The sequence below is a fragment of the Paenibacillus sp. FSL P2-0089 genome (genome assembly GCF_038595095.1).
Taxonomy (GTDB): domain Bacteria; phylum Bacillota; class Bacilli; order Paenibacillales; family Paenibacillaceae; genus Paenibacillus_AQ; species Paenibacillus_AQ silagei.
Window position 1 is genome coordinate 6,514,957 of the sequence record NZ_CP152006.1, and the last position, 230,686, is coordinate 6,745,642.

215 protein-coding genes, 3 rRNA genes, 1 riboswitch and 1 other annotated feature (2 of these 220 running past the window's edge) are annotated in these 230,686 nt (G+C 49.6%); of the genes, 32 read left to right on the forward strand and 186 right to left on the reverse strand.

Features of this window, described 5'->3' with window-relative positions; genetic code table 11:
- The 7 genes from NST69_RS27620 to NST69_RS27650 form a co-directional block, all read right to left on the reverse strand.
- Window positions 1–100, reverse strand: partial view of a hypothetical protein gene (locus NST69_RS27620; RefSeq protein ID WP_342547664.1) — the 5' end (the start) only. Its footprint begins 137 nt before the window's first position; the window shows 100 of its 237 coding nt (coding positions 1–100); its start codon is at window positions 98–100; its stop codon lies beyond the left edge, outside the window.
- Window positions 101–158: 58 nt separating this feature from the next.
- On the reverse strand, window positions 159–1,358 hold the full coding sequence (locus NST69_RS27625) for a phage major capsid protein (RefSeq protein ID WP_342547665.1): 1,200 nt from the start codon (window positions 1,356–1,358) through the stop codon (window positions 159–161).
- 49 nt (window positions 1,359–1,407) lie between these two features.
- Window positions 1,408–1,998, reverse strand: coding sequence for an HK97 family phage prohead protease (locus NST69_RS27630; protein ID WP_342547666.1), 591 nt, complete (start codon window positions 1,996–1,998; stop codon window positions 1,408–1,410).
- Window positions 1,943–3,316 carry a phage portal protein gene (locus NST69_RS27635; RefSeq protein ID WP_342550228.1) on the reverse strand — a complete coding sequence of 458 codons (1,374 nt, stop codon included), beginning with the start codon at window positions 3,314–3,316 and terminating at the stop codon, window positions 1,943–1,945. Before NST69_RS27635 ends, NST69_RS27630 begins: the two co-directional genes overlap by 56 nt.
- 49 nt (window positions 3,317–3,365) lie before the next feature.
- Window positions 3,366–5,105 carry a terminase TerL endonuclease subunit gene (locus NST69_RS27640; RefSeq protein WP_342547667.1) on the reverse strand — a complete coding sequence of 580 codons (1,740 nt, stop codon included), beginning with the start codon at window positions 5,103–5,105 and terminating at the stop codon, window positions 3,366–3,368.
- The gene (locus NST69_RS27645) at window positions 5,105–5,641 is read right to left on the reverse strand and encodes a phage terminase small subunit P27 family (RefSeq protein ID WP_342547668.1); all 537 of its coding nucleotides are present in this window, start codon (window positions 5,639–5,641) and stop codon (window positions 5,105–5,107) included. Before NST69_RS27645 ends, NST69_RS27640 begins: the two co-directional genes overlap by 1 nt.
- Window positions 5,642–5,777: 136 nt before the next feature.
- Window positions 5,778–6,140, reverse strand: a complete 363-nt coding sequence (locus NST69_RS27650) for an HNH endonuclease (RefSeq protein ID WP_342547669.1) — start codon at window positions 6,138–6,140, stop codon at window positions 5,778–5,780.
- A 427-nt stretch (window positions 6,141–6,567) separates the two neighbouring features.
- On the opposite strand from NST69_RS27650, the gene NST69_RS27655 reads away from it, so the two are divergent.
- From NST69_RS27655 to NST69_RS27665, 3 genes are all read left to right on the forward strand, one after another.
- Complete coding sequence (locus NST69_RS27655; RefSeq protein ID WP_340947239.1) at window positions 6,568–6,816, forward strand: helix-turn-helix domain-containing protein; 249 nt, start codon at window positions 6,568–6,570, stop codon at window positions 6,814–6,816.
- Between the two features lie 147 nt (window positions 6,817–6,963).
- Window positions 6,964–7,101, forward strand: a complete 138-nt coding sequence (locus NST69_RS27660; RefSeq protein ID WP_340947240.1) for a hypothetical protein — start codon at window positions 6,964–6,966, stop codon at window positions 7,099–7,101.
- Between the two features lie 213 nt (window positions 7,102–7,314).
- Window positions 7,315–7,557 (forward strand): helix-turn-helix domain-containing protein, encoded by a 243-nt coding sequence (locus NST69_RS27665; RefSeq protein ID WP_340947241.1) that lies wholly within the window; start codon window positions 7,315–7,317, stop codon window positions 7,555–7,557.
- Window positions 7,558–7,674: 117 nt separating this feature from the next.
- Here the strand turns inward: NST69_RS27665 and NST69_RS27670 are convergent, their stop codons facing one another.
- The 10 genes from NST69_RS27670 to NST69_RS27715 form a co-directional block, all read right to left on the reverse strand.
- Window positions 7,675–8,289, reverse strand: a complete 615-nt coding sequence (locus NST69_RS27670) for a sigma factor-like helix-turn-helix DNA-binding protein (RefSeq protein WP_342547670.1) — start codon at window positions 8,287–8,289, stop codon at window positions 7,675–7,677.
- On the reverse strand, window positions 8,246–8,455 hold the full coding sequence (locus NST69_RS27675) for a hypothetical protein (protein WP_340947244.1): 210 nt from the start codon (window positions 8,453–8,455) through the stop codon (window positions 8,246–8,248). Before NST69_RS27675 ends, NST69_RS27670 begins: the two co-directional genes overlap by 44 nt.
- 119 nt (window positions 8,456–8,574) lie before the next feature.
- Window positions 8,575–8,838, reverse strand: a complete 264-nt coding sequence (locus tag NST69_RS27680; protein ID WP_342547671.1) for a hypothetical protein — start codon at window positions 8,836–8,838, stop codon at window positions 8,575–8,577.
- Window positions 8,839–8,880: 42 nt separating this feature from the next.
- Window positions 8,881–9,171: a hypothetical protein gene (locus NST69_RS27685; protein ID WP_342547672.1), complete on the reverse strand. Its 291-nt coding sequence runs from the start codon at window positions 9,169–9,171 to the stop codon at window positions 8,881–8,883.
- A gap of 29 nt (window positions 9,172–9,200) precedes the next feature.
- Window positions 9,201–9,503: a hypothetical protein gene (locus NST69_RS27690; protein ID WP_342547673.1), complete on the reverse strand. Its 303-nt coding sequence runs from the start codon at window positions 9,501–9,503 to the stop codon at window positions 9,201–9,203.
- On the reverse strand, window positions 9,496–9,618 hold the full coding sequence (locus NST69_RS27695) for a hypothetical protein (RefSeq protein ID WP_342547674.1): 123 nt from the start codon (window positions 9,616–9,618) through the stop codon (window positions 9,496–9,498). The genes NST69_RS27690 and NST69_RS27695 overlap by 8 nt, the downstream gene beginning before the upstream one ends.
- Before the next feature lie 89 nt (window positions 9,619–9,707).
- Entirely contained in the window at window positions 9,708–10,652 is a 945-nt protein-coding gene (locus NST69_RS27700; RefSeq protein ID WP_342547675.1) for a DnaD domain protein, read from the reverse strand.
- A 649-nt stretch (window positions 10,653–11,301) separates the two neighbouring features.
- Window positions 11,302–11,484 (reverse strand): hypothetical protein, encoded by a 183-nt coding sequence (locus tag NST69_RS27705; protein ID WP_342547676.1) that lies wholly within the window; start codon window positions 11,482–11,484, stop codon window positions 11,302–11,304.
- Window positions 11,485–11,488: 4 nt separating this feature from the next.
- On the reverse strand, window positions 11,489–12,193 hold the full coding sequence (locus tag NST69_RS27710; protein ID WP_342547677.1) for an ORF6N domain-containing protein: 705 nt from the start codon (window positions 12,191–12,193) through the stop codon (window positions 11,489–11,491).
- On the reverse strand, window positions 12,190–12,465 hold the full coding sequence (locus NST69_RS27715) for a hypothetical protein (protein WP_342547678.1): 276 nt from the start codon (window positions 12,463–12,465) through the stop codon (window positions 12,190–12,192). The genes NST69_RS27710 and NST69_RS27715 overlap by 4 nt, the downstream gene beginning before the upstream one ends.
- Before the next feature lie 82 nt (window positions 12,466–12,547).
- On the opposite strand from NST69_RS27715, the gene NST69_RS27720 reads away from it, so the two are divergent.
- A complete protein-coding gene (locus NST69_RS27720) occupies window positions 12,548–12,910 on the forward strand; it encodes an HIRAN domain-containing protein (protein ID WP_342547679.1) in 363 nt (120 codons plus the stop codon).
- Window positions 12,911–12,963: 53 nt separating this feature from the next.
- Here the strand turns inward: NST69_RS27720 and NST69_RS27725 are convergent, their stop codons facing one another.
- Genes NST69_RS27725 through NST69_RS27735 form a run of 3 tightly spaced genes read right to left on the reverse strand, consistent with a single transcriptional unit; the run spans window position 12,964 to window position 13,759 of the window.
- Window positions 12,964–13,191, reverse strand: coding sequence for a hypothetical protein (locus tag NST69_RS27725; RefSeq protein ID WP_342547680.1), 228 nt, complete (start codon window positions 13,189–13,191; stop codon window positions 12,964–12,966).
- A 45-nt stretch (window positions 13,192–13,236) separates the two neighbouring features.
- Window positions 13,237–13,554: a DUF771 domain-containing protein gene (locus NST69_RS27730; protein ID WP_342547681.1), complete on the reverse strand. Its 318-nt coding sequence runs from the start codon at window positions 13,552–13,554 to the stop codon at window positions 13,237–13,239.
- Window positions 13,523–13,759: an XRE family transcriptional regulator gene (locus NST69_RS27735; protein WP_342547682.1), complete on the reverse strand. Its 237-nt coding sequence runs from the start codon at window positions 13,757–13,759 to the stop codon at window positions 13,523–13,525. Before NST69_RS27735 ends, NST69_RS27730 begins: the two co-directional genes overlap by 32 nt.
- Window positions 13,760–13,943: 184 nt before the next feature.
- Here NST69_RS27735 and NST69_RS27740 point away from each other — a divergent pair, with 184 nt between their 5' ends.
- From NST69_RS27740 to NST69_RS27750, 3 genes are all read left to right on the forward strand, one after another.
- Window positions 13,944–14,333 carry a helix-turn-helix transcriptional regulator gene (locus tag NST69_RS27740; protein WP_342547683.1) on the forward strand — a complete coding sequence of 130 codons (390 nt, stop codon included), beginning with the start codon at window positions 13,944–13,946 and terminating at the stop codon, window positions 14,331–14,333.
- A gap of 75 nt (window positions 14,334–14,408) precedes the next feature.
- Window positions 14,409–15,293 (forward strand): ImmA/IrrE family metallo-endopeptidase, encoded by an 885-nt coding sequence (locus NST69_RS27745; RefSeq protein WP_342547684.1) that lies wholly within the window; start codon window positions 14,409–14,411, stop codon window positions 15,291–15,293.
- 12 nt (window positions 15,294–15,305) lie between these two features.
- Window positions 15,306–16,505, forward strand: coding sequence for a site-specific integrase (locus tag NST69_RS27750; RefSeq protein WP_342547685.1), 1,200 nt, complete (start codon window positions 15,306–15,308; stop codon window positions 16,503–16,505).
- Window positions 16,506–16,597: 92 nt separating this feature from the next.
- On the opposite strand, the gene rpsI is transcribed toward NST69_RS27750, so the two are convergent.
- The 35 genes from rpsI to NST69_RS27925 form a co-directional block, all read right to left on the reverse strand.
- Window positions 16,598–16,990 (reverse strand): 30S ribosomal protein S9, encoded by a 393-nt coding sequence (gene rpsI / locus NST69_RS27755; protein WP_036692433.1) that lies wholly within the window; start codon window positions 16,988–16,990, stop codon window positions 16,598–16,600.
- A 20-nt stretch (window positions 16,991–17,010) separates the two neighbouring features.
- Window positions 17,011–17,448: a 50S ribosomal protein L13 gene (gene rplM / locus NST69_RS27760; protein ID WP_036721811.1), complete on the reverse strand. Its 438-nt coding sequence runs from the start codon at window positions 17,446–17,448 to the stop codon at window positions 17,011–17,013.
- Between the two features lie 231 nt (window positions 17,449–17,679).
- Window positions 17,680–18,459: a tRNA pseudouridine(38-40) synthase TruA gene (truA, locus tag NST69_RS27765; RefSeq protein ID WP_036721814.1), complete on the reverse strand. Its 780-nt coding sequence runs from the start codon at window positions 18,457–18,459 to the stop codon at window positions 17,680–17,682.
- 179 nt (window positions 18,460–18,638) lie between these two features.
- Complete coding sequence (gene rplQ, locus NST69_RS27770; RefSeq protein ID WP_019908254.1) at window positions 18,639–19,004, reverse strand: 50S ribosomal protein L17; 366 nt, start codon at window positions 19,002–19,004, stop codon at window positions 18,639–18,641.
- Window positions 19,005–19,046: 42 nt separating this feature from the next.
- Window positions 19,047–19,991, reverse strand: coding sequence for a DNA-directed RNA polymerase subunit alpha (locus NST69_RS27775; protein ID WP_036692422.1), 945 nt, complete (start codon window positions 19,989–19,991; stop codon window positions 19,047–19,049).
- 131 nt (window positions 19,992–20,122) lie between these two features.
- Window positions 20,123–20,518, reverse strand: a complete 396-nt coding sequence (rpsK, locus tag NST69_RS27780) for a 30S ribosomal protein S11 (protein ID WP_020427052.1) — start codon at window positions 20,516–20,518, stop codon at window positions 20,123–20,125.
- 19 nt (window positions 20,519–20,537) lie between these two features.
- The gene (gene rpsM, locus NST69_RS27785; RefSeq protein WP_036721817.1) at window positions 20,538–20,906 is read right to left on the reverse strand and encodes a 30S ribosomal protein S13; all 369 of its coding nucleotides are present in this window, start codon (window positions 20,904–20,906) and stop codon (window positions 20,538–20,540) included.
- Between the two features lie 19 nt (window positions 20,907–20,925).
- Complete coding sequence (rpmJ, locus tag NST69_RS27790; protein ID WP_003322638.1) at window positions 20,926–21,039, reverse strand: 50S ribosomal protein L36; 114 nt, start codon at window positions 21,037–21,039, stop codon at window positions 20,926–20,928.
- A gap of 53 nt (window positions 21,040–21,092) precedes the next feature.
- A complete protein-coding gene (gene infA, locus NST69_RS27795; protein WP_018753971.1) occupies window positions 21,093–21,308 on the reverse strand; it encodes a translation initiation factor IF-1 in 216 nt (71 codons plus the stop codon).
- 2 nt (window positions 21,309–21,310) lie between these two features.
- Complete coding sequence (locus NST69_RS27800) at window positions 21,311–21,619, reverse strand: KOW domain-containing RNA-binding protein (protein WP_036721819.1); 309 nt, start codon at window positions 21,617–21,619, stop codon at window positions 21,311–21,313.
- An 11-nt stretch (window positions 21,620–21,630) separates the two neighbouring features.
- Window positions 21,631–22,383: a type I methionyl aminopeptidase gene (gene map / locus NST69_RS27805; protein ID WP_036721822.1), complete on the reverse strand. Its 753-nt coding sequence runs from the start codon at window positions 22,381–22,383 to the stop codon at window positions 21,631–21,633.
- A 4-nt stretch (window positions 22,384–22,387) separates the two neighbouring features.
- Complete coding sequence (locus tag NST69_RS27810; RefSeq protein ID WP_036721823.1) at window positions 22,388–23,032, reverse strand: adenylate kinase; 645 nt, start codon at window positions 23,030–23,032, stop codon at window positions 22,388–22,390.
- A 98-nt stretch (window positions 23,033–23,130) separates the two neighbouring features.
- Window positions 23,131–24,429, reverse strand: a complete 1,299-nt coding sequence (gene secY, locus NST69_RS27815) for a preprotein translocase subunit SecY (protein WP_036721825.1) — start codon at window positions 24,427–24,429, stop codon at window positions 23,131–23,133.
- Window positions 24,429–24,869: a 50S ribosomal protein L15 gene (gene rplO, locus NST69_RS27820; protein WP_036692409.1), complete on the reverse strand. Its 441-nt coding sequence runs from the start codon at window positions 24,867–24,869 to the stop codon at window positions 24,429–24,431. The genes secY and rplO overlap by 1 nt, the downstream gene beginning before the upstream one ends.
- A gap of 41 nt (window positions 24,870–24,910) precedes the next feature.
- Window positions 24,911–25,096 (reverse strand): 50S ribosomal protein L30, encoded by a 186-nt coding sequence (gene rpmD, locus NST69_RS27825; protein ID WP_019908243.1) that lies wholly within the window; start codon window positions 25,094–25,096, stop codon window positions 24,911–24,913.
- Window positions 25,097–25,110: 14 nt separating this feature from the next.
- Complete coding sequence (gene rpsE / locus NST69_RS27830) at window positions 25,111–25,608, reverse strand: 30S ribosomal protein S5 (RefSeq protein ID WP_036652980.1); 498 nt, start codon at window positions 25,606–25,608, stop codon at window positions 25,111–25,113.
- A gap of 26 nt (window positions 25,609–25,634) precedes the next feature.
- Entirely contained in the window at window positions 25,635–26,003 is a 369-nt protein-coding gene (gene rplR, locus NST69_RS27835) for a 50S ribosomal protein L18 (RefSeq protein WP_036692407.1), read from the reverse strand.
- A gap of 84 nt (window positions 26,004–26,087) precedes the next feature.
- Complete coding sequence (gene rplF, locus NST69_RS27840; RefSeq protein WP_036721827.1) at window positions 26,088–26,630, reverse strand: 50S ribosomal protein L6; 543 nt, start codon at window positions 26,628–26,630, stop codon at window positions 26,088–26,090.
- Window positions 26,631–26,660: 30 nt separating this feature from the next.
- Window positions 26,661–27,059, reverse strand: a complete 399-nt coding sequence (rpsH, locus tag NST69_RS27845; protein ID WP_036692403.1) for a 30S ribosomal protein S8 — start codon at window positions 27,057–27,059, stop codon at window positions 26,661–26,663.
- Between the two features lie 32 nt (window positions 27,060–27,091).
- The gene (locus NST69_RS27850; RefSeq protein ID WP_036589425.1) at window positions 27,092–27,277 is read right to left on the reverse strand and encodes a type Z 30S ribosomal protein S14; all 186 of its coding nucleotides are present in this window, start codon (window positions 27,275–27,277) and stop codon (window positions 27,092–27,094) included.
- A 44-nt stretch (window positions 27,278–27,321) separates the two neighbouring features.
- Window positions 27,322–27,864, reverse strand: a complete 543-nt coding sequence (gene rplE, locus NST69_RS27855) for a 50S ribosomal protein L5 (RefSeq protein WP_209878863.1) — start codon at window positions 27,862–27,864, stop codon at window positions 27,322–27,324.
- 30 nt (window positions 27,865–27,894) lie between these two features.
- A complete protein-coding gene (gene rplX, locus NST69_RS27860; protein ID WP_019908235.1) occupies window positions 27,895–28,248 on the reverse strand; it encodes a 50S ribosomal protein L24 in 354 nt (117 codons plus the stop codon).
- Window positions 28,249–28,304: 56 nt separating this feature from the next.
- Window positions 28,305–28,673, reverse strand: coding sequence for a 50S ribosomal protein L14 (gene rplN, locus NST69_RS27865; protein WP_036680556.1), 369 nt, complete (start codon window positions 28,671–28,673; stop codon window positions 28,305–28,307).
- Between the two features lie 40 nt (window positions 28,674–28,713).
- Window positions 28,714–28,980 carry a 30S ribosomal protein S17 gene (gene rpsQ, locus NST69_RS27870; RefSeq protein WP_036692400.1) on the reverse strand — a complete coding sequence of 89 codons (267 nt, stop codon included), beginning with the start codon at window positions 28,978–28,980 and terminating at the stop codon, window positions 28,714–28,716.
- Between the two features lie 43 nt (window positions 28,981–29,023).
- The gene (gene rpmC / locus NST69_RS27875; RefSeq protein ID WP_019908232.1) at window positions 29,024–29,221 is read right to left on the reverse strand and encodes a 50S ribosomal protein L29; all 198 of its coding nucleotides are present in this window, start codon (window positions 29,219–29,221) and stop codon (window positions 29,024–29,026) included.
- The gene (rplP, locus tag NST69_RS27880) at window positions 29,211–29,645 is read right to left on the reverse strand and encodes a 50S ribosomal protein L16 (RefSeq protein WP_020427064.1); all 435 of its coding nucleotides are present in this window, start codon (window positions 29,643–29,645) and stop codon (window positions 29,211–29,213) included. The genes rpmC and rplP overlap by 11 nt, the downstream gene beginning before the upstream one ends.
- Window positions 29,646–29,647: 2 nt before the next feature.
- Window positions 29,648–30,313: a 30S ribosomal protein S3 gene (rpsC, locus tag NST69_RS27885; protein ID WP_036721832.1), complete on the reverse strand. Its 666-nt coding sequence runs from the start codon at window positions 30,311–30,313 to the stop codon at window positions 29,648–29,650.
- 13 nt (window positions 30,314–30,326) lie between these two features.
- Window positions 30,327–30,659 (reverse strand): 50S ribosomal protein L22, encoded by a 333-nt coding sequence (gene rplV, locus NST69_RS27890; protein ID WP_019908228.1) that lies wholly within the window; start codon window positions 30,657–30,659, stop codon window positions 30,327–30,329.
- A 31-nt stretch (window positions 30,660–30,690) separates the two neighbouring features.
- Window positions 30,691–30,969 (reverse strand): 30S ribosomal protein S19, encoded by a 279-nt coding sequence (rpsS, locus tag NST69_RS27895; RefSeq protein WP_036721834.1) that lies wholly within the window; start codon window positions 30,967–30,969, stop codon window positions 30,691–30,693.
- Between the two features lie 77 nt (window positions 30,970–31,046).
- A complete protein-coding gene (gene rplB, locus NST69_RS27900; RefSeq protein ID WP_036692392.1) occupies window positions 31,047–31,877 on the reverse strand; it encodes a 50S ribosomal protein L2 in 831 nt (276 codons plus the stop codon).
- A gap of 27 nt (window positions 31,878–31,904) precedes the next feature.
- Complete coding sequence (rplW, locus tag NST69_RS27905) at window positions 31,905–32,198, reverse strand: 50S ribosomal protein L23 (RefSeq protein WP_019908225.1); 294 nt, start codon at window positions 32,196–32,198, stop codon at window positions 31,905–31,907.
- Window positions 32,198–32,821, reverse strand: coding sequence for a 50S ribosomal protein L4 (gene rplD, locus NST69_RS27910; protein ID WP_036721837.1), 624 nt, complete (start codon window positions 32,819–32,821; stop codon window positions 32,198–32,200). Before rplD ends, rplW begins: the two co-directional genes overlap by 1 nt.
- A gap of 25 nt (window positions 32,822–32,846) precedes the next feature.
- Complete coding sequence (gene rplC, locus NST69_RS27915) at window positions 32,847–33,470, reverse strand: 50S ribosomal protein L3 (protein WP_036721840.1); 624 nt, start codon at window positions 33,468–33,470, stop codon at window positions 32,847–32,849.
- Between the two features lie 38 nt (window positions 33,471–33,508).
- On the reverse strand, window positions 33,509–33,817 hold the full coding sequence (rpsJ, locus tag NST69_RS27920) for a 30S ribosomal protein S10 (protein WP_017692074.1): 309 nt from the start codon (window positions 33,815–33,817) through the stop codon (window positions 33,509–33,511).
- Between the two features lie 236 nt (window positions 33,818–34,053).
- A complete protein-coding gene (locus tag NST69_RS27925) occupies window positions 34,054–34,773 on the reverse strand; it encodes a Crp/Fnr family transcriptional regulator (RefSeq protein ID WP_342547686.1) in 720 nt (239 codons plus the stop codon).
- 194 nt (window positions 34,774–34,967) lie between these two features.
- Between NST69_RS27925 and NST69_RS27930 the strand changes: the two genes are divergently transcribed.
- Together NST69_RS27930 and NST69_RS27935 are read left to right on the forward strand one after the other, a co-directional pair.
- Complete coding sequence (locus tag NST69_RS27930) at window positions 34,968–35,384, forward strand: V4R domain-containing protein (protein ID WP_342547687.1); 417 nt, start codon at window positions 34,968–34,970, stop codon at window positions 35,382–35,384.
- Window positions 35,385–35,417: 33 nt separating this feature from the next.
- Window positions 35,418–35,759, forward strand: coding sequence for a cupin domain-containing protein (locus tag NST69_RS27935; protein WP_036721849.1), 342 nt, complete (start codon window positions 35,418–35,420; stop codon window positions 35,757–35,759).
- A gap of 91 nt (window positions 35,760–35,850) precedes the next feature.
- Here the strand turns inward: NST69_RS27935 and tuf are convergent, their stop codons facing one another.
- The 25 genes from tuf to NST69_RS28060 form a co-directional block, all read right to left on the reverse strand.
- On the reverse strand, window positions 35,851–37,041 hold the full coding sequence (gene tuf, locus NST69_RS27940; protein WP_036721850.1) for an elongation factor Tu: 1,191 nt from the start codon (window positions 37,039–37,041) through the stop codon (window positions 35,851–35,853).
- Window positions 37,042–37,149: 108 nt separating this feature from the next.
- Window positions 37,150–39,228: an elongation factor G gene (gene fusA, locus NST69_RS27945; protein WP_036721851.1), complete on the reverse strand. Its 2,079-nt coding sequence runs from the start codon at window positions 39,226–39,228 to the stop codon at window positions 37,150–37,152.
- Between the two features lie 47 nt (window positions 39,229–39,275).
- Window positions 39,276–39,746, reverse strand: a complete 471-nt coding sequence (gene rpsG / locus NST69_RS27950) for a 30S ribosomal protein S7 (protein WP_020427074.1) — start codon at window positions 39,744–39,746, stop codon at window positions 39,276–39,278.
- A gap of 45 nt (window positions 39,747–39,791) precedes the next feature.
- Complete coding sequence (gene rpsL / locus NST69_RS27955) at window positions 39,792–40,211, reverse strand: 30S ribosomal protein S12 (RefSeq protein ID WP_036721853.1); 420 nt, start codon at window positions 40,209–40,211, stop codon at window positions 39,792–39,794.
- Window positions 40,212–40,345: 134 nt separating this feature from the next.
- On the reverse strand, window positions 40,346–40,597 hold the full coding sequence (locus NST69_RS27960; protein WP_036692367.1) for a ribosomal L7Ae/L30e/S12e/Gadd45 family protein: 252 nt from the start codon (window positions 40,595–40,597) through the stop codon (window positions 40,346–40,348).
- A 179-nt stretch (window positions 40,598–40,776) separates the two neighbouring features.
- A complete protein-coding gene (gene rpoC / locus NST69_RS27965) occupies window positions 40,777–44,388 on the reverse strand; it encodes a DNA-directed RNA polymerase subunit beta' (protein ID WP_036721855.1) in 3,612 nt (1,203 codons plus the stop codon).
- Window positions 44,389–44,501: 113 nt separating this feature from the next.
- Complete coding sequence (gene rpoB, locus NST69_RS27970; RefSeq protein WP_036721858.1) at window positions 44,502–48,047, reverse strand: DNA-directed RNA polymerase subunit beta; 3,546 nt, start codon at window positions 48,045–48,047, stop codon at window positions 44,502–44,504.
- A gap of 425 nt (window positions 48,048–48,472) precedes the next feature.
- Entirely contained in the window at window positions 48,473–49,069 is a 597-nt protein-coding gene (locus NST69_RS27975) for a class I SAM-dependent methyltransferase (RefSeq protein ID WP_036721860.1), read from the reverse strand.
- Window positions 49,070–49,205: 136 nt separating this feature from the next.
- The gene (gene rplL / locus NST69_RS27980; RefSeq protein WP_036721862.1) at window positions 49,206–49,565 is read right to left on the reverse strand and encodes a 50S ribosomal protein L7/L12; all 360 of its coding nucleotides are present in this window, start codon (window positions 49,563–49,565) and stop codon (window positions 49,206–49,208) included.
- 63 nt (window positions 49,566–49,628) lie between these two features.
- Window positions 49,629–50,132 carry a 50S ribosomal protein L10 gene (gene rplJ, locus NST69_RS27985; RefSeq protein WP_036721864.1) on the reverse strand — a complete coding sequence of 168 codons (504 nt, stop codon included), beginning with the start codon at window positions 50,130–50,132 and terminating at the stop codon, window positions 49,629–49,631.
- A gap of 64 nt (window positions 50,133–50,196) precedes the next feature.
- Window positions 50,197–50,350: a sequence feature (ribosomal protein L10 leader region), on the reverse strand.
- A 68-nt stretch (window positions 50,351–50,418) separates the two neighbouring features.
- A complete protein-coding gene (rplA, locus tag NST69_RS27990) occupies window positions 50,419–51,111 on the reverse strand; it encodes a 50S ribosomal protein L1 (protein ID WP_036692357.1) in 693 nt (230 codons plus the stop codon).
- Between the two features lie 80 nt (window positions 51,112–51,191).
- Window positions 51,192–51,617: a 50S ribosomal protein L11 gene (rplK, locus tag NST69_RS27995; protein ID WP_019908208.1), complete on the reverse strand. Its 426-nt coding sequence runs from the start codon at window positions 51,615–51,617 to the stop codon at window positions 51,192–51,194.
- A 75-nt stretch (window positions 51,618–51,692) separates the two neighbouring features.
- Window positions 51,693–52,226, reverse strand: coding sequence for a transcription termination/antitermination protein NusG (gene nusG / locus NST69_RS28000; protein WP_020427084.1), 534 nt, complete (start codon window positions 52,224–52,226; stop codon window positions 51,693–51,695).
- 21 nt (window positions 52,227–52,247) lie between these two features.
- A complete protein-coding gene (gene secE / locus NST69_RS28005; protein WP_036692354.1) occupies window positions 52,248–52,439 on the reverse strand; it encodes a preprotein translocase subunit SecE in 192 nt (63 codons plus the stop codon).
- Between the two features lie 21 nt (window positions 52,440–52,460).
- A complete protein-coding gene (gene rpmG / locus NST69_RS28010) occupies window positions 52,461–52,610 on the reverse strand; it encodes a 50S ribosomal protein L33 (RefSeq protein ID WP_074086515.1) in 150 nt (49 codons plus the stop codon).
- Window positions 52,611–52,972: 362 nt separating this feature from the next.
- Complete coding sequence (gene sigH / locus NST69_RS28015) at window positions 52,973–53,617, reverse strand: RNA polymerase sporulation sigma factor SigH (RefSeq protein ID WP_036692348.1); 645 nt, start codon at window positions 53,615–53,617, stop codon at window positions 52,973–52,975.
- A 161-nt stretch (window positions 53,618–53,778) separates the two neighbouring features.
- Window positions 53,779–54,300 carry an NYN domain-containing protein gene (locus NST69_RS28020; protein WP_036692346.1) on the reverse strand — a complete coding sequence of 174 codons (522 nt, stop codon included), beginning with the start codon at window positions 54,298–54,300 and terminating at the stop codon, window positions 53,779–53,781.
- Between the two features lie 2 nt (window positions 54,301–54,302).
- On the reverse strand, window positions 54,303–55,064 hold the full coding sequence (rlmB, locus tag NST69_RS28025) for a 23S rRNA (guanosine(2251)-2'-O)-methyltransferase RlmB (protein ID WP_076081731.1): 762 nt from the start codon (window positions 55,062–55,064) through the stop codon (window positions 54,303–54,305).
- 24 nt (window positions 55,065–55,088) lie between these two features.
- The gene (locus NST69_RS28030; RefSeq protein WP_342547688.1) at window positions 55,089–55,526 is read right to left on the reverse strand and encodes a ribonuclease III domain-containing protein; all 438 of its coding nucleotides are present in this window, start codon (window positions 55,524–55,526) and stop codon (window positions 55,089–55,091) included.
- Window positions 55,523–56,929: a cysteine--tRNA ligase gene (gene cysS, locus NST69_RS28035; RefSeq protein WP_342547689.1), complete on the reverse strand. Its 1,407-nt coding sequence runs from the start codon at window positions 56,927–56,929 to the stop codon at window positions 55,523–55,525. The genes NST69_RS28030 and cysS overlap by 4 nt, the downstream gene beginning before the upstream one ends.
- 51 nt (window positions 56,930–56,980) lie before the next feature.
- The gene (gene cysE, locus NST69_RS28040; protein ID WP_036721878.1) at window positions 56,981–57,673 is read right to left on the reverse strand and encodes a serine O-acetyltransferase; all 693 of its coding nucleotides are present in this window, start codon (window positions 57,671–57,673) and stop codon (window positions 56,981–56,983) included.
- A gap of 435 nt (window positions 57,674–58,108) precedes the next feature.
- A complete protein-coding gene (gene gltX / locus NST69_RS28045; RefSeq protein ID WP_341166884.1) occupies window positions 58,109–59,572 on the reverse strand; it encodes a glutamate--tRNA ligase in 1,464 nt (487 codons plus the stop codon).
- A 58-nt stretch (window positions 59,573–59,630) separates the two neighbouring features.
- On the reverse strand, window positions 59,631–60,119 hold the full coding sequence (gene ispF / locus NST69_RS28050) for a 2-C-methyl-D-erythritol 2,4-cyclodiphosphate synthase (protein WP_076081728.1): 489 nt from the start codon (window positions 60,117–60,119) through the stop codon (window positions 59,631–59,633).
- The gene (gene ispD / locus NST69_RS28055) at window positions 60,116–60,814 is read right to left on the reverse strand and encodes a 2-C-methyl-D-erythritol 4-phosphate cytidylyltransferase (RefSeq protein ID WP_342547691.1); all 699 of its coding nucleotides are present in this window, start codon (window positions 60,812–60,814) and stop codon (window positions 60,116–60,118) included. Before ispD ends, ispF begins: the two co-directional genes overlap by 4 nt.
- A gap of 100 nt (window positions 60,815–60,914) precedes the next feature.
- Window positions 60,915–62,003, reverse strand: a complete 1,089-nt coding sequence (locus tag NST69_RS28060; RefSeq protein ID WP_341166883.1) for a PIN/TRAM domain-containing protein — start codon at window positions 62,001–62,003, stop codon at window positions 60,915–60,917.
- Window positions 62,004–62,213: 210 nt separating this feature from the next.
- Between NST69_RS28060 and NST69_RS28065 the strand changes: the two genes are divergently transcribed.
- Window positions 62,214–62,609, forward strand: a complete 396-nt coding sequence (locus NST69_RS28065; protein ID WP_036692322.1) for a hypothetical protein — start codon at window positions 62,214–62,216, stop codon at window positions 62,607–62,609.
- A gap of 170 nt (window positions 62,610–62,779) precedes the next feature.
- On the opposite strand, the gene pssA is transcribed toward NST69_RS28065, so the two are convergent.
- The 11 genes from pssA to NST69_RS28120 all read right to left on the reverse strand — a co-directional run bounded on the left by pssA (window position 62,780) and on the right by NST69_RS28120 (window position 77,841).
- Window positions 62,780–63,517, reverse strand: a complete 738-nt coding sequence (pssA, locus tag NST69_RS28070; protein WP_076081725.1) for a CDP-diacylglycerol--serine O-phosphatidyltransferase — start codon at window positions 63,515–63,517, stop codon at window positions 62,780–62,782.
- A 64-nt stretch (window positions 63,518–63,581) separates the two neighbouring features.
- Window positions 63,582–64,658, reverse strand: coding sequence for a DNA integrity scanning diadenylate cyclase DisA (gene disA, locus NST69_RS28075; protein WP_036721893.1), 1,077 nt, complete (start codon window positions 64,656–64,658; stop codon window positions 63,582–63,584).
- A gap of 13 nt (window positions 64,659–64,671) precedes the next feature.
- Entirely contained in the window at window positions 64,672–66,039 is a 1,368-nt protein-coding gene (gene radA, locus NST69_RS28080; protein WP_036692317.1) for a DNA repair protein RadA, read from the reverse strand.
- 217 nt (window positions 66,040–66,256) lie between these two features.
- Entirely contained in the window at window positions 66,257–68,725 is a 2,469-nt protein-coding gene (gene clpC, locus NST69_RS28085; RefSeq protein WP_339311767.1) for an ATP-dependent protease ATP-binding subunit ClpC, read from the reverse strand.
- A gap of 37 nt (window positions 68,726–68,762) precedes the next feature.
- Window positions 68,763–69,827: a protein arginine kinase gene (locus tag NST69_RS28090; RefSeq protein WP_036721897.1), complete on the reverse strand. Its 1,065-nt coding sequence runs from the start codon at window positions 69,825–69,827 to the stop codon at window positions 68,763–68,765.
- Between the two features lie 29 nt (window positions 69,828–69,856).
- On the reverse strand, window positions 69,857–70,381 hold the full coding sequence (locus NST69_RS28095; protein ID WP_036721899.1) for a UvrB/UvrC motif-containing protein: 525 nt from the start codon (window positions 70,379–70,381) through the stop codon (window positions 69,857–69,859).
- Between the two features lie 30 nt (window positions 70,382–70,411).
- Complete coding sequence (locus tag NST69_RS28100; RefSeq protein WP_036721901.1) at window positions 70,412–70,873, reverse strand: CtsR family transcriptional regulator; 462 nt, start codon at window positions 70,871–70,873, stop codon at window positions 70,412–70,414.
- Window positions 70,874–71,235: 362 nt separating this feature from the next.
- The gene (locus NST69_RS28105; RefSeq protein WP_342547693.1) at window positions 71,236–72,408 is read right to left on the reverse strand and encodes a GNAT family N-acetyltransferase; all 1,173 of its coding nucleotides are present in this window, start codon (window positions 72,406–72,408) and stop codon (window positions 71,236–71,238) included.
- A gap of 434 nt (window positions 72,409–72,842) precedes the next feature.
- Window positions 72,843–72,959, reverse strand: a 5S ribosomal RNA gene (rrf, locus tag NST69_RS28110).
- A 145-nt stretch (window positions 72,960–73,104) separates the two neighbouring features.
- Window positions 73,105–76,030, reverse strand: a 23S ribosomal RNA gene (locus tag NST69_RS28115).
- A gap of 250 nt (window positions 76,031–76,280) precedes the next feature.
- Window positions 76,281–77,841 (reverse strand): 16S ribosomal RNA (locus NST69_RS28120).
- Together the 16S, 23S and 5S rRNA genes form the textbook arrangement of a ribosomal RNA operon.
- Before the next feature lie 481 nt (window positions 77,842–78,322).
- Here NST69_RS28120 and NST69_RS28125 point away from each other — a divergent pair.
- The gene (locus NST69_RS28125) at window positions 78,323–79,573 is read left to right on the forward strand and encodes an MFS transporter (protein WP_036721068.1); all 1,251 of its coding nucleotides are present in this window, start codon (window positions 78,323–78,325) and stop codon (window positions 79,571–79,573) included.
- Window positions 79,574–79,687: 114 nt separating this feature from the next.
- On the forward strand, window positions 79,688–80,962 hold the full coding sequence (locus NST69_RS28130; RefSeq protein WP_340957831.1) for a molybdopterin-dependent oxidoreductase: 1,275 nt from the start codon (window positions 79,688–79,690) through the stop codon (window positions 80,960–80,962).
- Between the two features lie 80 nt (window positions 80,963–81,042).
- Here NST69_RS28130 and NST69_RS28135 read toward each other — a convergent pair whose 3' ends face one another.
- The 26 genes from NST69_RS28135 to NST69_RS28260 form a co-directional block, all read right to left on the reverse strand.
- Window positions 81,043–81,957, reverse strand: a complete 915-nt coding sequence (locus NST69_RS28135) for a hypothetical protein (RefSeq protein ID WP_340957830.1) — start codon at window positions 81,955–81,957, stop codon at window positions 81,043–81,045.
- A 13-nt stretch (window positions 81,958–81,970) separates the two neighbouring features.
- Window positions 81,971–83,245, reverse strand: a complete 1,275-nt coding sequence (locus NST69_RS28140) for an FtsX-like permease family protein (protein ID WP_340957829.1) — start codon at window positions 83,243–83,245, stop codon at window positions 81,971–81,973.
- On the reverse strand, window positions 83,242–83,967 hold the full coding sequence (locus NST69_RS28145; protein WP_340957827.1) for an ABC transporter ATP-binding protein: 726 nt from the start codon (window positions 83,965–83,967) through the stop codon (window positions 83,242–83,244). The genes NST69_RS28140 and NST69_RS28145 overlap by 4 nt, the downstream gene beginning before the upstream one ends.
- A 12-nt stretch (window positions 83,968–83,979) precedes the next feature.
- Complete coding sequence (locus NST69_RS28150; protein WP_340957826.1) at window positions 83,980–85,719, reverse strand: alkaline phosphatase; 1,740 nt, start codon at window positions 85,717–85,719, stop codon at window positions 83,980–83,982.
- 285 nt (window positions 85,720–86,004) lie between these two features.
- Window positions 86,005–88,017, reverse strand: coding sequence for an NAD-dependent DNA ligase LigA (gene ligA, locus NST69_RS28155; protein ID WP_076083548.1), 2,013 nt, complete (start codon window positions 88,015–88,017; stop codon window positions 86,005–86,007).
- Window positions 88,018–88,094: 77 nt separating this feature from the next.
- Complete coding sequence (gene pcrA / locus NST69_RS28160; RefSeq protein ID WP_340957825.1) at window positions 88,095–90,464, reverse strand: DNA helicase PcrA; 2,370 nt, start codon at window positions 90,462–90,464, stop codon at window positions 88,095–88,097.
- Window positions 90,465–90,508: 44 nt separating this feature from the next.
- Window positions 90,509–91,222 carry a heptaprenylglyceryl phosphate synthase gene (locus NST69_RS28165; RefSeq protein ID WP_342550229.1) on the reverse strand — a complete coding sequence of 238 codons (714 nt, stop codon included), beginning with the start codon at window positions 91,220–91,222 and terminating at the stop codon, window positions 90,509–90,511.
- A 166-nt stretch (window positions 91,223–91,388) separates the two neighbouring features.
- The gene (locus NST69_RS28170) at window positions 91,389–92,255 is read right to left on the reverse strand and encodes a phosphatidylinositol-specific phospholipase C/glycerophosphodiester phosphodiesterase family protein (RefSeq protein ID WP_342547696.1); all 867 of its coding nucleotides are present in this window, start codon (window positions 92,253–92,255) and stop codon (window positions 91,389–91,391) included.
- A gap of 120 nt (window positions 92,256–92,375) precedes the next feature.
- A complete protein-coding gene (locus tag NST69_RS28175) occupies window positions 92,376–93,776 on the reverse strand; it encodes an undecaprenyl-phosphate glucose phosphotransferase (RefSeq protein ID WP_340957823.1) in 1,401 nt (466 codons plus the stop codon).
- On the reverse strand, window positions 93,773–94,726 hold the full coding sequence (locus NST69_RS28180; RefSeq protein ID WP_340957821.1) for a glycosyltransferase family 2 protein: 954 nt from the start codon (window positions 94,724–94,726) through the stop codon (window positions 93,773–93,775). The genes NST69_RS28175 and NST69_RS28180 overlap by 4 nt, the downstream gene beginning before the upstream one ends.
- Before the next feature lie 211 nt (window positions 94,727–94,937).
- The gene (locus NST69_RS28185; RefSeq protein WP_342547697.1) at window positions 94,938–95,984 is read right to left on the reverse strand and encodes a glycosyltransferase family 2 protein; all 1,047 of its coding nucleotides are present in this window, start codon (window positions 95,982–95,984) and stop codon (window positions 94,938–94,940) included.
- 284 nt (window positions 95,985–96,268) lie between these two features.
- A complete protein-coding gene (locus tag NST69_RS28190) occupies window positions 96,269–97,897 on the reverse strand; it encodes a hypothetical protein (protein ID WP_340957817.1) in 1,629 nt (542 codons plus the stop codon).
- Between the two features lie 17 nt (window positions 97,898–97,914).
- Window positions 97,915–99,336, reverse strand: a complete 1,422-nt coding sequence (locus tag NST69_RS28195; RefSeq protein ID WP_340957816.1) for an MBOAT family O-acyltransferase — start codon at window positions 99,334–99,336, stop codon at window positions 97,915–97,917.
- 653 nt (window positions 99,337–99,989) lie between these two features.
- Window positions 99,990–100,850 (reverse strand): dTDP-4-dehydrorhamnose reductase, encoded by an 861-nt coding sequence (gene rfbD / locus NST69_RS28200; protein WP_340958214.1) that lies wholly within the window; start codon window positions 100,848–100,850, stop codon window positions 99,990–99,992.
- A gap of 8 nt (window positions 100,851–100,858) precedes the next feature.
- Window positions 100,859–101,881: a dTDP-glucose 4,6-dehydratase gene (gene rfbB, locus NST69_RS28205; RefSeq protein WP_340957815.1), complete on the reverse strand. Its 1,023-nt coding sequence runs from the start codon at window positions 101,879–101,881 to the stop codon at window positions 100,859–100,861.
- 180 nt (window positions 101,882–102,061) lie between these two features.
- On the reverse strand, window positions 102,062–102,361 hold the full coding sequence (locus tag NST69_RS28210) for an EamA family transporter (RefSeq protein WP_340958212.1): 300 nt from the start codon (window positions 102,359–102,361) through the stop codon (window positions 102,062–102,064).
- A 31-nt stretch (window positions 102,362–102,392) separates the two neighbouring features.
- Complete coding sequence (locus tag NST69_RS28215; RefSeq protein WP_342547698.1) at window positions 102,393–102,743, reverse strand: EamA family transporter; 351 nt, start codon at window positions 102,741–102,743, stop codon at window positions 102,393–102,395.
- Between the two features lie 23 nt (window positions 102,744–102,766).
- Window positions 102,767–103,327, reverse strand: coding sequence for an HAD family phosphatase (locus NST69_RS28220; RefSeq protein ID WP_340957814.1), 561 nt, complete (start codon window positions 103,325–103,327; stop codon window positions 102,767–102,769).
- 41 nt (window positions 103,328–103,368) lie between these two features.
- Window positions 103,369–105,360, reverse strand: a complete 1,992-nt coding sequence (locus NST69_RS28225; RefSeq protein WP_340957812.1) for a lysylphosphatidylglycerol synthase transmembrane domain-containing protein — start codon at window positions 105,358–105,360, stop codon at window positions 103,369–103,371.
- A complete protein-coding gene (locus NST69_RS28230; protein ID WP_340957809.1) occupies window positions 105,360–106,103 on the reverse strand; it encodes a hypothetical protein in 744 nt (247 codons plus the stop codon). Before NST69_RS28230 ends, NST69_RS28225 begins: the two co-directional genes overlap by 1 nt.
- A 42-nt stretch (window positions 106,104–106,145) precedes the next feature.
- Window positions 106,146–108,167, reverse strand: coding sequence for a hypothetical protein (locus tag NST69_RS28235; RefSeq protein WP_340957807.1), 2,022 nt, complete (start codon window positions 108,165–108,167; stop codon window positions 106,146–106,148).
- Between the two features lie 189 nt (window positions 108,168–108,356).
- Window positions 108,357–109,175 (reverse strand): glycosyltransferase family 2 protein, encoded by an 819-nt coding sequence (locus NST69_RS28240; protein ID WP_340957806.1) that lies wholly within the window; start codon window positions 109,173–109,175, stop codon window positions 108,357–108,359.
- Between the two features lie 30 nt (window positions 109,176–109,205).
- Window positions 109,206–110,459, reverse strand: a complete 1,254-nt coding sequence (locus NST69_RS28245; protein ID WP_342547700.1) for a hypothetical protein — start codon at window positions 110,457–110,459, stop codon at window positions 109,206–109,208.
- 5 nt (window positions 110,460–110,464) lie between these two features.
- Window positions 110,465–113,548, reverse strand: a complete 3,084-nt coding sequence (locus NST69_RS28250; protein WP_340957802.1) for a glycosyltransferase — start codon at window positions 113,546–113,548, stop codon at window positions 110,465–110,467.
- 32 nt (window positions 113,549–113,580) lie between these two features.
- Complete coding sequence (locus NST69_RS28255; protein ID WP_340957801.1) at window positions 113,581–114,810, reverse strand: ABC transporter ATP-binding protein; 1,230 nt, start codon at window positions 114,808–114,810, stop codon at window positions 113,581–113,583.
- Window positions 114,811–114,826: 16 nt separating this feature from the next.
- A complete protein-coding gene (locus tag NST69_RS28260; RefSeq protein WP_340957799.1) occupies window positions 114,827–116,215 on the reverse strand; it encodes an ABC transporter permease in 1,389 nt (462 codons plus the stop codon).
- 197 nt (window positions 116,216–116,412) lie between these two features.
- Between NST69_RS28260 and NST69_RS28265 the strand changes: the two genes are divergently transcribed.
- Window positions 116,413–118,872 (forward strand): O-antigen ligase family protein, encoded by a 2,460-nt coding sequence (locus NST69_RS28265; RefSeq protein ID WP_342547701.1) that lies wholly within the window; start codon window positions 116,413–116,415, stop codon window positions 118,870–118,872.
- Window positions 118,873–119,113: 241 nt separating this feature from the next.
- Here NST69_RS28265 and galU read toward each other — a convergent pair whose 3' ends face one another.
- The gene (gene galU / locus NST69_RS28270; RefSeq protein ID WP_339311798.1) at window positions 119,114–120,001 is read right to left on the reverse strand and encodes a UTP--glucose-1-phosphate uridylyltransferase GalU; all 888 of its coding nucleotides are present in this window, start codon (window positions 119,999–120,001) and stop codon (window positions 119,114–119,116) included.
- Window positions 120,002–120,188: 187 nt separating this feature from the next.
- Here galU and NST69_RS28275 point away from each other — a divergent pair, with 187 nt between their 5' ends.
- Entirely contained in the window at window positions 120,189–121,022 is an 834-nt protein-coding gene (locus NST69_RS28275) for a hypothetical protein (RefSeq protein WP_342547702.1), read from the forward strand.
- A gap of 180 nt (window positions 121,023–121,202) precedes the next feature.
- Here NST69_RS28275 and NST69_RS28280 read toward each other — a convergent pair whose 3' ends face one another.
- Window positions 121,203–123,755, reverse strand: coding sequence for a DUF3656 domain-containing protein (locus NST69_RS28280; RefSeq protein WP_342547703.1), 2,553 nt, complete (start codon window positions 123,753–123,755; stop codon window positions 121,203–121,205).
- Window positions 123,756–124,022: 267 nt separating this feature from the next.
- Here NST69_RS28280 and rfbA point away from each other — a divergent pair, with 267 nt between their 5' ends.
- Complete coding sequence (gene rfbA / locus NST69_RS28285; RefSeq protein ID WP_342547705.1) at window positions 124,023–124,901, forward strand: glucose-1-phosphate thymidylyltransferase RfbA; 879 nt, start codon at window positions 124,023–124,025, stop codon at window positions 124,899–124,901.
- A gap of 21 nt (window positions 124,902–124,922) precedes the next feature.
- Window positions 124,923–125,477 (forward strand): dTDP-4-dehydrorhamnose 3,5-epimerase, encoded by a 555-nt coding sequence (gene rfbC / locus NST69_RS28290; RefSeq protein WP_342547707.1) that lies wholly within the window; start codon window positions 124,923–124,925, stop codon window positions 125,475–125,477.
- A gap of 105 nt (window positions 125,478–125,582) precedes the next feature.
- Here rfbC and NST69_RS28295 read toward each other — a convergent pair whose 3' ends face one another.
- From NST69_RS28295 to gmd, 4 genes are all read right to left on the reverse strand, one after another.
- A complete protein-coding gene (locus NST69_RS28295; RefSeq protein WP_342547708.1) occupies window positions 125,583–127,547 on the reverse strand; it encodes a stalk domain-containing protein in 1,965 nt (654 codons plus the stop codon).
- Window positions 127,528–128,715: a trypsin-like peptidase domain-containing protein gene (locus tag NST69_RS28300; protein ID WP_342547709.1), complete on the reverse strand. Its 1,188-nt coding sequence runs from the start codon at window positions 128,713–128,715 to the stop codon at window positions 127,528–127,530. Before NST69_RS28300 ends, NST69_RS28295 begins: the two co-directional genes overlap by 20 nt.
- A gap of 213 nt (window positions 128,716–128,928) precedes the next feature.
- Window positions 128,929–129,138 (reverse strand): hypothetical protein, encoded by a 210-nt coding sequence (locus NST69_RS28305; RefSeq protein ID WP_036721132.1) that lies wholly within the window; start codon window positions 129,136–129,138, stop codon window positions 128,929–128,931.
- Window positions 129,139–129,481: 343 nt separating this feature from the next.
- The gene (gene gmd, locus NST69_RS28310) at window positions 129,482–130,471 is read right to left on the reverse strand and encodes a GDP-mannose 4,6-dehydratase (protein WP_340957784.1); all 990 of its coding nucleotides are present in this window, start codon (window positions 130,469–130,471) and stop codon (window positions 129,482–129,484) included.
- A 198-nt stretch (window positions 130,472–130,669) separates the two neighbouring features.
- Between gmd and NST69_RS28315 the strand changes: the two genes are divergently transcribed.
- Complete coding sequence (locus tag NST69_RS28315; protein ID WP_342547710.1) at window positions 130,670–130,909, forward strand: DUF3977 family protein; 240 nt, start codon at window positions 130,670–130,672, stop codon at window positions 130,907–130,909.
- Window positions 130,910–131,358: 449 nt separating this feature from the next.
- Here NST69_RS28315 and uvrA read toward each other — a convergent pair whose 3' ends face one another.
- Both uvrA and uvrB read right to left on the reverse strand, forming a co-directional pair.
- Window positions 131,359–134,235 (reverse strand): excinuclease ABC subunit UvrA, encoded by a 2,877-nt coding sequence (uvrA, locus tag NST69_RS28320; protein WP_342547711.1) that lies wholly within the window; start codon window positions 134,233–134,235, stop codon window positions 131,359–131,361.
- Between the two features lie 531 nt (window positions 134,236–134,766).
- Window positions 134,767–136,758: an excinuclease ABC subunit UvrB gene (gene uvrB, locus NST69_RS28325; protein ID WP_036721141.1), complete on the reverse strand. Its 1,992-nt coding sequence runs from the start codon at window positions 136,756–136,758 to the stop codon at window positions 134,767–134,769.
- 181 nt (window positions 136,759–136,939) lie between these two features.
- Between uvrB and NST69_RS28330 the strand changes: the two genes are divergently transcribed.
- Both NST69_RS28330 and NST69_RS28335 read left to right on the forward strand, forming a co-directional pair.
- On the forward strand, window positions 136,940–137,731 hold the full coding sequence (locus NST69_RS28330) for a flagellar motor protein (RefSeq protein WP_342547712.1): 792 nt from the start codon (window positions 136,940–136,942) through the stop codon (window positions 137,729–137,731).
- Window positions 137,728–138,624, forward strand: a complete 897-nt coding sequence (locus tag NST69_RS28335) for a flagellar motor protein MotB (RefSeq protein WP_342547713.1) — start codon at window positions 137,728–137,730, stop codon at window positions 138,622–138,624. Before NST69_RS28330 ends, NST69_RS28335 begins: the two co-directional genes overlap by 4 nt.
- Before the next feature lie 98 nt (window positions 138,625–138,722).
- Here the strand turns inward: NST69_RS28335 and gcvH are convergent, their stop codons facing one another.
- Window positions 138,723–139,115 (reverse strand): glycine cleavage system protein GcvH, encoded by a 393-nt coding sequence (gene gcvH, locus NST69_RS28340; RefSeq protein ID WP_342547714.1) that lies wholly within the window; start codon window positions 139,113–139,115, stop codon window positions 138,723–138,725.
- Between the two features lie 184 nt (window positions 139,116–139,299).
- A riboswitch (glycine riboswitch) is annotated at window positions 139,300–139,397 on the forward strand.
- A gap of 185 nt (window positions 139,398–139,582) precedes the next feature.
- Here gcvH and gcvT point away from each other — a divergent pair.
- The 3 genes from gcvT to gcvPB are packed head-to-tail and all read left to right on the forward strand — an operon-like array spanning window position 139,583 to window position 143,513.
- Complete coding sequence (gcvT, locus tag NST69_RS28345) at window positions 139,583–140,707, forward strand: glycine cleavage system aminomethyltransferase GcvT (protein WP_036721150.1); 1,125 nt, start codon at window positions 139,583–139,585, stop codon at window positions 140,705–140,707.
- The gene (gene gcvPA / locus NST69_RS28350) at window positions 140,704–142,056 is read left to right on the forward strand and encodes an aminomethyl-transferring glycine dehydrogenase subunit GcvPA (protein WP_036721151.1); all 1,353 of its coding nucleotides are present in this window, start codon (window positions 140,704–140,706) and stop codon (window positions 142,054–142,056) included. The genes gcvT and gcvPA overlap by 4 nt, the downstream gene beginning before the upstream one ends.
- Window positions 142,053–143,513, forward strand: a complete 1,461-nt coding sequence (gene gcvPB / locus NST69_RS28355; protein WP_036721152.1) for an aminomethyl-transferring glycine dehydrogenase subunit GcvPB — start codon at window positions 142,053–142,055, stop codon at window positions 143,511–143,513. The genes gcvPA and gcvPB overlap by 4 nt, the downstream gene beginning before the upstream one ends.
- Before the next feature lie 142 nt (window positions 143,514–143,655).
- Here gcvPB and NST69_RS28360 read toward each other — a convergent pair whose 3' ends face one another.
- Complete coding sequence (locus tag NST69_RS28360; RefSeq protein WP_342547715.1) at window positions 143,656–144,429, reverse strand: LuxR C-terminal-related transcriptional regulator; 774 nt, start codon at window positions 144,427–144,429, stop codon at window positions 143,656–143,658.
- 210 nt (window positions 144,430–144,639) lie between these two features.
- Between NST69_RS28360 and NST69_RS28365 the strand changes: the two genes are divergently transcribed.
- The 4 genes from NST69_RS28365 (at window position 144,640) to NST69_RS28380 (ending at window position 147,819) form a co-directional block, all read left to right on the forward strand.
- Entirely contained in the window at window positions 144,640–144,990 is a 351-nt protein-coding gene (locus NST69_RS28365) for a hypothetical protein (protein WP_342547716.1), read from the forward strand.
- A gap of 175 nt (window positions 144,991–145,165) precedes the next feature.
- Window positions 145,166–146,215, forward strand: a complete 1,050-nt coding sequence (locus tag NST69_RS28370; RefSeq protein ID WP_342550230.1) for an ATP-binding cassette domain-containing protein — start codon at window positions 145,166–145,168, stop codon at window positions 146,213–146,215.
- Entirely contained in the window at window positions 146,193–147,002 is an 810-nt protein-coding gene (locus tag NST69_RS28375; RefSeq protein ID WP_342547717.1) for an ABC-2 family transporter protein, read from the forward strand. Before NST69_RS28370 ends, NST69_RS28375 begins: the two co-directional genes overlap by 23 nt.
- Before the next feature lie 19 nt (window positions 147,003–147,021).
- Window positions 147,022–147,819: an ABC-2 family transporter protein gene (locus tag NST69_RS28380; RefSeq protein ID WP_342547718.1), complete on the forward strand. Its 798-nt coding sequence runs from the start codon at window positions 147,022–147,024 to the stop codon at window positions 147,817–147,819.
- Window positions 147,820–148,296: 477 nt separating this feature from the next.
- On the opposite strand, the gene NST69_RS28385 is transcribed toward NST69_RS28380, so the two are convergent.
- From NST69_RS28385 to NST69_RS28410, 6 genes are all read right to left on the reverse strand, one after another.
- On the reverse strand, window positions 148,297–149,151 hold the full coding sequence (locus NST69_RS28385) for a hypothetical protein (RefSeq protein WP_342547719.1): 855 nt from the start codon (window positions 149,149–149,151) through the stop codon (window positions 148,297–148,299).
- 93 nt (window positions 149,152–149,244) lie between these two features.
- Window positions 149,245–150,375 carry a cation:proton antiporter gene (locus NST69_RS28390; RefSeq protein WP_339251732.1) on the reverse strand — a complete coding sequence of 377 codons (1,131 nt, stop codon included), beginning with the start codon at window positions 150,373–150,375 and terminating at the stop codon, window positions 149,245–149,247.
- 152 nt (window positions 150,376–150,527) lie between these two features.
- The gene (locus NST69_RS28395) at window positions 150,528–150,851 is read right to left on the reverse strand and encodes an L-rhamnose mutarotase (RefSeq protein ID WP_209868349.1); all 324 of its coding nucleotides are present in this window, start codon (window positions 150,849–150,851) and stop codon (window positions 150,528–150,530) included.
- 108 nt (window positions 150,852–150,959) lie between these two features.
- Window positions 150,960–152,120, reverse strand: coding sequence for an ABC transporter permease (locus NST69_RS28400; protein ID WP_342547720.1), 1,161 nt, complete (start codon window positions 152,118–152,120; stop codon window positions 150,960–150,962).
- On the reverse strand, window positions 152,113–153,279 hold the full coding sequence (locus tag NST69_RS28405; protein ID WP_342547721.1) for an ABC transporter permease: 1,167 nt from the start codon (window positions 153,277–153,279) through the stop codon (window positions 152,113–152,115). Before NST69_RS28405 ends, NST69_RS28400 begins: the two co-directional genes overlap by 8 nt.
- Before the next feature lie 14 nt (window positions 153,280–153,293).
- Window positions 153,294–154,229 (reverse strand): ABC transporter ATP-binding protein, encoded by a 936-nt coding sequence (locus NST69_RS28410; protein WP_076080085.1) that lies wholly within the window; start codon window positions 154,227–154,229, stop codon window positions 153,294–153,296.
- Between the two features lie 194 nt (window positions 154,230–154,423).
- Here NST69_RS28410 and NST69_RS28415 point away from each other — a divergent pair, with 194 nt between their 5' ends.
- The 3 genes from NST69_RS28415 (at window position 154,424) to NST69_RS28425 (ending at window position 158,301) form a co-directional block, all read left to right on the forward strand.
- The gene (locus NST69_RS28415; protein ID WP_342547722.1) at window positions 154,424–155,587 is read left to right on the forward strand and encodes a histidine kinase; all 1,164 of its coding nucleotides are present in this window, start codon (window positions 154,424–154,426) and stop codon (window positions 155,585–155,587) included.
- A 582-nt stretch (window positions 155,588–156,169) separates the two neighbouring features.
- Window positions 156,170–156,832, forward strand: coding sequence for a response regulator transcription factor (locus NST69_RS28420; protein WP_339311822.1), 663 nt, complete (start codon window positions 156,170–156,172; stop codon window positions 156,830–156,832).
- A 338-nt stretch (window positions 156,833–157,170) separates the two neighbouring features.
- Window positions 157,171–158,301 (forward strand): IS4 family transposase, encoded by a 1,131-nt coding sequence (locus NST69_RS28425; RefSeq protein WP_342547723.1) that lies wholly within the window; start codon window positions 157,171–157,173, stop codon window positions 158,299–158,301.
- 559 nt (window positions 158,302–158,860) lie between these two features.
- On the opposite strand, the gene NST69_RS28430 is transcribed toward NST69_RS28425, so the two are convergent.
- The 5 genes from NST69_RS28430 to ftsE form a co-directional block, all read right to left on the reverse strand.
- Window positions 158,861–160,207, reverse strand: coding sequence for a PDZ domain-containing protein (locus NST69_RS28430; protein ID WP_342547724.1), 1,347 nt, complete (start codon window positions 160,205–160,207; stop codon window positions 158,861–158,863).
- Between the two features lie 210 nt (window positions 160,208–160,417).
- A complete protein-coding gene (locus NST69_RS28435; protein ID WP_036721180.1) occupies window positions 160,418–161,884 on the reverse strand; it encodes a S41 family peptidase in 1,467 nt (488 codons plus the stop codon).
- A 143-nt stretch (window positions 161,885–162,027) separates the two neighbouring features.
- A complete protein-coding gene (locus NST69_RS28440) occupies window positions 162,028–163,344 on the reverse strand; it encodes a peptidoglycan DD-metalloendopeptidase family protein (RefSeq protein ID WP_342547725.1) in 1,317 nt (438 codons plus the stop codon).
- Window positions 163,345–163,387: 43 nt separating this feature from the next.
- On the reverse strand, window positions 163,388–164,302 hold the full coding sequence (gene ftsX, locus NST69_RS28445; RefSeq protein WP_036721183.1) for a permease-like cell division protein FtsX: 915 nt from the start codon (window positions 164,300–164,302) through the stop codon (window positions 163,388–163,390).
- Window positions 164,292–164,978 (reverse strand): cell division ATP-binding protein FtsE, encoded by a 687-nt coding sequence (ftsE, locus tag NST69_RS28450; RefSeq protein ID WP_036721184.1) that lies wholly within the window; start codon window positions 164,976–164,978, stop codon window positions 164,292–164,294. The genes ftsX and ftsE overlap by 11 nt, the downstream gene beginning before the upstream one ends.
- A 190-nt stretch (window positions 164,979–165,168) precedes the next feature.
- Between ftsE and NST69_RS28455 the strand changes: the two genes are divergently transcribed.
- Window positions 165,169–166,596, forward strand: coding sequence for a VanW family protein (locus NST69_RS28455; RefSeq protein ID WP_342547726.1), 1,428 nt, complete (start codon window positions 165,169–165,171; stop codon window positions 166,594–166,596).
- A 114-nt stretch (window positions 166,597–166,710) separates the two neighbouring features.
- Here NST69_RS28455 and NST69_RS28460 read toward each other — a convergent pair whose 3' ends face one another.
- The 8 genes from NST69_RS28460 to NST69_RS28495 all read right to left on the reverse strand — a co-directional run bounded on the left by NST69_RS28460 (window position 166,711) and on the right by NST69_RS28495 (window position 175,091).
- On the reverse strand, window positions 166,711–167,316 hold the full coding sequence (locus NST69_RS28460) for a DL-endopeptidase inhibitor IseA family protein (RefSeq protein ID WP_342547728.1): 606 nt from the start codon (window positions 167,314–167,316) through the stop codon (window positions 166,711–166,713).
- Between the two features lie 214 nt (window positions 167,317–167,530).
- Window positions 167,531–168,139 (reverse strand): type 4a pilus biogenesis protein PilO, encoded by a 609-nt coding sequence (pilO, locus tag NST69_RS28465; RefSeq protein ID WP_342547729.1) that lies wholly within the window; start codon window positions 168,137–168,139, stop codon window positions 167,531–167,533.
- A complete protein-coding gene (gene pilM, locus NST69_RS28470; RefSeq protein ID WP_342547730.1) occupies window positions 168,126–169,724 on the reverse strand; it encodes a pilus assembly protein PilM in 1,599 nt (532 codons plus the stop codon). The genes pilO and pilM overlap by 14 nt, the downstream gene beginning before the upstream one ends.
- A gap of 15 nt (window positions 169,725–169,739) precedes the next feature.
- Window positions 169,740–170,489, reverse strand: coding sequence for a prepilin peptidase (locus tag NST69_RS28475; RefSeq protein WP_342547731.1), 750 nt, complete (start codon window positions 170,487–170,489; stop codon window positions 169,740–169,742).
- A gap of 84 nt (window positions 170,490–170,573) precedes the next feature.
- A complete protein-coding gene (locus NST69_RS28480) occupies window positions 170,574–171,068 on the reverse strand; it encodes a prepilin-type N-terminal cleavage/methylation domain-containing protein (protein ID WP_342547732.1) in 495 nt (164 codons plus the stop codon).
- An 87-nt stretch (window positions 171,069–171,155) separates the two neighbouring features.
- On the reverse strand, window positions 171,156–172,361 hold the full coding sequence (locus tag NST69_RS28485; protein ID WP_342547733.1) for a type II secretion system F family protein: 1,206 nt from the start codon (window positions 172,359–172,361) through the stop codon (window positions 171,156–171,158).
- On the reverse strand, window positions 172,361–173,404 hold the full coding sequence (locus NST69_RS28490) for a type IV pilus twitching motility protein PilT (RefSeq protein ID WP_342550231.1): 1,044 nt from the start codon (window positions 173,402–173,404) through the stop codon (window positions 172,361–172,363). Before NST69_RS28490 ends, NST69_RS28485 begins: the two co-directional genes overlap by 1 nt.
- Before the next feature lie 22 nt (window positions 173,405–173,426).
- Window positions 173,427–175,091, reverse strand: coding sequence for an ATPase, T2SS/T4P/T4SS family (locus NST69_RS28495; RefSeq protein WP_342547734.1), 1,665 nt, complete (start codon window positions 175,089–175,091; stop codon window positions 173,427–173,429).
- 304 nt (window positions 175,092–175,395) lie between these two features.
- Between NST69_RS28495 and NST69_RS28500 the strand changes: the two genes are divergently transcribed.
- Window positions 175,396–180,213, forward strand: a complete 4,818-nt coding sequence (locus tag NST69_RS28500; RefSeq protein WP_342547735.1) for a DUF5057 domain-containing protein — start codon at window positions 175,396–175,398, stop codon at window positions 180,211–180,213.
- A gap of 84 nt (window positions 180,214–180,297) precedes the next feature.
- Here NST69_RS28500 and NST69_RS28505 read toward each other — a convergent pair whose 3' ends face one another.
- From NST69_RS28505 to NST69_RS28515, 3 genes are all read right to left on the reverse strand, one after another.
- Entirely contained in the window at window positions 180,298–182,130 is a 1,833-nt protein-coding gene (locus NST69_RS28505) for a hypothetical protein (RefSeq protein ID WP_155991152.1), read from the reverse strand.
- 66 nt (window positions 182,131–182,196) lie between these two features.
- The gene (locus NST69_RS28510; RefSeq protein WP_051477717.1) at window positions 182,197–182,787 is read right to left on the reverse strand and encodes a prepilin-type N-terminal cleavage/methylation domain-containing protein; all 591 of its coding nucleotides are present in this window, start codon (window positions 182,785–182,787) and stop codon (window positions 182,197–182,199) included.
- Window positions 182,771–183,376 (reverse strand): prepilin-type N-terminal cleavage/methylation domain-containing protein, encoded by a 606-nt coding sequence (locus tag NST69_RS28515; RefSeq protein ID WP_036721208.1) that lies wholly within the window; start codon window positions 183,374–183,376, stop codon window positions 182,771–182,773. Before NST69_RS28515 ends, NST69_RS28510 begins: the two co-directional genes overlap by 17 nt.
- Before the next feature lie 218 nt (window positions 183,377–183,594).
- On the opposite strand from NST69_RS28515, the gene NST69_RS28520 reads away from it, so the two are divergent.
- Entirely contained in the window at window positions 183,595–184,380 is a 786-nt protein-coding gene (locus tag NST69_RS28520; protein WP_342547738.1) for an alpha/beta hydrolase family protein, read from the forward strand.
- 170 nt (window positions 184,381–184,550) lie between these two features.
- Here the strand turns inward: NST69_RS28520 and argH are convergent, their stop codons facing one another.
- From argH to NST69_RS28705, 37 genes are all read right to left on the reverse strand, one after another.
- Window positions 184,551–185,966: an argininosuccinate lyase gene (gene argH / locus NST69_RS28525; RefSeq protein WP_342547739.1), complete on the reverse strand. Its 1,416-nt coding sequence runs from the start codon at window positions 185,964–185,966 to the stop codon at window positions 184,551–184,553.
- A 90-nt stretch (window positions 185,967–186,056) separates the two neighbouring features.
- Window positions 186,057–187,292, reverse strand: a complete 1,236-nt coding sequence (locus NST69_RS28530; RefSeq protein ID WP_209868392.1) for an argininosuccinate synthase — start codon at window positions 187,290–187,292, stop codon at window positions 186,057–186,059.
- A gap of 360 nt (window positions 187,293–187,652) precedes the next feature.
- Window positions 187,653–188,621 (reverse strand): ornithine carbamoyltransferase, encoded by a 969-nt coding sequence (argF, locus tag NST69_RS28535; protein ID WP_339251784.1) that lies wholly within the window; start codon window positions 188,619–188,621, stop codon window positions 187,653–187,655.
- Complete coding sequence (locus NST69_RS28540) at window positions 188,621–189,904, reverse strand: aspartate aminotransferase family protein (protein WP_342547742.1); 1,284 nt, start codon at window positions 189,902–189,904, stop codon at window positions 188,621–188,623. The genes argF and NST69_RS28540 overlap by 1 nt, the downstream gene beginning before the upstream one ends.
- Window positions 189,905–189,973: 69 nt before the next feature.
- A complete protein-coding gene (gene argB, locus NST69_RS28545) occupies window positions 189,974–190,801 on the reverse strand; it encodes an acetylglutamate kinase (protein WP_342547743.1) in 828 nt (275 codons plus the stop codon).
- 44 nt (window positions 190,802–190,845) lie between these two features.
- Entirely contained in the window at window positions 190,846–192,078 is a 1,233-nt protein-coding gene (gene argJ / locus NST69_RS28550; protein WP_342547744.1) for a bifunctional ornithine acetyltransferase/N-acetylglutamate synthase, read from the reverse strand.
- A 22-nt stretch (window positions 192,079–192,100) separates the two neighbouring features.
- Window positions 192,101–193,150 (reverse strand): N-acetyl-gamma-glutamyl-phosphate reductase, encoded by a 1,050-nt coding sequence (gene argC, locus NST69_RS28555; protein WP_342550232.1) that lies wholly within the window; start codon window positions 193,148–193,150, stop codon window positions 192,101–192,103.
- 202 nt (window positions 193,151–193,352) lie between these two features.
- Window positions 193,353–194,237: a YitT family protein gene (locus NST69_RS28560; RefSeq protein WP_339251791.1), complete on the reverse strand. Its 885-nt coding sequence runs from the start codon at window positions 194,235–194,237 to the stop codon at window positions 193,353–193,355.
- A gap of 72 nt (window positions 194,238–194,309) precedes the next feature.
- Window positions 194,310–195,444 (reverse strand): peptide chain release factor 2 gene (prfB, locus tag NST69_RS28565; RefSeq protein WP_245367888.1). Its coding sequence is split into 2 segments (ribosomal slippage): window positions 194,310–195,350 and window positions 195,352–195,444, totalling 1,134 coding nucleotides; the frame shifts between segments, so codons are not numbered across the junction.
- A 544-nt stretch (window positions 195,445–195,988) separates the two neighbouring features.
- Window positions 195,989–198,493 (reverse strand): preprotein translocase subunit SecA, encoded by a 2,505-nt coding sequence (gene secA, locus NST69_RS28570; RefSeq protein ID WP_342547745.1) that lies wholly within the window; start codon window positions 198,491–198,493, stop codon window positions 195,989–195,991.
- 308 nt (window positions 198,494–198,801) lie between these two features.
- Window positions 198,802–199,359, reverse strand: a complete 558-nt coding sequence (gene raiA / locus NST69_RS28575; RefSeq protein ID WP_036721235.1) for a ribosome-associated translation inhibitor RaiA — start codon at window positions 199,357–199,359, stop codon at window positions 198,802–198,804.
- Window positions 199,360–199,583: 224 nt separating this feature from the next.
- On the reverse strand, window positions 199,584–201,020 hold the full coding sequence (locus NST69_RS28580) for an S-layer homology domain-containing protein (protein WP_342547747.1): 1,437 nt from the start codon (window positions 201,018–201,020) through the stop codon (window positions 199,584–199,586).
- 423 nt (window positions 201,021–201,443) lie between these two features.
- Window positions 201,444–201,641 (reverse strand): cold shock domain-containing protein, encoded by a 198-nt coding sequence (locus NST69_RS28585; protein ID WP_036721237.1) that lies wholly within the window; start codon window positions 201,639–201,641, stop codon window positions 201,444–201,446.
- Window positions 201,642–201,881: 240 nt separating this feature from the next.
- Window positions 201,882–202,217: a flagellar protein FliT gene (locus NST69_RS28590; RefSeq protein WP_342547749.1), complete on the reverse strand. Its 336-nt coding sequence runs from the start codon at window positions 202,215–202,217 to the stop codon at window positions 201,882–201,884.
- Window positions 202,210–202,602 carry a flagellar export chaperone FliS gene (gene fliS, locus NST69_RS28595; RefSeq protein ID WP_076080054.1) on the reverse strand — a complete coding sequence of 131 codons (393 nt, stop codon included), beginning with the start codon at window positions 202,600–202,602 and terminating at the stop codon, window positions 202,210–202,212. Before fliS ends, NST69_RS28590 begins: the two co-directional genes overlap by 8 nt.
- Before the next feature lie 28 nt (window positions 202,603–202,630).
- Window positions 202,631–204,514: a flagellar filament capping protein FliD gene (gene fliD / locus NST69_RS28600; protein ID WP_342547750.1), complete on the reverse strand. Its 1,884-nt coding sequence runs from the start codon at window positions 204,512–204,514 to the stop codon at window positions 202,631–202,633.
- 16 nt (window positions 204,515–204,530) lie between these two features.
- Window positions 204,531–204,923, reverse strand: coding sequence for a flagellar protein FlaG (locus NST69_RS28605; RefSeq protein ID WP_342547751.1), 393 nt, complete (start codon window positions 204,921–204,923; stop codon window positions 204,531–204,533).
- A 203-nt stretch (window positions 204,924–205,126) separates the two neighbouring features.
- Window positions 205,127–206,920 (reverse strand): flagellin, encoded by a 1,794-nt coding sequence (locus NST69_RS28610; RefSeq protein WP_342547752.1) that lies wholly within the window; start codon window positions 206,918–206,920, stop codon window positions 205,127–205,129.
- A gap of 256 nt (window positions 206,921–207,176) precedes the next feature.
- The gene (gene csrA, locus NST69_RS28615) at window positions 207,177–207,413 is read right to left on the reverse strand and encodes a carbon storage regulator CsrA (protein WP_342547753.1); all 237 of its coding nucleotides are present in this window, start codon (window positions 207,411–207,413) and stop codon (window positions 207,177–207,179) included.
- 1 nt (window position 207,414) lies between these two features.
- Complete coding sequence (locus NST69_RS28620) at window positions 207,415–207,861, reverse strand: flagellar assembly protein FliW (protein ID WP_342547754.1); 447 nt, start codon at window positions 207,859–207,861, stop codon at window positions 207,415–207,417.
- Between the two features lie 85 nt (window positions 207,862–207,946).
- Window positions 207,947–208,510, reverse strand: coding sequence for a DUF6470 family protein (locus tag NST69_RS28625; RefSeq protein ID WP_342547755.1), 564 nt, complete (start codon window positions 208,508–208,510; stop codon window positions 207,947–207,949).
- An 18-nt stretch (window positions 208,511–208,528) separates the two neighbouring features.
- Window positions 208,529–209,446, reverse strand: coding sequence for a flagellar hook-associated protein FlgL (flgL, locus tag NST69_RS28630; protein ID WP_341166806.1), 918 nt, complete (start codon window positions 209,444–209,446; stop codon window positions 208,529–208,531).
- A 12-nt stretch (window positions 209,447–209,458) separates the two neighbouring features.
- Window positions 209,459–211,054 carry a flagellar hook-associated protein FlgK gene (flgK, locus tag NST69_RS28635; protein WP_342547756.1) on the reverse strand — a complete coding sequence of 532 codons (1,596 nt, stop codon included), beginning with the start codon at window positions 211,052–211,054 and terminating at the stop codon, window positions 209,459–209,461.
- A 57-nt stretch (window positions 211,055–211,111) separates the two neighbouring features.
- Window positions 211,112–211,612, reverse strand: a complete 501-nt coding sequence (locus tag NST69_RS28640; RefSeq protein ID WP_076080047.1) for a flagellar protein FlgN — start codon at window positions 211,610–211,612, stop codon at window positions 211,112–211,114.
- Between the two features lie 12 nt (window positions 211,613–211,624).
- Complete coding sequence (gene flgM, locus NST69_RS28645) at window positions 211,625–211,912, reverse strand: flagellar biosynthesis anti-sigma factor FlgM (RefSeq protein WP_036694667.1); 288 nt, start codon at window positions 211,910–211,912, stop codon at window positions 211,625–211,627.
- 105 nt (window positions 211,913–212,017) lie between these two features.
- Window positions 212,018–212,425 (reverse strand): TIGR03826 family flagellar region protein, encoded by a 408-nt coding sequence (locus NST69_RS28650; protein ID WP_340994714.1) that lies wholly within the window; start codon window positions 212,423–212,425, stop codon window positions 212,018–212,020.
- A 141-nt stretch (window positions 212,426–212,566) separates the two neighbouring features.
- Window positions 212,567–213,418 (reverse strand): ComF family protein, encoded by an 852-nt coding sequence (locus NST69_RS28655; protein WP_342547757.1) that lies wholly within the window; start codon window positions 213,416–213,418, stop codon window positions 212,567–212,569.
- A 115-nt stretch (window positions 213,419–213,533) separates the two neighbouring features.
- Complete coding sequence (locus NST69_RS28660) at window positions 213,534–215,759, reverse strand: helicase-related protein (RefSeq protein WP_342547758.1); 2,226 nt, start codon at window positions 215,757–215,759, stop codon at window positions 213,534–213,536.
- A 93-nt stretch (window positions 215,760–215,852) separates the two neighbouring features.
- Entirely contained in the window at window positions 215,853–216,296 is a 444-nt protein-coding gene (locus NST69_RS28665) for a hypothetical protein (protein WP_342547759.1), read from the reverse strand.
- 251 nt (window positions 216,297–216,547) lie between these two features.
- Window positions 216,548–217,270 (reverse strand): response regulator transcription factor, encoded by a 723-nt coding sequence (locus NST69_RS28670; protein ID WP_036699238.1) that lies wholly within the window; start codon window positions 217,268–217,270, stop codon window positions 216,548–216,550.
- Window positions 217,271–217,274: 4 nt separating this feature from the next.
- Complete coding sequence (locus NST69_RS28675; protein WP_340751347.1) at window positions 217,275–218,432, reverse strand: histidine kinase; 1,158 nt, start codon at window positions 218,430–218,432, stop codon at window positions 217,275–217,277.
- A gap of 57 nt (window positions 218,433–218,489) precedes the next feature.
- Window positions 218,490–221,204, reverse strand: a complete 2,715-nt coding sequence (locus tag NST69_RS28680) for a stalk domain-containing protein (protein ID WP_342550233.1) — start codon at window positions 221,202–221,204, stop codon at window positions 218,490–218,492.
- Window positions 221,205–221,460: 256 nt separating this feature from the next.
- Window positions 221,461–225,489: an Ig-like domain-containing protein gene (locus NST69_RS28685; protein WP_342547762.1), complete on the reverse strand. Its 4,029-nt coding sequence runs from the start codon at window positions 225,487–225,489 to the stop codon at window positions 221,461–221,463.
- Between the two features lie 188 nt (window positions 225,490–225,677).
- Window positions 225,678–226,880, reverse strand: a complete 1,203-nt coding sequence (metK, locus tag NST69_RS28690; protein WP_076084485.1) for a methionine adenosyltransferase — start codon at window positions 226,878–226,880, stop codon at window positions 225,678–225,680.
- Between the two features lie 203 nt (window positions 226,881–227,083).
- Window positions 227,084–227,356 carry an alpha/beta-type small acid-soluble spore protein gene (locus tag NST69_RS28695; RefSeq protein WP_036721686.1) on the reverse strand — a complete coding sequence of 91 codons (273 nt, stop codon included), beginning with the start codon at window positions 227,354–227,356 and terminating at the stop codon, window positions 227,084–227,086.
- A gap of 189 nt (window positions 227,357–227,545) precedes the next feature.
- Entirely contained in the window at window positions 227,546–228,115 is a 570-nt protein-coding gene (locus NST69_RS28700; RefSeq protein ID WP_036721688.1) for a hypothetical protein, read from the reverse strand.
- A gap of 86 nt (window positions 228,116–228,201) precedes the next feature.
- Window positions 228,202–230,686, reverse strand: the 3' portion of a protein-coding gene (locus NST69_RS28705) for a DUF4469 domain-containing protein (protein WP_051477751.1). The gene runs 404 nt beyond the window's last position; 2,485 of the gene's 2,889 nt are visible here — the last part of the coding sequence; the start codon falls outside the window, past its right edge; its stop codon occupies window positions 228,202–228,204.

Sequence of the window (230,686 nt, forward strand, 5' to 3'; positions counted from 1 at the left end):
GGGAGTCTCCGGGGAATGAAGCGCCCACAATGTAGCGTTTTTGGGTCTCCTTATCCCGGAATACCTTCAATACTTCGTAATTCTCCGTTGTTTTCGCCATGGTTGGCCTCCTTCTGCCGGTTCATCCGGCCATGGATTAAAAAAGGGGCGAAACGCCCCTATACTTCGTCTGAAATATCCAATTGGCCGTAAACAGCCGCGCCCGGGTCCCAAATCTTGATATCATCCCGCATAATAGTCCGGAACTCCGTGGTATCCCGTCTCCAAGCGTCGCCACCCTCTTTCGTGCTGGCCAGCTCGAAGAATTTGCGGGAAAACAGCTTGATCAGTTGTTTGAGATTACCGATAATGATAGGCGCTTTCCCAGTAGTGGTGTCACTCGGCAAATACCGATTCGCAACCACGACAATCCGGCGCCCCTTGTACACCATACCGGTAGGTGAAGTGATGTCCGGCTGCAAGAGTGGCCGTCCCTGGGCATCAACCAATTGATCCAGCCAGTTATAACCGTCCTGGTTAGTCATGATCACGGATGTTTGGCTAATTGCTGGGTCCAAATCGACATTAAGAACGCGCTTAACGTCACCAAAATTGGCTAAATCCACTTTCGGAAGTGTCTTTGCAAGCGTGGTAATCAGCACATTCCGTGTGACTACCGCTTTGCGGCCGATCCAATCCGTAATATATTCAATCAAATTCTGATCACTATCGGCCAGAAGTTCATTTGTCAGTGGCAGGATACCCCCACGTTTCCGAACCTTGTAATCGATATCCTGAAAGGTTGGGTTGTCGATTTCAGGAATTGGTGCATACTCATCAATAACCGGGAAAGGGACCATGTCCTGAATCTTCTCCATTACACGAGAACCGGACAAAGAATTTACCGAAATGACGTCAACATATTGGGAAAGATCATCCAAAGAACGCATAAAGGTATGAATCTTTGTTTGGATATCCTTCGGAACCAGCAAATGCGAATCCCCTGCAGGAATGGCCGGGTTGGTTTCCCCTTCGTTCATCACGGCGCGGCGTTCGTATTCCTTAACCACACTCCGCATGTCCGCCGTCACCCCTTGGCGGCGCAATCCCCGAAGGAAAATGCTCTGATACTCCTTCTCCAGCTCCGCATCTTCACGTTTGTCCATGTCGGTATTCCGGCCGCCCAATTCTTCGCCGCCGCCCAGATTATCGCGCTCCTCATTCTCCAGCTCCTGGAGCATTTTGGCTTTCGCTTGCAGGGAACGGACTTCATCCATCATTTCTTCCGCTTCCTTCGTCTTATCCTGCGCCAAGAAAGAACGCACTTCTGTTTTACGCTGCTCCAACTTCGCGAGCAGCTCACGCAATTCTTTATTCATAGGTTGTAACCCTCCGTATAATGGTTTTTGGTCAAACAAAAAGAGCCGATCAGATCAGCTCCAGCTCAATCAACATTTTCTGTTTTAACAACTGATCGGCGGCACGCTGTTCGCTGGCTTTATAATCCTCCAGACTCCGGGCGGAAACCTCATTTGCCGGATAGGCCGGGAAGGCAACCGGGGAGATCTCGTACAGCTCTGCGTTCAGGATGGACCGTTTGTAGAGCTTGCTTTTATCCTCTCGGGTTTCGGATGCCCATTTCTCCTTAGTGACACGCATCCCGAAGGATACGCCGTCCACATCCCCGCGCTGGATAATGGCAAAAGCATCATTCCCGGATGTAGTGTCCGGCAGGTCCAGCTCAAATCGTAGCTCCTGCTTACCGCTCAGGAGCCGCAGCGTACCGCTCTTGGTATTGCCTAGCACCTGTGAGGTATCATGCGACCATAGGCCGACGACATCCCGGGCAGCTAGACTCTCATCAAACGCACCGGCGGCAATTTGTTCCACAAATTCATCACCGTACCAGTCCCGCATTGTTTCGCTGTCGCTCTCATACTTAATCGCGCCGGTGATGGTTCGCTTACTCGGCTGCTCCTCCGTCGCTTCCGTCTCCCGGATCTCCAGTTTCACCGGCATTGCCCGCTTCTCCTTCGTCGGAGTCGGGTTCGTCTTCTTCTGGCTCAGTTTCTTCACCCCCCTTCACGTATTGCTGGCCTGCCATGGTCAACGGAATCACATTGCCGTTGAATAGCAATTGATCCCCGCCCGGCATCGGTGGTTTATCTTCAGCAGCCCGCGCCTCATTCGGGGTAATAAAGCCCTTTTCAATTCCCTTGCCATGGGCTTCGTACCGGGTTTTTAGGTCGGCACGAAGGATAGAATCCACGTTGAATTTGCAATAATACCCGTCGTCCAGCTCCGAATCCATGAACAGTTTGTAGGAAAGCTCCTGTTCATAAGTGGTAAGAATCGACTGCTGAGTGTCGGAATAGAATGCAAGCTGCTGCTGCTCCACATTGCTGTATGTGGCCTTCGCCAAGTCGTTCAATTGGTGCATCTTGACGCCGAAGGCATTGGCAATCTGCCGAAACGTCAGTTCAGTGTTCTGGAGAAACTGCGCGTCCGCCATGCTGATGGATATCGGCGTGAACTGATAGCCGTAAGGCATCATTGCGACTCGGTGACTGTTCTTAAGTCCCGATGTCATGCTTTCAAAATTATCAATGAATACCTTTTTGGCCCCATCATCCAAGGAGCCGGTATATTGCACCAAGCCCTTCACCTGGAGGCCCTGTTTGTAGAAATTGTTGATAAACTTGCCTGCGGAAGCCGCATTTTCGGCGGACGTTCGCAGGTAATCCATCGTATGCACGCCCACCAAGCCGTCCAGCGTAATGCTGCCCTTGAAATGCAGCACCTCGTCCGGCAGCAGCTTACGCTTTTGACCGTTGCCTATGTCCACCTCGTACCATAACCGGGTCTGGCTGGATACAATGCGCAGCGTCGGGTCTGACAAGATCCCGGCATCATCCACAATCACCCGGACTTTGCTGGCATCCATCGGCCACAGCCCGACCACTCTGCCGGTCCGCTTATCAAATTCAATAGAAGCATAGGCGTTCCCCATGGCTCGGTTGGCTTCGATCGCCTTCCAAAAGTCCGCAGCCGACATATACGGATTCGGCCGCAGTTTCAGCAGCCGGTACAAGTAATGTTTCGCTGACTTGGTAATCCCGGAATCGTCCTCCTGGTACACTTTAAGCGGCAGCTTGGATATAGCATCCGACAGCACCTTAATACAGGCATACACCGTGTCCACCTTCAGGGCGTTCCAGCCTTTGATATTGACTTCGCCCGGCCCCACATCCAAACCCAGCCATTCCAGCAGCTTCCGGTCGTTCAGGCCCACTTCATAGCTTCGCGTTTCCGCTTCGTTCCGGCCAAAACCAAACATTCGCGTTAAAAAATTCTGTCTCACACATGCACCCCCTCCCTCCAAGGCATTAGCCCCATAGTTTCTTTAAGAAATCTTCTTTGCTGAACTCTGATACATCCGATGATGTGTCCTCCGTATCAAACATCGCCCGAACAAATGCATTTATGATAGAGGCTGCGGGGTCAATCCGCTGCCGGGATTTCTGTTTATCCAGCATGATATTGTCATTGTGATCTGCCCGGGCTATGGCATTCCCAAAGGCCCAAGCAATGACAGGATCATTGTCGTGGATAATTTTCTTTTCTAAGACGCTGTCTCGGAAGGACTTGGTAGGTTCGCCAAGCGTCTTTATCCCCTGACGGATCTCAACAGGGATGAATCCCTCTGTTTCCATGTTCTGCGCGAACTGAGTGGCGTTGTACGGGTCGAAACAGTTCTCTTGCACCTTCCACCCGTTCGCTTCGATCTGTTCCAGGACGTAGGCTTGTACAAAGCGATAATCCACTACTGCGCCCGGCGTCGCGGTTAGCCACCCCTCCCGCACCCAACGGCTGTAAGGAACCTTGTCCTTCTTCTCCCGCTGAAGCAGGGTTTCCTCTGGCATAAAGGAATGACCCAGGACCGCATAACGCCTATCGTCCAACGGGAACACAAACCCAACGCTTGTTAAGTCAATCTTTGATGATAAATCCACACCCAAATAGCCCAGCTTGCCGCGAAGTTCCGGGAAGGGAACCTCTTCCGAAGCGCCGCAGGACTTCCACCGGTCAGCCCGCAGATATTTTTTCTCTCCCGTCGCCATCCACACATTCATGTTTTTGGTGAGAAAGTCGTCCATTGCTTCCGGCTTCTCCAATGCCTCATTCATACGCGCCCGGATATTGTTGAGTCCTTCGGGATACGATGCCGCAATAGGGTTCGCCTTGAGCCAAGCCTTTTCATCGCGGATATCATCGATCAGGTTCCCTTCTTCGTCTTTGTCCAGCTCATTGACCATGACAAAATACTGCTCATTCTCGGCTTGGTCGGCCGGATCAAGCAGGCGGGACACATAATCATATTCCACACGGTAGCAAGGCCCGCTGACATCCCCGGCAGTGGTAATGACCATCAGCAAAGGCTGCGGTCGCGCCACCATCCCGGAATCCAGGACGTCGTAAATCTCCGTGGTCAGGTGGGCGTGATATTCGTCAATGATGGCCGCCTGCGGGTTCAAGCCGTCTCCGGTCTTCTGGTCTTCTTTGGACAGGGCGCGTATCACGGAGTCCGTTTTGGTGTGTGTAATCCTTCCGTATGCCTCCCGCCATTTCCCCTTCAGCTCTGGGCAGCCTGCAAGCATGGCCTTGGCTTCCTTGTAAACGATTTTCGCCTGTTCAGACTTGGTAGCCCCAATATAGACCTCGGACATGCCCTCACCAAAGGCCATAGCCTCATACGTTGCAACACATCCCAGCGTCTGAGACTTCGCATTCTTCCGGCCTACTTGCCAGTACGCCTTACGAAATCGGCGGTAGCCTTTGTTCATGTCCACCCAGCCGTATACGTTACCGAAGACAAAAACCTGAATGTCATGCGGCTGCAGCCGTTCGCCTTTAAGCACTCCCTTGGTGTGCCGGAATAGGTTCATCCATTCAAAGAATCGCATCGCCCGGTCTTCATCAAAGACATAAGGGAACTCCTTGCTTCCGGCGCGGTCCATATCTCGGAGGAATCGTTCACACGCCTGCTTGTGCTTCTGGCACGCTGGCACATCGTCATGAATGACATCGTAGCAGTAGCTCATCATCCAGTGTTTCAGGCCTAGCATTATACATCACCAAACTTTTGTTCAAATTCGGAAGGTTCCCCCTTTTCGGGTCCTTCCGGAATTACCAACCGGCACCGCGAAGCAATCGTCATACCCAAATCAGCAGCCGCTTGTCTGCACTGTTTGAACAACTTGTCCTGGTTCAGCAATAAATCTGCATAGACCCCGCTGGCTGCTTCCTTGATGGTTGTATTGGGGATCAGTTCCCCGTCCACATCGTCATTCTCCTTCACCTCATACTGAACAATGGGCTTCCGATTGAGTAGCGCCTCGGTTACGTCAAGATACATCTGCCGGGAAATGATATACCGCGCCAAAGCGTCTACATCCAAATTCGACATGATGCCGATCCGTTCCAGTTCCTTCGAAATTTTGTTGAAATCCCGCTTATGCTCCTTGGACAAATAAGAAGGCGCCCGGATTTTATCGGCGGGCGCCTTCACTTCCTGCTTTTTTCTTGTCTCGATCTCCTGTTTGGTCAGGTTCTTTTTTCCCTTGTACAGCAGCAGATCTATCGGTTGCCTTTTCCCAGCCATTTACAAAAACCTCCTTCCCGAACTTTTCAGTGGGGAACTTTATATAAATTAAACTCCGATGCGGTCTCTTAGGGGCCAAAAAATATTTTTTTTCTGGGGCCCCCGGGGTCTGAAATATTTTTCAAAAAGAAAAAAATTAAAAAAATATTTTATTTCCGAATCCACCGTCTTCTCTGGCTGTCTTCTCACTGTGATGGGAAGCGCAGAGCGGCTGCCAGTTACCACGGCGCCAGAACAGCTTGTCGTCACCCTTGTGCGGAATAATATGATCGACTACTGTTGCAGCTTCTACCACGCCCGCAGCCTTACAGACTACGCACAGCGGGTGTTGCTTCAGATACTCTAGTCGTTCCTTCTTCCACTTGTGGCCATAGCCACGGCTTGCTGCTGTCCCTCTGCGCTGCTCCCGCTCCTGCCGGTGCTTGTCACAGCACCCGCCCTTACTCACCAGTTCCCTGCATCCGGGCTTCCCACAGGGCCGCATAGGCTTGCTAGGCATCCCCTACCTTCCCCCTCTCCTGTTATTGAACACAAAAAAACCCGATCAAATGACCGGACTATTTTCATTATTTGATTGACATACGTTAATCAAAATGCTATAATGTATATATAAGGAGGTGATGATAATGAAGACAAGGAAAGACAGAAAGAGGAAAGGGACAACAAAATCAAGTCGGTGACTGGCATCATCAGCTTGATTGTCCAAATCCTCACCCTCATCAAACTACTCCTGAAGTAGTGCAACCCGAAACCTCGGCCCCGCAAGGGGCCAGGCGGTAGGGGATGAATAACAAGGGCTGTCTTTCTTCCAGTATAGCATAATGACAGGAGTGATTAAATATGACTCAAAAGACCACAAATATGGTAACGTATGCCACACTGGTCATTAGTATCATTAACCTGATTATTCTGGCGGTGAAATGGTAATGACGCCATTTAAAGACCAGCAGGAAATGAATGAATGGGTTTCTGAGAATATCCTCTTCACCTCGGAAGCCATGGAGATTATGAACTGCACACGGCAGAATCTTCATAACTTTGTTCAGAAGGGCCGGCTTGTCCCTGTGAAGACTGTCGGCCGTGACCGCCTTTTCCTTCGCTCTGATTTGCTGGAGCTACAGGAGTCTGTCAGTTCCTACAATCGCAAACCTAAAGCAGACAAGCCCGGTGAATGACGCCGGGCTTTCTTTATGCAAAGAAGCACTTTCAGCAACCTTGTAAATAAAAAAGTCCCGTCAATAGACAGGACAAATCCAAATACATACTTTACAATCGTTAAGTATCGTGGTATAATTAATATATAAAGAGAGGAGGTGATAACATTGAAATCAAGAAGCGAAAGACGCTCTGAGGAAAGAGTTGAGCGCATCAAAGCGGTGACTGCAATCATCGTTTTGATCAACTCATTCCTAGCTTTGGTCCTCTCGATCATCGCCATTGCCAAAGTGCTACTTAAGTAGCACAGCCTGAAACTCGGCCCCGCAAGGGGCTGAGAAGTAGGGAGACAATAAAGAGCGTCTTTCACTTCACATTATAACATAGTTTAAATCTAAGGTTAAAGGAGCTGTCAACATGACCAAAAAGACGTATGAAACTCTTATTCTTATCGCCTTCGCCTTCAGTGTCATTGCCTTGCTGCTCACTATTATCACCCTGGCAAAGGTGGGTTGGTAATGTACACTTTCAACAGTAAAGAAGAATTAGCGGAATGGATCTCCCGCGAAGTCTGCGGCGTCTCGGAAGCGATGGAGATACTGGAATCCTCTCGGCAAAATATCCACGGCTTCGTGAAGAACGGCAAGCTTAAGCCAGTCAAAGAAACAGGACGCGAACGTCTATTCTTTCGCTCTGATCTCCTGGAGCGGAAGGAAGCAGCTAAAGCCTACCATACGAAGAAAATTGCGCCCGGTGAATGATGCCGGGCTTTTTTGTGCAAAAAGAGCCGCCTTCCAGCGACTCCCACCCGTCAAAAACATATTAATATATTATTATCAATGGCTTACAACTATAGGTGGCAACCGTAAGACAGAAAATCACATACAAAATAAAAATAGGTTATTTGCTTTGTTGAATGCTATCTTCTGGTCTGCCCGCTGCAACATTACCTGAACTGAACCCTTCTTGATGTCCATTTCATTCGCTATGCTCTGCATGGACATTCCGATAGCGTGATGAAGCACATAACATTGCCGCTCCCGGTCCGAGAGATTCCGCAGGGCATCTTCAATCTTCCACTCTTCTTCTCGGGTTAATGGCCGGCCTACCTCTGCAGGCTCAAACTCAAATTCATAGTCGGTCAGGTATTCCATCCATTGCGGGTCCCATACCTTCGTCCGCTGTGATATGCTGCGCCGCTCCATCGGCCTGCGGTAACCCGGCGGATATCCGGTCTCCATCCATTCGATACTGTATTCCAAGTCGCTCACGCTGGCCGCTATGGCGTTCTTCTCCAGCTTGATAGGTTCCATTTGCTTCCGCAGCTCGTCCCGCTCCTGTTTGGTCTCAGCTACCTTCAGCCGTTCTTTGAGTGGTTCCAATTCCTTCTCCAACTGAGCAAGCTTCCTGTTCAGCCCCCGCTTAGTCTCTTCATAGCTCGCAAGCAGGTCAGTCATTGCGTGTGCCACGGCGGCGGCGTCCATCTGGCTCATTCTGCAGATCACTCAAAATGAACGCTGCGTTGCCCGGCACAAAGATACCGCTGTGCTCCCCTAAGTTGATCCGGTATCCGTCCCGCTCCCGTTTGGCTCTAAAGGATACGCCAGATACGATGTGTCCTGTAGCCGCTGTAAGGCTCTGTGTGGTCTTTATAATCATAGGGGTATGTTCCTCCTTATAAGGATAAGTTCACAGGCTGGCGGCCCCCGCTACGCTGGGTAATTCGGTCGGTCTCGGAGGCCTCCGGCCCTAATGCATCATTTTCTCGGACTGGGAAACTAAAAATCCATCACCAGCTGCCCAGTTACTCCCTTGATATGGTCGCTCCATACAATGTGACTGCTACAACGGTTTGAATCTGCAGGAACAAAATATGCTTGTTTCAGGTTCTTACCGCATCCATTTGATCCGTACCAAATTGAAACTCGTTTCAATACAGTCCCAACTTTCCAACCATACAGGGCTTCATAATTCGTACATGTATTAGCGATTAAAATATATTCTTCCTGTTCGTCTGGAGACAACCTTTCAGAGGGTTTCACTCTTTCACCTTCCTTCGCTATATACGTCACTGCTGCAGCAATCTACTCCCCATGAATCACGACAGAAGCGATAACCGTCTGGATTCGTTCACCTTCAAAGGTTTCGATAGTGTAGGATGCTCTTTCATCAGGTTCACCGCTGTTATACCAGGGAGAAATTGAAAAAGAGAATTCAGGTCTCCCTTCCAAATATTTCGCAACGGTATCCCAAGCTTGCTGTACTTCAGGCGGAATAGGGGTTGTATTCAATGCATTTCCTCCTTCAATGGTTAATTGCTCCGCTCCCCAGCCGCAGCAGGGGCAGTGGTAGGTATTTGACTTGATTTCCTGCATATCCGTGGCGCACTCCAAGCACACCAGAATCATGATCCTCGATCCGCTTCGGCCTGCTCGCCGGGCGTAAGCCGGTTTCTGTCGATTTGCTCAGGTCCCCGGGCATATAGCGGGGCATAACTGTTCGGCGGGATCGCCTTCGGAACATGAAGATAAGCTGCTGGCTGCTCCCATGCTGCAACGTGCGCCCCGAGCTCAGCGCAGCGGTAACGGGGAAGGAATATCCAACCCTCCGGCCGCGCCGGGCGCCATCCGGGGCCACCTGTGATGTAAACGGGCAGCCCGCAGGCCGTAACCTCGGAGCAGGACAGCCATCCGTTTTGATCAGCCATAGCCCATTTCCCTCCGAAGAATCGGCCAGAGCGGTGTCAGATGCCGGATACGAACGTAGCGGCAGCGTTCATGCTCTTGAAGCTTGCCAGCATAGTACTCTAACTGTTCTTGCATGATGATTTCCCAGCAGTGCCGACACACCGGGACGGTTGCCCATCTCGTTGTGGCGTCAAGCTGACAGGTGGGTACTGAGCACGTTTTCCTCAAAGGATCTTCCTCTCCCCTCTATCCCGCTCTTCCTGCTGGAGCTTCGCTTCTTTTTTTGCCTGTAGCTCCGCAAGAAGCTTCTGCTGCAGGGCGATATCCTCGGGAGTGGGGCCGTCCGTTGTCGGCTTGACGACCTCAATATGTGGCTTACCGCTGTACCCTCCGCGCGGCCCCCTGCCGCCTGTCTGCTCGGGCGGCTTGTCCTTGGTCCAAGGTTCGTCAATGCCCTCGGACTTCCAGCGCTTAAGGATGCCCTGCACATAACCCAAATTCCGTTTCCCGGCTAATACAGCCTTTTTCAGAGCCTCGCAAAGCCACCGTTCGGTATAATCCTGGATAAACTCGTTGATATGCTGTTTGGTCACATCGCTGATGGTACCGAATCCTTCGTTTTCAAACATTCTAAAAGCATCGGGAACCGATGGAAGAGGACCACCACCATAAAGGTATTCATCTTCTGTGGAATCGGGCGCAGCCTCGATGCTGCCTTCGTTTCTGTTCTGTTCTTGTTCTCTTCTCTTCTCTTCTGTTAAGTTCTCTTCAGTTAAGTTCTCTTCAGTTCTATTAAGTTCAGAGGGAATATTCGGGAAGTTCCCGGAAGTTCCCGGAAATGCCGGGAACTTAGGATTCGTTCTCTTGTGCAGCCCTTGCTGATGCTTATCAAATTGGATGATTTGAATGAACATTTCGCCACCTACTTCGTACCAGTGAATCAGCCCATATTCGTCTAATCTCCGCAATGAATCGGCTATTTCTCGCTTCGTTTTATCCAGCATTGGAACCACCAAGCCCTTTACCTTACCCGGCGATCCGGCCAGACGACCAAAATCGTCTGTGTGCGGGATCATCCATGTGAAAAGAAGCATGTCGAATATATCTGGCAACTCATTTACTTTTTCCGAAATAGAAATAACTTTAGAAATCATTCTTTTTTCAGCCATCATCCACACATCCTTTGTCTTCCGTGTCGTTACGAGAATTTCCCGGAGTTTCCGGGAATGAACGGGAATAAAATTCCGTCCTTTTATTTAACGCCCACTGTTTGCCGCCAGCAGTATAGTCCACATAATGGTGGCATGTACCGCTGTTGACACTGGGACCACAGAGCATGGCGACATCATTAACGGTGGTTTCTCCTTCAATCTGCCAGCGACGTAGCAGGTGGGCGCATTGTAGGCCTTCCGTGCTTCCGCATTGTTCGCAGCGGCCGCCGGATCTCTCCAACGCCGCCGAGTATACTTCCTTGCTAATTGCCCCTCGCTGTTTGGCGGTTGGCTTATTACGCTTATGCTTCGGTTTCGGGACAGGATGGAACCCGAAGCTAACCACGGCGGGTACCGCCAAACATGTGCTGATTAAGACATGAATAATTGCAGCAAAGCACATTCCCACAACGTACAGCGGACTGACCGAAAAGGATTAACCGACGGCAATCCAGATTTGCACAGGTTCCGACAATTACAAATTTCTCCTTATCTGCTTTTTTCATTGCTTTCCCCCCTAATCCCTGATAAAATCACGGTAATATATTTTGTCAAGCTACAGTCCACGGCTCCTAACCCGTTGGGCTGTTTTTCATTTGTCCACAGATTATCCACATTGTGCGGCGCTTTCCACTGAGCCGCTCCAGATGGTGAGCAAATCATCCCGGTGCCGCCTAAACATCTGAATAGCATGTTGCTCATTAATTTCATCCCCCCGCATTCTTGCATCTTTGCTGGCTTCCAGCCAAAAACGCATTTGATAACGGCATTCCTTCACACCCTCCATCATTGTCCTACTCCTCCCGCCGGATAGGCACCCAGGCTGCAACATAGTTCATCACTTCCTGCAGATCATGCTTAAGCACATCTTTGTAGCTGCTGACGCTCCAGCGGTCCTTGATTTCCTTATGGAGCTGCCGGAACCATTCCCCGCGGGCTTCTTTAATTTGCTCAATCGCACACACTCGTTGGTTAATTGACCTCTGCAGGCGGCGCTGCTGCCCACTGTCCAGCGTGATTTGAGTCTCAAGCTTGTGCTCTACATCCTCCAGCCGTTCATTGATGATCTCCTGACCTGCAAGCAGGTTATGTGTGGCCGCCATCAAAGAGCGCAACGATTCGCGCGAAGAGGCTTGTCCCCTGAAATAGCTATTCACCAACTGACGTTGCACCTTCCAGGCAAGATCATCAGTGAAAGACTTGACCAACATCAAATATCCAGACTCAGTTAGCAGAATGAGCTCCCGGGTCTTTGATGGGTTTGTGCCGACGATATTCGTCGTCGCAAAATTCGCAGCTTCCTGGTTTTGGAGATGCCAGTAATCTTCCCCGGAGATGAACTTCTCTTTGTTGGCTCGGAAATTGCGGCTTGCGGTTCCTTCTGGCCGCCGATGAAGATCATCAATGTCTTTAAAAGTGACGATCCGTTTACCTCCAAACTCTTTGACGGCAAGTTGTTGCTGACTTTGGTTAACCTGAATTTGTACGATTTGGGTCATGGTGTATATCCCTCCAGTGATGTGATGTAACGAACTTCTAAATCATTGATTACTAATTGCATCTCTTTATACCCTGCGTAATGCCGGCGGTACATGGCGATGATCTGCCGTAGTAGGTCCGGCGGTGCTCCGGCGTCCAAGCAGGATTGCAGGGTCATTTTTATAACGTAGGCGTCATTATTCTGCTTCTGACGCTGCTTGCTGCTCCAATTTCTGTTGAGAATTTGGTGCTGTAATCCATAGATTGAAGCGTTACGAGGCTTCTTGACCATTTCAAAGCTCCTTTCCAAATGTTCCCTCTACCTTTAGAATGAAAGTTGTCCAGACTACAAATTCTGTGGAAGGTGTGATTATATGTTTGAGTGGCTTTTTGGAAAAAAACATCAAAAACTCACAATGAATGATATTGATAGCGATTATCGCGTTGTGGGTGTAAGTTTTGATAACTCAAATGGGACGAATAGGCAGACTTTGTTAAAAAAATGCACCATGAATCAAGAAATCACTTTAAAACGCAAAAGAAGTAAGGAGTATCCCAACGCAATTGAAGTGTGGTCTAAGGTTGGACAACTAGGACACATTGCTGATGACGATGCCATTGATCTTGCAGAGATAATAGACAATGGAACCCGATTGACCGCAAAGATTAAAAAAATTACTGGCGGCACTACAGACAAGCCCTCTTTGGGCTGCATAATTACAATTCAAGAAAAATGATTTATGCTCTTTTGTAATAATTTTTCGTTAAATTCTGGATCGGGGAACGGAAGCTACCCGAGTTTTACCCTTGCTTCATTAGGAGTGAGCTTCCCGGTCCGGATCAACTCCGAAACCTTCGCCGCTTCGCTCTTTAAATTTCGCTCCACAGATTGCTGAACCGCTTTTTCAAATTCTGCAATACCCGGTGGTGTGCCTGGATTCGATAATGAAATGATAATTTTAGGTGCGAAGGTCGTCATTCTGGCGGCTTTCTTTTTTCTGGCCTGTCTTCTGAACATTTCTCTTCCTCCTTCTTGTCTATAAAGTGTGGTTATGATGGCTGATTAACGTATCAGCTTAGAGCGCGACTTATTTAACGCCTCAAAATTCATATCCAGAAACTTACTCATTTCAGAAGCCCGAAACATCCAGCGTCCGCCTTCACCGCCATTAGAACAAAAGCGCATTTCCTGTTTGAAAGCTGGATTAAGCAAAATGTTCGCAATGAGCCAATCGCGCTTTCGGCACGTTTCTGCTTCGAGTCTCTTCATATCCCACCAAATGCCTGAACCTTGATCTTTCATTTGCCGCTTGATCTCAGCTTCAGCAAGTTGCCGGACATAATCGGGATCAATGACAACTTGTATCACTGGTGTTTCCATAATGCCTCCCCTCCTTCGAGAAAAGATATTCAATAGGACATTCTGGAAAAAGAATTCTTTTTATTTCAAATGCTTCTTCCAAAGTGAACTTTGTCTTCCCGTTTGTTTTATCCACTACAGTTGCGTATCGAACCCCTAAAACCTTTTGCAAATCCCCCTTTTTAATTTTTCTTCTAGCCATTTCTGCCTCCAAGTTCGGGAACATATTCTCCCTCCTCTCGATATTCAATTTCGTATCGCAATGTCAGATTATACTCAATTTCGCCTTTAGTCAACCCTGAAAAAGATAAAAAAAACGAAAATGAGTATTTACATTTTATAAGAAGCTGGATATACTAGGATGTAGATACGAAATAACGTACACCACATACGTTAAGGGAGGATTAGCCGTGCGTAGGGCAGAAGTTGTCAAAAGACTGATAGACGAATCTGGACTTAATACAAAAGCTTTTGCAGAAAAAGCAGGTCTTCCATACACAACTTTAAGGTCGATGTTAACGAGAGGATTAGGTGGAGCTGCTATTGACAATGTTCTAAAGGTGACAAAAGCCTTGGGAATTTCAATTGATGAACTAGAAAAAATGTCAAATCCAACCGAGCAAAACAATCAAGGTGATTCATTTATGAGCGCTAGTGATATTGCCGAGTTTGAAGCCTTTATTAATAATCCAGAGCATGGTCTTTTCTTCAAGGATTATTTAGATGCACCCGAAAAACGTAAAAAAGACCTGCAAAAGGTCTGGGAGATAATTAAACGCGCATCCGAAGATGATAATTAATTTCTGTAGCACCAGCTATCAGGCTGGTTCTGCATACCCATACATACGAACATACGATCTCACAGGAGGGTTACCATGTTTAAATATTACAAAAAAACTCATCTTGAATATTTCATAGAACAGCTTTATCTCAACAATCAGATTCTGATTCCTGAAGACATAAGTGCTGACTTCATCGCGCACAAACTAGATATATCAATCAAGTTTTTAAATTCAGAAAGTCTATCTCATGAAACGAAAACCGGAAAGAGGATTATTTTTCTAAATGATCATAAATCATCTTTTGAGCAAAGAGACGATTTTCTTCACGAATTATGCCATTTGTTACGGCACGCCGGTAACCAGGCAACCTTACCTTCTCCTTTTGTTCAATATCAGGAAGAGGATGCAGAATTGTTTGTTCTTTATGCTTCCTTACCCTTCTTCATGATTAAGGAATTAAATCTTCCCCCGGATCATGGACAAGCTATACAACAAATTTCCTCAACCTTTTCAGTAAGTATGGAACAAGCACGTAAACGGTATGAACAAATCTTACGCCGAGAATTTGAAGCACTCATGTGTGCAGAGTCGGCGGCTACATACCAATTAAAAAAGGAGGTGAAAACAGTTATGAGTAAACCTGTGGAGTTTGCCGTCTATTTTGACCCCTCTGGAATATCTGACGGGCCTTCACAACTTGTTGTAACCATAGATGAATGGACCCTTATGAACTGCCGGGAAATTGAATTGCCTATCGGGGAACGTCTTGCAGAGATTGATTTAGAAGAAATGCAGCAAATTGAATGTGTACCTGCCCTCAGCAGCGACGTAATCTGTTTTGACAGTAAAGTTACACTGCAGGTCCATCAGCTTTTGCACAGGCATGGATTAAAGAAAAACTGCTTTGTTATTCACATGAACGATGTAGAAATGAAGATTGCCCGGGATCAGGCTATGACCCGAAACCTATCATGGTAAGGAGGAATTGTTTTGGCTAGTTTTCAAAAATATACGACTAAAGACGGGCCTCGTTGGATGTACCAGTATTATGCTGGAATCAACCCTGAAACCGGAAAACGAAAAAAGTCTACTAAACGAGGATTCAAAACAAAGAAAGAAGCTCAACTGGACGCAGCTCAAACAGAAAAAGAAGTGGCAGACGGGTCATTTGTTTCCCAGGATAAAACAACAACATTTCAGCAAGTGTATGAACAATGGTACGAAACTAATTCACCAAATTTCAAACCAAGCACAAAGAAGGCTGTTTTATCTAAATTCAAGAAGCAACTGCTTCCCCACTTTGGAGCGATCAAAATGCGAGATATCACCCGCTCATACTGTCAGGAAGTCATAAATAAGATGGCGAAAGAGATCAAAACAATTGATAACATGAAGATGTATGCCAATCAGATATTTGAGTACGCCATCTTTATGGATATAAGAACTACCAATCCCATGAAGGGCGTAGTCCTCCCCAAGGGGGAAAATGAACATTTAGCGAATGAAGATGATCTGCAGAGAAATTATTGGGAGAAGCACGAAATAAGAAAATTCCTCGGGATTGTTAAGAATGAATGCTCCCAGCGCGACTACATGATGTTTCATCTACTGATTTATACCGGCGCGCGAAAAGGAGAAATTCTAGCACTCCGTTGGAATGACATTGATTTTAAGAACAAAAGCGTGACGCTAAACAAAACTTTATTTCAAGATAAGACAGGCTTTATGGATCTAACATCTAAGACAGCCGCTTCTAGGCGTATCCTGAGTTTGGATGATACAACCCTTGGGTTGCTCCGAAAGCACCGCTCAGAGCAAAACAGAGGCCCTGTAGCACCTATAGGCACCAAAGACGACCGATACATTTTTGCAAGAGAGGACGGAACACCCACACGGCTAGCATACCCTAACGACAAACTGGCTGAGATAATCCGCGTACACTCGCTACACCCTGTCACAGTCCACGGTTTGCGTCATACCCATGCTTCGCTACTCTTCGAAGCCGGGGCAAGCATAAAGGAGGTCCAGGAACGTTTAGGGCACTCCGACATCAAAATGACCATGAATATATACACGCACGTGACTAGAACTGTTAAAGAAAAGACTGCGGATCGCTTTGAGAAGTTTATGGAGTCAGAGGATAAAATAACAGGCACGGATGTGATGAACAATAATGGCGAGGATAATTAGAGTCAAAATAGAGTCACGGACTACCACAGGGCAAAATTAAAGCCCCTGACCACGAGGGCCAAGGGCTGAAATTCCTTGATGCTATGCGATTCTTAACGTTTCGAGAACTGTGGAGCGCGACGAGCAGCTTTGAGGCCGTATTTCTTACGTTCCTTCATACGTGGGTCACGTGTCAGGAAGCCGGCTTTCTTCAGCGTACCGCGATATTCAGGGTCTACTTTGAGCAATGCACGGGAAATCCCGTGACGGATTGCGCCAGCTTGACCAGAAATGCCGCCACCATGTGCAAGTACGATTACATCGTAGCTGCCCAGAGTTTCAGTCAGGTTCAAAGGTTGTCTTACGATCATCTTCAGTGTTTCAACACCGAAATATTCGTCCATCTCACGTTTGTTAATGACAATGCGTCCTTCACCCGGTACAAGGCGAACACGTGCTACCGAATGTTTACGACGACCTGTCCCATAGTATTGTACTTGTGCCATGAAACTGTCCTCCTTTATTCTTATCCGCGAAGTTCGTAAACTTCAGGTTTTTGTGCTGCATGTGGATGTTCAGCGCCTGCATATACTTTGAGTCTCAGCTTCATGTGATTACCTTGACGAGTCTTAGGAATCATGCCATGAACTGCGAATTCAATCATACGCTCAGGTTTGGTCTTGAGCAGTTCTTCCGCAACGGTAACTTTCAAGCCACCTGGGTGCATCGAGTGACGGTAGTATTTCTTGTTTTGCATTTTCTTACCTGTGAGGTGAATCTTCTCAGCGTTGATAACAATTACGAAATCACCAGTATCAACGTGTGGAGTGAATTGCGGTTTGTGTTTGCCGCGGATCAGGGCAGCGGCTTCGCTTGCCAAACGGCCAAGTGTTTTGCCTTCGGCATCAATGATGTGCCAATTGCGTTCAACTTCGTTCGGCTTCGCCATGTAGGTGGTACGCATGAATTTTTCCTCCTTGTTCTCGTACGAAAATCATCTGTTTCGTATATCTTGTTTCGCGATTGAATTACAATTTAGTGAGTTAAAAAACTTATTTGTTGGCATTTCCTTGATCGGGGCTGTGGGATAGCCATCAAGAAAACACAACTTTTATATTACAGTATAAACATGACAAGCGCAAGCGATTTTTAAACAATCAGTACTTATTTTCATAAAAAATATAGTATCGGCCGTTTAGTCGTCTATCTCGTCATATTCCACACTCCAGAGTGCCAGCCCCTTAGACACAGCCGTAGGTCCGGCCGCTGCACGATCACAAGCCGCAAGAATGACAGGCATTCTATCTGCGCTGATTTTACCTTGCCCCACCTGCATCAGCGTGCCCATAATAATGCGTACCATATGCTGCAAAAAGCCACTGCCTGTAATATAGGTATGGATCACTCCCTGGTCAGGAGAGCCCGGGCGGCACATGCTGCGGTCTACTTCAAGATAAGCCTCATAAATGGTCCGCACATGCGAAGTCTTGGTAGACTTCCTGGACGCAAACGAGGTGTAATCATGGGTACCCAGCAGCGCGCTTAGCCCCAGCTCCATCGCAGGAACGTTCAGCTTCATCGGATGATGATGCTGCCAGCGCCGCTGGAAGGGGTCCGGGAACCGGTTGCCGTTAATCGTGTAGCGGTAGGTTTTACGCTTCGCCCCTCTACGGGAGTGGAACGAGAGCGGAACCTCAGCAGCCTCAGTAACCACGATATCCTGCGGCAGCCTGGCATTCAGCGCCAGACACCAGCGCTCCAGCGGAATCTGTGAGGAGGTTATGAAGTTAAAAGGTTGGCCATAAGCATGTACCCCTGCATCAGTCCGTCCTGAGCCCGTGATTTTGAGCGTCTCACCGGTCAGATGCTGAATAGCATGCTCCAGCTTGTCCTGAATCGTATTGCCCTGAGGCTGGGTCTGAAAGCCATCATAGTGGGTACCGTCATAATTGACTTTCATCAATAGATTGCGCATTTCATTCTCCTGTTGGTCCATATACTTAATTTATTCTCAAAAAAAAGAGCCCCGGCGGGAGCTCCTTCTACTCTATACAAGGTGATTCCCGCGGTTATTTGCACGGCAGGGTACTATGCCCTGCAGTACAATAACGTTAAATACGTAAAGCGTACATCCGGAAATCATGGCTTGTGAAACTACGCGCGGTCTACCAGTTCAAGATAAACCATAGGCGCAGCATCGCCACGGCGAGGTCCCAGCTTCAGGATACGAGTGTATCCGCCTGGACGCTCTGTGTAACGTGGAGCAATGTCAGAGAACAATTTTTGGATTGCATCTTGTTCACCATCTACAGTCTCACGACGAACAAATGCAGCTACTTGACGGCGAGCATGAAGATCGCCCTTTTTCGCTTTAGTGATCAGTTTCTCAGCGATGGAACGAACTTCCTTCGCTTTGGCTTCTGTTGTCTGAATACGTTCGTATAGGAACAGATCCGTTACCATATCGCGGAACAAAGCTTTACGCGCGCTGGAATCACGGCCCAATTTTTGGTATGCCATTTGTTTTCCCTCCTTCACTCAAGTCTCAAGAACTCCGGGGTCCTATTCTTCTGTACGAAGTCCCAAACCAAGTTCCTCAAGCTTCTCTTGAACCTCTTCCAAAGATTTGCGGCCCAGGTTACGAACCTTCATCATATCTTCTTCAGTTTTCGTAGTCAGCTCTTGCACGGTATTAATACCGGCACGTTTGAGGCAGTTGTAGGAACGGACAGAAAGATCAAGCTCCTCGATCGTCATCTCAAGTACTTTTTCTTTTTTGTCTTCTTCTTTTTCAACCATAATTTCGGCGTCTTTCGCTTCATCCGTAAGACCTACGAACAGAACGAGGTGCTCGTTCAAAATTTTGGCTCCAAGGCTAACGGCTTCTTCCGGTCGGATACTGCCATCTGTCCAAATTTCCAGCGTCAACTTGTCGTAGTTAGTCACTTGACCAACACGGGTATTATCAATACCGTAATTCACACGTGAAATAGGAGTGTAGATAGAGTCAACTGGAATTACACCAATTGGCTGATCGTCGCGTTTGTTCCGGTCCGCTTGGACGTAGCCGCGACCACGGCCAGCAAAAATGCGCATGTGCAGTCTCGCGCCAGGTCCCAGCGTTGCAATATGAAGATCCGGGTTCAGGATCTCAACATCGCTGTCCGCACGGATATCACCCGCGGTAACGATGCCTTCTCCTTCAGCATCAATCTCGAACACTTTCTCTTCATCCGAATGAATCTTCAGAGACAGAGCTTTAAGGTTCAGGATGATTTCCGTCACATCTTCCATTACGCCGGGAACGGTCGAGAACTCATGCAGAACGCCGTCAATTTGGACCGAAGTCACTGCGGCTCCCGGAAGGGAGGAAAGCAGGATCCGGCGAAGCGAGTTCCCCAGAGTCGTGCCATATCCACGTTCCAGCGGTTCAACTACGAATTTCCCATAGGTCCCATCATCATTGGCTTCTACGGTCTCAATCTTCGGCTTTTCGATTTCTATCACGAGTGTACCCCTCCTTCAAACGTCGCTCCTATATGAAACAGTCACCCCATCAGGTGTATCATGTAGTATGCCTAAACACCTATTATTAGCAGATGCGTCAGAATTATACCACAATCACAATTCTGATTGTACTAAACGCGGCGACGCTTCGGCGGACGGCATCCATTGTGAGGAACTGGAGTAACGTCTTTAATGAGGTTTACTTCAAGACCAGCGGCCTGAAGGGAACGGATGGCTGCTTCGCGGCCCGCGCCCGGTCCTTTAACCATAACTTCAACGGACTTCATGCCGTGTTCCATAGCTGCCTTAGCAGCTGTTTCGGCTGCCATTTGCGCTGCAAATGGAGTCGATTTACGGGAACCTTTGAATCCTTGACCGCCGGAGCTTGCCCAGGAAATTGCATTTCCGTGGGGATCCGTGATCGTAACGATAGTGTTATTGAACGTGGAACGGATATGTGCCACGCCAGACTCGATATTTTTCCGGTCGCGACGTTTCGTACGTACGACTTTTTTCGGTTTAGCCATTGTCTCTTATCACCTCTTCTTATTTCTTTTTGTTTGCTACAGTACGACGCGGGCCTTTACGGGTACGAGCATTGGTTTTGGTACGTTGACCGCGAACAGGCAATCCACGACGGTGACGAACACCGCGGTAACAGCCGATCTCAGTAAGACGCTTAATATTCAAGGAAATTTCACGACGAAGGTCACCTTCAACCTTAACCTCTTTGTCGATCGTTTCACGCAGTTTGCTGACTTCATCTTCCGTCAAATCACGGACACGTGTGTTAACGTCAATGCCTGTTTCATTAAGAATTTTCTGGGAAGTCGTTTTACCGATTCCGAAAATATAAGTCAAGGCGATCTCAACGCGCTTATCACGTGGCAAATCCACTCCAGCTATACGAGCCATTTTACGCTACACCCCCTTCTTAACCTTGTTTTTGTTTGTGTTTCGGATTTTCGCAAATTACCATAACAGTCCCTTTGCGGCGGATGACTTTGCATTTTTCGCAAATGGGCTTTACAGAAGGTCTTACCTTCATGTTAATTACCTCCTCAAAGTTTTGCGAAGCAAAACTTTTGTTGTAGTTCCCATCTATTTACGGTAAGTTATACGGCCTTTTGATAAATCATAAGGCGATAACTGCACGACCACTTTGTCTCCGGTTAGGATACGGATAAAGTGCATCCGCAATTTCCCGGACACATGGGCAAGTATTTGATGACCGTTCTCAAGCTCAACCTTAAAAGTTGCGTTAGGCAACGGTTCAATAACCGTTCCTTCTACCTCAATGACGTCTTCCTTAGCCACAGTTAGTCTCCTTTCTCATTAGCACTTTTTCCAGCGGGCTGGCCATACTTCATCACTGCAAACCGCAGCTTTCCGTTGGTGACCCGGCCGGTTTCTTCCAAACTGTCTACAATCTCACTGCTGATGAAGGGTATGAGCTCCAAATGCTGAATATTCTTCTTCTTTGGGCTGTCAAACTTACGTTTGTCCCCATCAGCAATATATACAAATCTGCTATCCACAACTGCGATAACAACGGCAGCCTCTCCGGCATCCTTGCCTTTGAGAATTCTCACGATTTGACCAACCTGCGGGCTGCTCCCAGTATTCACGTGAAGATCACCTACGCATTCAGTTTTGTGAAAATTTCCATGCCGTCCGGTGTAACTGCTACTGTATGCTCGAAGTGAGCGCACAGTGAACCGTCTACCGTAACGACCGTCCAGTTATCATCCAGCGTTCTGACATAACGTTCTCCAGCGTTAACCATCGGCTCAATGGCGAGTACCATACCCGGCTTCAGACGTGGTCCGCGGTCCGCTATGCCATAGTTCGGAATTTGCGGTTCTTCATGCAGTTCTGCCCCAATGCCATGACCAACATACTCGCGGACAACGGAGAATCCGGCGTCTTCAATGTATGACTGAATGGCATGGGAGATTGTAAACAAGCGCACATCCGGTTTGACTAACGCCAGTCCAGCGTACAGGGAGCCTTCCGTGACGTCCAGCAGACGCTGAGCCTCTTCGGAAATGCTGCCCACCCCGTATGTCCAGGCGGAATCACCGTGATAACCACGGTACTCTGCACCGATATCCAGCGTAACGATGTCGCCTTCTACCAGTTTGCGTTTCCCTGGAAATCCGTGCACCAATTGTTCGTTGACTGAAGCGCAAATGCTGGCAGGAAAACCGTTGTAGCCTTTGAAAGACGGCACAGCACCCTGACTGCGAATGTACCCATCGGCGATTCTGTCGAGCTCACCGGTAGTAATGCCTGGCTGGATAGCTTCAGCAATAAGACGGTGACTCTCGGCAACAATTCGACCAGCTTCCCTCATAAAGACAAGTTCCTGTTCGGATTTGCAAATGATCATTACATTAACCCCGCAGCATAGATACGATTTCAGAAGAAACGACATTGATTTCGTTTTCTCCGTTGACCTGACGCACAAGACCTTTATCGTCATAAAATGCAAGCAGCGGCGCTGTCTTGTTATCGTACTCATCCAGACGCTTGCCTACACTTTCTTCGTTGTCATCCGGACGCTGATACAATTCTCCGCCATCAATGTCGCAGACGCCTTCTTGCTTCGGCGGGTTGAAAATTAAATGGTAGGATGTTCCGCATACTGAGCAGATCCGGCGTCCGGTAAGACGCGCCATCAGCAGTCCGCGGTCCACATTCAAGTTGACAACGTGATCCAGTGAAGTTCCAAGCCGGCTGAGGATTTCTCCCAGCGCTTCCGCTTGCGAAAGGGTTCTTGGAAAGCCATCCAATAAAAAACCTTTTTCGCAATCGGACTGCTGCAGCCGTTCTTCGACGATTCCAATAGTCACATCATCAGGTACAAGCAACCCTTGATCAATATAAGATTTGGCCTTAAGTCCAACCGGTGTGCCTTGCTTAATAGCCAAGCGGAATGCATCACCAGTCGAAATATGAGGAATACCCAACTCTTTTACAACAACAGCGGCTTGTGTTCCCTTGCCTGCCCCAGGAGGGCCCATGAATAATATGTTCACGATTCTCTTCTCCCCCCGAAAGTTCGCCACCAAGCAAGAAACAGCACAATAGGTACCGGGAAGTTTAAAGCCTTAGGTACTTCTCCGGAACCTATCGCCTATTTATTGATGAAGCCTTTGTAATGGCGTTTGATCAATTGGCTCTCGATCTGCTTCATGGTATCCAGCGCAACACCAATTACGATCAGCAGTGCCGTACCACCAATCTGCACTTGCTTCGGTAACCCGGACAACGATCCAAATAATACTGGCAGTACAGAGATTAATGACAGGAAGAGCGCACCGGACATGGTCAGACGCGACATAACTCTAGTCAGATATTTCTCAGTAGCCTTACCTGGACGTATACCTGGAATGTATCCGCCATTCTTTTTCATATTGTCAGCCATTTGCTGCGGGTTCATCTGGACAAACGTATAGAAGAACGTGAATCCGATGATCATGACTACATACAGCAGCATGCCGAGCGGCTTGGTATGATCCAGATTGGCCGAGACCCATTTAGCCCAAGCGTGGGTGGACCAGAAGCTCGATAAAACGACCGGGAATTGAAGCAGTGAAACGGCGAAGATAACAGGAATTACACCAGCCGCATTAATTTTAAGCGGAATGTGCGTATTCTGTCCACCGTACATTTTGTTACCGACTACGCGCTTGGCATATTGTACAGGGATTTTACGGATACCTTGTTGAACAAAGATCACCCCGACAATAATCGCAACAACCACGATCAGTACAATAACGACTTTAAGAATATTCAGGAACATCTGACCCGGCTGAATGAAGCTTGATTGCGCCGTAGTGGTGATATATCCCGGAAAGGCGGCGACGATTCCCGCAAAAATCAGGATCGAAATCCCGTTTCCTATACCCTTTTCAGTGATCTGCTCACCTAACCACATCAAGAACGATGTACCCGCCGTCAATATGATCGCAATAAGCAGGTAATCCGCAAAGGTTGCATTTGGAATCATCTCAGTGCCATAAATCCGGTTAAACCCGATAGATGTGGCAAACGCTTGGATCAAACCTAGCACTACTGTGCCGTAACGCGTAATTTGCGCCAGTTGCTTTTTCCCGTGTTCCCCTTGCTTAGCCCATTCGGCAAACTTAGGGACAACATCCATCGAAAGCAATTGAACGATGATGGATGCTGTGATATACGGGTAAATGCTGATCGCAAAAATCGAGAAGTTTTTGAGCGCTCCGCCCGAGAAGGTGTTCAAAAGACCCATCAAAGCGTCTCCGCCCTGATTTGTTGATTCCAGTACTTCTTTGTTCACACCGGGAACCGGTACAAACGAACCGATGCGGTAAATGATCAGAACGAACAGGGTAAACAGGATCTTTTTGCGCAAATCTTCAACATGCCATATATTCTTAAGCGTCTTGAACATTAGATCACCTCGGTTTTACCGCCGGCAGCTTCGATTTTCTCTACCGCAGATTGAGAGAACTTATTTGCTTTGACAGTCAATTTAACAGCCAGTTCACCATTGCCGAGAATCTTGATGCCGCTCTTAGTGTTGCTGACAACACCAGTTTCAAGCAAAAGCTCAGGAGTTACTTCTGTTCCTTCTGCAAAGCTATTCAGATCTTCCAGGTTCACAATCGCGTACTCTTTACGGGTAGGATTGACGAAACCACGTTTAGGCAGACGACGATAGAGTGGGTTTTGTCCACCCTCGAAGCCTGGACGTACACCACCGCCGGAACGGGAGTTTTGACCTTTGTGTCCACGGCCCGAAGTTTTACCGTTACCGCTACTTGGTCCACGACCAACGCGGTTGCGTTCTTTCCGTGATCCAGGAGCTGGAGCAAGTTCATGTAACTTCATCGTTTGCACCTCCTTATGTTTGTAAATTTATGCGAGGCTTATTAGCCTTCAATTTCAGTAACGGACAGCAAGTGGCTCACTTTGTTGATCATCCCGCGAATTGCAGGAGTGTCGTTGTGAACCACGGACGAGTTGGTTTTGCGCAGGCCGAGCGTCTTAACAGTAACACGTTGTGTTTCTGGACGTCCAATTACACTGCGTACGAGGGTAATTTGCAATTTAGCCATTGACGTTCCCCTCCTTAACCGCGTAATTCTTCGACAGATTTGCCGCGAAGCTTCGCGACCTCTTCAATGCGCTTCAGACGGGAAAGTCCCTCTAGAGTAGCATTGACCATGTTCATGGAATTCGAAGAACCCAAAGATTTTGTCAAGATATCGCCAACGCCTGCCAATTCAAGCACCGCACGAACCGGTCCACCAGCGATAACGCCGGTACCTTCGGATGCTGGTTTCAGCAGAACGCGTCCTGCGCCGAAATGTCCAGTAACCAGGTGAGGAATCGAAGTTCCTACGATTGGAATGTGGATCAGGTTTTTCTTGGCGTCTTCAATGCCTTTACGGATGGCATCCGGAACTTCGCCGGCTTTACCGATACCAGCACCAACGTAGCCGTTGCCGTCGCCCACAACAACAAGTGCACTAAAGCTGAAACGGCGTCCGCCTTTTACAACTTTTGCAACACGGTTGATGTGTACAACTCTTTCTGTCAGTTCTAAACTGTTCGGATCTACACGCAAGTCGTTAACCTCCTTTTAGAAATATTCTAGAATTCAAGACCAGCTTCGCGAGCTGCGCTAGCCAGAGCCTGAATCCGTCCATGGTACAAGTATCCACCGCGGTCAAATACAACCACTGCATAACCCTTTTCTTTGGCGCGCTCAGCGATCAATTGACCCACTTTGCTTGCAGCTTCAACGCTGCCGCCATTTCCGATTGTAGCACTCAATTCCTTATCAAGTGTGGAGGCCGATACGATAGTAACGCCAGTCACATCATCGATCAGTTGAGCGTAGATGTGTTTCGAAGAACGGAACACATTCAAACGTGGACGCTCAGTAGTACCCTGGATCTTCTTACGAACACGCAGGTGTCTTTTGAGACGAGCCTTGTTTTTATCCTCTTTTGTAATCATGACTTCCCTTTCACTCCCTTCAGTTTGCCGTAAACAGCTTCACTTTAAGATGCACGGGGTATCTTACAATTAAGGTAGAGCTGGTTATTTCTTCTTACCAGCTTTACCTTCCTTGCGGATGATACGCTCGCCTTCATATTTGATACCTTTACCTTTGTATGGTTCAGGTTCACGTACGGAACGAATTTTGGCAGCATAAGCGCCAACGCGTTCTTTGTCAATCCCTCTAACGATGATCTTCGTGTTCGCAGGAACATCGAACTCGATACCCGCTTCCGGTGTGATTTCAACCGGGTGGGAGTAACCAACGTTCAATACGATCTTATCTCCGGATTTGCTTGCACGATATCCGACCCCAACCAGTTCCAGAGATTTCGAGAAACCTTCAGTCACACCACTCACCATGTTGTTGACAACGGAGCGGGTTGTGCCGTGAAGTGAACGATGCAATTTGTTGTCCGACGGGCGAACAACAGTGATTTCGTTATTTTCAACTGTAATCTTCATGTCTTTATGAAGCTCACGAGTCAAAGTGCCTTTAGGACCTTTTACTGTAATAACGGCGTTGTCCAAAGTGACATCTACACCGCTAGGTACTGCGATTGGTTTGCGACCAATACGAGACATGTGTTGCACCTCCTTATCTTGTGACGTTTATTACCAAATGTAGCAGACAACTTCTCCGCCGGATTTAGATTGACGAGCTTCTTTGTCGGTCATAACTCCCTTAGATGTGGAGATAATCGCGATTCCAAGACCACCGAGTACACGAGGCACTTCATTGCTCTTCGTGTATACGCGAAGACCTGGTTTACTGATTCTTTTCAGACCAGTGATAACGCGCTCCTGGCTTGGGCCGTATTTCAGGAAAATACGGATAATCCCTTGTTTGCTATCTTCAACGAATTCAGCATCACGGATGAAGCCCTCACGCTTCAAGATGTCCGCGATTTGTTTTTTCATAGTAGAAGCAGGCATTTCTACTGTCTCGTGACGCACAGTGTTGGCGTTACGAATACGAGTAAGCATATCTGCAATAGGATCAGACATAGTCATGTGTGTAAACCTCCTTCCCGTTTATAAACTTCTTACCAACTTGCTTTTTTCACGCCAGGAATCTGGCCTTTATAAGCTAATTCACGGAAACAAATTCTGCAAATTTTGAACTTTTGCAGTACCGAATGTGGACGACCGCAACGCTCGCAACGTGTATATGCACGTACTTTGAACTTAGGCTCGCGTTGTTGTTTAACTTTCATTGAAGTCTTTGCCACTTAGACTGACACCTCCTAAACATTTTCGGAGAAATGGATGATTCTTATTTTGTGAAAGGCATTCCCAGCTGATTCAGCAGCTCACGGGATTCCTCGTCCGTCTTAGCAGTCGTTACAATAACGATGTCCATACCGCGAACCTTATCCACTTTGTCATACTCGATTTCCGGGAAGATCAATTGTTCTTTAAGACCCAGTGTGTAGTTACCACGGCCATCAAAGGCTTTGCTGGAAACACCACGGAAGTCACGAACGCGTGGAAGCGTTACGTTGATCAATTTATCCAGGAAGTAATACATACGCTCGCCGCGCAGTGTTACTTTAACCCCGATCGGCATATTCTCGCGCAGTTTGAAACCGGCGATGGATTTCTTAGCTTTAGTGATAACCGGCTTTTGACCAGAAATCAGTTGCATATCGTTAACTGCAGCGTCAAGTACTTTGGAGTTTTGAACAGCGTCACCTACACCCATGTTGATGACGATCTTCTCGATCTTAGGCACTTGCATAACTGTTGTGTAGTTAAACTTCTGCATCAAAGATGGTGTGATTTCATTCAGATAACGTTCTTTCATTCTTGCTGCCATGAAGATTTACCTCCTTTCATTAGGACTGTATTAGTCGATAATCTCTCCGGATCTTTTTGCTACCCGAACCTTCTTACCGTTATCTAGTACTTTATAGCCGATACGCGTAACTTTCCCGCTCTTCGGATCAATGTGCATTACGTTGGACACATGGATCGAAGCTTCCTGCTCGATGATTCCGCCTTGCGGATTCAACTGGTTAGGCTTCTGGTGTTTCTTCACCATGTTCACGCCTTCTACCAGGACGCGGTTTTCACGAGGATAAGCAGCGATGACACGGCCTTTTTTACCTTTGTCTTTCCCGCTGATCACAAGCACCACATCATCTTTTTTCACGTGCAGTTTATTGTTATGGGATTCCAGAACTTTTTTAACTCTAGGCATTGATTACACCTCCTATAACTGACCTTTTCAAGTACAACCGAGCATCACTCGGATTTTTAGATTACTTCCGGTGCCAAGGAAACGATCTTCATGTAGTCCTTGTCGCGAAGTTCGCGAGCAACTGGTCCGAAGATACGTGTTCCGCGCGGGCTTCTGTCGTCTTTGACAACAACAGCTGCATTTTCGTCGAATGCGATGTAAGATCCATCTTTACGGCGTACCGAACGTTTTGTACGAACAACTACCGCTCTAACAACATCACCTTTTTTGACAACGCCGCCTGGTGTTGCTTGTTTAACGGAACAAACGATCAGATCGCCGATTGCTGCTGTACGGCGTCCAGTACCACCCAGTACGCGGATACACATCAGTTCCTTCGCACCAGAGTTGTCAGCCACATGCAAACGTGTAAATGGTTGAATCATTATTATTTTCCTCCTTCCGGAAAGGGATCTGCTTCATGTCTTAGATGATTACCGCTTTTTCTACCACTTCAACCAGTCTCCACCGTTTGTCCTTCGACAATGGACGAGTTTCCATGACTTTCACGACATCACCAATTTTAGCTACATTCTCTTCATCATGTGCCTTGAATTTCTTCGTGGACTTGATGCGTTTGTGATACAGATTGTGCTTTTTATAGGTTTCAACAGCAATTACGATGGTTTTATCCATTTTGTCGCTGACTACTTTACCGATCAGCACTTTACGTGCATTACGCTCTTCGCTCATAATTAGCCTCCTTCCTGATTACGGATTATGCATCCGCCGTCACTTAACTAATCCCAAGTACTCTTTGATGGATAACGGTTTTAGCACGAGCTATTTCCTTACGCACATCACGAATCCGAGTCGGGTTATCCAGTTGGCCTGTTGCCAATTGGAAACGGAGATTGAAAAGTTCTTCCTTAAATCCGGCGATTTTCTGTTCAATCTCAGCAGTGGTTAAGTTGCGAAGTTCATTAGCTTTCATTTGCTTCACCACCCAATTCTTCACGTTTCACAAACTTAGTCTTTACAGGCAGCTTGTGAGCGGCAAGACGCATCGCTTCACGAGCGATTTCTTCCGACACGCCTCCGAGTTCGAACATAATCTTACCCGGTTTAACTACAGCTACCCACTTCTCAACGTTACCTTTACCACTACCCATACGAACCTCGAGAGGCTTCTGAGTGATTGGCTTATCCGGGAAAATCTTGATCCAAACCTGACCGCCACGTTTGATGTAACGTGTCATTGCGATACGAGCAGCTTCGATCTGACGGTTAGTGATCCAAGATGGCTCCAGTGCCTGCAAACCGAATTCGCCGAAGTTAAGTTCGGTTCCGCCTTTTGCCATACCCTTCATGTGACCGCGTTGTTGCTTGCGGTGTTTAACGCGCTTTGGTACCAACATGATTAGTTGCCTCCTTCCTGAGCAGCTTGTTTCTTAGCTGGGGGAAGAACTTCTCCACGATAAATCCATACTTTTACGCCGATACGGCCGTAAGTTGTATGTGCTTCAGCTGTTCCGTAATCGATATCAGCACGAAGCGTATGAAGTGGAACTGTTCCTTCGCTATAACCTTCTGAACGGGCAATCTCAGCGCCGCCAAGACGTCCGCCAACCTGAGTTTTAATTCCCTTTGCGCCGGAACGCATAGTTCTTTGAATCGCTTGTTTCAGAGCACGACGGAACGATACGCGACGTTCCAGCTGTTGTGCAATGCTTTCAGCAACAAGAATAGCATCCAGTTCAGGGTGTTTGATTTCATTGATGTTGATGTGTACTTTCTTACCGCCGGCGATAGTTGTAACTGCGCTGCGAAGTACTTCTACTTCTGCTCCGCCTTTACCAATTACCATACCTGGCTTGGCAGTGTGAATTGTAACGTTCACTCGGCTTGCCGCTCTTTCGATCTCGATGCGGGAAACAGAGGAATCTTTCAACTTGCCTTTAAGGTATTCCCGGATTTTGACGTCTTCCATTAAAAGAGTACCGAAATCTTTGCCTGCATACCATTTTGATTCCCAATCGCGAATAATACCGACTCGGAGTCCGACTGGATTTACCTTTTGACCCACGTGTTATCCCTCCTTATTTCTCAGATACCACCAAAGTAATGTGGCTGGTACGTTTATTGATCCGGCTTGCGCGGCCCATGGCGCGCGGACGGAAACGTTTCATTGTAGGACCCTGGTTAACGAAAACTTCGCTTACGAATAAGCTGTTAACGTCCATAGAGTAGTTATGCTCAGCGTTCGCAATCGCCGAGTTCAGTAGCTTCTCAACAACCGGAGAAGCGGACTTCGGAGTGTGGCGAAGAATTGCAATTGCTTCCCCCACTTGCTTGCCGCGAATCAAGTCAACAACCAGTTTCGCTTTACGAGCGGAAATCCGCACCGATCTTGCATGTGCTTTTGCTTCCATTGTTTTCCCTCCTCTCAAACGAAGACGTTAATTATCTTCTGGTTTTCTTATCGTCACCCGCGTGGCCTTTGTAAGTACGTGTTGGCGCGAACTCGCCCAACTTGTGACCTACCATATCTTCCGTTACGTATACAGGCACGTGTTTGCGGCCGTCATATACACCAAACGTATGTCCGATAAACTGAGGGAAAATGGTTGAGCGACGGGACCAGGTTTTTACTACGACTTTCTTGTCTGACTCGTTCAAATCCTCAACTTTTTTCAGCAGGTAGCCATCGATGAACGGCCCCTTCTTTAAACTGCGACCCATGTGTGAATCCTCCCTTCATCCGGTTCTTCAAAACCGCGAATCGACGCTTCGCGCTTAACTAACTTGCCTGAAGCGTCTTATTTTGTGCGGCGGCGAACGATATATTTATCAGATGCTTTGTTTTTCTTACGCGTTTTGTAGCCGAGGGTTGGTTTGCCCCAAGGTGACATTGGCGATTTCCGTCCGATAGGAGCGCGGCCTTCACCACCACCGTGTGGGTGATCGTTAGGGTTCATGACAACACCGCGTACTTCAGGACGACGTCCGAGCCAGCGGCTGCGTCCGGCTTTACCAATCTTGATCAGTTCGTGATCTCCGTTACCTACGGCTCCGATAGTCGCACGGCAAACGCTGAGGATTCTGCGAACCTCACCCGAGTTCAAACGAACAGATACGTATTTATCTTCTTTACCCAGCAACTGAGCTTCAGTACCTGCAGCACGAACCAATTGTCCGCCTTTGCCTGGTTTCAACTCGATGTTGTGGATAACTGTACCTACCGGGATGTTGATCAACGGAAGGCTGTTACCAATTTTGATGTCCGCAGCAGGGCCGGACTCAACTTTATCCCCAACTTTAAGGCCTTTAGGAGCGATGATATAACGTTTCTCTCCATCAGCATAGTGGATCAAAGCAATATTGGAAGTACGGTTCGGGTCATACTCAATTGTAGCAACGCTACCTGGTATGCCGTCTTTAGTCCGCTTGAAGTCGATGATACGGTATTTACGTTTGTGTCCGCCGCCATGGTGACGAACCGTAATTTTACCTTGGTTGTTGCGTCCGGCATGCTTGAACAGCGGGGACAGCAACGATTTCTCTGGCTGGTTTGTTGTAATTTCTTCAAACGTAGACACAGACATGTTGCGTCTTGCCGGAGAGGTCGGTTTGTACTTTTTGATTGGCACTATAGTTTCCTCCTTACTTTAAGAGTATTATTCTACCGCTTCAAAGAACTCAAGCGGCTTGCTGTCCGGGCTAAGCTTCACGATGGCTTTTTTCCACTCCGGAGTATAACCGGAATATTTGCCGTAACGTTTCAGTTTACCAGGTACGCGCATTGTGTTCACACTAACGACTTTTACTTTAAAAATAGCCTCGACAGCTTTTTTGATTTCGGTCTTGTTAGCACGGATATCCACTTCAAAAGCGTACTTCAGTTCGCTCATGTATTCGGATGTGCGTTCCGTAATCACTGGACGCTTGATTATATCACGAGGATCTTTCATTACGCGAACACCTCCTCTACCTTCAGAACTGCTTCTTTAGTGATGATCAGTTTGTCGTACGTCAGTACGTCAAGAACATTGATGCCGTCAGCCGCTACGAATTTCACCCCAGGGATGTTACGAGCGGAAAGTGCTACGTTGTCATCATAGCTAGGAGCTACGATCAGGGCTTTGCTGCCCACTTTAAGGTTGTTCAGAATCGCTGCGAATTCTTTCGTCTTCGGAGCATTCAGAGTCAAGCTATCCAATACGATGATGTCATTCTCAAGCACTTTTGAGGACAACGCGGATTTGATGGCCAACCGGCGAACCTTCTTAGGCAATTTCCAGGAATAGCTGCGTGGTGTTGGTCCGAAGACTACGCCGCCGCCTTTCCATTGTGGAGAACGAATGGAGCCTTGACGAGCACGACCTGTACCTTTTTGCTTCCAAGGCTTACGTCCACCGCCACGCACTTCAGAGCGTCCTTTTACTTTATGTGTACCGCGACGAAGGGAAGCTCTTTGCATAAGTGCAGCTTCATGCAGCACATGTACGTTCGGTTCAATACCGAAAACTGAATCACTCAGTTCAACTTCGCCAACTTCGTTACCACTAGTATTGAAAAGTGTTACTTTTGGCATTTCATGTTCCTCCTTTCTTCAGTAATTATTTCTTAACGGTTTGTTTAACTTTCACGAAGCTGTTCTTAGGACCTGGAATAGCGCCTTTAACCAGCAGTACATTACGTTCTACGTCAACCCGGATGATTTCAAGCTTTTGAACCGTTACGGTCGTGTGACCCATATGTCCTGGCAGGCGTTTGCCCTTAGGAACACGGTTAGCCTGGATGGAACCCATCGAGCCCGGTCTTCTGTGGTAACGCGATCCGTGTGCCATTGGTCCGCGGCTTTGTCCCCAGCGTTTGATGTTACCCTGGAAGCCTTTACCCTTCGAAGTACCTGTTACGTCAACAAACTCGCCTTCAGCGAAGATGTCAGCCTTAAGCTCTTGTCCAACCTCGAGTGACCCGAGGTCAACACCGCGAATTTCGCGAACGTAGCGCTTAGGTGTTGCATTTGCCTTTTTGGCGTGACCCTGTTCAGGCTTGTTGGAGCGACTTTCCTTTTTATCGGAAAAGCCCAACTGCACTGCTTCATATCCGTCGATATTCAGGTCTTTCTTTTGCAGTACCACACAAGGTCCAGCTTCGATAACAGAAACCGCGATTACGTTACCTTCTGGAGTAAACACTTGAGTCATACCGAGTTTTTTTCCTAAGATACCTTTCAATGTTGACACCTCTTTTCTTTTCCTGATTACTTAATGAATTACAATTTGATTTCGATATCTACACCGGACGGTAGATCCAAGCGCATCAAGGCATCCACAGTTTGTGGTGTTGGGTTCACAATATCAATCAAACGTTTGTGAGTCCGTTGCTCAAACTGTTCACGGGAATCCTTGTACTTGTGTACCGCACGGAGAATGGTAATGATTTGCTTCTCAGTTGGCAGCGGAATCGGCCCGGATACACCAGCACCCGAACGTTTTGCTGTTTCAACGATTTTCTCTGCGGATTGATCAAGAATTCTGTGGTCGTATGCTTTCAAGCGAATACGAATTTTTTGCTTTGCCATTTTAGTCCCTCCTTCTATCGCCCAATTTATTATCGGACATACTCCGTGAAAATTTTCTGACGTCGACCTCATGGCAAAGGGGCCGGGTGTGTCAGTAACCTCTCACATCATCGCAACGTCTCAGAACAACATTTATTATTATATCTAATAGGCGGCTATATTGCAAGAGCCTTTGCTAAACAAATCACCTTTTCCAGAAAAAAAGTTTAAAAATACACGGTTTTATCTGAAAATTGTTAATGACTGATTTCAGCGAGCTGAATTAGAGTCTCCATCTCCAGAATATTCACGGTTCTTTTATGCATAGCGATGATCTTCAGCGCTTCCAGCTTGTTCAGCTTACGGCTTAGGGTCTCGGCAGTAGTGCCGATCATCGCTGCCACTTCTTTTTGCGCCGATGGGAGATCCACGGAATGTCTTAAAGCTTGCATTGTCAGAGCTGATTCTGGTAGATTCCTCGTGTACAAGTAGACTAGAAGCCGGGCTAACCGTTTTTCCACTTCAAACATATGCAGTGCCCCTGCTGTTTCTTCCGCCAGATGCAGCTGCTCACTAACAGACATCAGAAAGCTAAACGCCAGGCCCGCATTCTGCTCCAGCAGGGGAATGAAATCCTTCCGGTGCATCCGGCAGACCACTCCACTCTCAATAATCTCCGCCGTTACATCATTATTTTTATTGTGAAGCAGGGCAAACTGACCGAAATAATCCCCCGGGAAAAGAAAACGGACAATATGCTGTTTCCCTTCTTTACTGTTCTTCGTTAATTTGATAAGCCCGCTCTTCACCACAAACAAGGCTTCAGACGGCTCCCCTTCTCGGCAAACTTGGCTACCCTTTTTATATGAATGGGATTCTGTGATTGATTCTATGATAACCAATTCTTCATCGGACAAACTCCTGAATACCGGAACCTGGCGCACACAGGCATGAGAACTGCACGTATTGCATTCCATACATCATTCCTCCTCTACTGTCGCTTATCCCACCATATCAATGATCGAAGCGCTGCCGGGTGACTGGACGCACAAATTTTCATAAAACTTGATCTATATCAAGGATTAACGTGCCGCCTGTCTATACAATAGGTTCATAGAGAGAAAAGGAGTTGATGGGCTTGCAGCAATACACTTTTGAGGACATGCGCCAGATGAATAGAACAACTCTGGGCAATATGGTACCCCTTGAACTATTCCGGACCATCCGTCTAATTGGAATGAACCAGGGATTGCCGTTAGGCGGAAAGGGAACGACTGTGACCATTGGCAGAAAGATCGGCGAGAGCCTGCCTGTCCAGTCCGTGGAAGAGCTGCTGCAGATCTTTGAGGAGCTCAAAATCGGGATTCCCCGAATTGTTCATTCCGATGAGCGCAAAATTAATATCGCTGTTGACGATTGCTTCTGCAAAGGACTACCTTCCCTTGAAGATGAAAGAATGGTCTGTGATCTGGAGGGAGCTGTCATTGAAGGTGCTCTGTGCCGAATTCTCGGCCGCAAGGTTTCAGTGAAAGAGATCAAATGTAATGTCACCGGTCATCAGCACTGCGAGTACGAAGTTAAGCTTTAAATAATACTAATATAATGAAAGCAGGGATTTATAATGGAAAAGAAAACACTAGCTGAGGCTGTACAGTATCAAGAGGAACGCTTTACCAAAAAGATCATTTTCCAAAAAGGCGATAGCGTAGTATTTGTGCTTAATTTCATGCCTGGGCAGAAGCTGCCCGTTCACAAGCACCCCGGAGCAGATGTCTATATCCTCGCCTTACACGGTGACGGTACCATTCATGTTAATGAGGAAGAGTTCTCCTTCATCCAAGGAGAGACCATCTACATTGCCGGTGACGAGTCATTCGCTTATACGAATAATAGTTCATCGCCGTCCAGCCTGCATGTGGTTTTATCCAAGTTGCCAAGTGCGGACTATGCGAAGGAAATCTAATTCTCAATCTTATCTATAAAATAAAACAGGCCCCCTTCAAATGAAGGGGGCCTGACTTATATTCAGTCTATCCTAACGGATAGAGCCTGAATTATTTCTGGATGGAAGCTACGGAACCGGCACCAACTGTACGTCCGCCTTCGCGAATGGAGAATTTAGTACCTTCTTCAATAGCGATTGGGGAGATCAGCTGAACAGTTACAGTGATGTTGTCACCAGGCATAACCATTTCAGTACCTTCTGGCAGGTTGATGATGCCAGTTACGTCAGTTGTACGGAAGTAGAACTGTGGACGGTAACCAGTGAAGAATGGTTTGTGACGTCCGCCTTCTTCTTTAGTCAGAACGTAGATCTGAGCAGTGAACTCAGTGTGTGGCTTAACGGAGTTCGGCTTAGCCAATACTTGGCCACGCTCGATGTTGTTACGGTCAACACCACGCAAGAGTGCGCCGATGTTGTCGCCAGCTTGAGCGGAATCAAGCAATTTGCGGAACATTTCCACGCCAGTAACTACAGACTTCTTAGTTTCTTCGTGAATACCAACGATTTCGATTTCTTCTCCGACTTTAACTGTTCCGCGTTCTACGCGACCAGTTGCCACAGTACCGCGGCCAGTGATGGAGAATACATCTTCGACAGGCATCAAGAAAGGCTTGTCAGTCTGACGTTCTGGAAGAGGGATGTATGTGTCGATCGTTTCGAACATTTCAACGATCTTCTGTGCATACTCGCCATCAGGGTTCTGCAGAGCTTCACGAGCAGATCCACGAACGATTGGAGTGTCATCGCCTGGGAAGTCGTATTCGCTAAGCAGATCGCGAACTTCCATTTCAACCAATTCAAGCAACTCTTCGTCCTCAACCATGTCGCATTTGTTCAGGAATACAACGATGTAAGGAACGCCTACTTGACGGGACAGCAGGATGTGTTCACGAGTCTGTGGCATAGGGCCGTCAGCTGCGGATACAACCAGGATCGCTCCGTCCATTTGCGCTGCGCCAGTGATCATGTTTTTAACATAGTCGGCGTGTCCAGGGCAGTCTACGTGAGCGTAGTGACGGTTAGGAGTTTCATATTCAACGTGAGCGGTGGAGATAGTGATACCGCGTTCGCGTTCTTCAGGAGCCTTATCAATTTGGTCGAATGCTACAGCAGCACCACCGTATTTTTTGGACAATACAGTTGTGATTGCAGCAGTCAGAGTTGTTTTACCATGGTCGACGTGACCAATAGTACCGATGTTAACGTGCGGTTTGTTACGTTCAAACTTTGCCTTTGCCATTTGAACAGTTCCTCCTTATTGTGGGGTCCATATATTTGAGCCGTCCGCCTATTTGCAGTTCTAAGGTGACTTAAGTGTTATACCCGGACGGCATGTTAAAAATTAAGCTTATTCTCCGCCTTTGTTCTTGGCTACGATTTCTTCAGCAATGGATTTAGGTACTTCTTCATAGTGAGAAAGCTCCATTGAGAATACGCCGCGTCCTTGAGTACCGGAACGGAGTGTTGTGGAGTATCCGAACATTTCGGACAAAGGCACCTTCGCACGGATAATTTGCGCTCCACCACGGGAATCCATACCTTCGATTCTACCGCGACGGGAGTTCAGCATACCCATTACATCGCCCATGTATTCCTCAGGAACAGTTACTTCCACTTTCATGATTGGCTCAAGCAATGCAGGTTGACATTTTTCTTTTGCAGCTTTAAGCGCCATCGAACCGGCAATTTTGAACGCCATTTCGTTGGAGTCAACATCATGGTAAGAACCATCTACGATGGTAGCTTTAACGTCAACAAGCGGGAAGCCTGCAATAACGCCGTTCTTCATTTGCTCTTCAATACCGGCAAGTGCAGGAGCGATGTATTCTCTTGGAACCGAGCCACCGACAACTTTACTTTCGAATTGACTGCCAGTACCTGGCTCGAGGGGTTCAAACTCAACCCATACGTGACCGTACTGACCGCGACCGCCGGATTGGCGAACAAACTTGCCTTCTACGCGGGCAGATGCCTTGAACGTTTCGCGGTAGGCAACCTGCGGTTTACCCACATTGGTTTCTACTTTGAATTCACGACGCATACGGTCGATGATGATGTCCAAGTGAAGCTCACCCATACCTGCCAGGATGGTTTGGCCTGTTTCTTCATCAGTGTGAGCACGAAGAGTAGGATCCTCTTCAGTCAACTTTCCGAGAGCAACACCCAGTTTATCTTGGTCAGCTTTGGTTTTTGGCTCGACTGCGATTTCGATAACCGGATCTGGAAAATTCATGGATTCCAGAATGATCGGATGCTTCTCGTCGCAGAGTGTATCGCCTGTGCTAGTGTCCTTCAGACCAACGGCTGCCGCGATATCACCAGCGTAAACGATGGAGATTTCTTGACGGCTGTTCGCATGCATCTGCAGGATACGCCCAATACGCTCACGTTTGCCCTTAGTAGCGTTAATTACATAAGAACCTGATTCCAGGATACCGGAGTATACACGGAAGAACGTGAGTTTACCAACATAAGGGTCTGTCATGATCTTAAATGCCAAGGCACCGAATGGCTCTTCATCCGAAGGATGACGTTCCGCTTCTGTTCCATCCTCCAGATGACCCGTAATAGCCGGTACATCCAAAGGTGAAGGCAAGTAATCAACAACAGCATCCAGCATAAGCTGAATCCCTTTGTTCCGGTAGGAAGAGCCGCAAATTACTGGGAAAATTTTAACTTCAACTACGCCTTTGCGCAGAGCAGCTTTGATTTCCGGAATAGTAATTTCTTCGCCTTCCAGGTACTTCATAGTCAGATCTTCATCAAGTTCAGCAACTTTCTCGATCAGCTCAAGACGCAGTTCCTCAACCTTTGCCAAATATTCTTCCGGAATATCCGTAACTTCAATATTTTGGCCCAAATCATCTCTGAACATATGTGCTTTTTGCTCAACGAGGTCGATGATACCTGCGAAATCATTTTCTGCACCGATTGGCAGTTGAATAGCAACTGCATTGGCTTGAAGACGATCACGCATCGTTTCGATAACGTTAAGGAAATCCGCACCGATAATGTCCATTTTGTTCACATATGCGATCCGTGGAACGTTGTAACGGTCAGCCTGTCTCCATACGGTTTCGGACTGAGGTTCTACGCCCTCTTTCGCACTAAATACACCAACTGCCCCATCCAATACACGCAGGGAACGTTCAACTTCAACGGTGAAGTCAACGTGTCCTGGGGTATCAATGATATTGATGCGGTGACCCTTCCATGCAGCAGTTGTAGCAGCGGAAGTAATCGTGATTCCGCGCTCCTGTTCTTGTTCCATCCAGTCCATTGTAGCAGCACCCTCGTGAACTTCACCGATTTTGTGCGTACGGCCTGTGTAGAATAGAATCCGCTCAGTGGTAGTAGTCTTACCAGCATCAATATGCGCCATGATCCCGATATTACGTGTATTTTTTAAGGAGAACTCTCTTGCCATGAAATGGATCTCCTTTCAAAATAGAAGTTATTTGAACGACTGCAATCCTACCAGCGGTAGTGAGCAAACGCTTTGTTCGCTTCAGCCATCTTGTGTGTGTCTTCACGTTTCTTAACGGAAGCGCCTGTGTTGTTGGAAGCATCGATAATCTCAGCCGCCAAACGTTCTTCCATAGTCTTCTCACCGCGGTTGCGTGAGTAGTTTACAAGCCAACGTAATCCCAAAGCAGTACGTCTTTCAGGTTTAACCTCAATAGGTACTTGGTAGTTAGCACCGCCGACACGACGAGCTTTAACTTCCAATACAGGCATGATATTCTTGATGGCAGCTTCGAAAACTTCCATCGGCTCTTTACCTGTACGTTCTTGAATCAACTTGAACGAATTGTACAAAATGCTTTGAGCGACACCTCTTTTACCACCCAGCATAATACGGTTGATCAAACGAGTAACCAACTTGCTATTATACAATGGATCTGGCAATACATCTCTTTTAGTAACTGGACCTTTGCGTGGCATGGATATCCCCCTTTCTTATATGGTTATTATTCTGATAAGCTCATCTTATTTCTTGACTTTAGGACGTTTCGCACCATACTTGGAGCGAGCCTGCATCCGGTTAGCAACACCTGCAGTATCCAGTGCACCACGAACGATGTGGTAACGAACTCCTGCAAGGTCCTTAACTTTACCTCCGCGCAGCAATACTACACTGTGCTCTTGAAGGTTGTGTCCGATACCCGGAATGTAAGCAGTCACCTCAAGACGGTTCGTCAGACGAACACGGGCATACTTACGAAGTGCTGAGTTTGGTTTACGTGGAGTCATTGTGCCTACACGAGTGCATACACCGCGTTTCTGCGGAGCGCTCAAATTTGTAGCCTCACGCTTGAGGGCGTTGAACCCTTTTTGAAGAGCGGGAGATTTGGATTTTTCGATTTTGGCTTGACGGCCTTTACGAACCAATTGATTAATAGTTGGCATGTTGTGCCACCCCCTTCCTGAAATGATAGTCAATTTACAAACATTAAGTCCACAGACCCAGGTGGTTCATAAAAAGACAAATGAAAAGTCCTTGCTGCCGAAGTGTACCCCGGTACAAAAACGTTCTCTTGCTGCTATTGTTTTAAGACGGCTGCCATCGCAGCACCAACTTCTATACCGCAGGCCTTGCCCAAATTCAGCATCGTGTCCACATAAGTGACCTTCACACCTTGTTTGTTGCAAAGCATTACAATTCTGGAAGTAAGCCGTTGATCTCCGTCCTCTGCCACATAGACTTCTGCGGCTTGGCCCAACTCCACCGCCTTGACGGTTTGCTTGGAACCGATCTTGACCTGAGCATCCTGTAACCCTCTGTCATCAGTCATGAAAATCATTACCTCCACTGAATAAGAATGACAAGACTACTCACGCACCTTAGACATATTAGCATCCTCAGCACATGATGTCAAGAAAAACGACAATAAATTTATTAATAATCACAGCAGGCAGCCGCGTCACGCCAGATTTCTGCGTGACGCGGATACTGCTTGCCATGAGTATTCAATTATTCAGCGGGTACCGGCTCTAAAGCTTCTTCACTGCTCTCAGCATTCGGGTCGCTCAGCTTCACATTACGGTAACGATTCATGCCAGTTCCTGCAGGAATCAGCTTACCGATGATTACATTCTCTTTCAGACCGAGCAGCTTATCCACTTTACCCTTAATAGCTGCATCTGTTAAGACGCGGGTAGTTTCCTGGAAGGATGCCGCAGACAGGAATGAATCAGTTTCCAGGGAGGCCTTGGTAATCCCGAGCAGAACCGGTTTGGCGACTGCTGGTTCATTTCCGGCAAGAATGGCTTCCTTGTTGGCTGCTTCATATTCATGAATATCCGCAAATGCACCCGGCAGGAGACTGGTATCTCCGGCATCGATAATACGGATTTTGCGCAGCATCTGCTTGATCATAACTTCAATGTGCTTATCATTGATTTCAACGCCCTGGTTACGGTATACACGCTGTACTTCTTGCAGAATGTAGTTCTGTACCCCGCGGATCCCTTTGATACGCAGCATTTCTTTAGGGTCAATTGAACCGTCTGTTAATTCATCGCCGGCCTCAATCTCCTGGCCTTCGCTGACACGCAGACGGGAGCCGTAAGTGATGGAATACGTTTTGGACTCTGCTTCACCCTGGACTTCGATTTCGCGGCGGTCCTTGGTTTCGCGGATTTCCTTAACTACCCCGTCAATCTCACTGATTGTAGCCTGACCTTTAGGGTTACGGGCTTCAAACAGCTCCTGGATACGCGGCAAACCTTGCGTAATATCGTCTCCGGCTACACCACCGGTATGGAACGTACGCATGGTAAGCTGTGTTCCCGGTTCACCGATGGATTGTGCGGCAATAATACCGACAGCCTCCCCGATTTCCACGAATTTACCTGTTGCCAGGTTACGTCCGTAGCACTTCTTGCAGACACCGTGACGGGCACGGCAGCTCAGTACAGAGCGGATCTGCAGTTTGGTCACGCCAGCATTCACGATTTCTTCAGCCTTATCCGAGTCAATCAGATCGTTACGGTGAACGATGATTTCCTTCGTCTCAGGATGACGGACGGTCTCGAAGGAATAACGGCCTTCAATACGGTCGTAGAGATCCTCAATGACTTCCTTGCCATCCTGAATCCGGCTAACCATGAAGCCTTTATCAGTACCACAATCTTCTTCACGGACAATAACATCCTGCGCTACGTCAACCAGACGGCGCGTCAGGTACCCGGAATCCGCTGTACGCAGCGCTGTATCGGCCAGACCTTTACGCGCTCCGTGAGTGGAGATAAAGTACTCGAGGACGGTTAGGCCTTCACGGAAGTTCGCTTTGATTGGCAATTCAAAGATTCGGCCCGAAGGTGTTGCCATCAGACCACGCATCCCACCGAGCTGGGTGATCTGCGATTTGTTACCACGCGCCTTGGAGTCGACCATGAGCATGATGGAGTTGAAGCGGTCCATTGATTTAAGCAATACGTTAGTCAGATCATCCTTGGTCTTCGACCAAATCTCGATAACGCGGTCATACCGCTCATCATTGGTAATCAGACCACGGCGGTATTGATTCGCAACCACATCAACCTTAGCTTCGGATTCCTTAAGAATGGTAGCTTTTTCCTCAGGCACGATAACATCCGATACGGCAACCGTAACACCGGAACGTGTAGAGTACGTAAAGCCGAGTTGCTTAATTTTATCCAATATCACTGAAGTCTTGGTGGTGTGATACGTCTCAAAGCAGCGGGCGATAATGAGGCCCAGATATTCTTTACCTACAGCACTGGCTTCCGGAGCTGCCATGATCAGTTCGCGGACATCCGCACCCTTTTCATAGATGAAGTACTTCTCAGGAGTTCCCTGCAGCAGGTTAGTTTTGGTAGCTTCGTTGATATACGGGAAGCTGCTTGGATAGATTTCGTTGAAGATAATCTTACCCACAGTAGTGATCAGCAGAGCATTCTGCTGCGCTTCTGTGAAGCTGGTTTTACCCAAAGCCTTAACAGGAATAGCAACACGCGCATGCAGACCTGCAGTTCCGCGCTGATAAGCAGAGACCGCTTCATTCACGTTACGCAGGATCATCCCGGTACCTTTTTCTTCCTTGTTGTCCATGGTCAGGTAGAACGTACCAAGGACCATATCCTGGGAAGGGGTAACGACCGGCTTGCCGTCCTTAGGGTTCAGGATGTTACCGGACGCCAGCATGAGAATACGGGCTTCAGCTTGAGCCTCAGCGGACAGAGGAACGTGTACCGCCATCTGGTCACCGTCAAAGTCGGCATTGTAAGCCGTACATACGAGCGGGTGAAGACGGATCGCGTGACCTTCTACCAGAATTGGTTCGAACGCCTGGATACCCAGTCTATGCAGCGTAGGGGCACGGTTCAGCAGAACCGGATGCTCTCTGATTACCTCTTCAAGCACATCCCATACTTCAGGACTTACGCGCTCAACCTTACGCTTCGCGCTCTTTATGTTGTGGGCTAGCCCTTTGTTAACCAGTTCTTTCATTACAAACGGTTTGAACAGCTCCAGTGCCATCTTCTTAGGAAGACCGCATTGGTACATCTTCAGGTAAGGTCCTACGACGATAACCGAACGTCCGGAATAGTCAACACGTTTACCGAGCAAGTTCTGGCGGAAACGTCCCTGTTTACCTTTCAGCATATGGCTGAGCGATTTGAGCGGACGGTTACCTGGTCCTGTTACAGGACGGCCGCGGCGGCCGTTGTCAATCAGCGCATCTACAGCTTCCTGAAGCATCCGTTTCTCATTCTGAACGATAATGTCAGGCGCGCCGAGGTCCAGCAGTCTTTTCAGACGGTTGTTCCGGTTAATTACACGGCGGTACAGGTCATTAAGGTCAGACGTAGCAAAACGGCCGCCATCAAGCTGAACCATTGGACGAAGCTCCGGAGGGATAACCGGGAGTACATCCATGATCATCCAGTCAGGCTTGTTGCCGGAGTTGCGGAATGCCTCAATGACTTCCAGACGTTTGATTGCCCGGTTGCGGCGCTGGCCTTGAGCGGTACGCAGCTCTTCTTTGAGGAATTCCAGTTCTTTATCGATGTCGATATCCTGAAGCAGCTTTTTGACAGCTTCTGCACCCATGCCGGCCTGGAATCCGTAGCCATATTTCTCACGGTAGCTGCGGTATTCTTTCTCGGACAGCAGCTGCTTCTTCTCCAGCGGAGTTTCCCCTGGATCAGTTACAACATAAGATGCAAAGTAGATAATCTCTTCGAGCGATCTAGGAGACATATCCAGTGCCAGACCCATACGGCTTGGAATACCTTTGAAATACCAGATATGAGATACAGGAGCTGCCAGTTCGATGTGGCCCATACGTTCGCGGCGGACTTTAGCGCGGGTAACTTCCACGCCGCAGCGGTCGCACACTACGCCCTTATAACGGACGCGTTTGTATTTACCACAGTGACATTCCCAGTCCTTTTGCGGTCCAAAAATACGTTCGCAAAAGAGACCCTCTTTTTCCGGTTTCAATGTACGATAGTTAATGGTTTCCGGTTTTTTAACTTCTCCGCGGGACCAAGAACGAATTTTTTCCGGGGAAGCGAGCCCGATTTTCATAAATTCAAAATTGTTAACGTCCAACAAGGAGCAACCCTCCTTAACCTATATCCTGATTTAGTACCACAGCCCTCTCTTGACGCTGAGGTCAACAGAGGGCATGGTCCTTTGTGTAATGAAATTAGTGGCTTGCTGGTGAACTACTCTATGCCAACTTCTGCGCCTTCCAAATTGAGGCTCAGCTTATCGCCTGACGTCTCGTCCTCATCGTCCAGTTCCTTCATCTCGATCTCCTGCTCGTCACCGCTGAGGATTTTGACATCCATCCCGAGCGACTGCAGTTCCTTGATCAATACCTTGAACGATTCCGGTACACCCGGTTCTGGAACATTTTCACCTTTGACAATGGATTCGTACGTTTTCACACGGCCGACCACATCATCAGACTTCACGGTCAAAATCTCTTGCAGTGTATACGCCGCGCCGTAAGCTTCAAGCGCCCACACTTCCATCTCCCCGAAACGCTGTCCGCCGAACTGAGCTTTACCGCCCAGTGGCTGTTGTGTAACGAGTGAGTAAGGACCTGTGGAACGGGCATGAATCTTATCGTCAACCATGTGCGCAAGCTTGATCATGTGCATGACGCCGACAGTAACCTCACGCTCGAAGCGCTCGCCTGTACGTCCGTCATACAGCACAGTCTTACCATTACGCTGCATACCGGCTTCTTCCATCGTATCGAACACGTCATACTCACGGGCTCCGTCGAATACCGGAGTAGCCACGTGGATACCCAGACGCAGTGCAGCCATACCGATATGGACTTCAAGCACCTGTCCGATGTTCATACGGGAAGGAACGCCCAGCGGGTTCAGGACAACCTGTACCGGCGTACCGTCAGGAAGGAACGGCATATCTTCTTCTGGCAGGATACGGGCAACGACACCCTTGTTACCGTGACGTCCGGCCATCTTGTCACCTTCAGAAATTTTACGCTTCTGGGCGATGTAGACACGAACCAGCTGATTCACGCCAGGAGGCAGCTCATCGCCGTTCTCACGTGTGAATACTTTGACGTCAACGATAATACCATCACTACCATGCGGAACGCGCAGGGAGGTATCACGAACTTCACGGGCCTTCTCACCGAAGATCGCATGCAGCAGGCGTTCCTCAGCAGTCAGCTCAGTTACACCCTTCGGAGTAACCTTACCTACCAGAATATCGCCGGCATTGATTTCCGCACCGATACGGATAATTCCGCGCTCATCCAGATTGCGGAGCGCCTCTTCACCGACGTTAGGAATATCACGTGTGATCTCTTCAGGTCCGAGCTTCGTATCACGGGCTTCGGATTCGTATTCCTCGATGTGGATCGAAGTGTATACATCTTCCTTCACCAGCTTCTCACTCAGCAGGATCGCATCCTCGTAGTTGTAGCCTTCCCAAGTCATGAACGCAACGACTACGTTGCGGCCAAGCGCAAGTTCGCCCATTTCTGTGGAAGGTCCATCTGCCAGGATGTCACCTTTTTTGACGATATCCCCACGTTTAGCCAGTGGACGCTGGTTAATACAGGTACCCTGGTTCGAACGCATGAATTTGTGTAATTTATATTTAACGATATCGCCTTTGACTTCCTTGCCTTCAACTGCCTCAACACGGCGCAGCCAGATTTCATTGGCAGAGGAGCGTTCGATAATACCGTCATATTTGGAGACAATACATACGCCGGAGTCTTTAGCAGACTTATGCTCCATCCCTGTCCCTACAAGCGGAGCCTTAGGAATAAGAAGCGGAACGGCCTGACGCTGCATGTTCGATCCCATCAGTGCGCGGTTGGAGTCATCGTTCTCAAGGAACGGGATGAGCGCCGTTGCGACCGATACGACCTGTTTTGGCGAAACGTCCATGTAGTCTACACGGTTGCTAGGCATAGTAGTGATGTTGTCTGAATCCTTGTTGTAACGAACGATAACCTGGTCTTCCTTAAAGGAGCCATCCTCATCGATCAGTACATTAGCCTGTGCAACTACATAGTTATCTTCTTCATCGGCAGTCAGATAATCGATTTGCTCAGTTACCTTACCTGTCTTCGGATCTACCCAACGATACGGAGCTTCGATAAAGCCGTATTCATTGATGCGGGCGAAGGTGGACAAGGAGTTGATCAGACCGATATTCGGACCTTCTGGAGTCTCGATAGGACACATACGGCCATAGTGACTGTGATGGACGTCGCGGACTTCAAAGCCTGCGCGTTCACGAGTCAGACCGCCGGGTCCGAGTGCAGACAGACGGCGCTTATGCGTAAGCTCGGCAAGCGGGTTCGTCTGATCCATGAACTGGGACAGCTGCGAACTGCCGAAGAACTCTTTGATCGATGCGATAACCGGACGGATGTTGATCAGCGCCTGCGGTGTAATCGCATTGGCATCCTGAATCGACATTCTCTCGCGGACTACGCGCTCCATACGGGATAGACCGATCCGGAACTGATTCTGCAGAAGCTCACCTACAGAACGCAGACGGCGGTTACCCAGATGGTCAATATCATCCGTGTTGCCGATACCATGCAGCAAATTAATAAAGTAGCTGATTGAGGATATAATATCAGCCTGAGTAATATGCTTAACCGATTTATCAATGTTGCCATTGGCGATCAGTTTGATGATACGGCCTTCTTCGATTGGCGAGAATACGTCAATGGTCTGAAGCGGAATATCTTCGCTGTCCATTACACCGCCGGTTACACGGTAGTTTTTGGCAGCCATACTCTTCTCGAAATAAGGAATCAGCTCATCAAGCAGGCGGCGGTCCACCATTTGGCCGGATTCTGCCAGGATTTCTCCGGTAGATTCATCAACCAAAGGCTGTGCCAGACGCTGATTGAACAGACGATTCTTAATATGCAGCTTTTTGTTGATTTTGTAACGGCCTACATTGGCCAAATCATAACGTTTCGGGTCAAAGAAACGTGCGACGAGCAAGCTCTTGGCATTATCAAGTGTAGGTGGTTCGCCCGGACGCAGACGCTCGTAGATTTCAATAAGCGCCTTCTCCGTGGAATCCGTGTTGTCTTTATCCAGCGTGTTGCGAATATATTCATCATTGCCAAGCAGTTCCAGAATTTCAGCATCACTGCCGAAGCCCAGAGCACGCAAGAGGACTGTTACCGGGATCTTACGAGTCCGGTCGATACGGACATACATGATGTCCTTAGCGTCGGTCTCAAGCTCCAGCCAGGCTCCGCGATTTGGAATTACTGTGGCGGTGTAAGTTTTTTTGCCGTTCTTATCCACTTTTGTGCTGAAATAGACGCTTGGAGAGCGAACCAACTGGCTGACAATAACCCGTTCCGCACCATTGATAATAAAAGTGCCGGTTTCCGTCATCAGAGGGAAATCTCCCATGAACACTTCCTGCTCTTTAACCTCACCGGTCTCCTTATTGATGAGACGCACCTTCACACGCAGAGGTGCTGCATATGTTACGTCCCGCTCTTTAGCGTCGTCAACCGTGTACTTCGGTTCACCCAGGCTGTAATCAATGAACTCTAGTACCAAATTCCCTGTGAAATCCTGGATCGGCGAGATGTCCTGGAACATTTCCCGCAATCCTTCCTCCAAAAACCAATCATAAGATTTTTGTTGGATCTCGATCAGGTTCGGGACCTCGAGTACCTCGTTAATTCTCGCATAGCTCCGCCGAGTGCGTCGACCATACTGAACAAGATGTCCTGCCAACTTTACTCACCCCTCATGTCTACTCACTTAAAAATTGATTGCGAACCCTTGTTTGGACCCGTATAATGGAACCATAACACAAGGATTCAGCCATAAATACAGAAAAGCCCCTTATCGAAATCTTTCGAAAAAAGAGCACATCTATCCACGGCCAAAATACTCCTTATCCAGTAGATTTGCCCAAAACGTGCGTATTATACGTCACCAGGCTACAGTTCATGCGCTATTATCTATTACCCCGGCGACCTTCGCCGTGACAGGAACATAGAGAACGGAATTCGCAAAAACCTGCCGTGCGGCATGCGCTTACCGGGCGACAATATATCACTTGACATTTCAGCAAACTAAAGACATGGAGCCTATCTTAATACTGACATTTTATAATAATACCACTACGGACATCGCATGTCAATGAGTATTATTATTTATTTTTGAGCTTTTAAGATTCTATAGCCCTTGTCTTTCCCTACTTCTTCTACCACTGCAAACATACTCTCCAGCTTGGCAACCGCCGACGGCGCACCCTGCTTCTTCTGAATGACAACCCACAGACAACCGCCCTCATTCAAATGATCATACGCCTGTTCAAAAATCGCATGCACTACGGCCTTGCCGGCGCGAATCGGCGGGTTGGTTAGAATCACATCGAAGGTCTGCCCCTCTACTGCCGATAGCACATCACTTTCCATCACCGTAACATTGCGGATTCCATTATGCTGCGCATTCTCGCGGGCAAGCTCTACCGCACGGCTGTTGATATCAATCATCGTTACATGTCCCTTGGAAGCGAGATGCGCCGCACTAATCCCTATAGGCCCGTAACCACAACCCACATCCAGCACCTTCGCATCCTCCGGAATCTCCATCGCCTCAATCAGAACACGGCTGCCATGATCAATATCTCCTTTTGAAAAAACACCGGCGTCGCTGGTAAAGCGTAGGCGTTTGCCTCTCAGCTCCGTATCGATGCTGCGTCTGTCATGACGCGCTTCCGGCTGCTGCGAGTAATAATGCTGCGACATACTATCCTCCCTTTCACGTTGAACTACACATACCTGCAAGGCTCCCTTATAGAGCAACCCCCTTGAACAAGTTCAAGGGGGTTGCGGAAACCGGAGAGAATGACTTCTGCCCCGGGGCAGTACCTATTGAATCAACTTATTTTACTTCTACAGCTGCGCCTGCTTCTTCCAATTTTGCTTTGGTAGCTTCGGCTTCTTCTTTGCTTACTTTTTCTTTGATTGCTTTTGGAGCGTTGTCTACAACTTCTTTAGCTTCTTTCAAGCCAAGACCTGTGATTTCGCGAACGATTTTGATAACGTTGATTTTGGAAGCGCCAGCGCTTGTCAAAATTACGTCGAATTCGGACTGTTCAGCTTCAACAGCTGCTACAGCGCCGCCAGCTGCTACTGGAGCTGCTGCAGTTACGCCGAATTCTTCTTCGATTGCTTTTACCAGGTCGTTCAGTTCCAGTACGCTCATGCCTTTAATTTCTTCTAAGATTGTTTCTTTGCTCATGATTGAACCTCCATTATATTTGAATTGGTATGTGGTCTTGATTATGAAGCTGGAAGCAAAGGCTTACGCGCTTTGTTCTTCTTTCTCAGCAACAGCTTTAACTGCAAGCGCGAAGTTGCGCATTGGAGCTTGAAGCACGCTAAGCAGCATGGAGAGCAAACCATCGCGGGATGGCAGTTCAGCCAGTGCTTTCAGTTGGTCCGCATCGATAACTTTACCTTCTACAACGCCGCCTTTCAGTTTCAAAGCGTCGTTCTTCTTAGCGAAGTCATTTAGAATCTTAGCTGCTACTACCGCATCAGTCTCGCTGAATGCGATCGCTGTAGGACCCGTCAGGACAGCGTCCAGATCAGTCAGCTCAGCTGCCGCAGTTGCACGGCGAAGCAATGTGTTCTTCAGGACTTGAAACTCAACGCCAGCTTCACGAAGCTGCTTACGCAGTTCAGTCACTTGCGATACGTTCAATCCGCGGTAGTCTGCAACAACAGTGGAGACACTGTTCTGCAGTTTGCCAGTCACAACATCAACCGCATCCTGTTTAGCTTGGATTACTTTTGCATTTGCCAATTATATACACCTCCTGAAAATTTATGTCACGGCGGTTACTCCGGAGAAACCCCGCCGTTCCTACGCAGGCATTAGAAAAGCCTCCGCAGATTCACGAAGGCTTGATAAAACGGAAAGTTAATCAGGCGAGCCTGGCACTTTTTGTTTCTATCACAACACCTCGGTAGGAAATTAAGCCCTACGGCACCTACTGTCTACGGTAAGCATATTCACATTTAAGATTGATCACCTTAATGTTTACAACTGTTATAGATTATCAAAGATAACTCTAGGAGTCAACCTTTAATTATCTGAAAGCAGCCGCGTTCACACGAGCGCTAGGTCCCATTGTGGACGAAATAGCGATGCCTTTAAGGTATACACCTTTGGCAGCAGCCGGTTTCGCACGGTTCAGAGCGTCCATAAGAGCTTTAAGGTTCTCGTTCAGTTGTTCAGCGTTGAAAGACACTTTGCCGATTGGCGCGTGAATTTGGCCCGCTTTGTCAAGACGGTATTCGATCTTACCGGCTTTGATTTCTTGAACAGCCTTGGTAACGTCGAAAGTAACTGTACCTGCTTTAGGGTTAGGCATGAGACCTTTACCACCGAGCAGACGACCCAGTTTACCGACTTCACTCATCATATCAGGTGTAGCTACGCAGACGTCGAATTCGAACCAGCCCTGTTGAATCTTGTTGATCATATCAGCATCACCAACAAAATCAGCGCCAGCAGCTTCCGCTTCCTTCGCTTTTTCACCTTTTGCAAATACAAGCACACGTTGAGTTTTGCCTGTGCCGTGAGGCAGGACAACAACACCACGAACTGCCTGGTCTTGTTTACGCGGGTCTACACCCAGACGAACTGCTGCTTCAACGGTTTCGTCGAATTTGGCAGTTGCCGCCTTTTTCACAAGCTCTACAGCTTCTGAAGGCTCGTAAGTCGCTTCGCTGTTGATCAGCTTCGCGGATTCTTGGTACTTCTTACCATGTTTAGCCATGAAATGTTCCTCCTTTGTGGTGTTAGCGGAAATTCCTCCCACATATTGCGGTCATGAATGACCGGTTCATCGAATACATATTAGTCTTCGATTGTGATTCCCATACTGCGGGCAGTACCTTCAACCATACGCATTGCAGCTTCAACAGATGCAGCGTTCAGATCGGGCATTTTGGTTTCAGCGATTTCACGAACCGCTGCGCGGCCCAGCTTCGCTACTTTTTTCTTGTTTGGTTCACCGGAGCCTTTTTCTACTTTTGCAGCGATGCGAAGCAGAACAGCAGCCGGAGGAGTTTTGGTGATGAAGGTAAACGAACGGTCTTCAAATACTGTAATTTCAACCGGGATGATCAGACCAGCCTGGTCGGCAGTACGAGCGTTGAATTCCTTACAGAATGCCATGATGTTGACACCCGCTTGACCTAACGCCGGACCTACTGGAGGCGCTGGATTCGCTTTCCCTGCAGGAATCTGCAGTTTCACCATTTTAATAACTTTTTTAGCCATGAGTGACACCTCCTTGCGTAAATAGTGGTATTCGAATGCTAAACAGCATTCTCCCACAAGAAACCCTTGTGCTTGTTATATCTTCTCCACTTGAGTGAAATCCAACTCCAGCGGGGTTTCCCGTCCAAACATGTTGACATGTACCTTGATCTTGCTTTTGTCTGCCAAAATTTCTTCCACGGAGCCCACAAAATTCGCAAATGGACCGACCATAATACGTACGGATTCCTTAATTTCGAAATCAATCTTCGCTTTAGGTTCAACCATGCCCATATGCTTCAGAATCTGTTCAACCTCTTCGGGTAGCAGAGCGGTAGGCTTAGAGCCCGAACCAGTTGAACCGACAAATCCGGTAACGCCCGGCGTATTGCGGACAACATACCAGGAATCATCAGTCTGAACCATTTCGACCAAAACGTAACCAGGGTAAACTTTGCGCATGACAGTTTTTTTCTTGCCATCCTTGTTTACCAGCTCTTCTTCCATAGGAACAAGAACGCGGAATATTTTGTCTTCCATGCCCATGGACTCAACGCGTTTTTCCAAATTGGCCTTGACCTTATTCTCATACCCGGAATAGGTATGAACAACGTACCATCTTTTTTCCATATCAAGCCACCTGGGACCTCTCTAAATAATCGCTTCAATCACAGCGGAAATACCGATGTCCAGAACCCAGAAGTAAAGCGAAATAACTACAATTGTACCGAGAACGATCAATGTATAGTTCTTCAGTTCTTTACGGCTAGGCCAGCGAACCTTTTTGAGTTCACTCCAGCTCTCAGTGAAAAAGGAAAACAAAGACTTGAAACTACGTTTCACGCCGACTACACCTCCAAAAGACTATCTGGTTTCGCGATGAGGAGTTTGCTCGTTACAGAACTTGCAAAATTTCTTCATCTCCAAGCGGTCGGGGTGATTTCGCTTGTTTTTGGTTGTTGCATAGTTTCTTTGTTTGCAACTTGTACAAGCCAAAGTGATAATTACCCGCATGATGTGCACCTCCCGAAGACGTACTTCTAATCATCAAATTAGAAGACGTAGATATTGATTCAAAAAAAAGCCGCGAATTTAGGCCTACCTAAAACACTTTAGCATAATATCAATGTCTGTGTCAACGAAAGTTTCCCCCATCGCACTGGGTAATTCCGGGTGCTGTAGCCTTTTGCCATAAGTCATCTTTGATCCTGCTTCTTCTTTTACCGCTAGCTGTCATCCATAATCATTATGCTGCAATTCGCTTGTGTATAAACCTGCCATCCTCCAACGCTTCACCCATCGCAAATTCGCCGTATCCAAATCTAGCGGACACTAAAAAAAGACTCGAGTCCCGAGCCTTCCTAGTCATTATATCATTAATTGTCACGCACTTCCAGATATCTTTCCAATTTACGTTTCACTCGCTGCAAGGCATTGTCAATGGACTTCACATGCCGCTTCAAATCCTCGGCAATCTCCTGATAGGACCGTCCGTCCAGATAGAGCATCAGAACCTTGCGTTCCAAATCACTCAGAATCTCAGCCATCTTATCTTCCAGTCCGATGAACTCCTCCTGGTTGATAATCAGCTCTTCCGGGTCCAGCACCTGACTTCCGCATATCACATCCATCAATGTCCGGTCGGAGTCCTCATCATAGATGGGCTTGTCTAACGAGACATATGAATTAAGCGGAATATGCTTCTGGCGGGTAGCGGTCTTAATGGCGGTTATAATCTGACGGGTGATGCACAGCTCGGCAAAGGCCTTGAACGATGACAGCTTGTCACCCTTGAAGTCACGGATGGCCTTGTATAAGCCAATCATGCCTTCCTGCACAATATCTTCACGATCTGCCCCGATCAAAAAATAGGAACGGGCCTTGGCACGCACAAAATTACGGTACTTGTTAATTAAATGCTCCAATGCGCCACTGTCGCCACCACGGAAGATCTCGACAATTTCTTCATCACTTATGAAATCATACTCGGACAGCATTAATTCCTTGAGGTCGACACTCACCAAGAATCCCCCCGGCTGCAACGCAAGACACATCGTTACTTCTCGAAATATAGGAACAGTATATATTATGTTACCTTACACCGTCAACCGGATTTGTCCAAAAACAATCTTCAATAACATATTATGTCATTTCCTTGTGAGGGGCAACTGCTATTTCTGTCCTACTGTCTGCGCCAGTCCTCCAGCCGTTTACGTGTCTCCGGCGGCAGCTTGTCTTCAAGCGAATGACGGGTCCCGCTCACGCTTCCCGGCTCGATCGCCTTCTTCACCTGCTTCTGGTTCTCCTCAATCTCAAGCCTCAGTTCCCTGGCTGAAATCCGGAGTGCGCCCTGGGCAAAAACGACATGCTGCTCCACAAAATCGCTGGTGGCTACCGAGATCTGTCTGCGGCGGTGCGTGAATTCCCCAACCAGCCGTTCGATGCATTCATCTGCCGTTTCCTTCTCCTTGGTGAAGAAGACCTGGATCTTCCCTTGTTCAAACGACCTGCCCAGTCCCGGCACACGGTAGGCATCGAATACGGCAATGACGCGCAGCCCGGAGAATGCCTGATAATCGGCCAGCATATCGAGCAGCCGGTCGCGTGCCCCCTGCATACCGGTCTGCGACAATGCCGCAAGCTCCGGCCAGCCGCCGATCATATTGTATCCGTCCACGAGCAGGATATCGCGCCAGTCTGCCATAGTTATCCCTGTTCTTGGCGGCGGCGGAGTACCTCGTACATGATTACGCCCGCTGCTACTGAAGCATTCAGAGAGTTGATTCTTCCGGCCATCGGCAGCTTAAGCAGCACATCGCATTTCTCACGGATCAGGCGGCCCATCCCCTTGTTCTCATTGCCGATCACCACTGCTACCGGCCCGGTGACAATATCAGATCCGAACAAATTCTGATCGGTATCCACATCCGTGCCGACTACCCAGACTCCCAGCTCCTTCAGCCGGTCAATGGTCTGTCCAAGATTCGTTACGCGGGCCACAGGCACATATTCGACTGCACCAGCCGAGGTCTTGGATACGGTAGCTGTAATCTGCGCAGAGCGGCGCTTCGGCACAATGACTCCGTGCACACCTGTGCAGTCAGCCGTACGCAGGATAGACCCGAGGTTATGCGGATCTTCAATTTCGTCCAGCAGGAGCAGAAACGGCGGTTCTCCCTTGGCTTCAGCAATTGCCAGAATATCAGCAACCTCCGTGTAGGCAAAAGGCGCCGCTTGCGCCACCACTCCCTGGTGCTGAACGCCCGGTGCAAGCTGATCCAGCTTACGCTTGTCTACATGCTGAATGACAATGCCCGCCTTGCGCGCTTCCGCAACGATAGGTGCGGTCAGGTGCTTTTGTGCAGTTTCAGCGATCCATATTTTGTTGAGTGTACGTCCCGCTCTAAGGGCTTCAAGCACCGAATGCTTGCCTGCCAGTATTTCCTCTTCAGTTCTCAATTCTTCCATTGTTTTATCTCCTGTTCTGTATACTCACTTGGGGCGGTGCATCATATATTCGATACTGCTGTGAATAAGCTCCTGGATTCTCGCTTGCTGTCCTGTGTAATATAAATAGCCGATCATGCATTCAAAAGCAGTGGCGTGGCGGTATTCCAGCACATCCGCATTTTTGGGAATGCTGCCGGATTTGGCATTGCGCCCCCGTCTGACCACATCCTTCTCATCCTCGGTGAGCACCGGGTCCAGATAAGCAAGAATGTTACTCTGAGCTCTGGCGGAGACCAGTCCGGTCGCCGACCGGTGCAGATGCTGGGGGCGCAAATTAGGCAGCGAGATCAGATACTGCCGGACTGCAACTTCGTAGATAGCGTCACCTGCATAAGCAAGGACGATTGGAGGCAGCAGATGGGCCGGCTTAGAGGGTTCATACGGGAACCAGGCGCGGTTCAGATCAAACAGCCCGTTCATTTGCGCCGCCACCGCATTCCCTGTGGAGTATCTTCCAGCAGAATTCCCAGCGCATTCAGCTCATCGCGGATTTCATCCGACCGGCTCCAGTTCTTGTTCTTGCGCGCCTCCACACGCTCTGCAATCAGGCGTTCCACCTCTTCGCTTGCCACTTCTTCCTCAGCCTCTACCGTGAGGCGAAGCACCGCATTCATCTCGGCAAAAGCCTTCAGCAGCGCGGCGAAGTCAGCCGGATTCGCCTCAGGATCAGCAAGCGTAAGGTTCGCCAGGCTCACCCAGTCGAACACCGCCGTAATAGCGTCCGGTGTATTGAAATCATCCTGCATCCGCGCATGGAAGCTGCTAAGGATAGCGGCCAGCCGCTCCGCAACCTGCGGACTTGCTTCACCCTTTGTCCCCTCCGCCGCCAGCTCAAGGCGATGCTTCACATTGCCTTCAGCCAGAGCGATCCGCTCTACGCTTTTCTCAGCAGACAGCAATGCTTCCTCGGTGAAGTTCAGCGGATTGCGGTAATGGCTGGATAGCATGAAGTAACGGATAGCACCCTGCTTGAAGCGCGCGCGGATATCCTTCACGAGGAGGCCATTCCCCAGCGACTTTGACATTTTCTCGTCACCGATATTCAGAAAAGCATTATGCATCCAGTAATTCGACAGCGGTTCACCCGTCAGCGCTTCGGTCTGGGCACATTCGCATTCATGATGCGGGAATTTCAAATCCTCTCCGCCGCCGTGAATGTCGATCGTTGTACCCAAATATTCACGCACCATCGCCGAGCATTCAATATGCCAGCCTGGACGGCCCTCTCCCCATGGACTGGACCAGTGCACTTCGCCCGGCTTGGCTGCCTTCCAGAGTACGAAATCCTCCTGGTTCTCCTTGCGCGAATCCACCTCGACACGGATACCGAAGCGCAGCTCCTCCAGATTCTGGCGGGACAGCTTGCCGTAATTGGCAAATTTGCCGGTACGGTAATACACATCTCCGCCGTTCTCATACGCGTAGCCTTTGTCTTCAAGCTCCTTAATGAACTCGATAATCGTGTCCATGCTCTCCGTAACGCGCGGATTCATCGTCGCCGGCTTCACGCCCAGCCCGGCCAGATCCTCCTGGTAGGCGGCAATGAACATTTCGGCAACCTCGGCTACGGTGATATTCAGCTCCTCCGCCTTGCGGATCATTTTATCATCCACATCGGTGAAATTTGTCAGATAGCGGACCTCATTACCAAGCGTCTCCAGGTAGTTGCGCACCATGTCGAAAACAATGACCGGTCTTGCATTCCCGATATGCATATAGCCGTAGACCGTGGGTCCGCAGACGTACATCTTCACCTTATCCGGCTCCTGCGGTACAAATTCTTCCTTCGTGCGCGTCATTGTGTTGTAAATGTGCAAAGCCATTCTTGTCCCAACCCTTTCTATTGTCCCCGGATTTCTGAAATGCCGGTACTCTTAAATTTCGTAATCGCCGATATATTGCTGGCTTTCGAGCCGCCGCTGTTCCTGCTTCTGCTTATCTTCAGCACCCATCTTTTCTCTTAGCTCCTCGATTTCCTTCTGCAGGAACTTGAGGGAATCAATCAGCGGGTCAGGCATCTTGGTATGATCCAGCCGGTCTGATACTCGTTCGCCGTTACGCTTAACCACACGCCCGGGATTGCCGACTACCGTGCTGTTGTTAGGCACTTCACGCAGCACGACTGCGTTAGAGCCGATATTAGAATTATCGCCGATCCGGAAGGAACCCAGTACTTTGGCACCAGAGCCGATGACTACATTGTTGCCGACGGTAGGGTGCCGCTTGCCTTTCTCTTTGCCGGTCCCCCCAAGTGTAACTCCCTGATAGATAATAACATCATCGCCAATCTCACAGGTCTCACCAATGACAATACCCATTCCGTGGTCAATAAACAACCGGCTGCCGATGACCGCGCCCGGATGGATCTCCACTCCCGTCATGAACCGGCTGATCTGAGAGACCATGCGTGCCAGGGTAAACCAACGGCGTTTGTAAAAAGAGTGGGCCATCCGGTGTGCCCAGATCGCATGAAGCCCGGCGTAGGTGAAGACGACCTCGAACCTGCTGCGGGCAGCGGGATCATTGTCGAATACTGCCCGAATGTCCGACTTGATATGCTTAAACATCGCGGTTCCCCTCTTCTTTGGATGCTATATTTCAAGTTACATTCTTATATTTCAACAAAAAACGCCCCTGCAGCATGATAGCTGCAGAGACGTTTAACCGCGGTCCCACTCTGCTTGAACATTCGTATATGCCAGAGCTGTTAAACTTCGCAGCCGCTGTATCCGGTGTTCCTCTTGGTGTCAGTAACGGCGACAGCCCGGCACAGTCTACAGCCCCGCACAAGGACATTCAACCACGCAGCTCACAGGTGCATCTTCAGCGGCAGACAAATGAATAACTCCCAGCCTGCAAGGGCGTTTGCCCTTAAGCGGTTATTCTCTCTGGTAATTGCCCTTATACGCCTACTTTTCCTGATCCCAGCTATTCTTATATTCTTCTATCTTAGCGAAAAGCCGCAGAACTGACAAGGGTCTTCTCCCCTTGCATGTCCCTGCTTAAGCGCCTTTGATTTGTGATTTCAGGCGTTCGATCACCCGGCTGCGGCCAAGCAGCGCAATCGTTGCATTCAAGTCGCGGCCATGCATCTGTCCGGTAAGAGCGACACGAATCGGCATAAACAGCGCTTTGCCTTTGTGACCGGTCTCCTTCTGCACTTCCTTGATCAGAACAGCCATATGCGGGGCGCTGAAATCTTCGGCAGCCTCCACTTTGGCCAGAAATGCGGACAGCACTTCAGGAACCTGAGCTTCGGCAAGCACCCCTGCCGCTTCGGTCTCCAGCTCCAGGTGGCTGCGGAAGAACAGCTCGGAGAGGACGACAATATCCGACGCAGCTGTCATTTGCTCCTGGTACAGTGCAACCAGGCTCTCCGCCCAGCTCTGCTGCTCCTCACTGAGTACCTCAGGCAGACGGCCCGCCTTCTGCAAATGAGGAATGGCAAGTGCAGCAATCCGCTTAGGATCGGCATGCTTGATATAGTGATTGTTCAAATGCGCCAGCTTGTTCGTATCGAACACTGCCGGGCTCTTCGACAGGCGGTCCGCCGTAAAGATCGAGATCAGCTCTTCCTTGGTGAAGATCTCCTCTTCGCCCTCAGGCGACCAGCCCAGCAGGGTGATGAAGTTGAATAGAGCTTCCGGCAGGTAGCCCAGCTGATCGTACTGTTCAATAAACTGAATGATCGATTCATTCCGTTTGCTCAGCTTCTTATGGTCATCGCCGACAATCAGCGTCATATGTCCGAAGAGCGGAGCTTCCCAGCCCAGTGCCTCATAAATCATGAGCTGGCGCGGGGTATTGGAGATATGATCTTCTCCGCGCAGCACATGGGAGATAGCCATCAGATGGTCGTCCACCGCTACGGCGAAGTTATAGGTCGGAATACCGTCCTTCTTCACGATGACGAAGTCACCCATTTCTTTGCTGTTGAACGAAATGCTGCCTTTTACGATATCATTGAAGGTATAAGTGCGGTCTTCCGGAACAAGGAAACGGATGCTGGCTACGCGTCCCTCTGCCTCAAAGGCCAGGCGCTGCTCCTCGGTCAGATTACGGTGTTTGCCGGAATAACGAGGGGTTTCGCCGCGTGCCGTCTGCTCCTCTCGTTCAGCCTCCAGCTCTTCCTCTGTGCAATAGCAGCGGTAAGCCAGGCCGCGGTCCAGCAGATCCTGCCAGTAGACACGGTACAGATCCAGACGTTCAGTCTGGCGGTAAGGCCCGTATTCGCCGCCTACATCCACGCTTTCATCCCAATCAATTCCCAGCCACTTCAAATACTTCAGCTGGCTCTCTTCACCTTCTGCAATGTTGCGCTTAAGATCCGTATCTTCGATCCGGATAATGAATTTGCCGCCCAGATTGCGGGCGAACAGATAGTTAAACAAGGCTGTTCTGGCATTTCCGATATGTAAATGTCCCGTAGGGCTCGGTGCGTAACGCACCCGAACTTGATCCGCCATGGGTTTCCCTCCGCTTCATATTGGTTGAAATCAGGCCTTTACTTGCGCTAAAGCCATCTCACGATGATATCACATCTTGCAGCAGACAAACAATAGATTGGGCGGCAATTCCCTCTCCGCGCCCTGCGAAGCCAAGCTGCTCCGTCGTTGTTGCTTTTACATTCACCTTTGATACGTCAGCGTTCAGCGTGCGGGCAATAATCTCCGTCATCTGCGGAATATAAGGTGCCATCTTCGGTTGTTGCGCAATGATGGTTGAATCGATATTCCCCAGCCGGTATCCGCGCTCACGCGCTAGTGCCCATACCTGCTCCAGCAGCTTCAGGCTGTCTGCATCCTTGAAGGCCGGATCGGTATCGGGAAAATGTCTGCCGATATCCCCAAGGCCCAGTGCTCCCAGTATAGCGTCGCTTACAGCATGCAGCAGCACATCCGCATCGGAATGCCCCAGCAGCCCCTTCTCATAAGGAATCGTTACTCCGCCTATAATACACGGCCTTCCCTCGACCAGCTGGTGTACGTCAAATCCTTGTCCTACAGCAATCATCTGTGTTCCTCTCCCCTGCTTCTTACTGTGAATTCAGCGAAATCCAAGTCCTCCGGCGTCGTGATCTTAATATTCATGTAGCTTCCTTCTACAACTGACACGGTAATGCCGCTGCGTTCCGCCAGACTGGAATCATCTGTCCCGAGAAAACCGTCCCGCTCTGCCTCCTCATAGGCGGACAGCAGATCGGACAAACGAAAAGTCTGCGGGGTCTGAATCGCCCACAGACTTCGCCGATCCGGCGTTGACAGCACCTTGCCTTCACTGTCGACCTGCTTGATCGTATCCTTAACCGGTACTGCAAGCACCGACGCTCCGGCTGACTGCGCCCGCTCGTAGCAAGCTTCTATCTCGCTGTCCTGTACGAACGGCCTTACCCCGTCATGAACCATGACCCAATGGGTCTTAAGTTCATCCAGTCCGCGGCGTACCGAGTGCTGGCGCTCCATTCCCCCGGGAATGACCGCAGCCACTTTATCCAGCTTGAAGGCTTGTACCCACTGCTTACAGCGCTGCACATCCTCTTCCCCGGTGACAAGCACAATCTCGGAGATCAGCTTATGCCGCTGGAATACCTCCAGGGTATGCACGAGTATCGGCTTGCCCTGCAGCAGCAAATATTGCTTGCTCTCTGCCGTTCCCATCCGGGTTCCTCTGCCTGCCGCTACGATAACGACGCCAACACTGTTTGACATGCTTTCGGCTCCTGTCTTTCTTTCACGTATACTCCCATCATAACGTGTTTGGCTGGCATTTCCAAGCCCGAAAGGGTGCTGCCGGAGGCCTGGGCTGAACTTATTGTGCTTTTTCCAGAAGCTTCGGTTTGGCAAAAATCATCCGTCCTGCCGATGTCTGCAGCACACTCGTCACCAGAACCTCCATCGTAGTGCCGATATAATCCCGGCCGCCCTCCACCACAATCATCGTGCCATCGTCCAGATAAGCTACGCCTTGTCCATGTTCTTTGCCGTCCTTAATCACCTGAACAATGATCTCTTCGCCCGGCAGAACCACCGGCTTCACTGCATTCGCCAAGTCATTAATATTCAGCACCGACACTCCCTGCAGCTCGCATACCTTGTTAAGGTTAAAGTCGTTGGTGACGACCTTGCCGTGCAGTACTTTCGCCAGCTTGACCAGCTTGCTGTCCACTTCTGAGATCTCCTCGAAATCCCCTTCATAGATCAGCACCTTAACGTCCAGCTCTTTCTGAATCTTATTCAGAATATCAAGCCCTCTGCGTCCGCGGTTACGCTTCAGCAGATCCGACGAATCCGCAATATGCTGCAGCTCCTCCAGCACGAACTCAGGAATAACAATTGTGCCTTCGATGAAGCCCGTTTTACAGATGTCAGCAATCCTCCCGTCAATAATCACGCTAGTATCGAGGATTTTATGCTCCTGAGTTCCACGATCCTCCGGTTCAGCAGAGCGTGCCCAGCGTCCGGTATTCCAGAGCGAAGCCAGCTCCTCCTTCTTCTCCAGCCCGACCCGCAGGCCCATATAGCCCAGAGCAAGCGTGGCAGCTACCTGCAGCAGCTCACCTGCTTTACCCAGCCAGGACATAGCGGGATACAGCAGCAGAGACAGCAGCAGACCTCCCGTAAGCCCTGCTGCGCCTGCAGCAAGCTCATTCATCGGGATACGCGAGCAATACGCAACCATCTCCCGCAGCTTTGAACTTGCCCATTCCGCGCATAAAGTCCCCGCAATCAGAAAAATAATGGCACCCAGCACCGCAAACAAAATGCTTCCTTCCATAGGCAAGCTATCCTCCAGTTTCCCAAGGCCTACCGGGAACCCTCTTTCTGCCGCGTGATATAGCGAATAACCGGACCAGGCTCCACAACACCCGGCAAGTATCATAACAGACTTTTTCCACATAACCTCGCACCTCCTTTTATTCATCCATCAATCCTCTATACCTCACCAGTATGTTCCAATTTTTAGGACAATAATCCGGGGGGCGCGTTATTTTTTCTGCAAGCCCCGAATTTCGCCCGGCTCTGTTGCCGTAAACTGCTATTCCTGGTTGAAAATGTGGGAGGCCCTGGCATATAATGAATTCAATTCGAACCCAGGGGTGAATGGAAAATGAGCGCACCAAGTTTACAGGCCTTCCAGGATCAAGTCTCCGAACTGCTGCTCCGTCACCGTAGTCTTCTGGATGTAATGTCCAAGAACGGACAGAGCAGTGCTTCCGTCAACCGGGCTGTCGTCAAAGCCATTACCGAATGCGGCTGCATTCAGCTGCATGCCACCAAGCAGGTCTTCGAGCCCACTCTAGGCCTTGAGCAAGCCAAGGAGCTTGCCGGAACCCATCTGGCTGGGGAGCTGTGTGAGAACTGCCGGGAGGTCATTGGCTCCGAGCTGGGCCGCGAGCTGTTCTATATGTCTGCACTCTGCAATTTGCTTGCTATCAATATGGACGAGGTTGTCGCCAAGGAATCGCAGAAATGCGCAACACTCGGGTTGTTCAACTTGTCCTGAGCAGACCGTCCGCGCTCTCCTTCATCCATTCCGCCAGCTCCGGGGGAACCGTATTCCGTATACTTCCCTCCCCGCAGGCAGCAAAAAGGCATTGCACTCTCCTGATATTCAGGAAAGGCAATGCCTTTTGTATATAGCGGTCTATGAATGAAATAAGTTCTGAAGAAGGGCTAACCGTTCTTGGAATGATATACCTTATCCTCCGCGCGTCTTCTGCGGCGGCGTTGCCGGCGGACCTTAAACAGTCCTAAGCTCTGTCTGAAGCCGTACAATGCATACAGCGCCAGCAGTCCAAAGATCAGCTTGGCAATCTGTTCAGGGAAGACCACCGCAACAGCTACAGCGATCACAATAACTACAGGTGCGCCTATAACCGCTTTTTTGGGAAAACCAATCTTCTTGAAGTTGGGATACTTCACTGTGCTGACCATCAGATACGACAGCAGCAGGGTAGCCACAATCATGAATGGTGCGGATACATCCTTATGGAAAAGTGCAAGCGTGGCCAGAACCCCGCCCGCAGCAGGAATCGGCAATCCTACGAAATATCCCGGAATCCCCGGGCGGACATTGAACCGGGCCAGACGTAAGGCTCCGAATACAGGGAAGATCGCTGTGACGGTCCATCCCAGTGCAGGATTCAGCTCCTGCAGACTTGTTAAATACATAATCAGCGCCGGTGCGACTCCAAACGAAACTACATCGGATAGAGAATCCAGCTCCTTGCCGAATTCACTCTCACATTTCAGCGCACGGGCCATCCGGCCATCCAGCCCATCGAGCAGCATCGCGATAATCACCATGATAGCGGCCATGCTCAGCTTGCCGTCAAACGCCATCATGATACCAAACATTCCAAGCATCAGATTACCAATCGTAAAAAGACTTGGAATTGATTTTTGTATCATTTCTTCACCTCAATTTTCCTACTTGTACTGCATGGGACTGCAACATTACGTGATTGTATGGTATTTACATTTGTCTGTCAATAAGAACTTGTTTCTGGAGCCGCTTCAGCCCGTCCTGAATATTGCGTGCGCGGACCTCGCCAATACCGTCCACTTCATCAAGCTCAGCTATGCTTGCCTTCATCAGGTTAGGCAGCATTTCGAAGCGTTCTACCAAATTGTGGATGATTACATTCGGCAGCCGTGGAATCTTGTTCAGCAGGCGGTAACCACGCGGAGTTACAGCTTCTTCGGAGGAAATGGCTGTTGAGGAATAGCCCAGCAGGCGGGCAATATGGTTGTCATCCATCAGTTCATCATCGCTGCTGCGCTTCAGCCCGGCAATGATCTCACGGATCTTCTCCTCCTGCTCTTCTCTGGCATAGTCTCTGTACAGCAGCCATGCTTCTTCCTCTGTATTTCCAACCAATTCTTCCATCTGCATACTGATCAGCCGGCCTTCATTGCCAAGCTCGTTGATGTAACGCTTAATTTCCATTTTGATTCTCAGCACCATCTCCACGCGCTGGATCACACCGACGACCTCGGCCACCGTCACAATCCCCTCATATTCAGAAGCGGACAGGTTGGTCAGCCCTTGTGTCAGAACGGCTCTGTACTTCTCCAGGGTCTGAATCGCCTGGTTGGCTTTGGCCAGAATCGAACCAATTTCCTTGAGTGCGTAACGGATGGAGCCCTGATACAGCGTAATAATATTACGGCGCTGGGAAATGGAAACGACCAGCTTGCCGGTCTGCTTCGCTACCCGTTCTGCCGTCCGGTGCCGGATTCCTGTCTCGATCGAAGAGATGGAGGAATCGGGGATCAGCTGCGTATTGGCGTACAGAATCCGCTTCAGATCCTCGCTCAGAATAATCGCTCCGTCCATTTTGGCCAGCTCGTATAAATAGTTTGGTGAAAAATCGCAGTTAATGGAGAAGCCGCCATCGACAACCTCCATGACCTCCGGACTATATCCGACAACAATCAGTGCCCCGGTCTTCGCGCGAAGCACATTCTCCAGCCCTTCCCGGAAGGGTGTTCCGGGTGCAGCCATTCTAAGCAGATCATTCATATTATCTGATGGATTATATTCTTTCATGTCCCTGTGCCCCCTAATCTAACGCGACCGCTAGTGCCTGTGCTACTGTGCTGACGCCTATAATCTGGATATCCTGCGGATGCTTCCAGCCCTTCAGACTCTTCTCGGGCATAATAACCCGCCGGAAGCCAAGCTTGGCCGCCTCTTTCACCCGCATCTCTGCGCGTGATACCCCTCTCACCTCACCGGTAAGCCCTACCTCCCCGAAAAACACATCATACGGCTTGGTCGGAAAATCACGGAAGCTGGAGGCAATGCTGATAGCGACAGCCAAATCCACCGCCGGCTCATCCAGCTTCACCCCTCCCGCAACGTTGAGGTAAGCGTCCTGATTCTGCAGGAACATGCCCATCCGCTTCTCCAGCACAGCAATGATCAGCGCCATCCGTTGATGATCCATACCTGTGCACATTCTGCGGGGCGAAGGGAAATGTGTTGAAGCCACCAGCGCCTGCAATTCAACAAGAACGGGTCTTGTGCCCTCCATGCTGGCTACCACCGCTGACCCGGCCACTCCGAGCGGGCGCTCAGACAGAAACAGCTCCGACGGGTTCTCCACCTCAGTCAGTCCGATTTCCCCCATTTCAAAGATCCCAATCTCATTGGTGGAGCCGAAGCGGTTCTTCACCGCCCGCAGCAGACGGTACGTATGATGGCGCTCCCCTTCAAAATAAAGGACACAATCCACCATATGCTCCAGCATACGCGGGCCGGCAATAGCGCCTTCCTTCGTTACATGACCAACAAGCACTGTGGCGATCCCCCGGATCTTGGCGATGCGCATGAATCTTGTGGTACATTCCCGCACCTGTGCTACACTGCCCGGCGCACTGGTTACCTCCGGCATAAATACAGTCTGGATCGAGTCAATGACCAGAAATTGAGGCTGAATCTGCTCAATCGCTTCCTCAATGCTCTCCATGTTCGTCTCACATAGAACGTACAGTTCCGCAGACAGCGCTCCGAGGCGGTCGGCCCGCAGCTTGGTCTGCCGCACAGATTCTTCCCCCGAAATATACAGCACGCGCAGCCCTTGTGTAGTCAAGGCATGCGAGGTCTGCAGCAGCAGTGTCGATTTCCCGATTCCGGGGTCGCCTCCGACCAGCACCAGCGAGCCGGGAACGATCCCGCCGCCAAGCACGCGGTTAAGCTCACCGATGCCCGTCAGAATACGGGGCTCCTTGTCACTTTCTATATTTATGATCGATTGCGCCTTTTCTTTACTCTGAAAAATAGGTGCATTCATGCCTTGTGTTTTGACTACGCTTTCCGTTTCCTCTACCATCGAGTTCCATTCCTGGCAGCCCGGGCACTTTCCGAACCACTTCGGTGATTCGTAGCCGCACTCGGTACAGAAAAATTTTGTTTTAGGTTTAGCCATGTGCACTCCTTACCGTCCGAACTTGCTAAAATTGCGGATATTTTACTCTTATTCAAAGTTTACCATTTCTGCACACTGAACGGAAGGACACTTAAGATCTAGTTTTCATTTGCGTCTTCCTTTAGGCGTGTTTGAGTATGTCTGAGGGACGAAAACAAGTAAAGCTCCCGCCCCTCTATACGGAGGAGCGGGAGCTTTGTTTCATTTTCCGGAACAATTATTCAGTTTCGACTGTTTTCTCCAGGGAGACCTCGGACGGTGCTTCAACGGTGGTTACGACCAGTTCGCCGTTCACCTCATCAATGTTCAGGGAATCCCCCTTCTTGATGTTGCCCTTGAGCAGCTCTTCGGAGAGGCGGTCTTCGATATGCTTTTGAATCGCCCGGCGGAGCGGACGGGCACCGAAGGCCGGATCATAGCCCTCTTTGGCCAGGAATGCTTTGGCGCCGTCAGTGAGCAGGAAATCTACATCGTACTCACGCAGACGCTTGCGCAGCTCCTCGGACATCAGAGTCACGATCTCTGCGATATGCTTCTCATCCAGCGAGTGGAAGACAATAATCTCGTCGATCCGGTTCAGGAACTCAGGCCGGAAGCTCTTCTTCAGCTCTTCCATAACCTTGCCCTTCATGTTGCTGTAATCCGCGCCCGCATCCTGTACTGCGGTGAATCCAAGCGTCGAATTCTTCTTGATCGCCTGTGCCCCTACGTTCGAGGTCAGGATGATCAGGGTATTGCGGAAATCGACCACGCGGCCCTTGGAATCGGTCAGACGACCGTCTTCCAGTACCTGAAGCAGAATGTTGAACACTTCAGGGTGGGCCTTCTCAATTTCATCCAGCAGTACAACCGAGTAAGGCTTGCGGCGCACCTTCTCTGTCAATTGTCCGCCTTCTTCATACCCTACATACCCTGGAGGCGCTCCGACCAGCCGGGAGGTGGAATGCTTCTCCATATACTCCGACATGTCGATGCGGATTACCGCATTCTCGTCACCGAACATCGCTTCGGCAAGCGCCCGCGCCAGCTCGGTCTTACCAACCCCAGTTGGTCCGAGGAAGATGAAGGAGCCCATCGGACGTTTCGGGTCCTTCAGACCCGCACGCGCCCGGCGGAGTGCCCGGCTGACCGCCTTAACGGCTTCGTCCTGGCCAATTACACGTTCATGCAGCAGGGCTTCCATATTCAGCAGGCGGTCTGTCTCTTCTTCCTTCAGCTTGCTGACCGGAATGCCGGTCCAGCTGGCCACCACCTGTGCGATATCCTCAGGTGTAACCTGGGAATCGGTGCGGCCCTGCTTTTCTTTCCACTGGTTCTTCGTAGTGTCCAGCTCTTCACGAATCTTCTGCTCGGTATCGCGAAGTGCAGCAGCCTTCTCGAACTCCTGGCTTTGTACTGCGGAATCCTTCTCCTTGCGGATATCATCCAGACGCATTTCCAGTTCCTTCAGATTCGGCGGGATGGTGTAAGAATTCAGTCTTACCTTAGAGCCTGCTTCATCAATCAGGTCAATGGCCTTGTCTGGCAGGAACCGGTCAGGAATGTAGCGGTCAGACAGCTTGACTGCTTCCACAATGGCTTCATCTGTAATCTTCACCCGGTGATGGGCTTCGTACCGGTCACGAAGACCGAACAGAATCTGTACAGCTTCCTCAGGGGAAGGCTGATCCACTGTGATCGGTTGGAAGCGGCGCTCCAGCGCGGCGTCCTTCTCAATATATTTGCGGTATTCATCAAGCGTTGTGGCACCGATGCATTGCAGCTCACCACGGGCGAGGGCAGGCTTCAGGATGTTGGAGGCATCAATCGCGCCTTCCGCACCACCCGCTCCGATCAGCGTATGAAGCTCATCAATGAACAGCACGATGTTGCCCGCCTGGCGAATCTCATCCATGATTTTTTTGAGGCGGTCTTCGAATTCACCGCGGTATTTCGTACCAGCCACTACAGAACCCATATCGAGGGTCATGACACGTTTGTCGCGCAGCGTCTCCGGAATTTCATTGTTGATGATCTTTTGGGCCAGACCTTCGGCAATCGCCGTTTTACCAACCCCAGGTTCACCGATCAGCACCGGATTATTCTTGGTCCGGCGGCTCAGCACCTGAATGACACGCTCAATTTCCTTGCTGCGGCCGATCACAGGGTCGAGGTTACCGTCCTTGGCATAGGCCGTCAGATCGCGGGCCAGGCCGTCCAGTGTTGGCGTGCTGACATTAGCCGGAGCTCCGCTGTGGCTGGAGGTGGCTTCACTGCTGCCCAGGAGCTGCAATACCTGCTGGCGGGCCTTGTTCAGGCTAATGCCGAGATTGTTCAGCACACGGGCTGCTACGCCCTCTCCCTCGCGGATCAGACCGAGCAGGATATGCTCTGTTCCCACATACGTGTGACCCAGCTTGCGGGCTTCGTCCATGGACAGCTCGATCACCTTCTTGGCACGAGGAGTATAAGCGATGTTGGTCGGTTGTTCCTGACCTCTGCCAATCAGTGTTTCCACTTCATCCTGTATCTTCTCCAGACCCAGACCAAGTCCGATCAATGCCTTAGCGGCAATGCCGTCTCCTTCACGAATCAGTCCGAGTAAAATATGCTCTGTCCCAATGTTGTTGTGTCCCAAACGTACGGCTTCTTCCTGCGCCAGCGCCAGCACCTTTTGTGCGCGTTCCGTAAATCTTCCAAACATCATATCTCCTGCACCTCCACGGATAATAAATATCTATAATTTAATGTTGTGATCCCAGTGTCTCCCGGAGCAGCTTCGCCCGGTACATATCGCGTTCAGTAGGCGACAGCTCGTCACCGAACAGCTTTTGCAGAAAGCCCGGCTGAGTCTTGACATTCAGCTCATTGAGCACTGAAATCGAAGGCCCTTCCAGAATCCCCAGATCTACACCAAGCCGCAGATCGGAGAGCCGCTGTGCCGATTCTTTCAGTTCCATCACAGCAGCATAAGCCAGAATTCCGTAGGAGCGCTTGATACGGTCCGTAATCCGCAGAGCGGAATCAACCAGCAGGCGTTCGCGGGCGTTGCGTTCATGCTCTATAATCTGGGTGACTACGCTGTGAAGATTCTCAATAATCTCATTTTCGGTCTGTCCGAGCGTAATCTGATTGGAGATCTGAAAGATATTCCCTACTGCTTCGCTGCCTTCACCATAAATTCCTCTAACGGTAAGCCCCACCTGATTAACTGCGGACAAAATGCGGTTGATCTGATGCGTCATCACCAAGGCCGGCAGATGCACCATAACCGAGGCTCTCAGCCCTGTTCCCACATTGGTGGGACAGCTTGTTAAGTAGCCTCTGCGGTCATCGAAGGCGTAATTGACAGCAGCCTCGAAAATATCATCGATGGCGGTTGCCCTTACCCAGGCTTCTCTGACCTGCAGCCCCGGGAACAGGCATTGAATGCGGAGATGATCCTCCTCATTGATCATAATGCTGACTGACTCGTCCTCATTAAGAATGACTGCCCCGCCTTTGGAATCATCCGCCAGGTTAGGACTGATGAGGTGCTTTTCCACCAGTACCTTTTTGTCCAGCTCACCCAGCTCATCCAGTCTCAGCAGCTCGAAGCTGCCGAAGTCGGCCGAAGCTTCACCCTGAAATACGGGGGCAAGCTGCTCCAGCACCTCCTCCGACTGCTCTCTTGAAGCGAGCAGCGGGAACGGAAGATGCTCCAGATTACGGGCGATCCGCATACGGCTGCTGATGACAATCTCGGAATGGCTGCCGCCGCAGCGCATCCAGTCACTCAGTGCTTGTTCGGTAAACCGGAGACTTGACATGCCCGGATCCCTCCTATATATCAAAGACTTTACTCTTGTGGCATTTCTTTTTCAAGCTTGCGGATTCTGTCCCTCAGCTCAGCTGCGGTCTCGAACTCCTCCTGCACAATACTCTGCTGCAATTCCTGCTTCAGCTCATCAATCTGGCGCTTGCACATAATCTGTGCGCCCGCCCGCTTGGGCAGCTTGCCGACATGCGCTGTACTGCCATGCACCCGCCTGAAGAGCGGGTCAAGTGTACTGTCGAAATACTTATAACAGGAGCTGCAGCCGAACCGTCCCAGCTTGCTGAACTGTGAATAGGTCATGCCGCAGTTTTCACAATGCAGCCCCTGCACACTTTGTGCGGCTGCTGACTTTCCCTTGCCCGAGCCTTCCAGATCCAGGAGACCGGAAAGCAAGCTGTGGATAGAGAAGCCTCCCGCAGTTCCGGGAATCAGTTCACCCTTCTCCCGCGCACAGCTTTCGCAGATATGAAATTCCGTCTTTTCCCCGTTCACAATCTTCGTGAAGTGGAGTGTAGCCGGTTTGACGCCGCATTCCTGGCATAGCATGAGCGGTGTCCCTCCTTACCATTTGACAAATTATTTGCCCAATAAAGAGATTAGCATAGCCTTCATAAGCTTGGCACGAATCTCATCCCGGTACGGCAGATTAACCGTCAGGCATTCCCGGGAAACCGCAGACCGCATCAGACACGCTTCACGTTTGGAGAGGAAACGGGCCTCCTCCAGCTGATAAATCAGCCCTTCGGCAGAATTCTGATCAATATCATTCCCTATCGTGGAGTTCAGATGTGCGTATAAGGCCACATTCTGAGGCAGCTCATAGCGCTGAATCCGGATATATCCGCCGCCGCCGCGTTTACTCTCCACCACATATCCCTTTTCCAATGTGAACCGTGTGCTGATGACATAATTGATCTGTGACGGGACACAGGAGAACTGGTCCGCCAGATCATTGCGCTGAATTTCCACCGTACCTTCGGGACTTTCATGCAAAATATTCTTCAGATATTGTTCAATAATATCGGAGATATTACGCATCACTCATCCTCCAGTGTATAAGCATTGGTTAAATCTGTGCTGCGCCAACGCCTGCCGTCAGAGACATGCTCTTAAGAACTTAACCCGGGCAATGTAATAAGAATCGGCTGCAATAGCCTCTGCACTGCGCTTTTTCTCTAAATGTTACATTCCTGAGAACGATGATATCCGGCCTGCGTTGACTTTGACTTTCTTTGACTTTTTCATATTATAACATATTCTCGCTGAATGCCAAGGGGTTACTCTTATTTTTTACGTTTTGGCTGTATTGTATTCCGGTTGCCTGCTTCGTTCACTGAAATGGAGGCGTTATGTATAGGACAGCTCCTCCCTCCCAGGGGAAGAGGAAGAGCCGTTCTCTGTCAGAAAAAATCGAATAATGCCGTCTCGGCCTGCGGAATCAGCGCTTCAAGCCAAGCTGTCGCCCCAGCAGTCCCGGATAATTGTCCGTACTTTGCCGCCTGAAGCGGACGCTTGTATCCCATCAGCAGCACAGTAAGCGTGCCGATACTGCATTCCAGGTCAGCCTCTGACCGCTCTCCCTCAATCCGGGTAAGCGTCGCTCCCCCCTGCTCCGACACAGTCCACCGCCATAACCCGTTGTTCCATGATGCATGCTTATCTTCAATATAAAGCACCCGCTCCCGGTCACCCTCAGGCACATTGAAGATCATGTTCTCCACAAAAGCCTTAGCATTGACGATACGCGCCATGAAGTATGGATAATTCTCCTGCGCAATCCGCGGATCGGGAAGGAGGAAGGGAAGAATATCGTCAGCAGGCACCAGCTTCAGCTGTGCAACCGTAATCATGGAGTCATGATTGGCCAGGAAGGTCCACAAGCCCTGGCGGGCAAGCTCGTTCCCATAGATAAACTCATCTATGACCAGCTCCTGCTGCACTATTTTATACAGCACATAGCCCTCCGGTTCACCCTGCTCTGAATAAAACACACAGGAATGCGTATCGTCATCAAGCACACTTTCCTTCCACCAGGTCTCAGTGCGCTGGAGAGTCCCGTTATACCTCATAGCGAATTGGTCGTACAACTGCTGGAATACTGCAAGATCCGGGATATCGCGCTTCACGCTGCCCTTAATCTCCGTCTTGTGCGGGAACTTCCCTACCGGAAGAGTATACTTCTTATATTCACAGTAGATCTCCCAGCCGAATTTACGGTAAAAGGGAATCAGGAACGGATGCAAAAAGGACAATGTCTGACCGGCTTCATTCATCGTCTCGAGCGCATGGGTCAGCAGATGGGCTACATAGCCCTGCCGGCGGTTCTCCGGCCAAGTGGCTACACCGGCGATGCCCCCCATAGAAATGGGCTTGCCTTGTATATATACCTCTAACGGAAGAAGCGTCAGCTTCGCACCGATACTGTCCCCTTCAAAAATCGCCCAGGTTTGTTCCGGTTTGAAGCTCTCCTTGGCGCGTACTCTGTCTTCTGCAGAAACCTTATACTTAAAAGCATATTCGGACAAGCTTAGGCTGTCCTCAAATTCTCCGGCACGTAACTGCCTGATTTCCATGCTGTTCCCTCCGTTACATTCCATAAATTAGCTCCAGATATTTGCTTAATAGAGAGTATAACAAGCCAAGCCGCCGGATGCTAATAAAGGCTGGCCACCAGTTGCAAAAAGAATAGTTATCCACAGCTTTTGCACAGCAAAGCAAAAAACCGGAAAGAGTTTCTTTCCGGCTCAAAAGAGTTATCCCCGATTACATTTTATCTATCCACAATATTCACTTTTTATCCACAAAATCGGTGTATTACTTATGTTTTCGCTTGACTCATCCACAATATTGTGCGTGATTCCTCCATGATCCGGGGATCATTCTGTTCCTGTAAAGGTATCCACATGTGCGCAACTTTTCTGTACTTACTGAAATCTATCCACAGCTTTTCCACAGCCCTGCCTGCACGCAAAAAAACCACTGTCGATTGCTCAACAATGGCTCATGTGCTTGGCAACGTCCTACTCTCCCAGGACCCTTCGGTCCAAGTACCATCGGCGCTGGAGGGCTTAACGGTCGTGTTCGGGATGGGTACGTGTGGAACCCCTCCGCTATCGCCACCAAACGGGCATTTACAGCGTAAATGCTTCAGGAAATTGATTCCTGAAAACTGAATCCGAAACGAATCTGCGTTTGCCCTTCTTACGGGGCCCCCGGAAAGTATTCGGAATCCGCTTCGTCAGCGTCATCTTCACTTTTTGGGGTAGCTTTTGGATAAGCCCTCGACCGATTAGTATTGGTCAGCTCCATGCATTACTGCACTTCCACCTCCAACCTATCTACCTCGTCGTCTTCAAGGGGTCTTACTAATTGGGAAATCTCATCTTGAGGGGGGCTTCACGCTTAGATGCTTTCAGCGCTTATCCCGTCCGTACGTAGCTACTCAGCCATGCTCCTGGCGGAACAACTGATGCACCAGCGGTACGTCCATCCCGGTCCTCTCGTACTAAGGACAGCTCCTCTCAAATTTCCTGCGCCCACGACAGATAGGGACCGAACTGTCTCACGACGTTCTGAACCCAGCTCGCGTACCGCTTTAATGGGCGAACAGCCCAACCCTTGGGACCTACTTCAGCCCCAGGATGCGATGAGCCGACATCGAGGTGCCAAACCTCCCCGTCGATGTGGACTCTTGGGGGAGATAAGCCTGTTATCCCCAGGGTAGCTTTTATCCGTTGAGCGATGGCCCTTCCATGCGGTACCACCGGATCACTAAGTCCGACTTTCGTCCCTGCTCGACTTGTAGGTCTCGCAGTCAAGCTCCCTTATGCCTTTGCACTCTGCGAATGATTTCCAACCATTCTGAGGGAACCTTTGAACGCCTCCGTTACTCTTTAGGAGGCGACCGCCCCAGTCAAACTGCCCGCCTGACACGGTCCCCGTACCCGATGAGGGCACTAGGTTAGAACCTAGATACGATCAGGGTGGTATCCCAACGGCGCCTCCGCAGAAGCTTGCGCTCCTGCCTCCACGGCTCCCACCTATCCTGTACAGATCGTACCCAAATTCAATATCAAGCTGCAGTAAAGCTCCATGGGGTCTTTCCGTCTTGTCGCGGGTAACCTGCATCTTCACAGGTATTAAAATTTCACCGGATCTCTCGTTGAGACAGCGCCCAAGTCGTTACGCCATTCGTGCGGGTCAGAATTTACCTGACAAGGAATTTCGCTACCTTAGGACCGTTATAGTTACGGCCGCCGTTTACTGGGGCTTCGGTTCACAGCTTCGGATTGCTCCTAACCGCTCCCCTTAACCTTCCAGCACCGGGCAGGCGTCAGCCCGTATACTTCGCCTTGCGGCTTCGCACAGACCTGTGTTTTTGCTAAACAGTCGCTTGGGCCTTTTCACTGCGGCCCCCTCGGGCTATTCACCCTACCGAGGCACCCCTTCTCCCGAAGTTACGGGGTCATTTTGCCGAGTTCCTTAACGAGAGTTCTTCCGCGCGCCTTAGAATTCTCTTCTCGCCTACCTGTGTCGGTTTGCGGTACGGGCACCTTCTCCTGACTAGAGGCTTTTCTTGGCAGTGTGAGATCATGACCTTCGCTACTATAATTTTCGCTCCCCATCACAGCCCAGCCTTACGATGTGCGGATTTGCCTGCACACCAGCCTCACTGCTTAGACGGACATCCATCAGTCCGCGTCACTACCCTCCTGCGTCACCCCATCGCTCATAGCGGATTACGGTGGTACAGTAATTTCAAACTGTTGTCCTTCGACTACGCCTGTCGGCCTCGCCTTAGGTCCCGACTTACCCTGAGCGGACGAGCCTTCCTCAGGAAACCTTGGGCTTTCGGCGGATCAGATTCTCACTGATCTTTTCGTTACTCATACCGGCATTCTCACTTGTATGCTGTCCAGCGCTCCTTACGGTACACCTTCAACCTACATACAACGCTCCCCTACCCCAGATGCAAAGCATCTAGCCATAGCTTCGGTGGTGTGTTTAGCCCCGTTACATTTTCGGCGCAGAGTCACTCGACCAGTGAGCTATTACGCACTCTTTCAATGGTGGCTGCTTCTAAGCCAACATCCTGGTTGTCTGTGCAACTCCACATCCTTTCCCACTTAACACACACTTGGGGACCTTAGCTGATGGTCTGGGCTGTTTCCCTTTTGACAATGGATCTTAGCACTCACTGTCTGACTCCCGGCAAGAAGTAAATGGCATTCGGAGTTTGACTGAGCTTGGTAACCCTTGCGGGCCCCGCACCCAATCAGTGCTCTACCTCCACCACTCCATTCACCGAGGCTAGCCCTAAAGCTATTTCGGGGAGAACCAGCTATCTCCGAGTTCGATTGGAATTTCTCCGCTACCCCCACCTCATCCCCGCATTTTTCAACATGCGTGGGTTCGGGCCTCCAGTGCGTGTTACCGCACCTTCACCCTGGACAGGGGTAGATCACACGGTTTCGGGTCTACGTCCACATACTTAGTCGCCCTATTCAGACTCGCTTTCGCTGCGGCTCCGGCTTCTCACCTTAACCTTGCATGTTAAACGTAACTCGCCGGTTCATTCTACAAAAGGCACGCCATCACCCATAAAGAGGGCTCTGACTTTTTGTAAGCACACGGTTTCAGGTTCTATTTCACTCCCCTTCCGGGGTGCTTTTCACCTTTCCCTCACGGTACTGTTTCACTATCGGTCGCCAGGTAGTATTTAGCCTTAGCAGATGGTCCTGCTGGATTCATACGGGGTTTCACGTGCCCCGCACTACTCGGGATCCGTCTCGGAGAGAACACAGTTTAGGCTACAGGGCTTTTACCTCTATCGCGGGCCTTTCCAGACCTCTTCGCCTACTCTATTCCTTTGTAACTCCATGTGAGACGTCCCACAACCCCAAGAGGCAAGCCCCTTGGTTTAGGCTGTTCCGCGTTCGCTCGCCGCTACTGACGGAATCACTATTGTTTTCTCTTCCTCAGGGTACTTAGATGTTTCAGTTCCCCTGGTCTGCCTCTGCATTTCCTATGTATTCAGAAATGAGTAACTGCGAATTACCACAGCTGGGTTTCCCCATTCGGACACCCCCGGATCAAAGCTTGCTTACAGCTCCCCGAGGCAGTTTCGTTGTTCGCCACGTCCTTCGTCGGCTCCTGGCGCCTAGGCATCCTCCGTGTGCTCTTAGTAGCTTAACCAATGCGTTTTCCCTAAGGAAAATCGCTAGTATCGCCATTAATATGAAACTTGTTTACACAAGTTCAGCTTAAAGGAATGTTCTAAAACGCAAATTCGTTTCGGTATCCAGTTTTCAAGGATCAAGTTTAAAGATGAGAGCTTAAACTCTCAAAACTGACCAACGAGTGAGTATTCGAACCCAAGGGTTCTATTAGTGGAAGCAAAGCTTCCGATTTGAATGTCTTCATTGCAGAAGACGATTCTCCATAGAAAGGAGGTGATCCAGCCGCACCTTCCGATACGGCTACCTTGTTACGACTTCACCCCAATCATCTACCCCACCTTCGGCGGCTGGCTCCCTTGCGGGTTACCCCACCGACTTCGGGTGTTGTAAACTCTCGTGGTGTGACGGGCGGTGTGTACAAGACCCGGGAACGTATTCACCGCGGCATGCTGATCCGCGATTACTAGCAATTCCGACTTCATGCAGGCGAGTTGCAGCCTGCAATCCGAACTGAGACCGGCTTTGCTGGGATTGGCTCCACCTCGCGGCTTCGCTTCCCGTTGTACCGGCCATTGTAGTACGTGTGTAGCCCAGGTCATAAGGGGCATGATGATTTGACGTCATCCCCACCTTCCTCCGGTTTGTCACCGGCAGTCACTCTAGAGTGCCCAGCTTCACCTGCTGGCAACTAAAGTCAAGGGTTGCGCTCGTTGCGGGACTTAACCCAACATCTCACGACACGAGCTGACGACAACCATGCACCACCTGTCTCAACTTTCCCCGAAGGGCACCTGATGCATCTCTGCTTCGTTAGTTGGATGTCAAGACCTGGTAAGGTTCTTCGCGTTGCTTCGAATTAAACCACATACTCCACTGCTTGTGCGGGTCCCCGTCAATTCCTTTGAGTTTCAGTCTTGCGACCGTACTCCCCAGGCGGAGTGCTTACTGTGTTAACTTCGGCACCAAGGGTATCGAAACCCCTAACACCTAGCACTCATCGTTTACGGCGTGGACTACCAGGGTATCTAATCCTGTTTGCTCCCCACGCTTTCGCGCCTCAGCGTCAGTTACAGCCCAGAAAGTCGCCTTCGCCACTGGTGTTCCTCCACATATCTACGCATTTCACCGCTACACGTGGAATTCCACTTTCCTCTTCTGTACTCAAGTCACCCAGTTTCCAGTGCGACCTCAGGTTGAGCCCAAGGTTTAAACACCAGACTTAAATAACCGCCTGCGCGCGCTTTACGCCCAATAATTCCGGACAACGCTTGCCCCCTACGTATTACCGCGGCTGCTGGCACGTAGTTAGCCGGGGCTTTCTTCTCAGGTACCGTCACTCCGGTAGCAGTTACTCTACCGGACGTTCTTCCCTGGCAACAGAGCTTTACGATCCGAAAACCTTCATCACTCACGCGGCATTGCTCCGTCAGGCTTGCGCCCATTGCGGAAGATTCCCTACTGCTGCCTCCCGTAGGAGTCTGGGCCGTGTCTCAGTCCCAGTGTGGCCGTTCACCCTCTCAGGTCGGCTACGCATCGTCGCCTTGGTGGGCCGTTACCCCACCAACTAGCTAATGCGCCGCAGGCCCATCCCCAAGCAGCAGATTGCTCCGCCTTTCATTCTTCTCTCAGGAGAAAAAAGAAATTATCCGGTATTAGCTACCGTTTCCGGTAGTTATCCCAGGCTTGAGGGCAGGTTGCCTACGTGTTACTCACCCGTCCGCCGCTAAGTTTGAAAGGAAGCAAGCTTCCTTTCAAACTCCGCTCGACTTGCATGTATTAGGCATGCCGCCAGCGTTCGTCCTGAGCCAGGATCAAACTCTCCAATTAGGTTTTTCCGAGCGGCTGCTTCACCCGAATCACTTCGAGGAAATAACCATCCGAAAACTATCGAAAAGAGCGATTGCTCATTTTGAAACTGACGATTCATTGAATGAATCTTGTAAAAATTAAAGCGTTCCATTTGTTCAGTTTTCAAAGAACTTGCTCCCGGCATTTCAACGTTATGTCTCTTGCACAGGAATTAGATCATATCATTTTATTACGTTTGTTGTCAACTTATTTTTCTTCCGCCGCTCAATTCAGCGTCGATGTCTCATAAGCACAAGAGATAATATATCACGCGCTCCAAGCGTTTGCAAGTCTTTTTTTATAATAGGATTAAGCACTGCTTTTTTTGAGTTAATAGTGAATAGTTCACCGCAGCCCTGCACAAATTGATTCCCATAATACTTCATTTGTCGCTACAATAGAATTTATCTTCGTATCCTATAGATAACTTATTTATTAACTGTTCCTGAAAGGAGTTCAAATGTCCAACAAGACCCTGCCTCAAGCTCCACCCGGCCCTCTGGGGGAATCACGAAATCTGCAGCAGGCTACCATCTACCGTATTTTGCTTGCTGTCAGCTTTGTTCATTTATTCAATGATTCCATTCAGGCACTGATTCCGGCGATGTTCCCTGTACTAAAGGATAACCTGGTACTCTCCTATGCCCAGATCGGCTGGATAGCGTTCGCGCTGAATCTCACCTCTTCGGTGATTCAGCCTATTATCGGCTTCGCCGCTGACCGGAAGCCGCGTCCGATCCTGCTCCCGCTGGGGATGTGCTGTACCTTTGCCGGGGTGTTCCTGCTCGCTTTTGCAGGTAATTATGTATTAGTGATTGTATCCGTAATGCTTGTGGGCTTCGGATCAGCTGCGTTCCATCCGGAAGGGATGCGTGTGGCTCATATGGCTGCCGGTCAGCGCAAGGGGCTGTCGCAATCCATATTTCAGGTGGGCGGCAACGCCGGCCAGGCCTTGGGTCCTCTATTAATGAAGTGGGTATTCATTCCCTTCGGTCAGATGGGTGCTCTCGGCTTCACCGTTATCGCCGCTGCCGGAGTCGCCATCCAGGCCTATGTGGCCCGCTGGTACCGAGAGATGCTGGATGCCGGATACACCTTCCGCAAAAAGTCAGCGTCACGCTCTATCGACCCTGCCCGCAGCAAACGTATTCTGATTACAACGGTTATTCTGGTCTTCATCGTATTCGTGCGATCCTGGTACGGCGCCTCCATCGGCGGGTATTATGCCTTCTATCTAATGGACAAATACGGGATGACGCTGGATAAGGCTCAGATCTATATCTTCATCTATCTCGCTGCCGGCGCTGTCGGCACCTTCTTCGGGGGCCCGCTGGCAGACCGCTTCGGCCGCCGTAATCTTATTCTGGTGTCGATGATCGGGACGGTGCCTTTTGCGCTGGCCCTGCCTTTTGTGAACCAGTTCTGGGCGGCCGTGCTGCTGATCATCTCCGGGTTCATTCTATTATCCAGCTTCTCCGTCACTGTGATCTACGCGCAGATGCTGTATCCAGGCAATATCGGTACGGTCTCGGGTCTGATTACCGGCCTTGCCTTCGGGCTTGGCGGAATTGGCTCTGTCGTAATTGGGCATCTGATCGACACGATCGGAATAGCCACGGTGTTCGTGGCCTGCGGCTTCCTGCCGCTGCTCGGTCTGCTGGCCCTGCTGCTGCCCGGCGACAAGAAGCTGGAGGAATGGGCAGCGGAATAATCCGCTGAATCTGGATAACGGCAGAGAATTATTCAAGGGACACTTTTTGCGGTACAATTAGTTGAAACTTGAATTAATCACTCTAAGGTGGAGGCACCAGAGGAGGCTAAGCGCTTGAAAAACTTACTTACACCCCTTCGCAAAGGATACGGAAAGAAGCTCGTCTCGATTCACTTGTGGAATGCCTGGCTGGTCTTAATCCTTGCCGTTAGTGGTCTAATGCTGGTAGGCGGCTTCTGGAGAGAGCTGCTGGGTGAGGGCAGAGTGTGGCTGAAATGGGGCCATATCGTGTTCGGTCTGGCGCTGTTGATCCCTGTGGTCTATTATCTGCTCCTGGCGGCGAAGCACTGGAAGCGGCTCAAGGGTAAACCTGCGCAAAAAGCCAACGTCCTCTTCGTGCTGACGCTTTTGATCGGCTGGCTGATCTCAGGGGTTGTGCTCTGGCAGTTCAGGCTTGCCGGGCCGAGAGCAGCGAATACTGCGTTATTCATTCATGATCTGCTGACCTGGGTCGGCCTGCCAGTCATCATCTATCACTCCATTACACGGGTGAAGTGGCTGAAGGAGCCCAAGAAGCGCACGATTGTGGCAGAAGCTGTACCTGTTGAAGAGGCCTCTTCTCCCGCAGGACGGGCTCGGCGCACGGCTCCTTCTGAAGCCCAGCCTATGTATTCACGCCGCGGGTTCATTAAGGTTGCGGTAGGCGCAGGGCTTGCTGTCACGCTCGGTCCCACTTTTGTCCGCTGGATCGGTAAATCCCTGCAGTTTCCCGGCACAGCTGACTATGCGGCAAGCAATGCCAATGCATTGGTTCCCGATCCTATTCCGCTGGCGGAATCGGCACCTCCTATCGGCGGGGGAGCCGAGGGCAGCTTTCGCGTATATACGGTCACGGCCATTCCCGCGTTCGACAACTCCAACTGGTCTTTTACCATTGATGGCCTGGTGGATAAGAAGCTGAGCTGGAACTGGGAAGAGTTCGTCAAGCTGCAGCGCGAGGTGCAGGTCAGTGATTTTCACTGCGTAACAGGCTGGTCTGTGTACAAAAATACATGGGAGGGCCTCCCCCTCTCGAAGCTGCTCGATATGGCCGGTGTGCAGCCTGGGGCCGTCATGGTCAAGTTCTACTCGGGAGACGGTGTCTATACGGACTCACTCACTCTGGATCAGGCGAGGATGGACGATATCATGGTGGCCGTGATGCACGATGGCAAACCTATCCCCAATCAGCTCGGCGGGCCGGTTCGCCTCGTTACTCCGCAAATGTATGCCTACAAATCAGTCAAATGGCTGAACCGGATTGAGTTAATCAATGAAGATTATATCGGGTACTGGGAACAGCGGGGATACGATAAAGATGCCTGGCTGCCGGGTGCGAAGCGGGTGTAATGTAGCTTCTGTCCTCTATTTCAGAAAAAACCTCCTTTCCCAATCCGGGATTTGGAGGTTTTTTGTTCTTGCTTAATGGATCACAGGCTTTTGAAGGAAGCGTCGTACAGGCGGAACATGGTTTTGTAGCCGGACTCGTCAATCTTGATTCCGACATCCAGACGCCCCGATATTTCCAGCGGACCAGAGGTGTAGCGGAGCTTACTGCCTTCAGGAACAAACACGATCATAATCTTGTTCCAGTAGGTCTCATCCCCATTATCGAACGGACACTCTGCACCCGGTTCGGGAATAAGCAGAAACCAGTTTTTCTCAAAAGAAAGGACCTCACCCATGAAGCCCTTAATGGTAACCTGCTGTCCGCTAAGATCCCAGAAGTGCTCTGAGGGCCGGGTCTGATCGTCTCCGTCAAAAAAACCGTTCCAGTCTATGGCCTTATTCCCTGTGGAGGCAGCACTCACGGTAGCCGCTGCCGCTGCCGCTGCCGCAGACGGTGACGGTGACGGTGATGGGGATACGCTCAATGCCGGAGCAGATCCAGCCTTGACGGGTTCTGCTTCAGCGCTGCTCCCCCCGGTACCCTTAGACGCTGCCGCTGGGCGGGGGCTTTGTACAGAAGAAGAGGCGGCCGGACTCGGCGTAATGGTTACATTCTTTCCGGAGGGCTTCCGGGTAGCCGTTCCAACAGGTGCAGCAGTAGGCGATGGAGACGGCTTGAACGTAACCGTCACCTTGGTCCCGGTATCCGTACCTTTGGATGGAGCAGCGGATGCAGCAACTCCGCCCTCGGCAACTGGAGCAGGGGCCTGCGGGGAAGGGGATGCGGACGACTCAGCCTCCGCCGTGACTTCCTCAGTGCTCTGCGGAGCTTCCACCACCGCCGCAAAGGACTCCCCGTTCCCATTAGCAGCAGTATTCTGGCCACATGCCTGAAGCAGCAGCATACCTGTCACAGCTCCCGACAGCAGAAGCATTCTTCCTTGTAGTCGTATCAATTGAACGTACCTCCTATGATTTGAACAAGGCGAGCGGATGCATCCGGTACATCCGGAAGGCCGGTCCAAGCGAGGACAGCAGACCTATAGCCAACGCCCCAAGCACAATAAACCAATGCTCCGGTGTCCAATGGTAAGGCTCGATTTGAATGCCCGCCTGCGAGAACAGCATGTCCTTGAGCAGATAGGCTCCGAGATGACCGGTCACAAGCCCCGCGATGAGTCCGGTTGCTGTTACCAGCAGGCCTTCTGTGGTTAGGGAGAGCCATACGTAGGCCCGTGATTTTCCGAGAAGACGCAGTATTCCGACATCCTTGGTACGCTCTGAGGCTGCTGCAACGAGAGATAATAGAATCGCAATACCTGCGAGCAGCACACATATGGCCGTCAGCATCCCCAGCAGCCGGGAGCCCTGATCCACTGCATTCAACACCTCGGACACGGCCTTGCTGGTATACGCCGCCTGGACACCATTGCTGCCATCGAACGCCTGCTTCAAATCATGGGCCCCCAGCAGACTGGCCGGCTTAACCAGCACCGCCGTAATCTCCCGTTCCTCAGGAGACAGCCCGTGTACAGCCCAGGCATAGTCAACTGTCGTAAAGACCGCCCGGTCATCTGGAGTATGGAGTTCTGGAAGAATACCCGCTACTCTGTATCGAAAATCCTCATGAGCATGCCCGGCTTGCTCTCCCGTCCCCTCATCTTCGGCTGCCGCATGTCCTCCTGCTTCTTCGGCCTCATGATCCCCTTCATGCTCAGCCGCTGCGGATTCGTGGTCTTCTCCCTGTACAAGTCCATGCGCCCCCGCAAAGGTATCGCCTACCTTCAGTCCAAGCGACCGGGCCACGTATGAGCCTACAATCGTATCACCAGTATCGGCATACATCTTGCCTTCCTGCAGTCTGCTGCCACCGTAACGGGTGAAGAAATACCCGGAATCTATCCCGACAATCGGATAGCCCTTGTAGTTGTCGCCCGTAGTCATCGCAAAGGCAGCTTCCACAGACGGGTCCCGCCGTGCCTCATCCAATACAGCAAGCGGGATATTCCCGGTTGGCGCGCCGATATGATAAAAGGTATTGAGTACCAGCTGTGTCTCACTGCCCGCTGCGCCTATGACAAGATCAAAGGGGCCATAGCCTTTCTTGGCTCCCTGCTCTACACTCTGCCGGGACAGGACAAGTAACACAATAAAGGCAACTGTAATCGCCACAGCACACACGGTAAGCAGAGACAGGAACCGCCGGTGCAGCACATTGCGGAGGGTGAGCCGGAACAGGCTCATAGTGAAATCCCCTCCCTGTCTATCCCGCTGAACGAAGACCGCTGCCGGGCTAATACCTCCCGGCGTACTTCATTGATATCGTGAATGTTCAAGCGGCGCGGAAACCGTTCAGCCATATTGAGGTCATGGGTTACCACGATTAAGGTGTGTCCATGGGCCTTGCTAAGCTCCAGGAGCAGAGAGGATATCTCATCGGCCGTCTCCCAGTCCAAGCTGCCTGTCGGTTCATCTGCCAGCAGAAGCGGCGGGTGATTGATCATGGCCCTTACAATAGCAACGCGCTGCTGCTGCCCGCGTGAGAGCTGGGAAGGCAGATGCCTTCCGCGGCCCCCCAGGCCCACCTGCTCCAGCCAGCCGTCCACTATGCGCCGTCTCTCCTTTTGCGGAAGCCGGGCCGTCATGGCAATCTCGACATTCTGCCGCGCGGTCAGCGAAGGAATCAGATGGAAGTCTTGAAGCACATAGCCTATAGCAGAAGCACGAAAGGCATCGCGCTTCGCCTCAGTTAACTCGTGAAGCGGCTGCCCATCTACGGTAATTCTGCCGCTGTCTGCACTCATAATGCCGCTGATCAGATGCAAAAGCGTGCTTTTACCGGACCCGCTGGGTCCGGTAATGGCTACACGCTCTCCTTTTTCAACATTCCACCGGGGGATATCGAGGATCGGCACAGCTCTGCCGTCCACTTTGAATTGTTTGGTCAAATTCTGAATCTGAAGCAATAGGAGCCACTCCTATCTGAGCACAATGCGTTCGGACAGCGCATCCCAGGTTAAGGTCGTGCCCTTCAACTGGTTGAACGCACTAAGCGGAAGGTAGAGTACGTTGTTATCCACATCCACCGTGTATGCGGCCGCTTTGCTGTTCAGCTTCGCTGTTTTCCCGGTCAGATCGACCTCGATGGTATTCTTTCCAATAGTAAGCTTGGCAGCAGAAGTGCTCCCTGTATAGGTTCCTCCAAGCGCCTTTACCAGAGCCTGAGCCGGATAGAGCACTTCATTGTCGCGGCTGATTTTGAATTTCGGATAAACATATTTCGACTGCAGCTCTGCTGAACGCTTGTTCAGATCCAGTCCCAGTATTCCCGCTCCCATAGTTGCGATCTGCGTATTGTCGATCTGTCCCTTCACTTTGTCAGCAATCGGGCCATACGCCCACACCCCAACATCCACCGCAGAGTGGCCGTGACCCGACCAGCCGACCAGCAGGCGCTTGGAAATCACTGCATTATAAGCGCCTTCCCGTTTGTACGAAGAACCGTCACCGTTCATAATCTGGGTAACTTCCTCATCCGTCAGATCTGTAATCCAGGTGTTTGCCGTTACGATTTTGCGGATCTCTTCCGGTGTCTGCGCTGCTTCAAGATCGGCTGCCAGACTCTCAGAGGAGTGCTTTTGCTTGTTCCACAGATCGATGTTGATCTCATAGATATTGTCACGCGAGAGTGAGAGGCCGCCTGTCTCATGGTCAGCAGTAACCACCACGGAGGTGTTGCCGTTTTTCTTCGCAAAATCAACCGCTGTCTTGAAGGCTGCGTCAAAGTCGAGCGCTTCCTGCACCAGGGTCGGCAGATCGTTGGCATGACCGGCATGGTCGATACGCCCGCCTTCAATCATCATGACGAAGCCGTCTTTATCGGCGGACAGAATATTCAGTGCTTTGGAGGTCATCGCCGAGAGGCTTGGAATTTCCGGAGTGCGGTCTGGCGTATAAGCCACATGGGAGTTGCCGAACAAGCCTAACACCTTGGTATTCTTGGAAGTGAGTGTATTTAAGGCTGTGGTATTCTCAACGACCGTATAGCCTTTGGCTTTGAAGTCAGGCAGCAGGTTCTTATCCGTACGTTTGCCCTTCTCATCCTTAGTCAGGAAGAACTGCTTCCCGCCGCCCATCAGCACATCCACGCCGCTCTCCAGGTACTGTGAGGCAATCGCCGATTCATTGTCACGGTTACGGACATGGGAAGCGTACACGGCAGGTGTGGCATGGGTGATACGGGCAGTGGTCACAAGGCCGGTGGCCTTGCCTGCGCTCTCCGCAGCTTCGATTATAGAAGCAAAGGGTCTTGAGACATCCTCATTAGAGACGCTGATGCCCGCATTGTAGGTTTTATGGCCCGTAGCAAATGCAGTACCGGCTGAGGCGGAGTCTGTGACGATCCCGGATACGATTTTACCGCTGTCCTCTCCCCGGTCTGCATATGTAGTAGCTTGTCCCACGTAGTATGGATCGAGGTTCAGGTGCTTGACACCCTTGGTATATTGCTGAAAATATCTTGCCGCAGACACTTGGGCCGGGCCCATGCCGTCGCCGATCAGAACGATAAGATTCTTAGACTGGGCCTTGGCAGCGCCCCCGGAATTAGCCGGGCTCTTGGCCGCACCTGCAAGGGTTGCTCCTGATACTACGGCTGCCGCCAATCCTCCAAAAATCATGCCCCTCATTAACTTGTTCATCATATACCCCTTCCTCATTGTGACGGTTCTAATCCCAAGCTTACCTTGGAAAGATTAACTAATTGTCAAAATAAGTATGGAGTTGTATTAAATTATCAAGTGTGCATGTGAAAGCGGAAGGGTAGCCGTCTGCAAAACAAAATCAGCCTACCAGGTAACAAATGCTGGTGACTTCCCCTGTACATCCGGCCCGTTCACCCACGCTTGCCGCAATGTAATCTGTTTTTCGATTTCCTATACATCAAAAAAAGCCCTGCGCCCCTCCGCCCATAAGCAAAGGAAACACAGGACCTATATATTCTCTTACATCTCTAGCAGCCGGATCAGCTCGTCTTCATCCTCAATGACTTGAATGCCGAGCTGCTGGGCTTTGGCCAGCTTGCTGCCTGCCTTCTCCCCGGCGATGACCAGATCCGTCTTCTTGGAGACGCTGCCGGATACCTTCGCCCCCAGAGCCTCCAGACGTTCGGCGGCTTCCTCGCGGGTCATTTTTTGCAGGGAACCGGTGAGGACGACTGTTTTGCCGCTGAAATAGGTATTGGTATTAACTACACGCGGAGCTTCAGGAGCCTTGGCCTCTACCCCCAGCGCCCGCATACGGTCGATACTAACCACTACGAACGGATCGGCAAAATAATTCACGATGCTCTCCGCCACAATTCCCCCGATATCCGGCAGTCCGGCCAACTCCTCCGCGGTAGCAGACATGACAGCTTCCAGACTGCGGTAATGGTCGGCCAGCATTCTTGTCGTGGCTTTGCCGGTATTAGGAATACCGAGTGCATAGAGGAAGGATGCCAGATCTCTGCCTTTGCTGTCTTCGAGTGCCTTCAGCAGATTCGCCGCCTTCTTCTCTCCGAACCGCTCCAGCTTCACCAGCTGGTCGAAGGTTAGCTCATACAGATCCGCAGGCTCCCGTACACTAAGCTCCTCATGCAGCTGAGCCGCTGTCTTCTCACTGAACGTCTCGATATCCATGGCATCTCTGGAGGCAAAATGGGTAATCCGGCTGACAATCTGCGGCTTGCAGTCAAGCTTGTTGTTGCAGAACAGATGAGCGCCGCGCATCTCCAGCGGGAACCCGCAGGCCGGACACTCTTCGGGGAAGATAATCTCCCCGCCGTCACTCTCTTCTGTCACCTTGCCCAGAATCTCGGGGATGACATCATTGGAGCGGCGGATGAACACCCGTGTGCCGAGGGCAAACTTCAGATTCTTGCGCTCAATATCGCCCACGTTGTTAAGGGTGCAGTTCTGCACCGTAACCCCGGCTAGTTCTACAGCCTCCACCCGCGCGAGTGGAGTTACTTTGCCGGTGCGTCCGACATTCCAGCTTACAGATTCCAGAATGGTTGTGGTCTCTTCCGCCTCGAATTTATAAGCAACGGCCCATCGCGGGAACTTATCCGTATAACCCAGCGCTTCACGAATACGGAAATCAGTAACCTTAATGACCGCTCCGTCAATCAGATAATCCAGACCGGAACGGCTCTCTTCAATCTCTGCCAGTTGCTCGGTTACATCATCGAAATTGCTGAAGTAGTTGAGGTAAGGGTTAACCTTGAACCGGTTGCTGCGCAGGAAATCCATCATCTCCTGATGATCGGCGAACTGTACGCCTTCTGCATACCCCACATTATAAAAGAAAGCATTCAGCCTGCGGTCGGCAGTCATCTTCGGATTCAGGTTGCGCAGCGCGCCCGCCGCACCGTTGCGTGCATTCTTTAGCGGCTCTGCTGCGCGGGTATTATAATCCGCCAGTACCGACAGGTTCATAATCCCCTCGCCCTGCACTTCAATAACGCCTTCCTTGAACGGAATATTCAGCGGAACGGACTTGATCGTCTTCACCTGAGCCAGAATCCCCTCACCTGTCACCCCGTTGCCACGGGTAGCTGCTTGTACAAGCGCCCCATCACGATAGGTCAGGTTCAGCGTCAGGCCGTCGAACTTCAGCTCTACAGCATAACACGGCTCCGGCAGCGGATTCTCCGGGTTCTTGGTATTATAATCATTCACCAGCTTCAGCACACGGGTGTTCCAGGTACGGAGCTGTTCAATATTCTGCGCCTTGTCCAGACTCCACAGCGGTGCCAGATGGCGATGCGGTGTGAAGCCCTTCAGGAGCTCCCCGCCTACCCGCTGGGTCGGGGAATGCGGCAATACAATTCCGCTCTCCGCTTCCAGCGCCACCAGTTTGTCGTAGAGCACATCGTATTCCTTGTCACTGATCTGTGGAGCATCCAGCGTATAGTAGTGATAATTGTATTGATTCAGCTCGGCTACAAGCTCTTCCATCGTGAACATCATATCCATCCGGCATATCCCTCCGTCAAATAGGTTTCCTACGGTTAGCGTGATCCAAAAGCACTGCCGTTAATCGCAAGCTTGATTTATTCAACTTTGGTGATCGGCGCAAAGCCGGCCAGCAGCCGCTTAACGCCTACCGGCGCCGGGAAGGCAATCTGCAGCTCCGTATCGTTGCCGCTGCCCTTCACGGATACAATGGTGCCGGTGCCCCATTTGCCGTGGGCGACCTTGTCGCCCGCCTTGAAGCCTCCGGCCTCCGCAGCCGCCCCGGCCCCGCCCGTCGTGCGCTGCGCGCCTCCGGTCGTCACCACCACACGGCCCGCGCCTGGCACCGCGCTTGCCGAGCTGCCGCTGCCGAAGCTGGCGGACCCGCCGCCTCCCGGCGCGTTCCCGGCAGCAGCGGTGCGGCTGCCGAAGTTCCCCCGGCTGCCTCCGCTTCCGCCGAAGCCCCGGCCGCCATAGGCACCGCCTGCCTCCGCGCCTCCGCGCCGGAAGCGGTCCGATTCACGGACGGTATCTTCCTTCAGCTCCTCCGGAATCTCCTCCAGGAAGCGGGACGGCGCATTCGCGTTCGTCCGCCCGAACAACGTGCGCATCCGTGCGCAGCTGAGGAACAGCTGCTTCTCCGCACGGGTAATGCCCACATACGCCAGCCGGCGTTCTTCTTCCAGTTCATCATTGTCCTGGAAGGCACGGCTGTGCGGGAACACCCCTTCCTCCATCCCGATGATGAAGACGGTCGGGAACTCCAGCCCCTTCGCGCTGTGCATCGTCATCAGCACCACCGCATCACTGCGTTCTTCTTCATCATTCACGCTGTCGATATCCGCAACCAGCGCCAGATCGGTCAGGAAGGAGACCAGCGACTTGTCTTCATTGTTCTTCTCGAATTCCATCGTAACGGACAGGAACTCGTCAATGTTCTCCAGGCGTGAACGGGACTCCAGCGTATTCTCATTCTGCAATTCAAGGCGGTACTGCGACAGCTCGAGAATCTTCTCAGTCAGCTCTGTCACCGAGAGGAATTCCACCATCCGGTGCAGGGCTTCGATCATATCGTAGAATTCCACCAGCGTGTTGCGGGTGCGTCCGGCGAACCCGAGATCATCCACCGTCTGCAGCGCCCGGAAAATCGAGACGCCCTGGCCAGCAGCCGCTGCCGCAAGCTTCCCAACAGTTGTATCCCCCAGCCCGCGCTTCGGAACATTGATAATCCGCGTCAGGCTGATATCATCATCAGGATTGGACAGCAGGCGGAGATACGCCAGCAGATCCTTGATTTCTTTACGGTCGTAGAACTTGATCCCCCCGACGATCTGGTAGGGAATATCTGATTTGATCAGAATTTCTTCTATTACACGGGACTGGGCGTTCGTACGGTACAGAATCGCATGGTTCTGGTAAGCCTGTCCCTGCTTCACATTCTTGCTGATCTCCCCGGTGACGAAATATCCTTCGTCATGCTCAGTGTCACCTCGGAACACCTTAATCTTCGCGCCTTCATCGGAGTCGGTCCACAGCTTCTTCGGCTTGCGGCCCGTATTGAGGGCAATTACGCCGTTGGCGGCATTCAGAATGTTCGAGGTGGAACGATAATTCTGCTCCAGCAGAATCGTCTGGGCTTCGGGGTAATCCTCTTCGAAGTTCAGAATGTTCGAGATATCCGCCCCGCGCCAGCGGTAGATCGACTGGTCACTGTCCCCGACCACGCAGATCCGGTGATGGCCTTCAGCCAGCATCCTGCAGAGCATGTACTGCGCACGGTTCGTATCCTGGTACTCATCAACATGAATATACTTGAACTTCTTCTGATAGAAATCCAGTACATCCGGCTTCTCCTTGAACAGCTCGATCGTCTTCATAATCAGATCATCGAAATCCAGAGAGTTATTGCTTCTCAGCCGGTGCTGGTATTTGGAATACACCTTAGCCACCAGGCCTTCAAAATAATCGCCAACCTTCTGCTCATACTGCGCCGGTGTAATCAGCTCATTCTTGTTCGTGCTGATGACGGCCTGGATGGCCTTCGGCTCGAACTTCTTGGTGTCGATGTCGAGATCCTTCATACAATTGCGGATGACGGACAGCTGGTCTGTCGAATCCAGAATGGAGAAATTCGAGGTGAAACCGATCTGATCGATATCCTTCCGCAGAATCCGCACACACATGGAGTGAAAAGTGGATACCCAAATATCCCGGCCCTCCGGCCCTACCAGCTTGGAGACACGATCCTGCATCTCCCGGGCGGCCTTATTGGTAAACGTAATCGCCAGAATCGCCCAAGGCGGTGCCTTGCGGTTCGCAATCAGCCAGGCTATCCTGTGGGTCAGCACCCGGGTCTTGCCGCTGCCCGCGCCAGCCATGATTAGCAGGGGTCCTTCAGTTGCTTCTACAGCCTGACGCTGCGGGGGATTCAGACGGCTTACGGCGTCCTGTATGTTAACAAGTTGCATGTGTTACATGCTCCTTTCTGAATATAAGCTACGCTCATGATCTATCAATTCTCCCAGTCCATCTGCGGGGTATCCCGCACAGCCTGGACCGTCAACAGCGCTTGTTCCACATTACTATAAATAATATTGCCGACCACTACTGTATCACATAGCGCGGCTACATGCATGGCTTCCTCTGGACCTGTAATTCCGCCTCCGTAGAAAAGCTGGCTGTGCTCAACCACTTCCCTGACCTCGCGCACAATCTCCAGATCTCCATAACGTCCGCTATATTCAAGGTAGACCACCGGGAGGTTCATCAGCTTGTCTGCAATCTGCGCATAGGCTCCCGCACCAGCCGCATCGAGCGAGCAGTCCGCACCGGTCAGGCGCGCTACCGAGGAATCGCTGTTCAGCACAATATAGCCCTCTGTCAGCAGCAATTCCCATGGGATCAGACTGCCGAAGCGTTCAATCGCCCGGCGGTGATGGCCGAGAATCCATGAAGTATCGTCAGTGTTGAGCACCATGGGAATCATATACAGATCAAAACCGGGCACAGCGGCCTCCAGATCCGAGATCTCCAGCGCGCAAGGCAGGTCATACTGCCGGATTCTCGCAAGCAGACTCACCGTATTCTCATAAGTCACGCCGGTAGAGCCGCCTACGATAATCGCATCGGTTCCCGACTGGCACACAGCGGCCAGCTCCTTGTCACCAAGCACACGGTCCGGGTCCAGCTTGAATACATGCCGCCATGGCCTGATCATTTGCCGCATCTCGTTCATCTTTGTCCATCCTCATTGTTCATCTAAGTGAATATACACACTCCTGCGCACGCACAATCCGTATCTCTAGTCTAAGTCAGTACGAAGGGGAGTGTCAATTTAAAAGAGAACAAAATGCGAACATTTTTTCGCATATTTGCCTTAGCCTTCTCCTCGATCAGCGGAGACCCTTGATCCGGTTCAAATCATTTTCCGGGACAAAATCAGTGTAGAACCCGTATACGCCCAGCCGGGACAGCTTCACAATTTCCTGCTCATCGTTCACGGTATGCACGTAGACTCTGGCGCCCGCTTTTTTCAAGTTACGCACGAAGCTCTTGGTAGCCCTTGTTGTCGGCATCGTGATGTCCACGCCGGTCTGCTTGACGAATTCAATGACCACCTCGTCGCTGTCCTCAGTCTGGTATAGGGTATAGATGATTTCCGGAAAAGCGTACACCTGCTTCACAACCTCCAGCATCTCCCGGCTGTAAATCTGCGGAACAATCCGCTCCAGCAGCGCAGGGTCCTTCTTCCGGGCGGCTTCTACAATGAGCTGAAATTGCTTCGTTACCTGTTCCGGTTCCAGCTCCTTCGTATCCGTTACAATATAGGTATCCGGGTAGTTCTCCATCAGATTGACGATTTTCTCAATATCCAGCGGAGAGTAGAGCTCCAGCACCGGGCTGTTCATCACTTCATCGTGAGTCAGCACCTCTCCCTGCTTGTCAGGAGGAAGAACCTCCTGTTGACCCAGCTTTTTACTCATACCTGTAGTCCATTCATGACGGGCCACGAGCTGTTCATCACTGGTCAGCAGCAGGTCCGCCTCAAAGATCCGGGTCCCCTGCTCATAGTTCGCAATAAAAGCGTCCTTGGTATTGGTATACGCCTTGTCATTGATTCCGCCCATGGCATGGGCAATGACTCTGTGGGCCGCGAAGCCTGTAGCTGGCTGTTTTTCTTTTCCTCCAAGCATCAATACAAGCAAAAGTGTAACAGCCCCGATCATAGTAATAGAAGCAATAAGCTTTGTTCTCTTCATGATGGCAGTCTCCTTTGCAAGTAGTAGAGAGTCGGCTGAAAAAAGCAAAAACGGCTGTGTCATCCTCAAGGGGCAGCAACCGTTTTTTAGCGGAGAATAGAATATAGATAAGACCGTGTATTAATAAGCGTTCTTAAACCCATTACGAATAGTCTTGGCAATAATCCGGATATCGAACAGCAGAGACCAATTCTCGATATAGAAAATATCATGCTTGATCCGGTCCTCAATCGAGGTATCCCCGCGCAGACCGTTACTCTGAGCCCAGCCGGTAATCCCCGGCCGCACATGATGCTTAACCATATACTTCGGAATCTCGCCGCGGAATTGCTCTACAAAATAAGGGCGCTCCGGCCGCGGACCAACCACACTCATCTGCCCGAACAGCACGTTGAAGAATTGCGGCAGCTCATCCAGACTCGTTCGGCGGATAAACGTACCAAAGCGGGTCCGGCGCGGATCTTCCTTCGTGCTCCAGCCTGTGTCCACCTCACCGTCCGTCTGCATTTTCATGGAACGGAACTTGTACATCATGAAATTACGGCGGTTCAGCCCCACCCGCTCCTGCTTGAAAATCACCGGGCCGGGTGAGGTCAGACGCACTCCGAGCGCAACAATCAGCATCACCGGAGACAGCATGAGAATGGCGAACAAGGCGAACACAATATCAAACGCACGCTTTGCCATTTTGTTCCCGGCCATATCCAGCGGAATATCGCGCACATTAATCATCGGCATCCCGGCAAAGTTATCGAAATACGGACGGGCCGGCAGGTAATCGAAGAAGTCGGGGATAATCAGCGTCCGCATCCCGGCTTTCTCACAAGTTGCAATAATAGCCGGGTATTTCGAGTGGGCATCCAGCGGCAGCGCCAGAATCACCTCATCGACAGGGAGCATCTCCAGCATAGCCTCCAGCTGATCCACAGTGCCCAGAATCGGCTTATACCGCTGCTCCTCAATGCCATCCCATTGATGGAAGTCATCCAGGAACCCGATGGCCTCATAGCCCAGCTCCGGATACTGCTCCAGGTTGTTATAGAATCTTTTACCCAATGTGCCTGCTCCAAGAATCAGGACGAACTGGCGGTTGAAGCCTTTTTCACGCAGCGACTTCAGCATCTTCTTCAGCACATAACGGTACAGCATAATGGATAGAATATTGAAGCCCATGTAGATCGCCAGGTATTGCCGGGAGATATCAATTTCTCTCAAGAAGAACATTAGACCAAGCAGAATAAAAATACCCATAACATGTACCTGAAAAATCTTGATGAATTCATCAATGAACCGCTTCTTCCGCTTAGGCAAGTATAGAGACACTACAATACCGATCAGTATGGCTATGGCCCCATAGATAATACTCCAGTACCCATAGGATTCTATAGGCAGCGTCCGGTAGGATTCCAGCAAGCCGCTCTTGAACTTCAGCCACCAGGCCGCAAGGAAGGACAACTGGATCACGATAAAGTCGGCTACCATATATAGTTGGGTCAAAAACTTTTGATTCCGGCGAATCATAATCTCACCTCAGCCTTCGATTCATTGCGGATACCAGCTTCCCCGGGAACATTCAGACTCTGTGCGGGTGTAGGTACCTTACGCGGGGCAATCAATGCGTTGCGCAGCAGCGACAGAGTGAACTTAACGCCGACGCCCGCATAGACCGCTCCATTTATCATACTGTTGTAGCGGCTGCTATAATGCTTCTTATGAAATAAAATCATGGCCCGGTGAAACTCATACACAATCTTGAATGGTCTGCGGCGCGCGCTGCCACCCTTCAGATGTACGATGGACGTCTGCGGATAATAATAAATCCCCCAGCCCGCTTCCTTGATCCGGTAACACCAATCCAGATCCTCTCCATACATGAAAAAGGTTTCATCCAGCCCGCCCACCTGCTCAATCGTCTCCCGGCGCAGCAGCATGAACGCTCCAACCAGACAATCTACCGGATATTCGTCATCCGGGTCCAGATAGCCGAGCTGATAGCCGTTGAACTTCGGACGGTCCGGGAACAGCTTACTGAAGCCAAAGGCATAATAGAACGACGCAGAAGGGGTCGGGAACCCTCTCCGGCAGGCCTTATCGAGCGACCCGTCCGGCAGAATCACCTTACACCCGGACGCGCCAAGATCAAGGCGGCTGTCCATGAACGCAAGCATCGTCTCCAGTGTATCCTTGCGGATCACGGTATCTGAATTGAGCAGCAGCACATAACGCCCGGAGGCAACCTCCATCCCCTGGTTATTCCCCTTGGCAAAGCCAACATTCTCCGAATTAGCAATTAACAGCACCTCCGGGAACTCCTTGCTTATCATCTCCACCGAGTTATCCTGGGAGTTATTATCTACTAGAATAATTTCATAGGAATACCTTGTCTCCGAATCATACACCGACCTCAGACAATCCATCGTCAGGCGGCATGTGTTGTAATTTAGAATCAATATACTAACATCTACATTCACTGCTATACTCTCCTGACAAATATAGTAATCTATCGACAATTATTATAACACAAAAACCCCGCTGATAGGCAGCGCCTGTTCAGGGAGGTTTTTACAAGCGTGGGTATAATGAGGACGAATGATGTTAGCTGGCATAGATACCGAGATAATAAGCGTCTTTTAAAATATCTGCGGGACTCCTCTAAGTTCTTCATTTTCTTCCCCACTTGCCCTATTGTGCTTGACGTTTAGCCTTCTCCTGGATATAGCGGCGCTTGCGCTTCAGGGCAGCTCTCTGTGCGAAGAAGGAGGTCCAGGCTCCTAACAGCTTAGGCTCTTTCAATAGCGAGTAGCCATGTGCGGCGATCTCGTAAGGAAGAGAATTTAGCAGAGTGAGCAGCAGTGTGCGGGAGGGCTCGTTCTTGTATATCATTTTATACCGATTAATATAAGAGATCCGCTTGATGAACATCGCTTTACCACTCCGGCCGGACGTCTTCCACCCCCGCTCATGGTAGCCTAGCGCTTCCGCATCATAGTAGGCCTTCCAGCCGAACAATTCCGCACGCCAAGCCACATCTACATCTTCCTTATACGCAAAAAAATCCGCGTCGAAAAACTCCCCCTCCACGCTGATATCCTCAATCATCCGCCGCGAGTACATCGCCGCTGCACCGGAGACACCCAATACTTCGCCAGACTCATTCCACTGGTCAGCAGGCTCTCCCGCTCCACGGTCAAACGCCCTCCGCGCCTTATTCATCCGCAGTCCGGTACTGTCCACCAGCGAATGATCCGCCTTCAGCAGCAGCTTGCCTGTGGCACTCCCGATCCGGGAATCGGCTTCCATTCTGGCGATCAGCTTGGATATATAGTCCGGGGCCAGCGTAAGATCCGGGTTCAACACCAGCACATAATCGGTCGTAGTGCCGGCAATCGCCTGGTTGTGCGCAGGGGCGAAGCCGGTGTTAAGTTCATTTTCTAGGAGGACTAGGGTTGGGCTCGGGATACAGTTGATAGCATCCCCTGAGCTGGTTGCTGCTGTAATTGTTGCTGCATCCACAGAATGTGCTGGCTTTGCGGTGTGCAGCGCTGCATCCTTATTACGCTCATGGTAGAACGCCCGCACCTTCTCCGCCGAACCATCCGTGGACGCATTATCCACCACTACAATCTTTTTGACCGGGTAATCCTGGCTGAGCACAGCCGACAAACATTCCGCTATATCATCTGCGCTGTTATAAGTAACAATATGCACACTGACCGTTTTAAGTTTCATGGGGTACCTCGAATTCCATATATTCATTAACCGAACGTCACCTCCTTTAACATTTGGAATTTCACCACTGAAAACAGCGCTAAGATGGGCATATAGAAGAAGGCAGTCGAGACTTTCTCGACTACCTTAAAAGATACCTAAATCCGCATTTTTATTTTTATAGTAGCTTTGAAATATAATATAGGCGGTGAGTACGCACATTATGAGGCAGTCCCTGAATAAAAAAGTCAATAGGAACTACAAGATCAACATAGCCGGCGGGAGAGGTTTTTAAATCTTCGCATTTAATACAATAACAAAGGAAGGTTCCTCTCCACAATCTCAAGAACAATGATACTTGGTTTTTCTTCTGCTATTTTAGATTTTTCAACTTTAAAGTCGGTTAAAAATATACTCGATTTAAAGTGATCCGCCAAATAAGGCATCATCGCTGCACCAAAAGAATCACGATACATAAGTAATTTCCCACCCTGTGACTCGTTTAAATATGAAGTTAAGTAATTATCCGATTGAATAACATTGGATGTTCTATTGAATTGAGGCACTAAGCTAACTATAGTATCATCTAGTTTCATAGAGAGCATAAGGGCTAAATCCAGTTGCATCTTATAAGATACAGTGGAAATACTAAAGTCTTCTCGACTATGAGGATGATAAGCAGGTAACGCATTCATTAATTTATCATAAGCCAAATATCCTCCAAAATCATTCCAATGTGTATCTGTAGCATAATATGTTTGGAAATCATCTTTACCCCTAATCAGAGTATCTCTAACATCAACAATATTTATTTTTGAGTGAGCTCGTAAATATTCTAAAAGCTGATCATAACGAGTTTCATTTTGAAAACGTACATACTTACTCGGCATGTATTCAGGATAAATTGTTTGTTTATTTGGGCCTACTATAAAAATAAATTGAGCACCTGAAGCTTCAGAAGCGTTATTCGCTTCTTGAAGATTCGAAGCTATCCTTTCAAGCTCAGCATCCGTAAATCTAACCATTCCTTGATAATCTTCTACAGACTTTTCAGCTGAGTAGAATAGCCAACTTTTTTTCCCTATCACGACGTTAGGATGTGTCGATTTGCTCAATATATGATATTTAATATTACTGTTCAATTTGACTAGTTCACTACGCAAACCAAAATTATCATTAAAATAAGACTCGTATTCTTTTGTAAATTGTTTGTAGTTCGTGATTGAAGTCGTTGGCTTTGAAGCCAAATTTCTATTTTCAGACGAAGCAATATTTGCAGAAAAAAACACCTTTGTTAGCAATGGCAAAAATATAAGTAGTAATGACACGCTTTGTAAAACGTTTATGTTAAAACGAAATCTCTTATGACTCCCTACTAAGTCCAAATCGATAAGTAGCCATACTATTACAAGAGAAATAAGGAACGAAAACACATATATCATTATTTCTACTGTAAAATCATCTTGATTCAAAAACTCGGAAATATCACCTAAATGAACATAGGGGTCTATCCCTGTTGTCTTTATTCTTAATGATGATTTACTAGGTTCAATCTCGACCATATTACTTGATTTTAAATTGCTTAGCAAAGATTTGTTTTTATATTTTATTGAGTAAATAACGATATCAACCTCTGGGCTCTCACCCAAATCAAATCTTAAGTTTTGAATATTCTTGGCCGCTTCTGGTAGGGCAAATTTGAGAATGCTTTTTTCTTCTGAACCTTCAAGCATTATACTAACCGTTTTTTGTTCAGAAAAACCTTCACCAGTATCGTAGTATAGAATATACTCATTTGTATGATTTGATTGCAGTGCAACAGACACTTCATTATTTGACTTCTCTCGGTTTATATAACCTTTGCTGATCAAGACAACAATTAGAAATAACACTACCAGTAACAATGCATTTACAAACGTAAAGTATTTTCTCACGGAGGTATCTTCTCCTACTAGAATCTAAAATAAATGAACGGGTTATATGTTTGACTTGCCAACGCAGCAGATACAAGGAGCAAAACAACTATCTCCGTGATTACTATGAAGAGTAGTTTAGTAATTTGATATTTACTATTTCCCATGTCTAAAATAGATTGATAATGGTTTAACAATATCTTCAAAAGAGGGGTTGCTCCTATAAACGCAAGAATAACAACAAAAATCAGCTCATTATCCAAATAATATCCAATGTTGTAAATACCAACATCCCCATTAAAGCCAATCATAGTTTTTAAATAAGCAATTGCATATTGAAAATCATTTGCTCTAAAGAATATCCAACCAACCATAACAACGAGCAATGTGTATGCATGTTGAAATGGTGCCCACATTCTATCCATTAATTTACCTAATGGTGAGCGCTCAAGAAGCATGAAAAAACCATGGAATAACCCCCAAAAAATAAAATTCCAGCTTGCTCCATGCCAGAGACCAGTACAAAAAAATACTATTAATAAATTAAGATATACTCGAAAATTACTGACCCGACTTCCTCCCAATGGGATGTAAAGATAATCTCTAAACCAATTTGACAATGACATATGCCATCTTCTCCAAAAACCGCGTATGTTTTTTGCGATATAAGGATAATTAAAGTTCTCTAAAAAACTAAATCCAAACATCTTTGCTAAACCAATTGCCATATCTGAATAGCCAGAGAAATCAAAATAAATCTGTAATGTATAGCAGATAATGCCTAACCATGCTGCACCTGAAGTCAAATCTTGAGTGTTTTGAGAAAAAATTTGATCCGCTACTGATCCTAATGGGTTCGCGATCAATACTTTTTTTCCCAATCCGTAGATAAATCGCTGGAAACCCTGATTTACATTTTTTAAAGATATTAGTCTTGTTTTCAATTGTTTAGCAATATCGTGATATCGAACAATTGGACCCGCGACTAATTGAGGAAAAAAAGATATGTATAGAGCCAGATCAAATAAATTCCTCTGTGGTTCCGATTTACGTCTATAAATATCTATTACATAGGATAAGGAGTGAAAAGTATAAAATGAAATCCCAAGTGGTAGCGCAATTGGATCCAAATAAACTTCACTATTAAATATTATATTGAAATTATCAACAATAAAATTAATATATTTGAAGAATACAAGTAACCCAATATTTGTTACGATAGCAAAAAACATAACTAACTTTCCGGTGGTATCCCTATACTTTGCTACTAACAATCCATAAAAATAATTCATTATAACAGATATAATCATTAAAACAACGAATTGAGGTTCTCCCCAAGAATAAAAGAGAAGACTTACCACAAGAAGTAAAAAATTACGATACTCCACCTTAATGAAAAAATGAAGTACAAGAACTATTGGTAAAAACAGAAATAAAAAAAGCGGAGAACTAAAAACCATTTATGTCGCGCCCTTCAATTTTAATATATATTTGTGATCGATAACTATCGACACCTCTACTAGATACCACTAACTTAGAAAAGGACACAAGACGGTATTTTGGTTTATCTCATGATCTTATTAATTTCAATGCATCTTTGATCCCGCATCAAGCACCTGCGCCTCCATCTACTTTGATTGTGATTACATTTCAGGCTCCTAAAGGAGTAGTCGGATTATTTAACAAAAGATTATCCCTCTATCACCACATAATAATTTCAAATCAAATAAATCGGGACAGACCAATAGGAAAAAGGTTATACAAACATTAATTGAGCTTTTGTGAACAGACAGACAAGACTAGCCTGTCAACCGGGTCCTTGACTACGAAACCACACGGGCACAAGAACGTAGGATAAGCTAGTAGGAAAATTGGGCTTACCGTGGACCCGAGTCTATAGCACAGTTGGGCCAGCATAATGTAAACAGGGACACATAGCCAGGGTCTTCAAACATCGTAATAATAACCAAGAAACACTTCAGAATTTTTCAATAAATACATCAATTTCACAATATCGCGGCAAGCCTTAAAGCCACTACAGCTTTTGCAATTTCAAAATCATTTCCAACAATCTTTCCCCTATCAGTTCTTTTGCTACCATCCTATAGGGCAGTTATTCCAGTTCGAACAAAAAGTCTCGCAGACCTTCCCGCCATGAACGAATATCACGGAACCCGTTGGTACGAATCGCCAAATGTTCCAACACTGAATTACGTGGTCGCGGCGCAGGACGTAGAAACTGCTCGGTAGCACACGGCTCAAGCTTCGCTGTAAACTTCAGTCCTAAGATATCCTCTGCCTCCGCAAAAATTGCCTGGGTAAATTCGTACCATGAACAGGACTCGCTGTTTGAAGCATGATACACTCCATACTTTTCAGTCTGAATAAGCTCAAGCAAGAATCGTGCCAAGTCCACTGTATAAGTAGGCGAGCCCTTCTGGTCATCTACTACCTGCAGCAGCGGTTTCTCCTGCCCCAGCTTCAGCATTGTTTTCACAAAGTTATTGCCGTATTTGCCATACACCCAGGAGGTACGGACAATAAAGAACTTGGAGGATAAGGATTGCACCAGTAATTCTCCCGCCCGTTTGGATTTGCCGTAAATACTCTGTGGGTCGGTATTGTCATACTCGTGATATGGCTTGGTGCCCATCCCGTCAAAAACATAATCCGTGCTGATATATACCAACTTAGCTCCGGCCTTCTCAGCAGCAAGTGCAACATTCCGGCTTCCGGTGGCATTAATCAGGTACGCTGTATCAATATCCTTCTCTGCTGCATCAACCGCAGTATGAGCAGCACAATGAATGATCGCATCCGGCTGGAAGCCGGAAATGATCTCTATGCACTGATCCAAATCGGTAATGTCCATCTCCTGACGATCGCAACCAAGTACTTCATAACCTTGAGCATGCAGCAAAAGCACAAGATCCTGTCCGAGTTGTCCCCCTGAACCTGTAACAAGCACTTTCATTGTAGACATTACAGTGCATCCCCCAGACGGCTACCGTACTGAAGCGCTGCATACTTCTGGTATTCTCCGGATTGAATACGTGTCCACCATTCCCTGTTATCCAGGTACCATTGAATCGTTTCCTTGATACCCGTTTCGAACGTGTGCTTAGGCTTCCAGCCCAACTCGCCCATAATTTTGGTTGGATCTATACCATAACGGCGGTCATGCCCTGGACGGTCCTGAACATACGAAATTAACGAATCTGGTTTGCCCAGCTCTTGAAGTACGGTATTCACGATGTGCACATTTGTTCGCTCATTGTTACCGCCGATATTGTACACTTCGCCATTCACACCTTCATGAATAACCAGATCAATCGCACTACAGTGATCTTCAACATACAGCCAGTCACGGATATTCATACCATCTCCATATACTGGCAGTGCCTGATCAGCCAGCGCACGCGAGATCATCAGCGGAATCAACTTTTCCGGAAACTGATAAGGACCGTAGTTATTGGAGCAGCGTGTAATATTAACCGGCAATCCAAAGGTCTCATGGTAAGCACGGACCAGTAAATCCCCGCCCGCTTTACTTGCAGAATAAGGGCTATTTGGAGTCAGTGGAGTCTCTTCAGTGAAGAGGCCTGTGGCGCCCAGCGTACCGTATACCTCATCTGTCGATACTTGCACGAATTTAGTCACGCTGTATTTCTTCGCCGCATTCAAAAGGACCTGAGTCCCGAGTACATTCGTCTTAACAAAAACATCCGGCTCCAGGATACTGCGGTCTACATGAGACTCCGCTGCAAAGTTTACAACTACATCAACTCCCTGATCGAATAGGGTATCCATAGCCGCCACATCAGTAATATCTGCTTTTGTGAACGTATAATTCGGATGATTCTCGATAAACTTCAAATTCTCCAGATTGCCCGCGTACGTCAAAGCATCTACATTGACAATCTTATACTCTGGGTGCTGCTGCAGCATGTATATTACAAAGTTGCTGCCAATGAAGCCGGCTCCGCCGGTAACAAGCAGTTTCATGTTAGTGACCACCTTTTTATAATTTATTATTCCGATAAGTCCACCCAAACAACATTTTATCTTATAGTGCCAACGATAGCCATCAGAAATATCTTACTGTTCCTTAATCATCTCATATTATGCGTAGTATACCCGTTCGGCAATAAATATTAGCCTTTGTATGTAGACCAGCCATGAAATTCACTTCATTAGAAAAATCGCTCCAGATATAATAAGCACTATCCCTGAGAGTTTCTTCAAGGAAATCTTTTCTGATAAGAGGAAGTAAGAAATTAGTATCGTCCACACATATGTAAATGATGATAGAGGATACAATTGGGTGTAAGGGAGGAATCTTAGTAGAACGATATTTAGAACAGCTCCTGTAAAATATAAACCTCCACCTAAAATAAAAAAGGTGAGGAACCCTTTATTAATTCCAATCTTGTAGGAGGATAACTTTTTAAAACAGTAACCTCCAAATGCCCCGAAAAGTGTCATCAATGAAAAAAGCAGTACAATTAGAGCTGCGTTAACTATCTCCACCCCCGATTAAGAAAACCCCACACAGAATAATAAAAGTCCCTATTAACTCTTTATAGGTAATCATCTCCTGGAGTAAAAAGCACCCGATAAACAGTCCGAATAAATACCCAATACTAAGTAGCGGATGCAAAACAGATAATGAACCATAACGAAAAGCGATGATCATTAGGAATGCACCTACAACATATAACAAAAAGCCTGAGATAAGATAAAGATATTGATCAGAATCGTATAACTTCCAGAGCGCTTGTCCAAAAGAAGTGCAGAGCGCTGAAAAAAGAATAAGTACTATCCCTTTTTTATTTTTGTTAATGGATCGAAACATCTGATTAATCATATCCCTCCAATTAAAAACCCGCTCTAGAATTGTGCTACAGCAAGTACCTCTGCTCCACTTCTTTTGGCAGCCTCTATTCCAGCAACAGAATCCTCAAAGATAATAGTTTGATTTGGAGTAATGTTAAAATGCTCCATCGCCTTCAAAAAACCCTCCGGATCAGGTTTAACTTTCTCTACGTCATTATGAGTTAATATTAATTCAAACAACGTTTCTTTTCCAAAATACATCAAGATATCAGTACAGTTCTGACTTGAAGCTGTAGTTACAACCGCAACATAATAATTGATTTTGATTAATTCAATCAAGTTGAAGAGATGCTCATTCACGGTAGCAGCGCCAAGGTGAACTGGATATAGTTTCTTTTTCAGATCATGAATTTCTTCCATCAATTCAACACTAGGGTCAGGTATGATCAGAGGTAGGTAATCTTTATAGAACTTACCATTACACTCCTGAGTATAAAAATCATATTCTAGCGAGTACCCTTTCTGTTCTAGTGCACCCTTATAGGATAGATAGTTCACTTCCTCAGTGTTAAACAAAGTTCCATCCAGATCAAATATTGCTAATTTATTTTTCATGATTAATTCATTCCTCTCGCAATAAGTGTCCGGGTTGTCTTTCAAGAATCTTCAACAGTAGCGGCAACATATTGTTCCCTCGAATCTACCGAAGTGTCCTCAAACCAGTTAATAACATCATTTAAAACAATAACCATCCCCGCATAAAAAAGAATAGCCCGTTTTCCATTCTTCTCTATTTTGTATGGTAAAAGTCTTAACCAATGCACAATCTCATGGAAGAAAATACTTCTAACTTGTTTTTTTGTAAATTTCTCATTTAGATAGTTTGTATAGAATGAAAACATTTCATTATAGGATTGGGAGCGCGTAAACAAGAAATCTATCTGATTTTTAGTAACAGAAACATTCTGCGTTTTCATTAAAAATTCATAACCACCATGTAATGATTGCAGTAATTTGGCATAATCCAAATAAGGCGAATCATGAACGTTCCCAGTGTTAGGATCGATCAGATAAAAATCCCTGCTAGATTCAGTATCATCTACACAAATGATATTCTCAATTGTTAAGTCTCCATGAATTTCTGTATACATATCATCTTTGAAGACACTAAATAAAAAATCTTCTTCCAAGTATTCTCCAAGTACAGAGAGATTCATATACTCCTGTCCGTTAATAATGAGTGTTGGGTATTCATACAAAGCTTTTAATTCCTTTGCATTTCTAATCTTTTCGATATTACCGCTTACCTTGCTAGTGATATATTTTGAAATTAAAATTGGCTCTGCTGGACGTAAATCACCTGCATAGAGGTTATCGGCAAGGCTCTCCAAAGCTTTACGAACAATATTCTGACTCTTTGCAATCGGTCTAGAATGAATATAGTTAAATAATCCAACCGCGGTCGTACTATACTCCATGTCAAAGCTGCAATAGCCGTCTCCATGCTGTTCATTCAAAATGAGCGGCAAAGGCAATGAATTTTCATATTGCCGCAACCACTGAACTTGTTCATATAGTTTGTCGCCATCTTCTCCAAAGGCATACTTTCTATAGAAGCTTCTGCTTTCGTCCATACATAGCATCACAGTTGCATTTGAGCCGGCAGAGTAATCTTGGATAATACTGATATTCTGATTAATTTCAATATATTTCTCCAAATATGCCTTCCCGTTACCTGAAAAATACGCCTCTAAGAAATTTAACCGGTCATCTTCATTCACCTGCGGCAATAAATTCAGTGCCTTACCAGGATTATTAGCGCTGGTAGTGTACTGAAGGACTGCTTTCTTGAACTTATATGGTAAAAAGGAAAGTAGCCATAACGCCAGCAGCGGTACAATAAGGTAAACAGCAAGCAAAGTTTGAGGTTTCAATGACATTTCCTGAATACTGTACGTCAAGTCAACAGTTCCAGAATCTAAACTTCCATGCGAGAACAACGTAGTAAAGATATCTGAAAAGCCAGAGAAATTCATTTCGTCCGAGAGAAACATTCCTAATGCGTAGTAGGAGGCCAAATAGGATCCCCAGATAAATATGGTATATAAGGATAATCTTAGCTTATCAATTTTATGAAAGATATCCTTGAAGGAAGTAATTATTGACCAGCAAACAAATAACATCTTCAGCTCAATTCGCAAGTTGAAAATCGAACAAACCTTTTTTATAATTATTTTGAGCACTCTGCTATATTTCATTGCTATAGCAGAAAGAAGTACTAAAATGCCTGCTAAAATCGCATAAAAAATAGCAGAGTCGACTATCAGTGGACTATTGAAACCAAGCAAGATGAAAGAAGAAAAAAGAATGCTAACAACAATAACATCCAAATATCTATCTACGATAACTGTGGATAATGCAAAGGCGATACCATTTTTCATTTTTCGTCCAGAAAAAAATACTCTTATCAAATCACCAAGACGAAAAGGAAGACAAAAGTTAACCAGGTACCCTATTGATAGGGAGCGCAGCAATACCCCTTCGCTTGGAGCTTCATAAATTTCAACAAATTGTTTCCAGCGAAGCATTTTAAAGTAATGGCCAACCATAAGTAAAAAGATCGCTAAAAGAAATAAAACCATGCCCATTAAATAATCCCCTCAAAATCATCCGAATCTTTGGCAATCTCATATTCCTCTGGAGTACCAAAGGCTAGATGGCTGTTTACTCTAAATCCTTTAATGATTTTACCCTCATCAGCCATAATATTATAAACACCGCTCATAAAGAATTCTTTGTAATCACACACTTTTAGATACTCTGTCGCTGCGTGTTCTAAAACCTCCCTATTTTTAAAGTAATACGCGCCACAGATAGCATCATTGCTAATTGCTTGTTTTTCTACTGTTTTAATAACATTCCCGGCTTGATTATAGAGTAGAAAACTAAATTTAGGATCATTAGATTCAAAAGTCAACAATGCGCCATCTAATGCTTCGTAGTCTCCAGCATTGCTGTAGTTGTAAAAAGAATCACATTTAAACATATGATCACAATCATTAAATACGATAGGAGCGCTGTCATCGATCCCTTTTACCCCTTCTAAAGACGTAAGTAACGCACCATTAAGAACTTCATTTAAAACTCTAATTTTTGCATCTGGGTAGTATTTTAGAATCCGCTTGTCGATTTCGAATAAATCAACATGCTCTCGGATGACTACAAATGTTAGACTCTTCAATGCAGTAAATTTTCTAATAGATTCTGTTGCCCAGTAAAAAAAAGGTTTTTCTTTTATTTCAATCAGCGGCTTTGGAATATTGTACCCTTGATTATAGAATCGTGATCCACTTCCTGCCATTGGCATAACTAAATGAATACCAGTACTCATATCGTTCCTCCTCAATCAATTTACTATCTACTGTAATGCGAATCAATCTAAAGTAGCGTAGGCATATTGTTCGGGAACATATATTTTCCATTCTCCTTCAGAAATAATTGGGTATACAGTGACAGTTACATAGCCAGTTTTATCTTTATTCAGTCTGTTCTGTTCAACAGCTGCAATAATGCCATCTTTAAAAGTCCCTTTATCTCCTGTACCATAAATACTCAGATACGGAGAGGATAATTCAAACAGAGAAGTGTTGAACACTGCTCCGAAGAGAACCAAACTAAGAACTCCCGCCAAAAAATTCTGACTAACCTTTATATGGGTAAGAATGATATATAGTGCATATAATAGGACAATTACACAAAACGTATTGCAAGCATAAAAATAACGGTCAGGATATGTTGTCTCATATTCATTAAAAAACTGTGTCATTTTAATTCGCATTAAGGCAGAACTAAATACTACTCCTATAGCACAAGATACAAAAAACGTATAGTTATTAAAAAGACCTCTTTTCTTAAAATTCAAAAAACCCGCGAATACAATGATAAAAGCATAAATCAAAAATAAAACTGATGTCATTTTATCATTAAGATGAGTATAAAAAAGTTGAATAAATGGATATAGGATATGTCTTCCTATTACAAATTCAAAGACAGAATCAGGATTAGTTGTCATCGTCCCTGTTATTCCTTTTGATCCCATTATCATGGGAAGCAACCGCACTCCTATTACCAAACAAAGTAGCAGTGACCACTCCGAAGAAAACCAAGACTTATAAATCTTCTCCTTATACGCTCTTACGAAGCTAAAGAATAAATATATTCCTACAATTCCGTAACTTACAGGAAAGGACAATCCAGCAAGGATACATATAAGACCTATTGTTATCGACCATACGCCTGAGGGATAACGATTATCATACTTCATCAATAACAAAAAACCTGTAAGAAGCGGCCATATAAATACAGTATTTAATACTCTGCCAAAAACTTCTCCTCCAGAGTTGCCCATTGTAATCAAAACAACAACAAAAAATGTGGCAATCCCTAAAGTTTTACTCTTAATACTAAAAGTTTTATATGCAGTAAAAGCTACTAGACTCCAAAATAAATTCGCAAACACACCTATGAAAAACGGTAAATTTGATAGATTGTATCCGTAAAAAAGATTGTTTGTTTTTAAAGCTAAATACAACAAGATGTACGAACCACTATTTTGAAAATCTGCTGTCCCTCCACCTCTCGTCATAAAGACAGTATTTAAAAAGCCATGTTCGAAAATGTTGCTCAGATAAACAGCGTCCTCAGCAAAAAGTGCGGGAGATGTAATAAAGCTTAGATCACGTAGGGAGAGCAGTACAAAACCAACTACTACAAGACACATACTGCAGAGAATTCTATTAATTTTCTTATTAAAAACTCTATCCGACTGGTACTTGTCCAAAAACTTACCCAAAATTCCCGTAGGAATCAGCAGCCATAACAAAAAGAATACAATAATCCAAATTCCACTATTCATTTTAGGACTGAAATACTCAACCTGCATGTGTAAGCTTTTGGGGACTACAACATTATTTATTTCTAATCGCGAGCCTAAATTGCCTATTACTTTATTCTCTGACATCCAAAGTGTAACAGAACTTCCTGCTTTACTATCGTAATTTGTTATATCTAATGAAAGCGTACTTCCAATATCCCCTTTTTTTTTCTTAAAAGGAATCTCAACAAATTCACCATCTCTTATCGTAGAAACATCCAAATGAACCATAGCTATTTCAGCTTTATCATCGCTGACCTTAATATTGATATGTCCATTATTAGGTCTGTTTGAATAGTTTGCGAATTGCAGCCTTATACCATCCATCTCTTTATATAATCGTTGGAATTCTTGATGAATTACTGTTCCTGCAACGATTTCGCCAGTAGTTTTTGATGCATCTTTCGTTGAGTACTGTGTGAAATCCAAGATATCCACAGATTTCAAAAAACTGAAAACCGTTAAAATTATAGGAATTACTACGGACAGAATAATATAAAGTACTATTCTTTTTTTCCTCATTGAACAACAACTACTTTCAATTAAAAGTCATAATTAATTAAAATGATGATCTACTCCTAACAACACTCCAACCTCTTTTATGTAGTTAATACCCAGATGACAACTCATCGATATAAAATACATTGATTTTTTCACAGCTGAAAACTCCGAGTAAACTATTGTATCTCTAATAGCTTTTTAAATAAAAGTTTATTTCTTATGCCTGTATGTGCCCTCGTTGCGATTATCGATTTGTTTAGCAGTATATGCAGAAACTTTTTTTTCCCTTGAATCACGATTAATAAAACCTTTTTTATTTAACGAGAAGAAGTATCCCGCCGCGATCTTTAGCGTCCGTAATGCCTGACTAAACATTTTAACATTTGATACTTGGTCATCCTCTCTCCAAGAAATCGGAAAGAACTTAACGTCAAATTTATAGGATGAATTTGCCAAAAGCATATAACAATTAAACATCAAACTATCTGAAAACTTTTCATAAAACCTACTCTTGAGCATGCCTGTTTTATACATATTCAACCCTGAGCCAAGATCGTAAATCCGCTTACCTGTGGATATCGAAAAAATAATATTGTATATTCGATTACCGAATGTTCTAAATTGCGAATAACCTTTAAGTTTAGAACTCTTCATAAACCGAGCTCCTAAGCAACAATCAAAAGCTCTATACTCCCTCGATTTAAGCAACGGCATAATATCATGAATATCGCCTTGATCATCACCATGTAGAACGATAACGTAGTCAAAGTCATTATCTTGCGCATAGTCAAAAGCGACCTTATGAGATCCCCCCAACCCAAAGTTGTCATCGTTTCTTAATAGGGTCAGAGGTATTTTTATTTTTTCAATATAACTCAAAACTACTTCTTCTGTACGGTCTGTACTTCGATTATTAACCACTATTACTTTAGATATATACTTCATTACTTCATTGTCCAACTGTCGAAGTACCCTTACAATTTGTTTTTCACAATTATATCCCGGAATAAAAAGTAAAATCTTTTCCATACTCGACTTCCTTCCCTTTCCTAACAACGATCAGTACGAAATTCGCTTTACAAAATCAAATTGTTCAGTGTCATCAAGGTAACTTTGTATTCCTTTAGACTCCCCTACTGAATTGTTCCCTTCAAATTCATCACATAAATTTTTGAGCTCTTTTGCTATTGAATATGGACTAAGATTTCCAACAGATCGAATGTTATTATGGAGCGCTGAAAGATCTTTATTCTCATAACTATTAGTTAATACCAACATACCAAAGTGAGCCATTTCCAATGGAGGGTAGCTGGGGTGTGGAGAAATCATTAAAGAGATACCAACAGCGCTTTCTTTTAATTCATTAGCATAATCTTCAAGAGACATCTTTCCTCGAGATCTAATAGTTATACTGTTGCCCAGTTCTATATCGTTATGCTGTTCTCCAGCCGACGTAATCTCCCATTCAGATACATTGGGCTGAAGCCAAACCCAACTCCTTAACGCTTCTACTATTAAAGTAAAGGCATTTCTAGCGACAGAGGGTCTACCATAAATCAATATTTTCTTTTTTTTAATCATTTCTTTATGAGGCACTAAATAGTTCTTTAAAGAAACATTAAGTTTAGGCTCAAAGCAGTATTCCTCAGAAAATTTGAATCCATGGTTATTAAAAAACTCTTTTAATAAACTGGAATTAAAGATAGCTATCTGATCACCCTTATAGGAGTAAGTGCTTAGAGCTAAAGAATATTGACTTGACCAAGAATAGAAGCCCGGCTCAAAATCCTGAATAAAATAAATGATTTTCGAGGCTTTTTGATTATATACTTCAGCTTGCCATTGAACAATTCTTTGTGCAAAATAGGCTGTCCACCAAGAAGTTGCGATAAATACATCCTGTCTTCCAACTGGAATTGTTTTATTATATCTATCATTAAAGGGAACAATTTGCGATCTGACTTCAGTATCTTCTAAAGATGTAGCCAAGGTATAGTCTTTAAACCTCCCCATATCTTCGCTTCCTGGAGAAGCATCAGTGGCAATAATTCGTCTAGCGGACTTCTCTTCAAATGCCCATAATTGATCAAAAAAATGAAGGGCAGTGGAAATACCACCAAATAGATGCTCTTGATTTATAGAAGGAACGAGAAGATTGATTCTTCTCTCATTATGCTCAGAAGTTCTTGCATTAAAAGGAGTAATTTCTCCAATGTGCGTATTCAAATATGAACTTACCGTAGATTGGTATGCTTTTTTTATTGTCTTGTTATTTTTCGCTTTTCTGGCAATATACTCAATAAATCTTGACATATTTATCATTCTCCTTGAGCTAACTTTGGTGCAACGCTGCTTAAACTCAAGTTCTTATTATAATATGGGTCGCCTTTTTCTAGATAAGGTCCATAAAAGAACTTGGATAATTCAAAGTCAATTGGAGGAATATATGATGATCTTGATTTGGACTCTAAATGAAACAATCTAACATGCGGATCGTAGATATTCACCAATCCGTGTTCCAATGAGCGCAATGAAATCTCAACATCACTCCCACAAATAATGAACTCCTCATTAAATAATCCTATTTTATCTAATGTCCTTTTGGAAATTGCAAGGCAAGCTCCTGTAGACGCCGTCACGTTTCTTGTAACCATTGGTGATACATATGGTGATCCGAAATGATTAGGTTTCATCCCTTTAAAAATATGATCTGCCCAACCTCCTAATCCTATTACAACACCTGCATGCTGAATTGTATTATCTTCATAAAGTAGCAGACCTCCTACTGTCCCAACATCCTCACGCTGAGCCTTCTCCATTAAACGTTGTATCCAATCCTCACTTATAACTAAAGTATCATTATTCAAAAAGATATATACTTCTCCATTTGATTCTCTTATACCATGGTTATTGAGTTTAGACCAATTAAACTCATAATTCGCATCAATGATTCGCACGACAGATCTTGACTGTTGCTGCTGGAACCACTCAAATGTTTCTGGTTCTACAGAGTTATTATTAATAATGAGAATTTCATAATTAGGGTACGTTGTCTTTTCCAGGATACTTGAGATGCACGGCTCTAACAGTTCCACTTTGTCCTTGGTAGGAATAATAATGCTTACTTTTACAAGATCGGTTTTAAATCTGCTGTCATATACAAATAGATAATCATCCTCAGTAGCGTAAGCATTCTCTTCACCAAATACTCTTGCTAAATGTTCATTTAATGCCGCTAAACCAGCAGTATGTGCATAAGGTTTGGAGTAGGGATTGGCTGCTGTAGACGTTTCGAGTTCCCTCCAAGAATATAGTACTTTTGGAATATGGTGAATCTTCTGAGCACATTCGCTCATTCTTAAAACCAGATCATAATCTTGACTTCCATTAAACGCTGTTCTAAAACCTCCAACCTTGTTAAACAACTCTCTTTTAAATACAAGGAAATGTCCAATGTACATTTGAGATCTCAATAAATCTGGAGACCAATCAGGTTTGTGCAGTGGGTTTTTCTTAATTCCATGAATGTCCACTTTATCTTCGTCAGAGTACATAATATCTGCATCGAACTCGTTAATCGCTTTAACTACTTCAAATAAAGCATTTGCAGCAATTTCATCATCGTTGTCCAAGAGCGCTATATATTCCCCTTTCCCAATGGAAACGGCCTTGTTAGAAGCATCTGATATTCCTGAATTTTCATCTAATCTCATTATATTAATACGCGAATCCTTAATGCTCTCCAAATACTGAAGAGTTTCTTCATTGGTAGAGCAATCATCTACTATACAGATTTCCCAATGAGGATAAATTTGATCTTTAACAGATTTGATGGCTATATCTAACCATTTAGGAGCCACATTGTATACAGGAATGACTAGCGAAATTAGCGGTTTCTTGAAAAACAGATCAATTTCAGATTTCATAAGCTCAGAATCATCAAAGCTGATATCGCGAGTTACATAATTTGAAGTTAGTTCTCCAACAGTCATTACAGATTGAATTTTATTATTGAGCGAATGTAAGCCATTATGACGGATCTCTTGTATACCTTTTTTTGCCAGTTCAGGATTATTTTTCAACTTTTTAATTATGCTCATGCTTAATCTGGCCTTATTACGAATAGCTTTAGGCACCAGTTTTTTTATTCTATTTTTTATACGAAGCTGTTGGGAAACATACTCGAGTTGGCTAATATATTCATCTCTAAGTACTAAAGTTTCCTGTGAGCATTCTATTTCTTGTTGCAGGCTGCTTAACTCTTGTTGTGACCGTTCCAGTTCTTGTTCCAAACTAATAAGCTTCTCTTTTAATCCCAATACATCTTTCTGAACAACATTTATATCTAGAGTAAACTGTTTTGTAATATTATTTTTCTCAACTTTTAAAGACTCATTTTGGCATACCAGTTCTTTTTGTTCGTAAATTGAATTTGCTAGTTCATTACTTAACCGTCCAACTTCTGCACTTAATTCTTCACTCTTCCGTTCCTGAGTTCTTAATTGATTATTCAGGTTGTTTATCTGTTGGTCCTTTTGAATAATTTCCTCTGTCTTAGCTACATACTCTTTATGAGTTAAATCATAACTACTCAAATTAACCAAATCAATTTCGAGTTGAGTTAGTTTCTCAAACAAAGTTGGGTCGAGTCCTCGTTTACTCCGCCCGTTTACAAAGGCTGTTGCCTTATTCAATAGTTCCTGATTTTGGGATACAAGAAAAAAATTTCGATAGCTCGGTTCTCCGTAATCCGCGTTATATATATAGTTATTGTAGTAATCATCAATGGTTGCCCTATAATCATATAGGGATGATCTTCCTGCTGCCAAAAAATGAATTTTAATCATTTTTTCCCACACATTTAAACTTCCATGTGAAAAGTTCAAGTACGGCAAATGATTATTATTTAAGTAATTCGTCAATTTCTCAATCTCAGGAAGTCCATTTTCACGGTGTTCTTCAAGCCATTGATAACTAAATCCATACATGGTTTCAAAAAATTTATTGGCTCTAATTTCAGCTTCTTCAACACCCGGGGTATTAAACGGCGCTGCTAGAATAAAGCCGTATTTAGAGACTCTCATCAACTCTGAAACGAAAGCGTCTCTAAGTGGATCACTAATATGTTCAAACACATCTAGCGCTACAATAAAATCAAATTCGTTATCCTCAAGGGGCATATTAGTCGCATCGCCTTCAATGTACGAAGGATCCTGCTTCAAATGTTCTGGAACAACAATATCTAAATAAGTAAGAACATCATCTTGAAGAAATTTTTCAAGATTTTTATGTTCGTTAGCCCCTACCTCCAAAATCGAAAAAACTTGTCCAACTTCGCGAACAGTATTTATTAAATCAGAAGTATGCATATATCGCTGGTATTGGTCGAATGGTACTATCATCAATAACAACTCCAATTCTAAGTACTGTGAATTTATTTTGAAATTTCCCAACTATGTTCAATATAAACAAGACCTTCTGAAAAGTATTTATTTACAACTGTAAAACTTACTACTTCCTGTTTATAATCTAAACATACTATACCTTCATTATTAAATAGACCCACATCAATATTATAAGTCCCCCCAAGTAATGGTAACTTAGGGATTATATACTTCACCCTGTGCCGTCCCAAAGTATTTGGCACTTCTACTTTTTCCAGATAAGTATTAGGTCCAAAAATATATTCTCTGTCTGGAGTATACAACGCAACGCCAAGCAATAAACCTTGGATAACCTTGTCATATATTTCATATTCTACCCGGACTTCCACCTGATCAAAAGTTTTAAATTTATTTCCGTTAATATTGACTTTAGAAACTGAAGCTACAATATCAGGATTGCTAGGGAAAATCATCTCCTCATCAATATTCCCTTCAAATTCAGTATCATTTATATTCGTGTTACTACTCTCAGAATCTTCGCTTTCGCTATTATATTTCATATAGTCCTCGTACATATCTACAATTTCACTGGACTCTCCTATCGCTTTAACCTCTCCATCTTTCAACCAGACAGCTCTGTTACAGAATCTTTTCACTTGTTCCGTAGCATGAGATACAAAAAGGATAGTCGTTCCACCTGCCTTAAGCTCTTTCATTTTTTCAATACACTTCATTTGAAAACGCACATCTCCAACTGCCAATGCCTCATCAACTATTAGAATATCCGGATCAACATTGATAGCCACAGCAAACGCTAATCTCGCAAACATACCGCTAGAATATATTTTTACTGGTTGATCAATAAATGATCCAATGTCAGCAAAGTCTATGATTGCATCCATTTTTTTATCAATTTCGTTTCTGCTTAGACCAATCATCAGACCATTTAGATATATGTTCTCTCTACCTGTATATTCTGGGTTAAAGCCCGCTCCTAATTCAAGAATTGCAGACATTCTTCCATTAACTTGGATGGTGCCACTAGTTGCAGATAATACTCCAGTTATCAGCTTTAACAAAGTCGATTTTCCCGAACCGTTTCTACCCAAAATACCGAGAGCATCTCCTTTATTGATTTCAAAAGAAATCCCATTTAAAGCATTGAAATTTTCATGATACTGCTTTCTATTAGGAAATACGGACTCTTTAAGACGATCTGTAGGTTTTTTATAAAGCTTATATGTTTTTACAACATCCTTAACTTCAATCATGATCTCCATTTTCTAACCCCTCTTCTTATATGACATCCGCAAAATGGGGTTTTAATTTCCCAAAGGTTTTAATACCTACACCAAGAGCTGCAAAACAGAATAACCAGAAATAAAAGGTCTGATAAGGATGATTATAGAATGCTATATGTGAAATAAAGCTATCTCTAAAACCCTCTACAATGTAAAACATCGGATTAAGTTTAAAAATAAATAACCATGAGGAGGGTAACATAGTATAAGACCATCCTATAGGTGTAAACCAAAAGCCCATTTGTAGTACAATCATTATTATTTGATTTAAATCTTTAAAAAACAGAACTAACGCAGAACTAAAGATACTGATTGAAATAACTAATACAACAGAACAAAATACGTAATAGATGATTTGAAGATTAAATATTGAAGGGAAATATCCGTAAACGCTATAAATTATGAAAATAAAGAGCAAAAAGAAAACATGAACAAAAAAGGCAGATGCAATTTTAACCATAGGTAACAATTCAATTTTAAATACGACCTTTTTGACAAGATAACTATATTCAGAGAATACATTCGTTGCACTAGAAAATGCCTCTGAAAAGAAAAACCAAGGTACTATTGCAACCAAGAACCAAAGAATAAATGGCATTTCTGAAACATTCCCACTTCTCAACCCTACCTGAAATACGAACCAATATGTCGCAATTGTCATCAATGGTTGAATAAATCCCCACGTTACTCCAAGATATGATGAGGCATACTTAGTTTTGAAATCATTTCTCGCTAAATTCATCACCATACTTCTACCTAAATAATTCATTTTTATGAAGTGTAATACGTCTTTAATAGTTAAACAGACAAAGCTTATTAATAGCCCCACTAAACAACTCACAAAAATATTAATTATATTTTTAATCAAAGATGTTCCCTGTAAACTTTCATCAATTACAGATTTAATCGAGAAAGCGATATATGGGTCCCCCCCTTGGGTTATCAGCGATAAAGATGTTTCATTTTTAGACGAAGTTACTAATTGATTTTCATCATATGCTAAGTTTTGCAAATCCATCTTCACATCTATATTTCCACTAACAATCAAATTTTTCATATTCAACGTTGTAACCTTAGTACCAAAATCGAGTCGTACGTTGGTTGCGTTTTTAGGTAATTCCACCTCCATATTTACCCACTCAAAAGTTTTTACATATGGAATATGGAAGGACTTCTCTTCAGACCACTTCTCTTTAGGATTAGTTAAATAAAACAACTGGTAATCATCTGCGATATCTGATTTAACTTGAAAGCTTATATTAATTTTCGCATTATCAGATTGATAATTTCTCACAAAACCAAACACAATAAATGAAAAAACTATAAATAATAAAACAAAGATTATTTTTTTGCGATTCATCAATGTAACGTTCCCTTCATCCATTTACTTTTACTCACCAAGAGACTTACTTCAGAAAATGAGCCCATACACTATGTTCAATAAGTGAACATAGGCATAGGCCAAGTAATCTTATTTTCATTATTAAAGTGCATTGCTAACAGTATTGGGAAGACTATATTAATAAAAATATGCTAAAATAGCTCTTAGCTTTTGTATTTTCGAAAAAGGAGATTATAAACGTGTCGAAACCAGTATACGGTAAAAATGCGGTTCAGTCGAGAAATGTTGAAAAGATATCCAGTTACATATGGGCGTTAGCTATAGGATTTATTGTTTTTTTGGTCTGGGCCCCGTTTCAAGTAGGATTATTTAATGGGCAGCAGATTGACTTTGAGAAGCCGATCTATCTGTCTTCACTCCTAAGCAGCCTGTTGCTGCTGGTGTGGATAGGCCTATACTTCACCAAGTTCAGACTGGAGGGACAGCGTGATGCGCTGGCTGTGGCCTCGCTGCTGTTGCCTGCTACCTATGCGTTGTCGCTTATTGGCGCTGCTTCGCATTATATGGCGATGAACCTGCTGTTTGTACAGAGCATGTATGTCGCAATATTCATTATAGCGTTATATTTGCTCCAGCAAAAGCAACTAAATGTTGTCATTCAAAATGCCATTCTGGCGATTGCTTATTTCATCGTCGGTTTCGGTCTGCTGAACTGGCTTGGCAGTTGGAAATTCGCTGGTGGGCTTGTAGGCTGGTTCTCCAATACGGTGCGTGGTGATAAATATTTGGATGCAGTCATGACGGACTCTAACGGGCTGCGTCTGACCTCCATTTTCCAGTATGCCAATACTTATGCAGCCTTCCTCATGGCCTTCCTGTTCGTAGCGGTGTATGCCCTGGTCCGCTCCAAAAAGTGGTACGGCATGCTGACGCACAGCTTCATGCTGGTACCGATTATCGTATCTCTTCTGCTGACCTTGTCCCGTGGGGGACTTGTCATGCTGCCTGTAGTGTTCATCCTGCTCCTGTTGTTCCTAAAGCCTGCGCAGCAGATTCTCTGGATTATTCATCTTGCGCTATCTGGCCTTGCGGCTCTGCTGGTTACCAACCCGCTGACAACACTTGGAACAGAACTAAACTCGGCTTTTAACTCCTCGGCTGCGCTTAAGGCGTGGGCTTACCTGCTTGGAGCCTCAGCGGTGGTGGCAGCTCTGGGCTGGGTGATTCAACGTTATATGGCTCCTTGGCTGCAGGACAAGCTGAGTAGCTCGGAAACCCGTAAATTCACGGGTCTTTGGATTCCACTTGGCTCAGTTGTAGCTGTGGCTATCATTGGTTTCTTGCTGATCGGGACAGGCTTGAAAAGTATTTTACCGGATAATATCGAGACTCGCCTGGAGAACATTAACTTCAAACAGCATAGTGTATTAGAACGTTTTACTTTTTATAAGGATGCTATGAAGGTAGTGAAAGATTATCCGGTTCTCGGATCAGGCGGGGGTGGCTGGTCTGCCTTATACGAAGAGTACCAGAACAACCCTTATATAAGCCGTCAGGTCCATAATTTCTTCCTGCAGTATTTAATCGAAGTCGGGATTGTCGGGTTCATTGTGTTTATGGGCTTTATCGGATATATTTTCTTCAAATACATCCGTGCCTACCTGAAGCGTGACAAGGATGAGTTCAATAACGGGTTCTTCTTCTACATTATTGCGCTATCTATCCTTGTACACAGTCTGCTGGACTTTAATATGAGTTATGCATTTATGGGTATTCTGGTGTTCATCGGTTTAGCTGGAATGGGCGCTGTAATAGATAACAAACCGCTCCGCCAGAGCTGGAATAAAGCCGGAATTCGGATGGGATACATGGCTGTACTGACCATCGGGACGATATTCTTGCTGTTCCTGTCGATCAACTACATCGGGTCCAGTGATGCTGCTCTCAAGGGTAAAAATTTAGTTTCGGTTAGTACTTCCTATGAGGAGATCAAAACTCCTTTGGTCAAAGCATTAGATGCCCGTCCATACCATCCGGAAGCAGCATTATACTTGTCCACTCTTGACATGCAGGTATTCAAGCAAATTCAAGATGAGCAGTATCTGTCTGAAGCATCCAATGTGTTGACGCGCGCTCTGAAAGATGAGCCTTACAACAAAAATCTGTTGGCTCAATTGGCCAGCTATTACGATCTGAAGGGCCAACCTGACATGGCATTGGCAGTATACAGTGACAATGCCTACAAGTTCAACTGGGATATCACTTGGTATGAGTCATTGATAAATCGTGCCCAGACACTTGCTACAGCAGCTAGTGAGCAGAAGGATGAGGCCAAGAAACAGGAATACCTCACCGCTGGACTGGATGCGTATAAGCATGTTGTGGATGGCGTAGAGCATTTAAAAACCTTGCCTCCTGAGCAGCTGCAGGGCCGTCCTTTCTCAGTTACCCCTGCCATTGCACTAAATGTGGGTAAGCTACAGGTCATCTCAGGACAAAATGATGTGGCTGCTGCTACGTTGAAGCTTGGTTTAAGTGACGATTACAGTGATACCGCTAACCGCGAAGTAGCCCGCTGGTATTTGGCGGCACTGAAGAAAGCAGGAGCAGCAGTCGATCAGCCAGTCTATGACAAGCTGGTTGCCGCAGATCCGGCTGAAGCCGCAGCCATTGAGGCTGTTGTGAATACGCAGTACTGATCGGAATAACAGAACAGATATACAAAAAAGCGGCTTACTGTCTGAGTACAGTGGGCCGCTTTTTTATGATTAAAGGGGGGAAAGCAATAAGTATGAACATAAGTGTAAATAGATTGAACTTGAAAATTCATGTTAAGTGAAAAGTGGCGGAGGAAAATTTGGGAACTAAAGGAGCGGTAGCGACCGGAATTCCTAACACAAAAAATCTCTCTAGTCACGACCAATCCCAAAACATAGTTTTTTACCTGCTAATCAGTCTCTCCTCGTTCTCAATAACTTCCTTCAGATACTCTAGCAGCCCTTCCTTAAGCTCCTCATGCTGAAGCGCGTAATGAATGCTTGTCTGGATAAAACCCATCTTCTCGCCGACATCATGCCGTCTGCCTTCAAAGTCGTAAGCTATTATCCGCTCCACTTCGCTTAAGCGTGAGATAGCATCAGTAAGCTGAATTTCCCCACCTACACCTACCTGCTGCTCACCCAGCATATCGAAGATACGCGGAGTCAGTATATAACGTCCCAGGATCGCCAGGTTGGATGGAGCGTCCTCACGCTTAGGCTTTTCTACAAGCCGGTTGGCTTTATAGACACGTTCTGCTAATTCAGATCCGTCTACCACCCCGTAACGGGAAACATCCTCCCAAGGTACGGGTTGAACGCCGACGATGGAGGATCTGTACTGCTCGTACACTTCGATCATCTGCTTCAGGCAGGGCTTGTTCGACTCCACGATATCATCCCCCAGCAGGACGGCAAAGGGCTCGTTACCGATGAACTTCCGTGCACACCAGATAGCATGTCCCAGGCCGCGTGGTTCTTTTTGACGGATGTAGTGGATGTCGGCCATCTCGGAGGATTTACGCACCGACTCAAGCAACTCCCATTTCTGCTTCTCCGCCAAATTGAATTCCAGTTCAAATGAATTATCGAAATGGTCTTCGATTGCGCGCTTGCCTTTACCCGTCACAATAATGATATCTTCAATCCCGGAAGCAACCGCCTCCTCAACAATATATTGAATCGTGGGTTTGTCTACAATGGGCAGCATTTCCTTGGGCATCGCTTTGGTCGCAGGCAGGAAACGGGTTCCCAGACCGGCAGCAGGAATAATCGCTTTACGGATCTTCATCTCAGGGCTCCTTTAACAGATATACTCATAATCTCAATTATAACAGTTCCTGCTGATTTTGGGCAGTATACTAAGGCAGGGACAAACCGGAACGAAGATCTCTGGGTGAACACCCGGCATTGACGGTGCAATTGGATGTTGATATAACAGCACTATACAGCACTTCCATTCGAAGAGGAGGATATCCATGTTAGACTTATCCAGTCCGGTATGGCAACAGCTTCACGGCCCTTTCGGCCCGGCTGAAGCGGTCCCCGGGTTACTGCAGCAGTTGCAGAAGGAGTATAGCACCGAGGTTAAAGATGAGCTGTACTGGGAGCACCTGTTCCATCAGGACACGATTTACAGCATCACTTTTGCCACATTGCCTTATTTGTCGCAGCTTGCCAGGCAGTCGGATGATCCCGAAGTTCGATTGGATATCTACGTGACCTGCGGGATCTTCGTGACGAATCAATTGACAGTGCACAGCGGAAATCTTCCTGCTGAATTTGCTCATCAGAACCCGCCGCTTGCTGAGGAGCTTGTCCAAGAGATTTATACAGACTACCTATCCGCTGTGGATAATCTGGGCAAGCTGTCAGAAGAGATCTTCCGCTACGCAGAAGGGGCTCAAAAGGATGACCAGGAGAAGCGATACATCCTCGCCGCAGATGCTGCCTACCGGGGAGATCGGGCAGTAGCGGGTATATTGTTGACCTATGCGGAAGGCGATGAATACATGGTCGGATGCCCGAGCTGTTATGAGGAAATGTATATCTGGCCGGATGAGAACTGCCCCGGGATGACCGCCTATTCTGACGACCCGGTATTCAGCGGCAAGGAGAATGGTCAAGCTGTTACGCCTTCCGAGATTGGCAGTGTCCGGCCGGAAGACAGCCCGTTAGCACGCCTATGGCAAGCAGCTCATGCCGTCAAGAACGGTCAGCTGATGGAGCAATTGCCTTATCTCACCGGAAAGGTGAACTGCCCGGCCTGTGGTGAAGCTCTGGACATCTGGCCGGAGCTGTTGCCGTTGTAAGGGAGTACGGGTGGATAAAAGACTTGGCGGGATAGTTAGGGATACAAAAACAGACCCGGCAGAATCGGGAGCCATCTGATTGGATGGCCCCGGTTTCTGCCGGGCCTTTTATTATGGCCTTAGCCAGTTATATGCGTGAAACACACGAAACCAGCCCTCTTGCGATTGGGTATGATTCATTTACTTCGCATTCACCAACTGCCCGCGCGTAACCCCAAGCTGGTTGGTAGCCTTCAGGCTCTTCCAAACCTGGGTGCCGGAGATTTCGCCACGTAGTGCGCGGCTGTAGAGGCTGATAACCTCTGCCACCTGCTCTGGGGTCTCCTCCAGGAACTCAACACGGAAAGAAGCTACGCCTAGCTCACGGAAGTGATTGAGGTATTCAGCGCCCGACTGCTCTACCGCGTTATAGACGGTGTTGCGGCAGCCTTCATCCACACGGACGGGATGGGACATGCCGATGCGGTCCTGTAAGGACGCACGCTGCTCCTCACAAGGACGGCCACAGTTGGTGTAGTCCGTGCCTTCACTCATGAAGGTACAATAGACGCAGTGTTCTGTATGGAACATTGGCAGATGCTGGTGGATAACAACCTCCATGCGGGAGGTGTCACTGTGCCCGAGCAGATCGACCATCTGCTGAATGTTCAGGTCATACGACGGTGTCACCCTGTCACAACCGGCGTCCAGGAACAGATCCACGGCTCTGTGATTGGCGATATTCAGCGAGAAATCGCCAATCAGCCGGGGATGCACAGCATCCGGGTGCTCCATCCGGTGGCGCAGGTAATAATACAGCGCACCGGTGTTGCGCACCAGCACAGCATCCGGCTGCAGCCGCAGGATGTTGGCATGGTAGCCGTTCTCGTTCGGCATATGGATGCGCGGGGTGGCCAGCGCAATGCTGGCCCCAGCAGCCCGCACAGCGTCTACTGCCGCCGGGAACTGCTTGATGAACTCGAAATCGGCGTATATATTCGTTACGCCGGCTTCGAGCGCAGCCTGTACCTGCGGCAGGCTGCGGCACAGCGCGGTGAGCTCCGCTCCACCGCTGCCCGCCCCCGCGCCATCTCCTGCGGCGATGGTGCCCGCTGCGGCGCCCCTGCGGGACGCGCCGCCGTACACCTCTACCTCCCGTTTCACATACACGGGAGGCTTAGGGCGCTCGCCTGCAAGCAGCTCCACCGCCTGGCGGCGGATGCTATTCAGCTCGCGCATGGGCACGATTACGTCGCCTTGCAGATGCGACTCCAGCGCTTCAAGCTGGAACAGGGTCCCGCCCAGCCGGCCGAATTGTTCTTCCAGCAGCGCGGTATCCATCGGACGCTTCTGCGCTGTCTCCAGCGCGAGCTCCGAATCCACACGGACAGTGACGTTCTTATGAACGTCTGTCCACCAGGTCGTCAGCTTCTCGCCCACGCAGCCTTGTACTCTCACATGGACCGGGAATACCCGGTACGGCTTTTCAGTCTCGTAGGACTGGCGCAGCGCCTTATCGAGCGCAGGGTCGTTCGTCTTCCAGATACGGTCTCCTACATGCAGTCGGCGCAGATCTACGTCATTACGGCCCGGAACGATGTCGATGATCCAGCCTTCCCCGGCTTCACCTTCCAGCTTGACGCCTTTGCGGCGCAGGTCGTAGACGCGGCCACCTTCTTCCTTCTTCGTCGGATCTCCGGCGTCGAACACAATGCCGTCTCCACGTTTAAGCGGAGCATGAATGCGGCAGACCACGCCATCACGCAAAATCTGCTCCACGGTGCCCAGGTACACGCCCCGGCTCTTGGGGAAGGTGCCATCGACTAATTTCTTATTATTGGTGCCTTCAAGGAAACCGTTCGTGAACCCGCGTGAGAAGCTCTGTTGTAGCTCACGCATATCTTTCTTCGAGGTAGGCGTCCAGTTACCTTCAAAATACTTATCAATCGCCTTACGGTACTTACTAACCACATTGGCAACATACTCCGGGGTTTTGAGCCGGCCTTCGATTTTGAATGAGGTCACTCCGGCTTCAATCAGCTCCGGCATCAGGTCGATGGCAGCAAGATCCTTCGGCGACAGCAGATAAGTCACATCGCCCATCGGCTTCACTTCACCATCGATCATCAGATCATACGGCAGACGGCAGGCCTGAGCGCATTCGCCCCGGTTCGCCGAGCGCCCGCCCCACATTTCAGAGGTCAGACACTGACCCGAATAAGACACGCAGAGCGCACCATGCACGAATACCTCCATCGGCAGGCGGGCTTGCTCGCCAATCGTGCGGATCTGCTTCAGATTATTTTCACGGCCAAGTACGACACGTTCCAGCCCCCATGGCTTCGTGAATTCCACCGCTTCCGGTGAGGTGATCGTCATCTGCGTAGAACCATGAATCGGGAAGTCCGGAGAGATCTCGCGGATCATCTTCACCAGCCCCAAGTCTTGCACGATTACAGCATCTACACCAGCGTCCACACAGGCATCAATCAGTCCCTTGGCATCCGGCAGCTCATTCTCGAACACCAGTATATTAAAGGTCAGGAACCCCTTCACTCCATAGCTGTGCAGAAACGCCATAATCTCCGGCAGCTCGTCCATCCGGAAGTTGTTCGCTCTGGCCCGTGCATTGAATTTCTCTACGCCAAAAAAGACAGCATCCGCCCCGTTCGCCACCGCTGCACGCATGCAGTCCCAATCTCCCGCCGGAGCCAGCAGCTCTATGTCTTCTCTGCGTATTCCTTGCTCTTTCATTTATATCCTCCCAAACCGCCTGATCGGCGGGTCATTTACAGCTTTTTAACTTATTAATTGTATCAAATATCACAGCTGTCTGCCAGTAAAATAGAAACACTTGGATTTTACTTTCCATAGGGATCTATCTTAAAATAGCCAAGAGCTCCTGCTTTAATAGACAAATGAAGAAGAACCAGCGTAAAATATGAATAGAAAAGAATAAATACGCAAAAGATCTCACGGTTCCCAAAATTTATATGCAGCAAAAGGAGAGTTGAAACAGTTATGAAAGGCATAATTCTTGCGGGAGGAAGCGGCACCCGGCTATACCCTCTCACAATGGTAACCAGCAAACAATTACTGCCGGTCTATGATAAACCCATGATTTATTATCCTCTGTCCACATTAATGCTGGCAGGCATCAAAGAAATTCTTATCATCTCTACTGCTGAGGATACACCACGGTTCGAGCATTTGCTCGGTGATGGCTCCCAATTTGGAATTTCACTGCAGTACATCGTCCAGCCGAGCCCGGATGGGTTGGCACAGGCTTTTATTCTGGGCGAATCGTTTATCGGAGAAGACTCTGTAGCGATGATTCTCGGAGATAATATATATTACGGAAACGGCATGACCAAGATGTTGAAGCAAGCTGCCGACAAAACAAGCGGGGCGACCGTATTTGGCTACCATGTGCCCGATCCCGAACGTTTTGGCGTGGTGGAATTTGACGGAGACGGCAAGGTCCTCAGCATCGAAGAGAAACCGGAGCATCCAAAATCTAATTATGCGGTTACCGGCCTTTACTTTTATGATAACCGGGTGATTTCTATTGCTAAGGAAGTCAAGCCGTCACACCGCGGCGAGCTGGAAATCACTTCAATCAATGAAGCCTATTTAAAATTGGATGAGCTGGATGTTGCCCTGCTGGGGCGCGGGTTTACCTGGCTCGATACCGGAACCCACCAGAGTCTGGTGGATGCTACCAACTTCGTCAGAACCATTGAAGACCATCAAGGGATTAAAATCTCTGCACCCGAAGAAATCGCTTATGTCAATGGCTGGATCACCAAGGAACATCTCCTGGAATGCGGACATAAGCTGAGCAAGACCGGATATGGCCAATATTTAATTAAGGTCGCTACAGGTAAAATCCAATTTTAAACCATAGAAAGAGTGGATACGATGAAGTTTATCAAAACCCATCTGGAAGATGTTCTCGTCGTTGAACCGGCAGTCTTCGGAGACCACCGCGGCTGGTTCATGGAGACCTACAGCGAAGCTAAATTCCATGAACAAGAGCTCCGATATCAGTTCGTTCAGGACAATCAATCTTATTCCGCTGTAAAAGGGACTCTGCGCGGACTTCACTTCCAGCTTAACCCGAAGGCACAGACCAAGCTTGTACGCTGTACACGCGGATCGATCTTTGATGTAGCTGTCGACATCCGTCAAGGCAGTCCTTCCTACGGCAAATGGTTCGGCGTTGAGCTAACTGCTGAGAACAAGAAGCAGCTTCTCATCCCCAAAGGGTTTGCTCATGGTTTCATAACACTAACCGAGGATGTCGAGGTACAGTACAAGTGCGATGAGCTGTACGCGCCCGAATGTGACGGCGGTATTCTGTGGAATGACCCGGACATTGGCATTGAATGGCCGATCGATGTCACCCCTGTTCTGTCCGCCAAGGATGAACAAGCGCCGCTGTTAAAGGACGTCCGACATAATTTTGTGTATTAACCAAATTGAAAATTTTAGTTTAATTCAGCAAAAAACGTCCCGGCTCTTAGTAGCCTGGGACGTTTTTTATTGTTTTTCCACTTACTCAAGAAACTAATTACCCTTCTACTCCCCCACCCACCCAAACGACCCCAGCACCCGCTCCAGCACCGCCTGCTGGCTCGCCGTAGCGTTGGCATTGTTCAGCGTGATAGTGAGCGTGTAGACCACATCCTTATGGCTGAACACAATGATTTTCGTGCTCTCCGGGATGCTGTTCTTAGTTTGCTCTACTGTGAGTATGGTGGCTGGCATACCGGCAAAGGTGGTTTCTGTGACGCTTTTTACCTGCGGGCCCTTGGGATCCTGCTTGGTGTTTCGGTAATAGTCCTGCAACTGGCCGACGGCATATTCCGGCGTAACCTCGGGGCTGGCGTAGAGCTGGAACCGGCCGCCGGTGAAGCGGTATTCCACGCTCTGGCTCTCAAACAGATCCTGAACCGGGCTCCACAGCCGCGGAATCTCGAGCTTGTAGCCGTAGGTCTTGGAGATCTTGGTGACTGACTTCTGGCTGAGCTGGGTATAATCCTCTGACGCCAGGCGTCCGAAGTTACTCTTCGTCTGGGCAAAATCAATATCGATCGAGTTCAGTACCTCAGTGAAGCGCGCCTTGTCACCACTCTGCTCGGGCCCAGAAGCCGCAACATATTCAAAATAATAACGGTACCCGTTCTTCAGCAGCAAAATCTGATATTCCGTACTCCACCCGCTGCCCGGGTTAAGCCCGATCTCATTTATCAGCACCGGTTCACCGGAGACCTTGCCCGCTACGCTGTCCTTCAAGGTGTAGGCCTCAGCCACATAGGTGTCACGGAGCTGTGACTGCAGTTCCTGGTTCCAGCTTGCCAGCGTAGAGCCCGCAGGGGTGGAGCTTACTTTTACACGCAGATAACTCCCCTGCTTGCCCGCATAGTAGAGCTGCTGGTCATCCGCACTCCAGTCGGCAGGGACCTTGAGCGCAATCCCGTAGTCATCGTTGTAGCCTTCTCGCAGCCCGTTACGGATCGTGGAGAGGTCGCGGATGCTCCGGTCGGATGCGTCAAAAGAGGGCTGAAAAGAATTCAGCAGCGCAGCATATTTGCCCAGATCCTTATAATTGGCTGCATTATCATCTGTCAGATAGATCTCATACAGTCTGCCTCCGGCATAATATTGCCTGCCCTCCCAGAGCGCGCCGCTCGAATCCTTGCTCACAGTCCGGGCGTAAGGAACCTTGGCCTTAGACACAGCCTCCCGGTCCAGCACAATCTCCCCGCCCTCCTCCGAGGAGCGGACCAGATTCTCCAGCAGCCCTTCGGCATCAAGCGGAACGGCAAGCGGCGAAGCGTGCACCTCCAGATAATACCCATTCTCTGCACTCGTAAAAGTCGCTACGCTCTCATTCCCTCCACTGTCGCCCACGACCAACCCTGGCGGATAGTTCATGCTCCACTCCAGATAACTGTTGCCGATCCGGGTTTTGCCGGCGTCACTGTCAATTCCACTCTGCGCTTCAACTCCTACTACTGCTACCGGAGGAGATAGTGTAACCAGTACCCCACCGCCCTCCGTTGGATTTATCCGTGCGCCGAGCACTACAGCCACGAACCTCAGCGGCACCATCAGCACACCGGATACCATACGCGGTGGCGCGGCGAGCTTAATTTTGACACCATCCTTCCAGGCAGTCGTGCTGCCTATCGTCATCGCACCGGTATGCGGCCCGTACATAACCTTCACCACATCATCGCCTTGTAGGGAGACGGTGCTGCCGAAGGCTTTTTTGAAAATACCCAGCGGGACCAGCAGCGTTCCATTCTCAGCAAAAGGCTTCGGAATCGTGACCGGCTTCCCGTTAACCGTTGCAGAAGCACTGCCCGCTTGAAGACTAAGCTGTAGTAGAGCCCCCTCCGCCGCCTGGGCCCTTCCCGGAGGAAAGAGACTGAGCAGTAATAATAGCACTACAATAACAGACACTCCGCGCCGTAGTTGTCCCGCTCTGCTGCCTGGCCAGGCTGTACCTGCTGCCTCCTCACTCTGTCGTCTGATCATCGGTCTCCCCCTCCGTCTTAGCGGCACTCACCAGAGGGTCGCCTTGTCCAAGAACAAGGCTTCTGGCTACGATATCGCCGTCACTCTGCATCAGCAGCTTGACCACTGCCCCCGGCTTGTACTGTCTGAATAACTCATTAACATCGACAAGTGAAGTTACCCGATGTCCGTCTATGGCATACAGTGCATCTCCCGTAGTGATTCCTGCCTTGCGCGCTTCTGCCGTAAGCACCTTCGTCACTGTTAATGGCTCCTGCCCAGGCAGTCCGACAATTACGGGCCAGCTCTCCTCAAGCTCAATTCCGAGGCTCGGACGCCGGACCTCTCCATATTGGAGCAGCTGATTCATGATGTACTTCACCGTATCTGCGGGAATCGAGAAGCCCATATTTTCCACACCCACAGCTGCGAACTTCATACTGTTAACCCCGAGTACCTCCCCCTTCATATTGACCAGTGGTCCTCCGCTGTTGCCGGGATTGATGGCCGTATCGCTCTGGATCAGCCGGTACGCCGCATCGACAGAACGGTTGAGACCGCTGATTACGCCTACAGTTGCCGAATTTCTCAGGGAAAAGGAGATCGGTGTCCCGATCGCTATCACCTTCTCCCCAACCTGAAGATTGGCGGCACTGCCTGCGAAGGTTGCGGGCTTTAGGGCCTTGGCTTTGATTTTGACCAGTGCAAGATCACTGAATTCATCCGAGTATGTATCTGTGATGTTATAGCTCGTCCCGTCTGAGGTGACCACTACCGCTTTCTCCAGCCCGGCCATCACATGGGCATTGGTAATGATCCATCCGTCTGCTCTGACGATAATCCCGGAACCGTGGGTCAGATTGTAACGGTCATCCGGTCCGCCGGTTTCTCCGCCCGCTTTGCCGATAATGCCGACTACAGACGGCGAGACTCTGCTTATGATTTGCGGAACCGGGTCTGCTGTTGCGGGCTGGCTCCATTGCCCCTTGCTCTCCTTGTGCACCGTACCTGCTTGTCCGGCCTTCATTACGTTGACAGCCGTGCCTCTCTCAGCCTCTAATGTTCCTATCCCGCTGTAGACCGCCCCATGAACAACACCGGCTGGACTTATGAATCCCGACAACATCAACAGCATAGTGCCCAGCAGTACCACCCTGCCCCGGGCCGTCCCGCTCCTCCCCATTCCCATGCTCTCCCCTTCTTTCCTGCACAATATGTTCCAAGTGGAAACGGCATTGCCTTCCTTTTGAAAGGACCGGACCGTTTCAGCGAGAAAGATAATAATAATTATAGCGCGAAGCATATAGATTCTTATCTTCAAAAAAAGACGCCTTTAGGATCGCCGCTGGCGGTAAAGGTGTCTTTAAGATGAGCTTGCCTCTGAGGTTATGTGTGTTTTACTCTAGCTGAACCAGTTCATAATCATTGCATAATCGGATACCACAAACACCAGCAGGCTTACCACTGCAAAACCGATGGCAAATTTGTTCTTCTGCGGAGCTCTAAGCAGCCGGACCACACCGATAAGTATCAGGATCGTGAATACAATCATAAACGCATCGAAGGTATGAAATTTAGACGGTTCTTGCGCGGCAGCTTCTGCAAGCAGCATGGCAATCCCTCCCTGAGAGTGTTGTCAAGCAAGTTTCTCTAATCCATATCACCTTCTATGTTATCGTTACCATTTCCGTCACGCAATAGAAATATTTTAAAAACGGCGTATTTGTCACAAAAAATATTCCTTATGGCTAAATCACGCCTCGGATTGGCGATATTCATCATTGACCGCTGTTATTTTTTTAATTTTCAAGGAGCCAATCCACCTCAATCCAGCCTACAGCTGCTGCTATCATTCAACGTAAAAGCTTCTCATTGAATCTTACGGCGGACATGCTGTAGATATGCCTGTTTGGACTTGGTGGACTGAGTGGACTGGCTGGACCTCAATACTACGATTACAATACTTTATCACCTTTAATTAAATCTTCATTGATGAGCGCTAAATCGCTATCCACCATCATCTTGATCAATTGCTCAAATGTAACCTCCCGTTCCCAGCCTAGCTTTTCTTTAGCCTTGGAGCAATCACCAAGCAGTAGATCCACTTCAGCAGGTCTAACAAACCTCTGATCAACCACAACATAATCTTTCCAATCCAGTCCTACATGCGTAAATGCGATATCTACAAGTTCTTCAATCGTATGCGTCTCCGCAGTCGAGATTACAAAATCATCCGCTTTATCCTGCTGAAGCATCAGCCACATCGCTTTAACATAATCCCCTGCAAAGCCCCAATCTCTTTTTGCATCCAGATTTCCCATCCGGAGTTCCGTTTGCAGACCCAGTTTTATTCTCGCCACAGCATCAGATACTTTGCGGGTTACAAATTCAATGCCACGACGTGGCGATTCATGGTTGAATAAGATCCCAGAGCAAGCAAACATGTTATAGCTTTCTCTATAATTAACAGTAATCCAGTGACCATAAACTTTAGCCACACCATATGGACTTCGTGGATAAAATGGGGTCGTTTCTTTCTGCGGTGTTGCTAATACTTTACCGAACATTTCACTGCTTGAGGCTTGATAAAATCTCGCTGCCGGTTTAGTCAAACGCACCGCCTCGAGCAAATTGGTAACACCCATTCCAGTAGCTTGAGCAGTTGCAACAGGTTGAACCCAGGAGGTTGCTACGAAAGACTGCGCGGCCAGGTTATAGACTTCATCCGGATCTGAGATGCTCACCGCTCTCATCAGTGACCCCTGATCCAGCAAATCTCCTTCAATAAATTCGATTTCATTCTTTAGATGTCCGATGTTATCCATAATTGGTATACTTGTTCTGCGGCGCAAACCAAATACTTTATATCCTTTTGACAACAGAAGCTCTGCCAAATAAGATCCATCTTGTCCTGTAATCCCTGTAATTAATGCACGCTTTGTCATTTAAATCCCCTCATTTTCATAGGTAGTAAGGCTTACTGATACCTATTAACAAAGCCTGCAGAATATGTCTAAGCGCTTTCTTGTCCAGTGTCCTTATAAATACAAACGATAAAGCAGCCCAACTGATACTTAGACCCCCTCCTCGGATTCCATCTTAAGACTCGGTACAAATTATTTAGAAAGAACGGTGCCCCCTTCTTGAAATACATCGAATTTGGAATCGGAAACACGTGGCTGGTGCGAACAGAGATTGAACAGCCGGATGGCACTGAGGTTGAAGTACAGGGAATCGTCCGGCCAGTTATCTTCCGTTCCTTCTACATCCGGGTCTGGATCGGAAAAACCGTCTGGATCGCAGACTCACGGGAAGGGTTCAAACGGAGATCTAAAACTACCCGCCGTTTTAAGATTATCCTGGGCATCCGTAGTGAGTTGTAGCGGGGAGCAGATCATGTAAAATCCTGACCGGATAACATTACTGTTGTGCGTTTTTTTGCTTACTTAAAGAATGCATTCTGTTCGTAGCGAACCCTCAGAGATAAGTGTATACTGTGCAACTAAAAACAATGATACGGAAGGCTTTCCAATTCTAATTGTAGTTTGTACAACTACATTTGCCCGAATGGGCGAAAATCCAAGTATAGAGGCATTTTAATTGCACGAAATACAGCTAAACAGAGATTCGGCGCCACATCCGGCGATTTAGTTGTACAGATTGCAATTAAGCCTCCCCTTGCACCTAATCAGCGCGCGTCCTGGCTCCCATTATGTATGAAACTTGTGAAACCTGCCGCAATATTAAAATACCCCGTGCCCCCTTTGTAAGAAGGGGGCATGGGGTATTCGGGTTAATGAGGTTATTAGGTTTTATACCGCTCTTCCTACAGTTACACCGTCTCCGAAGGCTGCAACTCCATAGCCTGCGTACGTTCCGTATCACGGATCAGGACAGGCTTCAGGTAGCGGCCCGTATAGGATTCCTCCACACTGATCAGCTTCTCGGGCGTCCCGGTCGCAAGGACCGTGCCGCCGCCGCTGCCGCCTTCCGGTCCCATATCAATGATGTAGTCGGCTGTCTTGATGACATCGAGATTATGCTCGATGACCAGAACCGATTCGCCGGAATCGACCAGGCGGTGCAGTACCTCAAGCAAACGCCCGATGTCGTCCACATGCAGACCGGTTGTCGGCTCATCCAGGATATACAGCGTCTTACCGGTGCTGCGGCGGTACAGCTCGGAAGCCAGCTTCACACGCTGGGCCTCACCGCCGGACAGGGTGGTTCCCGGTTGGCCGATGTTGATATAGCCCAGGCCTACATCCAGCAAGGTCTGCATTTTGCGGTGAATTTTCGGAATATTCTTGAAGAACTCCGTTGCATCCTCCACCGTCATCTCCAGCACATCCGAGATATTCTTGCCTTTATATTTCACTTCCAGCGTCTCGCGGTTATACCGTTTGCCTTTGCAGACCTCACAAGGAACGTATACATCCGGCAGGAAGTGCATCTCAATCTTGATAATGCCGTCTCCACGGCACGCCTCACAGCGGCCGCCCTTCACATTGAAGCTGAAGCGCCCCTTCTGGAAGCCGCGCACTTTGGCCTCGTTCGTCTTGGAGAACAGATCACGGATATCATCGAACACACCTGTATACGTAGCCGGATTAGAGCGCGGTGTACGCCCGATCGGGGACTGGTCAATTTCGATGACCTTGTCCAGATTCTCCAGGCCGCGGATTTCTTTGTGCAAGCCGGGACGGACCTTGACCGCCTTGTTCAACTGGCGGGCCAGACTTTTGTAGAGAATCTCATTAATGAGCGAAGACTTGCCGGAGCCGGATACGCCGGTTACCGCTGTGAAGACACCGAGCGGAATTTTTACATTCACATTCTTCAGGTTATTCTCCTTCGCTCCACGGATCTCGATCCAGCGTTCATTATCGGTTGGCCGCCGCTTGGAAGTCACCGGGATGAACTTACGTCCGCTCAAGTATTCACCGGTCAGGGAACCCGGGTCCTTCATAATCTCCTCCGGGGTCCCCTGAGCAATGACCTGTCCGCCGTGTTTCCCGGCACCCGGTCCAATGTCGATAATATAGTCAGCCGCCATCATGGTATCCTCATCATGCTCAACGACGATGAGCGTATTACCGAGGTCGCGCATATGGGCAAGCGTGGCAATCAGCCGGTCATTGTCCCGCTGATGCAGGCCGATACTTGGCTCATCTAGAATATAGAGGACACCCATCAGACTGGAGCCGATCTGGGTAGCCAGCCTGATGCGCTGGGCTTCCCCGCCGGATAATGAGCCTGCTGCCCGGCTAAGGGTCAGATAGTTCAGCCCCACATTCACCAGGAAGCCGAGCCGGCTGCTGATTTCCTTGAGGATCAGATTGGCAATCGCTGTTTCTTTCTCACTAAGCTTGAGATCTGCGAAGAAGTCCAGGCAATCTCCAATCGAAAGATCCGTCACATCCGCAACATTCTGCTCATTGATGGTCACCGCCAGAATCTCTTTCTTGAGCCGTTTGCCCTTGCAGGAATGGCAGGGCTTGGCGCTCATGAAGCCTTCAATGAACTCACGGATTCCTTCGGAGGCTGTATCGCGGTACCGGCGCTCCAGATTCGGAATAATGCCCTCAAAAGCAACCAGGGCGTCTTTGCGCTGGCCGAAGTCGTTCTCATATCGGAAACGGATCTTCTCGCTGCCTGTTCCGTGCAGCAGCTTGTTCATATGCTCCGGCGACAGGCTGCTTACCGGTACATTCTGCGGAATCTTGAAATGCTCGCACACCGATTTCAGGAACTGCGGATAGTAGTTCGAGGTACTGCCTGTCCAGGCCAGGAAAGCTCCTTCTTCAATGGACTTCTCCATATCCGGGATCAGCAGATCGGGATCGACTACCATATTCATCCCCAGCCCGTCACACTCAGGGCAGGCTCCGAATGGGCTGTTGAAGGAGAACATGCGCGGCGCCAGCTCTTCTATGCTGAATCCGCAGACCGGACAAGCAAAGCTTGCACTGAACAGCAGCTCTTCCTGGCCCATCACATCAACGAGAATCTGACCACCGGACAGCTTCAGCGCGGTCTCCAGGGAATCGGTAAGCCGGGTCTCAATATCATCCTTAATTACAATCCGGTCAACGACAACCTCAATCGTATGCTTTTTATTCTTCTCCAGTACAATATCTTCCGTCACTTCGCGCAGTTCACCATCCACACGTACACGGACGAAGCCTTGCTTCGAGATATCTGTGAACAGGCCCTTATGCTCACCCTTCCGGCCGGAAATGACCGGGGCCAGAATCTGCAGACGGGTCTTCTCCGGGTATTGCATGATCCGGTCCACCATCTGTTCAACGGTCTGCGAAGTGATCTCTATGCCATGATCCGGACAATGCGGATGGCCGATCCGGGCAAAGAGCAGCCGCAGATAGTCATAGATCTCGGTAACCGTCCCTACTGTGGAACGCGGGTTACGGCTAGTCGTCTTCTGGTCAATTGATATGGCCGGGGAGAGTCCGTCGATGGAATCTACGTCCGGCTTCTCCATCTGGCCCAGGAACTGGCGCGCATAGGCAGACAACGACTCGACATACCGGCGTTGACCCTCGGCGTAGATGGTATCGAAGGCCAGGGAGGATTTGCCCGAACCACTCAGTCCCGTCAGCACGACAAAGCGGTCACGCGGAATCGTTACGTCGATGTTCTTGAGGTTATGGGCCCTCGCGCCCTTGATTACTATACTTTCATGTGCCAACGGTACCTCTCCTTTAAGAGAAAATTAAAATTCAAAACATTTTGGAAAAATATTTTCGATCCCTCCCAAACCCTCCCTTCCAAGGGAGGGCCCCAAGGGTTGCACCCTCTGGACACCCGCAAACTTGGCGGAAGGAATTAGGCGGGTGGATGGACGACTACTGGGGCATTAGGCCCGCTAACCCCTACGGGGCCGCTATACTTACAGAGCAGGGTACGGCTCGCTTCCGCTTGCCGCAGACGCTGTCCCTTCGGGATTCGCGCTAAGGGCTTAACTGCACACTCTCCCTGCGGGATACGTGCTTAGGGCTTGAGTGCACGCTGTCCCTCGGGGATTCGCGCTAAAGCTTAACGGCACGCTGTCCCTCCGGGATTCGCGCTAAAGCTTAAGTGCGGGAATGTTCCTACGGAATGCGCAAAAGACTTCAACAGCGGGCTGTCCCTTCGGGATACGCAAGGGCGTGACCCCTCTATCTTCAAAAGGAACGGCCTAAATAGCGCCGTTCCCTGGATCGTTAACTTCTCGGCCGGGTTACTCTGCCCGCAGCTCAAGCAAGGCATCGCGCAGCTCGGCGGCGCGCTCGAATTGCAGGTTCTTGGCGGCGTCCTTCATCTCGGCCTCCAGACGCTGCATCAGGCTCTGCTTGTCTTTCTTGTTCAGCTTGCCGCCGACACCAGTGAGGTAATCGGCCTTGGACTCGGCCACCTTGGTCGCCTCGATGATATCGCGCACCTTCTTGTTGATGGTCGTCGGGGTAATCCCGTGCTTCTCATTATGGGCGATCTGAATCTCACGGCGGCGCTGGGTCTCGCTCATGGCCTTCTCCATGGAGTCCGTAATGCGGTCCCCGTACATAATGACCCGGCCCTCCGAGTTACGGGCGGCACGGCCGATCGTCTGGATCAGCGAACGCTCGGAACGGAGGAAGCCTTCCTTGTCAGCATCCAGAATCGCGACTAGCGACACCTCCGGCAGGTCAAGACCCTCTCTGAGCAGGTTAATACCGACCAATACGTGGAAGGTGCCCAGACGGAGATCACGCAGAATCGCCATCCGCTCCAGCGTCTTGATATCGGAGTGCATATAGCGTACCTTGATGCCAATCTCCTTGAAGTAGTCCGTCAGGTCCTCAGACATCTTCTTCGTAAGGGTGGTAACGAGAACACGCTCATCGCGTTCTACCCGGTCACGGATTTCATTGATCAGATCATCGATCTGCCCTTCGGTAGGGCGCACTTCAATGATCGGATCAAGCAGACCGGTAGGACGGATGATCTGCTGGACCATCGTATCGCAATGCTCCATCTCATAAGGTCCAGGTGTTGCGGACACGTATACAATCTGGCTCACCTTGTCTTCGAATTCCTCGAATTGCAGCGGACGGTTATCCAGTGCAGACGGCAGGCGGAACCCGTGTTCTACAAGGACTGTCTTACGCGCACGGTCACCGTTATACATCGCCCGGATCTGCGGCAGCGTCACATGAGACTCGTCAATCACAATCAGCATGTCATCCGGGAAATAGTCCATCAATGTATAAGGAGTCGCTCCCGGCTCCCGGAAGGTAAGCGGACCGGAATAGTTCTCGATCCCTGAACAGAAGCCGACTTCCTTCATCATCTCGATATCATAACGGGTCCGCTGCTCCAGCCGCTGGGCCTCCAGCAGCTTGCCTGCTTCACGGAGCACAGCCAGCCGCTCCTCCAGCTCACGCTCAATATTGACCAGCGCTACACGCATGGTCTCTTCCTGGGTAACGAAGTGAGACGCCGGAAAAATCGCGATATGATCGCGTTCGCCGATCAGCTCGCCTGTCAGAACATCAATCTCCGTAATCCGTTCGATCTCGTCTCCGAATAGCTCCACCCGGATCGCATGCTCGCCCTGGGATGCCGGGAAGATCTCAACGACATCTCCGCGCACACGGAACGTACCGCGCACGAAATTAATATCATTGCGCTGATACTGGATATCTACAAGCCGGCTCAGAATCTGATTGCGCGGCTTCTCCATCCCTACACGCAGCGAGAGCAGCAGGCTTCCGTATTCCTGCGGCGAACCTAGACCATAAATACAGGACACACTCGCCACGATAATGACGTCACGGCGTTCGAACAGCGAGCTTGTTGCCGAGTGGCGGAGCTTGTCGATTTCTTCATTTATGCTGGAGTCTTTCTCAATGTAGGTATCGGAGGAAGGGATGTACGCCTCTGGCTGGTAGTAATCGTAGTAACTGACGAAGTAATCCACGGAATTGCTCGGAAAAAATTCTTTGAACTCACTCGCCAGCTGCGCAGCAAGCGTCTTGTTGTGCGCAATAACCAGCGTGGGGCGGTTCAACTTGGAAATCACTTGTGCGATGGTAAAGGTCTTGCCTGTACCTGTCGCTCCCAGCAGCGTCTGGTGCTTCTTGCCCTGCCGGATGCCGTCCAATAACTCTTCTATGGCATGAGGCTGATCGCCCTGGGGTGTATACTCGGACTCCAGTGCAAAAGTCTTCGTACTGACGACAATATCACTCATTTGCCCGTCTCCCCTCTATCGTCTAGAATATATGAATATATTATAATTTTAACCCTAATCATCCTTCATCCATACCAAGCTGAAAAATATGGAAGATAGGAATGCACGTTCCCGTTTATTATACAGCGTTGCCCAGACTGTTGCAAACCATAATATATAGAAATTTAAGGAGCCTGAATTTATGGATTTCATTACAATACTCGGCCTGCTGGCCGGAATTGCCGCTATGATCGGCGGTTTTCTGTGGGAGGGCGGCAGCCTGTCCGGCCTGCTGCAGCCCAATGCTGCCCTGATCGTATTCGGCGGCACCCTTGCGGCTGTACTCATCAGCTTCCCGGCGTCCAAGCTCCGCAGCATTCCGGCGGCGCTCCGCCTGGCTTTTGGCAGACAACGGGATACCAGCCGGGAACAAGCCGAAGAATTGATTGCTATGGCTGCACTAACGCGGCGCGGCGGTGTTCTCGCCCTGGAGAAACGGGCAGAGGAACATCCCGATCCTTTCACCCGTGAAGGCCTGTTTCTGATTGTCGACGGCAATGACCCGGATCAGGTCCGGCAGATCCTGGAGCTTGGAATGGATGCCAAGGAGCTGAAATATGAAGGCTATGCCAAAATATTCGAAGCCGCCGGCGGCTATGCACCGACCATGGGGATTATCGGTACCGTTATGGGGCTGATACGGGTTCTGAGCAACTTAACGGACCCTTCCAATCTAGGCGCGTCGATTGCCGTAGCTTTTACAGCAACACTCTATGGCGTAGCCAGCGCTAATCTACTCTTTTTACCCATTGCCTCCAAAATTAAATCCCGCAGCCAAAGTGAGCTAGGCACCATGGAGATGCTGCTCGTCGGCATTCTGTCCCTGCAGAACGGGGATCACCCGCATCTGGTCCGTCAAAAGCTGGCCCCCTTCCTGGCAGACGCCCCTAAACGCAGCGCCAGCACCAGCACCAATCCGGGAGACCCGCTATGAGACAAAGAAACCGCCGGCAGCACCGCACCGCCGCAGGGAAAGAGAGCCGGGACCGCTGGATGATTACCTATGCGGATCTGATCACCCTTCTGCTTATTTTCTTCGTGATTCTGTATGCCATGAGCAGCCTCGATTCGCAGAAATATGCCATTGTCAGCGGCTCCTTATCGGATACCTTCAAGAGCGGAAGTACAGTACTGGAAGGCGGAAGCGGCGTTCTGGAGGGCAATCAGGGCATTACAGAGACTGACGTTTCGAAGGGTCATAATGAAGACGGCAGCACCGCTGACACGCCTTCGCCCACAGACTCTGGGGATGCGAACGGACTCAATGGACACAGGGCAGATACACCCGCAGCCGGACAAGAAGGAGATGGGGCTGGACACCAGCCGTCTGCGCGTGAGCTTGCTTTTCGTGAACAGGAGGCGAAGCTGGCTGCGCTTATGGGCGTTATCACCCAATACGTGGAGGAGAATAACCTGGGTGAGCAGATTTTTGTTGCCGATAAGCCGCAGGGCATTGCCATCACGCTCAGTGACCGCTTCCTGTTCGATGCCGGTAAGGCTGAGCTGAAATCACCTGCACTCCCTGCACTGCGCCAGCTCTCCGGCCTGTTCCGCGGCATCGGCGCCACCATCAGCATCGAAGGCCACACCGACAATGTTCTGGTAACCGCCGCTTCAGAATATACGGATAACTGGGAGCTGTCCGGCGCCCGCGCATTATCTGTGCTGCGCTTTTTCCTGGATAACGAGGGCCTTAGCCCTGATACCTTCCAGTACGCCGGTTACGCGGATACCAGACCTGCATATGATAATGCTACCGCCGAAGGCAGACAGAAGAATCGCCGGGTCGAACTCATTGTGCTGCGTCAGCTTCAGGAGACGGAATGATGTACAGACGCAAAAAGACAGACCTCTCACATTAGTAACATCTAATGTAATAAAGAGAAGTCTGCCGTATTCAGCCGCTTTCGCAAATAAGCGAAGCCTTATTCCCCAACCAGTTCCTTGTACGCAACCGCATCCAGCAGGCCGGTTACTGCCTCTGCGAACTCAGCATCAAGCTCCAGCTCAAAAATCCAACCGTCTCCGTAAGGCTGATCGTTGATCAGCTCCGGGCTGGCCTCCAGCGCATCGTTGATCTTGGTCACCTTACCGGATACGGGTGAATATAGCTCCGATACCGTCTTCACGGACTCAATACTGCCCACGCTGTCACCAGCGGAGATTGCCGCGCCGACTTCCGGGAATTCTACAAACACGATATCGCCGAGCAGATGCTGCGCATGATCCGTAATCCCTACACGTACTACGCGTCCCTCGCCCTGCTGCGCCCACTCATGCTCTTCGCTGTATAGCAGGTTGTCAAGCACTTCACTCATGTCCAAGCCGCCTCTTTTCCGTAATTGGAGTTCTAAATTTAGTTATAGCCTAAGTTATCGGCTTGCCTAATGTCAATATAACTGACAGTAAAATTAAATTTGTCAACTTTTTGACGTTTTTTGATTGACAGGGCGGAGGGTTACCCGGTTTAATGGAGTCAGTAGAAAAACATATGGTTTGCGAATGATGGCATAGGGAGAGACTGTCTCACAGGAAGACAGCGCCGAAGGAGTAAGCCCGGGATGGGTGAATCTCTCAGGCAAAAGGACCTTTGCCGGACGCATCTCTGGAGAGCATCCGGATGCCTGCGCCGCAGGCTTCACGGATCACCAACGGGGAAACCTGCGCTGCAATGCAGGGTAACTCTCAGGTACCAAGGACAGAGCGAAAGTCCATTTATGCATACGTGCATAATGGCTTTCGCCTGTCCTTTTTCGTATGTAATCAAAGCCAAGGGAGTGACGAGATGGAGTCTTTGAGAAGAACGCCTTTTTATGATCTCTATGCCGCGTATGCGGAGTCCAGATGTATTGATTTTGGCGGCTGGGAGCTGCCGGTTCAGTTCACAGGGATCGTGAAGGAGCATGAAGCCGTCCGCAATCAGGCCGGACTGTTCGATGTCTCCCACATGGGAGAATTCATGGTTACCGGAGAGGGCGCAGAAGCCTTCCTCCAGAGAATGACCACGAATGATGTCAGCCGCTTGGAAGACGGCGCGGCGCAGTATACGCTGATGCTCTATCCAAGCGGCGGAGTGGTGGACGATCTGCTCGTATACCGTCTGGGCGAGGAGCGTTACATGCTTGTCGTCAATGCGTCGAATATCGACAAGGACTTCCAGTGGCTGCAGGAGCATCTCACCGCTGAGTTCAGCGGGGTCACTCTGAACAATGTCTCGGATGAGACCCTGCTGCTTGCCTTGCAGGGACCGCTGGCTGAGACCATCCTTGCCAAAGTGACGGACGCTCCTCTAACGGAACTCAAGCCTTTTCACTTCATCGAACACGCCGAGGTCTGCGGCGTCAGCGTCCTGCTCTCCCGCTCCGGATATACCGGTGAGGATGGCTTCGAGCTGTACGCTCCTGCTGATACGGCGGCTACCCTCTGGAAGGGCCTGCTGGAAGCAGGCGCTCCGCATGGCCTGACTCCTGCCGGACTCGGCGCACGCGACACGCTGCGCTTCGAGGCCAAACTGCCGCTGTACGGCCAGGAGCTGTCGGCGGATATCACTCCACTCGAAGCCGGTGTCCAGTTCTTCGTGAAGTTGGATGCAGGCGACTTCATCGGCCGTGACGCCCTGCTGAAGCAGAAGGAAGCCGGTCTGCCCCGTCGTCTTGTGGGCCTGGAGATGATCGACCGTGGCATTCCCCGCTCCCACTATCCCGTATACGCGGATGGAGTGAAGATCGGTGAAGTAACGACAGGCACCCAGTCCCCGACCCTGAAGCGGAATCTCGGACTCGCCCTGCTGGATACTGCCTATACGGAGATCGGTACAGAGGTGTACGTAGAGATCCGCGGCAAGCAGCTCAAGGCTGCCGTCATCAAAGCCCCATTCTACAAAAGAAGCCAAGGAGTGAAGCCGCAATGAAGCACCGCTATCTGCCTATGACCGGGCAAGACCGCGCAGAAATGATGGAGACCGTAGGCATACAGTCCATCGATGAGCTGTTCGCCGATATTCCGCAGTCTGTCCGTTACCAGGGAACCCTGCCGATGTCCGGCGCCCTGGATGAGTACGCACTGCTTCGCCATATGAAGGGGCTCGCCGACAAGAATGCCGATTTCGACACCCACGCCAGCTTCCTCGGTGCCGGATTATACGATCACCACGTTCCGGTCGTCATCAACCATGTGATTTCCCGTTCGGAATTCTATACCGCCTATACCCCTTATCAGCCGGAGATCAGTCAGGGTGAGCTACAGGCGATCTTCGAATTCCAGTCCTATATCTGTGAACTGACCGGGATGAAGGTCGCCAATGCCAGTATGTATGACGGTGCAACGGCCCTGTCCGAAGCGGCTGTGCTGGCCGCAGGTGCCACCAAACGCAAGAAGCTGATTGTCTCCCGTACGGTTCACCCGGAAGCGCGTCAGGTGCTGCGTACCTCCGCCAACGCCTGGGGCCTGCAAATTGTAGAGATTGATTATGCTGACGGGGTAACTGATCTCGCCAAGCTGGCTGAAGCCATCGACAGCGATACGGCTGCCGTTCTGGTTCAGTCGCCCAACTTCTTCGGCGGTATTGAAGATCTGCGCCAGATCGAGCCGCTGATCCATGCGGTCAAGGGACTGCTCGTGGTCAGCGCGAACCCCATTGCACTTGGCGTATTGGAGTCCCCCGGACGGCTTGGCGCAGACATCGTAGTCGGCGACGCGCAGCCGCTGGGTATCGCCGCATCACTGGGTGGACCCACCTGCGGATTCTTCGCAGTGGCCGAACCGCTCATGCGCCGGATGCCGGGCCGGATCGTCGGCCAGACCGTTGACCGGAATGGCAAGCGCGGCTTCGTGCTGACGCTCCAAGCCCGCGAACAGCATATCCGCCGGGAGAAGGCGACCTCAAATATCTGCTCCAACCAGGCGCTCTTGGCGCTGTGCGCTTCCGTCTACCTGTCCGTGATGGGCAAGGAGGGCATGCGCGAGGTGGGTGAGCTGAACATCCGCAAGAGTCACTATGCCGCTGGGCGGCTGGCTGAAATCACCGGCGCTGAGCGCGTCTTCACGGCCCCGTTCTTCAATGAATTTGTCTTGAAGCTCCCGGAGGGCAGCAGTGTGAGTGCAGTGAACTCCAAGCTGCTGAAGGAAGGCTATCTGGGCGGTTATGACTTAGGCCGGGATTATCCCGAGCTGTCCGGACATATGCTGGTTGCCGTAACGGAGAAACGAAGCAAGACCGAAATTGACGAATTCGCAAGCGCACTGGAGGGCTGTGTATGAAACCGGAACAAAGTCTGATTTTTGAATTAAGCCGTCCCGGCCGCTCGGCCTACTCCCTGCCTCAATGTGATGTGCCGCAGGACGAAGGCATTGACTCCCTCCTTCCCGAAGGGCTGCTGCGCAGTGAGCCGGTCGTACTGCCGGAGGTATCCGAGGTGGATGTCATCCGCCACTATACCGCCCTGTCCCGCCGCAACTTCGGAGTCGATAACGGCTTCTATCCGCTCGGCTCCTGCACTATGAAATACAACCCGAAGATCAACGAGGATGTCGCCCGCTTCCCGGGACTCTCCAGGATCCATCCGTACCAGCCGGAGGAGAGCATCCAGGGTGCGCTTGAACTGATGTACACGCTGCAAAAGGATCTCGCCGCCCTGACCGGCATGGATGCCGTATCCCTGCAGCCTGCTGCCGGAGCCCATGGCGAGTGGACCGGCCTGATGATGATCCGCGCCTACCATGAGAGCCGCGGAGAGGTCCGCTCCAAGGTCATCGTGCCCGATTCCTCGCACGGCACCAATCCGGCAAGTGCCGCCGCAGCGGGACTCGACACCGTGACCATCCCCTCCAACGACAAGGGAATGGTCGATCTCGAAGCGCTGAAGGCAGCTGTCGGCAGCGACACCGCCGCGCTGATGCTCACGAACCCGAGTACTCTTGGACTCTTCGAGACGCAGATCGTCGAGATCGCCGCAATTGTCCATGAAGCGGGCGGCCTGCTCTATTATGATGGAGCGAACTCCAACGCGATTATGGGCATTACCCGCCCGGGCGATATGGGCTTCGATGTCGTGCATCTCAACCTGCACAAAACGATGAGCACACCGCATGGCGGCGGCGGACCGGGAGCCGGACCGGTCGGCGTGAAGGCGAAGCTGATCCCGTTCCTGCCGCAGCCTACTGTGGTCCGCAGCGAAGACGGCAGCTTCTCGCTGGACTGTGGCGGGCCGGAATCGATCGGCCGCGTCAAAGCCTTTTACGGAAACTTCGGGATTCTCGTCCGTGCTTATGCGTATATCCGTACCTACGGTCCCGACGGCCTCCGCGAGGTGTCCGAGAACGCCGTGCTGAACGCCAACTATATGATGCACCGGCTGGCTCCTTACTTCGAGATTCCCTTCCCGGGCGTCTGCAAGCATGAATTCGTCATGTCCGGTAAGAACCTTAAGCAATACGGTGTACGTACCCTCGATGTAGCCAAACGGCTGCTCGACTTCGGCTATCATCCGCCAACCGTCTACTTCCCGCTGACGGTAGAGGAATGTATGATGATTGAGCCGACCGAGACCGAGAGCAAGGAGACGCTCGACGGTTTCATTGAGACGATGATCCGAATCGTTAAGGAAGCGGAGGAAACCCCGGAGATTGTCATTAACGCACCGCATACGACTGAAATCAGCCGCCTGGATGAGACGCAGGCCGCGCGTAAGCCGGTACTGAATTGCTCCTGCGGTTAACCTTCTGCCTTTCAGTAAGAAATAGAAGGATAATGGATAGCGTAAAACATATAAATTCTATATTTTCAAATAGCCGGGTCAGGGATACATTAGTATCGCTGACCGGCTATTTGATGTATGTATCTGATGCAGATTCCTCCGGCTACGGCGTAAGGCGCTTCACGAACTGGAAGCGGTCATTCACCCGCATTTTACTATAGATACTCTTCAGCATATTGCGCACGGTGCCTTCACTGATCCCCAGGTCGCTTCCGATATGCAGCGCACTCTTCTCCATCAGCCATAGCCTTGCTACCTCCTGCTCCCGCGCGGTCAGCTTATACTCCAGTAATGTGGATTCAAGCCGGTACTGCTGCATCTCCGGGTTCTTTTCCATCCACTTCTCCATAATATTCTCAGCAATCTGCTGCACGAATGGAATGGCGAATTCAATCGGCTCTCCTCTATTAAAAGAAATATCAACATACCCGTAAACGCTATCATGATCCTGCAAGGGAGCGCATACACAGTTCCAGTCGCGGAAGGTCTGATCCGTATGCTCCGTTCCCCGCACCACCCCGATGCAGTTCATCTCCATCGCCAGCGATACGGCATTCATCCCCGCCTGCTGCCTGCTTAAGCTGACCCCCGGACGCAGCTCCGCCTGCTCCATCTCGGCCTGCGTCTCCGAAGAAGAATAGACCAGCTCCAGAATAGTCCCCGCCTTGTCCGTCAGGAACACCACATAAGGAATGGAGAGCAACTGGCTTAATTTATTCATTTCACTGCGGATCGAAGAAATCATAGCTCTATGGTAGATATGCTCCCTGGATTCTTCGGAAGTACCCGCTACGGACATTCCGCTCTGGACATCAACTTGGGGTGCATCCAGCGGCCGGAAGGCTTCAAGTTCGCTTGCTTCTAAATCCCCAGGCATACTCCATGCTCTTGATTGATTAAAGACTCTCACAAACGATCCCTCCATTTTTACCAATTACTATATAATCAATTTTAAAAGAAAGCATTATAACATACAATTACGGATTAATGAACATTCAGTATTGGATCTGTAAATCCCCGCGTTAGCGCTGTAAAATGTAGAAATCTGTTCACTCTTATTTTTCTACATCATTCCAGGAGGTTCGACATGCTTCGCATCGGCTATCTATCGGCTGCCCTTAATCTGGCTACCGCCATGGTGTCATTCCTGCGCTTCGGAAGTAATTATGCCCTGCTCATCATGGCCAGCTATTCACTCTTAACCCTTGCGGGATATCGGCTGCTGCAGAACAAAAGAACATTATATCTGATCCCTCTGCTTACCTTCAGCTGTTCATTCCTCTTATACAACGTGACCTATGTATTGTTGAAGCAGATTAACCTCGTAGACCTGTATGCTGTAGACTGGAGACTTGAAGTTCAGCTGGCGCTTCCCCTGCTGGTAGGGTTCGCCGTCCAGACTCTCCTTAAGCGTAGCGGCAAATCCCGGCTGGTGTAGGCTATACGGGGCTGCCGCTTTTTTTTGCAAAATCGACCTAATCTGATAGTTTTCGACATCGGCTCAGTGATATATTTACTCTTACGTCATTCAGAGCGCTGAGGATTCAGTATTTTTCTCGCAGCCATCTGCGGTAACGCTTTCAAAGCAATGAACAGGAGGGTTAAGCTTGAGTATGATTGAAGCCAAAGGGCTGAGTAAGTCCTTTATGCAGGCGGTGAAGGAGCCGGGCCTTAAGGGAGCGGTGAAGCATCTGTTCCTGCCCAGGCATATTGAGAAGGTGGCGGTCAAGCCGCTGGATCTGAGGATTGAAGCCGGGGAGACGGTGGCCTACGTGGGGCCGAACGGCGCCGGTAAATCGACCACCATCAAGATGCTGACCGGCATTCTGATGCCTTCCTCCGGGAGTATCTCCGTGAACGGGATCAATCCGTACCGCAAAAGAATGGAAAACGCCGCCCAGATCGGCGCAGTCTTCGGGCAGCGCACCCAGCTGTGGTGGGATATTCCGATTGCCGAGTCCTTTTCGCTGCTGAAGGATATCTATCAGATTCCGGATGTCCTCTACAGGAAGAACATGGACTTGTTCACCGAAATGCTCGGGATGAGCGAATTCATCCACCTGTCTGCGCGGAAGCTCTCGCTGGGTCAGCGTATGCGTGCCGATCTGGCCGCAGCCCTGCTGCATAATCCGCCGATTCTGTATCTCGATGAGCCGACGATTGGCCTTGACGTATCCGTGAAGGAGAAGATCCGCGGGTTCATTAAGCAGATCAACCAGGAGCACCAGACTACTGTGATGCTGACGACCCATGATTTGGGCGACATCGAGGACCTGTGCAAGCGGCTGGTCATCATCGATCATGGCGCGATTATTTATGACGGTACGCTGAGCGAGGTCAAGGCCCGTTTTGCCAAAAACCGCGCCATCTTCTTCCAGGTACGCTCCCCCATGCCGGAATTGTACGCGCTGCTGGAGCATAGCCCCGGGCTGAAGCTGGAACAACAGAGCAGCCAGGAGTTCTCGGTCACTTTTGACCGGTATGAATATACCGCCAGTGAAGTGGTTAGCCGGGTGATGAAGCATGGGGAGGTACTCGATTTCCGCATGGAGGACACCCATATTGAGCAGGTCATTAAGGCTGTCTATGACGGCCATCTGGACCTGAACGAGTACCGGGGAGCAAGGGGGCAGACGCACCATGATGACATCAGCCCGGCTTAACAAATACAGAAGCATTGCCAATCGCTCTCTGCAAAATGTGATGGCCTACCGGAACTCCTACATCATTAATTTACTCGCAAACTCAATTAATCTGGTCGCGATCTTCTTCCTCTGGCAGGGAATCTATGGCGGGCGCGAGGCGGTGGGCGGCTACTCCTGGGATCAGATGAAGACCTATCTGCTGGTGACCTTCCTGGCCAATTCCGTCTTATCCTGGTATTCCGAGACCGCTATCTCCGGCAAAATCCTGGACGGCAGCGTCGCCATGGACCTGCTGAAGCCGATTGATTTTCAGACGGCCCGATTCGCTGAGACTTTGGGTGCGAGTCTGCTGGAGGGGGCGATGAGTACGGTTCTGCTGATCGTGTTCGCCACCTTCCTTACCGGAGTGACCTTCCCCCACTCGCCGATCGTCTATCTGCTGTTTGCGGTCAGTCTGCTCTGCGCGGTTGTGGTCAAATTCGGCGTGGTCTATCTGGCGGCTCTGTTATGCTTCTGGTCGACGGGTTCACTGGGGATTGTCTGGACGCGGATTGCGCTCACTAACCTGCTGTCGGGCGCGCTGGTGCCATTGGCCTTCTTCCCGGACTGGCTGGAAAAGCTGGCGTTACTGCTGCCCTTCCAGGCCATCATTCATACGCCGACGATGATCTTCCTGCAACAGGCAGATACGTGGGAAAGCCTGCGGCTGATCGGGATTCAGCTCTTTTGGGGAGCAGGGCTCTGGATGGCGGGCAAAGCCATGTGGAACTGGGCGGTCCGCCAGGTGACCATTCATGGGGGCTAAGGCGGAAGGAGGACGCAGAATGAAAATATCGAAAATGCTCTATCTCTATAGAAGGCTGTATGTGCAGCAGCTTAAGGCGATTCTGGAGTATAACAAAGACTTTTATATCCTGATGTGTTCGGCAGCCTTGACGCAGGTACTCGGGTTCGTCTTCCTGTGGGTGATCTATGACCGGATTCCGGATATTCAGGGCTGGCAGTTCTGGGAGGTTACCTTCATGTACGCTATGATCTTTCTGACGGAGGGGGCGGGTTCGCTGTTCTTCGAGGGCAGCTGGCGGCTGGGCAGGCTGGTCAACACAGGGGAGCTGGACCGTTATCTGCTGCGGCCGGTGCCGGTGGTTCTTCAGGTGTTCTGCACGGGGATTGGGATTAACGGACTCGGCAATCTGCTCATCGGCGGGGTGATCATCTGGCAGTCGCTTGTGCACAGCCCTATCCATTGGACAGCGGGCAAGGCCGCTATTCTTATCCTGTTATTCGTCACAGCGGTCATTATCCGGGTATCCATTAACCTCATGGGTAACTCGGCGGCCTTCTGGATTCGCAATGCCGGGAATGCGTTCCCGCTGATGGTACATAATCTGTCTGATCTGGCCAAATATCCGATTACCCTGTTTCCGCAGGCGATCCGCATCTTCATTTCTACGGTGCTGCCCTATGCGTTCATCAGCTTCTACCCGGCAACCTATATTTTCGGCAAAAGCGGCTGGTCCGGCTGGTGGCTCCTCGCCCCTGTCGCGGCTATCGGAAGCGCGGCAGCGGCTTACGGAGTCTTCCGGTACGGCCTGTCCCGGTATGAGAGTACGGGGAACTGAGGGATGTGGCGAGTGTGGCAATGTGGCGGTATGGCAGTCCGCCGCTCACTTGCGGCGGGAGTGGGGGAGCTGATGGTTGGCGGGGATAGGGTGAATGAGGTGCAGAAGTGCACCTTATTTGCTGGATTGGCACGCATTTGGGGATTTAAGGGGCACTAGTGCACCACATTTACTCAATTGGCCGGTATCCCGTGAATTCGGGGGCACTAATGCACTTCACTTGCCTGTTTTGGCGTATGTTCGCTGAAATCAGGTGTACTAGTGCACTTCAATACTCTTCTTCAACTAAACTTGGCAACATTCCACTCATCCGCCCACTTCTGCCGCATCTGAGGGATTTATCCCTCTCATCCGTCCCATCCAACGTACTTCCGTCAGCCGCCCTAATCACTCCCCTTTGATTTTCAGTATCTTACTATATTAAAAAACCTCCCTTCTACCCGGAAGCAAAATTCCAGATAGAAGGGAGGTTTTACTCTAACGTGCGATAAACTGCCGCTTCTCCAGATCCAAGTCGTACACCTGCGGCTTCAGCTCCGGGTCACCGCCAGCACCCTCAGGCGAGTGCACCACTAGCTGTTCGTTCTGGTTGGCCGGGAACGGCGGCAGCTCTGAGTAGACCAGTGTATCGTGTACGATCTCCCCCTGCTTGAAGGATAAGGGAAATACTTCTCCGCTTATCTTATTGACCGCAAAGGCGTAAGCAACCAGTCCATGCCCGGACTTGTATTGGGGAGCAAGCAGATACACTTCTGCATTCTTGAAGCTGACTTTATCGAACTCCAGGACCTGGTCTGATGGGCGTATGAACAAAAAAGCAGGCAGCTTAAGCAATATCTGATCCTGATCCCCTGCCCGATACACGATGGAGTAATCGGCCTGATACGTCTGCTCCCCTTCAAGACCGTCATTGCTGGAGACATTGAGATGCCCCCGCTCCTCCGGGCTGCTTGAGATCATCAGTAGCTCGCCTTGTCCCGCTGAGGTTCTTGCCCGAACTGTCCCTTCGGCATTCACAGAATCGATAATGACCGATCCGGCCAGACCATCCGGCGGGAACTGGCTGGTGAGGCCAGCTGTAGTTATCGGAGTCGCTGAGGATGCAGTTTCTGCGTCTGCTGGTGAAGCACTTGGTGCAGATGAAACAGTCTGTGCAGGGGCAGTAGGAGTTGCCGATGGCGACGCAGAAGCAGATGCTAAGGCAGACGGAGCCGATTCTGCCCCCGGCGTACCGGTGACGGATGTATTTTGGCTGCTGCACCCCAGCAGCAGGCTAAGCGACAGGACTGCGCCCGCTGCCAATGTTGTAGCTGTAGACCGGATAGGACTCATTCCCCTCTAATCGTTTTTTTTGAGTACAACCCATTATATAAGATTATCACGGTCCACAAATTTAGAGATTGTCTTATTTTCTTTAAAAAATAGTCATCGGAACATGCCCTTGAGCAGCGGCGGCGTGACAAGTGTGGTTACAATTACAGCAATAATCACTCCAGTGAAATACTCCGGCTGCAGCAGCCCGCTCGACAGGCCCGTGGCGGCTATAATCAGGGCGACTTCGCCTCTAGAGATCATGCCTGCCCCAATCACCAGCGAGGAACGTAGGCTGAACCCGGTCAGCCGTGCGCCGATTCCGCCGCCCAGCCATTTCGCCAATATTGCGAACAAGGATAACACCACCACAAATAGAATGTGGCTGCCCAGCCCCTCGAAGCTGACACTAAGCCCGATGCTGACAAAAAAGACCGGCACGAACAGCGAATACGCAATCGGCTCCACCTTGGACGTCACCACATGCTTGAACGAGGTCTGCGCGATAGCAATTCCGGCGGCAAAAGCGCCGATAATCCCGGCCATCCCCATCATCTCGGCGAAATACGCGTACCCGAAGAGAATCACCAGCGCAGCCGTGATGACAGGCTCCGTCACCCGCAGCGGGGCAAGCCAGCGCATCACCCGGGGGACGGCCAGCCAGCCTGCGAGAATGGCGACGGCAAAGAACAGCAGTTTTTTGCCGATCAAGAGGGGAATGGAGATGTCACTGCCTGTGCCGAAAAAGCTCATCAGCACCGCCAGCAGAATCACAACAAGAATGTCATCGATCACCGCCGCCCCTAGAATGGTCGAGCCCTCCGGCGAATTCAACCGGTCCATCTCCTTCAGTACCTGAACGGAAATACTGACTGAGGTCGCACTTAGAATCACCCCTAGAAACAGCGCATTGTGGTCCGCAAAGCCGAACCATGCCCCGATGCCATATCCGCCGATAAAAGGCAGCAGAATTCCGCCCACCGCGACTGCCAGAGCCGCCTTCCAGTTCTCACGCAGTTGCTTCAGGTCTGTCTCCAGTCCCGCGATGAACATCAGCAGCAGCACGCCAATCTCGGACATGTAATGAATGAATCCGCCCGGCTGCACCCAGCCGAGCACGGCTGGTCCGAGAAGGATGCCGACCAGCAGCTTTCCCAGCACCGCAGGCTGCCCGAGCCGCACAGACAAGTCCCCGGCCAGCTTGGTGAATAATAAAATCAGCAGTAAGTACAATATGAATTCCACTTGCTATTCCCACTCCTTTTCTCCTAAAAAAAATCCATAAAACGACAAAGAGAAGCCTTGGTGACAGGCTCCTCCTAATTACACTGACCTATTCAGTTAGCTTCAAACGATTCTCTCCAGTATAGCTCCAATGAACATTGCTGTAAACCGGACTACTTCAGATAAAAGACCTCACGCAGTGGCACCATCGGAACCGCATCGTTGAAATCAAAGGAACCTTCGACCATCTTCGAGGTGATCGCATTCCAGCGGTTGCAGGCCTCACTCCCGGCGATGTAGGCGAATGCGGCTTCTGTATTATCACATTCAAAGCAATAGAAGAACTGGTTGCCGTTCTGAAAAATAGAGTAGTTGCGGATGCCCGCCTTGCTGTGCTCCTCCAGAATCTCCGGCCACGGCTCCAGATGCATCTGTACGTATTTCTCTAAGTATTCCTCTTTCACCTTCCAGGTCCAAGCCAGCTTATTGCTGCCCATCCTCGTATCCCCCTGTCATATCTTCCTTTGATTCGATCATATCACATAATTATATAATTTGAATATGTCCGATTTAGACATGGAGGGCAGCATAGATACGCTTCGACCTCAGGTACTGATTCCTGCTTCATTCGGGCGAAGAATGGCAGAGCCAATCGCCAGCAGAACGGCAGCCATCAGGCCCAGGATCGCAAACGGCATCCACAGCTCGTTCCAGCCGCCACCGGTCGCGGCAATGTCTACCGCTTGTATCGCCCATTTCTGCGGTGTAAAGTTGGCCAGCTTCTGCATATATTCCGGCATGATGGAGACGGGCCAGAAGCAGCCGCCCAGCATGCAGGTCGGGGTAAGAATCAGCGAATTCAACATCCCGGCATTGCGCGGATTGCGGATCAGTCCAGCAACGGTGCTGGCAATCCCCATGGAGACCAGCATGAAGGCCGCCAGAACCAGGAAGTAGAGAAAGAGCGGCATCTCGTAATCGTAGCGGAGCACCCATTTGCCCAGCACCAGCACGACAAGGATCTGAATCATTCCTACAAGAAAGCTGCCCAGGAAGTTGCCAAGCGCAATTTCATAGGAACGGACTGGAGCGCTGAACATGCGCATCATGGTACGGCCTCTGCGGTCATCCGTGATCTGGGAGACGGAGCTGGTCACCAGTGCCATCAGGAACATAAGTGTCATCCCTGTAACCACGCCCAGCGTCTGCCGCGGATAGAGATCATAATCGGTACGGGTGCTGCCCACGTTGTGCTGCTCCGACTGCTTCAGTACAGCAGCGAGCTGCGCCTGCATACCGCCTGTTCCTCCGCTGGCGGCAGCAACGGTATGTGCTGCTTCGGCAATTTGAGCGGCAGTGGCGGTGATCTTCATCTTCATCATGATTGAGCTTTCACTTGCCCGAAGCTCATAGATGCTGATCTGCGGCGGCTCCCCCGCCAGCAAGGCGGCAGTGTACCCGGCAGGAATGAACACCCCCACCGTTCCCTCCTGCTTAATTGTCGCTTCCTTCAAGGCAGCCTCGTCGCTGCGCGGCTCGAACTTATATTCTCCGGCCTGCTCCAGCTCCGCAATCAAATGACTGCCGGCTGCCCCCGTATCCGAGTTGGCATATAGAACGGTTGCCGGTCCCTCCGCCATCCCTCCGGTAAGGGAGATAATCGCTGCCACCACTATGCCGGGAAGCAGAATGAATACCATAAGTCCCCTGAAGGTGCCAATGCTTCGTCTGATCATATTCCAGGCAATGATTAATATTTTATCCACGGTAACCCACCTTCCGGTATGAGACAATCACTGCCGCGAACAAGGCCGCGCTGATGAAGCACATCACCCACAGATTCGGCAAAAGCTGCTCCAGACCGGAATGCAGCATCATCCGGATGACTGCCTGCTGCACCCAATGGTTAAGCGTGAATGCACCTGCACTGTTCACCCATGAATCGGGAAGCGGCGCCATTCCGCCGCTGACGAAGGTCATCACTACAGTCAGGACACTAATGATGTTCGTAGCCGTCGCCGAGGTCCGGCTGAAGAGGCAGATCAGTACGCCCAGCGTCATCGAGGCGGCAATCATCAGCAGACAGAACAGCAGCAGCAGTCCCGGGCGGTTCCCCCAGTAGACGCCGAACAGCCAGTCAGACAGCAGAATAATCGTAAGGCACTGTAGGATGCTGACCAGGCCTACGCCGAGCATTTTGCCGATGAACAGATGACTGTCTTTTACCGGCATGGAATGGATTCTGAACAGCGTATGGTTCTCTTTATCGTTAAAAAGTGAGGCTGTCACAGTAAGTCCGCTATACATCAGGAACATCAGCAGCATGGACGCTGCATAGAACTGGGCCGCCGAATAGGTCTTCCCGCCATTGTTCAGATCCCCCAGCACCACCCCCGGCTTCCCGGCAGGTGCCGTAGTCGCTGTAAGAGCCTGTGGTCCAAGGGTTACGGCTGCCGCCTGCTTATAATTCAGCTCCATCAGCAGATTGTCGAAGGCTGTTCCGGCGACCCGGTTATCGTCATGGCTCCTGCCCAGAATGAACTCCAGGCTGGCCTTCTTACCGCTCTGCACCTCCTGGTCGAAGCCCGGGGGAACAATAACCCCATAGGCATATTTACTTGTACGCAGCCCGCTCTCCGCGGCTTCACGGCTCTCTGTCTTAACAGGAATAATGAGCCCCTTCACCTCAGGCGTCTCCAGAAAAGCTGTAAGGATCGCAGATGCCTCTGCCCCTCCGCCTCCGTTATTCACATTAGCTACACGTACAGGCTTGATCTCATCTGCCCCCTGTACCCCGACCACCCCGGAGAGCGAAGCGCCCAAGAGGAAGATCAGCACCAGCGGCAGCAGGAACATATTAAGCAGCAACGTGCGTGAACGGAGCTGTCTGCGCAGCTCAAATTTCATAATAATCCAGGTATTCACGTTTCTCCCCCTCTCTAATCCCGCAAGGTGCGGCCGGTCAGACTAAGGAACAAGGTCTCCAGATCCGGCTCTTCAATATTCAGGGAGGCAATGACCCCTTCGTGCTTGGAGAAAATAAACAGAATATCCTGGAGCGCACTTTGCGAGGAGGGAAGATACAGCTCTATCGCATCCTGCACCGCTTCTACCCGGTTGATCCGGGGATGCTGCCCCAGCTCGTTCACTAAGGCAGGGGTGATGCCCGCTGCCTTCACAACGATTTTCTCCTCGTGGGCCACCCGTTCGCGCAGCTCGTTCTCCGTACCGCAGGCAATAATATGCCCCTGGTCCATAATGGCCACCCGGTCACAGATCGCAGCGACCTCCTCCATATAATGGCTGGTGTAGATCACCGAGGACCCCATCTTATTCAAAGCCTTCACGGATTCCAGAATATGATTGCGTGACTGCGGATCAATGCCGACCGTGGGTTCATCCATAATAATCAGCCGCGGCCGGTGCATGATCGCACAGGCGATATTCAGCCGTCTTTTCATCCCTCCCGAGAAGGTTGACGGTTTATCCCTCGCCCGGTCGCTTAGGCCGGTGAACTCCAGCGCTTCTTGGGTCCGCTCCTTCAGCAGTTGTCCGCGCAGCCCATAGAGTCTGCCGAAAAAGCTTACATTATCGCTTGCCGTCATATTCTCGTATAACGCCAGCTCCTGGGGCACAAGCCCGATGCGCTTCTTTACCTCAAGCGGCCGCTCCCGTACGGACAGCCCGTCGATAATAATATCGCCGCTGTCGGCTTGAAGCAGCCCGCAGATCATGCTGATGGTCGTGCTTTTCCCGGCACCGTTCGGGCCCAGCAGGCCGAAGATTTCACCCTCCTGTATATTGAAATTCACGTGATCCACAATCAGCTTACCGTCATATCTCTTCACAACATCGCTCAGTACTGCTAGTGCCATTGCGGATGCCCCCTGTTCCTTCATTCTCGTATTCTTATTGTACAGTAGGGCGGACACAGCCGAAGGTACTAAAGGTCATGATCCAGAGGTGACGAAAGTCATCTCCTGAAGGGCAGCACTCTTATGCTAAGATGGTTATACCTGAGAAGAATGTTGACCGATTAGGGATATTTTATCTAAAAGGATGAGCTTACTTGACCAGAGAACTGATTCTGCTGCGCTACAGCCTGCTTATAATCCCGGCGATCCTCTCAATTCAAGTCTATGAATTCGCCGACTATGACTGGTTCACTCTGCATTTCATGCTGCTGATGCTGCTGGTCACACTGGGTGCAAGGCAATCCGGGCCTCTCTCCACACTGACCGGAGGCATGGAGCTGATCCTCACCGCCTGGCTTTGTTACGAATACGGGCCTCTGATGGTTTTTCCGGCCTTGTCTGCGGTGATCTCCTATACCCGGCGGCAGCCCAAGAATACGGCCCTCACCTTCTTCTGTATTCATCTGACCCTGCTGAATGCCGCCCTGCTTCATGGTGCTCCGGCAGTGCTTGTGTTCACGAACCTTACCTTCCTGCTCTGTGCCGGCTTGAATCTGCTGCTGCTCCGCACAGGACGCGGGCGTGCCGATACCTTATTCCTCTATGATGAGCTGCGCAAAAAGCATTTCGAGCTGGAAGAGGCCCGCGCAAGGCTCCTCCAGTTCACCTCGCAAATAGAGGTGGCTGCGCAGGCAGAAGAACGTGTGCGAATTGCCCGTCAGCTGCATGATGACATCGGGCACCGGCTGATCCGGGTCAAGATGATGACCGAAGCGGCCATCCACACCCTCCCTGCCGCACCGGAAACGGGACTCCAGATGATGATCCAGATCCGGGATCAGCTCTCGGGCAGTATGGACGATATGCGTGCGGCGCTGAAGCGGATTAACCCTGCTCCGCAGCTTGAAGGAGCCTATGCGCTGGACCGGCTGCTGGAAGAAGTGGGCCGCGATACAGGTATTGCCACCTCCTATACGGTGCAAGGGATTCCTTATCCGCTCTATCCGAGCCTTCAGATTGTGCTGTACACCAATGCCCGGGAGGCCATCACCAATGCGCTGCGGCACGGGCAGGCCAGCTCCGTATGGGTGGAGGTCACCTATACGGAGCAAGAGGTGCGGATGGAGACCGGCAATAACGGGAAGCTGCCCGAGGAGGAGGCTCTGCACAGGCTGCACTATACTGGCGGAATGGGCCTGAAGGGCATGCACGAACGCAGCGCCCTGATTGGCGGAACGCTGGAGCTGCGGCTGCAGCCGCAGTTCACGGTCATCACCCGGCTGCCCGTGTATCGGCAGCCGGAGGGATTGCTGCGCTGAATAGGTGCGGCAGGGGTGAGTGGGGGCAGGAGTGAGAGTGTGGGGCAAGGGTGAGAGTGAGGCTGTGGGAAGCTGGCTATAGCCATAGCGTACATATAACTGACGGGGAACTGATGGGAAGGCGGATCGAGATACAGGTGTTATATCCTAACAACTTGTGGATCTGGGGGGAACTGCTCCCTCTCTGGCAGAAGCAAGTGGAAAAACGTATCTTAATTTCACTGTTTCTGATGTTTCCAGGGTATTAGTTGGAAAAACAGCATCTACTGTCGATGATTTTTCTGCTGCGGGGCAGATTGGGAACAATTAAGTGTTGTTTGTCCAACTGTTGTCCCCAGAGAGGCCACTCGTTGATCAGCAAGTGCTCAAAATCCAACTATATTCCACCATCATAACATCGGCAGACGAGTCAGTTCTCCAACTATCCTTGGGCCATGAGCCTCAGCATCGGCCAGACTAACAGCTGTCCAACTGTAACCCACACCACAGCTTCCCCATATGCCACATCCCCCAACCACACACTCATCAACTTAGCCGGGGACGGGCAGCGGGAGTATATTCACAGATAAGAGGTGCAGATTCATGATTAGAGTATTGATTGTTGACGATGATTCTTTTATCCGCGAGAGCCTGAAGGTATTGATCGGGCTGGATGCCGGTATCGAGGTGGCCGGAACCGCAGGGGATGGCCGGGAGGCCCTCTCCTTGCTGGGGGAGCTGCCCGGCGGAGCGGATGTTGTACTCATGGATATCCGGATGCCGGGATGTGACGGGGTGGAAGGCACACGGATGATTAAAGAAGCCTACCCGGCCGTAGCCGTCCTGATGCTGACCACCTTCGATGATGACGAGTATATCATTGAGGCTCTGCGCGCCGGAGCCAGCGGATATCTGCTCAAGAACATCCCGCCGGACCGGATCATTCAAGGCATCAAGACCGTACATGAGGGCAATATGCTCATTCATCCCGAGATTGCCCGCAAGCTGGCGGGCTTCCTCCAGCCATCCGCGCGTCAGGAAGCTCCCGAGGCTCAGCCGCTTGCTTCCTATGGCCTGACGAGGTCCGAGCAGGCCGTAGTCACCTCCATCGCAGAGGGACTCACCAACAAGGAAATCGCCGCCAAGCTGTTCCTGAGCGAAGGCACCGTCAAAAACTATATCACCGACATCCTCAGCAAGCTCGGCGTACGTGACCGGACACAGATTGCGATTCTGTATCTGAAGAGTACGCAGGGGAACCATTGAGCCACAGACAAGCATATCCAGGATAAGGCACTGAATCCTAACAGGTGATAGACGCTGGTGCCTTATCGCTTTCTGGTGACATACATCCAGCCCATATGCTTTTTTGGCCACACCCTGTAGCCGGTTTTCGCATACCGTTCTGAAGTACTTCTTCCTTTCATGGTGGTGCTCCGCCTATCTCTCGCCAATTCTGAGAATTTCCTCTCACGGATCGCTTGTATGGATCGCATTGTTGCACATTTTGTAAGCGTGTTGATTTCCAAAAAAAAGGGACAAGAAAGGCCGCCATTTCGGGTAATGGTAAGTACGACCAAACCAAACCGAAATGAGGCGACCTCATGAATAATAATACCCCATTCCTGGCCGTGTTCAAACAAGTATTAACTCCGGAAGAAGTCGAAATGGTGACTGGGCAAACCAAGAACTACGAGGATACAGGAATCAAAATGACTGTCGGTGTGTTGTTCGACTACTTTATCCAAGCCTGCTACCACAAATGGGATGGCTTTCGTCAAAGTGCTCGGGTGGGCTCGAACTACGATTTGCCCAAGGTTCATTACTCCACTCTTTCGGGCAAAGCCGGTGAAGTGCCTTACGATATCTTCAAGCGTTTGTTTCAAATGCTCGTCCAGAAATGTAACCGGCAAACCCGGCGGCACTTGAATCTGCCTAAAGATCTTCTGCTTATTGACTCTACGACAGTTACGGCGGCAAACTCCCGTATGTCTTGGGCTCCGTATAAAAAATTCAGAGGAGGTATCAAGCTGCATGTGGCCTTCTCGCATGGACAGCATTCACCCGTGAAGGTGGTCGAATCGATTGCCCGGCGCAATGACGCTCCATTTGGAGAAGTCTTGGCCGATAAGGACTACCTTCTAGTCCAGGATCGGGCATATGGAAAAATCGGTCGATTGGATCAATATGTGCAGCAAGGTCAGTCCTTTGTGATTCGTTTGAAAGACAATCTCCACTTGGTGTTGCCGCGAAAACGTCATCGACCGGCAGAGGGAGACACCAAAATTGTACGCGATATCACCTGTTATATCGGTCAAGGGAAACACCAATCCGCCCAGCGCCACCGCGTCGTTGAATTTGAAAATGACCGGGGCGAAGTCGTACGGGTCGTCACTGATTTGAGAAAAGAGTCCGCTCACGTGATTGCTGAAATTTACAAAGCACGCTGGGAGATTGAAGTCTTTTTCCGCTGGGTGAAACAGCATTTGAATGTCCCTTGTCTGTTTGGAACCACCGAAAATGCAGTGTATAGCCAATTGTTTGTGGCCCTTACCGCGTATGTGCTTCTAAAATACATTTTTGATGAAATTCATCCGAAGGTACCGGTCTTTGCTAAGCTGACTCTATGGGAATTTATGCAGTACTGGCGTATATTTAATCTTCCGCTGGAGTGGCAGGTTCAGCTTAATCAGCTCAGGCGTAAAGAACATTTAGGTGTTTTTGTCATCCCATAATATGGGTAATCAACACGCCTGCACATTTTGCAGGATTCTTCTAAAAATGTTACGGGCTACGGTACATTGTTGCATCATTTGCAGGAATTCTGGTGCTTAGTGTGACTTAGCGTTGGATTTGTTGCATTTCATGCAGGATTTCAGCATACCTCGCTTCTATTAGGTAGTATTCCTGCACTTCTTGCAGAATTTCTCTATAATGGTGCGGGCTGCGGAGCATAGGCTCCCCTCTTCACAGCAGCACCGATTGTGTTCGGTTTACGCATATATGACGTCCACAAGCCCCCATGGTTGCGCATTGTATTCGGTTTTCCGCATACATTTGGCCCAGGTGCCTTCTCGTCAGCGAATGTGTTCGGTTTTTCGAGTTCATTGCCACATTTGGAGCAGCGGCTGCCGATTGTGTTCGGTTTTTCGCATACATTCCAGGTGCCTCACATCACTTCCTTATCAAATATAAAAGGCCCATTCCCCCTGAACTTAGTTCAGAAAGAACGGGCCTCTTTAAGCTTCCGTACCAGCAGCCGCTGGGGGAACCAATTACGTTGATAATCATCCGTCAGACGCCGGCAGATTCCTGCTTGGCCTCTGCCGGCGGCGTCTGTTTGACCTCCGCAGGCGGCGTCTTCTTCGCCCGGCCCAGCCGGTCGCCCTGCACTCCCCGCTGCCGGATGCCTGTCCGCATCCCGATGATGCTGAAGATACTGGACGGCTTGGTCTCTGCGGTGATGCCCCCGTCCGGGTCCGGCACCAGAATGATGCCGAGCTGATGATGGTCCCCCGCATAGATCGCGCGCTGCAGATACTTGCTCTCGCCTTCGCGGTTCTGCACCTCCAGCTTGCAGAACGCGGGGTTCATGCGCAGCGCCTCATGCAGCTGCGCCGCGCTGGTCAACAGGACCCCGTTGACCTTCAGCAAGATCTCGCCGGGCAGGATGCCCAGCTCCTGCGCGGGGCTGCCCTGCAGCACGGCCAGCACCTTGCGGCCGGCCGGGGGATGCACGAAGACGGGGCTAAGGCTGCGCTCCTCCAGAGCGCTGTACCAGCTTAACCCTTCGTGCAGCAGAATAGCCGCGAGCGCCGCGACGACCGTCAGCGGGCTCCATAGGTCCGCAAGCAGGCTGAGGCCGAGCAGGACGGCGCTGTAAATCAGCAGCCGTCCGAACGTCCGGGCCGCCTTGCGTCCGGGCAGCATGCCCTGGGTCATCTCGCTGAAGCCGATGATGACCGGCAGCGAGACCAGGCCGAGGCCCCCGCCCAGCAGCGGATGCCACGGCAGCTCACCGATTCCCGTGCCTGCGGGAATCAGCACGAACAGCGGCAGCGGCCAGAAGGCCTGCAGCTGGTAGCCGCCCACCACCTTGCCGCGCTTGCCGGCAAGGAACAACGGCGTCGCCAGCCGTGGCCCCTGCCAGCGCGCCAGCAGCGCCTCGGCCACGTGAAGCAGCGCGGCCAGCGCCAGCAGCGCCGGGATGTCCATCTCCCGCACGGCACCGGCAACCGTTCCGGCGGCTCCGCTCTGCAGCGTCCCCGGGAAGAACGACAGTACAAACTGCACGATTCCCAGCACGCCTATGGCATACGCAAAGCATAAGTAACGCACCCGAAAGAGCATTAAGATAAGGCTGACTACCCAGATACAGGCAACAGCCATATAGGTCACTGATACTCCCAGTGCAACGGCGGCAAGGGAGACCACCAGTCCCATGAGTCCACCAGTCCACACGGTCCGCCAGGTTTCCGGTCCCCAGCTATGCAGCTTCACATGAATAAGCTTCCGCTCCAGGGCTACCTGTCTGCGGTAATATAGGGCAATAAATAGAATAGCGATATAGTAATAGGGCTGAATCAGCAGATGAAGGACTGCTGTGCCCCAGCTGGTCAGCAGCTCCGGGAGTACATTCAACGGTTCGCACACTCCTTTCCATAGCCTATAGCAAATAGGGATTATCTGCACGCCAGCACAATGTATGCTGTTTTTCACATACATTTGGCCCATACGCCTGCACGCAGCACAATGTATGCTGTTTTTCACATACATTAGGGCCACAATTAAAAACAGAATTAAATGATAATATCCCATTCAAAGAAAAAAAGAAGGCTGAAATCAGCCCTCTTACTTGTTCGACGCCGCAGCCTTGATTTCCTTCTGAATTTCTTCGATCCCCTTATTCCGCTGATTGTCATTCACCGGATCCTGGATGACCTTGATCAGCGCCAGCTCCAGCGCTTCCGCGGTCTTGGCATCAATCGAGCCTGTCGATTTCAGCTTGGCTGCGCTCTGGAATTTCTTGACCGCTTCTTTGGTCCCGGCATCGAAATAGCCGTCCTTACGGCCCGGCTTGTAGCCTAGCCCATCCAGCATCGTCTGTGCACTTTTGACATCTGCATTGTTCATATTATATTGCAGCGTAACGCTCTTGTTAATCGGCGCCACCGAGAAGTAATCCGGCTGGGCTACGGCTATATCCGGCTTAATGCCCTTGCCGTGAATCCAGGTGCCGTCTGGCGTCAGCCACTTGGCAATCGTAATCTTCAGCAGGCTTCCGTCACCGAGCTGCTCCTCGAAGCTGGTCTGCACGGTGCCTTTACCGAACGAATTCTCCCCGATCAGCTTGGCTCCGGCAGATTGCTGCAGGGCTCCGGCCATGATCTCCGAAGCGCTCGCGCTGCCCTTGTTCATCAGCACGACTACCGGATACTTCTTGCTTGATCCCTTCGAGGTGCTGATCTCGCGCCGCTTGTTCTTATCCTCCACCTGTACGATGGCTTTGCCGGAAGGAACGAACTGCTCAACCATCTCAATGACGACCGGCAGCACACCGCCCGGGTCATTGCGGACATCAATAACGAGTCCCTTCATGCCCTGCTTTTCCAGCTTCGTCAGCTCTTCCTTGAACCGCTCCGAGGTGTTCTGTGAGAACTGCGTAACCTCGATCACACCGACATGCTCCTTCTCCATCTTCGCATAGACCGTCTCCAGTCTGACATCATCACGGGTGATGACGAATTGCAGCGGCTCTGCTGTTCCGGTCCGCTGGACCTTCAGGGTCGCCTTGCTGCCCTTGGGACCGCGGATTTTGGCTACAGCCGCATTCAGCTCCAGCCCTTCCAGCGATTCACCGTTCACGGAGAGGATCACATCCTTGGCTTGAATACCGGCCTTCTCTGCCGGTGAGCCCTTGATAGGGGAGACTACAACGACCTTACCGTTGTCGGAGGAGACTTCAGCGCCAATCCCCGAGAAGGAGCCTTCAATGCTCTCCTCGAACCGCTGTGCCGTCTCCTTGCCCATGTAGTTCGAATACGGGTCGCCCAGTGCTTCCATCATTCCGTTGACCGCACCATCAATCAGTTTCTCCCGGTCGACCTTCTCATAATAATTGCTCTCGATCAGGCTAAGAGCGGTACCCAGCTTCTTCGATTCCTTCTCCTGTAGTCCGGCAGTCTGCAGGACCGTTGCCAACCCTTCACCTGCGGCTTGTCCGAATACCTGTACATAACCGGTCACGCCCAGGGTCAGCAAACTGCCGCACAGCAGTGCCGCGACGATCATAAAGGCCGCAGTGCTTTTCTTTAACATGATGTTCCCACCGTCCCTTCTTGTCCATCTTAACACCAGCATGGGCCCGTTCCATGAGAAACGGCATCTCTTCCAGTATATGCCGCAGCATGAAAATATATTTATCAGTTCAACCAAACTTATAATTCATCCGCTCAGTCCACTTACAGATAAGGTATAGGATTGACCGGTTTCCCGTTGATCCGCACTTCAAAATGCAGATGCGGGCCGGTGGAACGTCCCGTTGAACCGGATTCGGCGATCGTCTGTCCGCGCTCCACCCGTTGTCCCTGGCTCACCTTGATGCCGCCCTCGCGGATGTGTCCGTACAGCGTCCATACCCCGCCGCCATGATCAATAATGACACAATAACCATAACCGCTATACCACTCCGCTAACACAACCGTACCGGAATCCGCCGCATGGATACTCGTACCCTGCGGCACGGCAAAGTCTATACCGGTATGCAGCTTGCCGACTTCATGCGTCACCGGATGGGTCCGGTAGCCAAAAGGAGAAGAGATCCGCGCGTAGCCCACCGGCCGCAGGTAAGGACCGTCTCCGCCCGAATAATCTTCTGCGCTCGCAACGGAGGAGCTGTCGCCGCCGGAAGACTTGGAGGCCTTCGCCTTCTCCGCCGCCTTGGCTGCGGCTACTGCCGCCCGGCGCTGCGCCTCAGCCTTCGCGGCTGCCGCTCTGCGCGCTGCTTCCTCCGCCTTAATCTTGTCCTTCTGCGCTTCCAGCGCAGAGCGGCTGCTGGCCAGCTCTACCAGCTTGGCATCCTGCTCAGCAGAGATGACCTCCGAATTCTCAATCTCCTCATCATAATAAGCGATGAGCTCCTGCTTCTCCGCTTCCTTCTCCTTTAGCATACTGCGCTGGGCTTCCAGATCGGTATACAGTTGCTTCGCCGTGGCATATTGCCCTTCCAGCTCCTGCTTCTTGGCAATTACCGTCTGCTTGTCCAGCTTATGCTGCACCAGCAGATCCTGATCCTGATCCACGATCATCTTCAGGGAATCGGCCCGGTCCAGGAAGTCGGAGAAGCTGGTCGAGGACAGCAGTACATCCAGATAGGAGACTGCGCCATCCGTGTACATAAGACGGACACGGGATTCCAGCAGTTTTTCGCGGGAGGCCACGCGCGCCTCAGCATCATCCAGCTCCGTTGCCGTCACGGTAAGCGACTTCTCCGTGCTGGCAATTTTGCCGGATATCGTGGTCATCTCACCCTTCACCTGGGCAATCTGCCCAAGCACATAGTCGAGATTCAGCGTGGTCTTATTCTTATAGTGCTTAGCCTCCTGATTACGGGAGTCCGCCTTCTCCTGCGCCGCCTTGGCCGCCTGGACCTCCTGCTGCAGCTGCTTCAGCTGCTTATCAATTTCGGCAACGCTTGTTTTCTTCGCATACCCGTCAGAGGGCCCGAACATTGTGACAGCCAGCAATATTACGGCCATTCCGGCAGCAATTCTTTTCAACTTGCACTCTCCGTCCTTTGTTCAAATATGTGAATCATACAGGCTATACCTTCAAGAACTTGCGGATCGACACCGTGCTGCCCCATACGCCAATCAGCACCCCGAGGCCCACCAGCAGCCCGCATAGCAGCAACCAGATATCCTCAAACGGAATCAGTTGCAGTCCCAGCATCGGATCTCCCTTCACGGAAGCCACCAGACTGCTGTAACCGGCGTAGAGCGCACCCGAGGTTACCACTGAACCGATCAATCCGATCAGAGCGCCTTCGATGAAGAAGGGCCAGCGGATGAAATAATTTGTCGCGCCTACGAGCTTCATAATGCCGATTTCCTTGCGGCGGGCGAGGATCGTTACCCGGATAGTATTCGAGATCAGGAACATCGACATCAGCGCCAGTCCTGCTACAAAAATAAACCCGATATTCCGCACCGCCTTGGTCACCTTGAATAAAGTCTCCACAGAGCCTTTACCGTAGTTCACCTTATAGATCGGCTGCTCTTCATGCGTCTTGTTCAATGCTTCTATCTTCTCCGCTACAAACGGAACCGTGGTCGGCTCAATCACTTCAACCAGCAGCTTGTCCGGCAGCGGATTATTGTCTTCATCGAAGCCTTCCAGGAGCTCGGCGGCATCCGGCCCCATATCTTCACGGAATTCCTTCAAGCCCTGTTCTTTGGAGACGAACTCCACCTTGCTGACTTCCGGCATATTGCCGATTTCGTTTTCCAGCTTCTCCCGCATCTTCTGGTCCGTATTCAGCGTCAGATGCACATTGATCTGCACCTGGCTGTCTGCTTTGTCCGCAATTTGATTGACGTTGAGCACCAGCAGGATGAACACTCCGAGTACGAAGAGAGAGACAACGATGGAAGTGATGGACGCCACCGACATCCAGCCGTTGCGGAATACGTTTTTGAAGCCTTCCCGCAAATGCCGCAAGAAGGTTTTAAAACTCATAACCGTATTCCCCTCTCAATTGGTCTCTGACGATCGTTCCATTCTCAATCGCTAGCACCCGTTTGCGCATTTTGTTCACAATATCCCGGTTGTGGGTCGCCATAACGATCGTGGTACCGCGAAAATTAATCTCATCCAGCAGCTGCATAATGCCCCACGAGGTCTCCGGGTCCAAATTACCGGTAGGCTCGTCCGCAATAATAACGGAAGGGTTGTTGACGATGGCTCTGGCAATCGCGATACGCTGCTGCTCCCCCCCTGAGAGCTGTGAGGGCTCACGCCCCGCCTTGCTGCGCAGTCCCACCAGATCGAGCACTTCATTCACACGCTTCTTGATAATCTTCTTCGGCGCCTCAATAACATCCATCGCAAAAGCCACATTCTCATAAGCCGTCATCTTCGGCAGCAGCCGGAAATCCTGAAAGACCACACCGATATTGCGGCGCACATAAGGGATCTTACGGGGCTTCAGCTTGCCGATATTGAACCCGCCTACAGAGATCTGTCCTTTGGTCGGCGTTTCTTCTCTATAAATTAATTTCATGAACGTTGATTTCCCTGCGCCGGACGGTCCGACAATGTAGACGAACTCATTGCGGTCAATTTTAACCGATATTCCCTGCAATGCATGGGTCCCGTTAGCATAGGTCTTCCATACATCCTGCATCTCAATCATTTTCTCACTTCCCGATTCTGACATCTTCCGCCGGGCCACCGGGCCGGGGGAGCTTCCATAAACTGCATGATTATCGCAGGCGTATCTATTGTAACAAATCCATAACCCCTTGAGTACCCGAAAGTTTTACCGAATCCTTACATATACATAAAAACATCAGGTTTCGCCCCCATAGAAGGAGAGATTATTTATGAAAAAAATACACGCCGCTCTCATCGCGGGTTTCGGTCTGATGCTGGCCGGTTCGCTGGCTGCCGGAGGACTTCATCTATACGGGACCCAACCTACCCTACCTGCAAACACCGTTATCGCTGGCTGGGAGGTTGGCGGAATGAACATCGCTGACGTAGCGGCCGGAATGGATTCAAGACTTCAGGCGCTGGAAGCCACTCCACTCATGCTGAAGGCAAAAAATAATGCCGGACTCCAGGTTACCCTTAAGCAGGCAGGTGTGACCTATGAGGCCGGGGACTTCCTCCAGGCGCTGAAGACGCTGTCGGACGGCACGCTGATGGAGCGGGTACAAGCCCGGCGCAGCTGGTCCGGCAGCTGGAATATGGAGATTCAGCTGCAGACTGCGCAGCTCAGAAGTCTTTTGAATCCCGAATGGGAAAAAGCCTCCTTCGGCGTTCCGGTCGATGCGGTCCGGCGGATCACCGGAGATGACCGGGTCGTCTATACGCCGGGCACCTCCTCCTACGAGGTGGACTGGCAGGCGCTGGAGCTTGCGATGCAGGCGGCGGTGCCCACCCGGTTGGCCGCTGACGGCACACTTCAGGATCAGCAGATTCAGCTGGAGGTTCCCCTTGCCGTCAAGCAGCCGAAGATCACGCTACAGGCGCTCAAGGATCAGGGCATCGATCGCAAAATCGTCCAGTTCAGCACCTCCCTCGGGGCCAGCGGCCCCGGGCGCAGCTTCAATGTGGAGGCGGCCGCCAAAGCTGTAAACGGCACGGTGCTGCCGCCGAATGCGGTTTTTGATTACGGAAAAGCAATCCAGAAGGCCCAGACCGAATACGGCTTCCGCGAAGCCCCGGTCATCGTGAACGGCAAGCTCCAGCCCGGCACGGGCGGGGGGATCTGCCAGGTCTCCAGCACCCTGTATAATGCCGCGCTCCGCTCCGGGCTGGAGATCGTAGAACGGCGCAACCACTCGCTTCCGGTCAGCTATCTGCCCAAGGGGCAGGACGCCACTTTTGCCGAGGGGTATATTAATTTCCGCTTCCGCAACAACACCGGCAAATATCTGATCATCAAATCCGAAGTCCAGGGGCGCACGCTGACCATCAAGCTGTTCGGCACGTTCCCGAAGAACGTCACCTATTCCGTTGAATCCAGAACCGTCGAGGTGCTGCCCCCCACGGATAAATATGTGAGCGATGCCTCGCTCCCCAAGGGCGGAACCCGGGTACTGCTTGCCGGCAAAACCGGCTATGTAGTTGAAACTTACATTACCCGCCACGTAGATGGTAAAGCCGTAGAAAGAAACCTGCTCTCCCGCGACACCTATTACGCCCAGAAACGTGTTATCGCCATCAACCGCGGCGGGATGAGCAAATCCGATCAGCCCGAATCCCCGCGCAGACAGCTAGTCGAGGATGGTGTGAAGGTGCGTTAACTTCCATTTTCCTCAAAATGTATAGCAAGCAGAAACGGCTGTGCCCTCCTTATGATAAGGTCGGCACAGCCGTTCTTTTATGAAGCTCTGGATGGAGCCTGAAGCCTCTGCTGCTTAGAAAAGGGTATCCGGCGACATGTCAATTCTCCAATAGCCGTTAACCTTCTTCAGCTTCACAGTTACTACCTCGGAAGACCCGTTCGCTCCTTCCGCAGGTACAGTCAGCTCGAACACTGCCGCCTGCGCAGTCTTGGAGACCATCCGTGCAGTCGCTCTGGTGAAGTCCAGCGAGTTGCCCAGATCGGAATTGACCTGCGCCATTCGGCCCTCATGCTCCAGGAACTGTGTCTGTGCGTAGAAGGCGGCCGCATTATGCGTGAACCCCTTCTTGATATAGCTCATCAGCTGCTGCTTCGAGCCCAGATCACTGGACAGATAGCGGTACTCCTGTGCTTTATAAGTGAACCGCTCCGGGCTGAATACATTGCCTCCCCGGCTGGCATACGTATATAGCTTCTTGGCATGAACCACCAGCGGAACAACACTCCGTTCAGTGAGATTGTTAATGGTCGCCGGCCCTTCCTTGCCTGGTGCAGACGCCGCAACCGTTCTTACGCCCTCAATGCTTGCCACCGGTGAATCCGCAAGCGCTCCGCCCCCTGCAGAGACAAGACCCAGTGATAATGCCAGTGACCCGATCATCCATTTTTTGTTCTTCATTTCGAACGCCTCCTCGTATTCCTGTATGGTAGCCTAAAGCGTACTTCAGACTAAGCTGCTGCGATAAGTACTGTATAACATTACAATAGCCCGTAAGCTGTAATACCCAAACCACCCGGGGGTATAAACGGGTAATGGGGGAAATGCGTAAAAAAACTCCGTCCCGTGTAAATGGGGGCAGAGTTGGGGGAGCGTGATGGGCATAGGGTACAGCTTAATTACCAGACTTAGGTACTGTAGCTTCAAAGTATGCGGTAAAGGACACATTTGCCGTTAGGATACTGCCCGGTTTCCCCGGGGCCGGGAATTCATAAGGCTTCTGGAAGGAGAAGGAGTCTACAGCAAGGATTCGCGGCAGGTCATGAAGCTGCTTCAACCAGTCCTTAATCTCTGCATAACTCCCTTGTACAATAGCAGCCATTTTGATCTCTCTCAAGCTGCCCGCTTCCTCGGGGCTGATCCCGGTCCAGGGGCTAATTTCATTAGATTCTGTCAGCGAGAATCCGATATCCTTCAGTCTGGCATGTGAGCTGGTTCCAATCCGTTGTAAGGCCAGGATTAGTGCTTCGCTGTCATCTCCTTGCGGAATTCCTGCCAGTAGAGTATCCTCACTAGAATTTGTTCCCTGCTGCTCACTCTTAAGCTCGTTAATCTTATTTGTAAGAATTCCCTTCTCCTGCTCCAGCAATGAGAACTCATTATCTTGCATAGCAATATCGTTATTCACCGGGCGTATGGCGAACATATAGAAGCCAAACAAAATCAGGAACAGGACCAACAATGTCAGCACAATGGCTGAACGGTATTTATTAATTTGTTCCACTGCTGTCCTCCCCTCCTTCTGCCGGACTTTGGGCCTGTACACTTTGCTCCACTACAGGTGCCATGTTCACCCTGAAGACTGCGGTATATTTAGCAACAGAGTTACCGGAATTCTCAGTGCCTTCTGTCAGCTTTTGAATGGAAGCCCCCTTGGAGAAAGACATCTGACGTAATGCAGTTAAGTAGACTGTACTATGCTCCATTGCCGTGAAATTCACTGACAGGATAATCTCGCTATGATATGAATATTTAATATCTCTGATGACTCCGCCATAAGGAAGACTTGCCTCTAATTCATCCAGAACAGCAGCAGCATCTGCACGGCTGGCAGACATGGCTTCAATGATAACCGCACGGTCAAGCCCACCGCCTGATGAGTTACGGCCATTAAGTCCAGCTAACTCTGTCTGGAGCAAGGCGTTCTGATCCTGATAAGCTAATATCTGTTCGCCCCGCTCTGCATATTGTCCTTGAATAGATGCGTACAATATGCCCGAACCGACCACACCCAGAATCCATATTGCGGCTAAAGAGATAGCGATATACGGAAATACAATCGTCTCACGGTCTTCGCGGGGCAACAGGTTAATGTTCCGTATCTTGCTGTCACGAAGAGCAGCTCCGGCAGCGGTCCTGTAATCATTAAGACTGCTGTCCGGCTTCGCGCCTTGTGAGAATTGATTAACCGCAATCGGGGCAATAGCCATCTCAGGAAGCGCGGCTTGAAGTTCCTCCTGTAACTGTACACGCATCTCTGGAGATCCAGTAATTAAGATCTCTGAGATTCGCGTCGAGCCGTCATGCAGACTGTATTGATAGAAGCTGAGCATTCGGGAAATCTCCGCTGTAATTTCGACAACCTGTTCCGTAGAGAGGTGTTCATGTGACGCAGCTGCAACCTCTGCTTCGGCAAGGAAAGGCATGTTCTCTTGCAGATTCAATGGCTTCTCAAGCGATAGATCAATCAGATCGATGGTTCTCATGAATACAGGATGACCGCTACGGAACATATAGATATCCAGTAAAGACTGTTCCAGGTGGATCAGCATCGTTTCACTGAACTCATGCCCATACCCCGCTACAATACTTCGGGCAAGGGCAGTGGCTGTTACTTCTACCGTCCTCACCCGCAACCCGGCATCCTCCAGAACGTCCACATAATCCTGAACTACCTTACGCGGTGCGGCAAAAATGATCAACTGGCTTTGGCTCTCATCCTGCTCGGTAATTACATAATCATACACCGGGTTCTCGAACGGCAGATGCAGCCCGGTTTCAACCTCCAGCTTCACGAGCTGTTCGATCTGCTTCTCACTCGTACTCGGAATCATCATCTTGCGGACAATCATTTGCGATGGAGGAATCGAGACATCAACAGCGCTGCCGCGCATCCCCTTTTGTTTGACCCATTGCTTCAACCGGTCCAGCAGAGCTTCCCTATCCGCAATCTGATTCTCTACAATCATTCCTGGAAGCAGGGGGATGAACCGCTTTTTATGAATCTGCTTGTTGGCTTTGAAACTTATGTAGCGGATTCCAGTCTGCTCAATGGAGATCCCTGCTGCTCTGTGCCTTAATCCAATCATGCTATATAGTTCCTCCTAACGAATGAGCGCAAGATAACCGCTGATAAGATGTGAGCCGTACGCGAAGGCAAGCAGCGCCCCTGCTCCCAGCCACGGGCCAAAGGGAATATGCTGCTTGCGCTGGATTCTGCCGGTAAACAGCAATGTGCCTCCAACCACAGTTCCTAACATACAAGCAAGCAGAAAGGCCAGGATCGTATTAGGGAACCCCAGCACCAGACCGAGTAATGCCATCAGCTTTGCATCCCCCATCCCCATGCCGCCGAACAAGACTAACAGCAGCAGAATACCTCCGCCTGCGGCTGCTCCCAGCAGATGAGAGACTAGCGGACCCTCGGGAAAGAACAGCACTGCGGTAGCGAGTATCGGGAGAAAAGACAGCAACACCTTGTCAGGAATTAACATAAACTTAAAATCAGACACCGTTACAATAACAGCTAGACTTACCAATAAGTATCCAACAATTCCCTTGCCCGTCAGACCGAATTGGAGGTGAATCCATAGAAACAGCAAGCCTGTCGTCACCTCACCAAGCATATATAACGGCGAGATCCTGATCCCGCAGTAACGGCATCTCCCTCTGTTCAGCACATAACTTAGTACAGGTATCAGATCCCTTGATCTTAGCTGTGTGTTGCAGCTTGGACAGTGTGAGGGCGGCCGCAGAAGCGATTCACCTGCAGGTATACGCAAGGCTACTACATTATAAAAAGAGCCCAGAATCAGGCCGATCAGCGTGATGTAACTGGCTACAATAATCGTCATGGTTCAACGTTCCTGTCTGGCGAATTTTAAAAAAGGAATCGGGAATTCCGATTCCTTGGGCTGTACAAGAGTTTGGTTAAGTACTTATCTATTTGCAGTTGGAGTAGCACTCATTACTTCAGCTGCTAAAAATTCAGGAGGATCCGTTGCACCAGTATCTAATACAACCTTAATAAAAGTACCAGTCGCATCAAATTGGACTGTTCCACCTACAATCTCTAATTTAGTACTTGGCAAATAAATTGGACTTTCAAGAAATCCCGTTTTTTGGAGTGAATCTGCAACGCTTTTGGGGCCAATTGTGATGTTTAATGCTGTAGGGTTACCTGAAGCATCAGTACCTGTGAATTTCCCTGCTTTTTCAGAAGTAATATATAATCTAGCAGCATCGTATATTTGTCTAGCTGTTGCAACATCTGCGTTACTTTTAGATTTGCCTATAACGTTGCTAATCAATGGAACCGCTATAACTGCAATAATACCAATAATCACGATGACAGCCAGCAACTCTATCAGTGTAAACCCTTTTTCCTCTTTTACCGCCTTACCTAATCTCTTTCTCAGTGCCTGTGCCAACATATTAATTCCCCCTCGATAGTGGTGTAATCCTTGAACAGAACCGATCTCTGCTATTTGACCGGCGTCACCCCTCTCAAATCATTTCAATTAAATATTGCTATAGATACTGAACATAGGAAGCATAATTGAAGCTACTATAATTCCTACTACACCTGCCAAAAAGGCAATAAGTATTGGCTCCAGCAGCGATTTCAGCCGGTCCACTGTATTCTCTACATCCATCTCGTAGAAGTCAGCTACCTTAGCAAGCATCTGATCCAGTGCCCCCGTCTCTTCACCAATCGCAATCATCTGTGTAACGAGCGGTGGAAAAACCCAAGCCTTCTTCAGCGGGTCCGATAACGGCTTCCCTTGACGAAGAGAATCACTGGCCTTGCGGATGTATCCGCCAATCACTTTATTCCCAGCAACTTCTTCAACAATCGACAAGGATTGAAGAATAGGCACCGAACTGGCATATAGGGATGAGAAGGTGCGTGTGAATTGCGCAATGGAGCCTTTTTGATTCAGCTTGCCGAATACCGGAATCTTGAGCTTGGCATAATCAAGCGCATAGGCTCCGCTTTCCGTACGTTTGACTACCTGATAGACAGTAATGAGCAGTACTATAGCAAGCAGCCAAATATACCACTGACCTTGAATACTTGTACTAAGTGCCAATACCATTTTGGTAATCGCAGGCAGCTCGGCATTCATTGATTCAAACATGCTGACGAATTGAGGTACGATCGCCCAGAGTAGGTACACCACTGCCGCAATAGCCATAATCCCAACGGTAATAGGATAGGTAAGTGCTGATTTGATCTTCTCAGTGGTTGTATGCTGCTTTTCGAAATAGACAGCCAACCGTTCCAGCGTCCCTTCCAGATCACCGGTCTCCTCACCTGCACGAATCATGCTGACAAAGAGCGGCGGAAAGATCTTCTTGTGATCCTGAATCGCCTGTGAGAATGCAGTTCCTCTTAACAGGCTGGAGTTCACATCCATCAAAGCTTTACGTAAAGGCTTACTCTCTGTCTGTTCAGCCAATATTCGTGTAGCATCCACAATAGAAACACCTGCACGCATCAGTGTCGCGAACTGGCGGCAATAGATAATGAAATGAATGGTCTTGACCGGATTACCTATGTATATTTCCATAGACAGAATAGTGGTTTTGCGTTCTACGAGCGAGAATACGGTCAGACCGCGCTTACGAAGCTCCTCCATCGCTATGGACTTGTCTGTTGCGGTGAGCTTCCCCTTAAGTTGCTTGCCCGCATGCGTTTTCACCTGATATTCAAACTGCGGCATCAGCTGCCCACCTCCGTTAGATAGGCTTTAGCAGCTTCCGGATGAATAAGTCCATACTGCAATTGTTCACGAATATTCATCTCAAGCGTATGCATACCGAGTGCCCGCCCGGTTTGCATTACATTTTTGAGCTGGTGTGTCTTGTCAGTACGAATCAAGTTCGCTACAGCTGGCGTATTAATCAACAACTCCGTTGCACTCAGCCTCCCCCGGCCACCCGCCCTAGGGAAAAGACGCTGTGAGAGAACCGCCAGCAGCACTGAAGCTAATTGGGAACGAATCTGACCTTGCTGGTGGCCTGGAAAAGTATCGATAATCCGGTCAACCGTCTGCGGGGCATCCGTAGTATGCAGTGTAGCCATCACCAGATGGCCGGTCTCCGCAGCCGTAACTGCTGCCGACATCGTCTCCAGATCACGCATCTCGCCCACCAGAATTACATCAGGGTCCTGACGCAGCGCAGCCCTTAATCCACTGGCGAAGCTGCCGGTATCATTTCCCACCTCACGCTGGTCAATTAAGCATGTGCCATGAGAATGTATAAATTCGATTGGGTCCTCAAGCGTCACAATATGCTTACGCTCTGTCCTGTTGATATAATTCAACATGGCGGCAAGTGTAGAGGACTTCCCGCTGCCGGTTGGCCCTGTTACTAATATCAGCCCCTGAGGCTTCACAGCAAGACTGGAAAGTACAGATGGCAATGATAATTGTTCAAGCGTCGGGATCTCTACTGGAATTGCCCGCGCAGCTATGCTGACTTCCCCTCTTTGCTTATAGACGTTAACCCGATATCGCACCCCATTGTCCAAAGGATACGAGAAATCCATTTCCCCAATGCTATGGAAGATTTCACTTTTATCGCTACCGAGTAATGCTTCCGCCATACTTACAGATTCTTCAGGAGCAATATTCTCCCCCTCCAATGAATGCAGCGTTCCGTCTATCCGGATTACTGGCGGTGAACCTACGGATATATGCAGATCTGAGGCTTTGGAGGTATAGGCCATATGCAAAAGTTGAACAATATCACGTTTGAACAATGGCAATCTTACTCCCTCCCTTCTAATGCGAAACGGTCTCACGCATGACTTCCTGTAAGGTTGTAATTCCTTTGGCTACTTTGATGAACCCGTCCTCTACTAACTGGATCATGCCCTGCTCTTTACCAGCTGCCCGCAGCTCCTCTATGGATGCAGAATCTGTGATAAGCTGCCGCAGATGATCATTGATGGTAAGTACCTCATGAATGGCAATCCGTCCCCGGTATCCTGTATTGTTGCAGTTACCGCAGCCTCTGCCCCGATAAATGACCTCAGCAGGCAGGCCATAGCGCCTAAGCATGATTGACTCCTGCTCTGTCGGCTTCTGTTCCTCTTTGCAATCCGGACAGATTTTGCGTACCAGCCGCTGAGCGACTACCCCCAGCAGCGAGGAAGCAATCAAGTAGGGCTCAACGCCCATGTCACGCAATCTGGAAATTGTACTGATAGCATCATTGGTATGTAATGTGGACAATACAAGATGTCCTGTAAGTGAAGCACGTACAGCAATCTCTGCAGTTTCAGTGTCCCGAATCTCTCCTACCATTACAATATTCGGGTCCTGACGAAGAATCGAGCGTAAGCCTGCGGCAAAGGTTAAGCCAATCGCCGGATTCACATGCACCTGATTCACACCTTCCAGCTGATATTCCACCGGATCTTCAATCGTAATAATATTCGCATTCTCGGTATTCAATTGGCTCAGGGCGGAATATAAGGTGGTAGATTTCCCGCTGCCGGTTGGACCGGTAATCAGGAGAATACCGTAAGGCTTGCTGATCATATCTCTGAAGGCATCTGCGTTAAGGTCACTGAAGCCCAGTGTATCTACAGACTTAACTCCAGTACTTAGGTCCAAGAGACGCAGTACAATCTTCTCACCATGCATGGTGGGCAGTGAAGATACACGTATATCTACCATCTTGTAGTCAAATTGCATTTTAATCCGGCCATCCTGGGGCAAGCGCCGTTCTGCTATATTCAATCGGGCCATGATCTTCAGTCTAGCGGTGATGAAGCCTTGCATTTGCTTGGGAATGATCCGCTCTGTCCGTAAAGTCCCGTCAATCCGGTAACGGATGGAGAGATTATTCTCACCAGGGTCCACATGAATATCTGAAGCCCGCAATGACACTGCCTGCTGAATCATCTGGTTGACCAGCCGCACAATCGGTGAATCCTCATCCGTAATCTCTGTTTCTTCTATCTCTTCCTGGGTTGGAAGCTCGACCATCATCTGACTCATCGAATCCCGCATTCCGTAGTGACGGGCTATTGCTCTAGTCAGCTCATCACGGCTGGAGATTGCCGGCTCAATCCGGAATCCTGTACTCATGCGCAAATCTTCAATAGCGAAGTAGTCCAAGGGATCTGCCATTGCCACCATCAGCTTGCTGCCTTCCTTCATGAATGGGAGCACTTGGTAGCGTTTGGCCATACTCTCGGGGATGATCTGCGTGATTGCCGGGTCAATCTGATATTTAAACAGGCTTACGTGGGGGATACCTAACTGGAACTCAAGTACCTCTATGAGCTGTTGCTCTGTAATATAGCCTTGAGTTATTAGCAGATCCCCCAGCTTTCGTTTGGTTTTGCGTTGCTCCACCAGTGCTTCTTCAAGCTGTTCTTGAGAGATAATACCGTTTTCTACGAGTAAATCTCCCAGCCTCTTCTTCATGATAGCCATATCTGTTTCACTCCAGAGCACTATATTTTCCAAGCAGTTATACGCTAATCATTTGGAAATCAGCAGTACATTGAAATCATAGTTTTCATAAAATATTTTAAATTTTATAGTTAATTAGTCTCAATTTTATAGGTTTTTATGCATATCTTTTAATTGCCTATCTACTAAATATGTCCTAGAATGTATATAGCATAGAATGGATAATTTTACAATGGAAACCGCCTAAACTACAACCCTCATACGGCAAAATAGAAGTTTATATGACAAATTTTGTGTTATTAATAATTATTGGGGAGAGATCGCGATGGAGGTCTTGAAAAGAAAAAGACTGCTGCTTATGCTTAGCCTTCCGTTGACCTTAATCTTGTTTGCTGTCATCTGGAGTATGGTATCAAGGATTGATGCTGATCAGAACAGTTATCCGGTTCGCCTGCTTGAAGTCACGGAAGATGGCTCAAGCCAGTTAACCTCCCTTAAGACCGAATTTCCAGATTTCACAGTCGTTACCATGAGCATGAAACGTTTTGTCGCTTTACGCGATGATCTGGATGGGCAGTATGACGGCATATTTATAGGTAAAGGTACCTATAGTCCAGTAACCCTGGGAAACCTTAAGGATAAAGATGTCTCTGTACGCTCTGCGGCTATGAACACCTCGTTAATTCAGAATGATATTACGCGTCTTCGTGTAGATGATATCAATAAGCTCTTTATTATGAAGGGCTTGTATGTGATTTTTCATGAACAGACTTTCTTAGATCAAGAGAAGGCTGAGGCCAGAAAAGGAATCCTCTACGAAGCATTTAATCCCTTACGCAGAACCTCGGCTTCGAAGAGTAACGTTCTCTTTCTGAACGATTCCGGACTTAATGATTTCTTCAAGGGACTGAAGGCTGACAGCTCCAAGCTGAAACAACGCCCCCAACTGCAAATCACGAACAGTGACGAGATCAGCAATTATGTTCCGGCTTCCACAGGAGGCAAGATCTATGCTCCCGGTGACAAACTGAAGTTCAATTTCAATGTCAGCAATACGCCTGATCTTGCGAATCATCCTTTGACCGCCAAGCTGTACATTAATCTTGATAAGTCTATTGCCATGAGCGAGCAGCAGGTTGTCACATCTGTCAAAGTGAATAAAGCAAATGGTACGCTGGAGTATATTCTTCCACGGACATTCTCAGGGCTGTTGTACTGGAAGCTTGAGATTAGTGACCCTACCAGCTTTTCACAGTTAAAGAGCTATGAACGCGGAAGCATCCGTTACCGGAATGAAAAGACCGTTATAAGAGTCCTGCAGATTACACCTCCAGGATCCAGTACATCTCCAATTCATGAGAGCAGTCTAAAAAAATCAATTAACATGAATCAGGGATTTTTAAGCAATGAGGATTACAAGCTGGATATTACTGTCATGAATATAGATGAATTCAATTATTATATTGAAAGCACCTTAGCAAATACACATGAATATGGCCTTAATGGCGTCTATGACATGCTACTGTTCGGATTCCGGGATGAATACTACTCGAAGACAATAATGAAGCCATTGTCTATCACAGCAGTAAAGGAATTCATTAACGAATCCAAGCAGAGCGCAATGTTCACACATGATACAGTCATCAACCTCTACGGAAGCAACACTTGGGTCAATAATTTCAAAGAAATCACAGGCCAGAAAGATCCTGTTGTTAACCTTGGTCATAATGCACTTAACCCCTCTAAAAAAGTAACGCCGGTTAATGACGGATTGCTTATGCAGTACCCTTTTTATCTCAGTCAACAGACTAGTAGCGGTACCCAGAACAGTATAGGTGAACCCAAAGTGGCCAAGACCCACAATCAGTACTTCACGCTGGATCTGGAAGACCGGACAGTTATACCCTGGTACAACATCATCAGCGAATCGGGAGACGCAAACAAACGGACTCCTGATGACAGCTGGAACCATTACTACACCTATTCCAAAGGAAACGTAACCTATTCAGGAACCGGCCATCTGTTTGGCTCTAATCTTTCAAGCAGCGAGTCTGTGTTCCCGGAGTGGGAACAGAAGCTTTTTGTTAACACGATGTACAGAGCATTTATGGGTGCTAACCACGCTCCCAGCATCACTGCATATTCACCTATTGAAGGAGCCGTCATTCCATCCTATCAAGATAAGCTGACTGTAAGCTATTTGGTAGCCGATCTGGATTTGAAGGACCGTACTCTGACCACTAATCTGAAGTTCATCGTGAACGGAACAGAATTGACCAGCCCGGACTACATGATCCACAACCGGCGTGTAGGATCTGAAGAGACTATTACACAGACCTTCAAGAACCCGCTTAGCGAAAGTGGCAATATTGAAATCATGATCACAGCACAAGATGACCAGGGCGCTTCCGCTTCACCGGTCATCATCCCATTGACCGTCTCAAAGGTGGAATCCACTTTATCTATAGGCCGAAGCCAGTCCGCCACCAAAATAGGCCGTGACAAGCGGGTAACGATCGATTACAGCATTGCACCAAAAACCTTAAGGCTAGAGGATGTTCAACCTCAGTATCAGGGGAAAAATAACCTGTTAATTTCCGGCCTGCACTATGAGGAAAAATTCGCTCCAAATCTTGAATTTGAGGGTGAAGCCTTGCCGCAAGGATTCACCAAGACCGGAAGTCTCAGTGAAGGTTACACTATAAAAGGAACTTTTGAGAATATCACTTTTCAGTTAACTACAATTGATGGTAAGCAGTACTATAAGCCGGTTAATCCTAACAGTACGTCAGACCCGCTTATATATAAATTCACTCTGAGCTTCAAACCTAAGGCAGCAGTGAAATATATACTGGATAACTCCAGCATTACGTACGATGATATCCATGCTCCCGCAGAATCTGTACCTACGGCAGCACCTACAGCGGCGCCTACTGTTGCAGCAACACCGATTCCGACACCGACACCTACGCCAACACCGGTTCCGACTGTAGCTCCTCCGGTGTTCCCGGGTTCTACAGCACCTATTTCGGCTCTGGGGGTTGCTAAGGATTATACTGTCTTTATGTTGAAAGACATCCGCTATGATAATAATAGTTTTCAGAATAAAGGCCGAACTGCTGCAGGAAGAAACGTAAAAGCACAATCTTTTACCTTGGGTGATACACTTACTGATGCTGTTTTGGTTGTAGGCAATGACTTGTACTGGGGCTCATGGGGAGGGAAAATTTCCGGCAAAGGATATTATGGAAATAACATTGAAATGCATGCCTATTTATCGCAAGAAGAGCGAGCAAACATTACGAAGGGTTCTCCACTAGATTTTACAACGATTGGCTCTCAACTCATTGGCCGATCTGCATACATGGGAAGTCTAACAGGCAAGGAGATCAAAGTTTCTGAGGATAGCGATCTTGTAGTTTCGGGAGAAGATAAAAAATTAAACATTTTCAACGTAAAACCAAGCAATCTAAATAATATTAATTTACGCAGCCTCAAAATTAATGCACCAGCAGATTCAACAGTCTTGATTAATATTGCAGGAGAATCAATCAAGTTTATAAATGGGAGCGTATCTGTTAATGGAGTAAGCAGCAACCATATTATCCTCAATTTCTATCAAGCCAAATCCTTGACAGTCGAGAGTTATGGTGAAATTAATCAGTCTATTCTTGCCCCATTAGCTAATATCAATCTCACAGGGAGCTTTAATGGAAATATTATCGGTGAGTCTCTATTAACTATAGGATCTAGCGGAATCGCGATAGGTTATCAACCCTTTGAGGGCTCGTTGCCTGAAATGCCTGCCGCAACCACTGCACCAACCGCAGTCCCTACAGCGACTCCTACCCCAGTAGCTACAGCAACAGCTACACCAGTGCCTACTGCTAGTGCCTCACCAACTGTGATGCCGACAGCTACGCCAGTTCCAACAACTGTGACTATGAAGTTTTTAGCTGTTAATCTGGAAGTAATTATTGAGATTACTTCAATTGCTGTTCACGATGAGAACATACTGGTTGATCAAGAGCTATCGCTCCCGTCCATAACTACAATTCTGCCAGATGATGTAGATGCGAAGGACCGCACGCTTCTATGGACCATCGTCAGCGGCAAAGACTTCATTAAATTCACAAGCGATGGTATCATCCAAGGAATTGCGCCCGGTGAAGCAGAGATTCAAGCCTCTGCTCAAGATGGAAGCAAGGTTGTCAGCAATATAGCCAGGATTACTGTGACAGCACCTATTCCGCCTGAGCCGATACGCACCATTGAGCTTACCGGAGATATTTCAGGAACTGCCAATACCCCAATTAATTTGAATGCTGTATACACCAGTAATCCAGTTGAGACGGATATAAACTATAAGTGGACAGCCACAGATGGGAATGGCACCAACGTTAATCAATACCTGACAACAAGTGGTCCAACTTCACCTACGGGAACCTTTAATGCACCGCAGAGTGGGATCTATACTATCACGGTAACTGCATACAGCAACAGCAATAAGGCTGGCTCCCCAGCCACCAAGATCATTACCATCACCAATCCTTTAAGGGACTTTACTATTGATAGTGCTGATAGTGTTTTTGTCGGCAAATTCATTGAGATGAGTGTAAAGGACTTCGCTCCTAATAACGCAGATGATGCTTTAGATATCCATTGGAGCTTAGTTGGAGATGGTGCTCAATATGCAAGCTTAACTAAAGCCCCAGACGATACGAATGATACTAAGTATATTTTCACTGGCATCAAGGCAAAGGATACTGTCACTGTTTCAGTCACGGCAGGAGGCATTACTAGGACTAAGAGAATTAAGATCGAACCTTTGGTTCTTACGGATATCCAGTTTACCGGGACTATAGTGGAGATGAACGTTGGCGACTCCAGACCTCTGGACCAACTTCTCTGGTTCTCGCCAAGAGAGATTACTTTGAATGATGTTCGGGATCAATTGGATTGGACAAGTACTTTCTCAGGAATTGCCTCCTTCCAAACTCCTGTTACTGCAGACAACCGGGGGATAATCCATGCACACAAAAGCGGAAGTACGCTGGTAACTGTACAGTATGTTAACAACCCTCTAATTAAGACAACCATACTCGTCAAAGTATATCCTCTCGATACGGATGACCGTTACTAAGGAAAACTAGATGACAATATTAAAAGGAGCCTTTAAGCGCAGTAGATACTGACGCGAAGGGGCTCCTTTTAATGCTGTATACCGTCAATTCACCAGTTGCATAGGTCCGACATTTACATTGACGGTTTGCACTCTGGGTAAGCTGGATTGCTGATTCTCATAGATGTCCGGTTTATAATCTATCACAAAACGCTCTGGATTAGCCACTTGGTTAATGATTAGCCCGTCAGAACTGTCTGGAAGAGGCTCCCTCACATTACCTTTCACTGCATGTACAGTCAGGTCGTCTTTGGCAAAAAAACCGCCGATCAGGTGAAACATAGAGCCCACACCATACAATTCACCACTGGAGTCTGTATAAAAGAAAGCTTCCATCGTTTCCTGTGCGCTTGGTTCGTTCACAGCAAAGGCGTGCAGGCGGTTGATAAGCACTTTCCCTTTGGAGATCAAGACCAGTTCTTTGGTCTCCAGGTCATTACCCTGAAGTCCCCGAATATTTGCATCCTCAACCGTTGTATCACCTAACACCAGCAACGTCGAATCAAACTTAACGTTGCCTTTGATTTTAACATTCCCAGTAACTAATATATTGGCCCGGACTGGTAAAAAATCCGGTTTAAAGTTGTTGATCTCTAAATTCCCCGCAACGATGAACCAGCGAGGCATACTCCCGCTTTTGGGGTCACTATCATTGGACAGTCCCAGCGGATAAAACAATTTCTTGTAGGCTAACCCATCGATAACTAAATTTCCGTTAAAAACAACTGTGGAATCCAAGTTCTCCAACTGCTGTAGTTTCTCATTGTATATTTCAAGATCCCTTTGATACTGAGCAAGGGCAGCCTCATCAGCATCTGGGAGAACTTTGTCCAGAGCTACCGGCATCCCTTGAATATGTGTGACCTCCGAACGCCCGATGATCCAAGAATTCAAGTCTGCAATGCCTTTATTGTATTCTCCACGTACACTGTTTCTTAACGATTTTTGAGTAAAATCATCCTTTGAGGAGGATAACCCTTGTGCCAGCTTATCGAAAAACGACTCCTCAACGTTGATTTGGACAAATTTATTTTTCTCTTTAATTTTGATGTTAGCCGGATTCACGTGCAGAATCTTAGCCAATAAATCATTCCTTGCGCTCTCTGATTCAGGGAGGGAGGTCATTGTATCTTCTTGATCTTCTGACAGGATACTCTCTTTCGGCTGGAAATTCTCTTTATACTTGATATTGCTCATTGCTTGAACATGTACCTCACCCGGGGCTGACCCATCCGCATTACTCATGACGGTAGGGAAATCCAAGGTGACTTCAGGATATCTATGTCCCAAGTAAGTGTACCAAGGTGTATTCGTTATCAGCAGCTTCTCTCCGGCATACACATTGCCCATAAGTACAGGAGCTCCATTCAGTCTGAGAGTCTTCTCTGAGCCGAATACATACTTCAGGAAGTCTGGATAACTGTCTATAATAACCTGTTGCCTTAGTGTCCGTTCTACTCCGTTAACCACCGCCTTGGAGCTGATATTGATCGTATACTGGATAGATTGGTTTTGTTTTCTGATTTTTTTGTCCTTAGTATCATCATATTTGATGCCATCGACTGAGCCCCTGCTGGAAGATTGTAATTCTGTAGCTACCTTCAGACTGGACTTGTTGTCATCCAGCTTCGCCAGAATGACTCCCAGGCTTTCCGGGTCAATATCCTCCAGTTGTAATCCCTTCAGCTCGGATTGAATATAGGCCGCAGCTTCATTAAGTCCTTTTTGGGCAAGATGCAGGGACTGTACGTCACTCTCCCTTGTTTCACTTCTTTGGGCTCCTCCAATGGTTGCACCTAGAACTGCTAATCCGAGAATTGTAAGCAGGAGGACAATCAACATTACCAGTACGAGTGCAGAGCCTTGTTCAGACTTCATGCGGGAGAACCGCTCCGCCTGTCTGCTCCTATTCATAAACCACAATCCCATTTCTGCCCACCGCTCCTAGAATCCGAATTTGCTCTCAACCGCAAGCTGTCGTCTGGTATCTCCACGTTCTAAAGTCAGAGAAAGCTTGATATTTAGCAGGCCACTCTCACAAGGCTGTATCGAATTTGCACTGCATTCCAAGCTCATTGAAGAATCCGGGCCCAACGTGGAATCTGTCGAAGTCCTTGTATGATATGTATCTCCTAGTGTTGGAGTAGTTACGTCACCCACTGGATCGGGAGTTGTTGATGCGGGGTCAGTTGTTGGAAGCTCACTTATTACTAACTGCCCGCCGGATATGCCTATTGCTACTTCATCGATCCCACCGCTAATATTATCTCTGCGCAGAAGTATAGTCTTATTCACTTCATCCGAAGAGATCGTGTTTGGAGCAAAGGTATAGATTTCAGTAATAATAGCAGACATCAGTAAGTCACTTTCATCCCTCAAAGTATTCTCCATAGTCACTCTCTGATAACTCTGCACACCAAACGTCATTACTCCATAGACGAGTGCGGATACCAGAGAAAACAAAGTCAAAGCTGCAATAAGCTCAATTAGCGTAAAGCCCTGCTCTTTGCGGAGAAGATCAACGAATTTTCTCATCTGTAATATATCCCTCCACAACAGTCTCCTTACCATTCGTTCTAACCTGGCTGGAATCCCGCACTCTGACCCGAACCGGCAAAAGGTACTCGGCAGTAGCCTTCTCAATGGCATCCGATGAATGTATCATTCCTGTATGGAGAGTAGACTGATATTCAATATCTATTTGATAAGTGATGTTATTAATCGTAGGATTCAGCACCTTCGCCAGAGTATTCACGTCGCTTACAGCAGCACTGTAGACGCTACAGCTCACTGTTGTCTCTGTCAATGGAACACAACCGGAAGCTTGAATCGCAGGGTGGCCTATAATCTCAGGTTCTGCTCCTGAAGCAGGTTTGCCTTTAAGGTACAGCTCCAGCTTATCAAAATCCTGCTTCTCCATATAAAACAAAGCGTTCCGCGCCAGATTGACCATGATCGTCTTGTTCTGGTTGGATTTGGAGTAGGATAGCGCGTTGGTGAAATAGGAGGTCAGCACCAGGGACACTATCGACAGAATGACGATGGCGGCCAGCACCTCGATTAAGGTGAAGCCCGCTTCCTTGCCCCGCTCGCGGCTGCGGTTCCATGGGTCTTTCCAGGACATTATGTTCGCTCCCTATACTCTATTGAAATTTAAATTATGGGTTTATCCATGTCTTCAGCCCTGTGTCCTTGCATGTTTATATGAATCTTTCTACCTACTTCCATTATATTCTTTCTCCTCCGGCAGCAGCAATGCTTGCGGACAATAAATCTGGAGAAATCTACAGTTTATATCAGGTAGGGGCTGTGCTATCATGTGGGCAGAAAGGGGATACGCAAATGGCTTTGATTGAATGTAAATTTTATTCGGAGGTGCTGGGGCTCAGTACTTCTATGACTGTCATTCTGCCGCAGCAGACCACTACGCAGATTGGAATGAGCAATGTCTCCAAAGGGACCTTACACCCCACCCTGTACCTGCTGCACGGCCTGTCTGACGATGATTCGATCTGGCTGCGCCGTACCTCGATTGAGCGTTATGTAGCAGAGCTGGGCATCGCAGTTGTTATGCCGCAGGTCCACCGCAGCTTCTACACGGATATGGAGGCGGGCGGTAAGTACTGGACATTCATTAGTGAGGAGTTACCGGCGCTGGCCCGTTCCTTCTTCCCTTTGTCGGCCAAGCGCGAGGATAACTTCGTGGCGGGATTGTCGATGGGCGGTTATGGGGCAATGAAGCTGGGACTGCGCAAGCCGCAGGACTGGGCCGCAGCAGCGAGTCTGTCCGGGGCACTCGATATGGCACACAATTTCTTGAACTTTGAAGATCCATCGCAGAGAACCAAGGATTATTTGCAGATTTTTGGGGACAAAGACATTGCTGGTTCTCCGGAAGATCTGCTATGGCTGCTAGAGGAAGTGAACCGCTCCAAAGGGCCGAAGCCGCTGCTCTATCAGTGCTGTGGAACCGAGGATTTCCTGTATGAGGATAACCAGGTCTTCCGTAAGGCCTGCTCCAAGACCAAGCTGTCTCTGACCTACGAGGAAGGGCCGGGCGAGCATGAGTGGGGATACTGGGATGCCAAGATCCACGATGTGCTGAAGTGGCTGCCTTTAAGCAAGTAGAAGCTTCCAGATTGTAAGCGGATACGGATCATTCCCGTAAGCTTCTACCTGGGGTGCGGAGAATATAACATTACCTCTCAAAAAAAAGACTGTCCTACCGCATCTAACCGATGCTGAGTAGAGACAGTCTTTCGTTTATCCTCTAGTTTCGCCTTCAGGCTCTCCCAGGCTTACTCCGCAGCATGTCCATGCTGCTTCACCCATTCACCCGCAGCTGTCAGGTCCGCTTCGGCCCGCCCGATGGCGGCCTGCACCTGAACCGTGGCGGTACCGCCGTAGACATTACGGGCGTTCACCACGGCCTCCGGCTGGAGCACCGCATAGATCTGATCGTCGAACAGCGGCGAGAACTGCTTGAATTCGTCCAGCGTCAGATCCAGCAGGAACTTGCCCTGGTTGATGCAATACAGGACGGTCTTGCCGATCACCTCATGCGCCTGACGGAACGGCAGGCCTTTGCCCACCAGGAAGTCGGCGATATCGGTCGCGTTGGAGAAGTCCGTGTTCACCGCTTCACGCATCCGCGCCTTGTTCACCTTCATGGTGGAGATCATCGGTGCGAACAGCTGCAAGGCCCCTGTAAGGGTAGCTACTGTATCGAACATGCCTTCTTTATCTTCCTGCATGTCCTTGTTATAGGCCAGCGGCAGCGACTTCAGCACGGTCAGCAGTCCGATCAGGTTGCCGTAGACACGGCCTGTCTTACCGCGTACCAGCTCCGGCACATCCGGGTTCTTCTTCTGCGGCATGATGCTGCTGCCGGTGCAGAAGGCATCGTCCAGCTCCACGAAGCTGAATTCCGTGCTGCTCCACAGCACCAGCTCTTCGCTAAGCCGGGACAGATGAGCCATTACGAGCGATGCATTCGCCAGGAACTCCACGATGAAGTCACGGTCGCTGACCGCATCCAGACTGTTCTCATAGACCCCGTCAAAACCAAGCTGCTCAGCCACAAAGTGGCGGTCAATCGGGAACGTGGTTCCCGCCAGCGCCCCGGCACCCAGCGGCAGTACGTTAATCCGCTTGTAGCTGTCGGTCAGGCGCTCGGCATCGCGGCGGAACATCGACACGTAGGCGAGCAGATGATGCGCGAACAGAATCGGCTGTGCCCGCTGCAGGTGTGTGTATCCTGGAACGATGGTCTCCAGGTTATCCTTAGCCTGCCCGATCAGCGCACCCTGCAGCTCATGCAGCAGCGCCACCAGCTCCACCACGCGGTTACGCAGGTAGAGGTGCATATCTGTCGCCACCTGATCGTTGCGGCTGCGGCCGGTGTGCAGCTTGCCGCCGACCGGGCCGATCTCTTCGATCAGGTTCTTTTCAATATTCATGTGGATGTCTTCATCGGCAACCGAGAATACAATTTCCCCCGCACGTACCTTGTCCAGTACCTTCGCGAGCCCTTTCTTGATCGTCTCCACATCTTCCTGCGGCAGAATTCCGCATTTGCCCAGCATCGTGACATGGGCCAGACTGCCCTGCACATCCTCTTCCGCCAGCACCTTATCGAACTCGATAGAAGCCGTATATTCCTCTACCAGCTTGTTCGTTCCTTTGGTAAAACGTCCGCCCCACAGCTTGCTCACCTGTTGTTCCTCCTCGATAGACGTTAGAAGGGCCGCCCCTGTCCGGTTGGGAGGAACGGCCTTCTTGTGTCCGCTTTTATATGCTGCTACTTATTTATTGGATTCTGCTACGCCTGCCGATACCTTCAGACGCAAGGCATTCAGACGGATGAAGCCGGTCGCATCGCCCTGGTCGTAGGCCTGGGTAGGATCTGCCTCCATGGTGGCGATATCCGGGTTGTACAGGCTGACCGGACTCTTCACTCCGGCGCCGATGATGTTGCCCTTGTAGAGCTTCACGCGTACCGTACCGGTCACGTTCTTCTGGCTCTCCTTCACCAGGGCCTGCATCGCAATTCGCTCCGGTGCGAACCAAAAGCCGTTATACACCAGCGTGCTGTAACGGGTGATCAAGCTGTCACGCAGGTTCATCACTTCACGGTCCATGGTGATCGATTCCATTTTGCGGTGAGCGGTGAACAAAATCGTTCCGCCCGGAGTCTCATACACGCCGCGGCTCTTCATGCCGACAAAACGGTTCTCGACCATATCCACGCGTCCAATCCCATGCTTGCCGCCCAGCTCATTGAGTTTCTCCATGACTTGCAGCGGGGACAACGCCTCACCGTTCAGCGCTACGCAGTCGCCCTTGAGGAAGTCCAGTTCAAGGTACTCGGCTTCGTCCGGCGCATCCTCCGGCGCATTCGAGAGCAGGAACATTTCCTTGTTCTCAGGTGCGCTTGGATCGAACCACGGATCTTCCAGCACGCCACTCTCATAGCTGATATGCAGCAGATTGCGGTCCATCGAATACGGCTTAGCCGCTGAGGCTTGTACCGGAATACCGTTGGCTTCGGCGTAAGCGATCATCTCCGCACGGCCCGGGAACTGGTTGCGGAACTCTTCCAGACGCCAAGGCGCAATTACCTTAATGCTCGGCGATAACGCAGCAGCGTTCAACTCGAAGCGTACCTGGTCATTCCCTTTACCTGTAGCTCCATGGGCAATGGCTGTAGCGCCTTCGGCGATAGCGATATCCACCATGCGCTTGGCGATCAGTGGACGGGCAATGCTGGTGCCCAGCAGATATTGTCCCTCATAGAGTGCGCCCGCCTGGAACATCGGGTAGATGAAGTCATTCGCGAACTCGTCGCGCAGATCATCAATGTAGACTTTGGACGCGCCGGTGGCGAGTGCTTTTTCCTCCAGACCGTCCAGTTCTTCTTTTTGACCGATATCGGCTGTAAAAGCAATAATCTCCGCATCATACGTTTCTTTCAGCCATTTCAGAATGACTGAGGTATCCAGCCCGCCGGAATAGGCGAGTACAATTTTTTCTTTTGGCATGGGGGTTTAGCTTCCTTTCGGTGTGGAGGGTGAATAAGATCAACTTCGGCTTTAAAAACGGGTTTTGGACGTCACTACAGAGAATATTTGGACTTCCGGCCGCTGTTGTCTACAGATTTCTTGATTTGTACCGCTGTTCGCGGTTGAAATCCGTAGACAAAGGCGGACGCTGACGCTCCTACAGTTCCAAAATTCCCTTCCGATCCTCCCCAACCCTCTTATTTAAGTTCCCGTTGATCTTATATATGTGTTGTGTATATAAAATTAATTACTTTAACCCAGCGCTTGCTGGGGATTAGCGGTGTCCTGGTGTTCGCTAAAATTGACACTTCACTTCATACATTAGCGCTCACGCTACATCTAGCCCATCAAAGCCGCCATCAGCGCCTTCTGCGCATGCAGGCGGTTCTCCGCCTGATCGAAGATCACGGAGTTCGGGCCGTCGATGACGCCGGTGCTGACCTCTTCCTCACGGTGGGCCGGCAGGCAGTGCAGGAACAGATAATCGCTCTTCGCGCCTTTCACCAGCTCCTCGTTGACCTGATAGTCCTTGAAAGCCGCTTCACGCGCCAGCTGCTCGGCCTCGAAGCCCATGCTTGCCCAGACATCCGTATAGATCACATCAGCGTCCTGTACCGCCTCCTGCGGGCTGCGGGTCACAGTGATGACCGAGCCTGTCTCCTTGGCAATCTCACGCGCCTCGGCCACGACAGCCTCATCCGGCTCGTAGCCTTCCGGTCCGGCAACCGCGACATGCACACCCAGCTTCGCGCCGCCGATCAGCAGGGAATGCGCCATATTGTTACCGTCGCCGATATACGCCAGCTTCAGTCCCTTCAGCTTGCCCTTGTGCTCGTATACAGTCTGGTAGTCCGCCAGCACCTGACAGGGATGCGCCAGATCGCTGAGGCCGTTGATTACAGGCACTGAGGCATACCGCGCCAAATCTTCAACTTTATCATGGCCGAACGTACGGATCATGATACCGTCCAGATAACGCGACATGACCTGGGCCGTATCACCAACCGTCTCGCCGCGGCCGAGCTGAATATCATTTTTGCTAAGGAACAGTGCATGTCCGCCCAACTGATACATCCCCACTTCGAACGACACCCGTGTACGGGTAGAGGATTTCTCAAAAATAAGCCCGATCGTCTTCCCCAGCAACGGCTGGTAGACCTCACCGTTCTTCTGCTTGCGCTTCAGCTCAATCGCGAGGTCAATCAAATAGGTGATTTCCTCCGGGCTGTAATCATTCAGCTCCAGCAAATCACGGCCTTTGAGCTGTGCGGCAATCGTCTCTGTTACGCCTGGTGTACCGTGACTCATCAATTTGCCTCCCCGTTTACTTTGTTAGCATAAGTATGAATTAGTTCCGATAGGATGTCCACCGCCTGATCAATTTCATCGGTGCTGACATACAAATTAGGCAGCAGCCGGATCACATCCGGGCCAGCCTGAACGAACAGCAGTCCGCGCTTCTGTCCGGCGAGAACGATCTCGGCTACCGGCTCCTGGCATTCGATGCCGATCAGCAGGCCTTTGCCGCGAATCTCCTTCACAAAAGAAGTGTCCGCCAGCTTCGCTCTAAGCTGTCCGCTTAAGTATTCGCCCATCTCCGCCGCCCGCTCGGGCAGCTTATCTTCAAGCATGGTCTCAATGGTCGCTTCCATCACCGCTGCCGCCAGCGGGGTGCCGCCGAAGGTACTGGCGTGGCTGCCCGGGCTGAATGCCTCGCGCAGATAGCCTTTACCGAGCATCACACCGGCCGGGAAGCCGCTCGCCACACCTTTGGCCAGGGTGAAGATATCCGGCTCGATGCCGTAATGCTGATGAGCGAACAGCTTGCCCGTACGGCCCATGCCGGTCTGCACCTCGTCCACGATGAGCAGCAGCCCGTGCTCCTTGCACAACGCTACAACTCCATCCAGGAATTCCTGCTCTACTACAATAATGCCGCCTTCCGCCAGCACCATCTCCAGCATAATCGCTGCCGTATGCTCCGTAATGGCGGCTTTCAGCGCCTCCAGATCATGCAGTGGCACTGTCTTGAAGCCCGCCGGAAGCGGCAGGAAGCCTTCCTTGACCTTTGCCTGCCCAGTGGCTGTCAGAGTAGCCAGCGTACGGCCGTGGAAGGACTGCTCGAACGTAATGACTTCGTAGCGGTCAACACCTCTTACCTTCTGGTGATACCGGCGCGCCAGCTTGATGGCCGCTTCATTCGCTTCCGCTCCGCTGTTGCAGAAGAAAACCTGATCCGCACAGCTATTCTCTGTCAGCAGCGCAGCTACCCGGTCCTGGCCTGGAATGTGGAACAGGTTCGAGACATGCCACAGCGTATCAATCTGCTCCTTGAGCTTCGCACCGACCTTCTCCGGCGCATGGCCCAGACTCGTTACCGCAAGTCCGCACATGAAGTCCAGATACTTGTTACCCTGCTCATCCCATACCCAGCTGCCCTTGCCTTTGACCAGACTGAGGTCATATCTGGCGTAAGACGGGAATACCGCACTCAGCTTGGCAGGAGCGGCCCCCTGCCCGTCCGTTCCCGCTGAACGTTCCTGCAGCGCCCCTGTCAAAGAATTCTTGTCCGTTTGCGTAAGCTCACTCATTCTTAGTCACTCTCCCACCATGCTGCTGCCGGCTCCCCGTCAGCGCGTCTTATTATTCTTCCAGCCTATCTATGCTCTTACAATCCGCGTGCCCAGCGCTTCGCCCTTCAGCACCCGGCTGAGGACACGCGGCTCTTTGCCGTCTACAATAATAACCTCGGACACCTGGCCCTGGATGCAGTCCATCGCGGCACGCACCTTGGGAATCATTCCGCCGTAGATTTCGCCGTTCTCAATCAGTGCTTCGATCTGTGCCACCGTTACGGACGGAAGCACCACCTTCTCCCCGTCCACCGTCCGCATAATGCCCGGCACATCCGTAACCACGATCATACTCGGCGAGCCGATATATGAAGCCACAGCTCCGGCAGCGGTATCCGCATTGATGTTGTACCGTTGGCCTTCGCCATCTACGCCCACTGGTGCAATAACCGGAATATAGCCCATCGCCAAGATACCCGTCACAATCCCCGCTCGAACACCGGTCACTTCTCCCACCAGACCCACTTCATGATGATTGGCCACCGGGTGCGCCATGATCAGGTTGCCGTCAACGCCGGATAACCCGAGTGCCTGCCCCCCGCTGGCCTGAATTCGCCGGACAATCGCCTTGTTGATGCTGCCAGACAGGGTCATCTCCACCACATCCAGCACCTCTTCCGTCGTTACCCGCAGGCCGTTCACGAAGCGGCTCTCAATGCCGAGCTTCTCCAGATTGCCGGAGATCGCCGGGCCGCCGCCATGCACGATTACAGGCTGCTTCCCGCTGACCTGAAGCTCCCGCAGATCCTCGAAGAACGAATCCGGCAGCGCCGCCAGCGTACTCCCCCCGCATTTCATTACGAACAACCCGGTGGCCCCCGCCTGCGCCTGAGGCTCTATCGGTTCTACTGTCATCTCCCTGCCCCCTCTGTACAAGCTTCTACACGCCTCTGCACAGATTATGTGCGGTAAGCCGCATTAATCCGCACATAGTCATAAGTCAGGTCACAGCCCCAGGCTGTAGCCTGACCGCTGCCGTCTGACAAGGTTACCGTGATCAGCACGGTATCGCTTTTTTGCAGATAATGCAGTGCCTGCTCCTCATCAAAAGCCACCGGACGCGATCCGCGCAGCACCTCAATCTCACCCAGCTTAATATCTACCCGCTCCGGCGATACCGGAACGCCCGCGCGCCCTACAGCCGCGATAATCCGCCCCCAGTTGGCATCCGCGCCGAAGATCGCCGACTTCACCAGGCTGGAGCCGACCACGGTCTTGGCAATCGCCGCCGCACCTTCGTCATGCACCGCCCCGCTCACCTGCACCTCAATCAGCTTCGTTGCACCTTCGCCGTCACGGGCAATCGCCATGGCCAGACTCTGGCACACATGGGTGAACGCCGCTGCAAAAGCTTCCCAGTCCGCATGCAGCCGCGTCAGCTTCTCATTGCCCGCCAGGCCGCTGGCCATCGTGACCAGCATATCGTTCGTACTGGTGTCACCATCAACGGTAATCATATTAAAAGTAGAATTAGTAGCTGTGCGCAGCAGACTGAGCAGATCCTCTCCGTCAATGAGCACATCGGTGGTCATGAAGCCCAGCATCGTCGCCATGTTCGGGTGAATCATCCCGGAACCCTTCGCCGCTCCGGCAATCGTAACCTCTGTACCGCCTACCGTTACTTTTACGCAGCTTTCTTTTTTGACCAGATCGGTGGTCAGGATCGCCTGGCTGAATTCCTCCGCACCGGCAGCGCCCGCGTCCAGCTTCTCCGGCAGTCCGGCAATCCCACTGCGCACACAGTCCATCTTCAGCAGTTCCCCGATTACTCCCGTGGAAGCGACAGCAACATCCAGCTCATTCACGCCCAAATAACGGGCAGCGGCAGCACGCATCTCATATGCATCCGCCTCGCCCTGGTCCCCTGTACAAGCATTGGCGTTGCCGCTGTTCACGATTACCGCCTGCAGCGTTCCGTCCGCCAGACTCTCCCGCGTAACCTTCAGCGGAGCCGCCTGAAACACATTGGTCGTATACACCGCAGCGGCTGTAGCAGGCACCTCACAGAGAATTGCGCCGAGGTCATTACGCTCAGTTTTTTTGAGACCGCAGTGCAGGCCACCGGAGGTGAAGCCCTTAGGTGCAGTAATACTTCCGCCATCTACGATGGTATATAGTGGTTGCTCACTCATGATATTGTTTGACCGCTTGCACTTATGGATACACTGGTGTGTAACCAAGCCCGCGGGTTTCCTCCCATCCCATCATCAAATTGAGGTTCTGAATCGCTTGCCCTGCGGCGCCCTTAACGATATTGTCGATGACCGACACAATGGTAACCCGTCCGGTGCGTGCGTCTGTGGCGAAGCCGATATCGCAGTAATTCGATCCGCTGACTTCCTTCGTCGCCGGAACCACGCCGGGCTCACGCACCCGCACATACGGCCTGCCTGCATAATATTTACGATATAAATCTACGAGTTCCTGTTCACTATGTTCACCAATCAGTCCGGCATACATCGTAGCCATAATCCCCCGGGTCATCGGCACCAGATGGGTAGTGAAGGTTACTGTAACTTTCTCCCCGGCAATATCGGTCAGCACCTGTTCAATTTCAGGGATGTGCTGATGCTTGTTGATTTTGTAGGCTTTGAAGTTCTCGTTGATCTCGGCAAAATGCACCATCAGGCTTGTTCCCCGCCCTGCCCCGGACACCCCGGATTTCGCATCAATGATGATGCTGTCCGGCTTGATCCAACCTGCCTCCAGCGCCGGAACCAGCCCCAGCAGCGTAGCTGTCGGGTAACAACCGGGATTGGAGATGAAGTCCACTCCGGCCGCACGCTCTCCGTACACCTCGCATAACCCGTATACCGCCTGCTCCAGGTAAGCTTCCGGAGGAGCCGGGTGCTTATACCACTGCTCATACTGCGCGCCATCCTTGAGCCGGAAGTCCCCCGACAGATCGACAACCTTGAGTCCTGCCTCAAGCAGCCCGGGCACCAGCTTTGCACTCACTCCCGAAGGGGTAGCAGTGAATACAACATCCGCTCTGCTTGCAATCTCTGCTGCATCTACACCATCCAGCTTACGCTGAACCACTCCCGTTAAATGCGGAAAACCCTCCTCAATCGGCGCACCCGCACTCGAAGAGGAAATCACTGAAGTAATCTCTATATCAGGGTGGCCCTGCAGCAGCCTGATCAGCTCCACGCCCCCATAACCCGTTGATCCGACAATCGCCGCTCTCAGCTTGTCTGTCACTGTCATCCCCGCTTCCCGTTTCTCATTTCTATCATTATCGCTCATGCATAACCGTCCTGCAAATATGTATTATTATACGACCGAATTAATATAAATACAACACGTTGCGTTAACTTTATTCAGCTGGCACACAAGAAAAAACGGCAGGGTCATTCTATTTGCTACAGTATATCAAAAGAAGCGCAGAGCCCCTTAAGGGAGTCTACGCTTCTCTTTTAAACCCTTCACCCAGCACTTCGTGAGCCTCGGTAATAATAACAAATGCAGCCGGGTCCACCGAGCGGACGATCGCCTTCAGCCTGGTAATTTCATTCTGGCCTACCACGACCATCAGCACCGTACGGTTATCCCCGGTATAGCCGCCTTGCGCATTCAGCTTGGTCAGCCCGCGGTCCAGATCATTCAGAATCGCCTGCGAGATGTCCTCGGTGTGATCCGAGATGATATACGCCACCTTCGTGGTGCTGAAGCCCACCTCCAGCGCGTTGATCACCCGGCCGGTGACGAACAGCCCGATCAGTGCATACATCGCCTGCTCCATCCCCAGTACAAAAGCCGCCAAGGTAATCACCGTACCATCCAGCAGCACAACGGACAGCGAGAAGCTGAAGCCGGTAAGCTTTTGAATAATCTGTGCCGCAATGGTCAGTCCGCCCGTAGAGCCGCGCCCCCGGAAGACGAGGCCCAGACCGAGACCCACACCAATTCCTCCATAGATAGAGGCCAGGAGCGGATTCGTGGTCGGCACGGGCCCGTCCTTCGTCAGGAAGATAAACAGCGGCAGCACAAAGCTGCCTAAGAGAGAGCGGATACCGTACTGTTTGCCGAGAAAGATTACACCGAGAATGAAGAGCGGAATATTAAGCGCCCACTGGGTAAAAGCAGGCTCTGCCCCAAACCAAGCCTCAGCCAGCACCGACAGCCCCGACACCCCGCCGGATGCAATCCGGTTCGGGAGGAAGAACAGGTTGAACGCCAGCCCGGTGATCAGCGAGCCGATCAGAATAAGCGCAATGTCCACCGTATGACGCAGCGGTCCGTTCAAGGGAATGAGCGGAGGTTTGTTGCGTGAATTGATTTTTTGCATGGTTGGCCGGACTCCTTTATGTTCAGACAAAAATTCCTACACCTCCGAAGACGCGTAGGAATTTGATTACTTTTATTCAGCTTCCGTCTTGATCTGGCTCCGCAGATACCCGTCAATGAACCCGTCCAGATCGCCGTCCATTACCGCTCCAACATTGCCTGTCTCTACAGAAGTGCGGTGATCCTTCACCATGCTGTAAGGATGGAATACGTAGGAACGAATCTGGCTGCCCCAGGCAATCTCGGATTGTTCCCCGCGGATCTCGTCCAGATGTGCCTGCTGCTCCTGAATTTTACGCTCATAGAGCTTGGAACGCAGCATCTTCATCGCCTGCTCCCGGTTCTTGATCTGTGAACGCTCATTCTGACAGGTGACCACCACGCCGGTTGGCATATGCGTAATCCGCACCGCTGAGTCGGTAGTATTGATGTGCTGACCGCCCGCGCCACTGGCCCGGTACGTATCAATCTTCAGGTCTTCCGTACGGATATCCACCTCGACGTCGTCAGCAATCTCCGGTACCACATCGCAGGATACGAAGGAGGTATGCCGTCTGCCAGAGGAGTCAAAAGGCGAAATGCGCACCAGCCGGTGCACGCCCTTCTCTGCCTTGAGGTACCCATATACATTGTGGCCCTTAATTAACAAAGTTACACTCTTGATTCCCGCTTCATCGCCCGGCAGATAATCCAGCACATCTACCTTGAAGCCCCGCTTCTCCGCCCAGCGTGTGTACATGCGCAGCAGCATTTGGCCCCAGTCCTGAGACTCGGTACCGCCTGCCCCCGGATGGAGCTCCAGAATGGCATTCAGCTTATCGTACGGCTGATTGAGCAGCAGCTGCAGCTCGAACTCATCCACTCGGGCACTTATACTGCGGATCGTTCCGGCGATCTCCCCGGCCAGTGCGTCGTCGCCTTCCTCATCGGCCAGCTCCGCCATCATGGCAGCATCGTCATAATCCTGCTGGAGCTTCTCAAATTGATCAACCACCGACTTCACGGCATTCATCTCGCCAATCACGCTCTGCGCCTGATCGGGATCATCCCAGAACCCGGGAGCCGCCATCTTCTCTTCGAAGTTCGCTATCATCTCCAGCTTCAGGTCTAAGTCAAAGTGACCCCCTAAGGTTGGTTAATTTCTTGCCCATTTCACGCAGGTCCTGCTTCACATTAGGATCGATCAATTGGATCACATCACCTTTCATAATTGAATATTGCGCCGGGCTGCCGGTTTGGGCTTACTGGCATGGACAGGTACTTACGCGACTGACTCTTCGCTTCATCCGCCCCATGGCCCGGTGTACGCCGTAACTGCGGGGAATGTTTGGACTTTCGGCCGCTGTTGTGCCCAGATTTATTGATTATACCGCATAGCGGATAAAATCCGGGCACAAAGGCGGACGCTACCGCTCCTACAGTTCCAAACTTCCCCTCCGTTACTTCCACCTCAGCCATAAAACATCTGAACGCTCCCACCTGCCGCACAGTTGTGCGTCCCAAACCACTTCAAGCCCAAAAAAGCAGCCGGGCCGCAAACGGGGAGTCCCCCGGGCCCAGCCGCTTTTTATTGTCATTATAACCTAAGTACCGGTGAACAAAACCGCAAGTGCGTTATGGTGAAAGGTATTCGCAGCTTAACGCCTGCTCATTATTTCACCGTGCACTACCAGAACCGGCCTTGACTCCTGGATTACGCCGTTCCAGTGAGAGTGAATTGACCTCTCAGATCCGGCCGTAATTCTGTTTACCTTACGCCTGGCCGTGGCAGTTCTTATACTTCTTGCCGCTGCCGCATGGGCATGGATCGTTACGGCCAACCGTGGATTCCACATGCACCGGACGCTTCTCAGCAGGCTCTGCGTTGGTGGAGATCTTGTCTTCCTCCACTACCGATTGGCGCTCCTGATTCGTCTCGATGTGCGCCTTCATAATGTAGGTCGCCACTTCCTCCTGAATGTTCGCTGTCATAGCGTTGAACATCTCGAAGCCCTCGAATTGGTATTCGCGCAGCGGATCGGTACCGCCGTAAGCACGGAGGTGAATCCCCTGACGAAGCTGATCCATGGCGTCGATATGATCCATCCATTTGCTGTCTACGGAACGAAGCACAATGACCTTCTCGAATTCACGTACCAGCTCGGAGCCAAGACGTTCTTCACGTGCAGCATACTTCTCAAGTACACGGGCGAAGATGAATTCAATCATTTCCTCTACTTCTTTGCCCCACAGATCATCGCGGGTCAGCTCATTTTCTTCCAAAAGCTTGCTGTTCACATAATCCGCAACCTCTTGCAGCTCCCAGTTCTCCGGGATATCGTCACTGCAGTGTGCATTCACAATACGGTCGATAACCGGCTTGATCATTTCCACTACGATGTCTTTGATATTGTCCGACTCCAGAATTTCGCGGCGCTGCTTGTAGATAATCTCACGCTGCTGGTTCATGACGTCATCGTATTGCAATACGACTTTGCGGATGTCGAAGTTATTGCCTTCTACCCGCTTCTGGGCAGATTCAACAGCCTTGGTGATCATACGGCTCTCGATCGGCTGATCTTCCTCAAATCCTAGACGGTCCATCATGTTCAGCACATTGTCCGCACCGAAGCGCTTCATCAGCTCATCACCTAGGGACAGATAGAACTGTGTCGAACCCGGGTCGCCCTGGCGTCCGGCACGGCCGCGAAGCTGGTTATCAATCCGGCGTGATTCATGGCGTTCTGTACCAATAATATGCAGGCCGCCAACATCGGTTACCCCTTCGCCCAGTACGATATCCGTACCGCGTCCAGCCATGTTCGTGGCAATCGTTACGGTTCCCGGCTGACCGGCATAAGAGATAATTTCGGCTTCAGCAGCATGATGCTTCGCATTCAGCACCTGGTGTCTTACACCCTTGCGCTTCAGCATTTCCGATACGCGTTCAGAGTTCTCAATCGATACCGTACCTACCAGCACCGGCTGATTCTTCTTGTGGCGTTCCACAATTTCAGCGACAACAGCGTTGAACTTGCCGTTCTCGCTTTTGTAGACCACATCCGGCATATCAATACGCTGATTCGGCTTATTCGTAGGAACCTGAAGAACCTCAAGACCATAGATCTTCTTGAATTCCTCTTCTTCCGTCTTCGCAGTACCCGTCATGCCGCCTAGCTTGCGGTACATCCGGAAGTAGTTCTGGAAGGTGATAGTAGCCAGCGTCATACTCTCATTCTGGACTTCAATCTCTTCCTTCGCTTCAATCGCCTGGTGCAGCCCGTCGCTGTAACGACGTCCCTGCATCAGACGGCCGGTGAACTCATCGACGATCATAACCTCGTCTTCATTCACCACATAATCGACATCCCGGCGCATAATAGCGTTCGCCTTCAAGGCCTGTACAATATGATGGTTCAAGGTAACATGGCTATGGTCATACAGATTCTCTATCCCAAAAGCACGCTCAGCCGTAGCCACGCCCTTCTCCGTAAGCGCTACAGACTTCACCTTGATATCCACGGTGTAATCCTCTTCGGCAGTCAGCTTCTTCACGAAACGGTCTGCTGCATAGTACAGCTCCGTCGATTTCTCAGCCTGGCCGGAGATGATCAGAGGAGTACGCGCTTCATCAATAAGGATGGAATCGACTTCGTCAATAATACAGAAGTAGAGCGGGCGCTGTACCATCTGTTCCTTATAGAGCACCATGTTGTCGCGCAGATAGTCGAACCCGAATTCATTATTCGTGCCGTACGTAATATCGCAGGCATATGCCGCTTGTTTATCATTATGGTCCATGCCGTTCAGGTTGACCCCAACGCTCATGCCCAGAAAGTTATAGATTTGTCCCATTTGCGCACTGTCGCGCTGAGCCAGATAATCATTTACGGTGACGACATGCACGCCTTTACCCAGCAGCGCATTCAAATACACCGGCAGCGTTCCAACCAGTGTCTTGCCTTCCCCGGTCTTCATCTCGGAGATCCGGCCTTCATGCAGCGCCATACCCCCAACCAGCTGAACGTCAAAATGCCGCATGCCCAGCGTCCGTTTGGAAGCTTCGCGTACGGTAGCAAAGGCCTCAGGAAGAATCTCTTCCAGGGTTTCACCTTTCTCGATACGGGCGCGGAATTCCGCTGTCTTCGCCTGCAGCTCTTCATCCGTAAGCGATACGAAATCCGGCTCCAGCCCATTAATTACTTCGACCGTCTTCATGAGACGTTTGACATCCCGTTCATTAGTGTCGCCAAATATTTTCTTAACAAGTCCTAGCATGGTTAACCCCTTTCATGCAACACAGATGGTGGAACCGAGCCCATCCTCATAGATTGAAAGGGCCATATATGATTTCGATTCCGCTGCTTCATAAATTGTAACAGTTTGTAAGAGAAGCCGCAATACAAGCCGCCCTAACCTTATTCTGTATAATCCCCTTACATGAGGACAGAAGATGGCATTTTAATGAAACTTCTATATATACGCACAAGAGCCCTATTCGCTTCAGGCGAATAGGGACTCGTCTAATTGTCCACGTTAGGCTGAACCGAAGCCCTTGCTTATTCCAACAATTCCCGGTCCAGAGGTTAGTTCTGCTCGATCAGACCGTACTTCCCGTCATCGCGTTTGTATACTACGCTAACTTCGGAAGTGTCAATGTTGGAGAACACGAAGAACGTATGTCCAATCATGTTCATTTGCAGAATCGCTTCTTCCACATCCATAGGCTTCAAGGTGAACCGTTTGTTCCGCACAACCTCAAGATCATCATAATCCTGTTCCTGCTCTTCAACAGCTACGGCGCTACCCGAACCTTCAACGAACAAGGTCTTCAGGCTGCCTTCCTGACGGAACTTGCGATTAAGCTTAGTCTTGTGCTTGCGGATCTGACGTTCCAGCTTGTCCACTACGGCATCGATGGATGCATACATATCATCGCTGCGGTCTTCCGCACGAAGCGTCACACCAGCTAGAGGAATTGTCACTTCCACCGTATGAAGGCCGCGAACGACGCCAAGCGTCACATATCCTTCAGAGGTAGGGGGTGCTTCGAAATACTTCTCAAGTCTGCTGAGCTTCTTATCAACATAGTCTCTCAAAGCGTCGGTCACTTCAATTTGTTGACCTCGAATGCTGAATTTCATAAGGCACTCCTCCTTTGTTTACTTTTCCATTATAGCAAATTGTCAGGGCTAAGTAAAAAACAAATCATGACAGACTTTACATTCACCTAACAATAGATGTAACAGACCTGCCGTAACAACAAACGGTCCGGCTCGAGCATAAAGCCGCCCTCGCCGGACCGAATACTGATTGCTGTATTATTTCACGGTGAAGCCTGGATTATGAATGATTGCATTCATCAAGATTACTGATTAGTGTGAATACGCAGAAGCTCTACAGGTGACAAGGTACCATTAGCATCCGTGATAAAGAAGACTTTATACGCTGTATTGGCAGTGAGTCCAGTCAGGTTAATGCTGTGTTTCACAACTGGATTACCTGTAAGAGTACCAGCCCAAGGCGCTATTAATGTAGCACCCGTACTGTTCTGTGCGTTAGCAATCTGCATTGCCGTTGGATCAGCTTCTGTTGCCTTAACCACCACATATTTCAGAGGGGTTACTGGTGTACCCGTCTGCCCGTAAGAAGCATATACATCGGCAGTCGCCGTTGTTACATTGGTGATCCCAACCTGAGCGACCGACCATGCGCTGCCTGGTGCTGTTTTCAATTGAAGCGGCGTTACGCCGGACCAGTTACCAGAAGCGTCAGCCAGGGCAACGTAAACGGTATAATCCGTATTTGCAGTCAGACCATACACCGAGAAAGCAACGGATGTGCCGCCAGTAGCCGCAACTTGGCCGAAATGAACGCCTGCTGTTGTAGCATTAATCAGTCCGTCTTTCACTTGTGCTGCAGTTGGTGCGGTTACGTTCATGCTGTATGGAGCAACTACATAATACACGGCTCCTGTTACAGAAGGCGTAACATATACATCAGCGGTAACAGAACCTACATGGCCGTAAGTCACGTTGCTTACAGACGGCAAGGTAACGCTACCGCCTCCGCCAGTGCCGCCACCACTACCGCCGCCAGGAGCTGGAGTAGCTGTTGGGCTGGTGCTTGGCACAGGTGTTGCAGAAGGAGCCGGTGTTGCTGTCGGTGCTGGTGTAGGCGTTACTCCGCCTGTAGCCGGCTTATGCACAACTGAGTTGCTTATAATTCCCACCGCTTCGGCACGGGTAAGGGATTTCTTCGGACCGAAGGTTCCGTCAGGATAACCGTTAATGATCTTCTTCTCAGCCGCTGAGGCTACGGCCACCTTGGCCCAAGCTGCGATCTGAGCATTATCCTTGAACTTAAGCGGAGTAGAGCTTGTACTCAGCTTAAGCAGCTTGGCAGCAATAACTGCTGCTTCCTGCCGGGTGAGCGGGTTGTTGGCCCGGAAGGTATTATTCTCATAACCGCCAATATAACCGGCCTTCACAGCTTTAGCCACTTCACTGTAGACCCAATTGGATTTCTTCACATCCGTGAAGTTAAGAGTAGCTGCTTCGGTGAACCCGAACAGACGATTTATCAGTGCCACATATTCACCACGGGTAATTGCCTTATTCGGCTTAACCGTTCCGTCAGGATAACCACCCAGGTATCCTTTATCCAGCCAGCTCTGCAGTTGTTTTTGCGCCCAGTGTCCTTGAATATCCTTCGGTGCAGGCGCTGCGGATACACTTCCCAGTGATCCAAGCAGCATTGAAATTCCCAGTACTCCGGCCGTAAGGCCACGCCACAATTTCTTCATTCTTTTGTTCATCCTCCTGTGATTTTGATGGGCATAGGCTTCACTGCATGACTTCTTACCAAAAGATCTTTCGGAAGCATACGCCTAAGCAATAATGAGAGTGCAGACTAGGCAACAAAAAAGCCCAACGGTTTCTATTACCCATAATCTGGAGGATGTTAACATTTTTCTGTAACTAATTTTTACAAAGTGTCCAATTTCGGACTCATTTCGAGTCGGAATATAGGATATTTATTAGAAATATGTAAAATTCCCTCGCGATCTCAAAACCTTCAACTCCATATACACCTTATCCCTAACAGGCAGTAATCGTTATTTACAGCCACAATAAAAAAGACCCGGGGAAGATACCCAGGGTCTAACGCTAGCGTTGTCTCAATTGCTAACCATCTACCATATATGTAGGTCGGCTTCGCCGGATGATTATAATTTGATGACGTTAGCTGCTTGTGGTCCGCGTGCGCCTTCAACGATATCGAACTCTACGGATTGGCCTTCATCCAAAGTCTTGAAACCGTCAGTTTGAATCGCGGAAAAGTGTACGAATACGTCGCCACCATCGGAAGTTTCGATAAAACCATAACCTTTTTCTGCGTTAAACCATTTAACTTTACCTTCCATTGACTAAACATTCCCTTCGTCATCAGATGAACGTGAGTCTTGCTCACAATTCGACTATACCACCGCAGCTTCTCTATTGTCAATTGGAATAGTAAATGATTACTTTCAATAATTTACCAGAGCACAATCGGCATGAGGAATGGATAGAATTCGGTAATATAAGTTACAAAAAAAGGAGCAGACGCTTGTAAATACCCGTCCACTCCCCTATTGAAACAGGAGAAATCTATTATTTTCTGTTTATTTTTTGCGATCCATCAGGAAGCTATCCGGGGTGTAAGCCGTCTCGTAGGCATTGCGCTGGATTTTGGCTTGGCCGCGCTTCTGGAGGAAGTCTTGGGCTTCCTGGCGGAGGGCGTTCATCCGGTCCAGCAATTCATTATCATGTGACAAAATACGATTAATTTCCTGCTTTTGTGCAGGAGTTGCCGGACAAACTCCGACCTCTTGTGTGATTGAATCGACAAGCTTCTGCCGCTCCTCTACGAAGTCTTCAAGCTCCTCATAGGTTGCATCCTGAAGCCGGTCCATCATCTCCCCAGTCAGCCGATCCAAGTTACGGATAAGCTCATCCATTCGCAATCTCAGTCTGGCTGGCCGCCAGCTTGGAAGCCTGTAGCCAGGTCTCACGGAGATCTGTAAGGTAGCCGATGGCTTCTTCAGCCTTCTCGGGGTTCTTCTGGATGTTGGCCTGAATTAACAGGTAGTTCGTATATTCGTAAAGGGAGTAGAGTCCCTTCGAGACTTCAATAGAGTGATCCAACGTACTCATCAACTCACTGATGATGGTCTGAGCCTTGCCAAAGTTCAAATTGGACTTCTCCAAATCCTGCTTGTTCAACCCGTCCACCGCAGTCTTCACGAAGCGAATGGCCCCATCATACAGCATAATCACGAGTTGCGCAGGTGTTGAAGTCTGGACAGAAGACTGGCGGTATTTATCATAAGGAGATTTAATCAAATTGGTCACCCTCTATTGTGAAATGTTCTTATTTGCCGGTGGAGAATAGGCTGTTGGACTGGGATTGCAGCTTGTTCATGGCGGTTTCCATGGCGGTGAATTGTTTGTAGTAACGGGTCTCTGTGTTATTTAACATCGTGGTCATGACATTGAGCCGCGAGTTGTATAACTTCATTTTCTTACCCATCACACTTTCTTCCTTAAACGTACTGGTAAGATCCATGGAGTATCTGTTCGTGCCTGCCCGCTCCGATAGTTTCTCGATGGTCGATGTGATTTTGTCAGCCATTTTGTCGAAAATCCCCTCTTTGGGGGCACTGGCAGGGCCTTGCAGCAGATCCATAGCGAGCTGCGGATTCGCATTGATCGCCGTATTCAGCTTCTCCTCATTAATCACAAGCTTGCCGTTCGACATATAATTCCCGGTCGTAATGCCTAGGGTGCTTAACGGCCCTAGTTTATCACTTATAATACTGCGCATTTCAGACAATACGGACTTGATAATATCATCGTTCTTGAGCAACCCGCTCTGTGCCTTCTCGGTCCAGGTTTTGACGTCAGCCTCTTTCATTTCAGCCTTCTGCGCATCCGTCAGCGGCCTGAAATCACGATATTTGGCTTCGTCAATCTTGGAATTTAGGGCTAGGATCAGGCTGTTATAATCTTCAACGAAGCTCTTGATGGACTCAACGGCTTTGCTAGAATCGGTCTGTGTTTTGATGATGACAGGCTCATCTGCTTTGGTAACCTCCAGCAACGTGAGCTGGACGCCGTTAATGGTAAACGTATTGCTGGTTACATTATCAATATCCACATTATTAATATTGACTTTACCATTCTCGCCTGTGATAGTCTTGGTAATCGAATTGTCATCTGACGGGTTTGACTTCATCCCGTTGAAGAGCTTCATGAAGCCGTAGGAGTTGCCACTCAGATTGACAGCCCCTTTCGGATTACCAGGATTATCTACTATCCCGACTAGCTTCAAAGTGCCATCCGTAGTAAATTCTGCTGTCACTTTGGCATCGGTATCTGCATTTATCTTATCAACAATATTCTTAATGGTATCCGAACCTTTGAACGTAAACGCTTTGCCGTTAATACTAAATGTAATGTCCTTCACTTCATCATCGGTCAGAACAGAATTATTAAGCTGGTTCGTAAGCTGCGTCAATGTAGTATCATTGGTAGCACCTGTAACCTTATTAGTCTCAGCTACCTTCTTCGTAGAGAATAACCCAAGAACAGTGTTGCTGCTGGCAGGGGTACCCATCGTTACCGCACCATCTTTGCCGCCCGTTTTGGAGGCGATGGTCAGCTTTCCGGTAATTTCATCATAACTAGCGATCGCATTAGCCTTCTCAGAAGAATTAATCGTTGCGACCAGCGTCGAGATCGAGGTCATGCCGTTGAATAGGGATTTCCCCTCCTTATCCTTGAAGGTCTCGCCGTTGATGCTGATGTCGAAGCCCTTCTTCAGGTATTCCTCCATATCCAGACCTCGCATGCTTCCAAGGTCAACGCCATCAAGTGCAGCCAAGGAGGTCGTAGCCGGTATGCCTTGTCCTAATCCGGATGTCTCATATGTAGTTCTTGTTGCCAGCTTTGTGACCTTAACAGTCATCTCCTGGCCAGTTGCCGTTGACATCGCCTCTGCCTTAAGGGCGGTAGTATTACCGCTCAGCACAGCCTTCTGGGCATTCAGCGCTGCGTCTCTGCCATATTTGGTAACTAGTTTATTGGTCCGGAAGTCGTATAGCTTACTGTTCATCTCCCGGTAGCTCTCACGCGTCCATTGCAGGATCTGCTTGTCCTGATTAAGCTTGTCCAGCGGCACCCGCTTGGCAGCCATCATACTCTTCACCATACTATCGATATCCATACCTGAGAATCCATTGACCCGAGTAACCAAAACAGCACCTCCTCTACTAAATCTTCTCGTCTATAAGAATACCAGCAAGCTCCATCATATTCGCCACCAGATCCAGCGTCTTCTCCCGGGGAACTTCACGTATTAACTCACCAGTATCTTTGTTAAGAACCTTCACCATAATGTCATGTGTCTTCTCGTGGATGCTGATCTCCAGCGTGGTCTGGGGGCCCTGCAATGATTTCACTGCCCGTTCTATGGTGCGGATCAGCTGTTCCTCACCTACTGACACACTCGCTCCCTGTTTCTCCTTCAGGCTCATATCCTTAACATCCCGGATGCCCGATGCTTGATCTACAGGCGCCACTGAAATGGTACTGGACGGTACTGCCTCTGGCTTACCCTGTCCACTTGCTGTCGTACTAGCAGTTAGCGAAAACTGTACGTTCATTAACCCCGACCTCCACCAACACTCATTTTTATACTTTATATATCGGTTACATTCAGGGATAATTTAGGACTTACCAAAGATAAACATAGAAATATCAAGTATTAATAGAGTTTTCGTGGAAAAGTAAGAGCTTAGGGCGACAAAAAAAGCTCCGGGAAAATCCCGGAGCTTGAAGATGTAATATGTTTGAGGATGACTTGAAATTAACGAAGCAATTGCAGAACGCCTTGTGGCTGTTGGTTAGCCTGAGCCAACATAGCTTGTGCAGCCTGTGCAAGGATGTTGTTCTTCGTTTGTTGCATCATTTCTTTAGCCATATCAACGTCACGGATACGGGATTCAGCAGCCGTCAGATTCTCGGAAGCTGTTCCCAAGTTGTTGATAGTGTGTTCCAGACGGTTCTGAGTCGCACCCAGCTTAGAACGTTCGCTGGATACAGAAGCAGTTGCTTTGTCAAGAATTGCGATTGCCGCAGCCGCGCCTTCTTTGGTAGCAATGTTCAGTGCAGCTTCGCCCTTCACATCGTTAGTTCCGTCAGTAACTGTGTTAGTTGCTGTGAAACCAGCATCGCCAGCTTTACCAGTGATACCCAGAGCTTTGGAACGCATGTCTTTAATTTCAAGGCTCATGGATTGGCCAGTGTTAGCACCGATTTGGAAGGAAGTTTTGAAGGCTTCTTGTACTCCGCCGTCTTTAATTTCAATAGAATCGCCAGCTGTACCTGCAACAGCGGCACTGATAACTAATTTCTGTGCATCAGCACCAGTTGTGGCTTTTTGAGTAATCTCAACACCATCAACATTCTTGGACAATTGGGCTGCGATATTCTTTACCAATTCATTTACTTTATTAGCAGCTGTATCTGATGCCAAAGCGGTACTGATGTTTACACCGATACCATCGCCTTTGTAAGCACCATCATTAGCGTTGTAGAATTCTACTTGCTTACCGTTAATAGTAAGTCCAGTTCCAACCAATTTCTTGATGTTAGCATCAGTAGCTGTCGCATTTTCTGCTGCAGTACCTGCAGTAGCAACTAAGGAAGCAAAGTCGAGTTCTTTAGTAGATGCAGTTGCTGCAACATCTTTACCTACAACTGCTACTGTTACTGGAGCAGTTGCACCAGTTGCACTTGCTGTACCAGTAGAAATATTACCTTTTGCTCCATCAAAAGCACCATCTTTAACAGCTTCAATAATTACTTGTCCAGCCGTACCAGTAGTTACTTTGTAGTTACCTTTTAATGTATCGTTTTTGTCAATCATTGCCTGCAATGCATCTTTAACGGAGGTCTCCAAGCTAGTACCAGCCAAAGTTCCTCCACCAATTGCTACTGTAGCAGAATTAGCTTTAGCAGAATCAGCAGTGTAAGCAGCTGTTGTCCCCGTTGCATTACCATCATCAGCAAAGTTAATTGAAAGCTCTTCGCCGTTAATAGTGTACTTTAAAGTTTCACCATCAACGAAGTTGTCTGCATCCAAAGTGTCAGTAACCTTAGCTTGAATGGTCGAAGCATCTGTTCCACTTGTAAGTTTACCTGCTACTCCCGCAACACCAGTGCCTTTAAGGTTCGCTTTCCCATCACCCTGCAACAATTTCTGAGTGTTGAACTCAGTTGTATTACCGATACGGTTGATTTCGGAAGTCAGTGCGTTCATTTCATCTTGCAGCGCTTGACGGTCGGAATCCGTGTTGGTTCCGTTCGCGGATTGGTTCGCGATTTCGCGTTGACGTTGCAGGATGCTGTGAGTTTCGTTCAAAGCACCTTCAGCTGTCTGGATCAAAGAGATACCATCTTGAGCATTACGGGAAGCCTGATCCAGACCGCGGATCTGACCGCGCATTTTTTCGGAGATTGCCAGACCGGCAGCATCGTCACCAGCACGGTTGATGCGAAGACCGGAAGACAGCTTCTCAATATTTTTGTTCGTGTTGGCAGTGTTGATGGACAATTGGCGGTGAGTGTTCAACGCCGGTACGTTGTGGTTAATAATCATTTGATATTTCCTCCCTGAAATTGAGTTAGTTCCACATCCATGTGGTAAGCACTGAACCATTAAGGTCGGCCGCCCTGCCGGCTCAATGCCTAATACATATATCGACGGCTTGGCCCTAACTGTTTAGATCTTTTTTTCTTTTTTTAATTTTTTTTTGATTCTTTACAATGATTACAAAAAACGGTCACAAAGAAACCCGAGCCACATAAGCGGACTCAGGTTCATAAATATATCTTTTTATTCTTAAAAGACTACCTTAAGATTTCGATCCGCGAAGACGGTGTATCAAGGCATTCAAGTCTGATGGTTGTGGCGCCACTGACTCACGGTTAGATTCCTGTATCGATAAGTAGACCTCTTTGCGGAAGATATCCACGTGCTTCGGTGCGGAGATCCCTACTTTTACGGTGTCGCCGTCTACACTCAGAATCGTGAGTTCAATCTGATCCTGGATGACGATGGTCTCCCCTTTTTTGCGGGACAGTACGAGCATATTAACCCCCATCCTTTCCATCAGTCACTAACTGCTCTTGCAGCAGACTGTGCTTAGTATGATATGAGGTGCGGTGTATTACAATCTGCTTCCCGGTCAATCCGCTAGGATTGAAGATAATAGGTGCTAACAAATTAATGGTGGAAGCTTCTACTTGTTCCTTCAGAGTAACAATACAGCGGACAACCACATCAGATTCGATCCCGAGTTCTTCTGCTTCATCATCCGGAAGTTCAAATTCATAAGAAGGATAGAATGTAAAAGGGTCAGCAAGCAAAAACGAATGGCCTCGCTCCTTAACGGATTGCAATACCCAAAACGGAGACTCCTCCAGAGCCACAAGCGCAAAGTCTGCTTCTTCATCAAACCCTGGAATCCCTTTGGCGAAGTGGAACACCTGATCCTCCCTAACTTCAAGTGTACCCATGGATAGCGTTTCTATAATCAAGTTATTCACTCCTTATTATTCTGACTGTTGTAAGATAACAGAAAAGCTATAGAAGTGCCTTGAGCACATCCATAGCTTATTACAATTACATTTGCACATTCAATTCCGGTGGAATAAACTGCACAGAAGCATATTGTTGCATATAAATATCAAGCTTGCCGCGTGTATATTCCGTCTCCGGGCGGTGTCTTTCCACCTGAATATCAACTGTGGCGGGTCTGAAATTAATTTCTGGGGCCCTTGCTTCGTAACGCAAATCCACATTATCATATGACGCCGGGCCACAAGGCTCTGGAAAAGAATTCGGTTCGGTATCTGTTCCGTAGATCTCAGCAATGCTGTTACCGGGCTTGAAAAATTCAGCCATACGCGTGCCTTGCTCGACTCTGCGGGCAATGGCCTGAAGATACAACTGCTGAATTCCCGAGTAGATTCTACGGTTCATATCCAGCACACTCCCCCCATTATAGGCGGCGCGTGCCCTGGTCTGGTCAATGCTAAGCTCTGGAGGTGTAGATTGAACGCTTAGCTCACCGGGTGTTGTCGTGATATTGATGTCTGCCTTAGGTTGAGTTATAGAGAATGACCCAAGATCCGCATCAATACCGATCCGCGCAGGTGTCTGTCGAATTTGCAATATAGACTGCATCAACAAGAACCACCTCCGTTATCGGATAAAATCTACAAGGGTTGTAGAGATAATCTTCGCTCCCACAGACAGCGAGGCATTGTAGATATTCTCCTGGATCTTCGACTGCATGATCAGACCTTCATAATCGGCATCCTCTGTCTTAGCCTGAAGATCGGTCAAGTTAATGTTCAGATCGCTTAAGCGGTCCTGCATCAGCTCAACGCGGTTAGTCTTGGCTCCAATTTCAGAACGTGCGGATAAAATCGTCTCGGTGCGGGTATCGATTTTATCAAGCTGGCTGGAAATACCTGTGATATTCCCGGCCTTCAAGGCAGATGAAAGATTATTGATTAATGAAAAGATATTATCTGATTCACCGGTGTTACCAAATACCGAATTTCCGGTTAAATTGATCGGCATTTGAACCCCTTCACCGACAATGTACTGAATTTGCCCGGCGTCCGTTATAACCTCCTGTGAGGTGTCATAGGTGCCGTCAGCTCCCTTGGCAAAATCATAAGGCTTCGTGGTGTACTGCTCACCATTGAAAATATACTTTCCATTCAGCTTACTGTTCGCTATATCCACCAGCTGTTCTTTGAGCTGCATCACTTCTTCATTAATACTGTCCAGAGCGGACTGTGGATTACTGCCGGTAGAGGCTTGTACAGTCAAATCCCGCAGACGTTGAATTACATCCCCCGCCTGGCCCAATACCGTATCGTTATAATCCAGCCAAGACAGCGCGCTGTCCACGTTCTTCGTGTACTGCTCGTTGGAGGACAGCTCGGCGCGGTAACGGAGGGAATAGGTGATGCCTACCGGGTCGTCGGAGGGCTTGTTGATTTTGCGGCCGCTGGCCAGCTGGAGCTGGGTGTCGTTCATGGTACGTGCATTGCGGTTCAAGTTAAGCAGCAGCTGTGAGCTCATCATATTGGAGGTGACTCTGATCATGGTATGGCCTCCTTATCTTCCGACTGTGCCGGTAGAATTAATCAATTTATCAAGCAGTTCATCATAGGTGGTCATGAAACGCGCAGCAGCACTGTAGGCATGCTGGAACACGAGCATATTGGACATTTCTTCATCCAGCGACACACCGCTTACGGATTGGCGGCGGGAATTGACTTGCTCCACCAGGTAATCGGCGTTACTCGCCTGACGTGTGGCCTCTTGGGATTGGATACCCAATTGTCCAACCATGGAGCTGAGATAGGACCCGACTGTACCCGTCTTAGTGCCATCTGCTGTAGCAAAAGTATTGTTATCCTTCATATTGCTGAACAGCAGTGCCAGTGTGTTATTCCCTTTTACTACGGATACATTACCTGAGGTGTCTGTAGTAGTCCGCAAGGAAGTAGCAAACAGCGTGGGATCAGCAGCGATTTCCGGATTCAGCTTGAGATTGGCAGCAGTGATCGCTTCCCCGGCTACCGCAGAGGTGAAGAACGGCCTGCCCGAAGTGCCATTCAATGCATAACCCAGCTGGTGGAGGCCATTCAGACCTTTGACTGTTGTTTTTAGATCACCCGGCAACGGGATAGGTACCGCGCTTCCTGCTGAAAGAGTTGTTTTGGTGCCATCCGCATTAATGATCTCTGAATCCTTGAGCACAGTCGTTCCTGCGGGCAGATTAGAGCCTGACGGTATGGTCACCTGCACTTCACCATTGGCTATGGTATTGGCCATTGTGTCGAGCTGCTTCCTGTAATCTGCTACATAAGTGTTTTTGGAGAAAAGCATCCCATAAGCTTCACCGGCCTTCAAATCACCGGAGGCGAAAGCGGTATTAAGAAACGTACTGTCCACAGCCGCAGTTACGGTTGCTCCTTGAACTAGAGGCTGCGTGCCCAGAGAGATGTTATATCCGGCATCTGTATCCAGAATGGTGATATTCGCAATCTTGGACAGCTTGTCTGTCAACAGGTCGCGCTGGTCGCGCAGATCATTGGCTTTGTCACCCATGCCTTCTATCTTGGAGATGGATTGATTGAGGTCAGCGATAGAGCTGAGGTAGCTCTGGATCTCTTTTCCTTTAACGTCAATGTTGGTGCTTAGATCACGGTCCAGATTACTGAGCTGAGTACTCATATAGTTCATGGCATCCGTGAGGGCCTGAGCTGTCTGCACGACGATCTTGCGGGCTGTGGGATCTTCCGGGTTCTTACTGAGGTCCGACCAGGATTTCCAGAAGTTATCCAGTACGATACGGACACCGGTATCTGAAGGCTCATTCACGATCGCTTCCAGCTTATCTAAGGTATCCGACTGAATGCTCCAGTTCCCGCTTGCCGAGTTCTCCCCGCGGAACTGATCGTCCAGGAACATCTCACGAATCCGCTCAATGGAACTGAATTCAACCCCTGTTCCCAGTTGCCCAGGCATCGTCGAGTTATTCATACCATAGGCTTCAATCGGGATGGCTGCCTTCATATTCACACGCTGGCGGGTGTATCCCTCCGTGTTGGCGTTGGCAATGTTGTGGCCGGTGGTGTTAAGCGCCGCTGTCTGGGTAAACAGGCTTCGTCTTGCGGTCTCGATGGAGTGGAATGTGGATGTCATGCTACTTGTTCCTCCCTTGTGATTGCTGCGGTGGGCGCAGCTCAGCGGATAACCTGATTATCCACGGGCATCAAAAAGCCCCGGCCGAGTCACACTGCTGCCCTTGTCGGACGGATGATGGTATGTCATTTCCTGATTTGGTCTTCCGACCAGCAAATCCAGGGAATAATCTATAAAGGTAAGCGACTGCTCAATCAGCTTCTGGTTCAGCTCATTGGCCTTTTTTAATTGCTGCAATGTGCCGGACAGCTTCTGCTGAATCTGCAGCAGGCGCGATTTGTCATCGGGATCAAAGACAAGGCGGGACAGCTCGGTAAGATTCAGATTCAGATTGGAACGGATTCCAACCCCCTGCAAAAACTCGAAAGCCGCTTCTGCACGCCGTTCTTCCAGCTGTCCGATCACCTTCATCAGCTTGGACTCGCGGTTCAGGATATCAATAAGACCCTCTACCTTGTTGTCCATAATGGTCTGTTTCTTGACTGCGGCCAGATCCAGCATCTGCACATGCGCCTCGTCCAGCCGCTCAAGCAATTCTAATAATGTTGTAAGTGCCATGGGTGTTTTCACCTAATTCTCGGAGGATTGCTTAAAGTAGGGGGCGAGTGTCTCGGCGAGCTTGGCTGCGTCAACCTGGTAGGTACCTGCGGATACTTGCTGTTTCAGGCTCTCGATCTTGTTCGCACGTTCAGTGTCAATCTTCCCGCTCTTCTGTGCCTGAAGCAGCTTGATGGCCTCATCCGAAATCGATACCTCATCCTTGCGTGTACTCTTCTTCATCTGTTCCTGCCTTTGCGATTCCGCACTTCGCTGGTATGGATTAATCGCATTGATTCGTCCGGCATCGTTAATTTTCATAACTTCACCTTCCTTCTGTAATAAAAAAGCCGATAATCTTTACTAAGTTTATCGGCCCCTGTTGAAACATTCTTTATAGCTGCAAGCGTTTTTTTGCAGAATTGTTTAGTTGCGGAACTTGTCCACCGCGCGGTAAGCGCCATCCTGAGCCTTCTTGGGAGCGCTTGAGTCTGCATTATCCTTAGCCGCATTGGCCAGGTCCTTGGTCAGACGGCTGCGGCAGCTGTCACACATATGCCCTTCCCGGATCAGGGTTCCGCATACCTCGCAAGGGTACATCATATTGGGCGCATTGGCTATGGAAATCCGTCCCTCCCGAATAAAACGTGTGATTTCCTTGATGGAAATATCGGTGGCATCAGACAGTTCCTGTATGTTGGTGCCTCTATTTTTGCGTAAGTATTCTACACAGATTTCATATTCATGCTCTAGCTCTTTGATGCAGGGCTGGCACAGGTTCATCAGGTTCTTGACATATAACCGGCCGCATCTCGGACAATTGTCTACATTCATATCTACCGCGGCTCCCTTCTATCATTCTGCACAACTCATGAATCGCTTATGCTACTAAGATTACATGATCGCCGAAGATCCGTCTATGTTTAGTATCGGTCAGGGAAGCGGTTTTATTGAATTCTGGAGCAGCGGCAGCTGCTAGGAACGCGCCCAGGTCAGAGAGTAGATCTCAGCAGGGCAATTCAGGCTGCGGCAGAGCTGCTGAAGAGCTTCCGCACAGGCACGAATCGTACTTCCGGTAGTGTAGATATCATCGACAATGATGATTTGCAGAGGGTGCTGTTCAAGCTTGTGCGACGCTCGGGAATGCAGGTGTTCATTCAGACTTTGCAGAACCGCCGAATCTGTAGTCCCGGCAAAAGCATGCTTCATATCGGCCAGCCGCTCCCTTCTGCTTTTGAAGCTCTGCTTGGCAGTGTGATGGGTGCGGACCAGCAGCGGGAGCTGAGGGATTCCTCTGCGCAGGGATACTACTTCCGCCAGCCGCTCCGCCTGATTGAAGCCCCGCTCGGACAGGCGGACAGCGCTCACAGGCACAGGGACCAGCAAATCGGCTTGCCATAGGTTAGAACGCATACGAAGCTTTGAATGCCATATAGGGAATGGTTTACTAAAAAAGTTGCTTTGTAGCGCTTCATTTAGTTGTTGTCCACTCTGTTCTTGTTGCAGCAGCGCGTATGCCCTGTCCAGCATCAGACCGAGCAGGGGTGCGAGCCGCTCATTCCCTCTGTATTTATACTGGCCTAATATTTCACGCATTTCACTGGTGTAGGCTACTGCACTCCGGTTGCACACAATTGGTATGAGTGCATGGCTCCGGCTGCAATCGGGACAGCCTACATGACGCCCGCAGGTCTGGCACCGGGGAACACGTATCCATGGAATGCTGCTCTGGCAGTGCAGGCAGATCTCAGGCCATTCAGGGGAAGGGCAGCCTCTGCGGCCGCAAAACAGACATTCCGGCTGCGAAGGCGCGATTAGGGAGCGCATGGTAATCCTCCTTGTAAAATATGGTGTGTGGAGATCAAAAGTTCAGCATGTATAGCATTCAAAATGAGGGGAGCCGGGCATTCACAGCTATTTCCAAGGAATCCTCACAAAATCATTAAGACTTGAGATATCCCTGTCTGCGGGCGATTGCATTCATACTGCGGATCTGTGATATGGCGGCTCGCTGTGAGCGGCTCCACTCTGCTGAAGCGAAAATGACGTTGCCTGCCGGATCATCCTTGGAGCGGCCCGCCCGGCCCGCCATCTGCACCAAGGCTGCCTCATCGAATAGTCCGCTGTCTGCATCCAGAATAAATACATCACTATGCGGTACCGTAACCCCACGCTCCAGAATCGTTGTCGTTACCAGCAGGGAAATGGTGCAATCCCGGAACTTAAGCACCTTCTCTGCCCTGCCCGGATCTTGAGAGGAGGTTCCCTCAATCGAAATCCCGGGAAACATCCGCCGCAGAAGCTGCAGCAGTCCCTCAATGTGGACAATTCGTGAGACAAAGAGGAAGATCTGCGCCTTACGGTCAAGGGACCGCTGCAGTGCTGAACGCAGTCCTGCCGGAATTCTGCCCTGCTTCAGGCAACGATGAAGCGGCGGCATCCGGATATGGCGCGGAACCGGCAAGGGGTGGCCGTGAAAACGGACCGGGACCCTCGCATTCGGCAATCTGCCGGAGCGGGCATGACGCTGAAGCTCCGCAGGCGGCGTGGCGGAGAGTAGGATGAATCGTCCGCCGGGCTTGCAGACCTGCCTTGCAGCATAGTCCAGCATAGGATCGTTGTGATAGGGAAACGCATCGATCTCATCGATGATGACCAGATCGAAGGCCTGGTGAAACCGCAGCAGCTGGTGCGTGGTCGCCAGGGTGATCCGGCTGCGGCGCAAGCGGTCCTCGCTGCCTCCGTACAGCACGGCAGGGACATCCGCCGGGAAGGCTCTGGCCAGGCGCGGCGCAAGCTCCAGCACGACGTCGCGCCGCGGCGTGGCGATCAGCGCCCGGCCTCCGGCCGCGAGCGCCGCCTCCAGGAGCGGGAAGACCATCTCCGTCTTCCCCGCGCCCGTCACTGCCCAGAGTAGGAACCGCTCTGGGCCTCTTGCGGCGGAGCGCTTGCGCGGCTCCGCCAGGAACCCCAGCGCAGCAGCGGCGGCCGCCGCCTGCGCTGCGCTAAGCCCCCACCGGCGTGCCGCTACGGTGGGGGACACGCCGGCCGTGCAGCGCACGGCCGGCAGCGGTGCGCTGCGCAGCAGCAGCGCGCAAGCCCGGCTGCGCCCCAGTGCGAGGCAAGCCTCGCAATAGGCGCAGCCGGCAAGGCCGCACGCGGCGCAGGCCGTGCGGCCCGTGGGCACGCTGCCGCAGCGCAGGCAGCGCGGCACTTCGCGGCGGCGCAGGCCTAGCCGCGCACCCGCCTTGCCCTGGACGGCGGCTTCCAGTTGCAGCCGTCCCTGGAGATAGGCGAGCTGCGCCGCAGCCCGCCAATTCTCCGCCAGCTCCGGAAGCTGCTCGGCCACCAGTGCCTCTGCTTCACCCTGAAGCAGAGAGCACCCGTCCAGCGAAGCAACCAGCCGGTCAGCACCCGCTGCAAGTACCTCGAGCTCTTTCCTCCGTAAGCTCACCTGTTCGTTCCCTCGCCAGTTCTCCCTCCTACTTCCCCGCTCGATAACCCGTTCATTGTCTCGCCAACTCTCCCTCGTACTCCCCCATTCATTCTCCCTCTCCTCCGTCCCGCCGCTGTTCCTCCCACTCGCCCACTCGCTCCCCGGCTCCCCCCAATCACATCCCTCTCCAACCCTCAGCTCACCTCCCCCCACCTTCCGCTCCCCGTTCCAGCCCTCCCTCCGCTCATGCCCCCAGATCCCCTTGAATTCCCCACGCCCACTCCATCCCCTGTCCTCCGGCAGCTTATACACCTGAACCTCCTCAAAAGGCCACCCTGCGCCCCGTGCCCCTCCAGCAGCCCGCTCCGCCCGGATCTCCGCCTTCAAGAGAGCTGCGGCATATTTCCTCCAGGCTGCCTCATCCCAGCGCTGCATCTGGTTTGTGAACTGGCAGGCTGCTGCCAGCTTCACCGCCCAGCCCAGCGGCAGTGACCTTGAGAGCAGCACAACCCGGTCTGCCGATTGTCTTCTCTGGTCTGCCCGCTGACCTTTTCGTTCCGCCGCTTGGCTTTCCCCGTTTGCCACTTGACCTCCCCCTACTACCCAGCGCCCTCCCCACCCTCCCAGCCCCTCCGCCTCACCCGCCCACCATAATTCATCCACCGCCAGATTCAATGAAATCCGGGCCTGCCACTGTCCGCCCTGCGCCACCACATACACAGCCACCTTCATTCTCATCGCCTCCTTATCTTTTAGAGCACGCCAAAAAGCACACCGCCCCATTCCTGGAGAGTGTGCTTCACCCGTAACTTACATATTTAGCTGTCATTCGCCGGGCTTGGATGGGAATTTCCCGCTTCCCGGCAACCGCATCATCCGCAGCGGCAGCAGCGGCTCCTGCCCCCGCAGGTCTACCGTAACCCCCTGACGGAGTTCTGCCCTATCCGCGAGGCCGAAGAACGGCACCGCAGGTGCAAATTCAATAGAAGAGTTATGATAAGCCATCCGTGAGGCTACCGCCATGGTCCTGTCTTCTGAACCGTCATCCACCAAGGTGATCTGCAGGGGCCTGCCGATCCAGCAAGCATACACTGCAAAAACCCTGAGATACCACTCCACCACGGCCTCATGATTACGGGTAATCAGAATATAGTGAAGCCGCTTACCAGTCCGTGCTGCTGCCCGGGTCTCTTCCCGATGATGCAGGAGTTGAACAAGGGCTGCTGCGGATGCATAAATAGAGATAATCCAGATTAACTGGGCGATCATGAAGATGCACCTCCCTCTTATACCCACACTATATGCCGGTGATAAAAGGACGGTGACAGCCCATTAGCGCGGGAGCCCACCCGCCAGTTCAACTTAGGGTACATATTTAAGTTAGCATTTTGCAAAATTCGAATAGAGTGCGGACTGAAACAATACTATGGCTGCAGCTCTCAGCTGCATACAAGTTATGTACCGTTTATAAGGATCATTAGGATTCTCCAAAACGCTCAGTTAAAAGTTTATGAGGGAAGCTATAAAGTTACCCAGCCGTATTTGATAGAATTAATTACAGCCTGCGTACGGTCGTCCACTTCCATCTTTTGCAGAATACTGCTGACATGGTTTTTGACCGTCTTCTCACTGATAAACAGATATTCCCCAATCATCTTGTTACTCTTGCCCTCCGCCATCAACCGCAATACCTCTGCCTCGCGGCGGGTCAGCGGATTGTTATCGCCTGCAACGAATTTGACACCGGCTTCCTTCACGGCCGTCTCGGCCATAGCGCCAGTCTCGTTAAGGTACGTCATGCGCCGCAGCTGATTAATCAGCTTGCCGGTCACCTTCGGATGGATAAAAGCATGTCCCTCGCATACAGAGCGGATCGCATTAATCAGCGACTCGGCCTCCATATCCTTCAGCAGATACCCGTTCGCCCCCTTGCGCAGCGTCTCAAACACATAGCTTTCATCATCATGAATCGAGAGGATAATCACTTTGACATCCGGGAACATTTCACGGAGCTTTTGCGTAGCCTCCACGCCGTTCTCAATCGGCATATTGATATCCATCAGCACGATATCCGGCTTATTGCCGTTGCAGAATTCAAGCACCTGGATGCCGTCCCCGCATTCGCCAATGACCTCGATGTCATCCTCCATATTCAAAATACGTTTAAGCCCTTCACGAAACAATTGATGATCATCGGCCAAAAGAACTTTAATGGGCGCTTTGCCAGAGTTTTGGTTCTCCATCACATTACTCCTTTCCCTTTTCCACATTCGTCGGAATGTGAATTACGATTGTTGTGCCCTGGTTCTCGGCTGATTGTATTTCCATTCTTCCCTCCAGCAATTCCACGCGTTCGCGCATACCCACCAGACCGAAGCTTTCCCGGTTGGCTTGTTCACTGATTTTTTTCACATTGAAGCCTAAGCCATTGTCTTTCACGACAATCTTGATCAATTGAGCCTGATAAGTAATCTCTACCAGTACGTAGCTCGGATAAGCATGCTTCGCCGCATTGGACAGACCCTCCTGCACCAGCCGGTATACCGCCGCTTCCATTGCCGAGGACAAACGGTGCTCCTTCCCCCTGGTTTCAAAAGAGGTGCGGATCTTCGTCTTCTCCTCATAATCATGCACATACTTCCGCAGAGTCGGAATCAGCCCCAAATCATCAAGCGCCATCGGACGCAGGTTAAAAATCACCTTGCGCATTTCTTCCAGGCTGTATCTTACCTGCCCCTTTAAGTCTATTACTTCGGCTTGTACCAGCCCAAATTCCTGCTTTACCAGCATTCTTTCTACAATTTCCGTCCTTAGGACTAGATTCGCCAGCATTTGAGCAGGACCGTCATGAATTTCCCGGGCAATTCTTTTCCGTTCCTCTTCCTGAGCCAGGATTATTTTGAGTCCAATCATCTGGCGGTTCTTCGCAGATTCGACAATTCGCGTCACTTGACCTAGTTCTCCGGACAGATATTCCAGGACAACGCTCATTTGTGAACCAATCGATTCGGCACGTTCTACAGAATTTTCGACACTGCGAACCCGCATTTGAAGTTCATCGCGTCTGCTCCGCAGATAAGCCTCCCTCTCCCTGGTCATCATCAGCTCCAGCTGCAGCTCCGTCGCCTTCTCATAGGCAATCCGGATATCCTTCTCCGTGTAGCGGACAAAATCCCGGCTGACCTCTGTCAGCCGGATCCGGGAGCGGTGGTACTGCTGCTCCAGCTTGTCTACCTTTTGCAATGTTTCATCCGTTTCTTCCATGACCCGCTGCAGTTCTTTGTTGAGTGCAGCAAGCTCATCGCGTGCCACCTGCAATATTTCGAATATCTGATACTTGCTGCTCTCCATCACGTCGATGGTGTTTTTAATCACCCGATCTATCGCATCGGCTTGAAATTCCACGGATGCTTGCCCCATTTCTATCGAATCGTATTAAAGGCTTTCCTTTATATTAACATATCACGATTCGATAGTTACGGTCTTAGTGTTCTGTTCCCATTTTACAGTGAGTCCGAGCTGTTCTGTCACGAGTCGAAGCGGTACTAAAGTCCTGGCATTCAGAATCATCGGTGCTACTTCAGCACTCTGCCGCTTCCCGTTCAGTACGAACTCCTTCTTATTCACGGTCAGATCCAGCGCCTTAGAGCCCCGGAGGACCATAATCTTCTTAGTCTTCGCATCCCAGACCGCATTGCCGCCGAACGCGTCCAGAACATATTTTATCGGCACATACGTACTGCCGTCCTTCACGATCGGCGCAACATCAATCGGCCGCTTGGTGCCGTTAACCGTCATCGCCTTGCCTCCAATGCTCATCGCCGCCGTCCCTTTGGGAAGTCCCGCCTCACTGGAGAGCGATGGCATCACGAAGGAAATATTATCAAAAGCCACTGTCCCTGTCTTGGCCCGTTCATCCTGGCCTTCTTCTGCATTTACCACGTAAAGTCTCTTAAGGGAAGCTGGGAATTTAATCCCTGAGCCGGACAGATCGATATTAAGCGTCTTCCAGCCGTTCCAGTCGATAACTTTCGCCAAATCAATATAGGCCGTCTTTCCGCTGGCATCTGTCAGCTCCGCACGCATCCAATTCAGGCTCATGTCCCCCATCACATCGACTGACATGGAGGTTGCCGCCGCCGGAATATCCTTGCCCTTTGTACCGTTGAACTGGGCGTATGCGTACATTTTACCGGTACCTGCACTCATATCGTAGCTAAGCGATAAAACCTTCGAGCCTGCACGCTCTGCGCTGCCCGCAACTACTGCTGCTGTTCCAGTAACCCCTGCCGCATTGGTTGTGAACGCGAACGGATAATTGGCATTCTCAAAATCCTCCCACGCCGTAGCAGCTGCAGTAGACAAGACAACCGCCGTGCTGAAGCCGTCATAGCGGGCAATCGCATATCCGATAGTTACGCCGGGATCGACTGACTCCACTTTAAGCTTGCCGTCCCCCACACTTCCTTTGAAGCCGATAAACTCCCACTTCAGTGCGGTTGCCGGAACAGCTATCGTTGCCCCGCTCTTCGACACCGCGCTAACCGGAACCGATACAGTGGCTCCTGCTTGCAGCGGTGCAGTTGCTGTACCTGCAATCAGGCTGGACAGGTCTTCTCCGCCCAGAACGGTGACCTCGGTCTCCGCACTCGCTGTTCCGCTGGTCGCCTTCAGCTTGACGGTTCCCGGCTTGACGGCCGTGGCTTCACCCGCATTCACAGTCACACTCCCGCCGCTTGCGGTCCAGGCCGGATTAGCCGCCGCTACATCCACCGGATTGTAGTACGTATCATAGCCCTTCAGGGAGTATGTGGCCTTTTGCCCGATTAACAGTACCGAGCTGCCGCTGATCTTGATCCCTTTCACTTCACCTTGCGGAGCAGAAGTATATACTCCCACGCCGTTAACGATTGTGCGCTGCTCCTTGCCGTATTCGGTATTGAAGGTAAGCGTAGTCGAGGTTTCAGCCAGCGGGCGGTCTACCATCGTTGTAGAGCCCCCTCCGTCCAGATTAATTCCTTTCCACACCCCGATATTCGTCATGAAGGATTGCAGCTCTGTCAGCGACAGACCCGCACTATTGCTGTTCTTCTCAGCTGCAATGACATATACGTACCTGCCATCCTGGGAATAGCCCAGCGCTGTACGCGCCCGGTACCCGCCAATGCTGCTTGTAGAACGGGAGAACGACGACGCCTTGCCGTTATTGACCAGAATCGTATGCCCCCCGATCATCATCTGCAGCGTAGAAGGATCGAGCTCCTGCTGGGTGGTTTTGGAACGGAGCAGATAGGTACTGTTTATCTTTTGTCCTACAACCAGATGTGCCTTGACGAACTCGGCAGCCAGCCCGTGCGTCCGCAGAATATAAGCTCCTTTGGGTACGGTCACCGGCAGAGCCGAATCCAGCGAGATCTGGGTAATGATATCATTCTCTACCAGCACCTCTGTCGGTGTAGTAGAGCTGCCCTTAGGCCGCTCCAGCGCTGTCCACGCATCCGTGTAGATATAAGCGGCATTAGCATGACTGTAAGTCGAGCTGCCGCCTTCGGGATTGTAGGCCCCTTTGTTGATGCCGGACAGCGGGAACTGGGAGCCATCCTCTGCGGTCAGCATCCCCTCAAACGTATATTCATCAATGATAGGTTTACGGTCCTTGGTTACTGCAAAAGCATACATTCCGTTTAGCTGTGAAGGAGTAGACACCAGCACTCCGCCGGATACCTGCCCGCCAATCGGTGCACCTTCTCCGCCGGTATTGAAGTAATCCCCGTTCACCGCCGCGACGGCTCCTGTCTCCGCCGCCATGCCCCCGGTACTCTGCCGTGTCGTCAGGTTCCCGCCTTTGCCGGTCATGACATCCAGAGAGACATAAGGATTATTCAGATCGACACGAATGACGCTGGCCAGTCCTGTGGCACTCTTACCTGAACGCACTGTGGTAAATTTATATTTCATCATCATCGCACCGGAAGTGATAACCTCTTCACTCAGTTTTGTCGCCGAGAAGGACGCTGCTGCTTGTGCTACCGGCGCAGTGCTTGCGCCCAGCCATCCTGCACCTTCACTCCCGACAACCGGCATGATCCAGATTACACCCGCCAAGGATGCAGCAATCCATTTTTTAGCAGGCGACCATTGATTTCCCCGTGTTGACTCAGTACTCTTTTTCCCCATGAAAAGCTCATTCATTTCAGTGTAACTCTCCCATCTATTTGTACTCTTCTACTTCGCTATCAAGACCTGGATATCAGTTCATAGTAATAGACTATACCTTTAATAGACTGAATTCAGCTCGAAAAGTTGCGAAAATTGGAGAGAACTAGCAGGTTTTACCGGATGAGCGGAGTCACGCTGGAGCTGTCCAGGTATGCCAAAAAAGCACCCGGCCCATAGACCGGATGCTCTGCTTAACTATACAATTCCCTTGCTCTTACAAATAGCCTGCTGTCTTCAGCATCCGCTGCAGCATGACCGCAGCCTGCCCTCGGGTAGCATTACCCTGCGGCTGGAATTGCGTGGTGCTGACACCTTGAATAATTCCCACCTTAACTGCCTTGGCTACAAATTCGATACTCTGGCTTAGAATCCTCGCCCGGTCCTTGAACGGGCTAAGCGTATCCATTACCGATGCACTCAACGTTACAGGCTGCCCCGTATACTCCAGCGCCCTCACCATCATAATCGCCATCTGCTCACGGGTAATTTTATCCTCCGCGCGGAAGGTCCCGTCCGTATTGCCGGTGATGATGCCGGCTTTGGCTGCGGCTTCTATGAAGTCACTTGTTTGTGTAAAAGGACGTACATCCTTGAACTGGGAAGCTCCACCGCGTACTGCCTGTAAACCTAAGCCCCGGCTGAGCATCACAGCGAACTCAGAACGAGTGATCGGCTGATCAGGCTTAAACGCAGTTCCATAGCTGCTATCGATGATATTTTTGGCGGCTAACTCTGCTACAGCAGTCTTACTCCAATGTGAGGTCATATCTCCAAAGGTACGCAAGGAAATGAACACCCCCACCACCTGGTTACCATTCGTGCGTGCACTAACAACGCTATTACTGCCCACTGTAGCAATTTGGGCCGGCAAATAAATAGCATCATTATATGTCGAATCTACTCCGGCAGCCATCGTTTGTGCAGAGTTAAGTACAGCAGGGTTACGAACAATGTACTGTCCTGTTACATTTAATTCCTTGGCATTGGAGTAGTTATCTTTAATTGAACCGGTAAGACGTAAATCCATAAGACCGGTAACGTTACGCATCGCCTGGCTTCCGATTTTTTGTTCGAACGAATAGAACGTCCCGCCCGGAACACTCTCCATACGCAGCACAAGTGAGACCTTATTGATATCTGTTCCCAAACCAGCAATTAGCGAATTCACATCAATGTCGCTTAGTTTTACACCATACATTTGATCTCCGTACCGGATAATCAGTTTTGCATTCTTGTTGCTTGTGGCTGCATCCGATAGAGCTTTTAATGTAACGGTAACATAGGCTGATTTCTCTGTAGAGGGAACCTCGAATACCAACTCATCCGTACCTGCAAGCTTTAGATATTGATAACTGGCAGCCATACGCTCTGCATTCAGATCATATCTTTTAACCATTTGTTTGTAGACCGAAAGATCTGTAACCGCAAGAGCAGAATCACTCTTCAGTAGCGGGTACTCCTTGCCAAACTCACTGGCAGGCAGGGTTCCGAGGTAAGAAGGGCGGCTTCCATTGCCCGTTACACCAGTGGTCAGATTCTGAACAGACAAGGAATTGAAGGACGGAAGAGAGTTACCATTCGTGTCTGTAATCATCCCCGCACCCGACAGGTAAGAGAGCTCCACCTTTTGCCCGGCCGTCACTGCTTGCGAGAGATTCAATTTCAAAAGAGTTCCAGACAGGCTGAAATCCTGAACATCAATGCTGCTTCCATCAGCCTTAATCCCAAACTGATTAACATACAATTTCGAAGATGACTGCATGCTCTTATTAAAAGTAACATTAAGTTCGTTGCCCTTCACTGTAGCTACGCTGATCTCCGATACTACCGTGGCTGAAGTTACAGACACTGGCTGAAGATCAACATAGGCTGCACGATTACCATTCAGATCACTAAGTCCAAGAGTACCTGGAACATAGGATACCGTCACTGTTCCGTTAACTGGCAAAGCAGTCTGAAGGGTCAATGTAGCCTGCGATCCACTTACCGATACATTGGTAACATAGTTTGGTTTGCCGCCAACCAGTACAGAGAACTGGCTATTCATCGGTAAATTGGTTGTGGACAGACCTTCGTTATAATTCAGAATGATTTTATTGCCCGCACCCGTCGCATTCTGGAACACCGGCGGCACATTATCCTTACTATTGCGGATGTTAAACTCAGCGAAGTTTGCAATATTCTGCCCCAGAGAGCTAACCAGCGGATACGAACCGGCGTAGTAGGATACCCGGACCGACTCCGAATTGCCCACCTCGGAACCCACTGTTAAATAAAGGGTGTTGCCGCTGGAGCTGATAGAATTCACCCCAAGCGAATACCCGTCAGTTGTTACCACAAACTGATCATACGCATATGGAGAGACCGTTTTGAGCGTATCATTGAAGGTCAGTGTCACTGTTCTGCCAGTAATTCTGCCTTCTTTGGGCGTAGGGAGCGCCGATTCTATAGTATTAGTGATCTGCTGTCCAGAAAAGGTAGGCGCAGCATTCCCGCTCGTATCCTGAATCGTCCGCACGCCGCCGGTATAGCTGATTTTTACATTCTGCCCTACAGCGATGCCTGTGCTAATCACTACAAATACACTGTCTCCTTGAATATAGGCACTCTCAATATTCCGGGTTTCCTCATTAACGGTTACCCCGAAGCTGGAAGCCAGCAGCGCCACTGAAGCGTTAAGCGACTCATTATACCTCAGGCGGATCGTCCGGTTGTTCTCCAGCACTGCACTCGTCAGCGAGGGTGGAGTTTTATCTATGGCCACAGTGCGGAAGCTCCAGGACTTGGTACCGCTTAATCCCTCATACTGCACGCTGGGGTCTGCGGCATCCGTGAACACTCCTTTGGCGATGTCGATATAATAGATCGTATCTGATTCCAATGCTGCCGTCGGCTTGATTAAAAACTCCTTGGCAGAGGCGCCCTGCTGAACTGTCGCTGTCACTTTAGATCCATTGCTTTTGTACAGAACAACCCCGTTCGTGACGGTGCTATTATTGATAACATCCCGGTTGAAATTAACCGCAATCGTTTTGGAGATATCTACCGACTCACTGCGGTCCGCTGGTGTTAACGCGGCTACAGACAGACTTGTCAGTGATGCCGTCGTGAACGTCCAGGAGTACGGACCTGAGGCCGGAAAGAGATGACCATCCTGATCATAAAAAGCACCCTGCGGTATTGTCACAGTATATAGCGTACCGCTCAATAGCGGTGAAGCTGCGGAGGCTGGCAACAGAGTTATTGTCGAGCTTCCCCCACCGGTAACATTCGTTGAATTGACATTCAGCCATCTTGTTCTAGGGTCCCCTGCACCTGGAGAGACCGAGATTACTCCAGAGGCCGGACTCATCGGGCGGTCGAAGTATAGCTTAAGGGCTCCACTAACCGATGCGCCAAAAGATGCATTGGCCGGAGCCGTAGATGCAGAGATAGTACCCGTGCCGACCGTGGAGAAGCTCCAGCCGCTGCCGCTTGCTATCCCCTGATAGGTTGTATTATTAGCATCCTTGAATGCATAAGCGTCGATAAGCACATAATAATTCCCGCCGGACGGAAGCTTATTAGCCAGTGTCAACGTCACCGTTGTCGAGGAATCTGCACTCTGGAATGCTACGCCAGGTTCTCCATCTCTGATCGCAAACTCTTGTATAACCGCGTTATCCGCTGACGAGAGCAGCCTGACGCTGCCTCCTCCGGCTGTAAGGACTCCAGATAAGCGAATACTCAGCTCCGTTAAGCTACCTGCCTCTACTCTGGAATTGATGGCAGGAGACATGCTGCTTGCTGTAATCGCCGGATTTACCTCCGGAGCTGTCGTGAACTTCCAGCTTGTTGCCGCAGATTCATTGCCTGCGCTATCCTTGAACAGCCCCTTAGGCACACTTACGCTATATGTTTTGTAGGGAGCAAATTTAAGGCTGGCGCCTAGCTTGATCTCGTAGCTTGACGAGTTTCCGATTAGTCCTGCACTCCCGACTGCAATTTCCGTAAATACCGTTTCGGCATTTACATCTGTAATGGTGATTTTCCCGGCTTGCGGGATCACCTGGCGGTCAAAGCCAAGCCCCAGGGAAGCCCCGACATTTACAAAAGCAGACCCGTTCGCAGGAGAAATGCTGATTCCGAATTCCGAAGCGGCGTATACCGCTGATGTATGTATACCGATAGCCGGACTGCCCAGACCAAGCAGCAGATTGCCTGCAATGATAATTGCCGTTCCTATTCTTAATTTCTTTCTCATTCTTAAAAAACCCCTTTCAGCCCTTCCAGCACTTCTTGTATTTGTATACTGTTATATTTCGGCTAAAGGGCTTCCAAAGTTTAGAAGATGACGGCTGCGGGCACATCGGCTTGCTTTTTCACAAAAAAAAGCCCACACATCACCCTCTTCATGAGGACTTCTGTATGGGCATATTTATTCTTAATTTCTTAGATTCCAGACTGGGCCTTTAACAAATCCGCCTTATCTACGCGTTCCCACGGAAGGTCCACATCTGTGCGGCCAAAATGTCCATAAGCTGCTGTCTGTCTATAGATAGGCTTACGCAGATCCAGCATCGAGATGATTCCCGCCGGACGAAGATCAAAGTTATCGCTGATCAGTTGAACCAGCTTCTCCTCACTGATCTTGCCCGTTCCATATGTATCCACATTGATCGATACAGGGGTAGCAACACCGATAGCATACGCCAATTGAATCTCGCACTTGTCAGCAAGGCCGGCAGCGACCAGATTCTTCGCTACATAACGAGCCGCATAGGCTGCAGAACGGTCCACTTTGGTCGGATCTTTACCGGAGAAGGCTCCGCCGCCGTGACGGGCATAACCGCCATATGTATCCACAATGATTTTGCGTCCAGTCAGACCGGCATCTCCTTGAGGACCACCAATAACAAAGCGGCCAGTAGGATTAATGAAGTATTTAGTGGCTTCATCCAATAGCTCAGCCGGAACAACCGGAAGAATGACATGCTCTTTGATGTCTGCCTGAATTTGTTCAAGGGTAATTTCTTCTGCATGCTGGGTAGACACAACAATAGTATCCACACGCACCGGCTTGTCGCCCTGGTACTCAATCGTAACCTGGGTTTTGCCATCCGGACGCAGATATTTCAAAGTTCCATCTTTACGGACTTCCGCCAGACGCCGGGCAATCCGGTGAGACAGGGCAATCGGAAGCGGCATAAGCTCAGGTGTCTCATTCGTAGCGAACCCGAACATCAGACCTTGGTCACCGGCACCAATGTTAGCAGTCTCTTCAGCTAATGACGCAGGGTCCCGATGCTCAAGAGCAGCGTTTACACCCTGGGCAATGTCTGCCGATTGCTCGTTCAACGAGCTAAGAACCGCACAAGTATTATAATCAAAGCCAAACTTCGCGCGGGTATAGCCAATTTCCTTAATAGTATTACGTACGATTGCCGGAATATCCACATATTCAGATTTAGTGCTAATTTCCCCGATGACAAGCACAAGACCTGTTGCTACAGCTACCTCACAAGCTACACGGGCATTAGGATCGTTAGCAAGAAATGCATCTAGTACCGCGTCGGATATCTGATCACAGATTTTATCGGGGTGTCCCTCCGTTACGGACTCAGAAGTAAACAGATGACGCCCTTTGATCGACATATACAACAACCTCCCATATTGTTGATCTGACACTGTATTCAAGGGGGCTCCCTAGTAGATAACAGGCCAAATATAAGTAGTAGAATAATAATGGCCAATGCCTGTTTTATTCAAAAAATGAACCTTTTCCGGATGGAAAAGGTCTACGGCCTTCCTCAAAGGTCATATTATCTTATTTACCGGTGGCTGTCAATTGAAGCCAGTTATGCGAAAAGAGACTGCTCTGCCTGTTTGATCAACCTCTTTGTGATTTCCCCGCCAACAGATCCATTATCTCTGGAGCTTAGATGTCCCAGATATGGAGTACCTCCAGAAACACTTGCTCCGCCAATCGTCCCCAGCTCAGAAGCAAACTCCGTATCCATCCCTCCGCCGTACGAAGCTCCATATAATCCGAATTCAGAAGCAATTTCATATTGCATTTGTTTCAGCATTGCCCGGCTTTCTGGTACCACACTGCGATTTGTACGTGCCATGTTACAGCACCTCCTGCGAATTTTTTTTAAGATTACAGGTGGTATTGTGTACGAATCGCAAAGGCCTGAGTCGGCTTAATGTTTGTCAACTGTGGGAATGAGTTCCGGTGTATATGGAGGTCCAAAATAGGGCATTCTTTATATAGAAAGAAAAATGTCGATTGAAGTGTTCTTAAAAAAAGATTGCAGCTATTTCAGAGTATATGCTCCACGGACCATAACAACGATTTTCATCGTTTGACCGTCCTGTACAGCAATTCCACGGCCATCCCGGGGGAAAGATAATAGATGATTCATAGGCGCAGCTACACCATTCGCCAAATCGACACCATCCGTCAAATCAGCTACTCCATTAGCATCTTGGGAATAAATAACCGCTTTGCCGGCGCGAACAATAAATTCAGCACCCGCCCCGGCAATCAGGGTTTGTCCAGGTTTCACATCAACGATTTCGCTGGCATTGCCCGTATTGCCTGTGTCACCCGAACCGGAAGCCGGCGCTTTGGTTGGAGCTGTGGTTGCAGCCGGTGCATTAGTTGCAGTAGCAGCCGGAGTCTGAGTAGGTGGACTAATTGTTCCACCCTGCAAAGCCTTCTGAATCTGTTGGTCCACATAGCTCTTAGTAACCACCGGGTCCTCAGCCGTTCCTGGCTGTGATCCAACACCGGCGCCTTCAGCCGTTAAGTTGAGCATGGAGCCTGCCCACAGGCCACCTGCCAGCAGCACTGCGGACATCGTAACTTTCCAAGCCGTCTTCAAAAGTAATTCCTCCTCATAGTGGGATAAATGGCTATAAAAAAAGAATAGCCTCCGAAGAGGCTATTCTTTGCTTCGGTAATCGGAGATTACTTAGCGTAAATTTCGTTAGTGTCGTCTTTAATAACGTTTCCGTCACCATCAGTGAACGTAGCGCCTTTAACGACTTTAACAATAATTCTGTTAACTTCATTAGCGTTAAGGTCAAGCTCCTCAAGGGCACCTGCTTTAGAATCAATGATTTGTTTCGAGAACTTAACAGACCATTTACCCTTGTCAGAACCGTACTTGATTTCAGTAACCGAAACGATATGTTCTTTCTTAACAGCCTGGTTATCAACAACATCATTGTTGATAAAGAACTGCAGGTTACTTGTGAGGTTCTCTTTGGTAAGACCAACTACATCTTTAGAGAATCCAAGGATCAGTTCAGTGGAGCTTCCTCCAGATACTGCTGCAGTGTTAAGGGTCGGTTTAATTCTGCTAGTCAGCTTACCCTTAGCTTTAGCTTGTGTACCATCAATGCCGTTACCAACAGTGTCAGTAACTCCGCTTACGATGAACTCGTAATCAGTTTTAGTGGTCTCAATTGCACTACTAGGAATCTTAATAGTTACGCGAGCATATACAGGATTCTTCGTAGATCCAATTGTATTACCATTAGAATCAAGAGTAGTTACAGATGGGAATGATCCAGCTGGAAGTGCTTTACCGTCCAGTGTATAGCTGTTTGGATCAATCAAAGTCGCACTATTCAGACCACTTGGATCCTTCAGATCAACTGTAATGGTTGCTTCGCCATATACAGTATTAGTAACGCTGTCTCCGCTAACTTTCACACTGTCAATGAATTTGATCGGTGTTGCGCCAGCAGTTGGCAGGAACAATTCTGGTCCCTTATCATCAGTGGAAGAAGCTCCCAGAGTAACATCCAATACTTGTGCAGTATTTTCGTTGCCACTGTAAGATTTATCTTTCACCAAACCAGCCGGTACACGCAGAGTGTACTTACCAGCAGCTACAGAAGCTGGAACTGGAAGGACGATAGTTTTTTCGTTGTTTTTCTTGAATCCGGTAGTTGGAACAATAATGGATTCACCAGTTGATTCACTGATCAGGTATACAGTACCCTTACCAACATAGTCAACATCCTTAGTGAATCTCAAGGCAATACCTTTGTTCGCTGTAGTTGTCGAGTAAGTTACATTAGTCACTGTTGGAGCCACTGTGTCCTTAGTGAATGTGATGGCTTGGTTAGAAGCCGTTCCCAGGATGTTGCCCAGTGTGTCCTTAACATTAGCACCGAACACAACTGAACCGGTGAAAGTGTTGCTGGATGGGAATGAAATTCTAGGCGATTGCAGAGTGAACTTCTTGCCATTCTCAGAAGTTAGAACAGAGAAAGTACCTTGGCTTTCACCAGAAGAGTTCAGCAAACGAACGTTACCTACCAGAGATGCACGGTCTACTGTTTTATCGAATTCAACTTCGATAAATCTGTCACTTACCGGAGTTACGCTCTTAATGACAGGAGCTGCAACATCGGAGGTAACTGTAACTGTAGTTTTTGTAGGATTCGGTGTAATGGTATTTCCTGCATAGTCAGATACATTCTGCAGAGAAACATCATAAGTTTTACCACTATCCAGTGATCCGCCAGTCAGTTTGAATTCATCATAAGTAGCAGTAGTAGCAGTAGCTTGAGCAGATACACCGTTAACGTAAGCTACGATACCCGTAGTTTTTACTGGCTCGCTAAATTTAACATAAACATCTTTAGTGTTTGTTTTCGCAGCAGCAGTTGTAGATACAATAGTCGGAGCTACTGTGTCAGCAACATTCACAGTCTGAAGGAAAGCTGGAATGGATTCTGCAGAAGTTGTGCGAATATCACCACTAATTTCGATGTTGTAGTTACCCTTAAGGAACTTGATAGTTGGAACGTTAGCCAAGGTGATTACAGCCTCAGTATTATCGGCATTGAATGTCACATTAGCGTTAACTGCATCATTATCCTTAGTGCCAACCTTAGTGATCTTGATAACTTCATCAAGCAGTCTGCTGGATTCAGCTACAGTATCAGTGTCAATTGTGCGATTGAACTTAACAACTACTTGCTTCGAGTTTGGAGTTGTTACAGAAACAACCTTAGGAGCCTGCAGAGTTACTTTTGCAGTATAGTCCTTTTCAAGGTGTTTGAAGTTGATTGTTTGTTCAACACCTGCTACCAGAGCAGTTGTCAATTCAACGTTTGCAGTAGTTTTGTCAGAGAAAGTTACAACTACTTTGGTTGGGCTTACTGCTTCAGCAGAAGCTACAGTCAATGTAGGAACTTTACCGATTTGGTCAGCATAGTAAGCTGTTTCAACTACCAAAGAACGAAGAGCGTTAGCTTTGAAGTTGGCAGTTTTCTCTACCAGACCAGCGTTGATAACTGCTTGCGCATAGCCCTTAGCCCATACAGATGCACTGTTATCAGTTGTAGTTGGTTGTTCCAGCTTAAGAGCGATAGCCAATACTTTAGCTACTTCTTCAACTGTTACTTTACCGTTGTAGTTGAAGATACCTTTAACA

Bases quoted from the DNA above. Each gene is read 5' to 3' on its own strand.
- rplN (WP_036680556.1), bottom strand. From the start codon at position 28,673: ATGATTCAACCATTTACACGTTTGCATGTGGCTGACAACTCTGGTGCG.
- radA (WP_036692317.1), bottom strand. From the start codon at position 66,039: ATGGCTAAACCTAAAACAAAATTTTTCTGTACCGAGTGCGGCTACGAA.
- NST69_RS28220 (WP_340957814.1), bottom strand. From the start codon at position 103,327: ATGAAAAATAAATTAGCAATATTTGATCTGGATGGAACTTTGTTTAAC.
- NST69_RS28640 (WP_076080047.1), bottom strand. From the start codon at position 211,612: ATGGCACTTACAACATTATTAGAATTGCTTGAGCGGCTGGACGAGGCG.
- rplX (WP_019908235.1), bottom strand. From the start codon at position 28,248: ATGCCTAGAGTTAAAAAAGTTCTGGAATCCCATAACAATAAACTGCAC.
- NST69_RS28305 (WP_036721132.1), bottom strand. From the start codon at position 129,138: ATGCTGCTTGCAGAAGCTGCCGCGCAAGAACCGTCTAAATTTCATACC.
- cysE (WP_036721878.1), bottom strand. From the start codon at position 57,673: ATGTTTAAGCATATCAAGTCGGACATTCGGGCAGTATTCGACAATGAT.
- rpsK (WP_020427052.1), bottom strand. From the start codon at position 20,518: ATGGCTAAACCGAAAAAAGTCGTACGTACGAAACGTCGCGACCGGAAA.
- rpmD (WP_019908243.1), bottom strand. From the start codon at position 25,096: ATGGCTAAATTGCAAATTACCCTCGTACGCAGTGTAATTGGACGTCCA.
- NST69_RS28660 (WP_342547758.1), bottom strand. From the start codon at position 215,759: ATGAAGGTGGCTGTGTATGTGGTGGCGCAGGGCGGACAGTGGCAGGCC.
- rfbA (WP_342547705.1), top strand. From the start codon at position 124,023: ATGAAAGGCATAATTCTTGCGGGAGGAAGCGGCACCCGGCTATACCCT.
- NST69_RS28510 (WP_051477717.1), bottom strand. From the start codon at position 182,787: ATGAGAAAATTCGTTGATCTTCTCCGCAAAGAGCAGGGCTTTACGCTA.
- NST69_RS28375 (WP_342547717.1), top strand. From the start codon at position 146,193: ATGATGACATCAGCCCGGCTTAACAAATACAGAAGCATTGCCAATCGC.
- argB (WP_342547743.1), bottom strand. From the start codon at position 190,801: ATGACAGTAGAACCGATAGAGCCTCAGGCGCAGGCGGGGGCCACCGGG.
- NST69_RS28365 (WP_342547716.1), top strand. From the start codon at position 144,640: ATGCTTCGCATCGGCTATCTATCGGCTGCCCTTAATCTGGCTACCGCC.
- NST69_RS27745 (WP_342547684.1), top strand. From the start codon at position 14,409: ATGTTTAAATATTACAAAAAAACTCATCTTGAATATTTCATAGAACAG.
- nusG (WP_020427084.1), bottom strand. From the start codon at position 52,226: ATGGAAAAAAGATGGTACGTTGTTCATACCTATTCCGGGTATGAGAAT.
- ispD (WP_342547691.1), bottom strand. From the start codon at position 60,814: ATGTCAAACAGTGTTGGCGTCGTTATCGTAGCGGCAGGCAGAGGAACC.
- NST69_RS28485 (WP_342547733.1), bottom strand. From the start codon at position 172,361: ATGCCGCAGTTTGAATATCAGGTGAAAACGCATGCGGGCAAGCAACTT.
- NST69_RS28360 (WP_342547715.1), bottom strand. From the start codon at position 144,429: ATGCCTGGGGATTTAGAAGCAAGCGAACTTGAAGCCTTCCGGCCGCTG.
- NST69_RS28260 (WP_340957799.1), bottom strand. From the start codon at position 116,215: ATGGATGAAGGGAACGTTACATTGATGAATCGCAAAAAAATAATCTTT.
- NST69_RS28420 (WP_339311822.1), top strand. From the start codon at position 156,170: ATGATTAGAGTATTGATTGTTGACGATGATTCTTTTATCCGCGAGAGC.
- rlmB (WP_076081731.1), bottom strand. From the start codon at position 55,064: ATGGAAGAATTGAGAACTGAAGAGGAAATACTGGCAGGCAAGCATTCG.
- rplP (WP_020427064.1), bottom strand. From the start codon at position 29,645: ATGTTGGTACCAAAGCGCGTTAAACACCGCAAGCAACAACGCGGTCAC.
- NST69_RS28590 (WP_342547749.1), bottom strand. From the start codon at position 202,217: ATGGATGAGCTTATCCGTAACTTGGATCGGCTGACTGGGGAGATGATG.
- rplF (WP_036721827.1), bottom strand. From the start codon at position 26,630: ATGTCTCGTATTGGTCGCAAACCAATCGCAGTACCTAGCGGTGTAGAT.
- flgM (WP_036694667.1), bottom strand. From the start codon at position 211,912: ATGAAAATTAACGATGCCGGACGAATCAATGCGATTAATCCATACCAG.
- NST69_RS28300 (WP_342547709.1), bottom strand. From the start codon at position 128,715: ATGGGAATGGGGAGGAGCGGGACGGCCCGGGGCAGGGTGGTACTGCTG.
- NST69_RS28125 (WP_036721068.1), top strand. From the start codon at position 78,323: ATGTCCAACAAGACCCTGCCTCAAGCTCCACCCGGCCCTCTGGGGGAA.
- rpsG (WP_020427074.1), bottom strand. From the start codon at position 39,746: ATGCCACGCAAAGGTCCAGTTACTAAAAGAGATGTATTGCCAGATCCA.
- gcvPB (WP_036721152.1), top strand. From the start codon at position 142,053: ATGAAACCGGAACAAAGTCTGATTTTTGAATTAAGCCGTCCCGGCCGC.
- NST69_RS27690 (WP_342547673.1), bottom strand. From the start codon at position 9,503: ATGGCTGATCAAAACGGATGGCTGTCCTGCTCCGAGGTTACGGCCTGC.
- secY (WP_036721825.1), bottom strand. From the start codon at position 24,429: ATGTTCAAGACGCTTAAGAATATATGGCATGTTGAAGATTTGCGCAAA.
- NST69_RS27960 (WP_036692367.1), bottom strand. From the start codon at position 40,597: ATGACTGATGACAGAGGGTTACAGGATGCTCAGGTCAAGATCGGTTCC.
- NST69_RS28210 (WP_340958212.1), bottom strand. From the start codon at position 102,361: ATGACACTTTTCGGGGCATTTGGAGGTTACTGTTTTAAAAAGTTATCC.
- rfbD (WP_340958214.1), bottom strand. From the start codon at position 100,850: ATGAAAGTGCTTGTTACAGGTTCAGGGGGACAACTCGGACAGGATCTT.
- rpsQ (WP_036692400.1), bottom strand. From the start codon at position 28,980: ATGAGCGAAGAGCGTAATGCACGTAAAGTGCTGATCGGTAAAGTAGTC.
- NST69_RS27630 (WP_342547666.1), bottom strand. From the start codon at position 1,998: ATGCCGGTGAAACTGGAGATCCGGGAGACGGAAGCGACGGAGGAGCAG.
- NST69_RS27655 (WP_340947239.1), top strand. From the start codon at position 6,568: ATGACGCCATTTAAAGACCAGCAGGAAATGAATGAATGGGTTTCTGAG.
- NST69_RS28335 (WP_342547713.1), top strand. From the start codon at position 137,728: ATGAGACAAAGAAACCGCCGGCAGCACCGCACCGCCGCAGGGAAAGAG.
- ftsX (WP_036721183.1), bottom strand. From the start codon at position 164,302: ATGAGTTTTAAAACCTTCTTGCGGCATTTGCGGGAAGGCTTCAAAAAC.
- NST69_RS27925 (WP_342547686.1), bottom strand. From the start codon at position 34,773: ATGGAATGCAATACGTGCAGTTCTCATGCCTGTGTGCGCCAGGTTCCG.
- NST69_RS28165 (WP_342550229.1), bottom strand. From the start codon at position 91,222: ATGCGGCAAATGATCAGGCCATGGCGGCATGTATTCAAGCTGGACCCG.
- NST69_RS28150 (WP_340957826.1), bottom strand. From the start codon at position 85,719: ATGAGGAAGGGGTATATGATGAACAAGTTAATGAGGGGCATGATTTTT.
- rplL (WP_036721862.1), bottom strand. From the start codon at position 49,565: ATGAGCAAAGAAACAATCTTAGAAGAAATTAAAGGCATGAGCGTACTG.
- NST69_RS28610 (WP_342547752.1), bottom strand. From the start codon at position 206,920: ATGATTATTAACCACAACGTACCGGCGTTGAACACTCACCGCCAATTG.
- NST69_RS28295 (WP_342547708.1), bottom strand. From the start codon at position 127,547: ATGATCAGACGACAGAGTGAGGAGGCAGCAGGTACAGCCTGGCCAGGC.
- NST69_RS27665 (WP_340947241.1), top strand. From the start codon at position 7,315: ATGTACACTTTCAACAGTAAAGAAGAATTAGCGGAATGGATCTCCCGC.
- flgL (WP_341166806.1), bottom strand. From the start codon at position 209,446: ATGATCAGAGTCACCTCCAATATGATGAGCTCACAGCTGCTGCTTAAC.
- NST69_RS28090 (WP_036721897.1), bottom strand. From the start codon at position 69,827: ATGTCAAGTCTCCGGTTTACCGAACAAGCACTGAGTGACTGGATGCGC.
- NST69_RS28235 (WP_340957807.1), bottom strand. From the start codon at position 108,167: ATGAGGAAAAAAAGAATAGTACTTTATATTATTCTGTCCGTAGTAATT.
- NST69_RS28225 (WP_340957812.1), bottom strand. From the start codon at position 105,360: ATGGGCATGGTTTTATTTCTTTTAGCGATCTTTTTACTTATGGTTGGC.
- rfbC (WP_342547707.1), top strand. From the start codon at position 124,923: ATGAAGTTTATCAAAACCCATCTGGAAGATGTTCTCGTCGTTGAACCG.
- pcrA (WP_340957825.1), bottom strand. From the start codon at position 90,464: ATGCAACTTGTTAACATACAGGACGCCGTAAGCCGTCTGAATCCCCCG.
- gcvT (WP_036721150.1), top strand. From the start codon at position 139,583: ATGGAGTCTTTGAGAAGAACGCCTTTTTATGATCTCTATGCCGCGTAT.
- secA (WP_342547745.1), bottom strand. From the start codon at position 198,493: ATGCTAGGACTTGTTAAGAAAATATTTGGCGACACTAATGAACGGGAT.
- NST69_RS28195 (WP_340957816.1), bottom strand. From the start codon at position 99,336: ATGGTTTTTAGTTCTCCGCTTTTTTTATTTCTGTTTTTACCAATAGTT.
- rpmG (WP_074086515.1), bottom strand. From the start codon at position 52,610: ATGCGGGTAATTATCACTTTGGCTTGTACAAGTTGCAAACAAAGAAAC.
- rpsS (WP_036721834.1), bottom strand. From the start codon at position 30,969: ATGGGTCGCAGTTTAAAGAAGGGGCCGTTCATCGATGGCTACCTGCTG.
- NST69_RS28240 (WP_340957806.1), bottom strand. From the start codon at position 109,175: ATGGAAAAGATTTTACTTTTTATTCCGGGATATAATTGTGAAAAACAA.
- NST69_RS28410 (WP_076080085.1), bottom strand. From the start codon at position 154,229: ATGGCACTAGCAGTACTGAGCGATGTTGTGAAGAGATATGACGGTAAG.
- NST69_RS28095 (WP_036721899.1), bottom strand. From the start codon at position 70,381: ATGCTATGCCAGGAATGCGGCGTCAAACCGGCTACACTCCACTTCACG.
- NST69_RS28370 (WP_342550230.1), top strand. From the start codon at position 145,166: ATGATTGAAGCCAAAGGGCTGAGTAAGTCCTTTATGCAGGCGGTGAAG.
- rplW (WP_019908225.1), bottom strand. From the start codon at position 32,198: ATGAAAGATCCTCGTGATATAATCAAGCGTCCAGTGATTACGGAACGC.
- rplE (WP_209878863.1), bottom strand. From the start codon at position 27,864: ATGGCAGCAAGAATGAAAGAACGTTATCTGAATGAAATCACACCATCT.
- gmd (WP_340957784.1), bottom strand. From the start codon at position 130,471: ATGACAAAGCGTGCATTAATTACAGGGATTACAGGACAAGATGGATCT.
- NST69_RS28515 (WP_036721208.1), bottom strand. From the start codon at position 183,376: ATGTCCTGGAAAGACCCATGGAACCGCAGCCGCGAGCGGGGCAAGGAA.
- clpC (WP_339311767.1), bottom strand. From the start codon at position 68,725: ATGATGTTTGGAAGATTTACGGAACGCGCACAAAAGGTGCTGGCGCTG.
- metK (WP_076084485.1), bottom strand. From the start codon at position 226,880: ATGTCGATCAAAGGGCGTCATCTGTTTACTTCTGAGTCCGTAACGGAG.
- flgK (WP_342547756.1), bottom strand. From the start codon at position 211,054: ATGACATCCACATTCCACTCCATCGAGACCGCAAGACGAAGCCTGTTT.
- NST69_RS28170 (WP_342547696.1), bottom strand. From the start codon at position 92,255: ATGAAGAGAACAAAGCTTATTGCTTCTATTACTATGATCGGGGCTGTT.
- fusA (WP_036721851.1), bottom strand. From the start codon at position 39,228: ATGGCAAGAGAGTTCTCCTTAAAAAATACACGTAATATCGGGATCATG.
- NST69_RS28175 (WP_340957823.1), bottom strand. From the start codon at position 93,776: ATGATTCGCCGGAATCAAAAGTTTTTGACCCAACTATATATGGTAGCC.
- NST69_RS28380 (WP_342547718.1), top strand. From the start codon at position 147,022: ATGAAAATATCGAAAATGCTCTATCTCTATAGAAGGCTGTATGTGCAG.
- NST69_RS28280 (WP_342547703.1), bottom strand. From the start codon at position 123,755: ATGAAAGAGCAAGGAATACGCAGAGAAGACATAGAGCTGCTGGCTCCG.
- NST69_RS27730 (WP_342547681.1), bottom strand. From the start codon at position 13,554: ATGGAAACACCAGTGATACAAGTTGTCATTGATCCCGATTATGTCCGG.
- NST69_RS28230 (WP_340957809.1), bottom strand. From the start codon at position 106,103: ATGAGTACTGGTATTCATTTAGTTATGCCAATGGCAGGAAGTGGATCA.
- NST69_RS28060 (WP_341166883.1), bottom strand. From the start codon at position 62,003: ATGTGGAAAAAGTCTGTTATGATACTTGCCGGGTGTTGTGGAGCCTGG.
- rplM (WP_036721811.1), bottom strand. From the start codon at position 17,448: ATGCGTACCACCTACATGGCGAAGCCGAACGAAGTTGAACGCAATTGG.
- gltX (WP_341166884.1), bottom strand. From the start codon at position 59,572: ATGGCGGATCAAGTTCGGGTGCGTTACGCACCGAGCCCTACGGGACAT.
- rpsM (WP_036721817.1), bottom strand. From the start codon at position 20,906: ATGGCTCGTATAGCTGGAGTGGATTTGCCACGTGATAAGCGCGTTGAG.
- NST69_RS28460 (WP_342547728.1), bottom strand. From the start codon at position 167,316: ATGAAGAACAAAAAATGGATGATCGGGTCACTGGCATTATCACTGGGT.
- NST69_RS27640 (WP_342547667.1), bottom strand. From the start codon at position 5,105: ATGCTAGGCCTGAAACACTGGATGATGAGCTACTGCTACGATGTCATT.
- cysS (WP_342547689.1), bottom strand. From the start codon at position 56,929: ATGGCTTTGCACATTTACAACACAATGACGCGCACGAAGGAAGAATTT.
- NST69_RS28580 (WP_342547747.1), bottom strand. From the start codon at position 201,020: ATGAAGAAATTGTGGCGTGGCCTTACGGCCGGAGTACTGGGAATTTCA.
- NST69_RS28215 (WP_342547698.1), bottom strand. From the start codon at position 102,743: ATGATTAATCAGATGTTTCGATCCATTAACAAAAATAAAAAAGGGATA.
- NST69_RS27710 (WP_342547677.1), bottom strand. From the start codon at position 12,193: ATGACCCAAATCGTACAAATTCAGGTTAACCAAAGTCAGCAACAACTT.
- NST69_RS27625 (WP_342547665.1), bottom strand. From the start codon at position 1,358: ATGAATAAAGAATTGCGTGAGCTGCTCGCGAAGTTGGAGCAGCGTAAA.
- rpsL (WP_036721853.1), bottom strand. From the start codon at position 40,211: ATGCCAACTATTAATCAATTGGTTCGTAAAGGCCGTCAAGCCAAAATC.
- NST69_RS28505 (WP_155991152.1), bottom strand. From the start codon at position 182,130: ATGAAGTCTGAACAAGGCTCTGCACTCGTACTGGTAATGTTGATTGTC.
- ftsE (WP_036721184.1), bottom strand. From the start codon at position 164,978: ATGATTGAGATGCAGGATGTATGGAAGACCTATGCTAACGGGACCCAT.
- NST69_RS28500 (WP_342547735.1), top strand. From the start codon at position 175,396: ATGGAGGTCTTGAAAAGAAAAAGACTGCTGCTTATGCTTAGCCTTCCG.
- NST69_RS27695 (WP_342547674.1), bottom strand. From the start codon at position 9,618: ATGCAAGAACAGTTAGAGTACTATGCTGGCAAGCTTCAAGAGCATGAA.
- rplA (WP_036692357.1), bottom strand. From the start codon at position 51,111: ATGGCTAAACATGGTAAGAAGTACCAAGAATCCGCGAAGCTGATCAAC.
- NST69_RS27700 (WP_342547675.1), bottom strand. From the start codon at position 10,652: ATGGCTGAAAAAAGAATGATTTCTAAAGTTATTTCTATTTCGGAAAAA.
- rpsI (WP_036692433.1), bottom strand. From the start codon at position 16,990: ATGGCACAAGTACAATACTATGGGACAGGTCGTCGTAAACATTCGGTA.
- NST69_RS28650 (WP_340994714.1), bottom strand. From the start codon at position 212,425: ATGAATGTAGACAATTGTCCGAGATGCGGCCGGTTATATGTCAAGAAC.
- NST69_RS28385 (WP_342547719.1), bottom strand. From the start codon at position 149,151: ATGAGTCCTATCCGGTCTACAGCTACAACATTGGCAGCGGGCGCAGTC.
- rplO (WP_036692409.1), bottom strand. From the start codon at position 24,869: ATGAAGTTACATGAACTTGCTCCAGCTCCTGGATCACGGAAAGAACGC.
- NST69_RS27650 (WP_342547669.1), bottom strand. From the start codon at position 6,140: ATGCCTAGCAAGCCTATGCGGCCCTGTGGGAAGCCCGGATGCAGGGAA.
- NST69_RS28140 (WP_340957829.1), bottom strand. From the start codon at position 83,245: ATGAGCCTGTTCCGGCTCACCCTCCGCAATGTGCTGCACCGGCGGTTC.
- NST69_RS28540 (WP_342547742.1), bottom strand. From the start codon at position 189,904: ATGAGTGAGCTTACGCAAACGGACAAGAATTCTTTGACAGGGGCGCTG.
- NST69_RS28665 (WP_342547759.1), bottom strand. From the start codon at position 216,296: ATGATCGCCCAGTTAATCTGGATTATCTCTATTTATGCATCCGCAGCA.
- rplR (WP_036692407.1), bottom strand. From the start codon at position 26,003: ATGATTACAAAAGAGGATAAAAACAAGGCTCGTCTCAAAAGACACCTG.
- NST69_RS28480 (WP_342547732.1), bottom strand. From the start codon at position 171,068: ATGTTGGCACAGGCACTGAGAAAGAGATTAGGTAAGGCGGTAAAAGAG.
- gcvH (WP_342547714.1), bottom strand. From the start codon at position 139,115: ATGAGTGAAGTGCTTGACAACCTGCTATACAGCGAAGAGCATGAGTGG.
- rplQ (WP_019908254.1), bottom strand. From the start codon at position 19,004: ATGGCATACCAAAAATTGGGCCGTGATTCCAGCGCGCGTAAAGCTTTG.
- NST69_RS28435 (WP_036721180.1), bottom strand. From the start codon at position 161,884: ATGTTAAAGAAAAGCACTGCGGCCTTTATGATCGTCGCGGCACTGCTG.
- rpmC (WP_019908232.1), bottom strand. From the start codon at position 29,221: ATGAAAGCTAATGAACTTCGCAACTTAACCACTGCTGAGATTGAACAG.
- NST69_RS28245 (WP_342547700.1), bottom strand. From the start codon at position 110,459: ATGTCAAGATTTATTGAGTATATTGCCAGAAAAGCGAAAAATAACAAG.
- NST69_RS28330 (WP_342547712.1), top strand. From the start codon at position 136,940: ATGGATTTCATTACAATACTCGGCCTGCTGGCCGGAATTGCCGCTATG.
- rpmJ (WP_003322638.1), bottom strand. From the start codon at position 21,039: ATGAAGGTAAGACCTTCTGTAAAGCCCATTTGCGAAAAATGCAAAGTC.
- disA (WP_036721893.1), bottom strand. From the start codon at position 64,658: ATGAAAGAATATAATCCATCAGATAATATGAATGATCTGCTTAGAATG.
- NST69_RS27685 (WP_342547672.1), bottom strand. From the start codon at position 9,171: ATGCAGGAAATCAAGTCAAATACCTACCACTGCCCCTGCTGCGGCTGG.
- NST69_RS27735 (WP_342547682.1), bottom strand. From the start codon at position 13,759: ATGTTCCCGAACTTGGAGGCAGAAATGGCTAGAAGAAAAATTAAAAAG.
- argJ (WP_342547744.1), bottom strand. From the start codon at position 192,078: ATGAGTGAGCAACCACTATATACCATCGTAGATGGCGGAAGTATTACT.
- galU (WP_339311798.1), bottom strand. From the start codon at position 120,001: ATGAAGATCCGTAAAGCGATTATTCCTGCTGCCGGTCTGGGAACCCGT.
- NST69_RS28255 (WP_340957801.1), bottom strand. From the start codon at position 114,810: ATGGAGATCATGATTGAAGTTAAGGATGTTGTAAAAACATATAAGCTT.
- NST69_RS27930 (WP_342547687.1), top strand. From the start codon at position 34,968: ATGAATAGAACAACTCTGGGCAATATGGTACCCCTTGAACTATTCCGG.
- map (WP_036721822.1), bottom strand. From the start codon at position 22,383: ATGATCATTTGCAAATCCGAACAGGAACTTGTCTTTATGAGGGAAGCT.
- NST69_RS27715 (WP_342547678.1), bottom strand. From the start codon at position 12,465: ATGGTCAAGAAGCCTCGTAACGCTTCAATCTATGGATTACAGCACCAA.
- NST69_RS28530 (WP_209868392.1), bottom strand. From the start codon at position 187,292: ATGCCAAAAGAAAAAATTGTACTCGCCTATTCCGGCGGGCTGGATACC.
- csrA (WP_342547753.1), bottom strand. From the start codon at position 207,413: ATGCTCGTACTGTCCCGCAAAAAAGGGGAGACCATCGTCATCCAGGAT.
- NST69_RS28495 (WP_342547734.1), bottom strand. From the start codon at position 175,091: ATGGCTATCATGAAGAAGAGGCTGGGAGATTTACTCGTAGAAAACGGT.
- NST69_RS27645 (WP_342547668.1), bottom strand. From the start codon at position 5,641: ATGGCTGGGAAAAGGCAACCGATAGATCTGCTGCTGTACAAGGGAAAA.
- pilM (WP_342547730.1), bottom strand. From the start codon at position 169,724: ATGATTGGATTAAGGCACAGAGCAGCAGGGATCTCCATTGAGCAGACT.
- rfbB (WP_340957815.1), bottom strand. From the start codon at position 101,881: ATGAAACTGCTTGTTACCGGCGGAGCCGGCTTCATTGGCAGCAACTTT.
- NST69_RS27635 (WP_342550228.1), bottom strand. From the start codon at position 3,316: ATGTTTGGTTTTGGCCGGAACGAAGCGGAAACGCGAAGCTATGAAGTG.
- NST69_RS28655 (WP_342547757.1), bottom strand. From the start codon at position 213,418: ATGCGCTCCCTAATCGCGCCTTCGCAGCCGGAATGTCTGTTTTGCGGC.
- NST69_RS28685 (WP_342547762.1), bottom strand. From the start codon at position 225,489: ATGAGAAAGAAATTAAGAATAGGAACGGCAATTATCATTGCAGGCAAT.
- NST69_RS28520 (WP_342547738.1), top strand. From the start codon at position 183,595: ATGGCTTTGATTGAATGTAAATTTTATTCGGAGGTGCTGGGGCTCAGT.
- NST69_RS28105 (WP_342547693.1), bottom strand. From the start codon at position 72,408: ATGGAAATCAGGCAGTTACGTGCCGGAGAATTTGAGGACAGCCTAAGC.
- NST69_RS27675 (WP_340947244.1), bottom strand. From the start codon at position 8,455: ATGATTATAAAGACCACACAGAGCCTTACAGCGGCTACAGGACACATC.
- ligA (WP_076083548.1), bottom strand. From the start codon at position 88,017: ATGGATATGATGTTCACGATGGAAGAGCTTGTAGCCGAGCTGAATCAA.
- NST69_RS28275 (WP_342547702.1), top strand. From the start codon at position 120,189: ATGTTAGACTTATCCAGTCCGGTATGGCAACAGCTTCACGGCCCTTTC.
- NST69_RS28670 (WP_036699238.1), bottom strand. From the start codon at position 217,270: ATGGAGAACCAAAACTCTGGCAAAGCGCCCATTAAAGTTCTTTTGGCC.
- NST69_RS28680 (WP_342550233.1), bottom strand. From the start codon at position 221,204: ATGGGGAAAAAGAGTACTGAGTCAACACGGGGAAATCAATGGTCGCCT.
- NST69_RS28395 (WP_209868349.1), bottom strand. From the start codon at position 150,851: ATGGGCAGCAATAAGCTGGCTTGGACCTGGAAGGTGAAAGAGGAATAC.
- NST69_RS28020 (WP_036692346.1), bottom strand. From the start codon at position 54,300: ATGGCAGACTGGCGCGATATCCTGCTCGTGGACGGATACAATATGATC.
- NST69_RS28065 (WP_036692322.1), top strand. From the start codon at position 62,214: ATGAGCGCACCAAGTTTACAGGCCTTCCAGGATCAAGTCTCCGAACTG.
- NST69_RS28455 (WP_342547726.1), top strand. From the start codon at position 165,169: ATGAAAAAAATACACGCCGCTCTCATCGCGGGTTTCGGTCTGATGCTG.
- NST69_RS28030 (WP_342547688.1), bottom strand. From the start codon at position 55,526: ATGAACGGGCTGTTTGATCTGAACCGCGCCTGGTTCCCGTATGAACCC.
- NST69_RS28605 (WP_342547751.1), bottom strand. From the start codon at position 204,923: ATGAACGTACAGTTTTCGCTAACTGCTAGTACGACAGCAAGTGGACAG.
- rplV (WP_019908228.1), bottom strand. From the start codon at position 30,659: ATGGAAGCAAAAGCACATGCAAGATCGGTGCGGATTTCCGCTCGTAAA.
- raiA (WP_036721235.1), bottom strand. From the start codon at position 199,359: ATGAAATTCAGCATTCGAGGTCAACAAATTGAAGTGACCGACGCTTTG.
- NST69_RS27720 (WP_342547679.1), top strand. From the start codon at position 12,548: ATGTTTGAGTGGCTTTTTGGAAAAAAACATCAAAAACTCACAATGAAT.
- ispF (WP_076081728.1), bottom strand. From the start codon at position 60,119: ATGATTGCTGTAGGACAAGGATTTGACGTACACCAGCTGGTCGAGGGA.
- uvrB (WP_036721141.1), bottom strand. From the start codon at position 136,758: ATGAGTGATATTGTCGTCAGTACGAAGACTTTTGCACTGGAGTCCGAG.
- NST69_RS27670 (WP_342547670.1), bottom strand. From the start codon at position 8,289: ATGAGCCAGATGGACGCCGCCGCCGTGGCACACGCAATGACTGACCTG.
- NST69_RS28475 (WP_342547731.1), bottom strand. From the start codon at position 170,489: ATGACGATTATTGTAGCCAGTTACATCACGCTGATCGGCCTGATTCTG.
- tuf (WP_036721850.1), bottom strand. From the start codon at position 37,041: ATGGCAAAGGCAAAGTTTGAACGTAACAAACCGCACGTTAACATCGGT.
- NST69_RS28100 (WP_036721901.1), bottom strand. From the start codon at position 70,873: ATGCGTAATATCTCCGATATTATTGAACAATATCTGAAGAATATTTTG.
- rpsH (WP_036692403.1), bottom strand. From the start codon at position 27,059: ATGACTATGTCTGATCCTATTGCAGATATGCTTACTCGTATTCGTAAC.
- NST69_RS28625 (WP_342547755.1), bottom strand. From the start codon at position 208,510: ATGCAGTCTATATTGCAAATTCGACAGACACCTGCGCGGATCGGTATT.
- NST69_RS27725 (WP_342547680.1), bottom strand. From the start codon at position 13,191: ATGTTCAGAAGACAGGCCAGAAAAAAGAAAGCCGCCAGAATGACGACC.
- NST69_RS28560 (WP_339251791.1), bottom strand. From the start codon at position 194,237: ATGCAAAAAATCAATTCACGCAACAAACCTCCGCTCATTCCCTTGAAC.
- rplK (WP_019908208.1), bottom strand. From the start codon at position 51,617: ATGGCTAAAAAAGTTATTAAAATGGTGAAACTGCAGATTCCTGCAGGG.
- NST69_RS27935 (WP_036721849.1), top strand. From the start codon at position 35,418: ATGGAAAAGAAAACACTAGCTGAGGCTGTACAGTATCAAGAGGAACGC.
- rpsJ (WP_017692074.1), bottom strand. From the start codon at position 33,817: ATGGCAAAGCAAAAAATTCGTATTCGCTTGAAAGCATACGACCACAGA.
- pssA (WP_076081725.1), bottom strand. From the start codon at position 63,517: ATGATACAAAAATCAATTCCAAGTCTTTTTACGATTGGTAATCTGATG.
- NST69_RS28425 (WP_342547723.1), top strand. From the start codon at position 157,171: ATGAATAATAATACCCCATTCCTGGCCGTGTTCAAACAAGTATTAACT.
- NST69_RS28185 (WP_342547697.1), bottom strand. From the start codon at position 95,984: ATGAAACTTAAAACGGTCAGTGTGCATATTGTTACTTATAACAGCGCA.
- NST69_RS28695 (WP_036721686.1), bottom strand. From the start codon at position 227,356: ATGGCACGTACAAATCGCAGTGTGGTACCAGAAAGCCGGGCAATGCTG.
- NST69_RS28585 (WP_036721237.1), bottom strand. From the start codon at position 201,641: ATGGAAGGTAAAGTTAAATGGTTTAACGCAGAAAAAGGTTATGGTTTT.
- rplD (WP_036721837.1), bottom strand. From the start codon at position 32,821: ATGCCAAAAGTAACACTTTTCAATACTAGTGGTAACGAAGTTGGCGAA.
- truA (WP_036721814.1), bottom strand. From the start codon at position 18,459: ATGCGCAATCTATTGATGAAAGTCAATTATGACGGTACCCACTATGAT.
- NST69_RS27975 (WP_036721860.1), bottom strand. From the start codon at position 49,069: ATGTCGCAGCATTATTACTCGCAGCAGCCGGAAGCGCGTCATGACAGA.
- argF (WP_339251784.1), bottom strand. From the start codon at position 188,621: ATGAGTCACGGTACACCAGGCGTAACAGAGACGATTGCCGCACAGCTC.
- NST69_RS28250 (WP_340957802.1), bottom strand. From the start codon at position 113,548: ATGATAGTACCATTCGACCAATACCAGCGATATATGCATACTTCTGAT.
- NST69_RS27705 (WP_342547676.1), bottom strand. From the start codon at position 11,484: ATGATGGAGGGTGTGAAGGAATGCCGTTATCAAATGCGTTTTTGGCTG.
- gcvPA (WP_036721151.1), top strand. From the start codon at position 140,704: ATGAAGCACCGCTATCTGCCTATGACCGGGCAAGACCGCGCAGAAATG.